This is a genomic window from Prochlorococcus marinus str. MIT 9312 (assembly GCF_000012645.1).
Taxonomy (GTDB): Bacteria; Cyanobacteriota; Cyanobacteriia; order PCC-6307; family Cyanobiaceae; genus Prochlorococcus_A; species Prochlorococcus_A marinus_L.
Map to the genome: position 1 here is coordinate 227,918 of NC_007577.1, position 224,613 is coordinate 452,530.

The 224,613-nt window shown below is 32.1% G+C and carries 257 protein-coding genes, 11 tRNA genes and 3 rRNA genes (2 of these 271 only partly in view); 136 read left to right on the forward strand and 135 right to left on the reverse strand.

The window, feature by feature from the left end; genetic code table 11:
* Both PMT9312_RS01185 and PMT9312_RS09405 read right to left on the reverse strand, forming a co-directional pair.
* Positions 1-52, reverse strand: partial view of an aspartate carbamoyltransferase catalytic subunit gene (locus PMT9312_RS01185; RefSeq protein ID WP_011375801.1) — the start only. It extends 968 nt beyond the left edge of the window; only the first 52 of its 1,020 coding nucleotides appear in the window; the start codon lies at positions 50-52; its stop codon lies beyond the left edge, outside the window.
* A gap of 21 nt (positions 53-73) precedes the next feature.
* Positions 74-658: a DNA-3-methyladenine glycosylase gene (locus PMT9312_RS09405; RefSeq protein ID WP_071813328.1), complete on the reverse strand. Its 585-nt coding sequence runs from the start codon at positions 656-658 to the stop codon at positions 74-76.
* Between the two features lie 171 nt (positions 659-829).
* Here PMT9312_RS09405 and gatC point away from each other — a divergent pair, with 171 nt between their 5' ends.
* On the forward strand, positions 830-1,123 hold the full coding sequence (gene gatC, locus PMT9312_RS01190; RefSeq protein ID WP_011375802.1) for an Asp-tRNA(Asn)/Glu-tRNA(Gln) amidotransferase subunit GatC: 294 nt from the start codon (positions 830-832) through the stop codon (positions 1,121-1,123).
* Between the two features lies 1 nt (position 1,124).
* Here gatC and PMT9312_RS01195 read toward each other — a convergent pair whose 3' ends face one another.
* Positions 1,125-1,925, reverse strand: coding sequence for a fatty acid desaturase (locus tag PMT9312_RS01195; protein ID WP_011375803.1), 801 nt, complete (start codon positions 1,923-1,925; stop codon positions 1,125-1,127).
* Between the two features lie 398 nt (positions 1,926-2,323).
* On the opposite strand from PMT9312_RS01195, the gene PMT9312_RS01200 reads away from it, so the two are divergent.
* From PMT9312_RS01200 to ileS, 3 genes are all read left to right on the forward strand, one after another.
* A tRNA-Leu gene (locus tag PMT9312_RS01200) sits at positions 2,324-2,405 on the forward strand.
* A 72-nt stretch (positions 2,406-2,477) separates the two neighbouring features.
* Positions 2,478-2,927: a Ycf66 family protein gene (locus PMT9312_RS01205; protein ID WP_011375804.1), complete on the forward strand. Its 450-nt coding sequence runs from the start codon at positions 2,478-2,480 to the stop codon at positions 2,925-2,927.
* Between the two features lie 121 nt (positions 2,928-3,048).
* Positions 3,049-5,955 carry an isoleucine--tRNA ligase gene (gene ileS / locus PMT9312_RS01210; protein ID WP_011375805.1) on the forward strand — a complete coding sequence of 969 codons (2,907 nt, stop codon included), beginning with the start codon at positions 3,049-3,051 and terminating at the stop codon, positions 5,953-5,955.
* A 1-nt stretch (position 5,956) separates the two neighbouring features.
* Here the strand turns inward: ileS and PMT9312_RS01215 are convergent, their stop codons facing one another.
* The gene (locus PMT9312_RS01215) at positions 5,957-6,580 is read right to left on the reverse strand and encodes a DUF3177 family protein (protein ID WP_011375806.1); all 624 of its coding nucleotides are present in this window, start codon (positions 6,578-6,580) and stop codon (positions 5,957-5,959) included.
* 122 nt (positions 6,581-6,702) lie between these two features.
* Here PMT9312_RS01215 and trmB point away from each other — a divergent pair, with 122 nt between their 5' ends.
* Positions 6,703-7,332, forward strand: coding sequence for a tRNA (guanosine(46)-N7)-methyltransferase TrmB (trmB, locus tag PMT9312_RS01220; protein WP_011375807.1), 630 nt, complete (start codon positions 6,703-6,705; stop codon positions 7,330-7,332).
* 7 nt (positions 7,333-7,339) lie between these two features.
* Here trmB and PMT9312_RS01225 read toward each other — a convergent pair whose 3' ends face one another.
* Positions 7,340-8,692 carry a phosphoglucosamine mutase gene (locus PMT9312_RS01225; protein ID WP_011375808.1) on the reverse strand — a complete coding sequence of 451 codons (1,353 nt, stop codon included), beginning with the start codon at positions 8,690-8,692 and terminating at the stop codon, positions 7,340-7,342.
* A 136-nt stretch (positions 8,693-8,828) separates the two neighbouring features.
* On the opposite strand from PMT9312_RS01225, the gene PMT9312_RS01230 reads away from it, so the two are divergent.
* Positions 8,829-9,374: a thioredoxin domain-containing protein gene (locus PMT9312_RS01230; RefSeq protein WP_011375809.1), complete on the forward strand. Its 546-nt coding sequence runs from the start codon at positions 8,829-8,831 to the stop codon at positions 9,372-9,374.
* A gap of 7 nt (positions 9,375-9,381) precedes the next feature.
* Here the strand turns inward: PMT9312_RS01230 and thyX are convergent, their stop codons facing one another.
* From thyX to PMT9312_RS01245, 3 genes are read right to left on the reverse strand one after another with little or no spacing between them, the layout of a single operon-like run.
* A complete protein-coding gene (gene thyX, locus PMT9312_RS01235) occupies positions 9,382-10,014 on the reverse strand; it encodes an FAD-dependent thymidylate synthase (protein WP_011375810.1) in 633 nt (210 codons plus the stop codon).
* 1 nt (position 10,015) lies between these two features.
* Complete coding sequence (gene dcd / locus PMT9312_RS01240) at positions 10,016-10,609, reverse strand: dCTP deaminase (RefSeq protein ID WP_011375811.1); 594 nt, start codon at positions 10,607-10,609, stop codon at positions 10,016-10,018.
* A 4-nt stretch (positions 10,610-10,613) separates the two neighbouring features.
* Positions 10,614-11,195, reverse strand: a complete 582-nt coding sequence (locus PMT9312_RS01245) for a cob(I)yrinic acid a,c-diamide adenosyltransferase (RefSeq protein ID WP_011375812.1) — start codon at positions 11,193-11,195, stop codon at positions 10,614-10,616.
* 202 nt (positions 11,196-11,397) lie between these two features.
* Between PMT9312_RS01245 and ntcA the strand changes: the two genes are divergently transcribed.
* The 3 genes from ntcA to PMT9312_RS01260 are packed head-to-tail and all read left to right on the forward strand — an operon-like array spanning position 11,398 to position 13,575.
* On the forward strand, positions 11,398-12,132 hold the full coding sequence (ntcA, locus tag PMT9312_RS01250) for a global nitrogen regulator NtcA (RefSeq protein ID WP_011375813.1): 735 nt from the start codon (positions 11,398-11,400) through the stop codon (positions 12,130-12,132).
* 39 nt (positions 12,133-12,171) lie between these two features.
* On the forward strand, positions 12,172-13,131 hold the full coding sequence (locus PMT9312_RS01255) for a DUF3084 domain-containing protein (protein WP_011375814.1): 960 nt from the start codon (positions 12,172-12,174) through the stop codon (positions 13,129-13,131).
* Positions 13,132-13,137: 6 nt separating this feature from the next.
* Positions 13,138-13,575 carry a hypothetical protein gene (locus PMT9312_RS01260; protein ID WP_011375815.1) on the forward strand — a complete coding sequence of 146 codons (438 nt, stop codon included), beginning with the start codon at positions 13,138-13,140 and terminating at the stop codon, positions 13,573-13,575.
* On the opposite strand, the gene PMT9312_RS01265 is transcribed toward PMT9312_RS01260, so the two are convergent.
* The 3 genes from PMT9312_RS01265 to psbH all read right to left on the reverse strand — a co-directional run bounded on the left by PMT9312_RS01265 (position 13,556) and on the right by psbH (position 14,762).
* On the reverse strand, positions 13,556-13,813 hold the full coding sequence (locus tag PMT9312_RS01265; protein WP_011375816.1) for a DUF3146 family protein: 258 nt from the start codon (positions 13,811-13,813) through the stop codon (positions 13,556-13,558). The genes PMT9312_RS01260 and PMT9312_RS01265 overlap by 20 nt on opposite strands.
* Before the next feature lie 3 nt (positions 13,814-13,816).
* Positions 13,817-14,419: an aminoacyl-tRNA hydrolase gene (gene pth / locus PMT9312_RS01270; RefSeq protein ID WP_011375817.1), complete on the reverse strand. Its 603-nt coding sequence runs from the start codon at positions 14,417-14,419 to the stop codon at positions 13,817-13,819.
* 142 nt (positions 14,420-14,561) lie between these two features.
* Positions 14,562-14,762, reverse strand: coding sequence for a photosystem II reaction center phosphoprotein PsbH (gene psbH, locus PMT9312_RS01275; protein ID WP_002805661.1), 201 nt, complete (start codon positions 14,760-14,762; stop codon positions 14,562-14,564).
* A gap of 80 nt (positions 14,763-14,842) precedes the next feature.
* Between psbH and psbN the strand changes: the two genes are divergently transcribed.
* From psbN to PMT9312_RS01290, 3 genes are all read left to right on the forward strand, one after another.
* A complete protein-coding gene (gene psbN, locus PMT9312_RS01280) occupies positions 14,843-14,995 on the forward strand; it encodes a photosystem II reaction center protein PsbN (RefSeq protein ID WP_011375818.1) in 153 nt (50 codons plus the stop codon).
* Positions 14,996-15,102: 107 nt separating this feature from the next.
* The gene (locus tag PMT9312_RS01285) at positions 15,103-15,231 is read left to right on the forward strand and encodes a photosystem II reaction center protein I (RefSeq protein ID WP_002805124.1); all 129 of its coding nucleotides are present in this window, start codon (positions 15,103-15,105) and stop codon (positions 15,229-15,231) included.
* Positions 15,232-15,248: 17 nt separating this feature from the next.
* Entirely contained in the window at positions 15,249-17,180 is a 1,932-nt protein-coding gene (locus PMT9312_RS01290; protein ID WP_011375819.1) for a DUF3769 domain-containing protein, read from the forward strand.
* Here the strand turns inward: PMT9312_RS01290 and leuD are convergent, their stop codons facing one another.
* The 5 genes from leuD to PMT9312_RS01315 all read right to left on the reverse strand — a co-directional run bounded on the left by leuD (position 17,181) and on the right by PMT9312_RS01315 (position 21,915).
* Positions 17,181-17,804 (reverse strand): 3-isopropylmalate dehydratase small subunit, encoded by a 624-nt coding sequence (gene leuD, locus PMT9312_RS01295; RefSeq protein ID WP_011375820.1) that lies wholly within the window; start codon positions 17,802-17,804, stop codon positions 17,181-17,183.
* The gene (gene leuC / locus PMT9312_RS01300) at positions 17,801-19,210 is read right to left on the reverse strand and encodes a 3-isopropylmalate dehydratase large subunit (RefSeq protein ID WP_011375821.1); all 1,410 of its coding nucleotides are present in this window, start codon (positions 19,208-19,210) and stop codon (positions 17,801-17,803) included. Before leuC ends, leuD begins: the two co-directional genes overlap by 4 nt.
* A gap of 12 nt (positions 19,211-19,222) precedes the next feature.
* Positions 19,223-20,497: a competence/damage-inducible protein A gene (locus tag PMT9312_RS01305; RefSeq protein WP_011375822.1), complete on the reverse strand. Its 1,275-nt coding sequence runs from the start codon at positions 20,495-20,497 to the stop codon at positions 19,223-19,225.
* A complete protein-coding gene (gene glyA, locus PMT9312_RS01310; protein ID WP_011375823.1) occupies positions 20,494-21,765 on the reverse strand; it encodes a serine hydroxymethyltransferase in 1,272 nt (423 codons plus the stop codon). The genes PMT9312_RS01305 and glyA overlap by 4 nt, the downstream gene beginning before the upstream one ends.
* 76 nt (positions 21,766-21,841) lie before the next feature.
* Positions 21,842-21,915: transfer RNA gene (locus PMT9312_RS01315), tRNA-Arg, on the reverse strand.
* Between the two features lie 88 nt (positions 21,916-22,003).
* Here PMT9312_RS01315 and PMT9312_RS01320 point away from each other — a divergent pair.
* Together PMT9312_RS01320 and PMT9312_RS01325 are read left to right on the forward strand one after the other, a co-directional pair.
* A complete protein-coding gene (locus PMT9312_RS01320; protein ID WP_011375824.1) occupies positions 22,004-22,255 on the forward strand; it encodes a hypothetical protein in 252 nt (83 codons plus the stop codon).
* 13 nt (positions 22,256-22,268) lie between these two features.
* On the forward strand, positions 22,269-22,559 hold the full coding sequence (locus PMT9312_RS01325; protein WP_011375825.1) for a DUF3181 family protein: 291 nt from the start codon (positions 22,269-22,271) through the stop codon (positions 22,557-22,559).
* On the opposite strand, the gene murJ is transcribed toward PMT9312_RS01325, so the two are convergent.
* Complete coding sequence (gene murJ, locus PMT9312_RS01330) at positions 22,556-24,139, reverse strand: murein biosynthesis integral membrane protein MurJ (RefSeq protein ID WP_011375826.1); 1,584 nt, start codon at positions 24,137-24,139, stop codon at positions 22,556-22,558. The two genes, PMT9312_RS01325 and murJ, sit on opposite strands and share 4 nt — an antisense overlap.
* 72 nt (positions 24,140-24,211) lie before the next feature.
* On the opposite strand from murJ, the gene sfsA reads away from it, so the two are divergent.
* The 4 genes from sfsA to PMT9312_RS01350 all read left to right on the forward strand — a co-directional run bounded on the left by sfsA (position 24,212) and on the right by PMT9312_RS01350 (position 28,546).
* Positions 24,212-24,952 (forward strand): DNA/RNA nuclease SfsA, encoded by a 741-nt coding sequence (sfsA, locus tag PMT9312_RS01335; protein WP_011375827.1) that lies wholly within the window; start codon positions 24,212-24,214, stop codon positions 24,950-24,952.
* A 179-nt stretch (positions 24,953-25,131) separates the two neighbouring features.
* Positions 25,132-26,595, forward strand: a complete 1,464-nt coding sequence (locus tag PMT9312_RS01340) for an ammonium transporter (protein WP_011375828.1) — start codon at positions 25,132-25,134, stop codon at positions 26,593-26,595.
* 89 nt (positions 26,596-26,684) lie between these two features.
* Positions 26,685-27,881, forward strand: coding sequence for a 4-hydroxy-3-methylbut-2-enyl diphosphate reductase (locus tag PMT9312_RS01345; RefSeq protein WP_011375829.1), 1,197 nt, complete (start codon positions 26,685-26,687; stop codon positions 27,879-27,881).
* 104 nt (positions 27,882-27,985) lie between these two features.
* Positions 27,986-28,546: a DoxX family protein gene (locus PMT9312_RS01350; RefSeq protein ID WP_011375830.1), complete on the forward strand. Its 561-nt coding sequence runs from the start codon at positions 27,986-27,988 to the stop codon at positions 28,544-28,546.
* Positions 28,547-28,551: 5 nt separating this feature from the next.
* Here the strand turns inward: PMT9312_RS01350 and purH are convergent, their stop codons facing one another.
* A complete protein-coding gene (gene purH, locus PMT9312_RS01355) occupies positions 28,552-30,105 on the reverse strand; it encodes a bifunctional phosphoribosylaminoimidazolecarboxamide formyltransferase/IMP cyclohydrolase (protein ID WP_011375831.1) in 1,554 nt (517 codons plus the stop codon).
* A 33-nt stretch (positions 30,106-30,138) separates the two neighbouring features.
* On the opposite strand from purH, the gene PMT9312_RS01360 reads away from it, so the two are divergent.
* Positions 30,139-30,756, forward strand: a complete 618-nt coding sequence (locus PMT9312_RS01360; protein ID WP_011375832.1) for an alpha/beta hydrolase — start codon at positions 30,139-30,141, stop codon at positions 30,754-30,756.
* Here PMT9312_RS01360 and PMT9312_RS01365 read toward each other — a convergent pair.
* A complete protein-coding gene (locus PMT9312_RS01365; RefSeq protein WP_011375833.1) occupies positions 30,753-31,121 on the reverse strand; it encodes a DUF3155 domain-containing protein in 369 nt (122 codons plus the stop codon). The genes PMT9312_RS01360 and PMT9312_RS01365 overlap by 4 nt on opposite strands.
* Before the next feature lie 249 nt (positions 31,122-31,370).
* Between PMT9312_RS01365 and PMT9312_RS01370 the strand changes: the two genes are divergently transcribed.
* Positions 31,371-32,507, forward strand: coding sequence for a sensor histidine kinase (locus PMT9312_RS01370; protein ID WP_011375834.1), 1,137 nt, complete (start codon positions 31,371-31,373; stop codon positions 32,505-32,507).
* On the opposite strand, the gene PMT9312_RS01375 is transcribed toward PMT9312_RS01370, so the two are convergent.
* Complete coding sequence (locus PMT9312_RS01375; RefSeq protein ID WP_011375835.1) at positions 32,485-33,225, reverse strand: adenosylcobinamide-GDP ribazoletransferase; 741 nt, start codon at positions 33,223-33,225, stop codon at positions 32,485-32,487. The genes PMT9312_RS01370 and PMT9312_RS01375 overlap by 23 nt on opposite strands.
* Positions 33,226-33,323: 98 nt before the next feature.
* On the opposite strand from PMT9312_RS01375, the gene tgt reads away from it, so the two are divergent.
* A complete protein-coding gene (tgt, locus tag PMT9312_RS01380; protein ID WP_011375836.1) occupies positions 33,324-34,442 on the forward strand; it encodes a tRNA guanosine(34) transglycosylase Tgt in 1,119 nt (372 codons plus the stop codon).
* A gap of 34 nt (positions 34,443-34,476) precedes the next feature.
* A complete protein-coding gene (locus tag PMT9312_RS01385) occupies positions 34,477-34,617 on the forward strand; it encodes a photosystem II reaction center protein K (protein WP_011375837.1) in 141 nt (46 codons plus the stop codon).
* Between the two features lie 25 nt (positions 34,618-34,642).
* Here PMT9312_RS01385 and PMT9312_RS01390 read toward each other — a convergent pair whose 3' ends face one another.
* From PMT9312_RS01390 to PMT9312_RS01400, 3 genes are all read right to left on the reverse strand, one after another.
* On the reverse strand, positions 34,643-35,647 hold the full coding sequence (locus PMT9312_RS01390; RefSeq protein WP_011375838.1) for a Gfo/Idh/MocA family protein: 1,005 nt from the start codon (positions 35,645-35,647) through the stop codon (positions 34,643-34,645).
* A 50-nt stretch (positions 35,648-35,697) separates the two neighbouring features.
* Positions 35,698-36,966 carry a hemolysin family protein gene (locus PMT9312_RS01395; protein ID WP_011375839.1) on the reverse strand — a complete coding sequence of 423 codons (1,269 nt, stop codon included), beginning with the start codon at positions 36,964-36,966 and terminating at the stop codon, positions 35,698-35,700.
* An 18-nt stretch (positions 36,967-36,984) separates the two neighbouring features.
* Positions 36,985-37,057: transfer RNA gene (locus PMT9312_RS01400), tRNA-Ile, on the reverse strand.
* A 141-nt stretch (positions 37,058-37,198) separates the two neighbouring features.
* Between PMT9312_RS01400 and pyrE the strand changes: the two genes are divergently transcribed.
* Together pyrE and PMT9312_RS01410 are read left to right on the forward strand one after the other, a co-directional pair.
* A complete protein-coding gene (gene pyrE / locus PMT9312_RS01405; RefSeq protein WP_011375840.1) occupies positions 37,199-37,759 on the forward strand; it encodes an orotate phosphoribosyltransferase in 561 nt (186 codons plus the stop codon).
* 11 nt (positions 37,760-37,770) lie between these two features.
* On the forward strand, positions 37,771-38,607 hold the full coding sequence (locus tag PMT9312_RS01410) for a folate-binding protein YgfZ (RefSeq protein WP_011375841.1): 837 nt from the start codon (positions 37,771-37,773) through the stop codon (positions 38,605-38,607).
* On the opposite strand, the gene PMT9312_RS01415 is transcribed toward PMT9312_RS01410, so the two are convergent.
* Positions 38,604-40,022 (reverse strand): TM0106 family RecB-like putative nuclease, encoded by a 1,419-nt coding sequence (locus PMT9312_RS01415; RefSeq protein WP_011375842.1) that lies wholly within the window; start codon positions 40,020-40,022, stop codon positions 38,604-38,606. The two genes, PMT9312_RS01410 and PMT9312_RS01415, sit on opposite strands and share 4 nt — an antisense overlap.
* Before the next feature lie 79 nt (positions 40,023-40,101).
* Here PMT9312_RS01415 and PMT9312_RS01420 point away from each other — a divergent pair, with 79 nt between their 5' ends.
* On the forward strand, positions 40,102-41,556 hold the full coding sequence (locus PMT9312_RS01420) for a phosphoglucomutase/phosphomannomutase family protein (RefSeq protein WP_011375843.1): 1,455 nt from the start codon (positions 40,102-40,104) through the stop codon (positions 41,554-41,556).
* Between the two features lie 2 nt (positions 41,557-41,558).
* A complete protein-coding gene (rdgB, locus tag PMT9312_RS01425) occupies positions 41,559-42,134 on the forward strand; it encodes an RdgB/HAM1 family non-canonical purine NTP pyrophosphatase (protein WP_011375844.1) in 576 nt (191 codons plus the stop codon).
* A 2-nt stretch (positions 42,135-42,136) separates the two neighbouring features.
* Here the strand turns inward: rdgB and PMT9312_RS01430 are convergent, their stop codons facing one another.
* From PMT9312_RS01430 to fabI, 3 genes are all read right to left on the reverse strand, one after another.
* On the reverse strand, positions 42,137-43,621 hold the full coding sequence (locus tag PMT9312_RS01430) for a carotenoid oxygenase family protein (protein WP_011375845.1): 1,485 nt from the start codon (positions 43,619-43,621) through the stop codon (positions 42,137-42,139).
* Between the two features lie 72 nt (positions 43,622-43,693).
* On the reverse strand, positions 43,694-44,299 hold the full coding sequence (hisB, locus tag PMT9312_RS01435; protein ID WP_011375846.1) for an imidazoleglycerol-phosphate dehydratase HisB: 606 nt from the start codon (positions 44,297-44,299) through the stop codon (positions 43,694-43,696).
* Positions 44,300-44,319: 20 nt separating this feature from the next.
* On the reverse strand, positions 44,320-45,102 hold the full coding sequence (gene fabI, locus PMT9312_RS01440) for an enoyl-ACP reductase FabI (protein ID WP_011375847.1): 783 nt from the start codon (positions 45,100-45,102) through the stop codon (positions 44,320-44,322).
* 104 nt (positions 45,103-45,206) lie between these two features.
* Between fabI and PMT9312_RS01445 the strand changes: the two genes are divergently transcribed.
* Positions 45,207-45,800, forward strand: coding sequence for a thioredoxin family protein (locus PMT9312_RS01445; RefSeq protein WP_011375848.1), 594 nt, complete (start codon positions 45,207-45,209; stop codon positions 45,798-45,800).
* A 53-nt stretch (positions 45,801-45,853) separates the two neighbouring features.
* Complete coding sequence (locus PMT9312_RS01450; protein WP_011375849.1) at positions 45,854-47,059, forward strand: DegT/DnrJ/EryC1/StrS family aminotransferase; 1,206 nt, start codon at positions 45,854-45,856, stop codon at positions 47,057-47,059.
* Here PMT9312_RS01450 and PMT9312_RS01455 read toward each other — a convergent pair.
* The 3 genes from PMT9312_RS01455 to folK are packed head-to-tail and all read right to left on the reverse strand — an operon-like array spanning position 47,044 to position 49,654.
* Positions 47,044-48,480 (reverse strand): cryptochrome/photolyase family protein, encoded by a 1,437-nt coding sequence (locus tag PMT9312_RS01455; RefSeq protein WP_011375850.1) that lies wholly within the window; start codon positions 48,478-48,480, stop codon positions 47,044-47,046. The genes PMT9312_RS01450 and PMT9312_RS01455 overlap by 16 nt on opposite strands.
* On the reverse strand, positions 48,477-49,040 hold the full coding sequence (locus PMT9312_RS01460; protein WP_011375851.1) for an NUDIX hydrolase: 564 nt from the start codon (positions 49,038-49,040) through the stop codon (positions 48,477-48,479). Before PMT9312_RS01460 ends, PMT9312_RS01455 begins: the two co-directional genes overlap by 4 nt.
* A gap of 47 nt (positions 49,041-49,087) precedes the next feature.
* A complete protein-coding gene (gene folK / locus PMT9312_RS01465; RefSeq protein ID WP_011375852.1) occupies positions 49,088-49,654 on the reverse strand; it encodes a 2-amino-4-hydroxy-6-hydroxymethyldihydropteridine diphosphokinase in 567 nt (188 codons plus the stop codon).
* 96 nt (positions 49,655-49,750) lie between these two features.
* On the opposite strand from folK, the gene bchD reads away from it, so the two are divergent.
* Positions 49,751-51,880 (forward strand): magnesium chelatase ATPase subunit D, encoded by a 2,130-nt coding sequence (gene bchD, locus PMT9312_RS01470; RefSeq protein WP_049751241.1) that lies wholly within the window; start codon positions 49,751-49,753, stop codon positions 51,878-51,880.
* Between the two features lie 7 nt (positions 51,881-51,887).
* Here the strand turns inward: bchD and PMT9312_RS01475 are convergent, their stop codons facing one another.
* A complete protein-coding gene (locus tag PMT9312_RS01475; protein WP_011375854.1) occupies positions 51,888-52,733 on the reverse strand; it encodes an MlaD family protein in 846 nt (281 codons plus the stop codon).
* Positions 52,734-52,738: 5 nt separating this feature from the next.
* Positions 52,739-53,524 (reverse strand): ABC transporter ATP-binding protein, encoded by a 786-nt coding sequence (locus PMT9312_RS01480; RefSeq protein ID WP_071813298.1) that lies wholly within the window; start codon positions 53,522-53,524, stop codon positions 52,739-52,741.
* A gap of 136 nt (positions 53,525-53,660) precedes the next feature.
* Here PMT9312_RS01480 and PMT9312_RS01485 point away from each other — a divergent pair, with 136 nt between their 5' ends.
* Positions 53,661-55,046 carry a gluconeogenesis factor YvcK family protein gene (locus PMT9312_RS01485; RefSeq protein WP_011375856.1) on the forward strand — a complete coding sequence of 462 codons (1,386 nt, stop codon included), beginning with the start codon at positions 53,661-53,663 and terminating at the stop codon, positions 55,044-55,046.
* Here PMT9312_RS01485 and PMT9312_RS01490 read toward each other — a convergent pair.
* Genes PMT9312_RS01490 through PMT9312_RS01500 form a run of 3 tightly spaced genes read right to left on the reverse strand, consistent with a single transcriptional unit; the run spans position 55,043 to position 56,674 of the window.
* The gene (locus PMT9312_RS01490; RefSeq protein WP_011375857.1) at positions 55,043-55,573 is read right to left on the reverse strand and encodes an NAD(P)H-quinone oxidoreductase subunit J; all 531 of its coding nucleotides are present in this window, start codon (positions 55,571-55,573) and stop codon (positions 55,043-55,045) included. The genes PMT9312_RS01485 and PMT9312_RS01490 overlap by 4 nt on opposite strands.
* Entirely contained in the window at positions 55,573-56,307 is a 735-nt protein-coding gene (locus PMT9312_RS01495) for an NADH dehydrogenase subunit K (RefSeq protein WP_011375858.1), read from the reverse strand. The genes PMT9312_RS01490 and PMT9312_RS01495 overlap by 1 nt, the downstream gene beginning before the upstream one ends.
* Positions 56,308-56,311: 4 nt before the next feature.
* Positions 56,312-56,674 (reverse strand): NAD(P)H-quinone oxidoreductase subunit 3, encoded by a 363-nt coding sequence (locus PMT9312_RS01500; RefSeq protein ID WP_011375859.1) that lies wholly within the window; start codon positions 56,672-56,674, stop codon positions 56,312-56,314.
* Positions 56,675-56,750: 76 nt separating this feature from the next.
* Here PMT9312_RS01500 and PMT9312_RS01505 point away from each other — a divergent pair, with 76 nt between their 5' ends.
* The 6 genes from PMT9312_RS01505 to PMT9312_RS01525 all read left to right on the forward strand — a co-directional run bounded on the left by PMT9312_RS01505 (position 56,751) and on the right by PMT9312_RS01525 (position 59,076).
* Complete coding sequence (locus PMT9312_RS01505) at positions 56,751-57,179, forward strand: rubredoxin (protein ID WP_011375860.1); 429 nt, start codon at positions 56,751-56,753, stop codon at positions 57,177-57,179.
* 9 nt (positions 57,180-57,188) lie between these two features.
* Positions 57,189-58,205, forward strand: coding sequence for a photosynthesis system II assembly factor Ycf48 (locus PMT9312_RS01510; protein WP_011375861.1), 1,017 nt, complete (start codon positions 57,189-57,191; stop codon positions 58,203-58,205).
* Between the two features lie 135 nt (positions 58,206-58,340).
* Entirely contained in the window at positions 58,341-58,589 is a 249-nt protein-coding gene (gene psbE / locus PMT9312_RS01515) for a cytochrome b559 subunit alpha (protein WP_002806020.1), read from the forward strand.
* Between the two features lie 2 nt (positions 58,590-58,591).
* On the forward strand, positions 58,592-58,738 hold the full coding sequence (psbF, locus tag PMT9312_RS01520; RefSeq protein WP_011375863.1) for a cytochrome b559 subunit beta: 147 nt from the start codon (positions 58,592-58,594) through the stop codon (positions 58,736-58,738).
* A gap of 11 nt (positions 58,739-58,749) precedes the next feature.
* A complete protein-coding gene (locus tag PMT9312_RS09410; protein WP_002806119.1) occupies positions 58,750-58,869 on the forward strand; it encodes a photosystem II reaction center protein L in 120 nt (39 codons plus the stop codon).
* 9 nt (positions 58,870-58,878) lie between these two features.
* Positions 58,879-59,076, forward strand: a complete 198-nt coding sequence (locus PMT9312_RS01525; RefSeq protein ID WP_011375864.1) for a photosystem II reaction center protein J — start codon at positions 58,879-58,881, stop codon at positions 59,074-59,076.
* Between the two features lie 43 nt (positions 59,077-59,119).
* Here PMT9312_RS01525 and mtnP read toward each other — a convergent pair whose 3' ends face one another.
* Positions 59,120-60,013, reverse strand: coding sequence for an S-methyl-5'-thioadenosine phosphorylase (mtnP, locus tag PMT9312_RS01530; RefSeq protein ID WP_011375865.1), 894 nt, complete (start codon positions 60,011-60,013; stop codon positions 59,120-59,122).
* Between the two features lie 10 nt (positions 60,014-60,023).
* Here mtnP and selD point away from each other — a divergent pair, with 10 nt between their 5' ends.
* Positions 60,024-62,195: a selenide, water dikinase SelD gene (gene selD / locus PMT9312_RS01535; protein WP_011375866.1), complete on the forward strand. Its 2,172-nt coding sequence runs from the start codon at positions 60,024-60,026 to the stop codon at positions 62,193-62,195.
* Here the strand turns inward: selD and PMT9312_RS01540 are convergent, their stop codons facing one another.
* From PMT9312_RS01540 to PMT9312_RS01550, 3 genes are read right to left on the reverse strand one after another with little or no spacing between them, the layout of a single operon-like run.
* A complete protein-coding gene (locus tag PMT9312_RS01540; protein WP_011375867.1) occupies positions 62,196-63,443 on the reverse strand; it encodes a CCA tRNA nucleotidyltransferase in 1,248 nt (415 codons plus the stop codon).
* Positions 63,444-63,448: 5 nt separating this feature from the next.
* The gene (locus PMT9312_RS01545) at positions 63,449-65,857 is read right to left on the reverse strand and encodes a UvrD-helicase domain-containing protein (RefSeq protein ID WP_011375868.1); all 2,409 of its coding nucleotides are present in this window, start codon (positions 65,855-65,857) and stop codon (positions 63,449-63,451) included.
* Positions 65,858-65,879: 22 nt separating this feature from the next.
* Positions 65,880-66,086, reverse strand: coding sequence for a hypothetical protein (locus PMT9312_RS01550; RefSeq protein ID WP_036924189.1), 207 nt, complete (start codon positions 66,084-66,086; stop codon positions 65,880-65,882).
* 178 nt (positions 66,087-66,264) lie between these two features.
* On the opposite strand from PMT9312_RS01550, the gene PMT9312_RS01555 reads away from it, so the two are divergent.
* Positions 66,265-66,777, forward strand: coding sequence for a phycobilisome protein (locus PMT9312_RS01555; protein WP_011375869.1), 513 nt, complete (start codon positions 66,265-66,267; stop codon positions 66,775-66,777).
* Here the strand turns inward: PMT9312_RS01555 and PMT9312_RS01560 are convergent.
* The 3 genes from PMT9312_RS01560 to PMT9312_RS01570 form a co-directional block, all read right to left on the reverse strand.
* Positions 66,761-67,312 (reverse strand): phycobiliprotein lyase, encoded by a 552-nt coding sequence (locus PMT9312_RS01560; protein WP_011375870.1) that lies wholly within the window; start codon positions 67,310-67,312, stop codon positions 66,761-66,763. The two genes, PMT9312_RS01555 and PMT9312_RS01560, sit on opposite strands and share 17 nt — an antisense overlap.
* Positions 67,287-67,466, reverse strand: a complete 180-nt coding sequence (locus PMT9312_RS01565; RefSeq protein ID WP_011375871.1) for a hypothetical protein — start codon at positions 67,464-67,466, stop codon at positions 67,287-67,289. The genes PMT9312_RS01560 and PMT9312_RS01565 overlap by 26 nt, the downstream gene beginning before the upstream one ends.
* Positions 67,467-67,584: 118 nt before the next feature.
* Entirely contained in the window at positions 67,585-68,220 is a 636-nt protein-coding gene (locus PMT9312_RS01570; protein ID WP_011375872.1) for a TVP38/TMEM64 family protein, read from the reverse strand.
* Between the two features lie 147 nt (positions 68,221-68,367).
* Between PMT9312_RS01570 and PMT9312_RS01575 the strand changes: the two genes are divergently transcribed.
* Positions 68,368-68,787: a hypothetical protein gene (locus tag PMT9312_RS01575; RefSeq protein ID WP_011375873.1), complete on the forward strand. Its 420-nt coding sequence runs from the start codon at positions 68,368-68,370 to the stop codon at positions 68,785-68,787.
* A 261-nt stretch (positions 68,788-69,048) separates the two neighbouring features.
* Here PMT9312_RS01575 and PMT9312_RS01580 read toward each other — a convergent pair whose 3' ends face one another.
* The 11 genes from PMT9312_RS01580 to psbB form a co-directional block, all read right to left on the reverse strand.
* Positions 69,049-70,041, reverse strand: a complete 993-nt coding sequence (locus PMT9312_RS01580) for an SGNH/GDSL hydrolase family protein (protein ID WP_155105301.1) — start codon at positions 70,039-70,041, stop codon at positions 69,049-69,051.
* 164 nt (positions 70,042-70,205) lie between these two features.
* Positions 70,206-70,367: a DUF5989 family protein gene (locus tag PMT9312_RS09965; protein WP_011375875.1), complete on the reverse strand. Its 162-nt coding sequence runs from the start codon at positions 70,365-70,367 to the stop codon at positions 70,206-70,208.
* A gap of 2 nt (positions 70,368-70,369) precedes the next feature.
* Complete coding sequence (locus PMT9312_RS01585) at positions 70,370-70,765, reverse strand: SxtJ family membrane protein (protein WP_011375876.1); 396 nt, start codon at positions 70,763-70,765, stop codon at positions 70,370-70,372.
* Positions 70,765-72,624, reverse strand: coding sequence for a carbamoyltransferase family protein (locus tag PMT9312_RS01590; RefSeq protein WP_011375877.1), 1,860 nt, complete (start codon positions 72,622-72,624; stop codon positions 70,765-70,767). Before PMT9312_RS01590 ends, PMT9312_RS01585 begins: the two co-directional genes overlap by 1 nt.
* Positions 72,625-72,974: 350 nt before the next feature.
* Positions 72,975-73,047, reverse strand: a tRNA-Phe gene (locus PMT9312_RS01595).
* An 89-nt stretch (positions 73,048-73,136) separates the two neighbouring features.
* A complete protein-coding gene (locus tag PMT9312_RS01600) occupies positions 73,137-74,366 on the reverse strand; it encodes an FGGY-family carbohydrate kinase (RefSeq protein ID WP_011375878.1) in 1,230 nt (409 codons plus the stop codon).
* Between the two features lie 12 nt (positions 74,367-74,378).
* The gene (gene metK / locus PMT9312_RS01605; RefSeq protein WP_011375879.1) at positions 74,379-75,620 is read right to left on the reverse strand and encodes a methionine adenosyltransferase; all 1,242 of its coding nucleotides are present in this window, start codon (positions 75,618-75,620) and stop codon (positions 74,379-74,381) included.
* 130 nt (positions 75,621-75,750) lie between these two features.
* The gene (locus tag PMT9312_RS01610) at positions 75,751-76,842 is read right to left on the reverse strand and encodes a 30S ribosomal protein S1 (protein ID WP_036924226.1); all 1,092 of its coding nucleotides are present in this window, start codon (positions 76,840-76,842) and stop codon (positions 75,751-75,753) included.
* A 108-nt stretch (positions 76,843-76,950) separates the two neighbouring features.
* Positions 76,951-77,430, reverse strand: coding sequence for a transcriptional regulator NrdR (nrdR, locus tag PMT9312_RS01615; protein WP_011375881.1), 480 nt, complete (start codon positions 77,428-77,430; stop codon positions 76,951-76,953).
* Between the two features lie 100 nt (positions 77,431-77,530).
* A complete protein-coding gene (locus tag PMT9312_RS01620; protein ID WP_011131951.1) occupies positions 77,531-77,629 on the reverse strand; it encodes a photosystem II reaction center protein T in 99 nt (32 codons plus the stop codon).
* 23 nt (positions 77,630-77,652) lie between these two features.
* The gene (gene psbB, locus PMT9312_RS01625; protein ID WP_011375882.1) at positions 77,653-79,176 is read right to left on the reverse strand and encodes a photosystem II chlorophyll-binding protein CP47; all 1,524 of its coding nucleotides are present in this window, start codon (positions 79,174-79,176) and stop codon (positions 77,653-77,655) included.
* 224 nt (positions 79,177-79,400) lie between these two features.
* Between psbB and PMT9312_RS01630 the strand changes: the two genes are divergently transcribed.
* The 4 genes from PMT9312_RS01630 (at position 79,401) to PMT9312_RS01645 (ending at position 81,504) form a co-directional block, all read left to right on the forward strand.
* Positions 79,401-79,763 carry a 2Fe-2S iron-sulfur cluster-binding protein gene (locus tag PMT9312_RS01630; protein ID WP_011375883.1) on the forward strand — a complete coding sequence of 121 codons (363 nt, stop codon included), beginning with the start codon at positions 79,401-79,403 and terminating at the stop codon, positions 79,761-79,763.
* 102 nt (positions 79,764-79,865) lie between these two features.
* Positions 79,866-80,018 carry a photosystem II reaction center protein PsbM gene (gene psbM / locus PMT9312_RS01635; RefSeq protein ID WP_011375884.1) on the forward strand — a complete coding sequence of 51 codons (153 nt, stop codon included), beginning with the start codon at positions 79,866-79,868 and terminating at the stop codon, positions 80,016-80,018.
* A gap of 11 nt (positions 80,019-80,029) precedes the next feature.
* Positions 80,030-80,899 (forward strand): peptide chain release factor N(5)-glutamine methyltransferase, encoded by an 870-nt coding sequence (gene prmC, locus PMT9312_RS01640; protein WP_011375885.1) that lies wholly within the window; start codon positions 80,030-80,032, stop codon positions 80,897-80,899.
* 23 nt (positions 80,900-80,922) lie between these two features.
* The gene (locus PMT9312_RS01645; protein WP_011375886.1) at positions 80,923-81,504 is read left to right on the forward strand and encodes an L-threonylcarbamoyladenylate synthase; all 582 of its coding nucleotides are present in this window, start codon (positions 80,923-80,925) and stop codon (positions 81,502-81,504) included.
* 178 nt (positions 81,505-81,682) lie between these two features.
* Here the strand turns inward: PMT9312_RS01645 and PMT9312_RS01650 are convergent.
* The 6 genes from PMT9312_RS01650 to ctpZ form a co-directional block, all read right to left on the reverse strand.
* A tRNA-Thr gene (locus tag PMT9312_RS01650) sits at positions 81,683-81,754 on the reverse strand.
* Positions 81,755-81,819: 65 nt separating this feature from the next.
* Positions 81,820-82,155 (reverse strand): cell division topological specificity factor MinE, encoded by a 336-nt coding sequence (gene minE, locus PMT9312_RS01655; protein WP_011375887.1) that lies wholly within the window; start codon positions 82,153-82,155, stop codon positions 81,820-81,822.
* Positions 82,156-82,157: 2 nt separating this feature from the next.
* Positions 82,158-82,973, reverse strand: a complete 816-nt coding sequence (gene minD, locus PMT9312_RS01660) for a septum site-determining protein MinD (protein WP_011375888.1) — start codon at positions 82,971-82,973, stop codon at positions 82,158-82,160.
* Positions 82,974-83,090: 117 nt separating this feature from the next.
* Positions 83,091-83,750 (reverse strand): septum site-determining protein MinC, encoded by a 660-nt coding sequence (gene minC, locus PMT9312_RS01665; RefSeq protein ID WP_011375889.1) that lies wholly within the window; start codon positions 83,748-83,750, stop codon positions 83,091-83,093.
* Between the two features lie 10 nt (positions 83,751-83,760).
* Positions 83,761-85,017, reverse strand: coding sequence for an HD domain-containing protein (locus tag PMT9312_RS01670; RefSeq protein ID WP_011375890.1), 1,257 nt, complete (start codon positions 85,015-85,017; stop codon positions 83,761-83,763).
* A 44-nt stretch (positions 85,018-85,061) separates the two neighbouring features.
* Positions 85,062-86,345 carry a carboxyl-terminal processing protease CtpZ gene (ctpZ, locus tag PMT9312_RS01675; protein ID WP_011375891.1) on the reverse strand — a complete coding sequence of 428 codons (1,284 nt, stop codon included), beginning with the start codon at positions 86,343-86,345 and terminating at the stop codon, positions 85,062-85,064.
* A 71-nt stretch (positions 86,346-86,416) separates the two neighbouring features.
* Between ctpZ and petB the strand changes: the two genes are divergently transcribed.
* Positions 86,417-87,073: a cytochrome b6 gene (gene petB, locus PMT9312_RS01680; protein ID WP_011375892.1), complete on the forward strand. Its 657-nt coding sequence runs from the start codon at positions 86,417-86,419 to the stop codon at positions 87,071-87,073.
* Positions 87,074-87,106: 33 nt separating this feature from the next.
* Complete coding sequence (gene petD / locus PMT9312_RS01685) at positions 87,107-87,589, forward strand: cytochrome b6-f complex subunit IV (RefSeq protein WP_011375893.1); 483 nt, start codon at positions 87,107-87,109, stop codon at positions 87,587-87,589.
* Positions 87,590-87,591: 2 nt separating this feature from the next.
* On the opposite strand, the gene PMT9312_RS01690 is transcribed toward petD, so the two are convergent.
* Positions 87,592-89,031 (reverse strand): glycoside hydrolase 100 family protein, encoded by a 1,440-nt coding sequence (locus PMT9312_RS01690; RefSeq protein ID WP_011375894.1) that lies wholly within the window; start codon positions 89,029-89,031, stop codon positions 87,592-87,594.
* A gap of 611 nt (positions 89,032-89,642) precedes the next feature.
* On the opposite strand from PMT9312_RS01690, the gene PMT9312_RS01695 reads away from it, so the two are divergent.
* The 5 genes from PMT9312_RS01695 (at position 89,643) to rrf (ending at position 94,724) form a co-directional block, all read left to right on the forward strand.
* Positions 89,643-91,127: ribosomal RNA gene (locus PMT9312_RS01695) — 16S ribosomal RNA — on the forward strand.
* Between the two features lie 125 nt (positions 91,128-91,252).
* Positions 91,253-91,326: transfer RNA gene (locus tag PMT9312_RS01700), tRNA-Ile, on the forward strand.
* A 12-nt stretch (positions 91,327-91,338) separates the two neighbouring features.
* A tRNA-Ala gene (locus PMT9312_RS01705) sits at positions 91,339-91,411 on the forward strand.
* Between the two features lie 256 nt (positions 91,412-91,667).
* Positions 91,668-94,543, forward strand: a 23S ribosomal RNA gene (locus PMT9312_RS01710).
* Positions 94,544-94,607: 64 nt separating this feature from the next.
* A 5S ribosomal RNA gene (rrf, locus tag PMT9312_RS01715) occupies positions 94,608-94,724 on the forward strand.
* The 16S, 23S and 5S rRNA genes sit together here with 2 tRNA genes alongside, the layout of an rRNA operon.
* 42 nt (positions 94,725-94,766) lie before the next feature.
* On the opposite strand, the gene PMT9312_RS01720 is transcribed toward rrf, so the two are convergent.
* From PMT9312_RS01720 to PMT9312_RS01735, 4 genes are all read right to left on the reverse strand, one after another.
* The gene (locus tag PMT9312_RS01720; protein WP_011375895.1) at positions 94,767-95,648 is read right to left on the reverse strand and encodes a DNA-formamidopyrimidine glycosylase; all 882 of its coding nucleotides are present in this window, start codon (positions 95,646-95,648) and stop codon (positions 94,767-94,769) included.
* Positions 95,649-95,652: 4 nt separating this feature from the next.
* On the reverse strand, positions 95,653-95,862 hold the full coding sequence (locus tag PMT9312_RS01725; RefSeq protein WP_011375896.1) for a photosystem I reaction center subunit IV: 210 nt from the start codon (positions 95,860-95,862) through the stop codon (positions 95,653-95,655).
* An 80-nt stretch (positions 95,863-95,942) separates the two neighbouring features.
* Positions 95,943-96,701 carry a LysM peptidoglycan-binding domain-containing protein gene (locus tag PMT9312_RS01730; RefSeq protein WP_036924183.1) on the reverse strand — a complete coding sequence of 253 codons (759 nt, stop codon included), beginning with the start codon at positions 96,699-96,701 and terminating at the stop codon, positions 95,943-95,945.
* 73 nt (positions 96,702-96,774) lie between these two features.
* Positions 96,775-98,166: an aldehyde dehydrogenase family protein gene (locus PMT9312_RS01735; RefSeq protein WP_011375898.1), complete on the reverse strand. Its 1,392-nt coding sequence runs from the start codon at positions 98,164-98,166 to the stop codon at positions 96,775-96,777.
* A 159-nt stretch (positions 98,167-98,325) separates the two neighbouring features.
* On the opposite strand from PMT9312_RS01735, the gene PMT9312_RS01740 reads away from it, so the two are divergent.
* A complete protein-coding gene (locus PMT9312_RS01740) occupies positions 98,326-99,216 on the forward strand; it encodes a GNAT family N-acetyltransferase (protein WP_011375899.1) in 891 nt (296 codons plus the stop codon).
* Positions 99,217-99,288: 72 nt separating this feature from the next.
* On the opposite strand, the gene PMT9312_RS01745 is transcribed toward PMT9312_RS01740, so the two are convergent.
* Both PMT9312_RS01745 and PMT9312_RS09665 read right to left on the reverse strand, forming a co-directional pair.
* Positions 99,289-99,540 (reverse strand): DUF3104 domain-containing protein, encoded by a 252-nt coding sequence (locus PMT9312_RS01745; protein ID WP_036924180.1) that lies wholly within the window; start codon positions 99,538-99,540, stop codon positions 99,289-99,291.
* Positions 99,541-100,002: 462 nt separating this feature from the next.
* Positions 100,003-100,140 (reverse strand): hypothetical protein, encoded by a 138-nt coding sequence (locus PMT9312_RS09665; RefSeq protein WP_012007127.1) that lies wholly within the window; start codon positions 100,138-100,140, stop codon positions 100,003-100,005.
* 368 nt (positions 100,141-100,508) lie between these two features.
* On the opposite strand from PMT9312_RS09665, the gene PMT9312_RS01755 reads away from it, so the two are divergent.
* On the forward strand, positions 100,509-100,943 hold the full coding sequence (locus PMT9312_RS01755; protein WP_011375901.1) for a hypothetical protein: 435 nt from the start codon (positions 100,509-100,511) through the stop codon (positions 100,941-100,943).
* Here PMT9312_RS01755 and PMT9312_RS01760 read toward each other — a convergent pair.
* On the reverse strand, positions 100,940-101,449 hold the full coding sequence (locus PMT9312_RS01760) for an alternative oxidase (protein WP_011375902.1): 510 nt from the start codon (positions 101,447-101,449) through the stop codon (positions 100,940-100,942). The genes PMT9312_RS01755 and PMT9312_RS01760 overlap by 4 nt on opposite strands.
* A 154-nt stretch (positions 101,450-101,603) precedes the next feature.
* Here PMT9312_RS01760 and PMT9312_RS09670 point away from each other — a divergent pair, with 154 nt between their 5' ends.
* A complete protein-coding gene (locus tag PMT9312_RS09670; RefSeq protein WP_193741828.1) occupies positions 101,604-101,744 on the forward strand; it encodes a hypothetical protein in 141 nt (46 codons plus the stop codon).
* Between the two features lie 281 nt (positions 101,745-102,025).
* On the opposite strand, the gene PMT9312_RS01765 is transcribed toward PMT9312_RS09670, so the two are convergent.
* Positions 102,026-102,334, reverse strand: a complete 309-nt coding sequence (locus tag PMT9312_RS01765) for a hypothetical protein (protein ID WP_011375904.1) — start codon at positions 102,332-102,334, stop codon at positions 102,026-102,028.
* Positions 102,335-102,631: 297 nt separating this feature from the next.
* On the opposite strand from PMT9312_RS01765, the gene PMT9312_RS01770 reads away from it, so the two are divergent.
* Together PMT9312_RS01770 and PMT9312_RS01775 are read left to right on the forward strand one after the other, a co-directional pair.
* The gene (locus tag PMT9312_RS01770; RefSeq protein WP_036924175.1) at positions 102,632-102,838 is read left to right on the forward strand and encodes a hypothetical protein; all 207 of its coding nucleotides are present in this window, start codon (positions 102,632-102,634) and stop codon (positions 102,836-102,838) included.
* A gap of 89 nt (positions 102,839-102,927) precedes the next feature.
* On the forward strand, positions 102,928-103,215 hold the full coding sequence (locus tag PMT9312_RS01775) for a TIGR03894 family protein (protein ID WP_011375905.1): 288 nt from the start codon (positions 102,928-102,930) through the stop codon (positions 103,213-103,215).
* Between the two features lie 10 nt (positions 103,216-103,225).
* Here PMT9312_RS01775 and PMT9312_RS01780 read toward each other — a convergent pair whose 3' ends face one another.
* Both PMT9312_RS01780 and PMT9312_RS01785 read right to left on the reverse strand, forming a co-directional pair.
* Positions 103,226-103,429, reverse strand: coding sequence for a hypothetical protein (locus PMT9312_RS01780; protein WP_036924173.1), 204 nt, complete (start codon positions 103,427-103,429; stop codon positions 103,226-103,228).
* Between the two features lie 121 nt (positions 103,430-103,550).
* Complete coding sequence (locus PMT9312_RS01785; RefSeq protein ID WP_011375906.1) at positions 103,551-105,080, reverse strand: phytoene desaturase family protein; 1,530 nt, start codon at positions 105,078-105,080, stop codon at positions 103,551-103,553.
* A 327-nt stretch (positions 105,081-105,407) separates the two neighbouring features.
* On the opposite strand from PMT9312_RS01785, the gene PMT9312_RS01790 reads away from it, so the two are divergent.
* Entirely contained in the window at positions 105,408-105,893 is a 486-nt protein-coding gene (locus PMT9312_RS01790; RefSeq protein ID WP_011375907.1) for a hypothetical protein, read from the forward strand.
* A 1-nt stretch (position 105,894) separates the two neighbouring features.
* On the opposite strand, the gene PMT9312_RS01795 is transcribed toward PMT9312_RS01790, so the two are convergent.
* Positions 105,895-106,110, reverse strand: coding sequence for a Nif11-like leader peptide family natural product precursor (locus PMT9312_RS01795; RefSeq protein WP_011375908.1), 216 nt, complete (start codon positions 106,108-106,110; stop codon positions 105,895-105,897).
* A 91-nt stretch (positions 106,111-106,201) separates the two neighbouring features.
* Between PMT9312_RS01795 and PMT9312_RS01800 the strand changes: the two genes are divergently transcribed.
* Positions 106,202-106,519 (forward strand): hypothetical protein, encoded by a 318-nt coding sequence (locus PMT9312_RS01800; protein WP_011375909.1) that lies wholly within the window; start codon positions 106,202-106,204, stop codon positions 106,517-106,519.
* 11 nt (positions 106,520-106,530) lie between these two features.
* Here the strand turns inward: PMT9312_RS01800 and PMT9312_RS01805 are convergent, their stop codons facing one another.
* Positions 106,531-106,923: a hypothetical protein gene (locus tag PMT9312_RS01805; RefSeq protein WP_036924170.1), complete on the reverse strand. Its 393-nt coding sequence runs from the start codon at positions 106,921-106,923 to the stop codon at positions 106,531-106,533.
* A gap of 4 nt (positions 106,924-106,927) precedes the next feature.
* Positions 106,928-107,218, reverse strand: coding sequence for a TatA/E family twin arginine-targeting protein translocase (locus PMT9312_RS01810; RefSeq protein ID WP_011375911.1), 291 nt, complete (start codon positions 107,216-107,218; stop codon positions 106,928-106,930).
* Positions 107,219-107,627: 409 nt separating this feature from the next.
* Between PMT9312_RS01810 and PMT9312_RS09970 the strand changes: the two genes are divergently transcribed.
* The 3 genes from PMT9312_RS09970 to PMT9312_RS01825 all read left to right on the forward strand — a co-directional run bounded on the left by PMT9312_RS09970 (position 107,628) and on the right by PMT9312_RS01825 (position 108,949).
* Positions 107,628-107,771, forward strand: a complete 144-nt coding sequence (locus PMT9312_RS09970; RefSeq protein ID WP_011375913.1) for a hypothetical protein — start codon at positions 107,628-107,630, stop codon at positions 107,769-107,771.
* A gap of 388 nt (positions 107,772-108,159) precedes the next feature.
* Positions 108,160-108,609: a peroxiredoxin gene (locus PMT9312_RS01820; RefSeq protein ID WP_011375914.1), complete on the forward strand. Its 450-nt coding sequence runs from the start codon at positions 108,160-108,162 to the stop codon at positions 108,607-108,609.
* Between the two features lie 67 nt (positions 108,610-108,676).
* A complete protein-coding gene (locus PMT9312_RS01825; protein ID WP_011375915.1) occupies positions 108,677-108,949 on the forward strand; it encodes a small RNA NsiR4-regulated ssr1528 family protein in 273 nt (90 codons plus the stop codon).
* A gap of 128 nt (positions 108,950-109,077) precedes the next feature.
* Here PMT9312_RS01825 and PMT9312_RS01830 read toward each other — a convergent pair whose 3' ends face one another.
* Both PMT9312_RS01830 and PMT9312_RS01835 read right to left on the reverse strand, forming a co-directional pair.
* Entirely contained in the window at positions 109,078-109,377 is a 300-nt protein-coding gene (locus PMT9312_RS01830) for a hypothetical protein (protein ID WP_011375916.1), read from the reverse strand.
* Positions 109,378-109,604: 227 nt separating this feature from the next.
* On the reverse strand, positions 109,605-109,841 hold the full coding sequence (locus PMT9312_RS01835) for a hypothetical protein (RefSeq protein ID WP_011375917.1): 237 nt from the start codon (positions 109,839-109,841) through the stop codon (positions 109,605-109,607).
* A 204-nt stretch (positions 109,842-110,045) separates the two neighbouring features.
* On the opposite strand from PMT9312_RS01835, the gene arfB reads away from it, so the two are divergent.
* Both arfB and PMT9312_RS01845 read left to right on the forward strand, forming a co-directional pair.
* The gene (gene arfB, locus PMT9312_RS01840; RefSeq protein WP_011375918.1) at positions 110,046-110,474 is read left to right on the forward strand and encodes an alternative ribosome rescue aminoacyl-tRNA hydrolase ArfB; all 429 of its coding nucleotides are present in this window, start codon (positions 110,046-110,048) and stop codon (positions 110,472-110,474) included.
* A 72-nt stretch (positions 110,475-110,546) separates the two neighbouring features.
* Positions 110,547-110,795, forward strand: coding sequence for a DUF1651 domain-containing protein (locus PMT9312_RS01845; protein WP_011375919.1), 249 nt, complete (start codon positions 110,547-110,549; stop codon positions 110,793-110,795).
* A gap of 259 nt (positions 110,796-111,054) precedes the next feature.
* Here the strand turns inward: PMT9312_RS01845 and PMT9312_RS01850 are convergent, their stop codons facing one another.
* A complete protein-coding gene (locus tag PMT9312_RS01850; RefSeq protein ID WP_011375920.1) occupies positions 111,055-111,915 on the reverse strand; it encodes a CPBP family intramembrane glutamic endopeptidase in 861 nt (286 codons plus the stop codon).
* Between the two features lie 590 nt (positions 111,916-112,505).
* On the opposite strand from PMT9312_RS01850, the gene PMT9312_RS09675 reads away from it, so the two are divergent.
* Positions 112,506-112,646, forward strand: coding sequence for a hypothetical protein (locus PMT9312_RS09675; RefSeq protein WP_193741827.1), 141 nt, complete (start codon positions 112,506-112,508; stop codon positions 112,644-112,646).
* A gap of 695 nt (positions 112,647-113,341) precedes the next feature.
* The gene (gene pip, locus PMT9312_RS01860) at positions 113,342-114,292 is read left to right on the forward strand and encodes a prolyl aminopeptidase (RefSeq protein WP_011375921.1); all 951 of its coding nucleotides are present in this window, start codon (positions 113,342-113,344) and stop codon (positions 114,290-114,292) included.
* A gap of 23 nt (positions 114,293-114,315) precedes the next feature.
* Here pip and PMT9312_RS09680 read toward each other — a convergent pair whose 3' ends face one another.
* Entirely contained in the window at positions 114,316-114,489 is a 174-nt protein-coding gene (locus tag PMT9312_RS09680) for a hypothetical protein (RefSeq protein ID WP_193741826.1), read from the reverse strand.
* A gap of 410 nt (positions 114,490-114,899) precedes the next feature.
* On the opposite strand from PMT9312_RS09680, the gene PMT9312_RS01865 reads away from it, so the two are divergent.
* Together PMT9312_RS01865 and thiD are read left to right on the forward strand one after the other, a co-directional pair.
* Positions 114,900-115,523 (forward strand): TenA family protein, encoded by a 624-nt coding sequence (locus PMT9312_RS01865; RefSeq protein ID WP_011375922.1) that lies wholly within the window; start codon positions 114,900-114,902, stop codon positions 115,521-115,523.
* 50 nt (positions 115,524-115,573) lie between these two features.
* Positions 115,574-116,353: a bifunctional hydroxymethylpyrimidine kinase/phosphomethylpyrimidine kinase gene (thiD, locus tag PMT9312_RS01870; RefSeq protein ID WP_011375923.1), complete on the forward strand. Its 780-nt coding sequence runs from the start codon at positions 115,574-115,576 to the stop codon at positions 116,351-116,353.
* A 26-nt stretch (positions 116,354-116,379) separates the two neighbouring features.
* Here thiD and PMT9312_RS01875 read toward each other — a convergent pair whose 3' ends face one another.
* The gene (locus PMT9312_RS01875) at positions 116,380-116,565 is read right to left on the reverse strand and encodes a hypothetical protein (RefSeq protein ID WP_032515599.1); all 186 of its coding nucleotides are present in this window, start codon (positions 116,563-116,565) and stop codon (positions 116,380-116,382) included.
* 182 nt (positions 116,566-116,747) lie between these two features.
* Here PMT9312_RS01875 and PMT9312_RS09685 point away from each other — a divergent pair, with 182 nt between their 5' ends.
* The 3 genes from PMT9312_RS09685 (at position 116,748) to PMT9312_RS01885 (ending at position 117,891) form a co-directional block, all read left to right on the forward strand.
* Complete coding sequence (locus PMT9312_RS09685; RefSeq protein ID WP_193741825.1) at positions 116,748-116,891, forward strand: hypothetical protein; 144 nt, start codon at positions 116,748-116,750, stop codon at positions 116,889-116,891.
* 83 nt (positions 116,892-116,974) lie between these two features.
* A complete protein-coding gene (locus PMT9312_RS01880) occupies positions 116,975-117,442 on the forward strand; it encodes a cupin domain-containing protein (protein WP_011375925.1) in 468 nt (155 codons plus the stop codon).
* 71 nt (positions 117,443-117,513) lie between these two features.
* Positions 117,514-117,891, forward strand: coding sequence for a hypothetical protein (locus tag PMT9312_RS01885; protein ID WP_011375926.1), 378 nt, complete (start codon positions 117,514-117,516; stop codon positions 117,889-117,891).
* Positions 117,892-117,926: 35 nt separating this feature from the next.
* On the opposite strand, the gene PMT9312_RS01890 is transcribed toward PMT9312_RS01885, so the two are convergent.
* Entirely contained in the window at positions 117,927-118,109 is a 183-nt protein-coding gene (locus PMT9312_RS01890; protein ID WP_036924154.1) for a hypothetical protein, read from the reverse strand.
* A gap of 151 nt (positions 118,110-118,260) precedes the next feature.
* On the opposite strand from PMT9312_RS01890, the gene PMT9312_RS01895 reads away from it, so the two are divergent.
* Entirely contained in the window at positions 118,261-119,115 is an 855-nt protein-coding gene (locus PMT9312_RS01895; RefSeq protein WP_011375927.1) for a PD-(D/E)XK nuclease family protein, read from the forward strand.
* A 223-nt stretch (positions 119,116-119,338) separates the two neighbouring features.
* A complete protein-coding gene (locus PMT9312_RS09345) occupies positions 119,339-120,250 on the forward strand; it encodes a DUF4268 domain-containing protein (protein ID WP_011375929.1) in 912 nt (303 codons plus the stop codon).
* 13 nt (positions 120,251-120,263) lie between these two features.
* Here the strand turns inward: PMT9312_RS09345 and PMT9312_RS01905 are convergent, their stop codons facing one another.
* Both PMT9312_RS01905 and PMT9312_RS01910 read right to left on the reverse strand, forming a co-directional pair.
* Positions 120,264-120,764, reverse strand: coding sequence for a hypothetical protein (locus PMT9312_RS01905; protein ID WP_011375930.1), 501 nt, complete (start codon positions 120,762-120,764; stop codon positions 120,264-120,266).
* A complete protein-coding gene (locus PMT9312_RS01910) occupies positions 120,764-120,943 on the reverse strand; it encodes a hypothetical protein (protein ID WP_036924151.1) in 180 nt (59 codons plus the stop codon). The genes PMT9312_RS01905 and PMT9312_RS01910 overlap by 1 nt, the downstream gene beginning before the upstream one ends.
* Before the next feature lie 254 nt (positions 120,944-121,197).
* Here PMT9312_RS01910 and PMT9312_RS01915 point away from each other — a divergent pair, with 254 nt between their 5' ends.
* A complete protein-coding gene (locus PMT9312_RS01915; protein WP_011375931.1) occupies positions 121,198-121,980 on the forward strand; it encodes an SIMPL domain-containing protein in 783 nt (260 codons plus the stop codon).
* Positions 121,981-122,076: 96 nt separating this feature from the next.
* On the opposite strand, the gene PMT9312_RS01920 is transcribed toward PMT9312_RS01915, so the two are convergent.
* Entirely contained in the window at positions 122,077-122,268 is a 192-nt protein-coding gene (locus PMT9312_RS01920) for a hypothetical protein (protein ID WP_036924148.1), read from the reverse strand.
* Between the two features lie 317 nt (positions 122,269-122,585).
* Between PMT9312_RS01920 and PMT9312_RS01925 the strand changes: the two genes are divergently transcribed.
* From PMT9312_RS01925 to PMT9312_RS01950, 6 genes are read left to right on the forward strand one after another with little or no spacing between them, the layout of a single operon-like run.
* Entirely contained in the window at positions 122,586-123,002 is a 417-nt protein-coding gene (locus PMT9312_RS01925; RefSeq protein ID WP_011375933.1) for a very short patch repair endonuclease, read from the forward strand.
* A 54-nt stretch (positions 123,003-123,056) separates the two neighbouring features.
* Entirely contained in the window at positions 123,057-125,783 is a 2,727-nt protein-coding gene (locus tag PMT9312_RS01930; protein WP_011375934.1) for a Z1 domain-containing protein, read from the forward strand.
* Positions 125,784-125,837: 54 nt separating this feature from the next.
* A complete protein-coding gene (locus tag PMT9312_RS01935; protein ID WP_011375935.1) occupies positions 125,838-126,830 on the forward strand; it encodes a PD-(D/E)XK motif protein in 993 nt (330 codons plus the stop codon).
* A 7-nt stretch (positions 126,831-126,837) separates the two neighbouring features.
* Positions 126,838-128,760, forward strand: coding sequence for a hypothetical protein (locus PMT9312_RS01940; protein WP_011375936.1), 1,923 nt, complete (start codon positions 126,838-126,840; stop codon positions 128,758-128,760).
* A gap of 6 nt (positions 128,761-128,766) precedes the next feature.
* Positions 128,767-129,660 (forward strand): hypothetical protein, encoded by an 894-nt coding sequence (locus PMT9312_RS01945; protein ID WP_011375937.1) that lies wholly within the window; start codon positions 128,767-128,769, stop codon positions 129,658-129,660.
* A 2-nt stretch (positions 129,661-129,662) separates the two neighbouring features.
* Positions 129,663-130,532 carry a DUF6339 family protein gene (locus PMT9312_RS01950; RefSeq protein WP_011375938.1) on the forward strand — a complete coding sequence of 290 codons (870 nt, stop codon included), beginning with the start codon at positions 129,663-129,665 and terminating at the stop codon, positions 130,530-130,532.
* Positions 130,533-130,550: 18 nt separating this feature from the next.
* Here the strand turns inward: PMT9312_RS01950 and PMT9312_RS01955 are convergent, their stop codons facing one another.
* The 7 genes from PMT9312_RS01955 to PMT9312_RS01985 all read right to left on the reverse strand — a co-directional run bounded on the left by PMT9312_RS01955 (position 130,551) and on the right by PMT9312_RS01985 (position 137,750).
* Positions 130,551-132,611: a DNA cytosine methyltransferase gene (locus PMT9312_RS01955; protein ID WP_011375939.1), complete on the reverse strand. Its 2,061-nt coding sequence runs from the start codon at positions 132,609-132,611 to the stop codon at positions 130,551-130,553.
* On the reverse strand, positions 132,608-133,321 hold the full coding sequence (locus PMT9312_RS01960) for a DUF6339 family protein (RefSeq protein ID WP_011375940.1): 714 nt from the start codon (positions 133,319-133,321) through the stop codon (positions 132,608-132,610). The genes PMT9312_RS01955 and PMT9312_RS01960 overlap by 4 nt, the downstream gene beginning before the upstream one ends.
* Complete coding sequence (locus PMT9312_RS01965; RefSeq protein WP_011375941.1) at positions 133,318-134,349, reverse strand: hypothetical protein; 1,032 nt, start codon at positions 134,347-134,349, stop codon at positions 133,318-133,320. Before PMT9312_RS01965 ends, PMT9312_RS01960 begins: the two co-directional genes overlap by 4 nt.
* Positions 134,350-134,351: 2 nt before the next feature.
* Positions 134,352-136,301 (reverse strand): hypothetical protein, encoded by a 1,950-nt coding sequence (locus PMT9312_RS01970; protein WP_225866670.1) that lies wholly within the window; start codon positions 136,299-136,301, stop codon positions 134,352-134,354.
* A 179-nt stretch (positions 136,302-136,480) separates the two neighbouring features.
* Positions 136,481-137,446, reverse strand: coding sequence for a tyrosine-type recombinase/integrase (locus PMT9312_RS01975; protein ID WP_036924218.1), 966 nt, complete (start codon positions 137,444-137,446; stop codon positions 136,481-136,483).
* A 140-nt stretch (positions 137,447-137,586) separates the two neighbouring features.
* Positions 137,587-137,658: transfer RNA gene (locus tag PMT9312_RS01980), tRNA-Thr, on the reverse strand.
* A gap of 10 nt (positions 137,659-137,668) precedes the next feature.
* A tRNA-Tyr gene (locus PMT9312_RS01985) sits at positions 137,669-137,750 on the reverse strand.
* A 102-nt stretch (positions 137,751-137,852) separates the two neighbouring features.
* Here PMT9312_RS01985 and aroQ point away from each other — a divergent pair.
* From aroQ to proC, 10 genes are all read left to right on the forward strand, one after another.
* Positions 137,853-138,293: a type II 3-dehydroquinate dehydratase gene (aroQ, locus tag PMT9312_RS01990; RefSeq protein ID WP_036924216.1), complete on the forward strand. Its 441-nt coding sequence runs from the start codon at positions 137,853-137,855 to the stop codon at positions 138,291-138,293.
* Positions 138,294-138,902, forward strand: a complete 609-nt coding sequence (locus PMT9312_RS01995; RefSeq protein ID WP_011375945.1) for a tRNA-(ms[2]io[6]A)-hydroxylase — start codon at positions 138,294-138,296, stop codon at positions 138,900-138,902. It abuts the gene before it with no gap.
* 21 nt (positions 138,903-138,923) lie between these two features.
* On the forward strand, positions 138,924-139,679 hold the full coding sequence (locus tag PMT9312_RS02000; RefSeq protein WP_011375946.1) for a precorrin-2 C(20)-methyltransferase: 756 nt from the start codon (positions 138,924-138,926) through the stop codon (positions 139,677-139,679).
* Positions 139,679-140,164 (forward strand): DUF1823 family protein, encoded by a 486-nt coding sequence (locus tag PMT9312_RS02005; RefSeq protein ID WP_011375947.1) that lies wholly within the window; start codon positions 139,679-139,681, stop codon positions 140,162-140,164. Before PMT9312_RS02000 ends, PMT9312_RS02005 begins: the two co-directional genes overlap by 1 nt.
* 74 nt (positions 140,165-140,238) lie before the next feature.
* Positions 140,239-141,612 (forward strand): ribosome biogenesis GTPase Der, encoded by a 1,374-nt coding sequence (gene der / locus PMT9312_RS02010; RefSeq protein ID WP_011375948.1) that lies wholly within the window; start codon positions 140,239-140,241, stop codon positions 141,610-141,612.
* Positions 141,612-142,526: an energy-coupling factor transporter transmembrane component T family protein gene (locus PMT9312_RS02015; RefSeq protein WP_011375949.1), complete on the forward strand. Its 915-nt coding sequence runs from the start codon at positions 141,612-141,614 to the stop codon at positions 142,524-142,526. Before der ends, PMT9312_RS02015 begins: the two co-directional genes overlap by 1 nt.
* Positions 142,527-142,544: 18 nt before the next feature.
* Positions 142,545-142,811, forward strand: a complete 267-nt coding sequence (locus PMT9312_RS02020; RefSeq protein WP_011375950.1) for a PII-interacting protein PipX family protein — start codon at positions 142,545-142,547, stop codon at positions 142,809-142,811.
* Positions 142,812-142,814: 3 nt separating this feature from the next.
* A complete protein-coding gene (locus PMT9312_RS02025; RefSeq protein WP_011375951.1) occupies positions 142,815-143,450 on the forward strand; it encodes a YggS family pyridoxal phosphate-dependent enzyme in 636 nt (211 codons plus the stop codon).
* A 150-nt stretch (positions 143,451-143,600) separates the two neighbouring features.
* Positions 143,601-144,176 carry a cell division protein SepF gene (locus PMT9312_RS02030; RefSeq protein WP_011375952.1) on the forward strand — a complete coding sequence of 192 codons (576 nt, stop codon included), beginning with the start codon at positions 143,601-143,603 and terminating at the stop codon, positions 144,174-144,176.
* 7 nt (positions 144,177-144,183) lie between these two features.
* Positions 144,184-144,996, forward strand: coding sequence for a pyrroline-5-carboxylate reductase (gene proC, locus PMT9312_RS02035; RefSeq protein ID WP_011375953.1), 813 nt, complete (start codon positions 144,184-144,186; stop codon positions 144,994-144,996).
* On the opposite strand, the gene PMT9312_RS02040 is transcribed toward proC, so the two are convergent.
* From PMT9312_RS02040 to hpf, 4 genes are all read right to left on the reverse strand, one after another.
* The gene (locus PMT9312_RS02040) at positions 144,993-146,159 is read right to left on the reverse strand and encodes a glycosyltransferase family 4 protein (protein WP_011375954.1); all 1,167 of its coding nucleotides are present in this window, start codon (positions 146,157-146,159) and stop codon (positions 144,993-144,995) included. The genes proC and PMT9312_RS02040 overlap by 4 nt on opposite strands.
* Positions 146,160-146,243: 84 nt before the next feature.
* Entirely contained in the window at positions 146,244-147,029 is a 786-nt protein-coding gene (gene recO, locus PMT9312_RS02045) for a DNA repair protein RecO (protein WP_011375955.1), read from the reverse strand.
* Entirely contained in the window at positions 147,030-147,689 is a 660-nt protein-coding gene (locus PMT9312_RS02050; RefSeq protein ID WP_011375956.1) for a deoxyribose-phosphate aldolase, read from the reverse strand. It lies immediately after the preceding gene.
* Positions 147,690-147,701: 12 nt separating this feature from the next.
* A complete protein-coding gene (gene hpf / locus PMT9312_RS02055) occupies positions 147,702-148,286 on the reverse strand; it encodes a ribosome hibernation-promoting factor, HPF/YfiA family (RefSeq protein ID WP_011375957.1) in 585 nt (194 codons plus the stop codon).
* A 44-nt stretch (positions 148,287-148,330) separates the two neighbouring features.
* Here hpf and lipB point away from each other — a divergent pair, with 44 nt between their 5' ends.
* From lipB to queA, 5 genes are all read left to right on the forward strand, one after another.
* Complete coding sequence (lipB, locus tag PMT9312_RS02060; RefSeq protein WP_011375958.1) at positions 148,331-148,981, forward strand: lipoyl(octanoyl) transferase LipB; 651 nt, start codon at positions 148,331-148,333, stop codon at positions 148,979-148,981.
* A gap of 27 nt (positions 148,982-149,008) precedes the next feature.
* On the forward strand, positions 149,009-150,952 hold the full coding sequence (locus PMT9312_RS02065; protein WP_011375959.1) for an AMP-binding protein: 1,944 nt from the start codon (positions 149,009-149,011) through the stop codon (positions 150,950-150,952).
* 38 nt (positions 150,953-150,990) lie between these two features.
* Positions 150,991-151,434: a YlqD family protein gene (locus tag PMT9312_RS02070; RefSeq protein ID WP_011375960.1), complete on the forward strand. Its 444-nt coding sequence runs from the start codon at positions 150,991-150,993 to the stop codon at positions 151,432-151,434.
* Positions 151,435-151,648: 214 nt separating this feature from the next.
* Positions 151,649-153,016, forward strand: coding sequence for a dihydrolipoamide acetyltransferase family protein (locus PMT9312_RS02075; RefSeq protein ID WP_011375961.1), 1,368 nt, complete (start codon positions 151,649-151,651; stop codon positions 153,014-153,016).
* Positions 153,017-153,022: 6 nt separating this feature from the next.
* A complete protein-coding gene (gene queA, locus PMT9312_RS02080) occupies positions 153,023-154,159 on the forward strand; it encodes a tRNA preQ1(34) S-adenosylmethionine ribosyltransferase-isomerase QueA (protein WP_011375962.1) in 1,137 nt (378 codons plus the stop codon).
* Here the strand turns inward: queA and cysK are convergent.
* The 4 genes from cysK to rpsD form a co-directional block, all read right to left on the reverse strand.
* Positions 154,149-155,135, reverse strand: coding sequence for a cysteine synthase A (gene cysK, locus PMT9312_RS02085; RefSeq protein ID WP_011375963.1), 987 nt, complete (start codon positions 155,133-155,135; stop codon positions 154,149-154,151). The genes queA and cysK overlap by 11 nt on opposite strands.
* An 84-nt stretch (positions 155,136-155,219) precedes the next feature.
* Positions 155,220-156,689 (reverse strand): PLP-dependent transferase, encoded by a 1,470-nt coding sequence (locus PMT9312_RS02090; RefSeq protein ID WP_011375964.1) that lies wholly within the window; start codon positions 156,687-156,689, stop codon positions 155,220-155,222.
* A gap of 3 nt (positions 156,690-156,692) precedes the next feature.
* Entirely contained in the window at positions 156,693-157,856 is a 1,164-nt protein-coding gene (locus PMT9312_RS02095; protein ID WP_011375965.1) for a trans-sulfuration enzyme family protein, read from the reverse strand.
* 76 nt (positions 157,857-157,932) lie between these two features.
* Positions 157,933-158,541 carry a 30S ribosomal protein S4 gene (rpsD, locus tag PMT9312_RS02100; protein WP_011375966.1) on the reverse strand — a complete coding sequence of 203 codons (609 nt, stop codon included), beginning with the start codon at positions 158,539-158,541 and terminating at the stop codon, positions 157,933-157,935.
* Positions 158,542-158,636: 95 nt separating this feature from the next.
* Here rpsD and yidD point away from each other — a divergent pair, with 95 nt between their 5' ends.
* The 4 genes from yidD to PMT9312_RS02120 all read left to right on the forward strand — a co-directional run bounded on the left by yidD (position 158,637) and on the right by PMT9312_RS02120 (position 161,511).
* Positions 158,637-158,873, forward strand: a complete 237-nt coding sequence (gene yidD / locus PMT9312_RS02105) for a membrane protein insertion efficiency factor YidD (protein ID WP_025928090.1) — start codon at positions 158,637-158,639, stop codon at positions 158,871-158,873.
* 4 nt (positions 158,874-158,877) lie between these two features.
* Complete coding sequence (locus PMT9312_RS02110) at positions 158,878-159,180, forward strand: glutaredoxin family protein (RefSeq protein ID WP_011375968.1); 303 nt, start codon at positions 158,878-158,880, stop codon at positions 159,178-159,180.
* Positions 159,181-159,189: 9 nt separating this feature from the next.
* On the forward strand, positions 159,190-160,725 hold the full coding sequence (locus PMT9312_RS02115; RefSeq protein ID WP_011375969.1) for a UDP-N-acetylmuramoyl-L-alanyl-D-glutamate--2,6-diaminopimelate ligase: 1,536 nt from the start codon (positions 159,190-159,192) through the stop codon (positions 160,723-160,725).
* 81 nt (positions 160,726-160,806) lie between these two features.
* On the forward strand, positions 160,807-161,511 hold the full coding sequence (locus PMT9312_RS02120) for an SDR family NAD(P)-dependent oxidoreductase (protein WP_011375970.1): 705 nt from the start codon (positions 160,807-160,809) through the stop codon (positions 161,509-161,511).
* Positions 161,512-161,541: 30 nt separating this feature from the next.
* Here PMT9312_RS02120 and PMT9312_RS02125 read toward each other — a convergent pair whose 3' ends face one another.
* From PMT9312_RS02125 to PMT9312_RS09415, 3 genes are all read right to left on the reverse strand, one after another.
* On the reverse strand, positions 161,542-162,717 hold the full coding sequence (locus tag PMT9312_RS02125) for an aminotransferase class V-fold PLP-dependent enzyme (protein WP_011375971.1): 1,176 nt from the start codon (positions 162,715-162,717) through the stop codon (positions 161,542-161,544).
* 36 nt (positions 162,718-162,753) lie between these two features.
* Positions 162,754-163,548 carry a methyltransferase domain-containing protein gene (locus tag PMT9312_RS02130; RefSeq protein WP_011375972.1) on the reverse strand — a complete coding sequence of 265 codons (795 nt, stop codon included), beginning with the start codon at positions 163,546-163,548 and terminating at the stop codon, positions 162,754-162,756.
* 76 nt (positions 163,549-163,624) lie between these two features.
* Positions 163,625-163,798, reverse strand: a complete 174-nt coding sequence (locus tag PMT9312_RS09415) for a DUF4278 domain-containing protein (protein ID WP_071813219.1) — start codon at positions 163,796-163,798, stop codon at positions 163,625-163,627.
* A 255-nt stretch (positions 163,799-164,053) separates the two neighbouring features.
* Here PMT9312_RS09415 and PMT9312_RS02135 point away from each other — a divergent pair, with 255 nt between their 5' ends.
* The gene (locus PMT9312_RS02135) at positions 164,054-164,311 is read left to right on the forward strand and encodes a hypothetical protein (RefSeq protein WP_011375974.1); all 258 of its coding nucleotides are present in this window, start codon (positions 164,054-164,056) and stop codon (positions 164,309-164,311) included.
* 21 nt (positions 164,312-164,332) lie between these two features.
* Here the strand turns inward: PMT9312_RS02135 and PMT9312_RS02140 are convergent, their stop codons facing one another.
* Positions 164,333-164,578, reverse strand: a complete 246-nt coding sequence (locus PMT9312_RS02140; protein ID WP_002805305.1) for a NifU family protein — start codon at positions 164,576-164,578, stop codon at positions 164,333-164,335.
* Between the two features lie 70 nt (positions 164,579-164,648).
* Here PMT9312_RS02140 and PMT9312_RS02145 point away from each other — a divergent pair, with 70 nt between their 5' ends.
* The 3 genes from PMT9312_RS02145 to PMT9312_RS02155 all read left to right on the forward strand — a co-directional run bounded on the left by PMT9312_RS02145 (position 164,649) and on the right by PMT9312_RS02155 (position 168,934).
* Positions 164,649-166,145, forward strand: a complete 1,497-nt coding sequence (locus PMT9312_RS02145) for a malate:quinone oxidoreductase (RefSeq protein WP_011375975.1) — start codon at positions 164,649-164,651, stop codon at positions 166,143-166,145.
* A 55-nt stretch (positions 166,146-166,200) separates the two neighbouring features.
* Positions 166,201-168,009: a translation elongation factor 4 gene (gene lepA / locus PMT9312_RS02150; RefSeq protein WP_011375976.1), complete on the forward strand. Its 1,809-nt coding sequence runs from the start codon at positions 166,201-166,203 to the stop codon at positions 168,007-168,009.
* A 169-nt stretch (positions 168,010-168,178) separates the two neighbouring features.
* Positions 168,179-168,934, forward strand: coding sequence for an ABC transporter permease (locus PMT9312_RS02155; protein ID WP_036924212.1), 756 nt, complete (start codon positions 168,179-168,181; stop codon positions 168,932-168,934).
* 2 nt (positions 168,935-168,936) lie between these two features.
* Here the strand turns inward: PMT9312_RS02155 and trmH are convergent, their stop codons facing one another.
* Positions 168,937-169,608 carry a tRNA (guanosine(18)-2'-O)-methyltransferase TrmH gene (gene trmH, locus PMT9312_RS02160; RefSeq protein ID WP_011375978.1) on the reverse strand — a complete coding sequence of 224 codons (672 nt, stop codon included), beginning with the start codon at positions 169,606-169,608 and terminating at the stop codon, positions 168,937-168,939.
* Between the two features lie 97 nt (positions 169,609-169,705).
* Between trmH and PMT9312_RS02165 the strand changes: the two genes are divergently transcribed.
* The 7 genes from PMT9312_RS02165 (at position 169,706) to PMT9312_RS02190 (ending at position 174,173) form a co-directional block, all read left to right on the forward strand.
* Positions 169,706-169,909 (forward strand): hypothetical protein, encoded by a 204-nt coding sequence (locus PMT9312_RS02165; RefSeq protein ID WP_011375979.1) that lies wholly within the window; start codon positions 169,706-169,708, stop codon positions 169,907-169,909.
* Positions 169,910-170,105: 196 nt separating this feature from the next.
* Entirely contained in the window at positions 170,106-170,498 is a 393-nt protein-coding gene (locus PMT9312_RS02170) for a thiol-disulfide oxidoreductase DCC family protein (RefSeq protein WP_011375980.1), read from the forward strand.
* 2 nt (positions 170,499-170,500) lie between these two features.
* Positions 170,501-170,737 carry a TIGR03643 family protein gene (locus PMT9312_RS02175; protein ID WP_011375981.1) on the forward strand — a complete coding sequence of 79 codons (237 nt, stop codon included), beginning with the start codon at positions 170,501-170,503 and terminating at the stop codon, positions 170,735-170,737.
* A 3-nt stretch (positions 170,738-170,740) separates the two neighbouring features.
* Entirely contained in the window at positions 170,741-170,866 is a 126-nt protein-coding gene (locus PMT9312_RS09420; protein WP_011375982.1) for a DUF2256 domain-containing protein, read from the forward strand.
* Between the two features lie 2 nt (positions 170,867-170,868).
* Complete coding sequence (locus PMT9312_RS02180) at positions 170,869-172,359, forward strand: cryptochrome/photolyase family protein (protein WP_011375983.1); 1,491 nt, start codon at positions 170,869-170,871, stop codon at positions 172,357-172,359.
* Between the two features lie 104 nt (positions 172,360-172,463).
* Positions 172,464-172,643: a hypothetical protein gene (locus tag PMT9312_RS02185; RefSeq protein WP_011375984.1), complete on the forward strand. Its 180-nt coding sequence runs from the start codon at positions 172,464-172,466 to the stop codon at positions 172,641-172,643.
* Between the two features lie 213 nt (positions 172,644-172,856).
* Entirely contained in the window at positions 172,857-174,173 is a 1,317-nt protein-coding gene (locus tag PMT9312_RS02190; RefSeq protein ID WP_011375985.1) for a 16S rRNA (cytosine(967)-C(5))-methyltransferase, read from the forward strand.
* A gap of 9 nt (positions 174,174-174,182) precedes the next feature.
* Here the strand turns inward: PMT9312_RS02190 and PMT9312_RS02195 are convergent, their stop codons facing one another.
* The 3 genes from PMT9312_RS02195 to PMT9312_RS02205 are packed head-to-tail and all read right to left on the reverse strand — an operon-like array spanning position 174,183 to position 177,134.
* Positions 174,183-175,952, reverse strand: coding sequence for a transglycosylase domain-containing protein (locus PMT9312_RS02195; protein WP_011375986.1), 1,770 nt, complete (start codon positions 175,950-175,952; stop codon positions 174,183-174,185).
* Between the two features lies 1 nt (position 175,953).
* Positions 175,954-176,901 (reverse strand): chlorophyll synthase ChlG, encoded by a 948-nt coding sequence (chlG, locus tag PMT9312_RS02200; protein ID WP_011375987.1) that lies wholly within the window; start codon positions 176,899-176,901, stop codon positions 175,954-175,956.
* Between the two features lie 8 nt (positions 176,902-176,909).
* Positions 176,910-177,134 (reverse strand): cytochrome b6f subunit PetP, encoded by a 225-nt coding sequence (locus PMT9312_RS02205; RefSeq protein ID WP_011375988.1) that lies wholly within the window; start codon positions 177,132-177,134, stop codon positions 176,910-176,912.
* A 59-nt stretch (positions 177,135-177,193) separates the two neighbouring features.
* Here PMT9312_RS02205 and hisF point away from each other — a divergent pair, with 59 nt between their 5' ends.
* Positions 177,194-177,964 carry an imidazole glycerol phosphate synthase subunit HisF gene (hisF, locus tag PMT9312_RS02210; RefSeq protein WP_011375989.1) on the forward strand — a complete coding sequence of 257 codons (771 nt, stop codon included), beginning with the start codon at positions 177,194-177,196 and terminating at the stop codon, positions 177,962-177,964.
* Between the two features lie 40 nt (positions 177,965-178,004).
* Positions 178,005-178,706 (forward strand): bifunctional demethylmenaquinone methyltransferase/2-methoxy-6-polyprenyl-1,4-benzoquinol methylase UbiE, encoded by a 702-nt coding sequence (gene ubiE, locus PMT9312_RS02215; RefSeq protein WP_011375990.1) that lies wholly within the window; start codon positions 178,005-178,007, stop codon positions 178,704-178,706.
* A gap of 12 nt (positions 178,707-178,718) precedes the next feature.
* Here the strand turns inward: ubiE and PMT9312_RS02220 are convergent, their stop codons facing one another.
* On the reverse strand, positions 178,719-179,177 hold the full coding sequence (locus tag PMT9312_RS02220) for a DUF721 domain-containing protein (RefSeq protein ID WP_011375991.1): 459 nt from the start codon (positions 179,175-179,177) through the stop codon (positions 178,719-178,721).
* A gap of 99 nt (positions 179,178-179,276) precedes the next feature.
* Here PMT9312_RS02220 and PMT9312_RS02225 point away from each other — a divergent pair, with 99 nt between their 5' ends.
* Positions 179,277-180,026, forward strand: a complete 750-nt coding sequence (locus PMT9312_RS02225; RefSeq protein WP_011375992.1) for a biotin--[acetyl-CoA-carboxylase] ligase — start codon at positions 179,277-179,279, stop codon at positions 180,024-180,026.
* Positions 180,027-180,028: 2 nt separating this feature from the next.
* On the opposite strand, the gene PMT9312_RS02230 is transcribed toward PMT9312_RS02225, so the two are convergent.
* Positions 180,029-180,715: an ABC transporter ATP-binding protein gene (locus tag PMT9312_RS02230; protein ID WP_011375993.1), complete on the reverse strand. Its 687-nt coding sequence runs from the start codon at positions 180,713-180,715 to the stop codon at positions 180,029-180,031.
* 19 nt (positions 180,716-180,734) lie between these two features.
* Positions 180,735-182,255 carry an NAD(P)H-quinone oxidoreductase subunit N gene (locus tag PMT9312_RS02235; protein ID WP_011375994.1) on the reverse strand — a complete coding sequence of 507 codons (1,521 nt, stop codon included), beginning with the start codon at positions 182,253-182,255 and terminating at the stop codon, positions 180,735-180,737.
* Between the two features lie 175 nt (positions 182,256-182,430).
* On the opposite strand from PMT9312_RS02235, the gene topA reads away from it, so the two are divergent.
* From topA to PMT9312_RS02260, 5 genes are read left to right on the forward strand one after another with little or no spacing between them, the layout of a single operon-like run.
* Positions 182,431-185,037, forward strand: coding sequence for a type I DNA topoisomerase (gene topA, locus PMT9312_RS02240; RefSeq protein ID WP_011375995.1), 2,607 nt, complete (start codon positions 182,431-182,433; stop codon positions 185,035-185,037).
* A gap of 4 nt (positions 185,038-185,041) precedes the next feature.
* Entirely contained in the window at positions 185,042-185,662 is a 621-nt protein-coding gene (locus PMT9312_RS02245) for a hypothetical protein (RefSeq protein WP_011375996.1), read from the forward strand.
* Positions 185,663-185,684: 22 nt separating this feature from the next.
* On the forward strand, positions 185,685-186,323 hold the full coding sequence (locus tag PMT9312_RS02250; protein WP_011375997.1) for a DUF2232 domain-containing protein: 639 nt from the start codon (positions 185,685-185,687) through the stop codon (positions 186,321-186,323).
* Between the two features lie 13 nt (positions 186,324-186,336).
* Positions 186,337-187,494 carry a nicotinate-nucleotide--dimethylbenzimidazole phosphoribosyltransferase gene (locus PMT9312_RS02255; protein WP_011375998.1) on the forward strand — a complete coding sequence of 386 codons (1,158 nt, stop codon included), beginning with the start codon at positions 186,337-186,339 and terminating at the stop codon, positions 187,492-187,494.
* Positions 187,495-188,493, forward strand: a complete 999-nt coding sequence (locus tag PMT9312_RS02260; protein WP_011375999.1) for a hypothetical protein — start codon at positions 187,495-187,497, stop codon at positions 188,491-188,493.
* Here PMT9312_RS02260 and PMT9312_RS02265 read toward each other — a convergent pair.
* On the reverse strand, positions 188,482-189,624 hold the full coding sequence (locus PMT9312_RS02265; RefSeq protein ID WP_011376000.1) for an aldo/keto reductase: 1,143 nt from the start codon (positions 189,622-189,624) through the stop codon (positions 188,482-188,484). The two genes, PMT9312_RS02260 and PMT9312_RS02265, sit on opposite strands and share 12 nt — an antisense overlap.
* A 112-nt stretch (positions 189,625-189,736) precedes the next feature.
* Between PMT9312_RS02265 and PMT9312_RS02270 the strand changes: the two genes are divergently transcribed.
* Positions 189,737-190,390 carry a riboflavin synthase gene (locus PMT9312_RS02270; RefSeq protein ID WP_011376001.1) on the forward strand — a complete coding sequence of 218 codons (654 nt, stop codon included), beginning with the start codon at positions 189,737-189,739 and terminating at the stop codon, positions 190,388-190,390.
* A gap of 10 nt (positions 190,391-190,400) precedes the next feature.
* Here PMT9312_RS02270 and PMT9312_RS02275 read toward each other — a convergent pair whose 3' ends face one another.
* From PMT9312_RS02275 to coxB, 4 genes are all read right to left on the reverse strand, one after another.
* Positions 190,401-190,754, reverse strand: coding sequence for an AbrB family transcriptional regulator (locus tag PMT9312_RS02275; protein ID WP_011376002.1), 354 nt, complete (start codon positions 190,752-190,754; stop codon positions 190,401-190,403).
* Positions 190,755-190,854: 100 nt separating this feature from the next.
* On the reverse strand, positions 190,855-191,457 hold the full coding sequence (locus tag PMT9312_RS02280; RefSeq protein WP_011376003.1) for a cytochrome c oxidase subunit 3: 603 nt from the start codon (positions 191,455-191,457) through the stop codon (positions 190,855-190,857).
* A gap of 6 nt (positions 191,458-191,463) precedes the next feature.
* Positions 191,464-193,089, reverse strand: coding sequence for a cytochrome c oxidase subunit I (gene ctaD / locus PMT9312_RS02285; RefSeq protein WP_011376004.1), 1,626 nt, complete (start codon positions 193,087-193,089; stop codon positions 191,464-191,466).
* Entirely contained in the window at positions 193,086-193,889 is an 804-nt protein-coding gene (gene coxB / locus PMT9312_RS02290; RefSeq protein ID WP_011376005.1) for a cytochrome c oxidase subunit II, read from the reverse strand. Before coxB ends, ctaD begins: the two co-directional genes overlap by 4 nt.
* 262 nt (positions 193,890-194,151) lie before the next feature.
* On the opposite strand from coxB, the gene PMT9312_RS02295 reads away from it, so the two are divergent.
* Genes PMT9312_RS02295 through PMT9312_RS02315 form a run of 5 tightly spaced genes read left to right on the forward strand, consistent with a single transcriptional unit; the run spans position 194,152 to position 198,400 of the window.
* On the forward strand, positions 194,152-195,078 hold the full coding sequence (locus PMT9312_RS02295; protein ID WP_011376006.1) for a COX15/CtaA family protein: 927 nt from the start codon (positions 194,152-194,154) through the stop codon (positions 195,076-195,078).
* Entirely contained in the window at positions 195,075-196,076 is a 1,002-nt protein-coding gene (locus PMT9312_RS02300) for a heme o synthase (protein ID WP_011376007.1), read from the forward strand. Before PMT9312_RS02295 ends, PMT9312_RS02300 begins: the two co-directional genes overlap by 4 nt.
* Before the next feature lie 37 nt (positions 196,077-196,113).
* Positions 196,114-197,130, forward strand: a complete 1,017-nt coding sequence (locus PMT9312_RS02305; RefSeq protein WP_011376008.1) for an ABC transporter ATP-binding protein — start codon at positions 196,114-196,116, stop codon at positions 197,128-197,130.
* Between the two features lie 48 nt (positions 197,131-197,178).
* A complete protein-coding gene (locus PMT9312_RS02310; RefSeq protein ID WP_011376009.1) occupies positions 197,179-198,003 on the forward strand; it encodes an ABC transporter permease in 825 nt (274 codons plus the stop codon).
* Positions 198,004-198,010: 7 nt separating this feature from the next.
* Positions 198,011-198,400, forward strand: coding sequence for a hypothetical protein (locus PMT9312_RS02315; protein WP_011376010.1), 390 nt, complete (start codon positions 198,011-198,013; stop codon positions 198,398-198,400).
* 4 nt (positions 198,401-198,404) lie between these two features.
* On the opposite strand, the gene groL is transcribed toward PMT9312_RS02315, so the two are convergent.
* Positions 198,405-200,159: a chaperonin GroEL gene (gene groL, locus PMT9312_RS02320; RefSeq protein ID WP_011376011.1), complete on the reverse strand. Its 1,755-nt coding sequence runs from the start codon at positions 200,157-200,159 to the stop codon at positions 198,405-198,407.
* Between the two features lie 131 nt (positions 200,160-200,290).
* Here groL and PMT9312_RS09975 point away from each other — a divergent pair, with 131 nt between their 5' ends.
* Positions 200,291-200,470 (forward strand): hypothetical protein, encoded by a 180-nt coding sequence (locus PMT9312_RS09975; RefSeq protein ID WP_011376012.1) that lies wholly within the window; start codon positions 200,291-200,293, stop codon positions 200,468-200,470.
* Here the strand turns inward: PMT9312_RS09975 and fabG are convergent, their stop codons facing one another.
* A complete protein-coding gene (gene fabG, locus PMT9312_RS02330; RefSeq protein WP_011376013.1) occupies positions 200,471-201,220 on the reverse strand; it encodes a 3-oxoacyl-[acyl-carrier-protein] reductase in 750 nt (249 codons plus the stop codon).
* Between the two features lie 92 nt (positions 201,221-201,312).
* Here fabG and ispD point away from each other — a divergent pair, with 92 nt between their 5' ends.
* The gene (gene ispD / locus PMT9312_RS02335; protein ID WP_011376014.1) at positions 201,313-201,993 is read left to right on the forward strand and encodes a 2-C-methyl-D-erythritol 4-phosphate cytidylyltransferase; all 681 of its coding nucleotides are present in this window, start codon (positions 201,313-201,315) and stop codon (positions 201,991-201,993) included.
* Here ispD and PMT9312_RS02340 read toward each other — a convergent pair.
* A complete protein-coding gene (locus tag PMT9312_RS02340) occupies positions 201,990-202,859 on the reverse strand; it encodes an LD-carboxypeptidase (protein WP_011376015.1) in 870 nt (289 codons plus the stop codon). The two genes, ispD and PMT9312_RS02340, sit on opposite strands and share 4 nt — an antisense overlap.
* A gap of 9 nt (positions 202,860-202,868) precedes the next feature.
* Positions 202,869-203,777 (reverse strand): 4-hydroxybenzoate polyprenyltransferase, encoded by a 909-nt coding sequence (locus PMT9312_RS02345; protein WP_011376016.1) that lies wholly within the window; start codon positions 203,775-203,777, stop codon positions 202,869-202,871.
* A 104-nt stretch (positions 203,778-203,881) separates the two neighbouring features.
* Here PMT9312_RS02345 and PMT9312_RS02350 point away from each other — a divergent pair, with 104 nt between their 5' ends.
* Positions 203,882-205,477: a Ppx/GppA phosphatase family protein gene (locus PMT9312_RS02350; protein ID WP_011376017.1), complete on the forward strand. Its 1,596-nt coding sequence runs from the start codon at positions 203,882-203,884 to the stop codon at positions 205,475-205,477.
* Here the strand turns inward: PMT9312_RS02350 and PMT9312_RS02355 are convergent.
* From PMT9312_RS02355 to petC, 5 genes are read right to left on the reverse strand one after another with little or no spacing between them, the layout of a single operon-like run.
* Positions 205,474-205,965: a helix-turn-helix domain-containing protein gene (locus PMT9312_RS02355; RefSeq protein ID WP_036924124.1), complete on the reverse strand. Its 492-nt coding sequence runs from the start codon at positions 205,963-205,965 to the stop codon at positions 205,474-205,476. The genes PMT9312_RS02350 and PMT9312_RS02355 overlap by 4 nt on opposite strands.
* A 55-nt stretch (positions 205,966-206,020) precedes the next feature.
* Entirely contained in the window at positions 206,021-206,776 is a 756-nt protein-coding gene (gene cobM, locus PMT9312_RS02360; RefSeq protein WP_011376019.1) for a precorrin-4 C(11)-methyltransferase, read from the reverse strand.
* The gene (lgt, locus tag PMT9312_RS02365) at positions 206,769-207,662 is read right to left on the reverse strand and encodes a prolipoprotein diacylglyceryl transferase (RefSeq protein WP_011376020.1); all 894 of its coding nucleotides are present in this window, start codon (positions 207,660-207,662) and stop codon (positions 206,769-206,771) included. The genes cobM and lgt overlap by 8 nt, the downstream gene beginning before the upstream one ends.
* 12 nt (positions 207,663-207,674) lie before the next feature.
* A complete protein-coding gene (gene petA / locus PMT9312_RS02370; protein WP_225866680.1) occupies positions 207,675-208,604 on the reverse strand; it encodes a cytochrome f in 930 nt (309 codons plus the stop codon).
* 27 nt (positions 208,605-208,631) lie between these two features.
* A complete protein-coding gene (gene petC / locus PMT9312_RS02375) occupies positions 208,632-209,168 on the reverse strand; it encodes a cytochrome b6-f complex iron-sulfur subunit (protein ID WP_011376022.1) in 537 nt (178 codons plus the stop codon).
* Between the two features lie 123 nt (positions 209,169-209,291).
* On the opposite strand from petC, the gene PMT9312_RS02380 reads away from it, so the two are divergent.
* Entirely contained in the window at positions 209,292-209,609 is a 318-nt protein-coding gene (locus PMT9312_RS02380) for a DUF3067 family protein (RefSeq protein WP_011376023.1), read from the forward strand.
* Here PMT9312_RS02380 and tatC read toward each other — a convergent pair.
* The 3 genes from tatC to PMT9312_RS02395 all read right to left on the reverse strand — a co-directional run bounded on the left by tatC (position 209,578) and on the right by PMT9312_RS02395 (position 212,408).
* Positions 209,578-210,336: a twin-arginine translocase subunit TatC gene (tatC, locus tag PMT9312_RS02385; RefSeq protein ID WP_036924112.1), complete on the reverse strand. Its 759-nt coding sequence runs from the start codon at positions 210,334-210,336 to the stop codon at positions 209,578-209,580. The two genes, PMT9312_RS02380 and tatC, sit on opposite strands and share 32 nt — an antisense overlap.
* 81 nt (positions 210,337-210,417) lie before the next feature.
* The gene (locus PMT9312_RS02390) at positions 210,418-210,678 is read right to left on the reverse strand and encodes a hypothetical protein (protein ID WP_011376025.1); all 261 of its coding nucleotides are present in this window, start codon (positions 210,676-210,678) and stop codon (positions 210,418-210,420) included.
* 29 nt (positions 210,679-210,707) lie between these two features.
* Positions 210,708-212,408: an NFACT RNA binding domain-containing protein gene (locus PMT9312_RS02395; protein ID WP_011376026.1), complete on the reverse strand. Its 1,701-nt coding sequence runs from the start codon at positions 212,406-212,408 to the stop codon at positions 210,708-210,710.
* Between the two features lie 74 nt (positions 212,409-212,482).
* Between PMT9312_RS02395 and gmk the strand changes: the two genes are divergently transcribed.
* Positions 212,483-213,037 carry a guanylate kinase gene (gmk, locus tag PMT9312_RS02400; protein ID WP_011376027.1) on the forward strand — a complete coding sequence of 185 codons (555 nt, stop codon included), beginning with the start codon at positions 212,483-212,485 and terminating at the stop codon, positions 213,035-213,037.
* A gap of 15 nt (positions 213,038-213,052) precedes the next feature.
* Here gmk and psaJ read toward each other — a convergent pair whose 3' ends face one another.
* Both psaJ and PMT9312_RS02410 read right to left on the reverse strand, forming a co-directional pair.
* The gene (gene psaJ / locus PMT9312_RS02405) at positions 213,053-213,187 is read right to left on the reverse strand and encodes a photosystem I reaction center subunit IX (protein ID WP_011376028.1); all 135 of its coding nucleotides are present in this window, start codon (positions 213,185-213,187) and stop codon (positions 213,053-213,055) included.
* Positions 213,188-213,216: 29 nt separating this feature from the next.
* Positions 213,217-213,771 (reverse strand): photosystem I PsaF protein (subunit III), encoded by a 555-nt coding sequence (locus PMT9312_RS02410; protein ID WP_011376029.1) that lies wholly within the window; start codon positions 213,769-213,771, stop codon positions 213,217-213,219.
* 74 nt (positions 213,772-213,845) lie between these two features.
* On the opposite strand from PMT9312_RS02410, the gene tsaD reads away from it, so the two are divergent.
* The 3 genes from tsaD (at position 213,846) to PMT9312_RS02425 (ending at position 216,456) form a co-directional block, all read left to right on the forward strand.
* Complete coding sequence (gene tsaD, locus PMT9312_RS02415) at positions 213,846-214,916, forward strand: tRNA (adenosine(37)-N6)-threonylcarbamoyltransferase complex transferase subunit TsaD (protein WP_011376030.1); 1,071 nt, start codon at positions 213,846-213,848, stop codon at positions 214,914-214,916.
* 5 nt (positions 214,917-214,921) lie between these two features.
* Positions 214,922-215,098: a high light inducible protein gene (locus PMT9312_RS02420; RefSeq protein WP_011376031.1), complete on the forward strand. Its 177-nt coding sequence runs from the start codon at positions 214,922-214,924 to the stop codon at positions 215,096-215,098.
* A gap of 158 nt (positions 215,099-215,256) precedes the next feature.
* The gene (locus PMT9312_RS02425; protein ID WP_011376032.1) at positions 215,257-216,456 is read left to right on the forward strand and encodes a cation:proton antiporter; all 1,200 of its coding nucleotides are present in this window, start codon (positions 215,257-215,259) and stop codon (positions 216,454-216,456) included.
* Here PMT9312_RS02425 and gltX read toward each other — a convergent pair.
* From gltX to PMT9312_RS02455, 6 genes are all read right to left on the reverse strand, one after another.
* Positions 216,453-217,892 carry a glutamate--tRNA ligase gene (gltX, locus tag PMT9312_RS02430; protein WP_011376033.1) on the reverse strand — a complete coding sequence of 480 codons (1,440 nt, stop codon included), beginning with the start codon at positions 217,890-217,892 and terminating at the stop codon, positions 216,453-216,455. The two genes, PMT9312_RS02425 and gltX, sit on opposite strands and share 4 nt — an antisense overlap.
* Before the next feature lie 17 nt (positions 217,893-217,909).
* Positions 217,910-217,983, reverse strand: a tRNA-Asp gene (locus PMT9312_RS02435).
* A gap of 148 nt (positions 217,984-218,131) precedes the next feature.
* Entirely contained in the window at positions 218,132-218,326 is a 195-nt protein-coding gene (locus tag PMT9312_RS02440; protein WP_002807701.1) for a hypothetical protein, read from the reverse strand.
* Between the two features lie 35 nt (positions 218,327-218,361).
* Positions 218,362-218,434: transfer RNA gene (locus tag PMT9312_RS02445), tRNA-Trp, on the reverse strand.
* A gap of 53 nt (positions 218,435-218,487) precedes the next feature.
* Positions 218,488-218,958 carry a 50S ribosomal protein L19 gene (rplS, locus tag PMT9312_RS02450; protein ID WP_011376034.1) on the reverse strand — a complete coding sequence of 157 codons (471 nt, stop codon included), beginning with the start codon at positions 218,956-218,958 and terminating at the stop codon, positions 218,488-218,490.
* A 32-nt stretch (positions 218,959-218,990) separates the two neighbouring features.
* Positions 218,991-219,299: a PepSY domain-containing protein gene (locus PMT9312_RS02455; RefSeq protein ID WP_011376035.1), complete on the reverse strand. Its 309-nt coding sequence runs from the start codon at positions 219,297-219,299 to the stop codon at positions 218,991-218,993.
* A 91-nt stretch (positions 219,300-219,390) separates the two neighbouring features.
* On the opposite strand from PMT9312_RS02455, the gene map reads away from it, so the two are divergent.
* Entirely contained in the window at positions 219,391-220,230 is an 840-nt protein-coding gene (map, locus tag PMT9312_RS02460) for a type I methionyl aminopeptidase (RefSeq protein WP_011376036.1), read from the forward strand.
* A gap of 3 nt (positions 220,231-220,233) precedes the next feature.
* On the opposite strand, the gene PMT9312_RS02465 is transcribed toward map, so the two are convergent.
* Complete coding sequence (locus PMT9312_RS02465) at positions 220,234-220,953, reverse strand: SDR family oxidoreductase (RefSeq protein ID WP_011376037.1); 720 nt, start codon at positions 220,951-220,953, stop codon at positions 220,234-220,236.
* 144 nt (positions 220,954-221,097) lie between these two features.
* Between PMT9312_RS02465 and PMT9312_RS02470 the strand changes: the two genes are divergently transcribed.
* The 5 genes from PMT9312_RS02470 to PMT9312_RS02490 all read left to right on the forward strand — a co-directional run bounded on the left by PMT9312_RS02470 (position 221,098) and on the right by PMT9312_RS02490 (position 224,459).
* Positions 221,098-222,207, forward strand: coding sequence for a phosphotransacetylase family protein (locus PMT9312_RS02470; RefSeq protein ID WP_011376038.1), 1,110 nt, complete (start codon positions 221,098-221,100; stop codon positions 222,205-222,207).
* A 25-nt stretch (positions 222,208-222,232) separates the two neighbouring features.
* Positions 222,233-222,745 (forward strand): hypothetical protein, encoded by a 513-nt coding sequence (locus tag PMT9312_RS02475; protein ID WP_011376039.1) that lies wholly within the window; start codon positions 222,233-222,235, stop codon positions 222,743-222,745.
* A gap of 67 nt (positions 222,746-222,812) precedes the next feature.
* A complete protein-coding gene (locus PMT9312_RS02480) occupies positions 222,813-223,310 on the forward strand; it encodes a YajQ family cyclic di-GMP-binding protein (protein ID WP_011376040.1) in 498 nt (165 codons plus the stop codon).
* A 25-nt stretch (positions 223,311-223,335) separates the two neighbouring features.
* Complete coding sequence (locus tag PMT9312_RS02485) at positions 223,336-223,545, forward strand: hypothetical protein (protein WP_011376041.1); 210 nt, start codon at positions 223,336-223,338, stop codon at positions 223,543-223,545.
* A gap of 110 nt (positions 223,546-223,655) precedes the next feature.
* On the forward strand, positions 223,656-224,459 hold the full coding sequence (locus tag PMT9312_RS02490; RefSeq protein ID WP_011376042.1) for a prohibitin family protein: 804 nt from the start codon (positions 223,656-223,658) through the stop codon (positions 224,457-224,459).
* 63 nt (positions 224,460-224,522) lie between these two features.
* On the opposite strand, the gene hemL is transcribed toward PMT9312_RS02490, so the two are convergent.
* On the reverse strand, positions 224,523-224,613 hold the final stretch of the coding sequence (hemL, locus tag PMT9312_RS02495) for a glutamate-1-semialdehyde 2,1-aminomutase (RefSeq protein ID WP_011376043.1). It continues 1,214 nt past the right edge of the window; only the last 91 of its 1,305 coding nucleotides appear in the window; its start codon lies beyond the right edge, outside the window — the gene reads right to left on this strand; it ends in the stop codon at positions 224,523-224,525.

Consider the following 224,613-nt stretch of genomic DNA (forward strand, 5'->3'; position numbering starts at 1 on the left):
TTGAAAAATTAGCGAGTGTGTGGATATGTTTATGAGGCCAAATTGTTTGCATTACGCTTAAAAAGAAAAATGATTATTTGAATTTTGGTGTTCTGTCACCTTTTATTCTTTTACTTACACTTCTACTATTTTTGAGATACCAACGCCATTTTATATTTTTTGCCTTGGATATGCCAATTCTCGAAGTTTGAATAAGATCTTTTTCGCCTAGAATTGAGTCTCTTTGAGAAATCCATAAAGAATTGTTATTAAGAACTTCAAGCGAGTTAAATGATATGTCGATACCGAATGTCTTAGTAACTAGACCAGGTCCCGAAGCTAATCTTTCATTCTGTTTAGGGATAAATACCGCCCTGATTAATACACCACTCGCAAAAGATTCTTTATCAGTAACTATGTTTAAGCAATGATGAATGCCATAAGATTTGTAAATATAAAATGTCCCAGGTTTGCCAAATAATGATTTATTTGATTCAGTTATTTTGCGATAGCCATGACATGCTTCTTCTTCCTGTGAATAAGCTTCAGTTTCAACGATAATCCCCTTGATTTTATCTTTCTCATTAGTTTGTTTTATGAGGTGACAACCTATTAAATCAGGGGCTACAAGTTTAGAGTGCCTATAAAAAAAATTTTTTGGAAATAAGTGTTCTTTTATTTTTCAATAATTATCTAATATTATTTTTAGCTTAGAAAGATAATTGAGGCTATTAATTAAATTGATTTTCAAAAAGACATGATTATTTCATTTAATTATTTGAAATTTAAAAGATATATTAATAAAATATTTTAAATAAACTATTATTGAATAAATAACAATATGAATAGAATGATAAAAGTAACTAAAGAAGAGGTAAAAAAAGTTGCCCATTTAGCAAGATTGGAACTGAACAAGGATGAAATTAATAATCACGCAGAACAATTAGAAAAAATATTGGAATATATTAAACATCTTGAAAAAATTGATACTGATGATGTGCCCTGTACAACAAGAGCTATAGAAGTTATTAATGTATTTAGAAAAGACGATAAGAAAAATTCTGATTGCACTGAAGAGATTTTAGAGTTAGGCCCATCTAGAGAAGATAAATACTTTAAAGTACCAAAAATTATGAATGAATGAATTATTTGCTGCCTATAAAAGTTTTATTAACTATCTTTAATAAAACTTTTTTTATTTTATAGCCTGGATACAAATTTATAATTTTCCTTATTTTACCTCTCTTTTTGCTATGACTCCTTATACCTATAAATAAATCATAAATAAAGTTAAAAATGTCTTCTTTACTTTCAAAAATTCCAACTCTTTGAGGTGAGCCTTTCGTATCCAATAATGGCTTAGTTTTTTCATATGCTACTTTGTATTCAAACCAAGGAATGGAAGGCCAAAGATGGTGAATAAGATGGTAATTTTGGCCCATTATTAATAAATTCATAAATTTGCTTGGATAAACTCGAGAATTTATCCACTTGTTTCTTGATCGAAAAGGTCTATGGGGGAGATAATCAAAAAATATTCCTAAAGTAACTCCCACCATTAATGCAGGTCCGAACCATAGATTATAGATTAGATTCATGAAGTCAAACTTTATACCTGCCAAGATTATGGATATGAAGATTGACCTTTCAATTCCCCATTGGAGTAATTCATATTTTCGCCAAAGTTTCCTTTGAAAGAAAAAAACTTCATGATAAAAAAATCTCGGAGCAATTAGCCAAATTGGACCAAAAGTACTGACAATATGATCTGGGTCATTTTTGGGATGATTTACGTGAATATGATGTTGTAAATGTACTCTTGTAAAAACTGGAAAACTAAATCCTAAAAGAATTGCTGAGCCATGACCCATTGCTTGATTTATCCAAGGTACCGGATGGGCCGCTTTATGACATGCATCATGAATTACAGTACCTTCAATATGCAAAGCTAAAAATGCAGTTGCTACAAGTAAGGGTAGAGGCCAAACACCTCTATACCATTGCCATATGCTAAGAAAAGCAAGAAAATAACCTCCAAAGAAAAGAGCTAATGTAGGATTCCAAAAACTTGGCGGATCTACGTAATTTTTTATCTCTTTTTGCCAATTAAATGTTTTGGAAGAATTAGTAATTTTTGTTGTATTTTTATTGTTTAAGTTTGAAATCGTTTCTTTTATTCTTTAAATAATATAACTAATATTTCCATTATTTCCATGTGATTCCATACTCAGATCTAAAAAAAATTTTTAAAGAGATATTTAATTTAATTTTTATGTGTCAAATTAATCATCTTAAGTTAAAAACATTTTTCAAATAAACCTCTTTCAATTATTATTTTATGTGAGCGGTCGTGGCGGAATTGGTAGACGCGCGAGTTTTAGGTACTCGTATCTTCGGGTGTGGGAGTTCAAGTCTCCCCGACCGCATTTAAGGAAATTCTAATAGTAAGTTTGTTTATAAATATCATATTCTTATAATTAAATTAATTAATTAATTTAATGAATAGTTTGATAGTTTATTTAGGATCTTTTTATATTGTTGTTGGCACTATATTTTTATTCGTACCGTTAATTTATCTTGAACTAGGAAGAGAAAAAGACTTAATAAAATCTTTTTTGAATTTATTAATAGGTTTAATAATGATAATTAAAAATAAGACCCTAGATGAATCATTTTTTTTAATTTGTCTTTTATTTACTGTATTAGTTGTTTTATATCTAGTAGAACTTTACAGATATAGATGGAACCAATTGACAGATAAAGAAAAAGATAAGCTAACTACCTTTTTGGAATTCAAAAATAATCTTTCAAAAATATTAGAGGCTATTAATCTTGGAGTTAAGAATTTTACAAAACTTTTAAATTTTTCTAATTTTGATAAAAATGATCAAAACTTGAGTCCAAAAAAGTGGGTAAGAAATGATAAAAATGATAATATAAAAGTCTGAAACCAAATTAATTGGTTATTTGAAACATGCCAAAAAAACTACAGGTCAATTAAGAAAGAATATAATAAATTAGATTTATTTAAACAATTCTATTGATCACTAATATTTCTTATATTGTCGTATGAAATCTCAAAATAACAAAGAATACAAATCAGAGTTTTCTTATAAAGAGACTTTAAATTTACTTAAAACTGATTTCTCAATGCGTGCTAATTCAGTTTTAAGAGAACCTGAGATTCAGAATTTTTGGGCTAAAAATAATATTGATTTCGAATTAGGTTCAAACAACTCAGGCAAAATATTTACATTACATGATGGCCCACCTTATGCAAATGGAGCGCTTCATATGGGTCATGCTCTGAATAAAGTCTTAAAAGACATAATTAATAAGTACAAAACCTTGAGAGGATTTAGGGTTCATTATGTGCCTGGTTGGGACTGCCATGGATTACCAATTGAATTAAAAGTACTTCAGAATTTAAAATCTAGTGAAAGAAAGAATCTTGATACTTTAAATCTAAGGAAAAAAGCAACAGATTATGCATATGTACAAATAAACAATCAAATGGAGGGTTTTAAAAGGTGGGGCATATGGGGAAATTGGGATAACCCTTACTTAACCCTTAAGAAAAGTTATGAATCTGCTCAGATTGGAGTATTTGGGAAAATGTTTTTAAATGGCTACATATATCGAGGTCTTAAACCTGTGCATTGGAGTCCAAGCTCCAGAACTGCACTTGCAGAAGCAGAATTAGAATATCCTGATGAACATTATTCAAAAAGTATTTATGTTTCTTTAAAAATCACTAAATTATCTGATGAAATCCTACTGAAATTCTATCAAGAAAATCCCAATTTTAAAAAGGATTTTTTTCTAAGTAATTCTTTCATAACTATTTGGACCACCACACCTTGGACCATACCAGCAAATGAAGCAGTTGCAGTAAATCCAAAAATAAACTATGTTTTTGCTATTGATGAAGAGAAAAGAATATACCTTTTGGCGAAAGAATTATCTTCTGAAATTAGTAACAAATTTAATAAAGATCTAACTACTCTTTTAGAGGTTAAAGGAGTTACCTTGGAAGATATTGAATATCAACATCCTACTAAGAATAAAAATTGCAGAATTGTGATTGGAGGAGATTACATTACTATCGAATCTGGTACTGGAATTGTTCATACTGCACCCGGTCATGGGATAGATGATTTTAATGTGGGGCGAAAATATGATCTACCTACAACATGCGTTGTTGATGAAAAAGGGAACTTAAATGAATATTCAGGTCAATTCCAAGGATCAAATGTACTGAAAGACGCAAATGATTTAATTATTGATTATTTAGAGGAAAAAGATTTGCTTCTATTACAAGAAAATTATAAGCATAGATATCCTTATGATTGGAGAACCAAAAAACCAACTATTTTTAGAGCCACGGAACAATGGTTTGCATCTGTAAATGGTTTTAGATCCTCTGCATTAAAGGCAATCGAAGATGTTGAATGGATCCCAGCAACTGGAAAGAAAAGGATTTATTCTATGGTAGTTGGTAGAGGGGACTGGTGTATTTCTAGGCAAAGATCGTGGGGACTCCCAATTCCAGTTTTTTATAAAAAGAATGGTAATGAGATTCTCCTAAACAGCGAGATAATTAATCATATTCAAAAACTTTTTAGTGAACACGGAGCAGATATTTGGTGGGATTGGGATGTTAAGCATCTATTGCCAGACAATTATGTAAAAGAATCTGATTTATGGAAAAAAGGAACAGATACAATGGATGTTTGGTTTGATTCTGGATCTAGCTGGGCCGCAGTGTGTGAACAAAGAAGTGAATTAAAGTATCCAGCTGATCTTTATTTAGAGGGCTCAGATCAACATCGAGGTTGGTTCCAGTCTTCTTTGCTGACATCTGTTGCAGTTAATAATAAACCTCCATATAAGAAAGTATTAACTCATGGTTTTGCACTTGATGAAAATGGAAGAAAAATGAGTAAATCTCTAGGTAACGTTGTTGATCCAAATATAATTATTAATGGAGGTAATAATAAAAAAATTGAACCTGCTTATGGCGCTGATGTTCTAAGGCTATGGGTAAGCTCTGTAGATTATTCAGTAGATGTTCCAATTGGCTCAAATATACTCAAGCAACTATCAGACGTTTATAGGAAAGTTCGTAATACTGCAAGATATCTTCTAGGGAATATTCACGATTATGATCCTAACATTGATAGTTTTGAAATTGATCAATTACCCCTCTTAGATCAATGGATGTTAGGCAGATTAGTTGAGGTTACAGATCAAATATCAAATGCTTATGAAAATTATGAATTTTCAAAATTTTTTCAAATCTTACAAAGTTTTTGCGTTGTAGATCTGTCAAATTTCTATTTGGATATTGCAAAAGATAGGTTATATGTAAGTTCTAAATCACAATTCAGGAGAAGATCATGTCAGTTTGTCATGTCTAAAGTTGTTGAAAATTTAGCTGTTCTTATTTCTCCAGTACTTTGTCATATGGCTGAAGATATTTGGCAAAATGTTCCATACTCAACTAAGGAAAAATCAGTATTTCAAAGGGGATGGCCAAATTTTTCCCAGTCATGGAAAAATGAAATTCTTAATGAGCACATTGCAAATTTAAGAAATCTCAGAGTCGAAATCAATAAAGCTATAGAAGGATGTAGAAACAAACAAATAATTGGAGCAGCGTTAGAAACAGAAGTGAATTATTTACCTAAAGATAAAGTTGTAAAAGATTCTCTGACTTGGCTAAAAAAATTTGGTAATGAAGAGGTTGATTTATTTAGGGATTGGCTTATAGTTTCAAACTTTCAAGTGGTATCGGAGTTAGCCAAGAATTCTCTAATTATCGATAACAATGAAATTGGAAAAATTCAAATCCTAAAAGCTCATGGTCAAAAATGTGATAGATGTTGGCATTATCAAGAAGAAATTTTTAGTGGAATCCAAAATACAAAATTATGCAAAAGATGTTCACATATTATTAATCTTGAATTTACTTAAATCAATTTCTGCCATATTCCGAAAAGCAAGAGTTTCTTCCATTTTTAGGTAATTTAATTATTGACCATTGAATCAAACCTAAAGTATAGATTAATAATGAAAATAAACCTAAAAATTTTGCTATCGGCTGAGTAAAGTTCGCTCCAAAGAAAAAATTAAATAAATTTTTTATAATAATATATAAATTTGAAGAAGGCTGAAGCCATATTGCACATTCAGCCGAATTAATAAAAGAAAAGCAGCTAAAGTTTTGTAAACTTAGAATTAAGAAATTAAGAGATATAAAAGTAAGTGACCATCTCCATATTTTTGTCATCGTGATAAGGTAGTAAGAAAAATCATATTCTTTAAATTCATCATTAATATCGTTCCAAAACCAAACTGAAATTGTCATTAATATTGTTGAAATATTTGTTATCACGAGTCCATAACTATAGTTACCTATTAAGAGCAAAAGGCTTATAAAAAATAAAAGGGATATTTTCCAATAAATTGATAGAAGTTTATTAACAGCTTTATTTCTTTTTTTAATTGACCAAAAAAATAATATAACAGGAATACCAATAAGGAAAATTATTGAAAGTTGAAAAGATAGCCAAATAGAAAGTTGATTAAAAACGTTCAAAACTTTTTCTTTTTATATACATAATCATTAAACATCAAACTGTTACTTTTTATCTTACTATTGTCATAGTTGTGAATATTTTGCATCTTTATATTATTGCCGAGAAATAAATTAATAATTGTATGAGACAGCATGTAAATCCACTTAGTAGAAATTTCAATGAAATTGAAAGAATACCTGCTTTGATTGAAATGTTTGGTGATTCTAAATCTAATCTTCATTTGGATATAGGTTGTGCCGCTGGTGAGTTTCTATTCGATTTAGCCTTAATTAATACCAATTGGAATTATATAGGAATTGAAATCCGTGAGAGATTAGTTAAAACTGCCAAATTAAAAGTGCGAGAAAGAGATATTAAAAATTTATATTTTATATTTGGTAATGCTAATAACATTTTGCATGATGTCCAAAGTAAATTTATTTTCAAAAACGTAAAAAGTATTTCTTTTAATTTTCCTGATCCATGGTTTAAAAAAAGACATTATAAAAGACGTGTAATTCAGCCAGAGTTTCTTAATCTTCTCTCAAATTCATTGCAAAAAGGATCGCTAATTTTTATAAAAACTGATGTAAAGGATTTATTCGATTATATGGATTGCATCATATCAAATAATTTTAATTTTAAAAAAATAGATAAAAATGATTTTAATTTTTCTGAAAGTTTTAATCCAAGTCAAGTTAAAACTAATAGGGAAAAGTATGTAATTGTTAACCAACTTGATATTTTTGAGAGGATTTATATAAAAATATGATTCATAATTAATTCATTATTTTATTAATTTCTAAAATGAGTTTGTTGGCTATTTCGCTTGATAAAGAATCAACTTTCTTATGGCTTTTGGCCTCAACAAGCACTCGCATTAGAGGTTCAGTGCCGCTAGGCCTTATATAAATTCTACAATTATCCGAATAAATTTTCTGAAAATTTTCTGTGGTTTGGTTAATTAAGATTCTAGTCTTTTGATTTACTTTATTAATATTAAAATTTAAATTAATGTTGGTTAGTTTTTGAGGGAAAGGTTCGAAACTAGTTTTAAGCCAATTATTTAAAGTAATATTTTTCTTTTTACAGTATTTAGAAATTTGAAGTGCAGTTAATATTCCATCTCCAGAAAAGTTGTTAATTTTTGAAAGTATATGACCTGACTGCTCACCTCCTAAAACTGCCCTTTTTTCCTTGATTGCGTCATGAACGTATTTATCTCCTACATCAGTTCTATATAAAAGTCCGCCAATTTTGTTCCATGCTTCTTCAAAACCTAAATTTGCCATTTGAGTTGATATTAGTAAATTATTTGTGAGAATCTTTTGTTCCATAAGTTCTCTACCCCAAAGAAAAAGAATATGATCTCCATCCAATACATTCCCTTTAGAATCTAATCCAATCACTCTATCGGAATCTCCATCAAAGCTAAATCCCATATCTGCAGGACTCTGTCTTAATGCTTTTTTTAATGGTTCGAGGTTAGTAGAACCACAATTCACATTAATTTTTAATCCATTTTTAGAGTTATTTAGAACTCTTACATCAGCACCAAGACTCTGAAAAATCTTTTTTGCGCAGGTTGTCGCTGATCCATAGCATGTGTCTAATATTATTTTCATTCCGCTTAAATTTTCTCCGCCCATTGATTGGATTAGGCTTTTCATGTAAATATCCATAAGCTCTTTATTTGCTTTTAAAGAGATCTCTTTTGTGGTAACTGATATATTTTGATTTGACTCTTCAATGAATTTTTGAATTTTATTTTCAAAATTTTTAGTAATTTTTTGACCATTATGATCAAAGATTTTTATGCCATTATATTCGGGAGGGTTATGACTTGCAGAAATCATTATCCCACTACTCAGCTGCTCTTGTTTGATTAAAAAAGGTATAGCTGGGGTAGGGCAGATTCCAAGATTTATAAATTTTTTGCCACTTGCATTTATACCTTTTGTTATCGCATGAAGCAGAATATCTCCACTAATTCTTGTATCTCTTCCAATTAATATTGGATTATTATTTTCTAAATTCGAACCTAGAGCATAACCAACTTTATAGGCTAGAGAATAAGTTATCTCTTCATTGAATCTTCCTCTTATTCCATCAGTTCCAAAGATTGATTGCATAATTAGATTTCAGGAATCAAAGATATTTTAATTATTATTCTGTTCTTATCTTATCAGTTGATTAAAAGGTGACAGATTTAAATTCTCTTTATTTGTTTAACTTATTTAAAATGTTTTTAGTTAGTAAGTATTTATAATGCAATCTGATAGTAGAGAGCCACAGTTAAACGCAAATTTAAATTTAATAGTTGTTCTGCTTATTGTTTTTGTTATTGTTTCTTTGGTTTTGTTTAGAAATCTCTTTTTTCAATCAACTTACCTTCTCAAGAGTTTTGGAGAATTATCTGTTGAGCCGGAAATAGCTTTTAAAAACAAGAAACCTACTTTTCTTGAATTTTATGCAGAGTGGTGCGAAGTTTGTAAAGAAATGGCTCCAAAAGTATCTGCTTTAAAAGATGAATACGAAAAAGATATCAACTTTGTTTTTCTAAATGTTGATAATCAAAAATGGGAAAATTACATCCGAAAATTTGAAGTCAATGGAATTCCTCAAGTTAATCTTTTTGATAGAGAAGGTAATTTAAAATCTACTTTTATAGGTAAACAAGAAGAAATAACAATAAGAGAATCTTTAGCTTCTTTAAAGGGAGAGACAAAATCTCATGAAGAAATTCATAGTGCTGAATTTTCAGTAATCAAACAAAAGAAAAATTATCAGGGTAATCCTCGTAGTCATGGATAGATAATTCTTACCAATCTAAAGATTTTGATACAATCGGAAAACTGTCTTTAAAAATAGACTTACAATTTTGGGCAATAGACTTGTGCTCTTCTTGAGTGCCATGAGCTGATCTTAAGTTAATGTAATGTATCCATGATCTGCATGATCCAGACATATAGATTCTTGTTGGAGTTGATAATGGTAAAACAAATCTCGCACATTCTTTGGCTATTCCTTCAGAGAGTAAATCTTCATATAATTCTGAAGCAGCCTTAAAATGTGAAGCAATTTTTGCATTGAATCTTTTTTTTAATTCATCAGAAAGGTCAGGAATAGAATTTTGCCTATTTTTAAAATCTTGTCTTCTCAACTCTGGTAAAGGAATATTCCCTAATTGAGAACTATCTGCGTATCTCTGTGAAAATTCCTGGAAAGTAAATGATCTATGTCTTAAAATTTGAGCTGCAATTCCTCTGTTGGTTTCTATTTGTAAGGTCATAAATGACTGCTCAAAGACACTCCAATGTTCATTTTTAATACAATAACTCAATAATTTTGAATAATCTTCGTTTTTCTGATTTTTTGGATTACTAACTCTTGCAATGTAAGCCATTGTTTTTTCTGCATCAGGAGTTAATGAAATTAGTTCAACTTTACTCATTTTAAATCCTTGCTAGAGTCACTTTCTCTGGTTGATTTTGATATTTACCTCTTCTATCTTCATAAGTTGTAGAACAAGGATCACCTTCAAAAAAAAGTAGTTGGCAGATACCCTCGTTAGCATAAATTCTGCAATCTGCGCCTGAACTATTACTAAACTCTAAAGTTAGGTGGCCTTCCCATCCTGCTTCTGCAGGTGTTGTGTTAACTATAATTCCTAGCCGGGCGTAAGTACTTTTTCCTATGCAAATCACAGTTATATTTTCTGGTACTTTCATTTTTTCTAAAGCCACCCCTAAACCATACGAGTGTGCAGGAAGAATAAAAAAGTCTCCATCCTCATCATGGTGAAGAACAGTTTTTTCTAAATTATGAGGATTAAACTTTTTGGGATTCATCACAGTACCGGGGATATGTCTAAATATTAGGAATTCTTTTGATGAGAGTCTTAAATCATAGCCATAAGAGGAACATCCGTAACTCAAAACTGGTTTTTGTTGATTGTCAGGTTCAAGATGTCTTACCAAATTTGATTGGAAGGGGTTTATCATTCCCTCAGACGCTTTTTGATTTATCCAGAGATCATTTTTAAGCATTGTTTTATGAGCGAAGTTCAGTAATTTGATTGGCCATTAATAATAAATCTTTTGGGATATCTGTACCAGTAAGGATTACATCTCCTGATATAAATCGGTTTTCAAGTGTTGAAATCAAGTCATCCTTATGGATAATTTTCATCTCAATTGCAAGAAAAATTTCGTCAAGTATGATTTGATCATTTTCACCAGAAAGTAATTCTTTTTTGCAAAAGTTCCATAATTCATAAGTAGATTCATGAATAGATTTTTTTAAATTTTGATTATTTTCAATTTCTTCAGAATGATATTGATCAAAGGAATGTGCTGATCTTACCCAAGTTAAATTGCCACAAAGTTTTACTTTATTAGCAATTCCTTGTTTAACCCCTCCTTTCATAAATTGAACTAAAAGTACTTTCCTGCCTAGAGCTGCATTTCTTAGAGAGTCTCTAATTATAGAAGAATAACTTCCTCTATAGGAAGACTGATAGATTTGGATTTGCCCGTTTTGTGTAAATGTTTTAAAGTTTATTTTGTTATCAGAACTTATATTCACTACATCAGGATTACTTTTGGAATAACTATTAGATGAACTAATTACCATTATTTTAGATTCTTTTCTACATGCAGTATAATTTGAATATATTTACACTGCATATAGTGTAATTTTACTTAAAAAAAGTTTTAAGAAAGTTTAAATTAGCAAAGATAATTCCATAGAAAAATGAATAAGAATTGAAAATTGTTACAGTTGATACAAGATATTTCATGGTGTCTTCTTAAGTTTTTTAATAGTTAAGATATTTATGATACCTTCTTCTCGAGGATTCAGTCGCTTTAATTCGCAACAATCCGGACAAAGTAAGATTAACTCTGTTGGAGAACGTTTTCCAATTAATAGAACTTTAATGGAAGTAATTAGAGGTCTAGAGGGTGCAAGCACAGAAATGGTTGAGAGATCTAAAACAATATTTTTCCCTGGGGATCCTGCCGAGAGGGTTTATTTGATAAGGAGAGGAGCAGTAAGATTGTCAAGAGTTTATGAATCAGGTGAAGAGATAACTGTTGCTCTATTAAGAGAAAATAGTCTCTTTGGTGTTTTATCTCTTCTAACAGGCCATAGATCTGATCGTTTTTATCATTCCATAGCATTCACAAGAGTTGAAATGATAACAGCACCTGCGAATTCTGTTTTAAGAGCAATAGAGGAAGATGCATCAGTTGGACTATTATTGTTGCAGGGTCTTTCAAGTAGGATCTTACAAACAGAAACAATGATAGAAACTCTTACTCACAGAGATATGTCTTCACGTTTAGTAAGTTTTTTAATGGTTCTTTGTAGAGACTTTGGAGTCGCAAGTGAAAAAGGTATTACAATAGATTTAAGACTTTCACATCAAGCTATTGCTGAAGCTATTGGTTCAACAAGAGTAACGATTACAAGATTATTAGGCGATTTAAAGGATTCTGGGCTCCTTAATATTGAAAGAAAAAAGATTACAGTATTTGATCCAATCGCTCTTTCAAAAAGATTTAATTGATTTATCATTCATTATGATGTAATGAATGTATGAAATAGTGTGGCCTGGATCTTAATTGTTTTTTTAATATTACTCGGAGGATTAATTGCACCATTTGGGGACCTCCTTGGTACAAAGATTGGTAAAGCTAGATTTAGTATCTTAAAATTAAGACCAAAGAAAACAGCGACAATTGTAACGATAATAACTGGAGGTTTTATTAGTGCAATATCTATTGGGTTATTGATTTTAGTTAGTGAAGAATTTAGGCAAAGACTTTTTGTTGATATTCCTTTTTTACAAAAAACTTTGGATGAGAGTAAAAAGGCGCTTCTTCCTCTCCAGGAAGAAAGGAAGAAGCTTGAAGATAAAATTAATAATAAAGAAAAAGAATTAAATAAATTAAAAAGTGATGTTCAAGAATTTAGAAGAGGAAATGTAGTTATTAAAAGAGGACAAACTTTATATATAGGACAAGTTGTTTCTAATCCAAATATAAAATTAGCTTTAGGAAAGATTTACAAAAGAGCAGATAGATATGTTCAGAAAATTGTAATTCCTAGTAAAAAAGAAGTAAAAAATATTCTTTTGTGGAGATCTAGTGATATAAATGAAATTGAAGAAGTAACTGCAAAAGAAGGGAATTGGATCATATTGATCAAAGCAGCAACTAATGTTTTGAAAGGAGATAATTTTGTTTTTGTATACCCAGAATTACTCGAAAATAAAACTATTGTGAGAAGAGGGGAAGTTATAACTAGCGAAATTCTTGAAAAAAAAGATCTCAGCCTTCAAAATATTAATTCAACAATTAACATTTTGTTGAAAAAAACTAGAGACAAAATCAAGTTAAGGGGATCCATCGTCAACGAAATTAATACAAAAGGGGACTTTATTAAAAAAATTAGAGACTCTATAAAGATAGGTCAAAAGAAAAAATATCTATTAGAGGTTGTATCTTTAAAAGATAGTAAAACTGCAGAGATCATAATAGTTGAATTGAAAGTTACTAAAATATAATCTTTTATGTTTAAATTAATATCTATTGATCCTGGTAAATGTAAATGCGGGTTGGTAGTGGTTGATTTACATCAAAAAAAGGTTGATCAAGCAGTTGTCCTCAATACTGAATTTCTTCCAAAACATGTAAAAACTTTAATTAGTTATGAAAATATATCAAAAGTCATAATAGGCAATGGGACAACTAGTAGACAAAACATAGAAAAACTTGAATTTATAAAGAATGATCTAATTATTGTTGAAGAGAAAAATACAACTTTCAGAGCTAAAAAGAGATATTTTGAACTTTTCCCAACTAGAGGTTTAAAAACTTTCCTGCCAAAAGAAATTTTTATTATGAACAAAAACTTGGATGCCGTGTCAGCATTAATAATTTTGGAAGATTATTGTAATCATAAATTCACTTTGTCTGAACATATCGACATTAAAACTTGGCTGAAATAGTGAATTTATATTCATTACCTGCTTCTAGTTCATAATCTTTTTTCAATAAAAATCTTAATAAGGCATCCTCAATTAATGCTCTTCCCAAAGGAGGATTCACGAATAACAAACCCTTATTAAAAGACCATGTAAAAGTCCATTTAAATTGACTAGCTTCTACAACTCCCTTAATTTGTTTTTTTGAGAAGCAATATTCTTTAACACTTACATTTGCTATTGTTTCTGGTTTTGAACGCATTTGTTATATTTGTTCTATATCAAAAGAATTTAATTTATTTATTATATATTCTTCTTTTTTAGTATTTAACTGTTCAAGGGATTCTATTACCCTGACATATACTTTATCCAATATTGATTTTTCCTCTCTAGAAATGTTTCCTAATACATGAGAAATAGTATTGAAATTATTGGTTTCTTTAGTTGATGGAGGAGAACCAATACCAATTCTTATTCTATTAAAGTCATGAGTTTGCAATTTTTCAATAATACTTTTAAGACCATTATGTCCTCCTGAACTCCCTTTTTTTCTGAATCTTATTTTTCCAAGGGGAAGATCTTTATCATCTACTATTACAAAAATCTGATTTAAATTAATTTTGTACCAATCTAATATCGCTAGGACAGCCTCACCACTGTTATTCATAAACGTATTGGGCAAAAACAACCTGTAAGTGGAATCATTCGCTTTGAATTCTGAGTAGAAACTTTTAAGTTTATCCTTTAATAAAAAACTTGAATTATATTTTTTCGATAAATTTTCAAGCAGCAAAAATCCTATATTATGTCTACTGTTTGAGTATTTTTTGCCAGGATTACCCAACCCAATTAAATATATTTCATTCATGAGGTAACTCTAAATCTCTTTTCATTGAGAATTATTAATATATAAACAAACTATACTTAGAAATTAAAACAAAAATTCCAATAAAAATTTATCCAGTAATTTTCGGATTAATTAGAAAACTTTTTGAAATACTTTCTGAAAGTTAGTTTCCGTTCCAATCTACTGAGAAACCTTGTAAAAGTAGAGATTGATTATAAATTTGTAGAAGAATAACTAAAAAAACCAGAAGTAGTAATCCTATGACTGTCATAACAGGAACTGCTCCCCAACCAGGTACAACTTTTCCTTGACCTGAATTGCCAATAGCTTTTAAAAGACTTCCTAATGCTGTTTTTTGACCCATGTTGAATTCACAAAATCGAATATTATTTCGCTATTGTATAAGAACTTATACATAAATTGTTTACAAACTTAGCAAAATTGATGCAAACTTTATCATCTGCGCCAGATCCTGCAGTTTCCGTAGCAGTAACAATTCTGGCAATACTTCTAGCTTTAACCGGTTTTGGTCTTTGGACAGCATTTGGACCCAAAGCTGCAAAGCTTACAGATCCTTGGGATGAACATGACGATTAATCTCTAAAAAGTATTTCAAAATTTTCCAAAAATACAAAAAGTAAACCTTTTACCATAATTTAAATATAAATTTAATAGGATATAAATCTGTCAGCACACGTAATTCCATGCTTGCCTTAAAAATTTCTGTATACACCATCGTTTTTTTCTTTGTTGGAATCTTTCTCTTCGGATTCTTAGCTAGTGATCCAACAAGAACACCAAATAGAAAAGACTTGGAGAGTCCTCAAGATTAATCTTTTAATTTAATTCATTGACTTTTATTGCAGGAATATCAAAAAAGGTAATATCTATTTCTCTTTTGTTTATTAATCTCCTACAGCCATTAAAATCTGCTGACTTAGAGAAAATTAATAGAAGCGAAAATAATACAGAAACAAAATTAAGTAATTTAAAAAGATCAAATAAATCAGAGCTTCTATTGGTTTCTAATAGCAAACAGCTAAATGAGATAGTAATCCAATCCGATAAACAGTCTGAAATAAATGATGTTATTTATGCAGAAGGCAATGTATCTTTGTCATATAGAGGGAAATTGCTACAAGCTGATAATTTAACCTACGACAAGTTAAATAAAAAAATTAGTGCTAAAGGAAATATTGTATTGATATTGGGGGATCAAATCTTTAAAGTTTCAAAATTAGAGTACAGCTTTATTAGTGAAAAAGGTTATTTATTAGATGTTCAGGGATCTATTAATACCAATACCTTGATGGATGACTTGTCCTCGAATTTCAGCTTTTCGGATGCAAATAAGATAGAAAGTTTACTTAAATTAGAAAAAGAAGAAGCCTTAAATACTCCAGGTCAGATTAATAATTGGATTTTTTCTACAGAAAGAATAAGTATTGATGGAAAAAAATGGAAGAGTAATAAAGCAATATTTTCCAATGATATCCTTCAATCTAAACAGGTAAAAATAGAAATTAATTCATTGGAAGCTTACTCTTCTAATGAAGAATTAAGATTTAGATCATCTTTGAATTATTTAGTTTTAGATGAAAATGTTTCAATCCCATTTTGGTTTGGTAATAGAACTCTTCCTAAATCCGGACAAAATTTAGATTCAAAAAGTAGTTGGACGATAGGTTATGACAACCTAGATAAAGATGGTTTATTTATTGGTAAAAAATTTAATTCCTTAAATTTATCTGATGATTTTATTATTAATTTAGAACCGCAATTTTTAATTCAACGTTCATTTAATGGGATAACAAATAGTTTTGTAAAGAAAGGAGATTTAATAACTGGAGAAAAAGTAGAAAGAGATGCTAAATTTGCTGATTATTTTGGGTTTAAATCAGAAATAAAAGGGAAAGTTAATAATTGGGATTTGGAAATAGTTAATGAAATAAACTCCTTAGACACTAATAAATTTTCTGATGCGCTTAGATCTAAATCTATTTTGAACAAACAAATTAATTTCTTGAATGCTAAATGGGATAAAAGTTTTTACGGAGTTTATAGAGATAGAGTATGGAATGGTTCATTGGGGGAATCTGAAATTTATGCAGGTTATGGTTCAAAATTAGAAAAAAAACATACTTGGGAAGTAAATGGTACAAATAAAACTGAAGTTTTTTCTTTAGGTCTGGCACATTTAAAAGGAGAGGCGCTAGGTAGTAAAAGCTTAGTTAATAGTGTTAAAGGTAATTTGTTTTACTCCTTAGATCAAAATATTCCATTAAGTGTTGATAAACCTAAAAATAAAATTATTAATAGTTCCTATGAGTATATTTATGAGCCAATTAAAAAAGGACTAAGTCTAAATACGAGACTAGCTGGAATGTATTCTCTATATCATGATGGAAATCATCAAGAATATATTGGTTTCGGTTTCGGACCAGAGTTGATTTTAGGTAATTTCAAAACAAAAACTTTTGATTATACCCGAATTAGTATTCTCCCTTTTTATAAATTTAATAACGGAGACAGTATATTTAAGTTTGACCAAATTTCTGACAAATTTACTTTAGATATTGGTTTTGACCAACAACTGTTTGGCCCAATTTTGCTTAAAAGTAATGGAACATTAAACCTAGATAGTGATTCTAATGATTATGGGCAATTCATAAATTCAAAAATCTCTATAAATTGGAAAAAAAGATCTTATGAATTTGGTATTTTTTATCAACCTCATATTCAAGCTGGAGGAATTTCTTTTAATTTATTTGGATTTAAATAGCTACAAGAAATAAGGATTAAATTTCAAATAGGGTAAATCATTAAATTTATTTTCAATTAGATTTTCATTCTCAAGTAGTGTTGAAGTTGCATCCCATTCTCCTGATAAAAACATTTTTCTTGAACTTTCCTTAATCTCAAGATCAAAAATTAAATCTTTTGATTTCGCTAATGAATTTTTTAAATCAATTTCTAAAAATAAACTTTTATTATCGTTATATTTTTGAATATCTTGTATTGATTTTTTAGGAAGTGTGAAACATGGAATTCCAATTGCAATACAATTGCTATAAAAAATTTCGGCAAAACTCTCACCTATTATTGCTTTTATACCCCATCTCATAAGTGCTTGGGGGGCATGTTCCCTGCTGGAACCACATCCAAAATTGCTATTAACAATTAATATTGAAGCATTTTTGTGCTTCTCTAAATCGAAAGGATGCTTTCCCTTTAAAGTTTCTCTATCGTCTTCAAATACAGATTTTCCTAATGAATCAAAATTAACACACTTTAGAAAACGCGCAGGAATTATTCGATCCGTATCAATATCGTTACCAATCAATGAGATGCATTCCCCAATTATTTGTGTAATTTTTCCTAATGGTGGGGTAAATTCTGATTTCATTTGTTTATAAATTCTCTAACGTCACTTACTTTGCCATTAATTGCGGCGGCAGCAACCATAGCTGGACTCATAAGAAGTGTTCTTCCGCTTGGAGATCCTTGCCTACCTTTGAAATTTCTATTGCTAGAACTAGCACTAACTTGATTACCTATTAGCTTATCTGAATTCATTGCTAAACACATTGAGCAACCTGGCTCTCTCCATTGAAATCCAGAATCCTTAAAGATCTTATCAAGACCTTCTTCTTTGGCTTCAGTGGCAACTTTCTCTGAACCTGGAACTACAAATGCTTTTACTTTTTTAGATACTTTTTTGTCTTTCAATATTTTAGCTGCAACTCTTAAGTCACTGATTCTCCCATTTGTGCAACTCCCTATGAAACAAACATCTACTGGAGTATCTTTTATTGATTGCCCTGGCATGAAACCCATATATTCAAAAGCCTCTTCAGCAATAAATTGGTCATTTGGGGGCAAGTCATCTAACAGAGGAATCAGTTGATTGATGCCTAAACTTTGACCGGGAGTAATTCCCCAAGTTACGGTTGGTTCTACTTTTGAAGCATCTAATTTAATTACATCATCATAAATTGAATTTTCATCACTTTTTAATGATTTCCACCATAAGAGAGCTTTATCCCATTGTGTATGTTTTGGAGCATATAATCTATTTTTAATGTAACTAAAGGTCTTTTCATCAGGGTTTATGTAGCCACATCTCGCGCCCCCTTCAATAGACATATTGCATATTGTCATCCTTTCTTCCATTGATAATTCATCGATTGCAGGCCCCGCGAATTCATATGCAAAACCTACTCCAGCCTTTACACCAAGTTCATTAATAATGTGAAGCACTAAATCCTTAGCGTAAACGCCATTAGATAAATTATTTTCACACCAAATCTGTCTCACCTTCAATTTGTTCATGGCTATGGTTTGGGTAGCAAGAACATCCCTTACTTGGCTAGTGCCTATCCCAAAGGCAATTGACCCAAAAGCTCCATGAGTTGAAGTGTGTGAATCACCACAAGCGATTGTCATTCCTGGCTGAGTTAGCCCTAATTCTGGAGCTACTACATGTACTATTCCTTGATTGCCACTGCCAATATTAAAAAATTTTATTTTATGTTGTAAGCAGTTATTTTCAAGTGTTTCAATCATTTGTTCTGCAAGATTATCTTTGAAAGGTCTGCTTTGATTATCTGTTGGCACAATATGATCAACAGTGGCCACGGTTCTACTAGGAAATTTTACTTTTAAGTTTTTGTCTTTTAAAGCACCAAATGCCTGAGGACTTGTTACTTCATGTATGAGATGAAGACCAATAAAAATTTGATCTGAGCCACCAGGTAGACTAGAAACTTTGTGTAAATCCCAAACTTTATCAAATAAGGTATTTTGACTCAATTTGTAAAAAAGTTACTTTCTCTTCGATAATAGGATTAATCTGAGGCTGTTCAAACACACATTTACACTTAGTGTTTGAATTTCTATTCTATTTCGGGTTGAGTTAAATGTTTTTTTGATATTAGTAATATGATTATTCGGTCCTGAAATTGAGATATGAACTAGTCCAACAGGTTTTTCTTTACATCCTCCGTTAGGTCCAGCTATTCCACTGATCGCTATTGCCCAATCTGCTTCTAATTTTTCTTTGACATTAGTAGCCATAGCTTGACAAACTTTTTCGGAAACAGCTCCATATTTTTTAAGTTTTTCTTCGGAAATATTTAATAATGAATTTTTTAAATCATTACTATAAGTAACAATACTACCAAGAAAAACTTGTGAAGAGCCTGATATTGATGTGATTGATGAAGATAGTAGACCTCCTGTACAGGATTCAGCAAAAACAATAGTTTCGTTTCTTTTGGCTAATTCTTTTATTAAAACGCCTGGGAGAGTATCGTGATTTTCTCCAAAAATAAAGTTCGAAAATTCTTTTTTTAATTTTTCTTTTACAGGGTTAATTAAATTATTTGCTTCCACTTCACTCTTAGCTCTGGCAGTGATTCTGAGTTTAACCTCTCCCAAGTTTGCATAAGGAGCAACAGTCGGGTTCTTAAGATTTAAAAGATCGTTAATTTTTTCTGCGACGGTTGATTCTCCAATGCCTGAGAATTTAAGAGTATTTGAAAAGAAAGAATAACTATCTGAGAATTTGTTTTTAATGAAATCTAATGCAGTTTCTTCCCACATAGTTTTCATTTCACTGGGTACACCAGGGAAAGTAAGAATAGTAAATCCTTTAATTGGTTCCCATATCATTCCTGGGGCAGTACCCCTAGGGTTATTAATTATTTGCGCATTTTTAGGGAAGAAACATTGTTTCCTTAAGCTAGAATAATTGTCCTGGAGCTTTGAATTTGAAAGTTTTTGCTTTATTTCATCCCATAAGTACTCTTTTTCAAAAAGAGATACATTAAAAGACTTTGCTATTGCCTCAGTAGTTAAGTCATCTGGGGTAGGTCCCAAGCCACCGGTTGTAATTAGAAGATTACTTCTTTGAGAAATTTCTTGAATTACTTTTATAATTCGATCACAATTATCACCTACAGTTGATTGTCTAAAGTGATTTAAGCCTAATTGAGACAACTGCTCAGAAATCCATTTAGCATTTGTATTTACAATATTTCCTAAAAGTAGCTCTGTTCCAATAGAAAGAATTTCAACTCCTTTGGAATTAGAAGTCATTTAATTGATGCTTCAAGTTTGCCTTCATAAAGAGGAAAACGATTACATAAAGCTAATACTTTGTCCTTACATTGACTTTCAATCACTGAATCATTTGGATTAAGTAATCTATCAGCAATAATTTCTCCAACTTCAGCAAAAGCAGTTTCATTAAAGCCTCTGGTAGTTAAAGCAGCAGTACCCAGCCTTAGCCCACTGGTAACAAAAGGCGATTCAGGATCAAATGGAACAGTATTTTTATTAGCTGTGATATTCACTGCGCTTACTAGCAAATCAGCAATTTTTCCAGTCATATTTATACTTCTTAAATCTAGTAAAACAATATGATTATCAGTCCCTCCACTAACAATATCAATACCTCTACTTATTAAAGTGGAAGCCAACACTTTCGCATTTTTTATAACTTGTTGGGAATAATTAACGAAATCTGGTTGTAAGGCTTCTCCAAATGCAACTGCTTTAGCGGCAATAATATGTTCTAGGGGGCCACCCTGAGTTCCAGGGAAAACAGATTTATCAAATTTCTTTCCAAATTCTCCATCTTTACATAAGATAAGTCCTCCTCTAGGCCCTCTCAATGTCTTATGAGTAGTTGTAGTAACTACATCACAATAAGGTAGAGGATTTGGATGAAGTTTACTTGCTACGAGCCCCGCGATGTGTGCAATATCAGCCATTAAGAATGCACCAACTTCATCTGCAATATTTCTAAATGATTCAAAATCAATTGTTCTTGGATAAGCAGAATATCCGCATATGATTAATTTTGGTTTTGTTTCTAGTGCGATCTCTCTTATTTCATCAAAATTTAACTCACTAGTTTCTTTATTTACACCATAGTGAACTGCATTAAACCACTTGCCACTCATATTGACTGGAGATCCATGAGTAAGGTGTCCACCATGAGATAAATCCATTCCCATGATTGTATCGCCAGGTTGAAGAAGGCTTAAGAAAACAGCAGCATTTGCCTGTGCTCCACTATGAGGTTGAACATTAGCCCAATTTGCATTAAATAATTTTTTTGCTCTCTGAATAGCTAATTCTTCGATTTCATCAACAAATTCGCATCCACCGTAATATCTCTTTTGAGGTAATCCTTCCGCGTATTTATTAGTAAGGACCGATCCTTGAGCCTGCATGACAGCAATCGATGCAAAATTCTCACTTGCTATTAACTCAAGGTGAGTTTCCTGTCTATTTTTTTCGGAGTTAATGAAATTGGATATTACTGGATCACTTTTTTTAAGATTTTGAAGAATATTCATTGAACTTGATAAGTAATACTCATAATATAAACGAAATTTTTGGAAAAATATAAAAAGGATATTTCATATTTTTAAACGCGCCTGGAGAGATTCGAACTCCCGACACCCTGATCCGTAGTCAGGTGCTCTAATCCACTGAGCTACAGGCGCATAATTTGTAATATCTCTGTTTCAGGGTATCTTAGTCAACTAGATTTCAGGTAAAATATCTATTATTAACAATCTCATTATTATAAATATGCCCATAAAGTGGTACGGAAACGGCGATTTAGAAGATCCCATCTACAAGCATTTTTCTCGAATAGTAAATTTTGTGATTCACTGCATGATATTTACTGCGGTTGTAAGTGGTACTTGGCTTTTAAAAGAAATTAAATATGAAATGGCTTTTTTTAATAATTTTGCTATTTTCTGGTCAATTCTTTTAGCTTCCCACTTAATTTTTGTAATTATAAAAAAACCCAGAGATTTAGAAAAACAATCAACTTAAATCAATTTTATTTATGGACTCTCAGATAAGCATAAGTGATCTAGAAAATATTATTTCAGAAAAGGTTTATATAAAAATAGAAAAGTGGAATTTATATCTTGGAGATGCTGGCCTAGCTAGAAATCTTGCTATTGAATGTATAAGCAATAAAGATCAAGGCACATTAGAGGCTGCAAAAATAAGTTTGAAAGCAATTAATGTAAAAGTAGGAGATGGACTTAAAAGTATTCCACTTATTAATTTAATAACTTCCGCACAAATTCTTGAATTAGAGGAAATTTTGGAAAGTTTTTTTAATAACTAAATCTTTTTTTGATAAATTTTAAATTTATTTACGTTCAAACATTTTGTAAGTAAAAAATAAATTACAAAAAAAGTTAGAGATCCAAATATTAATAATAAAAATCCTCCAAAATTTGAATTAAAGTTATTCTTAGTTTTGAAAATAGTCAAACAAAGTGTACTATCTAAAAATGATGCTAATGACATCAGAGTAATTTTTTTCAATAAATCCAAGTTAGGCAAATGGATATCTTCATTTCGCAGATTTAAAGAAAGCAAAATACAAACTATAAAGTTGACTATTACTGAAGATAAGATTATTCCTACAACTCCAAAATTATATGGTGAAAGATTTCCAAAATTCTTAATTGGTGCACCAATTAAAAACCAATCAAAAAAGATATTAAATATGATCCCTGCGAATGACAACTTAAAAGGAAATTTTGTTTTTTCTATTGAATAGTAAGTTCTTACTAATAAATCTCTATAAAGATAAAAAGGTATTCCAAATCCATAAGCAATTAATATATTCTTCACTTTTAAGGTGGCTGAATAATCAAAGACTCCTCTTTGAAAAACTAATTGAACAATTTGGTTATTGAAGGTTATGAAAAATCCAGTTAAAAAAATAGTTGTCAAGAAACAGTACTCTATTCCAGAGATTAATTTTTTTTGGAATCCTCTGGAGTCTTTATAACTTCTCAATTTAGAAAATTTTGGAAGTAATGGCAAAATTAAAGAGTTGGATAATATGCCTAATGGGGCTTGTATAAGAAAATTTCCGTAAGCTAGTCCAGATGCTGCTCCTTGAAAACTGGAAGCAAAAAACATATCAATAAAAACGTTAATTTGACTTAGACCTGATGAGATAGATGCTGGAAAAATTAGGTTGAAAATTCTTCTCTCTTCATCTTTAAACAATTGGAAAGTTGACTCTAATCTCAAGAGACCGCTTTTATTTATTTCCCAAATTTGAACAACAAACTGAATAAAAGTTCCTGTCAAAGTTGCAAAAGCTAGTAACCCCGAATAAGTGAGGAAATTTGAAGATGAATTTTCTGTGTTGAATATCCAACTAAATAGAATAAAAAAAATTGTAGTTATGCTTGTTATGGCTGGGCTTATACTTGATAAAAAGAATTTTCTTTGAGAATTTAAGGCTCCAAAGCTTAAACCTATAAAGCCAGATAATGGTATACAAGGTGTAAGTATTCTTAATTGGTAAGTGGCAATAGATTTAGCTTCGTAACTTAAATTGGGGGCTAATAAATCAATTAATAAATTGGAATTAAAGTAAATCAATATAGCTAAACTGCATAATAATATTGAAAGTTTTATGCTTACTTGAGTAAGAACAATCCCTCCATTTTTTTTGTTAAGAGGAGTTAAAACTGCTACTACTGCATTATGTAAAGGGCCATTAATTCCTCCAATGATTATTAGCAAAAAACCAGGAATTATATAGGCATAATTAAATGCGTCGTAAGTTACCCCAACCCCAAAAGCAGCAGCTATAAATATTTGTCTTATACATCCCGCTAATTTACTAAGACTAGTACCAAATGAAATTGAAAAAACATTATTTTTAAAAAATGAATGCATTTGGCTATATCAAAAATTTTTCAATAAGATTAAGTTTCAATTATATTTGATTTTTAAATAACGACATATTTTATGAATGATCGGATAATTGAATTTGATCCATTAATTGAAGGGGTTTTAATTAATAGATATAAAAGGTTTCTTGCTGATATTGAATTAGAGACTGGAGAGGTAGTAACTGCTCATTGTGCTAATACAGGACCAATGAAAGGACTTTTGACCGAGGGAGCAAAAGTAAGAATGAGTGTTTCCCCTTCTCCTAAAAGAAAATTACCTTTTACTTGGGAACAGATATGTGTTTTAGATGCAAAAAATGAGGAGGTTTGGGTTGGAATTAATACCCTATTTGCAAATAAGTTGATCAAAAAGGTTATTGAGAAAAATTTGTTAAACGAAATAATTGGAGAAATAGAGACAATTAAAGCTGAAGTGCCTTATGGAAAAGATAAAAAAAGCAGAATTGACTTTTTTTTAACTCCAAAATCTTCAAATCCTGATAAACGTAACATATATATAGAGGTTAAAAATACGACCTGGATGAAAGGAAATGTAGCTCTATTCCCAGATACAGTAACGAAAAGAGGTCAAAAACACCTTATAGAATTAAAGGAATTAATTCCTGCAAGTAAAAGTATTTTAATACTTTGTATTACGAGAAAAGACGCTTGTTTCTTTTCCCCTGGAGATGATGCAGATCCCTTATATGGCAATCTTTTTAGAGAATCTTTTAGTGCAGGTATGATACCAATCCCATGCTCGTTTGAATTTCACAAAGACCACATAACATGGAATGGAATTAAACCTTTGAAATAAATTAAAAACTTGATATTTTGAAATTAATAAAAAAAATTTTTTAATTTAACAAATATAAATTTAGGATGCAACTATAAAATTGGTAGCAACGACTACTAGACACTAATAAGTTTTTTGAGCAAAATTGAATATGAAAGGAAACAGAACAAACTGTTTTTTTGCAGATCTAATTTTTTTTTATGACCACTGCTTTGCAAACGCCTCAAAGGCGCTCTAGGACCAGATTACAAGACGCAAGTCTTGTAAATGGACCTATGCTCCTTTTGAGGAGTATTCGAGGATTTAGTTCAAACCGCTCCATGTTGTGGCTTGCAACTGTTCCTTTAGCACTTTTTGGATTAGGACTTTTTAATGTTGCTGCTCATGCAACAGAACTTCCTGATCTTAATGCAGCATTTTTAGCAAATAACCTTTGGTTATTTGTTGCAACAATTTTAGTTATCTTCATGAATGCTGGTTTCGCTATGGTAGAAGCCGGTATGTGTAGATCTAAAAATGCTGTCAACATTCTCGCCAAAAACCTTTTTGTATTTGCTTTAGCAGTTACTTCATATTGGTTTATTGGATTTGGAATTATGTATTACGGAAAGGAAATAATTCCTGGAATACTTTATTTTAATTCCTTATTCTTTGATCCAACAGTTACTGCTGAAATGATTGAAGGAGCAGAATTAGTACCAACAGTTGACTTCCTCTTCCAAGCAGCTTTTGCTGGAACTGCAGCAACTATTGTTTCTGGTCTCGTCGCAGAAAGAGTTAAGTTTGGAGAATTTGTTGTATTTGCCATCGTTTTAACTGCTTTCATTTACCCAATAGCTGGTAGTTGGAAGTGGAATGGTGGTTGGCTTGATCAGCTTGGATTTATTGATTTTGCAGGCTCTTCAATTGTTCACTCAGTTGGAGCTTGGGCAGGTCTTGTTGGAGCTATGCTTCTTGGACCAAGAATTGGTAAATACTCAGATGGAAAGCCTCAGGCTATGCCTGGACATAATATGGCAATTGCTACTTTAGGAGCTCTTGTTCTATGGATAGGTTGGTATGGATTTAATCCAGGTTCTCAACTTGCTATGGATCAATGGGTACCTTACGTTGCTGTAACTACCACTTTGGCAGCAGCAGCCGGAGCTATTGGAGCAACTATTGTTTCTACTTTAACATCAGGAAAACCTGATCTTACAATGATCATTAATGGCATCCTTGCCGGTTTAGTAAGTATCACTGCCGGTTGTGGTGATATGACTCTTGTAGGAGCATGGTTCGCTGGACTAGTTGGTGGAATTATTGTCGTATTTTCTGTTGCCGCTCTTGATGCAGCTGAAATTGATGATCCAGTAGGTGCATTTTCTGTTCACGGAGTTTGTGGCGTATGGGGAACCATAGTCATTGGTCTTTGGGGAACTGAAATGCAAGGAAGTGGACTAGGTATTGGACTACTTAATGGTGGAGGTATTAAATTACTTCTTGTTCAAGCACTTGGTGCAGCAGCTTATGCTATCTGGACTCTTGTTACCTGTTGGATTGCTTGGTCTGTAATTGGAGGATTATTCGGTGGAATCCGAGTATCTGAAGAGGAAGAGACTCAAGGTCTTGATATAGGAGAGCACGGAATGGAAGCATATCCAGACTTTGCATCTGCTAAATAATCTAACTTAAAATTAATTTTAGAAACCTGACTTATGTCAGGTTTCTTTTTTTTTACAAAAAATTATTTAAAATGTTGTAATATTTAAAGATGGATACTCAAGCTTTTAGAAGATCTCTGCATCATTCTGACAGATATAATAGAAGGGGTTTCGATTCTCCAACAAAAAGAGCTCAAGCTTTAGAAGAAGCTTATCAAAGTGATTTGATAAGTTCTATAAGAGATAATGGTTTTACCTACAACAAAGGCCGACTAAATATTAAATTGGCCAAAGCCTTTGGTTTCTGTTGGGGAGTTGAAAGAGCTGTAGCAATGGCATATGAAACTCGGAGACATTACCCTAATGAGAATATTTGGATAACAAACGAAATAATTCATAACCCTTCTGTTAATGATCATTTGAGAAAAATGAATGTAAAGTTCATTTCAGCTAAAAATGGAATTAAGGATTTTTCGTTAGTTTCTAATGGGGATGTAGTTATATTGCCTGCTTTTGGAGCTACTGTTCAAGAAATGAAACTCCTTCATGAGAAAGGATGTCATATTATAGATACAACTTGTCCTTGGGTTTCTAAGGTTTGGCATACTGTCGAGAAACATAAAAAGCATGTTTTTACATCTATTATTCATGGAAAATTTAAGCATGAAGAGACTCTTGCTACCAGCTCATTTGCAGGTAAATATTTAGTTGTACTTGATCTAGAAGAAGCAAATTATATATCTGAGTATATTCTGGGCAGAGGAAACAGAAATGAGTTTATGAACAAATTTGCTAAAGCTTGTTCTGATGGATTTGATCCCGATAAAGATTTAGATAGAGTGGGAGTTGCTAACCAGACAACTATGCTTAAGAGTGAGACTGAGGAAATTGGAAAGGTTTTTGAAAAAACGATGTTAAAAAAATTTGGACCAGAAAATCTAAATAGTCACTTTTTAGCATTTAATACAATTTGTGATGCAACTGAAGAAAGGCAAGATGCAATGTTTTCTTTGGTTGATGAAGACCTTGATATTCTAGTAGTTATAGGCGGCTTTAATTCTTCAAACACTACTCATTTACAAGAAATAGCAATTACTAAAAATATTACTTCTTTTCACATAGATACCCCAGAGAGGATATCAGTTGAAGAAAACTCGATATTACATAAACCACTAGGATTAGATTTAGAACTTAAAAATAATTTTTTACCTAGTGGAAATATTAATGTCGGAATTACATCAGGTGCATCTACTCCTGATAAAGTTGTTGCGGATGTTATAGAAAAGTTGACTGTTATAGCTTCTTGAAGTTGCAACGTTATTTATAAATATGCTTAGTTTTTTTAATTTATTACTCATATCTTTCCAAAAGATCTACTTTATTAACTAGAATAATTAAAAATTCATGAAGTATGGAAGACAAAACACAAACTAATCAGGTTCAAACAGCCAGTATGAACAGAACTAAAGCTCCGCAAAAAGTTGAAGTTGTAGTTGCTAATTCATCTTCCGGCTCTGAAGTAAATATCCTTGGAGAACTATCAATTTTTATTTTACGGATTGGGTTTTGTGCCTTAATGATTCATCATGGTATAGAGAAACTTCAGGATCCAGAGGGTTTTGCTGAATTTGTAGTTGGTAAGTACTTCCCATTTTTGCCAGGTGATCCTGTCGTTTGGACTTTTGGAGCAGCGATCACTCAATTAGTATGCCCAGTAGGATTGGCTATAGGTATTTTTGCGAGGCTTTCTTCTCTTGGGTTATTATCCACAATGGCATTTGCCGTTTATTTTCATCTCCTAGATACTGGACTAGAAGGTTTTCCTCTTGCAGTGGTTGAAGGTCATAATTATGCCTTCGAATTGTCTTTTATATATGGTGCTATTTCTCTCTATTTTCTATGCGCAGGTCCAGGCAGGCTCTCTTTATTCAGAAAGACTAACAAGATTACATATTATCCAAAATCAACATAACTAACCTAATGCAAAAAATGCCTTTTTTGCGTAATTACCATTGAGATTCCTTTAGAATTACACATATCAATACTTTCTTGGTCTCTTAGACTCCCTCCAGGTTGGATAATTGCTTTTATACCATACTCATTTGCAAGTTCTACAGTATCTGCAAATGGAAAAAACCCATCACTGGCCAAGACAGCATCAGAACATAACTTTCCAGCTGCTTGTAATGCGATTTTTGCTGCTCCAACTCTATTCATTTGTCCAGCTCCTATACCAATAGTTTTTTGGTCTTTTGCAATAACAATCGCATTCGATTTCACATGTTTACAAATTTTCCATGCAAAATTTAGATCTAAGTTCATTTGATTACTCGGATTATTCTTAGTTACTGACATCCAACTTTCAGTTTTATCTTCACTATCATTAGTGTCTTGAACAAGTAATCCTCCCATTATTGATTTAGTAGAAGTTTGCTTCTTTTTTGGGAGTTGATCTTTTGATAACTTTAAAATTCTTAAATTCTTTTTGATTTTTAAAATTTCTAAAGCTTCCGCATCAAAAGATGGAGCTACGACACACTCTAGGAAAATATCTTTGAGGTTAATTGCGGTTTCACTATCAACATTTGAATTAAAAGCAACTATTCCTCCAAATGCACTAACTGAGTCGCATTCCAAAGCATTCAAAAATGCTTGAGAGGCTGAATTACTTATAGAGGCACCACAAGGATTATTGTGTTTTAGAATAACAGATGCAAACGTATCTGTAGTAAGTTCATCTTTTTCTGCATAGCCAAATTCTAAAACTGTTGAAAGTGCTGACTCAAGATCTAATAAATTGTTATAACTTAAATCTTTACCTTGTAATTGTTCTGCTGAGTTCCATCCAATATTACTCAAACCATACCACAAAGCTTTTTGATGAGGATTCTCCCCATATCTTAAGGTGTTGATTAGTGGATAAGATTCAATATATTTAGAGGATTGTAAACCTCTTTCTTTACTTATCCAATTAGATATTGCAGTGTCATAGTCTGCTGTATGTTGAAAAGCTTCAAGGGCTAATTGTGCTTTATATGAATCCTTTAACTCACCTTTTTTACTTTCTTCAAGAAAATTCTGATATTGACTAGGATCGACTAAAACAGAAACGTCTTTATGATTTTTAGCTGCAGAACGAATCATTGATGGCCCTCCTATATCGATATTTTCAATAGAATCTTCCCATTTAGATCCCTGTTCTACAGTTTTCTTAAAAGGATATAAATTGACAACTACTAAGTCAATTAACTCAAGATCGTTAGCTTCTATATCTCTTTTATGTTCTTCATCAGTTCTTTTAGCTAATATTCCTCCGTGTATTTTTGGATGTAAAGTTTTCACTCTTCCTCCAAGGATTTCTGGAGAATTAGTAAAATCTGCAACTTTAATAACTGGAATATTTGCCTCTATTAGATGTTTGGCAGTTCCTCCACTTGATAGAATTCTATAATTAAATTGTTCTACCAATTCCATACAAAATGGGACTATATGTTTTTTATCTGAGACACTTACTAAAGCTAATGGTGACATTATGAGAAAGTTTATTTACTTAAGAATATAAACATGAAATACGATATCCATCATGAATTTGTCTCGATTAGCTCTCAAACTGCAACTCATAGAATTATTTTGATACATGGTTGGGGAGCCGATTCAGATGACCTTTTAATATTTGGAAAGGAGATGACAGATAAAATAAATCTTGATTTTGAGGTAATTTCTTTGAGGGCTCCTGGAGTTCATCCAAGTGGTCAGGGAAGACAGTGGTATGGATTGTACCCACATGATTGGAATGGAGCTGAAGTTGAAGTAAATCAACTTTTATGTACATTAAAAAAATTTGATACTGATCAGATTTCACTAAGAGAAACAATTTTGTTGGGCTTCTCTCAGGGGGCGGCAATGGCAATTGATGCAGGATTCAAATTAAATTTTGGATTGATTGTTGCTTGTAGTGGTTATCCTCATCCAAACTGGGTTCCTGGAGAAAAATGCCCACCATTGATTATTAGTCATGGTTTATTTGATGATGTCGTGCCTATAGATGCTTCTCGGATTATTTATGAAAAGGTAAAAAGTAAGTCTTCTAAATTTTGCGAATTATTAGAATTCGATGGATTCCATCAAATTGATTCAAATTTAATTAATTTTATAAGTTCAAATATAAATAATATTTTTTAAACAAAAGCATATTCGTATTCTTCAATTTCTTCCCAATCATCTGCAGTAAGTTCTAGACCCTCAAATATTTTTTCTTCACCAATTCCTTCAACTACGAATTTTAGTGATGGAAATAAAAAATGATTTTCTTCAGCATATTGGGCGCTAAATAATCCTTTTTCACCCCAAAAAAACCTATCAGTGGTATGTTCATTTCTTCGGACATTGAAAACTGAAGGCGCAGAGAGACCATTTTCAGCTATGAATCTTCTTGCTGCTGTAACTGGTTTATGTTTGCCAGTTTCGATATGATAAATAGGTACATGTGCCATTACCCTTTGGCCAGCCAATCTTCTTCTGCTGATTCTTTTTCTTTTTTTTGACATTGATTGGTACTCCTGAAATTATTAATGAGATTAGTCTTATTTATTTTTACTAATCTTATATCTGTGATTTTGAATTCACTTCAAATTACATAGAGGACCCATCAACCCCTGATGTAGCTTAAAATATGATTAAATGTTCATATTTAAGGCTGGCTAAAGTCAGACCTCTTTATATATCTTAATACTTTTTTCATATTTTACAAGCCCTTTTCAAATTTTTTCTAAAAATTTCTCAAAATTTTATTAGTTATGAATCTCTCAAAAAAATTTGAAGAACTAGTCATAAAACAGCTAGAGAGTTTTGGTTGCTCAATGGGAGTTACTCATTTAGTTATGTATCTTGCTTCAGCTAACCAAGGAACTAAAGCATCTTTTGAAATGATTGGTCAATGGCCACAAATTGATAGGCTTCTAATATCAATAGAAGATGATCCTTCACTCAAAGTTTCTTCTCCTAATAGAAGATGGTACCCGCTTCAAGAAAACGATATTCTACTTGGTGTCCTTAGGGTAGAAACTGATTTGAAAGGGGGGAATTGGCCAGTATCTCTTGATTCTAGATTAAAAGCACTATCAATATCTTTAGCTAAATGCGTTTCTATCGAATTAGAACGTCAAAATAAAAATGAAGAAATCAATTATTTAAAAAATCAGGTCAATGTCATAATCCATCAATTGAGGAATCCATTGGCTGCTCTCAGGACATATGCAAAATTACTAATAAAAAAACTTGGTTCAGATGATGATTCTATTGAGATAGTCGAACGCATGATAATAGAGCAAAAACAAATTAATCAATATATGGACTCTTTTGCGAAATTAAATACATCTATTCAACTTCCTTTAGAAATTGGAGAAGAAAGATTATTATTACCACCAAATTTAGATAATAATAAGGTAATAACTGTTCAGAGTTTATTGAGGCCAATTTTAGAAAGGGGTAAAGCTAATGCGAACTTAGAGAATAGAGATTGGACTGAACCTTCTCTTTGGCCACGTTGGACTTTATCGCCATTAAAGGCAAAATATGCTGTAATTGCTGAAATTGTGGCTAATTTATTAGAAAATGCGTTTAAATATGCCCAACAAGATGCTGAGATTGGACTCACCATTACGAGTAAAGGTATGTGCATATTTGATGATGGAAAAAAAATAACCAAAAATGAAAATGAGAAGATTTTTCAAAAAGGCTTTAGAGGATCTGCCGCTAAGAAGAAGGATGGTACTGGTGTGGGACTTTTTTTAGCGAGAAAATTAGCAAAACAAATTGGAGGAGAGTTGAGATTGCTGGAAAATTACTCAATTGATAATACTGAGGAATTAAAAAATCTTAAGAAGAAAAATATTTTCTACTTAGAGCTTCCTATAAAAGAATTGAATGCATAAATAACATTGCAGTTTCAACAAGTACAACACTCGCACCACAGGCATCTCCATTGAAGCCTCCAATTTTATTACCCAGCATGTTTGGAATAGAATAACTTAAGAAAGTACCAATCAAAATAAGAAATAAAAATTTAATTAATATTGCTTGGGTTGTAATTGACACTAATTGGTATGCAATAAAAATTAAAAGAAAAATAATGGAAATCAAAGATTCTTTTTTAAATCCATTCCAAAACTTTTTATGACTAATAGATTTTTTCTTGAAACTCATATATTTAAATTTTTCTATAAAAAATAAATTTGAAAATCTCCCCCAAAATAAGCATATTGGTAAAACAATAATTATTTGGTTTTGAATTTTGAGTATGCAAGCAATCTGAATTAAAGTTATAAAAACTAACGACTGAACGCCAAAGGACCCAACTTTACTGTCTTTCATAGCTTTTAAACGTTTCTTTTTGCCCGCAAAAATACCATCGAAAGTATCCATTAAACCATCCAGGTGTAGACCGCCAGTAATTAAATATCCTGAAGCCAAACAAATTAATGTAGATGCATAGATAGACCAAGAGTTTGCTGTTAAAAAAATAAAAATATAACTCTGTATTGTTCCAATAAAAAATCCCAAAGGCGGCGCAAATTGTGCAATATTTTTAAATTCGGGATTAATAAAAGGTATCTTTGGAAAGGTTGTATAGAAAATCCAAGATCCTGCCAAATTTTTTATTAAATATTTTTTGATGATATGAAAATAGATTCAATATTAAATAATAGGGTAGATTAATAAAAAAGGATTAAAAATTTTTATAAATTATCGTGTTTCAATTTGAAATTACATCGAATTGCAGTAATACAGATGCAAGAACTGGTATATTTCATACCCCAAATGGTCAGGTAAACACTCCAAGATTTATGCCTGTGGGTACTTTGGGAACGGTTAAAGGAATTTCATCTAAGCAGTTAACCTCTACAGGATCAGAAATGATTCTCTCAAATACCTTCCATCTTCATTTGCAACCTGGAGAAAAACTAGTTAAAGAATCTGGTGGAATACATAAGTTCATGAATTGGCCTAAGCCTATTCTTACTGATTCAGGTGGATATCAAGTTTTTAGTTTGGCTAAATTAAATAATATTTCTGATAAAGGTGTGGAATTTAAAAATCCAAGAGATGGTAGTCATGTATTTTTATCACCCGAAAAAGTAATGCAGATTCAAATGGATCTTGGCTCGGATGTTGCGATGGCTTTTGATCATTGCCCTCCGCATACAGCTAATGAAAATGATATAGAGGACTCCTTACTAAGAACTCATTCTTGGTTGCAAAAATGTGTTGAGACTCATCAGAAATCAAATCAAGCATTATTCGGAATAATTCAAGGTGGTAAGTATCCTAGATTAAGAGAATATAGCGCAAAATTTACAAGTTCTTTTGATCTGCCTGGAATAGCGGTAGGGGGTGTCAGTGTTGGAGAGGCAGTCGAAGAAATACATAGTGTAATTAATTACATCCCGAAATTCTTACCAATAAATAAACCAAGATATTTAATGGGAATTGGCTCTTTAAGAGAAATTTCTTTAGCTGTTGCTAAAGGATTCGATATATTTGACTGTGTTTTGCCTACAAGACTAGGAAGACATGGGACTGCATTTTTTAATGATCAAAGATTGAATTTGCGAAATGCTCGATTTAAAAATGATTTTTCTCCGATTGATAAAACTTGTAAATGCGAAACCTGTAAGTCCTATTCTCGTGCATATTTGCATCATTTAATTAGAAATGATGAAATATTAGGTCTCACCTTAATAAGTTTGCATAATATTGCTCATTTAATAAGATTTACCAATGCCATTTCTAATGCAATTAAAGATAATTGTTTTACAATTGATTTCGCTCCTTGGAAAACAGCCTCTATTGCTCACCATACGTGGTAACGTCTTATCATAATTAATTAAATTATTAAAAAAGGTGCTCATTCTATTTAATACATTCGCTGAATTGCCTGAGGCTTACAAGGCTTTTGCTCCAACTGTTGATGTTCTTCCATTAATACCTTTATTTTTCTTTTTATTGGTATTTGTTTGGCAAGCTGCAGTTGGATTTAAATAAAATCTTTTCGTTTAGATAGTTAGTCTTAGAATGGATTTTCAAGTAAAATCGCATCTCCAGAATTTTCTACAGCACTCTCTATAAAATCTGCTATTTTTAAAGCTCTTGAGGCCTGCTCACCATCTACCTCAGGTGTTTCTTTGCCTTGAACGCATTTAAGAAAATGTTCCAATTCTGCATAAAGAGGCTCAATGGAAGTTGTGCTAACTTCTTCGACATACCCGTCATTCCTATAAACTAATTCGCCATGCTCTGCAGTATATGATTCATGTGACTTTCGATGGATTTGTAGAGAGTGATTTAAGAAATCAGTTTCTACAAGCCCATTTTGACAGTGAGCGCTTAAACTTCTAATTTTTTTATGGCTCATTTTGCTTGCAGTTAAGCTTGCAATAACATTATTTTTAAAAACCAAAGTGGCATTTACATAATCTATTAATCCTTCACTATTTCTGCCTCCAACAGCTGCTAATTTTTGTATTTTTGAGTTTACAAGCTCTAAAACAAGATCAATATCATGAATCATTAAATCCATTACTACCGATACATCATTTGCTCTATCTGCGTGAGGACTATGTCTTCTTGCTTCCAAAACAACAATTTCTTCATTATGCACTATTTTATTTAGCTCCCTAAAAGCGGGATTAAATCTTTCAATATGGCCAACTTGTAATAGACAATTACTTGCATTAGAGGCATCTATTAAAGATTGTGCTTCTGACTCGTTAGCTGCAATTGGTTTTTCAATAAGAACGTTGGAACCTCCCTTTAGACAATCCAATCCAACTTTGTGATGTAGTAGTGTTGGGACAGCGATACATATAGCATCAACTTTAGGAATTAAGTCTTTATAATCTTTGAACCATTCACATTGAAATTGCTCAATAGCTAATTTGCCTCTCTCTTCATTTGGATCTGCAACTCCAACGAGATTTGCATCTTTAAGTAAACTAAGTACTCGAGCATGATGCCAGCCCATATTTCCTATACCTATGACTCCAACCTTTACGGGGGATGAGGTTGGGTGCATAACTTAAATCCATATATTTAAGTATTATTATCCTCTATTGGAAGCACCATTTAGCTTTTGGGAAGAATTATTTTAACACGATCAATTTTTGGACCTGACATAGAAATAACTTCAAATTTAATGTTATTAAAATCTAAAACATCTCCAATTTTTGGAACCATTTGGAATTTTTCTAGCAGAAATCCAGCAAGGGTATGGTAGTCTGTACCCTCTGGAATAGAACATCCTAACTTTTTGTTGATATCTATAATTTCTGATTTTCCAGCTATTGACCATTTTTTAGACAAATTATCTAAGATTTTCATATCTGAATAAGTTCTATTATTAAGCATTTCCTCTCCAACTATTTCGCCATTTAGATCAGCTGCAGTTATGAGCCCCTCTGTTCCACCGTGTTCATCAACCACTAGTAAAAAAGGATTATAGTCTCTGACTATTGGCAATATTTCAGCTAATGAGCATGTTTCTATTATTTTTGTCACTGGTAAAAGGAAGGGCTCCAATAATGTATCGGCTTCCATTTCACTCTTTGATATTGGCTTAGCTAAATAACGCAAATCTAATACACCTAATACATCATCTAGAGACTCGCCAATTACAAAAAAACGTGCATGTCGAGTCTTGTCTACTTGTTTCATCAGTTCTGAAAAAGTTATATTTTTTGGCAAGGTTACCATTTCAGATCTTGGAATCATTACTTCTCTGACCTGTGTGTCTTTTAAAGCAAAAACTCCTTCCAGAATATTCTTCTCATCTGGCTTTAAACCGGTAACATTATCTGTTTCTATAAGAGTTTCTAATTCACCTGCAGATAAACCCGAATTTAAAGAATCCCATTTGTTATTTAAATTGAATAAACCTAAACAGGCGCTGGCAAAGAATTCTATTATCGCAACAACAGGTTGCATACCTTTTCTAACTGAGTCGAATATGGTGGTTAACCTTAATGCAGCAGACTCTGGATTATTAATTACTAGGGCTTTAGGAATTAGTCCAGAGACAAGTGTAACAACTAAAACCACAAACAAAAATAATAGAAGATCATAAAACCTATTTGGCAAAATATTTCTTCTCCAATAATCATTTGCAATGCTATTACTTAGCCAACCAATTGCAATTAATGAAATTGTTACTCCAAATTGAGAAGCAATTAAGGAAGATCTAAATCGTTTTTGAATTTTTAAAATTGAAAATGCTCCTTTCTTTTTTTCTTCTATTAGCCTTAAAACTTTACTTGGCCTTATTAACAAAAAAGAGAGTTCACTTGCTGCGAAAAAAGCTGGGAAAAATAAAAGAAATAAAAGTAGAGTTATTTTCATTCAATGACAAATAAATAATGGGGGTGGCGAGGATCGAACTCGCCTTAGCCAAATTATGAGTTTGGTGCATTCACCAGATTGCTACACCCCCAAGGGAGTTTATGTAATTTTAATTACATTGAATTTCAATATACAATATAAAAATAATATTTCAAAAAACACCTTATTAGGAAGTTTTTGTGAGATTTCTTTTTTTTCTTCTAATCTTTAAATATAAATTTAACTTTTACTAATGGGCAATTTTTCTGATAAGTATGATTTAAATAAAGCAAAATTGTTAAAACAGTTAATTGAAAAATCTTATAAGAAAGGAAACTTCACTTTAGCTTCAGGTAAAAAAAGCAGTCATTACTTGAACTGTAAACCGGTATCTTTAAATGGCGAAGGTCTAAACTTAATAAGTGATTTATTTTTAGAGTTAATTGACTCAAGGTCAAAAGCAGTGGCAGGAATGACATTAGGTGCAGATCCTCTTGTAAGTGGATTAATCGTCTCAGCTGCTTCGCAAGGCCTATTCATTAATGGTTTAATAATTAGGAAAGAAATCAAAAATTATGGCACAAAAGCTGGAATAGAGGGCCCTTCGTTAGAAAAAGGAACTTTGGTAACTGTGTTAGAGGATGTAGTCACTACTGCTGGTTCAGTAATAAAGGCAATAAAAAAGTTACGTGAAAATAATTATGTTGTTAAGGAGGTTTTGTCTATTGTTGATAGACAAGAAGGAGGATATGAAGCTCTTGATGATGAAAATGTTAAATTAAAGAGTCTTTTTACAATAAACGACTTTTTATAATTTTTTTTAAGATGCAAGATTTAGAAAAAAATTTTTGGCTTGAAACATTTGATTGTTTTTCTGTTTCTGGAAAAGATGCTAAAAAATTTTTAAATGGAATTACTACAGGCAATATTTTAAATTCAGAAAATAAAGTTACTAAGACTTGTTGGTTAACTCCAACTGGAATTTTAAGGTCACTAATTGAGATTATTTTTTTAGAAAAAAGCTTAGAAGTAATTATCTTAGCCGGCAACATAAATGAAATAATTGATTATTTTAATCAAATAATTTTCCCAGCTGATGATGTACTTATAAGTGAACCTTTCTCGATAAATAGAATTCAGGAAATTGATGAAATTAGTTCATGGAGGACTTACCAACCTATTTTCTTTAAGAAAAATGATAAAGAATTTGAAATATATAAAAATAAACTAAATTTGTTGAATTCTAATGATTTAAAACTTTGGAAGGTTAATCAGGCTATACCCTCCTTAGATATGGAAATTAATGGGAAAAATAATCCTCTTGAGTTGGGATTGCAAGATCTTATAGACTTTAATAAAGGCTGCTTCTTAGGACAAGAAACAATGTCAAAAATAAAAAACGTTTCTTCTTTAAAACAGGAAATAAGAGTTTGGCAATCATTTGATTCTAATTTGAATTTCGAATATGAAGATAAAAATTTATATACAAATCCTGCCAAAGAAAATTCTGTCGGCGTAATAACTAGTATTCACAAATCTGATCATCATATAAAAGGCTTAGCTATGATAAAAAAGAAATATTTAGAAGAGGTAAGTTATTTTTATTCAGAAATTTTTGGAAAAGTTATTATAAATAAATCTGTAGGATCAATTTTCCTTTAATTTTTTTTTAACTGATTTTTGAATAAAAATTTTGCAATATGTAGTGTAGCTAAACAATCATCTTTATTATATTTGATAATTTTTTTTAAAAATACTTCGTTTTCGGTAAGTTGGTATTGAATCCACCAGTAAAGGGCTTTAGATCCGTTTACATCTTTCTGTTCCCATTCAAAACCTAGCCAATTAGAGACTGTTTTTAAGCTATAATTTTTTATTGGTAATATCCAGGATTTTCTTATTAAGGTATGTAAGTCGATAAACCTTGATTTAAGAAACTCAATTTCCTCAATTCTTAAATTTAATTTTTTAGCAATATTAATTATTGCTATTTTTTCAGTCTCTCCGTAATGTAAAACTGGCCATTCCTTATTAGAAAAAAGCATTTTAATAATTTGATTGTGAGATTCCTCTTTATTATTTTTGAGATTTAAAATTGGTTCATAAATTCGAACTTCTTTTTTTGTAGATAAATTATTTATTTTTAAAAATCCATATAAAAAGTCATGCCTAACGTCTGGATTAGACTCTATATCAAAGATATAAAATCCTGAACTTGTTTTTTCTATCAGATCATAAGAATTATTATTATTAGAAATGCAAAATGGTTTTCCAGAAATATATGCTTGTGCTTGCTTTATAAATTTGGAGGCTTTTTCATACTTTTGATCTTTAAATTTAGATAACTTATCTCCAAGTTCTTTTTCGTTATATGAAGATAATTCTTGAATATTAGATATCCCATTTGCCTTAAGTAATAAGGCAGTTTTAGATCCTATTCCATCTATATCTGAAAGATATCCATTTTCTTTTGCTTCTTTGTTACAAAAATTTTGCCATGAACAAATAGTACATTTTTTTCTATCTTGGGTTATCTCTGGAATAAATCCCTCCAAGGATGCATTCAGATTTAGTAAAACATTAAAAACCTTTTTTCTTAATTTCTTATTTAAATAAATTTCTTCAATACTAACTTTATTACCAAAACTTGAAATTACCAATCCTTTTTCAATTTTAGATTCTTGAAAAGTTTCTAATATAATCGAACTAAAAGCTAAGTCGAATAAATGTTCTTTAGTAGTTTTGTGGCCTAATTTATAAACAGCAGGTAGATATTTATATGTTCCCCATTTACTCCTACCATTAGTTTTTACAAGTAATTGGGGTTGTATCTCTACATTAAGATTTTGGAATAAATTTTTTTTGATTTTAAGTCCAATTACCCCTTGAGAGCCCTTTTTGCAGGCTTTTAATCCTGTATATATATCACCATTACAAAACTCGGAGAAAATGTGATACTGATTAATTTTATCTATGGCTTTATGCGGAGACCAAATTTCACAAGATTTATTACCTTTAAAATCTAGCCAAGCCTTTCTTTTGCATCTTATAAAACTTTTTAAATAAAGAGTATTCAAATTATTTTGAAGCTTAGTTTTAAAAATTACTTATATAAATTAATATAGATAATTAAAACAAATAAAGGAACTTTTAAATTTGGCAGGTGAAACATTAGATAACATAAAATTTGGAACTGATGGGTGGAGAGGAATTATTGGATTTGATTTTAATATTTCCAATCTTTCAAGGGTTGTAGTGGCGGCATGCCAGGAGTTGCATTATCAATTTCATAAAGAAGTTAATTCAAAGAAAATTTTAATTGGATATGATCGTAGATTTATGGCAATTGAATTTGCCAAGCAAATAGTTCCTTTCGTAAAAGGATGTGGTTTTGAACCTATCTTGTCTAATAGTTTTGTTACAACGCCTTCTTGTAGTTTTTATGCTAAAGAAATGAATTGTTTGGGAGCTTTAGTTATTACAGCAAGTCATAATCCATACAATTGGTTGGGTCTAAAAATAAAAAGTTTTAATGGATGTTCTGTTGATGAATCTTTTACAACTGAAATTGAAAAAAGATTAATGCTTGGTAATGCAATTGATAAACTAGAGGATTCATATGAAATTGCGGATGTTAAGAAGTTACATTTAGATAGAATTAAATCTCTTTTTGATATTGAATTTATTGCTAATCAATTGAAAAAAATGAATATGAGGATTTTTGTCGATTCTATGCATGGTTCAGCTGCAAAATGCATAGCTGAGATTTTTGGTGGTAATGATTCAGAAGTAGTTTCAGAAATTAGAGAAGATGCTGATCCTTTTTTTGGAGGAAATCCTCCCGAGCCTCTTTTAAATTATTTAGATGACTTAAATGAAACACTTATAAAAAATTCAAAAAATGAAGTAAAAACTTTAGGAATTATATTTGATGGAGATGGTGACAGAATTGCGGCAATTGATGAAAAAGGTAGATACTGTAGTACACAAGATTTATTACCATACTTTATTAGCTATTTGGGAGAAATTAACCATAATTCTTATCCAGTTTTAAAGACTGTTAGTGGTTCAGATATTATTAAAAATATATCAGAGAGCCAAAATAGAGATGTTTTTGAACTTCCAGTTGGCTTTAAATATATTGCTGAAAAAATGATTAAAGAGAAAATATTTATTGGAGGAGAGGAATCTGGGGGAGTTGGTTTTGGTAACTTTATGCCTGAAAGAGATGCTCTATATGCAGCGATAGTTTTATTAAATGGAATTGCTGAAAAATCTCAATATTTATATGAAACTTTAGATGAAATTCAAAAAGATTTTGGACCAAGTGTTTATAAAAGAATTGATATTAAATTTCCAAATCAGTCAGAAAAAAATAACGTAAAAGAATTTATCATAGATAATATTCCTGAGAATATTAATAATCACAAGTTAAAAAGTATCTCAAAGATTGATGGAATAAAGTTGAGAATTGATAAAAATTTTTGGCTTCTTTTTAGGTTTTCAGGAACGGAACCTCTTTTAAGGTTATATTGTGAAGCACCAAAAGAATCTTATTTAGATGAGTTATTAGAGTGGGGTCAAGTATTTATAAATTTGGCAGGAAAATAAGGATGAAAAATTTATATTTAGCGAGTAAGAATAAAGGTAAAATTGAAGAATATAAGAAATTGCTTGCTGGAGTTAATTGTAAATTATTACTCCAGCCAGAATCATTAGAAGTTGAAGAGGATGGAATGACATTTCGAGATAATGCAATTAAAAAAGCGAGTGAAGTTTCTAGAAAAACAAATAATTTCTCAATAGCTGATGATTCAGGAATTTGTATTGAAGCACTAGATGGTAAGCCTGGCATTTACTCATCTAGATATGCAGAAAATGATCAGAAGAGAATTGAACGAGTTTTAAAAGAACTTGATGGAGTTCAAAGTAGAAGTGCTTTCTTTATTGCCAATATTTGTGTTTGTTCCCCAAATGGTGAAGTGATTATTGAATCTGAGGCCAAATGTCATGGCAATATTATTTTAAACCCGAGAGGGAAAGGTGGTTTTGGGTATGACCCAATTTTTGAGGAGAGTTCTACCAGATTAACTTTTGCAGAAATGAATAATGATATTAAAGACTCTTGTAGTCATAGAGGTAAAGCATTAAAAAAAATTATTCCAGATTTAATTGAAATTTTTTCTTAAATTCAATTAACCCAAGATCCATGAAGGCCATGAGGAATTGAAATGGGTAATTCATAAACAGCTAATTCTTTTAAGTCTTTTGCATCTAATATCACTAAATCGCTTCCTCTTCTTTCTCCGTTCCATAAAAGTATAAACAAAAATCCCTCATCTTCCTTAGAGGAGTTTTCTGATGGAACCATGATTGGTTCACTTACGAATCCACTTGGACCAGCTGACCAAGAAATCTCTTCCTTAGATGTTAAATTTATTTTTTTTATTGCTTGCAGTGGAGCGTTCCCCATCTTTTGAGATGTGCTTGCCATCCAACTAAAAGTTGCTGTTAATCCTAAGTTTTTAGGATTAACAACAGCAAATTCACAACATTGTTCACTTAAAGTTTCAAGTTCACTAGTTTTTTTCTTTAGATCGATAATTGATCTTTTCAGTTTTCCTTCTGGATATTTATCAAAGTCAATATCCCTAAAATTCTCGTCTGGACCAACTGATGGAAAATCATCATAAAAAATACTATCTAATATGATTTTGGAATCTTTTTCAAATGCATTTACATGATGAAAAACGAATCCTTCTGGAGCATCTATTGTTAGCGGTGGCTGACCTCTAAATAATCCACTTTCTCTGGGGATGATAAAAAACTTTGCCTTTTTATTTGGGTTTGACTTTAGACATTGAGCTGCTCCTCTTTGGCCCATTACAAATGGAAGAGGATTGAAATCAATAGCATTCTGTAAAAATATTGCCCAATTAGTTGTAATTGCGAAATCATGAAGGAATGCAAAGCCATTAAGGGTATCTTTTCTGTCGAAAATGAGCTCTCCAGAATTTGTACCAGCATTATTAAATTCCATTAATCTAATGGTACTTTTTGGCCCGGTTTGTACTCCAAAAGTGACTAAAAGTTCTGAAGATGCATTTGAATTTAGGTCTGTTTTGGGATGGGCACTAAATGCTTCGTTAGGCTTGAGTACCCCTTTTAATGTTGTTAAACCAATAGTGTTAAGACTATCAGGATCCATTGCATGTGGACCGGCTGCTTCCCATAATGCGAGAATTTCATCTCCTAATTTAACAACATGAGTATTAGCGATATTCTTGAATTTTAGATCTAATGCATTATTTAGAATTCCTCCATTTTTTTGTGTCCCAAATACACCTCTATAAATAAATTTATTTATTTTTTCTTCTTCCAAATAGCCTTTAGTTTTAACAAATCTATTTGTTAAAAATGGCTGACCATTTTCGAATTTTATGGAAGTTATCATTCCATCACCATCAAATGGATGATGAACCCATTGTCCACCTCTCTCTAATATTCCTGGTCCATTTCTTAATAATGTTCCATTTAAATTTTTTATATTATTACCTTTGCTAATTTTTAGAGGCTCCTTGGTTAGCTCCTTTTCTACATTTTGATACGCACTTGACCAATCTTCTTTATTAAAACTTTTAAATTTATCAATTTTTTTATCTTGTAAATTAGTCACAACAAAATAATTACTCCTTTTATTTTCGCCAAAAATCAACTGAATTGTGGCTGATTCGAAAAAATTGCTATTTTATTGATTTTCTAGCATTCCTTTACTGCTTGGAATTGAATCAGATCTTCTTAGATCTATTTCGGTAGCCATTCTCATTGCTCTTGAAAAAGCTTTAAAGCAAGCCTCAACTATATGATGTGAATTGCTACCTCTTATTTGATTAATATGCAGAGTAATACCACTGTTATTTACAAAGGCAATAAAAAACTCTTTTACTAGTTCAGTATCATAATTGCCAATTCTAGGAGCTTTTAACTGAAGATCATAAGATAGATGTGGTCTGCCGGAACAGTCTAAAGTCACTTGAACTAATGCCTCATCTAATGGAGCAAAGAAATGTCCAAATCTACTTATTCCTTTTCGTTCTCCCAAGGCTTTTGAAAATGCTTTGCCTAACGCGATTCCTACATCTTCATTTGTATGATGATCATCAATATGGGTATCTCCAATCGCTTTTATTTTTAAATCGAATAAACCATGACTGGATATTTGATGAAGCATATGATCTAAGAATGGTATCCCGGTTTCAATCTCGGAAATCCCATTCCCATCTAAGTTTATCAATACAGAAATATCTGTTTCATTCGTTTTTCTTTTTATTTCAGATTGCCTTAGAGATGACATTTTTATGCAAAAAATTTAGTTTACATTCCATTAATGCAGTAACCCGCATCAACATAAATTGTTTGGCCTGAAATGCCGCTAGAGAGATCACTTAATAAAAAAGCAGCAGTATTACCGACTTCCGTTTGAGTGACTGTTCTGCGTAAAGGAGCTTTTTCTTCAACATTGTGAATCATATCTAAAATGCCACCTATAGCAGAACTTGCAAGTGTTCTTATTGGTCCTGCACTTATTGCATTGACTCTAACTTGTTTTTCGGGTCCAAGTTCAGCAGAAAGATATCTTACTGAGGCTTCCAAGGCTGCTTTGGCAACTCCCATTACGTTGTAATTAGGAATCGCCCTCTCTGATCCTAAATAAGTTAAGGAGACAACTCCAGCACCATCACTAAAAAGTGGTTTTGCTGCTTTACATAAAGGTGCTAATGAATATGCACTTATATTAAGGGCTCTATCAAAACCCTCTGATGAGGTAGCACTATAATCTCCAATCAATTCGTCGCGACCTGCAAATGCCAAGCAGTGAACTAGACCGTCAATTCCCCCCCAATTGTTTTTAATATTTTCAAAGATTTCTTCTATTTGAGCTGGATTTTGAACATCAAGAGGCAAAAATAAAGATGGGTTTAATGGTTCAGTTAGTTCTCTGACTTTAGATTCGAATCTTCCTTTATCGTCAGGCAAATATGTTATTCCAAGTTCTGCGCCAGCTTTTGAAAGTTGTTGAGCTATACCCCATGCTATTGAACGATTGTTGGCAATTCCTGTAACGAGAATTTTTTTGCCAGTTAGATTTAGAAGCATTTTGTTTATTATTTATATTATTCTCCTATACAAAAGTACCTATCTTTACGGATTACTGCAAAATATACAATAATTTTCAAATATAAGAAATATTTAATTTAAATATGGTCAGAACAAATTCTATGGTTTTGGAATTAGGTTTTCAATTACCTAATTTCGAAATGTTAAATGCTAATTCTTCAAATAATGAATATTTTAATTCTCATAATCTAGATAGTCGGCATTTACTTTTGATGTTTATTTGTGCCCATTGCCCATTTGTTAAGTATATTGAGAAACAAATTTTCACCTTAAACAAAGAAATTGAGCATACAGTTCAAACAGTAGCAATTTCTAGTAATGATATTGTCACTCATCCTTCAGATTCTCCTAAAAATTTGAAATTACAAGCACAATCACTGGGATGGAGTTTCCCTTATCTATATGATGAAAATCAAAATTTTGCTAAGGAGTTAAAAGCAGCATGCACCCCAGATTTTTATCTTTTTTCAAATAAAGGAAATGGTAATTTTTTATTGTATTATCATGGTCAATTAGATGATAGTAGACCAGGAAATAATATCCCTCTTTCAGGTGAAGATTTGCGATCTGCTGTAAGAGATTTGAATCAAGATAATTCTTATCCTTTAAATCAGATTCCGTCTTTAGGTTGCAATATTAAATGGACTCCTGGTAAAGAACCCAGTTGGTTTAAATGAATTAAAATGTTTTTTTACCCATAGAAATATGGTTTAGAGTTAATATATTCACTATGCAGATACCTCCATTTACTTTAAATAGGCAGTACCAAGAAATTGGTTCTGAAATTGAGAGAGAAGTTTTAAAAGTTTTAAATGGTTGTCAATATATCAAAGGAGAAGAAGTTACCATTTTTGAAGAAAAATTTTCTAATCTGATTGGTGTTGAAAATACTATTGGATGTAACAGTGGAACTGATGCTTTAGTGTTAGCTTTGCGCGCATTAGATATTGGTGTGGGAGACGAAGTTATTACCTCATCCTTTAGCTTTTTTGCAACTGCAGAGGCTATTAGTGCAGTTGGCGCTCACCCTGTTTTGGTAGATATAGATCCTGAGACTTATCTTATTAATACTGAACTAATAGAACAGAAAATAAATTCAAATACCAAGGCAATTATGCCAGTTCATTTATTTGGTAATGCAGTGAATATGACCTTAATAAAATCATTGGCTAACAAATATGACTTAAAAGTAATCGAAGATTGTGCTCAGGCAACATGCACAATGTGGGAAAATTCCAAAGTTGGTAGTATCGGTGACATAGGTTGTTTTAGCTTTTTCCCTACCAAGAATTTAGGGGCTGCTGGAGATGGTGGAGCAGTGACAACATCTGATCAGAAGATTGCAAGAAAAATTAGAGAACTAGCTGTTCATGGTAGCCCAATAAGATATCACCATACTCAAATTGGATATAACAGCAGACTAGATACCATTCAAGCTGCCATATTAAATATCAAAATTAAATATATTTGTAAGTGGATTAATAATCGCCAAAAAATCGCTAATAATTACCTTGATTTATTAGAAAAAAATCCATTTATTAGTTTTCCTAAAATTAGCTCTGATTCAATTTCCCATTCTTGGAATCAATTTGTCATCAAATTAAGAAACGATAAATATTTTTTAAATGAAGATTTTTCGAATTTATTTGATACTGATTGCAAAAAATACTATTCCTTAAGGAATTTGGTAAAACAAAAGCTTTCTGAAAAAGGTATTAACTCAATTATCTATTACCCAATTCCAATACATGCACAAATAGCATACAAAAATAAAAATTTTTCTAGAACAAAACTTATTAATACAGAGAGGATTTGTACGGAAGTTCTCAGTCTTCCAATGTTTCCTGAAATTTCTTATGAAGAGCAAGTTTATGTCGCAGAAAATTTAAATAAAGTTTTAAAGAATTGCATAGAGGAAATTCAAATTTCAGCATAAAGTGATTTAAATAATCTTTGCTGTATGTTGTGATCGACAATAGGGGTTGAATAATTATTTTTTTCTAAATTAGATATCTCGCCATTTAATAGGTCTGAATTTGACACTTTAGACAATTCAGGAATCCAAGATTTTATATATTCGCAGATAGGATCAAATTTTTTTGCTTGAGTATATGGATTAAAAATTCTTAGTGGTTTTGGATCCATACCGCTACTAGCGCTCCACTGCCACCCCCCATTATTTGCGGCTAAGTCTCCATCAACCAACGTCTCCATAAATTTTTTCTCGCCCATTTGCCAACTGCATATAAGATCTTTTACTAGAAATGAAGCGACTATCATTCGACATCTGTTATGCATCCAGCCAGTACTGTTTAGTTGACGCATTGCAGCATCAACTATAGGTACACCAGTCTCGCCGTTGCTCCAATGCTGAAACCATTCATTATTGTTTTGCCATGGAAATTGACCCCATTTTTTTCTATATGGACCTTTCTCTAGCTCTGGGAAATGGAATAAGCAATGTTGATAAAATTCACGCCAAACAAGTTCTTTTTGCCAAGTTTCAATTGATAGGGAATTTTCATGACTTTCAAAATCCGAATTTAAATCTAATGTGGCATTCCAAACTTTTCTAATGCTGATGGTTCCGAATCTAAGCGATGCACTTAAAAAAGATGTCCCATTATGGGAAGGCAAATCTCTTGCGGAATTGTAAGAATATATATTTTTTTCGTTAATGAATTTTTCTAATAATATTTCTGCACCGTTCTCACCTGGTCTACATGGACAAATATTAGATCCAGAAAATTTGATATTTTTGAGAAATTTCTTTAGGGTGGAATCAGATGAATTTATTAACTTATTTTCTTTTAGCTTATTATCTATATCTTTAAACTGGAAAATAACTTTATCTTGATCATATAACCCTAATAAATTCATTTTTGATTTAAGGTTTTTATAAAAAGGTCCATAAACCGAATAAGGTTTATTATTCCCTGAAAATATTTTTAAAGGTTCTACTAATAAGTGATCCCAAGATTCAATAACTTGAATATTTTTTTCTTTTAAATTTTTTTTTATTTGTAAATCTCGATTAATCTCATAAGGTTCAATTGTTTTATTCCAAATAACAAATTTAGCATCTATTGTCTTTGCTAATTGAGGGATTATTAATACAGGATCTCCTTCTTCTATAACTAGTCTACTACCCATTTTTTCCCAATTATTTCCTAATTCTTGAAGCGAATCTCCTAGAAACCAAGCTCTTGAATTTGCACTAAAATCGTGTGTGTAATTTCTATCTAATATATAAGTTGAAGTAATAGCATTTGATAATGAAAATGCTTTGATTAAAGCTTGATTATCGAATATTCTTAAATCCTTTCTATGCCAAAATAGTATTCTAGGATTATTCATAATTTATCTAAAAATTGTTTAGCTCTAAACCAAGCTGTCACAGTTTTTGCGTCAAGAATTTCATCCCCACTAGAAATAAGATTATCAAGTTCGTCGGGATCTAAAATTAATACTTCTATATCTTCATCTAAATCTCCTTTAACCTCTGAATTTAGTTTGCTCAATTGACGCGCTAAAAATAAATAAATTTCTTCATCTGCATAACCAGGAGCGGGGACAAGAGTTCCTAGTTCATCCCATTTGTTTGCACTAAATCCAGTCTCTTCTTGTATTTCTCTTTTAATTGAATTAATAGGTGTTTCGCCTATTTCTAATGTACCTGCTGGAAATTCTAATAAATACCTCGAAACAGCAAATCTATATTGCCGGAGAATGATAACTTTATTGTCTTTTGTAATAGGCACTGCTAGGGCAGCGCCAGGATGCTTAATGTATCCATATTCAGCTTCATGTCCATTTGGAAGCTCAATTCTATTTATTTCGAAACTAAATTTTTTAGATTTTAACTCAGATATTTTTTCTTTAAAAATGGATTTTTTTATAAAGTTTTTATTGCCCATAATTTTAAAATAAAAATAGCCTAACAGTTATTTTTTGGTTTTGTAAATCATTTGATAGACCATTTTGGGTCATCAAACTTTTTGATTTTTTGGCTTCTACTTAAGATCTCAGATAGTGGTGTAATAACGAAATTTCGGTTCATGAATCTAGGGTGAGGTAATGTTAATTCCTCGTCAACCGTATGAAAATCTTCCCACCAGAGAATATCTAAATCGAGACATCTTGATAGCCATTTCTTACCCTTTGGCGTCTTTTCTCTTCCGAAAGATCTCTCTAACTTTTTTAGTTCTTTTAAAAGTAATTTCGCCTTTTTATTTGATGGTTTTGGAAAAGAATTACTTTTTATGAGCAAAAGAGTATTTAAATAATTGGGCTGTTCATTCTCAACTCCATGAGGTAATGTCTCATAAATTGAAGACCAAAAAAAGTTTGCATGAAATTTTCTTTTCTCTTCTTTTTTTTTGTTGGAATGATCGCCCCACTCATTTATTATTTCTTCTATTTTTGGTTTGCAAATTAATAGTGACTCAAGAGGGCTTCCGAATTTACTATCAATATTTGCTCCTAGGGATATACATAGTCCATTTTTGATATTAAGATTTGATAATTCCACTACAAAAAACAAAGTTATTGGATAAATTCTATATCAGGCATTTTTAAAGTGATTTTGAACCCCGAGTTAACAGAAAAAGGAGAGATAAAGGATTTAATGAAGTCAAAGGATTCTTTTAGAGCTTTCCCTTTAGCTGCAATTACAGGTCATAGCTTATTAAAATTATCTTTGCTTCTAGCAGCAGTTGATCCCAGTTTAGGGGGAGTGGTTATCGCTGGCGGAAGAGGTACTGGAAAGTCAGTATTAGCAAGGGGTTTGCATACTTTACTCCCTCCTATAGAGGTATTAGATAATGAATTAATACTGGAAAAGCTAACTAAGAGAAATAGTAATACTTCATTAAGACCTATTGGTAGGAACCTAGATCCAGATAAACCTGAAGAATGGGATATTAGTACTAATAAATTGTTAGAGGAGGCAATTGGAAGTGATTATTTGAATCAAATTGAAGAAATTCCAAAAAAAGTAAGAGAGGCACCATTTATTCAAGTTCCTATTGGCATAACTGAAGACAGACTTGTTGGATCAATTGACGTTGCTGCTTCATTAAGTACGGGGGAACAAGTTTTTCAGCCTGGAATTTTGGCAGAAGCTCATAGAGGTGTTCTTTATGTAGACGATATAAATTTATTGGATGATGGTATTGTAAATTTAATTCTTGAAGCTACGGGAAGAGAGAAAAATAATATTGAAAGAGATGGTTTGAGCCTTTCTCATCCTTGTAAGTCACTTTTAATAGCAACTTATAATCCTGAAGAAGGTGCTTTAAGAGATCATGTTTTAGATCGTTTTGCGATTGTGCTTTCCGCAGATCAATCTATTGATAATACTCAAAGAGTTGAGATTACAAAATCTGTTTTATCACACGCAGAAAATAATATTAAATTTTCAGAAAAGTGGTCCGAAGAATCTGATAATTTATCTACTCAATTAATTTTAGCAAGGCAGTGGTTAAAGGATGTCAAGATAACAAAAGAGCAAATAACCTATTTAGTGAATGAGGCTCTTAGAGGAGGCGTAGAAGGTCATAGGTCAGAATTGTTTGCAGTAAAAGTAGCAAAGGCAAATGCAGCTCTTAGGGGTGATGAGAATGTAAATTCTGAAGACCTAAAAGTCGCAGTAAGGTTAGTTATCCTTCCGAGAGCAATGCAAATACCACCTGAAGATGAAGATATACAACCTCCTCCTCCAGAGGATCAGAGTCCTCCTCCCCCACCTCAATCAAATAATGATGACTCGGAACCTGAGGCTAATGAAAACGATAATAATCAAGATCAAGAGCAAGAAGAAGATAATTCTGATGGAGAAGAAGAATCTACCCCTGAAATACCCGAAGAATTTATATTAGATCCTGAGGCATGTATGGTTGACCCTGATTTACTGCTTTTTTCATCTGCCAAAGCAAAAGCAGGAAATAGTGGAAGTAGATCAGTGATATTTAGTGACAGTAGAGGAAGATATGTAAAGCCAGTTATTCCAAGAGGCAAAGTAAAAAGAATTGCAGTAGATGCAACTCTTCGAGCTGCTGCACCTTATCAAAAATCAAGAAGATTAAGAAACCCTAATAAATCAATAGTTATTGAAGAAAATGATTTTAGAGCAAAGCTTTTACAAAAAAAAGCAGGTGCATTAGTTATTTTTCTGGTTGATGCGAGCGGCTCTATGGCATTAAATAGAATGCAAAGTGCCAAAGGTGCAGTAATAAGACTTTTGACAGAGGCATATGAAAATAGAGATGAAGTAGCTCTAATTCCCTTTAGAGGTAATCAGGCCGAAGTTCTTTTACCTCCAACAAGATCTATAACTGCAGCAAAAAGAAGGCTTGAAACAATGCCTTGCGGAGGAGGATCACCTTTGGCTCATGGGCTAACACAATCAGCGAAAGTAGCAAAAAATGCTCTTTCTACAGGAGATATCGGTCAAGTTATTGTTGTGGCTATTACTGATGGAAGAGGCAATGTACCCTTAGGATTGTCCTTAGGAAAAAATGAGGTTGAAGAAAAAGATAATGAAAATGTCAATTTAAAACAAGAGGTTCTTGATATTGCTGCAAAATATCCGATACTTGGAATAAAACTCTTAATAATTGATACAGAGAGAAAATTTATTGCAAGTGGCTTTGGTAAAGAATTAGCAGAGGCAGCTAGAGGTAAATATGTTCAATTGCCAAAAGCTACAGATAAAGCAATCGCAGCTATGGCTTTAAATGCTATAAATGAATTCTGATTCTAAATTATGGATAAATTTCGTTAAGAAATTTTGACAGTCCAATAGTTAAGTCCCTTATAGATTTGGTTAATTCTTTATCTTTTGTTAATTTTACAAAATCATCACTCACATCATCCATTTTGCTGGAGATCGAGCTTGCAGCATTAATTGTCAATTTAATGTCGTTGAGTGTTTCTTCATTGTCAATAGTAGATAAAATCTTATTTAAATGATTAGCAGCAATTGTGATTTCATTTATTAAAGGCTCAATTCTTAGTATTTCTTGCTTTGATAAATAAATTAGTTCATCAAGGTTTTCTTGGGTTCTATCAAATTGGTCAATTGATTTAACAATATTTTCAATTATGTTTTCTTGATTTGATTCTTTTAGAAGCTGGCTAAGTCTATTTGTTATATTTGACAGACTTGATAGTTGTTTCCCTGTGATTGTATCTCCCTGACAAATAATTAATTTGCTATCGCATTTTTCGGATGTAGGTTTTGCGATGTTTTTAGAAATTGTTTTTTCACTAGTTTCTAAAGCGACTTGGACATCTCCTCCAAGGAAAGAATTAGTAACTACTCTTGCAAATGCTGGCTTGGGAAGAATAATTTCAGGATTATTTAAAACTATTTTTGCTTGAATTGATTCATTAGTAAACAAAATATCATCTATTGAACCTACTAAAATTCCTCTATAAGTAACTGGAGATTTTTTTGATAAACCGCTTGCGTTATTGAATTCGGCAAAAAGGTGCCAATTTTTTGAGGATAATCTTACTCCTTTGAGCCAAAAAGAAAAAAATGTGAATGTTAAGATTCCTCCCAGTAAGGAAAATCCAACTATTGAATCTCGTAAGCTTCTACGCATAATTTCTAAATGTCTTTGGGTTGCATTGGACCATCAAGTTTCCCATGTCGAAATTGAAATACATAAGGATCATTACTCTCTTTGAATTCATCAATAGAACCTGCCCATCTAAATTTACCTCCATAAAGCATTAAAACTCTTTCTGAAGTCCTTTCTATAGTACTAAGAACATGGCTAACCACAATAGATGATCCTTTGGCTTTATCATTTGTTTTGTTTATTAAATCTTCAATTCTTGAGGAGGCAATTGGATCAAGACCAGCAGTCGGTTCATCAAAAAGTAACAAAGGTTTAGTATTTGCGTTAAGAGTTTGATCTGTAATTAAAGCTCTAGCAAAACTTACTCTTTTTTGCATGCCTCCGCTTAATTCATTGGGAAGTTTATTCTCAACATTAAATAATCCCACCTCAGCCAAACATTCACATACGATTTTATGAATTAACTTTTTAGATAGGTTTTTGTTTCTTTTAAGGAGAAAACCTACATTTTCTTCAATAGTTAAAGATCCTAATAATGCTGGGTTTTGAAAAACTAGTCTTACATCAGGAGGATTATTTTGGTCTAGTCTCAAATATGTTTGTTTTTCACCAAATATTCTTAATTCCCCTTTGGTGGGTAAAATAAGGCCTGCTAATATTTTTAAGATAGTTGATTTTCCGGAACCGGAGGGGCCAACTATTGCTAATTTCTCTCCATCATTCAGTTTAAAATTTAGTTGATTAAGCACATTAACCTCTCCCCAGCTTATTGAGAGGTTTTTTGTTTCAACTGAATGCTTTGATTTTTGCAAAATCTATATTAAAGAAAAAGTCATCTTTATATTACATATTGCCTATTTTTAGAAATAAAAAAAGGATGTGTGAATTTGATTTATAATGCATATATCTTTTTTTTAAATTTGTGAAAAATAATTTAAGAGGTTTTTAATGAATAATCAAAAAAAAAGAATTAGAAGATATTATAAGTATTTTGAAAAGTCCAAATTTGTCTTGCTAAATGAAATTTTAAGAATTTTGAGTTGGCTTTTACCAGGCTTGGTAATAAAAAGATGGATGATTACATCTGCAATTGGATTTTTGACATCATTATTAGGACTAGTAATTTGGACAAATTTAAGGCCACTCTATTGGCTTATTGAAGTATTTTTTGGGATAATGACAGGCTTAACTAGTATCTTACCTGTTTCATTATTGGGGCCATTAATTTTTGTTCTTGGACTTTTATTAATTGGGATTGGACAAAATAGAAGTATTAATTCTATTAAAAAAGCCCTTGCTCCAGAAAAAAGCACATTTTTAGTTGATGCATTAAGAGTTAAGAGTAAATTAAACAGGGGCCCTAATATTGTCGCAATTGGTGGAGGAACAGGCTTATCTACTTTATTGAAAGGCTTAAAAAATTACAGCAGTAATATTACAGCAATCGTAACTGTATCCGATGATGGCGGAAGTAGTGGAATTCTTAGAAAACAATTAGGTGTCCAACCTCCAGGAGATATTAGAAATTGTTTGGCTGCCTTATCAAACGAAGAACCAATTTTAACTAGATTATTTCAATATAGATTTTCAGGAGGTAGTGGCCTAGAGGGTCATAGTTTTGGGAATCTATTTTTGTCAGCTTTAACAACAATTACAGGTAGTTTAGAAAAAGCAGTACAAGCCTCTAGTAAGGTTTTAGCTGTACAAGGTCAAGTTTTACCTGCTACAAATATTGATGTAATGTTATGGGCTGAATTAGAGGATGGTCAAAAAATTTTTGGTGAAAGCAATATCAGTAAATCTAAAAAATTAATTTCAAAGATTGGATACTTGCCAGAAAATCCTTCTGCTCTCCCAAGTGCTCTGGAATCTATAAAAGAAGCTGACTTAATTGTTCTTGGCCCTGGTAGTCTATACACTTCCTTATTGCCAAACTTATTGGTACCCGAGATAGTAGATGCTTTATTGCAAAATAATGCTCCCAAAATTTATATAAGTAATTTGATGACTCAGCCTGGCGAAACAGATGGACTTAATGTTTATCAACATATCAAATCAATAGAAAAACAATTATCAAATTTTGGAGTTAATACTAGAATTTTTAATGCGATTCTATCTCAGGCTCTATTTGAAAAGTCTCCTCTAGTAGACTATTACGCAAGTAGGGGAGCAGAACCTGTCCAATGTAATAAAGAAAAATTATTATCTGAGGGTTATTATGTTTTGCAGGCACCATTGTATTCAAGAAGAATCACTCCCACTCTTAGACATGATCCTAGGAGACTAGCAAGAGCGGTTATTTTCATGTACCGCAAATTAAAGAAATTAAACTAATAAGCATCTTGAAGTTCATAGAAGTCTGGTTGAATATAGTCTTTTCTCAATGGCCATCCTCTCCAGTCTTCAGGCATTAGGAGTCTTTTGGGATTTGGATGATCTATAAAATTTATTCCAAACATGTCATATGTTTCTCTTTCTTGCCAATCACTTCCTTTAAAAATTTTATACAAACTGGGAATTGATAAATCCGAATCTCTTTTTAAGAAGACTTTTAATCTAACTTCTTGAATCTTTTCGATTTTATGTAGATCATCAACAGTAATGAAATGATAGAAACTAACAAGATTTTTACCAGGCCCCTCATCATAGCCACCTTGACATTGGAGATAGTTAAAACCGTAGTTTGTTAAAGCAGATACAGCTTCATATAATTTGCTAGGTTCAACAGAAATGTTTTCTATTCCCGCATGATCATAATCTAACGGTTGGTTTGGAATGCCAACTTTAGATAAATTTTGACTCATGAATCCTTCTTTTTCTATTGAAGTATCTGTGGATTTAGCTAAACCGTCTTTTTCCATTACTCTTCTTCACTATTAATAATTTCGGTTTGTTCCCTGTTTTCAGGTAATTCAGTTATTTTTTCTTTTTTGGAGGAAGGAAAAACATTCGTTGAAGTTTTGTTTAAATATTCACCAGTATTTTGAGAGAAAACAAGATTCATTTCGTGTTTATATGTTATGTACCTGTGGGTTTGCTCTGTTTTTTCCCGCTCTAAAATTGATTCATTACCTACTTTTTTTCTTAATTTTATTACAGCATCAAAAATTGCTTCTGGTCTTGGTGGACATCCTGGAAGATATAAATCGACTGGTATTAATTTATCAACGCCTCTGACAGCAGTAGTAGAATCTGCGCTAAACATTCCACCTGTGATTGTACAAGCACCCATTGCAATAACATATTTTGGCTCAGGCATCTGCTCATAAAGTCTTACTAGGGCTGGAGCCATTTTCATCGTTACTGTCCCTGCGACTATTAATAGATCTGCTTGTCTTGGAGAGCTTCTCGGTACTAATCCAAACCTGTCAAAATCAAATCTAGAACCAATTAGTGCAGCAAATTCAATAAAACAACAAGCTGTTCCGTATAGAAGAGGCCAAAGACTACTTAATCTAGCCCAATTATGAAGATCATCTAAGCTTGTTAGGATTATATTTTCACTTAAATCTGTAGTTACTTGTGGTGCACCAAGGGGATTGCAAGTTCCTTCTCTGATTTCCCTTATAGCTTTTGGGGATAATTGTGGGTTCAATTTTTTAACTCCATTCTAAAGCACCTTTTCTCCATGCGTAAGCCAAAGCGATAACGAGTATTGCAATGAAAATCAGTGCCTCAATAAATGCTAATAAGCCTAATCTATTAAAGGCAACAGCCCAAGGATAGAGGAATACTGTCTCTACATCAAATATAACGAAAACTAAGGCGAACATGTAATAACGAATATTAAATTGAATCCATGCTCCTCCTATAGGCTCCATTCCGGATTCATATGTTAGTTTTCTTTCCCCAGTTCTTCCTTTAGGGGCAACAATGAGATTAGTAACTAAAGCTAATATTGGGACAGCAGCTGCTATTAATAGGAAACCTAAAAAATATTCATAGCCAGTTAATAAAAACATCTTAAAAATTAATTTTGAATAAAAGTCGCTTAATTAAGCAAAATCTTTTAAAGTTCTTAAAGAACAATAATAAACCGTGAGTGAAAACATTCAACCAGCCTCTGAGGAAAACAAAATAGTTGAAAATTTTGAGAAAGAAAAACTTTCTGCAAACTCCTCAGGAGTAAATATTGAACAACCTTACATTAATTTAGAACAAAATAGATTCGAATGTAGAAGTTGTGGATACATTTATGATCCCTCTGAAGGTAATAAAAAATTAAATATACCCAAAAATACGCCCTTTTTAGAGTTAGATGGTAATACATTCGTTTGCCCCGTTTGCAGAGCTGGTAAGAATTTTTATAAAGATATAGGACCTAAATCTAAGGCTAGTGGTTTTGAAGAAAATTTAACTTACGGATTTGGTTTCAATAGCTTGCCTTCTGGCCAAAAAAATATATTAATTTTTGGAGGTTTGGCTTTTGCCGCAGCATGTTTCCTTTCTTTGTACTCTTTGCATTAATATAGATAAATGAAAAAAATTATTACCAGTTTTCCCAATCTTCTCTTATCTATACTTCTTTGCTTCGTTTTAAGTAGTTGTTCATCTACAGGAGTGAAGATGAGTGATAGTAGCCCTTGGAAAACAATTCAGTTTCAGGATCAGGCAAATGCCCTAGATGTTGATTTTATAGATAATAATAATGGATTTTTAGTAGGTTCTAATAGACTTATTATGGAATCAAATGATGGGGGAGAAACGTGGGAGAAAAGGAATTTAGATTTACCAAGTGAAGAGAACTTTCGTCTTATAGATATTGATTTTAAAGGTCAAGAGGGATGGTTGATAGGCCAGCCCTCATTGGTTATGCATACACTTGATGCGGGGAAAAATTGGACTCGTTTATCTCTAGGTAACAAATTGCCAGGCCAGCCATATCTAATAACGACTGTTGATGATGGGGTTGCGGAATTGGCTACCACTGCAGGTGCTATCTATCAAACATCAGATAGTGGTGAATCATGGAATGCAAAGGTTCTTGACGCATCTGGTTCAGGTGGTGTAAGAGATTTGAGAAGAACTGATAAAGGAGATTATGTCAGCGTAAGTAGTCTGGGTAATTTCTTTTCTACTTTGGAAAATGATAGTAATTCATGGATCGCTCATCAAAGAGCTAGTAGCAAAAGAGTTCAAAGTATTGGTTTTAATCCAGAAGGAAGTTTATGGATGCTTTCTAGAGGGGCAGAAATTAGATTTAATGAAGATACTAATGACCTAGAAAATTGGTCTAAGCCTATTATACCAATTCTTAATGGATACAATTATCTAGATATGGGATGGGATCCAAATGGTGATATATGGGCTGGCGGGGGTAATGGAACTTTAATAGTAAGTAAAGATCAAGGTAAAACTTGGAATAAATATCCTATTGCTGCTGAATTGCCAACAAACTACATTAAAATAGTTTTTCTTGATAAGGAGGCTTTAGACAATCAAAAAGGATTTGTACTTGGCGAGCGTGGTTATATCCTTAAATGGAATAGCTAACTTTAAATAACTTGAGTTAATAGTAAAAAAAAATTAATTTTTGAAAGATTTAGCAACTGTCTGTAACCAACCTGTTAATTTCTTCGCGAACTTATGATTTTACACTGTAAGATCATAGGGTAAACATTTGTGATTATGGCCGCAGGTTCAACGGGTGAACGCCCATTCTTTGAAATAATCACCAGTATTAGATACTGGATTATTCATGCAGTAACATTACCAGCTATCTTTATAGCAGGCTTCTTATTTGTATATACAGGCTTAGCCTACGATGCTTTCGGAACTCCTCGTCCAGATAGTTATTTCCAATCATCTGAATCTAAAGCACCTGTCGTAACACAAAGATATGAAGCTAAATCTCAACTAGATTTAAGAACAAAATAACAATGACTAATTCTCAAGCTCCAATGCAGGCTGCGGAAGTCCGCGTCTATCCTATATTTACTGTCCGTTGGCTAGCAGTTCACGCTCTAGCTATCCCATCAGTATTCTTTTTAGGTTCTATTGCTGCTATGCAATTCGTAGCCCGATAAATTTAACTATCATGCAAGTAAACGAAAATCCTAACAAAGTTCCAGTTGAACTTAATCGTACAAGCCTTTATTTAGGCTTATTATCAGTCTTTGTATTGGGAATTTTATTTTCCAGTTACTTTTTCAATTAAATTAAAATCATGAGTAAATTAAAAGGACCTGATGGAAGAATTCCAGATAGACTTCCCGACGGTAGACCAGCAGTTGCATGGGAAAGAAGATGGACTGAAGGAACTCTTCCTCTATGGCTTGTTGCTACAGCAGGTGGAATTGCAGTTATCTTCGTATTAGGAATATTCTTCTATGGTTCATACCAAGGTGTTGGAGCTGGAGGCTAACAAATCCTTACCTTGGACTGATAATCACTTATATCAAATAAGCCTAATAAGAATCAGTAAATATCCTTAGTTTCTCTTTCGTGGAGCTTGGGATATTTTCTTTTTGGGTTATCAATCCATCTTTTAATGAAAAATGAGACTTGCTTTTTGGTCTTTCTTTTTCAATTAATTTAGCTACTTCAAATATTATTTTATTAGCCACTTCAGTATTTGATCTAAGATTATCCAAAACCATCTCTACAGAAACTTCTTGATGAGTTTGATTCCAGCAATCATAATCAGTAACCATAGATAAGGAGGAGTAAGCTATTTCAGCTTCTTTAGCTAATCTTGCTTCTGTGTGGTTCGTCATTCCAATTATTGAACATCCCCAACTCCTATATAAATTAGATTCTGCTCTAGTTGAGAAAGCGGGACCTTCCATTGCTAGATAGGTACCCCCTCTATGCAATTGTCTACCGCCAGGAATATTTTTTTCTGCGATTTCACTTAATATACGTGATAAATTTGTGCAGAAGGGATCTCCCATAGTTATGTGAGCAACAGCTCCCTCGTTAAAGAAGGTTGCAGGTCTATTTTTTGTCCGATCTATAAATTGATCTGGAACTACTATATCAAGTGGCCTTATCTGTTCTTGTAATGAACCAACTGCTGATGGAGCAATAATCCATCTTACTCCTATTGATCTTAGAGCCCAAATATTAGCTTTGTAAGGGATTTCAGAAGGATTTAAACTATGTGTTCTGCCATGTCGAGGAATGAATGCTATCTCTAGGTTTCCAAGATTATATACTTTTATTGAATCAGAAGGTTTACCATAGGGAGTATTGATTTCTATTTCTCTTAAGTACTCTATTTGATCCATTGAATAAAATCCACTTCCACCAATCACTCCTAATCTTGATTTTTCAATTGGTAATAAATGTTCTTTATTCATAGTGATGTAAATGACTTTTAATCATCTGGTACTAATTGGAGGAGGACACTCAAATGTTTCTTTATTAAAGAAATGGTTAATGTTTCCGAAATTAATGCCAGAAATTCCTGTTTCAATTATATCTAGAGATTCTCATTTGGTTTATTCGGCGATATTCCCATCGGTAATTTCAAAATCAATCACTATAGAAGAGAGTTTAATTGATATAAAATCTTTAGCAAAAAATGCAAAAGTATCTTTTATAGAAGAAGAAGTAAAGGATATTGATTTCAATTTAAAGAAAATTGTTTTAGGTAATAGACCTTCAGTTAATTATTCGAAGTTGGTTCTTAATTATGGAAGTCAAACAATAATTCCAAAAGAATTTGAATCACTAGTTAAAAATCGAAATGCTTTTTCAATTAAACCTTTTTTAAGGGCTTATGACTCAATACTAAAAGAGGACATTTTTGATTCAGTTAATGAACTTCCATTTGTAATTGTTGGGAGTGGCCTTGCTGCAATTGAAGTATCATATGCTTTGAGAAAAAGATGGGGAGATAGACCTTTAAAACTATTATGTGATTCAAGAAAAATTAATAATACAATTCTAAAAAGTTTACGGAATTCCAATATTGATTTAGTTGAAAAACTTAATTTTGATTATGGCAAGATTCTTTTATGTACTGGAAATACATCTCCTTTATGGGCAAACAAAAAATTATTAGATTCGGATTCTCATGGCAGAATAATCACAAATCAGAATTTGCAGATAAAAAGTTTCTCTGGAATCTTTGCAGTCGGTGATTGTGCAGTTGTAGGTTCAGCAAAAAGACCAGCATCGGGAGTTTTTGCAGTAAAAGTTGTAAATACATTAGTCCAAAATCTAAAAAAAGATATAGAAGGGAGATCATTAAAAAAGTGGTTTCCTCAAAAGATCGGATTGCAAATAGTAAATATATTTCCAAGCCATCATCCAAAGGCATTTGCTATTTATCGCAATTTTGTTTTCGGCCCTTCTTTTCTTTTTTGGATTTTAAAGTATAAGATTGATCTCAACTTTATTAAAAAGTTCAGATCAAAAAGGCTAATTATGAAAAGTAGTGAAAAAAATATTTCATTGAATGATTGCAGAGGATGTGCAGCTAAAATTCCTCAGTTTGTTTTGAATAAATCATTAATAAATTCTAATTTAAGTTCTTTTGCCTCATCACCTGAAGATTCAGTTGAGATATATCAAAATGGTCAAGATATTATCTTGCAAAGTGTAGATGGATTTCCTGCTTTGGTAAGTGATCCATGGCTTAATGCAAAAATTACTACTTTGCATGCTTGCTCAGATTTGTGGGCATGCGGAGCAAAACTTGCATCCGCGCAGGCTTTAATTTCATTACCAAAAGTTGAAAGGGAATTTCAGAGTTACCTCTTTTCTCAATCACTTCAAGGTATTAAATCAACAGTTGAGGATCATGGAGGTGAATTACTTGGAGGCCATACTTTCGAGGCAAGAAGTTTAGTAAATAAACCTTATTCATTAGGAATAGATATTTCTTTAACAGTTCAAGGTATTTTAAAAAATGGAGCAAAACCATGGCTTAAATCTGGAATGAATATTGGAGATATTCTCATGATGTCTAGACCCCTGGGCGTTGGGATTTACTTTGCCGGTCAAATGCAAAATATTAATATGCTAGGTAGTTCTTCTGAAATAATTAATAATTTATTAAAGAGTCAGCAATATTTGATTGATGAAATTTATCTTTTTCAAAATCAATTTAAAGAATCATTAGTCAATGCTGCGACTGACATTACTGGATATGGATTTATTGGACATCTTAAAGAAATGGTTGAATCATCTAATTTATATAGGCAAAACAATCATCTTGAGCCACTAAAAGTTTTATTAGATTTATTTGCATTTAAAGCTTATCCTGGAGTATTTGATTTAATAAGAAAAGATGTTAAAAGTACTTTCTTTGAATCTAATAGAGAAATTTTTGACAAAATTTATAAATTAAATAAGCAAAAAAGAATAATTAATTTTTTAAACGAAAATTCATTAGATCATCAGACTTTTAACGAGAGAATATCATTACTATTAGATCCTCAAACATGTGGACCCTTGTTGATAAGTTGCAATCCTAAATATGAAAATGTTCTAAAGGATAAATGGTACAAGGTTGGAGAAGTTTTAAAAATGTAATTAATTTCTATTGAATTTGTCAATTTCTAAATATCTTAATCTTTTGATTTCCTTTCCCATCTCCTTCCCTGGATCCCATCCTTCTTTTTTTAATGTTTCTCCATCTTTTTTTGATTTTATGAATTTGTAAATAAATAACCACTTAAACAATTTACGCCAGTATGGTCCTCCATCACAAATTAATAATTTGACTGTCTCATCATTAAGGTTTCTGTCCTCAATAAATTCTGTCCAACTTGATGGAGAAAAATGATTGAAATTTTTTTGGTTTGTATTTAATATCTTTTTGATATTAAAATAATCTTCTAATATTTTTATCTCACTATTATTTACCAAAAATCTTTTACATGCTTTTTCTAAATCTTCTGAATCTTTTAATAAGTAAAGCATATGATTTCCCTTTAACCTCTTAATCCAATTTAGTCCTCTTAAAAACCTTTTATCGACCTTAATATTTTCATTTAAGATTGAGATAATTTCCCATTTATGAATTATCGAAATCACATTAGTCAAATTATCGTGTTTGCATATTTCAGCTAGTTCCATCCTTATTCGTATTCCTAGTGCAGCAGGGTAAATCATTTTCTGGTGAGTTTCTGAAATTTTCCATGGCCATTTTCTAACTGTTTCTTGAGATTGTTTGAGGGAACTATTTGAAATATTGAAATCTAACCTTGAAGCATATTTTGCACATCTAATTAATCTACTTGGATCATCTGAAATACTATTACTGTGAAGTAAGTTCAACTTTTTACTTTTTATATCAGAAATTCCTCCATAAAGATCATAGATTTTCCTTGTCGAGACCTCGAAGGCTATTGAATTTATAGTGAAATCTCTCCTCTTAAGATCCTCCTCAATAGTACTTTTATTTACCGTGGGATTTAAGCCTGGAGCAGAATAAATTTCTTTTCTTGCAGAAGCAATATCAATTTTATAGTCATTAATATTTATTTCTACAGTGTTGTATAAATTAAATTCCTTGATGAGACATAAATCGACATTTACAATATTTTTTTTTATAAATTTTGCAAGAGAAATAGAGGATCCTTCAATTACAAGATCAATATCTACAGGTTTAGAAAACGATTTTTTGTGGAATTTACTAATTAATAAATCTCTTAAATAACCGCCAACAAAAGCTACTTTAGTATTGTTATTAGATTCTATGTATTTAGCAATTAGGTTATATAGATTAAATGGAGTTTTTATTAATTCTCCTTGGATGTAATCAGAGATATCGTTCATGAGTTTTAACTTACATAACGAATTGGAGCTAATCTGGGATCTAGAATTTTACTTCCTTTATCACCAAATTTTACTGCTAAAGATATTTTTTCCCCACTCCCAAAAATATGTATGATTTCACCTTTCCCAAACTTTGAGTGAATTAGCTTATCTCCAACTATCCAGCTTTTCCCTTTACTGGGACCTGAATATAATTTCCTTACTGCATTTATTGGTTTGTTAACAAATTCATTTGGATTGTTTCGATCAACTCTAGTTAAACGTTCAAGATGCCAATCTCTTCTAATTGAAGCACCACCAGTTTGTGGTAATTCGCCATCCATTAAATCTTCAGGTATTTCTGAAAGAAATATTGAAGGAATTGTTGCTTCACGCATTCCACCCCATAATCTTCTTTCTCTAGCATGACTTAAGAAAACTCTTTCTTTAGCTCTAGTAATACCTACATAGCATAATCTTCTTTCCTCTTCAAGAAGTGAGGGAGTATCTATTGATCTATGGCTAGGGAAGAGACCTTGTTCTAGCCCAGTGATAAAAACATTTTGAAATTCTAAACCTTTACTATTATGCAGAGTCATGAGAGTTACAGAGTTGGGATTATTTTTTTTCGTATCATTATCAGTTGTTAAGGCTGCTGTAGAAAGAAATCCCTCTACATCCCCACTTTCTGTTTCTTCTTCATATTGAGTAGCTGCATTAATTAGTTCTTGTAAGTTATTTCTTCTATCTTCAGATTCTTCAGTCCCATTAGAGAGCAAGTCACTTAAATAACCACTTTTTTCTAATATAAGTTGTAGTAGTTGAGCGGGGCCTGAATTTTCTAGGTAACACAGTAGATCATTCATAACTTCAGTAAATTTATTAATTCCTTTTGATGATCGGCCTATTGTTTCTTCAAGACTTTGCTTATCATTAAGAACCTCCCATAATGGGATATTTAACCTATTAGATAATTCATTAAGTTTTTGAATAGTAGTCTTACCAATCCCTCTTCTAGGAACATTTATGATTCGCAAAAGACTAACGTTATCTGAAGAATTAACCAGAACTTTCAAATATGCTATTGCATCTTTAATTTCTCTTCTATCATAAAAACGCAATCCTCCAAAAATTGTATAAGGAATGCGCCACCTTACAAGAGATTCTTCTAATACTCTTGACTGAGCCCTGGTTCGATATAAAATTGCAAAATTTTTCCAAATTGGGTTTTGATTATAGTTATTGAGTGATTTTATTTTATTGGTAATTGCTTCTGCCTCGGAAATTTCATCATCACAGCTGAGTAACGTTAAAAGTTCCCCTTTTTCTTTAGTAGCCTTTAAAACTTTGTCAATTCTTTCAGAGTTGTTTTCAATTAGTGAGTTTGCAGCATCAAGGATATTAGAAGATGACCTATAATTTTCTTCTAATTTAATTAAAGATGATTTTGTATCGTCGTTGATTGAAGTTTTAAAATCTTCTTGAAAACCAATTAAAATTCTGAAGTCAGCTGCTCTGAAACTATAAATACTTTGATCAGCATCCCCAACTACAAAAATTGACCGATCTTCCCAATTGAAGAATTTTTTTGGTTCAGTATTTCCAGCCGTAATTAATTTTATAAGTTCATATTGTGTTCTATTTGTATCTTGATATTCGTCAACTAAAATATGTTTAAATCTTTTGTGCCAGTAATCTCTGACCATATCATTTTGTCTTAATAAGAAAACAGGCAAAAGTAGAAGATCATCAAAATCTAAAGAATTATTTTTTGAAAGCGAAATTCTATATCTCCTGTAGGCTTCTGCAACTGTTTTATCAAAATTATTATCTGCTTTTTCTAAAAGATCATTAGAAGTTAAGCATTGATTTTTAGCATTACTTATTAATCTTTTAATCTTTTTGGGATCATATCTTTTTGGGTCAAGATTCATATCTTGACTGATAATTTCTTTTACTAATGTTTGAGAATCTGTTTCATCGTAAATTGAAAATTGCCTCGTCCATTTTAGGCCTTCTGGATCAGTATATTTTTCAATATCGTATCTCAGAAGTCTTGAAAATAAAGAATGGAAAGTACCGATCCAAAGGTTCTGAAGCCTCTCTTGGTGAACGTTTGTTCTTAATTGATTTTGATCAATTTCTTTGAGAGTTGTCCAAGGCTGACCAAATTGATTAAAAGCTAATTCTTGGGCTAGAAGAACCTCTAATCTTGCTTTCATTTCTTTAGCAGCTTTGTTAGTGAAAGTGACTGCCAGAATGTTATAGGGATCTATAGAGTTACCCTCTATAAGGTTTGCAATTCTGTGAGTAAGAGCCTTAGTTTTTCCGCTACCTGCACCTGCTACAACTAATAGTGGTCCATAAACATGTTTTACTGCTTGAAGTTGTTGTTTGTTTAGGGACTTAAAAAGGAAATTGTTGGTTTGAGGCACTTTTGGAAGGGTTTTTCAAAAATCAGACTTTAGTATGAGATTCAGATTCCGTTTCTAGATCTTCTAACGCTTTTTTTAAGTTCATAAGTTCATTATTGTTATTAATTATTTCTTCAAATTTATTTTGAGGCATCTTTAATTTTATACTTCTGTCTAGAATTTCTTTTTCCAATCTCTTCTTATATGAGGAAATAATTTTCTTTGATAATTTTAATTCTTGTTTATCCAAAACTTTATTGAAAATGTAATTTTATATTAGCGGAAAAAATTTTTTTATTTGAATTATTTCAACTATCACTTTGGAATGAAGTTATTAATTAAGAAGCGTTGCGTTAAGTTTGAAATTGTATTGTTTTTACTTGCTTTGTATTAATCTTAAGATCGATCTTTAAATTTTTACTTCAGGAATGTCAGTTTCAAAGAAAAATCAACTATTGTCCGCTGATAAGAAATTAAATGATTTAAGCAATATAAAAGAATTTATTAATAGTGCAAACTCAAGATTAGATGCAATAACTTCTATAACAAGTAATTCACATGCAATTGCAGCAGACGCTGTAACAGCAATGATTTGTGAAAATCAAGACTCAGTTAATTCAAAAATATCTTTAAATACAACTAACAAGATGTCCGTTTGTTTAAGAGATGGAGAAATAATTCTAAGGATTGTTGCTTATCTTTTAATTTCTAATGACGAATCAGTTTTAGAAAAAAGTTGTTTAAAGGATCTTAAAAATACTTATCTTGCTCTTGGGGTACCTTTAAGAAATGCAAGAAGGGTTGTTGAATTAATGCGAGATGCAACAATCTCTGATTTAAATTCAACAGTTAATAATATGCAAGGAAACAAAGGCTTTCTTCCTAAATTAGTATCTGAAACAAAGTTTCAATTTGAAAGGATAATTAATCTTTTAAACTAGCTAAATTCCTTATCTCTGAAGTATGTGAAGTCTGTATTACTGAGTTATTTTCCAGATTTCTAATAGTAGAAAATCTGGATCTTATGTGAGTGGATAAAAAGGAAATTCTTTCTTCGGAAACTTTTGATTTGTAAATAGTTTTAATGTTTAAATTATTTTGTTCATCAAAAAAATAATTGGATGATGAAATAAAGGATTCTGTATAACCTTTATTTCGTAAAACAATTCCTGAATTCTCATCCTTTGGTAAAAATATCAAAATAGTTTCATCTCCCTCACTCATATTATCTTCTTCCCAATCACTAAAAGCTTGCCATTTTATAGAAATGGCTATGCTCTCTAGGTTTAAACTTAAGTTGTAATTTTTAAAAATTTCAATAACTTTTTTATTTTTTGAGTTGATATTTTTAATGTATATTTTACTAGTTGAGTTTTCAAATTCCTGAAAAGCTAAAGTGTGAGTACTTCTAATAGATTTCCACTCTCCTATACTTTTATCAATGAATTGATTAATTGTTGTTAGATTCTTCGTCAAGTTTATCTTCTACGGAATGATTTTCTGCTTTTTGTATCATTCTTACCATTGAATCCACCATTAATCTCTTAGCAGAAGTTACTTTTAATCCAGAAGGAGTGGTTGATATTTGTTCTCCAGGGCGATCATATGAAGTTGGTCTAAATGGAGTCATCTAATGTCTTTTAAAAAATTAATCGATTTCTATTCTTGCATGAATTCTTATTTATAAAGTTGTTGTTTGCAAAAATGTCATATCTCTCTTCTTTGATTACTAAATTTTTAACTGTTCTTTATTTAGGTATTTTATTTTTTGCTAATCCTGAAATAGTAGCTAATGCAAACATTCCTAAAAGAGCTACTCCTAGAAATAATCCGGCTCCCTGACTAACCCCAGCTCCTACAGCTACTAGTATAGAATCACTGATAAGAAGACTTATTAATAATGCTGGAGTGAATATTTTCCAACGTGTTCCTCCAATACCAATTGCGTAGCTTAGAAAGTCAAAAAGGCCAGTCATTAGTAGACCTGTCATGAGAAAGAAATTTTCTTCTAGTTGGTTTTGATTAAAACTTTCAATTTTTTTCATTGCTTTTGGGCCTACTAATTTACTCACAGGAACTCGACCATAATTTCTCGCAATAAAGAAAGCTGCTTGGCAAAAAACGATATCAGAAAAGATTATTGTCATGTAACCTTTTTGAAATCCTAGTAATGAACCAGCTAGCAGAGAATAAGCTGAACTTGGAAGTGCAGGTAAAATAATACTTACTCCTCTAAGTATGAATATTCCAAAAGGAGCCCAAATCCCCATGCTTTCTATTTTGTTCCTTAAAGGTTCAATCCCATAATTTTGGATTAAATAAATCAATACAACAAATATTGCTATAAAAAAAACTACTGAGAGAAATTTCTGTATTTTATTCATTATTTTTCAAATAAATTTATTGGTAGTAAATTCTTAATTTAATATTTGATTCTATCTATAATAGAAATACTAATCAATAAAAATTTTTACAAATTTTTAATCTTATATTTCCTACCAATAAAAGATTTTTGTATTCCATCAGAAGTCATGATTGATTCTATGAATAAAGTTAATTCAATATTTTTTAGAAATATTATTTATTTACTCCTTTCTATTATCGTTTCGCTTTGCGTCTCAATAAAAAAATCAGATGCTTTGCCTCATGAATGGGTTGGCGTCCCTAAAAGTGAATATGGAGAACAGCTATGGGATAGGCAAAGTATAAAAAGGAATGAAGACGGTTCTGTGAGAGTATTAAGTAAATTTATTCCCAAAACAAAAAGTGAAATTACAAAGGATATTCTCTATACAATGGATATAAATTGTTTTGAAAAATCATTTAGAGATGTTGATGTCTCCATAGATGAAGTAAATACTAATTTTAATGATTTAGCTGATTGGCAAGATCCAAATGGAGATAAACTGATTTTGAGTGTGATTGGTCAAGTTTGTAGAGTTGAAAACTAAAAATTTTGGATCAAAGAAATGAAAAGAAATTTATATTTTTCCATACCTAGAAAGTAAAAAGACTTTCATCGTGGGGGTTTAAAGTTGCCCGGACTCAGAATTGCATTGCAGACAATTATAGAAATATCACAAAAAGTGAGATATTTTAAATATTAACTAAAGGAAAAGACCCATATTTTAAATAAATATTTTCACTTATATTCAACAAACATTCTTTTTAAGAGAGTGGATTTACAATCCAATTCTTTTTACAAAAAAGAATCATTTCTTATTTGATATATTAAATAGCCTTTCTGCAATAATTGAATTTCCTTCATCATTAAGGTGAGTATCATCAAAAAATACTATAGCTTCGGAACTTATCCAATTGCTTCCATCAAAGAAAACATTACAAAATGATTTATCAATAATACATTTTTTATTTAATTCTTTGACTATTAAAGGATATACAATTTTGAATTGGGGTTCTAAAAAATTAATTCGTTTTTTCCAATAATCAGTAAAGAATTCATAATTAACATTAGAGCTGTAAATAGTAGGATGAAGAATTGCATTAAATTCAATTCCATCGTTTTTTAATATTAAATAACTAGAGTACCAATTATTTACTAGATGTTTTGCTATGCTTTCAGCTTTGTCTGGACTTTTGTGGCAATCATATCCATTCCTCAAGGAATCATAAATTCTTTCTTGAGCGTTGATAGATGTTAATGGTGAAATTAAGAATTCAATAATTCTAGATAAATATATCTTAGTTAAATTCGAAAAACTTTTTTTATTATTTTTCAATGCGTTATTTATTAGGAGTTCTCTTGAATGAGTTGGAATTATCTTATTTTCCTTCCTACATCCTTGCTCAACATCATTATATCCATCATAAAAAAACACTCTTTTAGGTTTATGTCCATCACCTAATAAAGTAATTAGGCTATTAATAGCTTGTCTTGAATTATATCCTCCTACTCCAAAATTAAAAACTTTTTCACCAGAGATCTCATGGTAATTACTTGGGATTGTTTGATCATCAGATACACCTGTTCCCCACATTGTAGATCCGCCAAAAAACCATGTGGAATTATCGAGGTTTTGTCCATTTGAGTATCTGGTTTTATATAAACCCATAATATTTACAGTCTTTGAATTCTTTAATTTATTAGCCCAACCTAAAAAAGCTTTATACTCTTTTGGCAGAGAACTTTGATCTTTATAAATTTGATTTCCTAAAGTTTTATTTGGATATGTGGGAAAAGTCACTCTTGGATCAACAAAAATTTTAGTATTAATTGGTTTAAATATATTGGATACTTTTTTATATAAACTAAAAATTATTGCGGGAAAAGATATTAGAAGTATAAAAATAATGATATTATAAAAAATTATCCCCTTATATTTATTTAAGATCTTTCCCATATTGTTACTCAAAAAATAGAATATATGAATGGAGCTATTACAGAACCTTGAGTAAATATAATAAGGCTGCCCATAACGACGATTGTAATAATTAAAGGAGCTAACCAGTATTTTTTTCTGATTTTAAAAAAATCCCATATATCTTTAACTAAGTCCAAAAATGATTCCATAATTAAAAAATCCTTGTAAAATCAATAATATGATTATCGTTAATTTCTCTATAGGATACATCATTTTTCTTTTTTATTCTTAAAGGATCGTAACCAACAGATTTCATGATTAGAGAAATCGGGAGAAGAACAAAAATAAAAACCATGGTTAGAATGATGCGACTATTAATCCAACCTAGAAAATGACCTAAAAGCATCCATAATTTATATGGATAAAACAATAGTCTTGGTTTAATAATTGTAATTGTTAAAGAAAATAAACCAACCCAAATAGACCAAAATCTAAATGAATGGCCCCAAAATGCTGGTATTAACCAGCCTATGATTAATGGAAAACAAAAACCGATAAGAAATCCAAATTCTTTGAGTTTTTTTGTACTAAGTTGCTTTTTTCTCATTAATCTAATTCGAATTCTTGCTTCCAGTCTTCATCATTCTCGATGACAGCTTGTTTATCTTTAAAAAGTATTTGATTTTGTAATACTAAAACATCCATTTCAGTCCGCATAAAGCATCTATAAGCATCTTGAGGGGTACAGACTATCGGCTCTCCTCTTACATTAAAAGAAGTATTGACGATAGATGGGCATTCAGTAAGTTTTTTGAATTCTCTAATCATTTTGTAATATCTAGGATTTGTATTTTCGTTGACTGTTTGGATTCTTGCAGAATAATCTACATGAGTAATAGCTGGCAAAGAAGATCTAGCTATATTTAATTTGTCTATTCCAAAAAGTTGTTCTTCTTCTTTTGACATCTTATTACATAATTCATTTTTTACTGGGGCGACTAACAACATATATGGACTTTTCTTTGATATTTCAAATATATTTGATATGTCTTCCTCTAAAACTGATGGGGCAAATGGTCTAAAGCTTTCTCTAAATTTGATCTTTAAATTCATAACACTCTGCATCTCCTTATTTCTAGGATCTCCAATAATTGATCTCGCACCTAATGACCTTGGACCAAATTCCATTGGACCATTAAACCACCCTATAACTTTCCCTTCATCCAGAAGTTTTGCTATTTCTTTAAATAATGCATCATCATCTAGTTTTAAGAAATTAGCCTTAATTTTAGTAAGGTAATCTAATATCTCTGAGTTTGAAAACTGACACCCTAAATATGTTCCCTTCATAGAATCATTAGGGTTAACTATTCTTTTTTTATTCATATACTGATGCCAGCAAAGAAGAGAACAACCTAGAGATGAACCAGCATCGCCACTAGCAGGCTGAATCCAAATGTCGTCAAAAATTTTTTGGTCTAACAATTTCCCATTAGCCACGCAATTTAATGCAACTCCACCAGAAAGACATATATTTTTTTGACCAGTTTCTTTCCTTAAAGTATTTGCAAGTTTAGTGACAATATTTTCGGTAACCTTTTGAATTGAGGCAGCCAAATCCATATGAAATTGCAAAATTTCATCTTCACTTTTTCTTGGTTTTGCTCCAAAAAGTTTATGAAATTTAGAACTTGTCATTCTAAATCCCCTATGAAATTTGAAGTAACTCAAATCAAGTTTAAAAGTGCCATCTTCTTTAATATCTATTAATTTACTTTCAATTTTTTCTACATATTTTGGTGAACCATATGGTGCTAAACCCATTAATTTATATTCTCCAGAATTAACTTTGAATCCGCAATAGTATGTAAATGCAGAATACAGCAAACCAAGTGAATGCGGAAAACTAATTTCCCATAATGGTTTTATTTTATTTCCTTTGCCAATCCAGCAAGAAGTACTAGCCCATTCTCCTACTCCATCCATGCAAAGAATTACTGCTTCTTCGAAAGGACTTGGATAAAAAGCAGCAGCAGCATGCGAAAAATGATGTTCAGAAAAGAGAAGTTTAGGTAAAACATCATTATTCCTTGAATTTGTAAGATGGGAATTTATTTTCCTAACTTCCTTTTTTATTTGAGTCTTTAGAAATAATTTTTCTTTAAGCCAAACTTGCATCGCAGCAATAAAAGATCTTAATCCTCTTGGAGCAGTAGCAAGATAAGTTTCTAATAATCTTTCAAAAGTTAATAATGGCTTTTCATAATAAATAACATATTCGAGATCATTAATACTTATATTCTGCGATTTTAAACAGTATTTAATTGCATTTTCAGGAAAACTCGAATCATGTTTTTTCCTTGTGAATCTCTCTTCTTGAACTGCAGCTAAAATTTCTCCATCACCAATAAGCGATGCTGCACTATCATGGTAATAACAAGATATACCCAATATATATTTTGTCATAAGTTACTTTTTTTTAAGTAATTTATAAATCATATCATGCAATATTAATCGTCTTATGCTTTAAATAATTACTCTATTTTATCGGATTACTATTCTAGAAACTAATTTAAATTCGCAACTTTATTCAGATAGTGAAGGACTTTAACGGAATATTATCTGGGGAGTAAAAAATCAGTAATTTTATTGCTCAACTAACATTCCACTTACATTCCATAAATATGTCCCTCAGAGAGTTCTTTTTTGCTCCCTGAGGGTGTTTCTTTGAATAACCTGAAAAAGGACTGTTATACCTGATTTTAGACATTAAAAAAGCACCTTTTCAGATGCTCATTTAACCCTTGTATTAAAGGTGCCAGGACCCAGATTTGAACTGGGGACACGGCGATTTTCAGTCGCCTGCTCTACCAACTGAGCTATCCCGGCTCTAACCTATACACTCTAAATTAAGATGTGTAGTTTGTGAAACCCTTTTCATTAAAAATTTTATATCTTTATCAAATATTCAAAAATTATTACCTTGAATTAATCGCTAATAATGCAGTACCAAAAGAAGTGGTTTTATTGCATGAAACTATTGGTATATTTATAATTTTTTCTCTTATTTTTCTCCACTGAGGGTTTTTTGAACCTCCACCAATAGTAATAATTTTTTTTGGAAGTGAACCTGTTAGTTTGCCTAGTTCTTCCCATCCTTTCAATTCGATCTTAGCTAGCCCCTCAAATAATGCATGTAAATAAAGTGAGTCGCTTACTGGTCTAGGACCAAGTATCGGTTCTAATTCAGAATTATTAATAGGAAATCTCTCTCCTTTACTATTAAGAGGTAAAAGATCCAAAGAACTGTTTTTTGATGGATTAATTTGTCGACTGAGTTCCTTTATTTCTAAATCAGAAAAGAACTTAGACAAGATACCGCATCCAGCATTTGATGCTCCTCCACATATCCAATCGTCGTTTACTCTATGGATTGTAATGCCCTGTTTCTTTATAGGGTTTTCAATAATTTTCTTAACAACAATTGTTGTTCCTAAAACTGTAAGACCATCTTCTTTCCCTAAACCTGCAGCTAATATACCTGCATTAGAATCAGTGGTGCCAGAGATTAATTTTAATTTTTTATTCAAGTTAAATCTTTTTGCTAAATCAGAATTTACTTGCCCAATAATTTTTCCACTTTTTATTATGTGAGGCAAGCATTTTTTCCATGAAGTATTAAGGAAGCTTTTTGGCCAAGATTCTTTTTGAAGATCCCAACCAAGTTTGAGATTATTACCTTCTTCTCCATGAGTCCAATCTTTTAAAAACCAGCCAGTTATCCAATCCGATTGATGTCTTAAAAGTATATTAGTCCCATATTTTTCAACTAGGTTTAATGCTTTTGCAAGACTACTGTATGCAGTTCGTAAATGATCTTCTCCAGAAGTTAATGATTCAAGAAGGATTTGATGGTCATTACATGCTTGGTCATATGGTATAGCTTCCCCTAATGGCTCCCCTTTGAAATCGAATGCTGTTAAAGTTCCTGAGGTACCAGATATAGCCAATTTACTTAGGTTCTTTTTAATCTCAATAGGTAAACTATCTAAGAGCTTTTCACAAGAATTGATCCAAGAATTTGGATTTTTAAAGCCATACAGATAAGTAACTGAATCCGAATATACTGATTCTTTATAAAGATCAATTATAGATATTCTCGCACCACTAGTTCCAAAATCTAACCCTCCATAATAATTATCAGGCATAGAAGCAATACCTTATAAAAATATTTTGGATGCCTCTTCTAATTTGGCTGCTTTTTCTTCGACATTTTCCCAAGGGAGCTGGAGATCTCGCCTGCCAAAATGTCCATAGGATGCAGTCTTTCTGAAAAAATTTCCCCCCATTTTTTTTGGTAAATTTCTTAAGTTAAATTCTTTTATTATTGCTGCGGGTCTTAAATCAAAGTGCTCTTTAATTAGCTCAGTCAAATTAGCTTGTGAAATAACACCAGTATCAAAAGTTTCCACCAGAATGGAAATTGGTTTTGCTACTCCAATTGCATAACTTAATTGTACTTCTGCTTTTTTTGCCAATTTTGCCTTAACTATGCTTTTAGCTACATAACGTGCTGCATAAGCGGCTGATCTATCTACTTTTGTGGGATCTTTACCAGAAAATGCACCACCTCCGTGCCTTGCATATCCACCATAAGTATCTACAATAATTTTTCTACCAGTGAGCCCAGCATCTCCTTGAGGACCGCCTACTACAAATTTGCCCGTCGGGTTTACTAGAAATCTTGTTTTGCTAATGTTTGGTTTGATTTTTAAATCTTCAGTAGCAGGAATTACAACATGCGTCCATAAATCTTCTTTTATTCTTTGACGAATTTCTTCTTCATTTGTTATTCCATCAATCTCAGGATTATGTTGAGTTGAAATTAAAATCGTATTAATAGAGACTGGTAACCCTTTTTCGTAATCAATGCTTACTTGCGTTTTACCATCTGGGAGTAGATAATTAAGGACTTCTTCATGTCTCACTTTGGCAAGTTGAATGGCTAATCTATGAGCCAAGCTAATTGGTAATGGCATTAATTCAGGCGTCTCATCGCATGCATAGCCGAACATTATGCCTTGGTCACCAGCTCCGGTATTATCTTCTAAATCATCGTTAACATCATCTGCGTAGTTTACTCCTTGTGAAATATCTGGTGATTGCTCGTCAAGTGCTACTAAAACAGCACAACTATTTGCGTCAAAACCACCTGCTCTATAGCCTTCATATCCAATTTCTTTAATTACATTTCTAACAAGTTTTATATAATCGACTTTCGCTTTTGAAGTTATTTCTCCAGTAAGTAGACATAGACCAGTGTTAACGACAGTTTCGCATGCAACTCTGCTTTCTGGATCTTCTGTTAATAAAGCATCTAAAACTGCGTCACTAATTTGATCACATATTTTGTCAGGATGACCTTCAGTAACGGATTCAGAAGTGAAAATGAAATCACTCATTTAAATATAATTTTTTAAGACTAAGGCTTATCCTAAGTTAAACTGTTGTTTGTAATCAATGATTGTAAATAAAAATTTGTCCTGTAAGAACTTGTTTGTAAAGATATTGATTTTTAACAAAAAAATGTATCTAGACAGTTTCCGACGAAGCTGAAGCGGTTTCTTCAGCTTCGTCGGTTTGCTCGAACAACATTTGTTTGTATTTTGCAGCCATCTCTTCAGCCTTACTAAAAACTTTTTGAGGGTCAGTCAGCATATCTCCTGGTTCAGGTTCAAGAGCTTTTGTAGATAATGAAATCCTTCCTCTTTCCGAATCTAGGTCAATTATCATTACCTTCATTTGATCACTAACATTTAAAACATTATGAGGCGTTTCTATATGTTCATGACTAATTTCAGAAATGTGCAATAGACCACTAACTCCTCCAATGTCAATAAAAGCTCCATAGGGTTTAATCCCTTTAACAGAACCTACAACAACTTCACCCACCTCAAGCCTATTCATTTTTTTCTCGACTAAGGCTCTTCTATGACTCAATACTAATCTGTTTCTCTCTTCATCAACTTCAAGAAATTTTAATGGTAGGTACTCACCTTCTAAGTCATCTTTTACCCTTCGGGCACTTATATGAGATCCTGGGATAAAACCTCTTAACCCTTCCACTCTTACAAGAGCTCCACCTCTGTTCGTTGCGAAAACTTCAGAATAAATAGTTGCATCTTCTTTTTGCAATTGTCTAACCCTTTCCCATGCCCTTTGATATTCAATTCTTCTAATAGAAAGTGCTAACTGGCCATCTTCATTTTCTTCACTCATTATGAAAAATTCTCTGCTTTCTGAAGGTTGTAAAACATCATCTAGTCCTTCAACTCTATTTATTGAAACCTCCTGAACAGGCATAAAAGCAGCTGTTTTTGCACCTATGTCTATCATTGCCCCTTTAGGCTCTAAAGCAAAAACGGTTCCTTTTACAAGATCACCAAGTTTAAAGTTATAGTCATATTTACCCAACAGTGATGCAAATTCCTCTTGTGTGAATCCTGCATTATCTAAATCGGTATTAGTTCTGCTAGAGGAAGCATCTGCTGATGGGATATCGCTCTTTTCGAATGATAAATCTTCTTCATTTTTGGGCATTGAATTATTATCTAATTCAGGTGAATTTTTAAATTCTTTATTTTCAGAAAGCTCTTTAGTGGTTTGAGAAGAATTTTCGTTCATTTGTTGCATCGCAGACTACCTTAGGTAGTTAGAAAGGAGTGCTATTAGCCTGCAAACCAATAGCAAAAATATTTGTGTTATGTATTCTACACTTTAAGATGCTAAATTTTATAAAATTGAAGCTAATTGATTTTTTGAAGCTCCTTTGAGGGATTCAAGAGTAGAGATAAAATCTTTTACTCCATTGAATTTTCTATAAACTGAAGCATATCTTATATATGCAACTTCGTTTTCTTTCCTAAGACTTTTAAGTATTAATTCTCCAATTTGTGAAGATTTAATATCCTTATTAGAATCTTGTAAAATTTGTGATTCTATTCCATCTACAAAATTAATAATTGCTTCACTGGTGAAGGTAGTCTTTTCGCAGGCTCTTGATATACCAGTAAATAATTTTTGTTTATCAAATAATTCACTGTTCCCATCTTTTTTAATAACTGAAACTGGCATTGTTTCAACTCTTTCATAAGTGGTAAATCTAAAGCTGCAATTTAGGCACTCTCTTCTTCTTCGAACACTTTTCCCACTATCAGCAGATCTTGATTCCAAAACTCTGCTATCTGTATTTTGACAGGTTGGACACTGCATTTAGTGAAATAAGGTAATCTTTAATTCTCATATTAGAGTAATATCTTAATTATGAAAAGTAAAAAAAAACCTCTTGTTAAAGAGGTTTTTTTTTCTAAGTTCATTTTCTGTCAAATTTAGGCGGGTCTCTAAAGGCGACAGCAAAGAATAGTGTTACAACTGCGAGAGTTAAAATAAGAACGTAAGCAAAAGCTTCCATAAGATTAATTAATAAAGTTTAGTTTAAACCCTTCCTGGGATTCTTCTTGTGGTTTCATCACCAAGTTTCTTGAATAAACCAAATTCAACTTGGTCACCAATCTCAGCGTCAATACCAGCAAAGGAATTTTTGTAAAGAGTTCTTGAAGCATGCCACCAGTGGCCAAACAAGAATAGTAATCCGAAACATAGATGAGCGTATGTAAACCATGCTCTTGGTGAACTTCGGAATACACCGTCAGATTTGTAAGTTTCTCTGTCGAACTTGAATGCTTCTCCAAGCTGCGCTTTTCTAGCTAATCTTTTAACTACTGCAGGGTCAGTAAATGTTTGCCCATTTAGGTCACCCCCATAGATAGTTGCTGTAATGCCAGTTTGTTCAAATGAATACTTTGCTTCAGCTCTTCTAAATGGAATATCAGCTCTTACATTTCCCTCTTTATCTTCAAGAATCACAGGGAAGTTTTCAAAGAAATTAGGTATTCTTCTGACTTCTAAATCGTTACCTTCCTTGTCTTGAAAAGCAATATGACCTTGCCAGCCAGTTGGTAAACCATCGCCATTAACGAGTGCTCCAACTCTGAATAATCCACCTTTTGCTGGACTATTACCAACATAATCGTAGAAGGCTAGTTTCTCTGGAATAGATGCATATGCCTCTTCTTTAGTTGCACCATTATCTATAGAAGCTTGAACCCTTCTATTGATTTCAGTTTTAAAATAGCCAGAGTCCCATTGATACCTAGTAGGACCAAATAACTCGACAGGAGTGGTCGCTGAACCGTACCACATTGTGCCTGCAACTACAAAAGATACAAATAATACAGCAGCTAGAGCACTAGCTAGAACTCCTTCAAGGCTTCCAAGTTTTAATGCTCTATAAAGTCTTTCTCCAGGTCTATTGGTAATGTGAAAAATACCTCCAATGATACCCATAAGTCCAGCCGCAATATGATTTGCAACTATTCCTCCAGGATTAAAAGGATTAAATCCCTCCACTCCCCAGGAAGGGGCAACAGGCTCTACATGACCAGTTAAACCATAAGGATCAGAAACCCAAATCCCTACGTTTGCGCAATGAAAAGCTCCAAAACCAAAACATGTTAGTCCAGCTAGAAGAAGGTGAATTCCAAATATTCTTGGAAGGTCCAAAGCAGGCTCACCTGTTCTTGAATCTTCCCATAAATCTAAATCCCAGTATGTCCAGTGCCAAATAGAGGCCAACATCAATAGTCCGCTAAATACTATGTGTGCTGCTGCAACCCCTTCAAAACTCCAGAATCCAGGATCAACTCCTGTAGCACCTGTAATATCCCATCCGTTCCAACTACTTGTGATACCTAGTCTCGCCATGAAAGGCATAACGTACATTCCCTGTCTCCACATTGGATTGAGAACAGCATCAGAAGGATCAAAAATGGCTAATTCATAAAGAGCCATAGAACCGGCCCAGCCGGCTAATAATGCAGTATGCATAAGATGCACAGCAAGTAGTCGACCTGGGTCATTAATAACTACTGTGTGAACTCGATACCAAGGCAATCCCATCGGTTAATTTCTAGTAACTATGCTGAATAAACAGCTAAACATCACGATAGTAAGGGTTTTTTAGTCTTTGAGGGATTTTTGTAAATAAATTTATTTTCTTGCAAAAATTGGGCAAATCGATTTGCAGAACTAGGTTTACAAGGAATTTTTAGCTAAAAATTGTTAATATTTTGGTCACAATTCTCAAAGTAAAACGCCAAAATAAGAAAAATAACTAAAAAAAAATGGCAACTATCAGATTTATCCGTGAGGATTTAGAGGTTCAATGCAATCCTGGTGAAAATTTAAGAGAATTAGTAATAAAAGAGAACTTACAGCTTTATGGATTGAAAGGTATTTTAGGAAACTGTGGAGGGGCAGGACAATGCAGTACTTGTTTTATTTCAGTTGAAGGAGGCAACAAAAATTCTTTAAGCCCTCTTACTTCCGTTGAAGAAGAAAAACTCAAAAATAGACCAGAAAATTGGCGACTTGCATGCCAAACATTAATAAAATCTTCTGCAGTAATCTTAACAAAACCACAATCGCCCCCTTCAAATTTGGAAGAATTAAAAAATATTAGTAAAAATAAAAAATTACCTCGCTAAATTGTTTAAGACTGTTAATCAGTTGATAAAATTTGTTTATTTTTCCACTTTATTTCAAATTATATGTCTATAGTCTTAATACCTAATAGAACTGCCAACTAAATGGAAACAACTAATTTTGGATTCATAGCTAGTCTTTTATTCGTAGGGGTGCCAACAATATTCCTTATTGGTTTATTTATTTCTACCCAAGATGGCGAAAAATCAAGCTTCTTCTCTGACTCTAGTAAAGGTAAGCTTGGCCCAAAACGCTAAAGCTTTTATAAATGCTTAGCATTTCAGTAAAAGAATTTTTAATTTGGAAAAAACTACAACTTTCTAAAGGAGGAGATCAAGAATCTTTTGCTTTTTTACTTGACTGTATAGGCGGAATTTCGAATTTTGATTTAAATTTGCTGAGCATAAATCCAAAGGGAAACCTATATTTAAAAAAAAAATTAGACTTTTTAGAATCTGTTTGGGACGATCATTTAGTAAAATGTTACCCAATTCAATACCTTTGTGAAACAACTTATTGGAGAGATTTAAAATTAAAAGTTACAAATAAAGTACTTATCCCTAGGCCAGAAACTGAACTTATAGTTGATATTGTTTTTAATATATTTGGAAAGCAATCACGAAAATTATTTTTCGCTGAATTAGGAACTGGATCAGGTGCTATAAGTATTGCTTTGGCATTAGCGTATCCATTGTGTAATGGAATAGCAACTGATATAGATCAAGATGCATTAGAAATAGCCATTAATAATTATATGAATTCTTCTAAACAATCAAATTTGAAATTTTATTGTGGACATTGGTGGACCCCTCTTGAGAGTTTTAAAGGAAAATTAGATCTCGCCATTTCAAACCCGCCATATATCCCTAAAGATACTTATGAAAAATTACCCAAAGAAGTTAAAAATTTCGAACCAAGAATTGCTTTATTAGGCGGCGAAGATGGTTTACAACATATTAGGGAAATAATTCAAAAAGCACCTATTTTTTTAAAAGAGAAGGGATGGTTAATTTTAGAGAATCATTTTGATCAAGGTGAAAAAGTCAAACAACTTTTTATTAAGAATAAATTTACATCAATAGAAATTGTGAATGATCTTTCAGGTATTGGTAGGTTTACCATAGGAAGATATAAATAAAGTATTGCGGGTTCATAATTAAAATGAATTTAGTAGACTCTAAATCAGCTTTGAAGACTCTTACTAGTGGTTTACCTATAATTTTCCCAACAGATACCTTACCTGCAATTGGATGCCTGCCAAAATTTTCAAATATTATTTATGATTATAAAAAAAGAGATAGAAATAAACCCTTGATTCTTATGGGATCTGAATATAAACAATTAATCGATTATGTTCACGAATCAGCTAAAGAAGATTACGAAAATATAGCTTCAAAATATTGGCCTGGAGCTCTGACAATGGTTATCCCATCTTCAGAAAAGCAGACTGGAATCCTCACAAGCAAGGATCTTACTCTTGGTTTAAGAATCCCAAATTTTCATATGGCCCAATCTCTTTTGAAAGAAACAGGCCCTTTGTTAACTTCAAGTGCAAATATTTCAGGCCTCACTGGATCTATTACAGCTGATGGTATTGCTTTAGACTTCCCTTCTGTAGAAATTCTAGAACCTATTCCATGGGAAAAAAGTAGTGGCAAAGCCAGTACCATAATATTTTGGAAGAAAAGTGGCGATTGGAGGCTGATTAGAGAAGGAGAAGTATTAGTTAGGGAATTGCATTAATGTTTTTATTATTGTTTTTTGTTTTATTAATTCAATTTTTTACTTATTGGATCTTTGAACCTCTGGCCTCTTTTTTAGAGTACGTTCTGGAAATAAGATTTTTCCCGATTATTACTCTATTAGGTTTGATTTTGTTATTTTCGGCAAAAACTATTGAAAAGAATTAACTAAATCAAAATGCCGGCTAACAGATTTGAACTGATGACCTTCGCTTTACAAAAGCGCTGCTCTACCGCTGAGCTAAGCCGGCAATCTCTCTATCTTACAATTAGGGAGGGTCAATTATAAGTATTTTTTTAGCTTTTTTTAAATTTATTACTTTTTGATATCTTTATCAGCTTGATCAGTTTTATCATTTTTTTTGAATTTTATTTCTCCTGAAATAGTTCTTTTGATTGGTAAATTGGCAACTAATGCAGTCATTCTATCCTCAGTCTCTAAGCTTACTGCCACCTCTTCAAAATCAATCTCAACATATTTTGCAACAACATCGAGAATTTCTTTTCTCATTTTATCCAAAAGATCAGTCGTTAAGGAACTCATATCGACTCTGTCATGAGCTAGTACAAGTTGTAATCTTTCTCTAGCTGTATTTGCACTGGCAGTTTCTCTACCTAGTAACTTATTTATAAGATCTCTGAGAGTCATCATTTTTAAAAAACCTTTGTTTGCATTAATCTCATGAATTTATCTTTGAGGCTTTTCCCTTCATTTTTGGGGTCAATAATTGGGACATCCTTTCCTGTAAGTCTTTGAGAAACATTCAAATAACATTTTTTTGCAGGGGATTTACTATCTGTAAGTGTTAGTGGCTCTCCTCTATTTGTACTAATTATTACTTGCTCATCCTCTAAAACAATACCTAATAAAGGTAGTGAAAGGATCCCTTGAACATCTTCTATGGATAGCATTTCTTGACTTGCCATCATGTTAGGGCGAACTCTATTGATTACAAGCTGGATAGGCTTAATATCAGAAGTATTAAGAATACCTATTACTCTATCGGCATCACGTACTGCAGATAATTCCGGGTTGGTAACAACAATAGCCTCTTTACAAGCTGCAAGGGCATTTTTAAAACCATCTTCTACTCCAGCAGGACAATCTACTAAAACAAAATCAAACTTTTCACTAAGCAGCTCGCTAATTTTTTTCATATCGTCGGGCTTCATCCAATCCAACATCCTAGGATCTCCTGCAGGTAAAAGAGCCAGATTAGGTTCTTTTTTATGTCTGACTAATGCTTGGTCAAGACGACAATTTTTATCTAAAACATCTTGTGCTGTATATATAATGCGATTTTCCAATCCTAGAAGAAGATCTAAATTTCTTAAGCCAAAATCAGCATCTAATACAGCAGTAGTTGCTCCACTGTTGGCAAGTGCTATGCCAAGGTTTGCAGTTAAAGTGGTTTTACCAACTCCACCTTTCCCTGAACAAATTAATATTGTGCGAGTATTTTCCGCCACGAATTTTATTATTTTACAAATGATAAGTCTACTTTCAGAAAGTTGAATATTATAAAGATTAAGTAATTCTTAAATTTATCAAGTTTGAATTAATTTATTTCAAATTATTGATTATTTTTAAGTTTCTATTAAAAAGGGTTTGATATTAATTGTTTGTTTATCTATTACAGCAATTTCAGGATAATAATTCTTGGGCTTATCCTTTGGTCCAATAGCTACCACATTAGCAATTCTTAACTGTAAAGGTTTTAAATAAAGTGATGCAATAGAGGCATTGTTATTTCCACCTTTTCCTGCGAAGGCGATACCTAGTAGTTTGCCCCAAACGTAAATATTGTTCTTTGCGGAAATTATTGCTCCTGGATTAACATCTCCAATAATGCATAGGTCTCCATTTGCAGATATTCTGTCTCCAGATCTTACTGTTCCTTCGTGAAGGATGCCGTCTTTATTTTTTGAATCGAGTAGAAGTAACTTTTTTTTAACTTCTTGTTCTTTAAGAAAATTTGAATCTATTTTTAAAGACTTTCCTGCTAATATCGTATGTCTATTATTCGAGTAAATGCATAAGGAACGGATGTCTAAATTATCAAAATTATTTTTGATTTTTGATAATTTATGAGAACTTATTGGTTCATTGATTGCGAAAATCTTTGCTTCCAGAGGTTCTTTTATCGAAGAAAATTCTTTGAAAGTTTCATCGATATTGTACAAATTTTCAAAAGATATAGTTTCGATATATTTTTTATTACTACTATTATTTATTACGATTTTCATTGATTAATATTTAGTAATTATTTCTTATTAGTGAAATTTGATTTTTGATTTTATTTTTAATTATATCTGGGTAAATAATAAAAGAGCTTTCCTCAGATTTCATTAAAGTTTTTATTAATGAAGATTTATTTTCTAGTGAGCTTTGATAGTTACCATCCCATATTTTTAGTGCGTTGCTAGATTCAAAACCCTTAAAAGATCTTTCCTTAATTCCACAAAATATTTCTGCATCATAATTATTTGCTTCACATAATTTTCTTGCAAATGCAAGGATTTCTAGTCTATCAATTTTATTTAAAAAACTTATATCTGATGCCTTTAATAAATCTCTATCAATAAACATTTTGCATAAGGTAGAAAGAGGCTCGAAAGATTCATCTTTCCATCTAATCAAATGGTAGTAAAAGGTTACATCATCATTTCTTATGAAATCATCAAAATCAACCTTTTCAGGAGAAAATATCCATTTTTGAAGAGATTTATCTAACCAAAGTTTATTATCAAAATTATCTTTTATTTTGGATATTATTTTTTCTAGAATCCATGTTGATATTTCGTTTATTTTGTGATTATAGATAGTTCTATACATGAAGTTTCTTAGTACTAAGAAATGCTCAATAGCGATAACTCCTTTTGGTTTGATTGCAATATTTCCATCAGGTGAAAAAGTTAGAGCTGAAATAATTCTTTCTAAATCTACTAAGCCATATTTGGTACCTGAGTTGTAACTATCGCGTAAAAGATAATCTAGACGATCGCAATCTATTTCACTGCTAATCAATGTTTTTAAAGGTCTTGAAAATAGTTGCTTTGATTCAAATAATTCCCCAATTTGTATAGGTAATTCGTTGTCATACTTTTTCAGTATTGAATTTATTGGAGAATAATTTTTAACTAAGTTTTGAGACCATTGTTCGTGATTATGATCGAATATTGTTTCACTGGTATGGCTCAAAGGCCCATGACCTAAATCATGTAGCAGAGCTGCTCCATACAGAACAAATTTATTTTCACAAAATGAAGATTTACTTTCAATTAGTCTCTGATAAATTTTTCTTGCGATACAAAAAACGCCAATTGAGTGTGTAAATCTACTTGATTCGGCACCATGAAAAAGTAATGATGCCGCGCCTAATTGTTTTATTCTTCTTAATCTTTGAAAAACTATTGTATCAATTAACTCCATAATCATTAATTCTTCTGGCTTTTCCGAATCAAATACTATTTCTTTGTGAATTGGGTCATGAAAAATTCTTTTAATACTCATAGTTTTTAAAATGTTTTATTTATAAATCTTTTGCTTAATCAGGTTTATACTTCTTCATTGCTTAATTCACTAGTTTGACTAGAAACTTCTTCTTTTTCTAGTAGTGAATCCAGAAATAATTCTGCATTTTTCACCCATTTGTCATCAGCACTTCCGTATTCAGTTGCATCTGGAAGATCCAATAACTTGTCAGGTTTCATACCTTGACCCTGGATATTATTACCTTTAGGAGTTAAATAACTAGCAACTGTTATTGCTATTCCACTGTCTTCTCCCAAACTTTTTAAGGATTGAATTAAACCTTTCCCGTAGGTTTGTTCTCCCATGAGAATCGATCTGCTATTGTCTTGCAATGAGCCGGCAAGTATTTCACTAGCACTCGCAGTTCCTTTATTTACCAAAGTTACCATTGGGCCATCAAAAAAAGTCTCTTTTTGAGAAATTATTGCATCTTTGATTCCATTTCTATTTTTTGTCTCTACTACTGGTCTTTCACTCAATAATGAGTCTGCAACCGCTATTCCTGAGCTTACTAGTCCACCTGAATTATTCCTAAGGTCCAAAATCAATCCTTCAACCTCTTTCTCTTTTAACTCTTGAAGAGCTTCTTCAACTTTTTTTGGGACGCTTTCGCTAAATTGAGTAATCCTTAAATATCCTATTGTGTGAGAATCGTCTCTTAATCTTTTTGTCCTAACTGGTCTAAGATCTACTGATCGCCTTTCTAAATCTACTTCTCGAATTTCTCCTGCTTCCGATGAAATTTGAACTAAAACTTTGGTTCCTGATTCGCCTCTTAACTTAGAGGCAGTATTTGCAAGTCCTAATACTTCTGATGAAATTCCATCCACTTTCTCTATGAATTCCCCGCTAACTATTCCCGCTTCTTCTGCTGGAGAACCGCCAAGAGTAGAGATAACTTTAACCTTTTTACTATCATCATCTTCACCCAATTGCAGCCCAACTCCATTAATCTCGCTACCAAAATTACTTGATTTCAGGAGTTCATAATCTTTGGGTCGTAAAATTCTTGTATAAGGATCTTCTAGAGGTCTTAACATGTCTTCAATTGCAGAATAAGCCTCTTCACTTGTTTCAATTTGTTTCTGTAATGTTTTTTGCCTAATTCTCTTCCATTGTATTTCATCAAACTTGTCTGGGTCATAAAAACCCTCATTTACCAAAGTCCAAGCATCAAGGACTAATTGCTTGCTATCACTAAGAGCATCAACTCTTTCTATCAATAAAAAATTGGTATAAATAACAATGATCATTAATGCAGTGATCAATGTTTTGAATGTTAAAAGTTTGTTAAAAGATGAATTCATTGGGTTAAGTGTTAACACCAAGTATAAGAATTTTAAGTAAGCTCTTTATATCAAAGCTAATTTTTTTTTGGATGGCTAATTCTTCATCTGTTTATGATTGGTTTCAAGAAAGGCTTGAAATTCAAGACATAACTGACGACGTAACTTCCAAGTACGTACCCCCTCACGTAAATATTTTTTATTGTTTAGGAGGCATAACTTTAGTATGCTTCTTAATTCAATTTGCAACAGGTTTTGCAATGACTTTTTACTATAAGCCAACAGTTACACAAGCTTATAATTCAGTAAGTTATTTGATGACCGATGTAAGTTTTGGATGGTTGATAAGATCTGTTCATAGATGGAGCGCATCTATGATGGTTTTGATGTTAATTCTTCATGTTTTTAGAGTTTATCTTACAGGTGGTTTCAAAAGGCCAAGAGAACTAACTTGGGTTACAGGTGTTGTAATGGCAGTCATAACAGTTGCTTTTGGTGTGACAGGTTATTCTTTGCCTTGGGATCAGGTTGGATATTGGGCAGTCAAGATTGTTTCAGGTGTGCCAGCAGCAATACCTGTAATTGGTGATTTTATGGTTGAACTACTTAGGGGTGGAGAAAGTGTTGGACAATCTACTCTTACAAGGTTTTACAGTCTTCATACTTTTGTTTTGCCATGGTCATTAGCAGTTTTTATGTTGATGCATTTTTTAATGATTCGTAAACAAGGTATTTCAGGTCCCTTATAAACATTTAAAATTAAATTACAACCAGAGCTCCAAATGTCTACGTTAAAAAAACCAGATCTATCTGATCCAAAATTAAGAGCAAAATTAGCTAAAGGTATGGGCCACAATTATTATGGTGAACCAGCTTGGCCAAACGACTTATTATATATATTTCCAGTAGTTATTTTAGGTACTATTGCTTGTGTAGTTGGATTAGCAGTTCTTGATCCTGCAATGTTAGGAGATAAAGCAAATCCATTCGCGACTCCCTTAGAAATATTACCTGAATGGTATCTATACCCAGTCTTTCAAATACTTAGGGTAGTTCCTAATAAACTTTTGGGTATTGCACTTCAAACATTAATTCCACTTGGATTAATGATTTTACCCTTCATAGAAAACGTTAATAAATTCTCCAATCCTTTTCGAAGACCAATTGCAATGTCTCTTTTCTTATTCGGAACTTTTCTTACAATATACCTTGGAATTGGAGCATGCTTACCTATTGATAAATCACTAACTTTAGGCTTATTTTAGGATTAAATCTTAAACATATCTAAATCGTTATTTTCTTCTCTTAAAAAGTGATTCATTAATAAAAAACCAACAATTGTCCAGGTTTGGTATGTTCTTGATTGTTGACCAACCCAAGTACCTGTAGGTCCATCAAAATATTCTGCCCATTCTTGCTTAGGTAATTGATTGAGTTGACACCAATATGACTCCTCTATTAAAGATTTCATCTCTTCCATAAGAATCACATCATCAGAATCATAATTTTTTTGATGTAACAGAACAGCTGCACCAAAAAACCAAAGCAAACTCGGCCAATGACCACCATTGTGGTAACTCCAAGGCCAATTTTTTGGATCAGATCCAGTTTTGTTTTGCCATTCTTCGACATCCATGTGAGGATGACAAATTCTCATAGGCATTTGAGCCATTAAATGTTGTCTGTTATGTAGAACTAATCTAAATAAAGCTCGTTGTTCTGCAGGAGGTAGTATTCCGAACATACAGGCCAAAGAATTCCCTAAACTGTAAAATCGAAAGTCAGGTCTTCCTGTTCTAATATTTCCTATTAAATAACCACCCCTATTTTCTAACCAATCTTGAAGCCAAGATGGAACTACTTGAGGTTGAACGTTAAATTCATTGAAGTGTTGATCATCTCCATACTGCTCAGTAGGTCTTCTTCTTAAAATTTGCATTGTTTGGCTGGTAACCCAATAATGTTTTAGGAGAAAACTTCCTAAATCCTTAACCCATTGATTTGTAAGAATAAGCCTTTGATCTAAAAGTCTACTTACATGATCTGCTCGACTTAATTCCATTAAGTTGATACAACTTTTTAAACATCCATGAAGTAAAACTTCAACTTCTAAAGGTGCACCCCATACATCCATAGGTCTATCAATCATAAATGCGCAATCCGGAACAAAAAGTACTGGTGTACCTTCAAATGTTGGATGCAGAACTAAATCTAGTAAAAGTTGAATACCTCTTTGAACTCCTTGACTTTTCCCAAAGGCATAATCACCACTTTTGTTGACATAATACCAACATAAAATGGGCCACCATAAACTTGCATCAGCTGAAGTTATCCTCCCTATTGATCTCTGACCATAGTCTCCAATGAGCTTTCCATTTTCTTCAACGAAACTAGTAGGAAATACGCCACGTGTTTGGTAATTAGTGCTTTGTAACTGAAGGCATACACTTAGGAACCTTTTGACAATTTCGTACCGTTTTTGGGTAATGAGGTAAATCATTACTGGAACATTGTCTCTTAAAAATATTTCTCCATAATTTAATTTCTTATTTTTTGTTGGGTGTTCAAGTGCAGCAACACTGCCGACGAGCTCACCTGCTATTTCAACTAAAGTCTTTTCAAAGTGTTTTTTTGCATTTGTTACAATTTTCTCTTCCTCGGAACTTGGTCTTACTCTTAAATTTTTTTGACTAAATCTTTCTGCCATTTCATTTATATCCCTTTATTTAAGCCTAGTTGCTCAAAGAGACTTTGAACAAATAAAAAAATTAATAAAAAATTTTTGTATAAAAGGTTGCATAATTACAGTCGGATGGTTTAGTATTTTCTTCTGGGCAAAAATAATTTTTTTTGCAATATTCAAGCGATTATCTTAAATCTAATTTTTGGTAAATGAATGAATTTTTTGAAGATTTGATTTCTATCAGTATTTTCAGCCAGAAGAAGGGTTTTCCCTTCGAAATGAGTTATTCACTTTTTGTTTAACTCTGCACCTAGAAAATTTAAAAACTTAGGAACTGATGCTTTTATTGCGTCAAAACTTTATCAAATTAGATTTGGTAATTTCGAGATGTATTGCAATAAAGGTGTGAGGTCCCGTCAAGAATATATAAAATTGTTTTCAATTGCTAACTTTTAGTTTTTTGAAAACCAACGGATCTGAGATCTTGGAAAGTCACTTTGAAATATTTTTAATGTGCACTCAAAGTAATCCTTAATTATTTAAGGAGGCTGAACCTAAATAACTTAAGTCAATCTTATTTTTATTTGGAGAATGCAATTCATATTGAGTAGATTTATCTACAAAAGGATTTGAACACAACGGAGAGTTTGATCCTGGCTCAGGATGAACGCTGGCGGCGTGCTTAACACATGCAAGTCGAACGAACCTTCGGGTTAGTGGCGGACGGGTGAGTAACGCGTGAGAATCTGCCCTCAGGAGGGGGATAACGGTTGGAAACGACCGCTAATACCCCATATGCCTATTGGTGAAATGAATTTCGCCTGAGGATGAGCTCGCGTCTGATTAGCTAGTTGGTGAGGTAATGGCTCACCAAGGCTTCGATCAGTAGCTGGTCTGAGAGGATGATCAGCCACACTGGGACTGAGACACGGCCCAGACTCCTACGGGAGGCAGCAGTGGGGAATTTTCCGCAATGGGCGAAAGCCTGACGGAGCAACGCCGCGTGAGGGACGAAGGCCTCTGGGCTGTAAACCTCTTTTCTCAAGGAAGAAGATATGACGGTACTTGAGGAATAAGCCACGGCTAATTCCGTGCCAGCAGCCGCGGTAATACGGGAGTGGCAAGCGTTATCCGGAATTATTGGGCGTAAAGCGTCCGCAGGCGGCTTTTCAAGTCTGCTGTTAAAACGTGGAGCTTAACTCCATCATGGCAGTGGAAACTGAAAGGCTTGAGTATGGTAGGGGCAGAGGGAATTCCCGGTGTAGCGGTGAAATGCGTAGATATCGGGAAGAACACCAGTGGCGAAGGCGCTCTGCTGGGCCATTACTGACGCTCATGGACGAAAGCCAGGGGAGCGAAAGGGATTAGATACCCCTGTAGTCCTGGCCGTAAACGATGAACACTAGGTGTCGGGGGAATCGACCCCCTCGGTGTCGTAGCTAACGCGTTAAGTGTTCCGCCTGGGGAGTACGCACGCAAGTGTGAAACTCAAAGGAATTGACGGGGGCCCGCACAAGCGGTGGAGTATGTGGTTTAATTCGATGCAACGCGAAGAACCTTACCAGGGTTTGACATCCTGCGAACCTCTTAGAAATTTGAGGGTGCCTTCGGGAATGCAGTGACAGGTGGTGCATGGCTGTCGTCAGCTCGTGTCGTGAGATGTTGGGTTAAGTCCCGCAACGAGCGCAACCCACGTTTTTAGTTGCCAGCATTTAGTTGGGCACTCTAGAAAGACCGCCGGTGATAAACCGGAGGAAGGTGTGGATGACGTCAAGTCATCATGCCCCTTACACCCTGGGCTACACACGTACTACAATGCTACGGACAAAGGGCAGCAAACTCGCAAGAGCTAGCAAATCCCATAAACCGTGGCTCAGTTCAGATCGTAGGCTGCAACTCGCCTACGTGAAGTAGGAATCGCTAGTAATCGCAGGTCAGCATACTGCGGTGAATACGTTCCCGGGCCTTGTACACACCGCCCGTCACACCATGGAAGTTGGCCATGCCCGAAGTCGTTACTCCAACCCTTGTGGAGGAGGACGCCGAAGGTGGGGCTAATGACTGGGGTGAAGTCGTAACAAGGTAGCCGTACCGGAAGGTGCGGCTGGATCACCTCCTAACAGGGAGACAACAAAATGTTTAATATTATTATTTTGTCACCTTAGGTCGATCGGTATCTCACATTCTCGATTTATTGAGGATTTCATTTCCTAAGTTTTTCTAGGTCACACCCATTATTTTCCCTGGGCCATTAGCTCAGGTGGTTAGAGCGCACCCCTGATAAGGGTGAGGTCCCTGGTTCAAGTCCAGGATGGCCCATATCTCTATGTTGGGGGTATAGCTCAGTTGGTAGAGCGCCTGCTTTGCAAGCAGGATGTCAGCGGTTCGAGTCCGCTTACCTCCACTGATCACCACCTCTTCCATAATTTATAGAAGGGAATGTTTTGGAGTTGTGATCAAATCTGAACGAATCTAGCTTCCTAATGAAATCATTAAGATGCTGGACTCATTGAATTAATTTCATTGTTTTCAGAGAACCTTGACAACTGCATAGATTATTTTTAAAGACAATAAGCATCTTTAATGATGCAGATTTATTATTTGTGCGAATGCATTAATAACAATTCTATTAAGCTGATGCTTCAATTTTTGAAGTTATTGGTCAAGCTACAAAGGGCTCACGGAGGATACCTAGGCACACAGAGGCGATGAAGGACGTGGTTACCTGCGATAAGTCTCGGGGAGTTGGAAGCACACTTTGATCCGGGAATTTCCGAATGGGGCAACCCCATGTACGGCCAACTGAATATATAGGTTGGTGCGAGCTAACCCAGCGAACTGAAACATCTTAGTAGCTGGAGGAAGAGAAAGTAAATAACGACTCCCTCAGTAGCGGCGAGCGAACGGGGAATAGCCCAAACCGATAGTCTTGACTATCGGGGTTGTGGGACAGCAATATGGATCAACAAGTCTAGAAGAAACGTTTGAATGGCGTGCCACAGAGGGTGAAAGCCCCGTAATCGAAAGATAAGTTGACCTAGCTGTATCCCGAGTAGCACGGAGCACGTGGAATTCCGTGTGAATCTGCGAGGACCACCTCGTAAGGCTAAGTACTACTGTGTGACCGATAGTGAAACAGTACCGCGAGGGAAAGGTGAAAAGAACCCCGGGAGGGGAGTGAAATAGAACATGAAACCGTGAGCTTACAAGCAATGGGAGCCCGACTAATCGGGTGACCGTGTGCCTGTTGAAGAATGAGCCGGCGACTTATAGGCACTGGCGGGTTAAACCGGAAATGGTGGAGCCACAGCGAAAGCGAGTCTTAATAGGGCGTTTGTCAGTGTTTATAGACCCGAACCCTGGTGATCTAACCATGGCCAGGATGAAGCTTGGGTGATACCAAGTGGAGGTCCGAACCGACTGAAGTTGAAAATTCAGCGGATGAGCTGTGGTTAGGGGTGAAATGCCAATCGAACCAGGAGCTAGCTGGTTCTCCCCGAAATACGTTGAGGCGTAGCGTCTAGTGCTCCAGCAGGGGGGTAAAGCAACCATTTCGGTGCGGGCTGCGAAAGCGGTACCAAATCGATATGAACTCTGAATACCCTGTGTGTAACTAGGCAGTCAGACTGTGGGGGATAAGCTCCATAGTCAAGAGGGAAACAGCCCAGACCGCCAGCTAAGGTCCCAAAATTAACGCTAAGTGATAAAGGAGGTGGGATTGCCCAGACAACCAGGAGGTTTGCCTAGAAGCAGCCATCCTCAAAGGAGTGCGTAATAGCTCACTGGTCGAGCGATCCTGCGCCGAAAATGAACGGGGCTAAGCGTTATACCGAAGCTGCGGATAAATTTATTTATGGTAGGGGAGCGTTCTATGTAGGGTGAAGCGTTAGCGTAAGCGGACGTGGACAGCATAGAAGTGAGAATGTCGGCTTGAGTAGCGAAAACATGGGTGAGAATCCCATGCCCCGAAACCCTAAGGGTTCCTCCGGCAGGCTCGTCCGCGGAGGGTTAGTCTGGACCTAAGGCGAGGCCGAAAGGCGTAGTCGATGGATAACAGGTCAATATTCCTGTACCAGATGTGTTTTGAGAAGGGGGACGGAGAAGGCTAACCAGGCCAGATGTTGGTTACTGGTTCAAGCGTTCGAGGCTTTGAGAGATGGAGAAAACATCTTGAGCTAAGGCGTGAGTACGAGCTGCTACGGCAGCGAAGTTGGTGATGTCATGCTTCCAAGAAAAGCCCTATACTCGTTAAGACACAAATGCCAGTACCCGAAACCGACACAGGTGGGGTGGTAGAGAATACCGAGGGGCGCGAGATAACTCTCTCTAAGGAACTCGGCAAAATGGCCCCGTAACTTCGGGAGAAGGGGTGCCAGCGAGAGCTGGTCGCAGTGAAGAGGCGCAAGCGACTGTTTACCAAAAACACAGGTCTCCGCTAAGTCGCAAGACGATGTATGGGGGCTGACACCTGCCCAGTGCCGGAAGGTTAAGGAAGCTGGTTAGCTTTTAGTGAAGCTGGCGACTGAAGCCCCGGTGAACGGCGGCCGTAACTATAACGGTCCTAAGGTAGCGAAATTCCTTGTCGGGTAAGTTCCGACCCGCACGAAAGGTGTAACGATTTGCGCGCTGTCTCGGAGAGAGGCTCGGCGAAATAGAATTGTCTGTGAAGATGCGGACTACATACACCCGGACAGAAAGACCCTATGAAGCTTTACTGTAGTTTGATATTGTGCTCGGGCTCTGAATGCGCAGAATAGGTGGGAGACGTTGAAATAGTGCTTGTGGGTACTATTGAGTCATCGGTGAGATACCACTCTTTTAGAGCTAGGGTTCTAACGCTTACCCGTTATCCGGGAAGCGGACATTATCTGATGGGCAGTTTGACTGGGGCGGTCGCCTCCTAAAAGGTAACGGAGGCGCACAAAGGTTCCCTCAGGCTGGTTGGAAATCAGTCGTTGAGTGCAAAAGCAGAAGGGAGCTTGACTGTGAGACCTACAAGTCGAACAGGGACGAAAGTCGGTTTTAGTGATCCGACGGTTCTGCGTGGAAGGGCCGTCGCTCAACGGATAAAAGTTACTCTAGGGATAACAGGCTGATCTCCCCCAAGAGTTCACATCGACGGGGAGGTTTGGCACCTCGATGTCGGCTCATCGCAACCTGGGGCTGAAGTCGGTCCCAAGGGTTGGGCTGTTCGCCCATTAAAGCGGTACGCGAGCTGGGTTCAGAACGTCGTGAGACAGTTCGGTCCATATCCGGTGTATGCGCAGGAATATTGAGAGGATTTCTCCCTAGTACGAGAGGACCGGGAGGAACGCACCTCTGGTGTGCCAGTTATCGTGCCAACGGTAAACGCTGGGTAGCCATGTGCGGAGTGGATAACCGCTGAAAGCATCTAAGTGGGAAGCCCACCTCAAGATGAGTATTGCCATGGCTTAAGCCAGTAAGGTCACGGGAAGAACACCCGTTGATAGGCTCTACGTGGAAGCTTGGTAACAAGTGCAGCGGAGGAGTACTAATAGACCGAGGGCTTGACCAAATAAACTTAATTTGTTGTTTTTAATTTATATAATTTTCTATGCAGTTCTCAAGGTTCAAAATATCCTGGTGTTCATGGCGATGTGGAACCACTCCGATCCATCTCGAACTCGGTTGTGAAACGCATCAGCGGCGAAAATATTTAGGGGGTAGCCCCTTGAGAAAATAGCTCAATGCCAGGTAAAATATTTAAAAGGGTTTACTCTTATTGAGTAAGCCCTTTTTTACTTTTGGCAATTTGGACACCAATGAGTACTTCGTCCAGCAATTTTTTGCTTTTCAATTAAATTCCCACATTTGCGACATTCTTTACCAGTTCTTCTATAGACATTTGTTTGTAAACCAAAATTTCCATTCTCCCCTTCCAAGTCTCTAAAATCACTAAAGGTTGTCCCCCCCGAACCTATACTTTTTTTTAATACATTAACAATTGATTCTTTGAGATTAATTAATTCATTTTTCTTTATTGTTTTAGCCGCCCTAAAAGGTGAGATGCCAGCCGAATACAAACTTTCATCGGCATAAATATTACCTATACCTGCCACTATTGTTTGATCTAATAAGATGGCTTTTATAGATTTTTTTCTTTTGGAAATAACTTTCTTAAGGTATTTTTCATCAAAGTTCTTGGAGAATGGTTCTGGTCCTAATGAACCTAATCCTTTGATTATTTTATTAGGCGATAACCCTTCCTTAATCCACCACATTTGACCAAAACTTCTTACGTCAATGTACCTGAGCTCATTATTTTTTTTATCGAAAACTCTTATTCTTGTATGTTTACAAGGCTGAGTAGAGTTATCAATAAATTTGAAATATCCCGTCATTCTTAAATGAACTACAAGAAATCCATTATTTTGCCTCAATTTTTTAAGAGGAAATTTAATATTTTCATTTTCAATTTTTTTTAGTTCAGCTATTAAATATTTTCCTCTTCTATCCCATTTGTATAAAAGTGAGTTTTGTAGTCCCTTAATAAATTCTTCTTTTTCAGTAGGGAAAGCCACAGTTGAATTCCTACAGACTTCAACTTTTTTAATAATAAAGTTATTAAGTTTTTGCTCTAAACCTCTGCGAACAGTCTCTACTTCAGGTAATTCAGGCAATTATTTAAGCTTTCTCTAATTCACTTTCAGCAAAATTATTTGTATTCGCTCCACCTTCAGTTCCGCTTATCCCAGCGTAATTTACTTTATCAAATCTAACTACACAGTTATATTTAATACCTGATGTATCAACTGAAGCAACTTTACCTATTTCATTGTACCAATAGGATTCGGGTCTTTTTACTCTTACGAGATCTCCTCTTGAAATTGCCATTAATCTTAATTTAGCTTTTTAAAGAATAACCCATCATTAATATTCTTTGACAAATTATTCACACATATTAATTAAAAGTTCTAACAAAAATCATTTATTAAATTTTTTTCGAATTCTTCTTTAGCAGGCTCCCCTCCCCTCCATTTTCTGCCTGGGATTCTTACATCTAATTCATTTGTATCGCAATTTATTGAAAGAATCAGTTTTTTATTATCTTGATTTAGTACATTGAAAACTTTTCTACCTTTAAATTCTTCATAAGATTTACTTTGAATAATTATTGGACCATAAATTTGTTTATCTAACTCAAGTAATTCATTTTGTTTATTTTTAATTATTTGATCATTTTCTAAACTAATTGGCTTGTTTTTTCTCAAGAAGAGCTTTTGCCCAACTTTTATAGAGTCTGGATTCTTGAGATTATTAATTTCTATCAAATATCCTAAATTTAATTTATATTTGTTGGATATCTCAGTAAGATTTTCTCCTATTTGAACAATATGATAATTATTTATTAAATCTGATTGTTGTGTAGAATTTTTAGTAGATTCAGAGATAATAAGATTTTGGCCAATAAAGATATAATTATCATCTTTTAAATTATTCAATTTAATGATTAAATCTTTATTGATTGAATAGTTTTTTGAAATACTTGTAATTGTATCTCCAATTTTGACGATATGAATTTTTCTTATTTCAGTTTTATCTTCAGGAATTAAATTTTTTTTAGCAACATTCTCAATTTTATTAGTTGCTGAATCAATCTTTTCTTCAGATTTTATGAATGAATGACTAAAAAGATTTATTAGGATTGCAATTATTAAAAATACTGATTTCATTAGCTTGATCATTTATTTAAAGATAATCTCTTTATTTGAAATCGCTAGGTTTCTGAAAAATAATTTTAGTAATTTAAATCTTAAAAATAAACTTTAAAAATTTCTTGATTCTTTTGTAGGGAGGATACCTCAGATTTAAATCAAATAAAAAACCTTTGAAAGTAATAGATTTTTGATTTGAAAAATTTCGGAACCCTTCCTCTCCATGAAATTTACCAATACCACTCTGCCCAACACCTCCAAAAGGTAAATTTGGAATAAGGACTGGCAACATAACGTCATTGATACAAACTGTTCCTGAGCTTGTTACTCTTGAAATTTGACTATGGATTTTGTTATTGCCACCAAATAAGTAGATTGCCAATGGTTTTGATGTTTGATTAATCTGTTTTAAAGCAGATTCTTTATCATTGATTCCAATTACTGGAAGTATTGAACTGAATAATTCTTTTTGCAAAATATCTTTTTCATCTAATTTAGTTCTCAAAATTGTAGGAGTTATTTTTAACTTTTTCTTACTGAAAGTTCCCCCATATAAAATTCTTTTTTCTTTTTTATATCTTTTGATAATTTCTACAGTCGATGAAAAATGCTTTTTTTCTAACTTAGATAAGTTTTCAGAAATTATTGGATCTTTTCCGTAAAAACTTACTATGCATTGCTTTAATTTTTCTATAAAATCATTTTCAATTCGTTTATCTATAAAGATATGATTTGGAGCCATGCAGGATTGTCCAGAATTAAAAAATTTGCCCCAAACAATTCTTTTTGCAGCAACTTCTAAATTTGCATTCTTGAAAATAATTACAGGATTTGTTCCGCTTAATTCAAGAGTTAATGGTGTTAAGTTTTTTGAAGCCAATTTCATAATAGATTTACCTGTTTCGGTACTTCCTGTGAAAAATATATGGTCAAAATTTTGTTCAACTAATTTAATGGATTGTTTATAGTCACCTTCAACTGTAAGTAGAACGTCTTTTTTGAAATATTTGGAAGTAAGTTTTTTAATAAGTTTTGAGGTCGAATGACATTTCTCTGACGGTTTAATAACTGCAGTATTTCCTGCTGAGAAAATATTTACCAAAGGCTTTAAAACGTACAGCAATGGATAATTGTATGGACTAAGAATTAAGACACACCCAAGAGGTTCATGAATAACTTTCGAGGATGATGGAAATAAATAAAAAGGTGTGTCAACCTTCTTTGGACGCATCCAAGAATTCAGTCTCTTTTTTATCAGTGAAATTTCTTCTTTGACTAAAAGGATTTCTGACATCCCTTCAATTTCAGATTTTCCTAGATCAATAAAAAGGGATTTTATTATCTCTTTTTTATTTTCATCCAAAAGTTTAGAAACTATATTGATCTGTTTGATCCTCCATTTTATATCTTCCGTTTTACCAGATAGAACTGTATTCTTTAATTTATTGATATCTTCTAAATGAAATTTATTAGAAATTTTCATTTTTGTTTCTATAAATAGTATTAAATATATCAGAGGATAAATCTTAAATAATTAAATTTTTTTTAGCCACTTAAGCTAAAGTGAATGATTTTAAAGAAATAATCAAATTAATTAATGTTGCTTGTAAAAATTCAAAATTTTCCTGGTTAATATATTTCTATGAAGGAAAAATTTTCAATTAGATTGATATCTACAAATGAAATACCAGAAGTTACAAATTGGGCAAGGTTAGAAGGATTTTCTCCTGGAATGGATGATGTATCAATTTATAGAAATACAGATAAACAAGGAGTATGGGTTGGCTGCCTTGACAATTATCCTGTGGGTTCTATCGCGTGTATTAAATATAATTCCTCATATGGTTTTATAGGTTTATTTATCGTTAAAAAAGAATTCCGAAATAATGGATATGGATTGAGATTATGGAAACATGCACTCGATTATTTAAAAAATGTTGATTGTATTGGCCTAGAGGCTGCTCCAGATAGATTGAATGATTACCAAAAGTGGGGTTTTACAAAGTCTTCAATTACAAATCGATGGAAATTAAATGGTTGTCAAGATTTGCCATTGAGCAATTTCTATAAAGATAAATTTCATTCTTTTCAAGTTGTTCCTGGTAATAAAATTTCCTCTGAAGCAGTCTTAAGATACGATGATCAGAGAGAACTTAGCCCCAGACCACATTTTCTAAATGACTGGTTGAAAAATTCTCATGGCAATGTTAGTGCAATTGTCGATAATAATGCGATGTGCCATGGATTTGGCAGGATAAGACCTTGTGTCTTGGAGGATAATAGGCAAGGCTGGAGAATTGGACCTCTTTTAGCCGATACGCCCCCACTCGCTGAACTATTAATCAGGGAGTTAATTGGTGATTTGGATTCCCAAATCTTATTGGATTGCTCTAATCTTAATCCTTATGCAAATTATCTTTTATCAAGTTTGGGATTTGAAGAAATATCAAAAACTTATAGAATGTATAAAGGTATTCAACCTACCTGCCCAATGAATCAAGTATACGGACTTGCCTGCTTGGAACTGGGATAATTCTATTTGCAATGTTCCTTTTATAATTTACTTTTGTAATACTTAAAGAAGTTTATTTCGTTATCCATAAGCTTAACTTTCTGAAGTTTTTAAAATTTTTTCTACAATATCAGCGTTAATTATAGTGATTTCCCCATTATCAATATTGGCTACTTGAAACAAGGTCCATGAATTTGGATTTCTAGCTCCTCCAATGCAGTCAATAACTTGACCGACCCAATAATTTTCATTCTTTTCTTTAGTATCCTTGCAATTTTCTTTATTTTTAATTGCTACATAATCACCAGGTCTAACGAAAAGAAACTCAGGAGTTGCCGACCCCAAAATGAATAAATAGTAGTATATTTGCACTATAGCTAATTATCGGTTTTGTTGCCGAAAGGGTAATTAATTTGCAAGCCAGAGGAGATTCAAAAATAAAATGGAATCAACTGCTATTTCTAGATTTTCTACATTATTGGGTTTAATTTTAGCTTTAACTGACGCTTATATAGAAAGAAATATTCCTGGATAAGATTTGGAATTCAATTTTTAAATTAAGTAGGATTTGAGTTGGTCTAATATGTCGGCACTGTTAGAAACTAATTTCGTAAAAACTAGATATATCAAGCCTCCCATTGCAATTCTTCCATTGATCTTTTCTAAATGTTTTAGCTTTCTATACAAATTTCTTTTGCAGTTAAACAAAATTTAGAGGGTATCACAAATAAAAAAGTATTAATTACTTCAAAATTAAAAAAAGATTTTCAAATTATTATAAATAGTATTTAAAAAAACGAATTAAATTTAAAGCCAAGCCTCTTTCATCTCAAGATAAAGCCTCTCGCTTTCTGCGGAATTGATTTTGCTGTCTGAATAAGATTGCTGCTGCTGCTGTTGTTGCTGCTGAGTTGAATTAGTATTAGAATTTTGAACTTCGCTCATTTGTAGGCTAAAAATATTTGTGTTTATTCTCTCATATTCAGAGCTTTTTTTGTCAATGTCAATTCTTAAATTTTATTTAAATTTTGTTGATCGTGGATTTACTTGTTTTTAGTGCAGACTATTTGGCTACTGTAGTTTTGGCGTATAGAAACTTAACTTCCCAATATACAATTCCTAGGAAGATAGCACTTGCAAGAATAATTTCTGAAATAGCGAGCATTTTAATTATTAATAATATTCAAATTTTGGTATCAATTTACACAGAAAGCAATAGGTACTAATTACATTTAAAATTTTAAAAAAATCTTACTTAACAAAATAACGCGTCAAAATAATATAAAATTTTATGTTAGATACTAATTTTATTCGTGGGGAATTTTATAAATACATCAATTCTTATACCTTTAATACCACTTGTTACGGCTTTGTTTATTTTTATTCTATTGGCAAGTTTTAACAGAACAGTTAACAGATTAACAAAACCAGTTACTGCTCTTATTTCATTGTCCTTATTAAGTTCTGCTTTTATTAGTTCCCTTTATTATTTCAAGAAAATAGAAGAGGAATTAGTTTTATCCAAATTTATTAAATATTTTGAAGAAACAAATTTAGTGATGCATCTCAATTTAGTTAATGAAAAAATTATAATTTTTTTCTCATTAATAATGACTTTGGTAATTGGATTTTCTTTTTATAAATTGCCGAGAAAAAAAGGTTACGTCTCATTGATGATCGGCCTTGGATTAATCTCTTCTTCAGTAATGCTCTCAATATTGCTAATAGATTTTTCAGCAATAATCTAAACCGAAGTTAAGATAGAAAGGGCTTGTTTAAGTTCTTTAACATGATTTAATTCATCTTGAGCGATTTCTTTAATTTTCTGGTCTTTTGGATTATCTTTTAAATATTTGGAATAAGTTTTAAATGCGTGTTCTTCTATTTTTATGTTGACATCATAAGCATTGGCTGGAGAGAAAAAATAATAAAAAACCATGATCCAGTAATAGACAAGTACAAGGTGTCTCGCAAAAAATCTATCAATCCAAAACTTATCTCCTCCTCTTTTCTCCATTTCTTTAAGATGCTCAGTTTCGTTAATAGCTTGATAAAAATGTTCTTTCATCAAAAACATTGTTTTGTCATTTTTAATTCCAAGGGATTCTTTAAAATGCAGAACTGAAAGAAATGCAAAATAAGGTGATCTAGCTATAACTTCTAAAACCCAGAATCTTTGTAAATTCCTGCCAGAGTATATAAAGTCTAATAAGTTAACAGTATTATTTAAAATCAAAGAATTTAATTTCTTCATAAAAGTCGCCTTTTTCTAAGTATAATTACTTATTTATAAAAAATCTACATAGTATTTAAGCGATTAACTAACAATTAATATTTCTACTCTTAATCGAGAGCTTCCATTGAAATATATTTTTTTCATGTATTAATTGGATAGATAAAAATTACATATGAAAACAACAGAAAAGATTGCAAATGCGAAAAAGAGAATAGATGAATTAGAGAGACTTATAGAATATTGGAAGGATTCAGAGCAGGGAAGCGCAATAAGAGTAAATTTCCCAATTAAAATTGAAAATAAAGTTGCTTAGATATCGATTATTTAAGTTGATTAGCTTTTTATGTTCTTTGAGTGATTTGATATATTTGAGTATTAATAAATTATTTTCTATATAAATATAAATAGAGCAATTAAACCTATTCTCAAAAACAGTAAGGAAGAAATAATCTAAAAGAAAAATCTTTATGAAAACCTTTTCAAAAGAATATTTAGTTCCGATTAAATTTTTACCATGGCTTTTTTGGGTGCTTATATCTTTAGCGAGTATATATTTGTGTGAAATAGCCTGGGTAAGTTGAATATATAATGAACTTAACTTCTTCTTAGCCAATCAGGGGCACCGCCAAACCAATCAGATATATCATCTTCATTTGGGTTGAAATGATTTTCTTTGTCGAGTCCATCTATACCAAATGATTGTAAGAGGATATCAATTCCACTATCATTTTTTACGCCATTTCTCCTAAAGCTGTTAGCTTTCTTTAGCCAAAGAGAAATTGTTGAATTATGCTGTGCAAATTTCTCAACATATATTCTCTCTTCTAAGGAAATTGATTTATCTTGTGCAATTTTTTTGATAATTCCGTAAATCTTTAGTCTTTTTTGATTACTAAGAAGCATTTTAAATCAAATCATTAGTACTTTTATAGGAACGATTATTAAAAATATCTTGTCAATGTTAATTTCAACAAATTCTGTATTTTAAAAGGTTTTTAGTAAGAAAAGTCTTAGGACTCTGAAAAAAGTTATTAATAAGTAATGCATTATACGTTGATTTATTTATGAAACTTATGAATTCTACAAATTAGATAAAAAATACTATCAAATCCCAAAGACGCTTGAAAGAAAAAGATAAGGAAGGAAGCTATTGCTTTATAGTAAATATGTACTATTATAGTACAGATGTATTATTAAATTATGAAAGCTATCTCATCTTCTCCTTACGCCACTTTTAATCCAAAAGATTGGAATTCCCTAGTGAGTAAAAATGAAAAGTTTGAAAATACTCCAATAAAGATTCAAAAGAAATTTTATAGAACTTTTACCTTTAAAAAGATTGAAAAAAATGAACTTTTGCAAAATAACAATGAATTACATCAACAAATGCAACTTGTGTTCGCGTAGAAAAATTTCAACTAACAATCTTTTATTGAATATTATTTTACGAGATCCAATTTTTTGTTAGATTAGTAGAAAGACAAGAAGGTTTTAATTTGGCTGTAGATCGAGAACTTTTAAAAGAAGTTACCCAAGAACTTTGGAATACTGTAAAAAAATTAAGACCTGAAGTTGATCGGCAAACCAGGCTTCAATTGGTTTTAAAAGCCTTATTGACTATTGGAGATTTGCCAGATCAAATGCAGGCTGCAATGGTAGTGGGTGTTTGTGCAGAAATGGACAAGGGTGATACTGAAAATGTTGAAACTAATTCTCAAAAAGATTCAAGTGGAGTTGACACTTCCACAGGAAGAAAAGTAGTTAGGAGAAGTTCAGCTAAATAAACTTTAAAGATTAACCTTTAATATTTCTTGATTCGTTTTTATTAAGACGAGTAAATAGATAATATGAAATTACAAGTAAAAGAGGAACAAATATTGAATGCAAAGTCATCATTAATTCTGTTTGGCCCATTCCTATAAGATTTGACTCACTTGGTAGTTGCTCTGACCAAGTGCCAACTAAATGCCAGGCTTGAGGAATTGATAAGAAAGACATATACAAGCTATAAGTTAAGTTTATGTTTCAGACAAAGATTATCATTATTGAGTGTTTTTGTGCTCTTTATTCTTATTTCTTAACTAAGTAATTACAGAGTTATGTAAGAGGGAACTTGGTTTTATAAATTTATTTTTTTAAGTAAAGTTTTAAATGCTTTTTTACCAATAATTTGTTCAGCTGCATAAGCTCCGCTTGCTGAAACAGCAGGAATTCCAATACCTGGAAATGTACTTGCACCGCAAGTAAATAAATTTTTTACTGGAGTTTTACATCCTGGGAAAAGCCCTTTTGCTGCTGATAATGCTGGACCGTAACTACCGCAATGGGTATTAGTGAATTTTTGATGAGTAATTGGGGTCCCTAACATCTTTAAATTTATCCTTTCATCTATGTCAGGGATGAATTTTCGCACTGCATTAAGGAATATTGAACATCTATCTTCTTTCAAATTTCTATATGCTGCTTCTTTTGGATTTAGGTTTTCCCAAATGCTCCATGGTTCATTTGCGGGAGTATATCCATGAAGAACATGTTTCCCTTTAGGGGCCATATTTTCATCTAAAACAGATGGGATTGAAAATACGGCTATATTTCTTTCTGCGGTTATACCTTTCTCCCAATCATCAACATGTATTGCATGTATTGGCAAATTTTCAAGACCATCAGCATCAAAACCTAAATGTATATGAAGGAAAGAATCACATTTATTAGGATCTAAGGCCTTTGTCTTCCATTTTTTTGAGATTTCATGTGGAATTAATTTTTTCAAATTCCAAACATCAGTATTCATTACAACAGATTCACAACTATAACTTGAGCCATTCTCAAGGGTTATACCTGCCGCTAAATTTTTATTGAAGTTTATTGTCTTAACTCTTGAAGAGAGTATTAATTCTCCTCCATTTTTTTTTAATCCATTAATTAAGGCTTTTACAATAGATTCACTGCCTCCTTTGGGGTATTCAAGGAAGGAATTTGGTTCAAACCATTCGTTAAATAAAGTAGCCATAGCAGCTGTATTTGTATCATGCATTGACATACCACTTATCAAAAAGCTTAATAAATCAACCCAATTTCTGAGGAAAGGATCTTCTAAGTGATTATTTACTAAATTCCCAAAACCCTTATTAATTTTTGGTATTTGCTTGATATTAGGTAAGAATTTTGAGGTTAAATTGATTAGATCTAAGAAATTTATTGATTCAGGAGAAAACGTGAGTAAAGGAATCTCATTTATTATTTTGCTAAGAGGTTTTATTCCAGAAATAAATGATTCCCATTCTTTGACAGATTTGTCTCCTCTTAAATTTTTTATTGTTTGTTTAAAGGGTTCTTCCCCTACATCAAGATTAAAATTGCCTTCTGGGACTATAACTTGCCAACCTTTATATTGAAATAGTTCAATTTCTTCATCAAGTAATTTAAGAATTTGCCCTAAGGGATTAGTTGTTGGCCATTTACCTATCCCACTCCATAGTGAAGGACCAGACTCAAAGGTGTAGCCATTCCTTTTGAAACTGTGAGCAACACCTCCAGGTTGAGAATGTGCTTCACAGATAAGAACTTTTTTACCTGATAAAGATAGAATTGAACCACAACATAAACCACCTATGCCACTACCGATTATTACGACATCATATTTTTGCATTTAATATTATTAACTCTGTTTTTATGAATAAAAACAGATACTTTTAAACGAAGGTATTTGTTGAAGTTGTAATACTTAGTACAATCGCGAGGAAGAAAATGTAAGGGACTGCTTTGAGAGGTACGTATCCTTGTTTTTTAGAAATGAAATCCATCAATTTAGTAACTTTATGTAAACATTTTAACGAGATATTGTTCCTTATGTGTGCCAAGATTCTTTTTTTTTAGAAATATTTTGAAACAAAGAAATTTTTTTATAGGATTTATTTAAGCAAGAACATTTTTTATGAGGTTTTCTTAGTATTTAGTTCTTAGATTGAAATTTATTATGAAGGACTTCCCTAGCATCAAAGAGTTAAAACTATTAGAAATAAATTCTCAAAAGAAAGGTAGCGGAATAATTTATGAGGAATTGTTAGGAATATGGAAGTTTCAGTATGTCTGGGGAAAAGAGTCAGATGAAATAAAAAATATACCTAGTTCGATTCTCCAAGTATTATCTGCAAAACTAGAATTAAAAAAGAAAAATAAAGAAGATAAACTGAATTTTGAAATAAAAAATTCAATTAATTTCGGATTATTAAACATTATCTTCAGAGGCAGCGCAGAGTTAAAAGGGCTTAGACCTTTGTTAACTTTTTATTTTGAAGAATTGAAGATTAGTATTAGTAATTTTGCAATATTTAACAAGAAATTAAAAAAACCTGAGGATAAAAAAATGCCTTTTTTCTCACTTATAGCACTTAGCACTAAAGAAAAATGGATGTGTGCAAGAGGCAGGGGCGGAGGGCTTGCAATATGGGTTAAGTCTTAAATTAGTGATATTCCCCTGGATGATCTACTTTTCTTACGGTTACTTTATCAACTTTCTGTCCATTAAATCTTAACAGATCATCTCCTGAAAAATCATATCCTAAGCGTTGACCTATTAGTGCCACATCATCAGCTGTAGAGGATGATGTAACAAGCTGCTTTAAGTCTTCATCGGACTGCATCTTAATTAAAAATTTTCTTATTTCAGAAAAACTCATCACTAGAATTTAATTGATTGATTTTAAATAACTTATAAAAATCTTGTTCTTATTTAGAACAAGATAAATAGATAATTATTATACTATTTTTATGACTTACCTATTTCTTTATGTAGTTGGAATAATTCTTATATGGTGGACTTATCGTGTTGGTTGGCTTGAGGCTCTCAAAACAGTAGTTACAGTTATAGTTCCCTCTGTTCTTATTATTTTATTTAACATTAAGGCTGGAAGATTACTTTTTAAAAGTCCTGTTATCGGTTTATTAAGCGCTTTACCTACTTCTATTTTTATTTTTAGAGGTTCACTGCCTCTAGTTAGCTATATTAATAATTGGATTGAAAATAAAATAAATAAGTATGATGATTCGGAAGTTATAGATACTGATTCTATCCCCTTGGATGATTAGATTAATTTAATTCAATCAAAGCCAAGAAATAATTCTTTGTGTACAACAAGAACATCAAATAAAGTTGTTCCATGAATTGGACTTAATGGGATTTTGTCTATATTCAATGCTTCTGCGCAAATTAAATGAGCATCCCATTTTGTATCGTGATCACTAATTTCAATTGACCACTCGATTACTTTGTTGAAATGATCTGGCATCTCTGAACCAATTTTTCTGCAAATTTGACATAGAACTGACAAAAGAGGAGGCTTTGATGGCCTTTTTAAATCTTTAATAAGACTTGGTTGTGTAAAAACGCTTGTATAGCGAATGTAGTCTATTAATTCAGATTCTTCTTTAGTAAGAGCTGCTTTAGATAATGCTCTTTCAAATTCTTCTATGGGTGTTATGGGCCTATCCAAGATATTAGTTGTTGCTTTTTTCTTTCTTTGAAAGATTCTTGTTTTCTGAATCAAGCTTTTCTTGATCAATTTCATTAGTTTGCATGCTTTCTATAGATTTAGGCGATTCCTCTTTGTCTTCTTCGTTAATAACTTGATCGATTTCATTTTGAAATTCATTCGACGCTTTTTTAAGACTTTTCAAAGTTTTACCAAGCTGTTTTCCTAATTCTGGAAGCTTTTTTGGACCAAAAATTAAAAGAGCTAAGATTAGTATTACAGTAACTTCAGGCAAACCTACACCAAAAATATTCATAGCTGATAACTAATTACTAATTAGGAAATCTATTATTAAATATAGTCAAATCATTTAAAAATTTCATTCTTGGAATAGCTTTATTAATATTAAAAGATTTTGAAAAATATCATTGTTACTAATACCCCTTTAAAGAAAACTACCCAAAGTAATTGATAATCACTCAACTTGAATTTTTTCTTATACCAATTTATAAAAGTTTTGTGTTTTTCGATTAATTTTCTTATTTTCACGGAGATAATTTCTTAATATCACTTATTTTATCTTAATTTCTTTTATTCTTATTTTAGAAGAATCCTAGATTTTACTCATATTAAATATTCTAAGAAATATTAATCTTATTTTTCTAGAGTAATATTTTCGCTCTGTTCTTGAAACTAATTGCTCAATATCTAAATTCTTAAAAAAAATGAAGTCCTTATTTATTATGTTTTACTTAAGCTTTTTAATTTGTCCAGCTGAAGCGGTTACAACAAAAATGTTTAAAGTATTAGATACATGTGCAAGATATCGCCTTGGTGAGATTGATGCCGATGAGCCTATAAAAAATTAAAATTAACGAATTCTTCTATTAATCAGCCGAAGGATCTATTAAGAAAATATTGCTCAGTATTTACTCCAAATGAAAAAATTGAATTTTAACCTTAGTAAGACAAATTAAATATTTGTTTTTGAATAATCTTTGGACTTGTTTTGTATTTCTTTAACTTTTTTAAAATTAGTTATTTTTAAATTAAAAATAACTCCTAAAAAAAGAATTAGAAATAAAAAAATATAAATTATTAATTCCATAATATTGAATTAATAAATTCACCTTAGAGTATTTCAATAATTTTTTAGTATCTTTTAAAACAAAAAAATGACTTTTACATTAGTTATTTACTTTGAGGGCCACAAAAAAATCAAATATCTACTTAATATAGAGTTTTATAAGTAATATTTTGCAGATCGGAGATAAAATTCCAGAATTTTCTTTACTGGATCAAAATGGAATTAAAAGATCAAATAAGGGATTAAAAAATCCTCTCGTTTTATTTTTTTATCCAAAAGATGATACCCCAGGATGCACCATAGAAGTTTGCGGATTTAGAGATAAGTATGACTTATTTAAAGTCTTAGGTGCCCAAGTTTGGGGAGTAAGCAATGGAAGTTCCTCAAGTCACTTGGCATTTGCCAATAAAAACAAGTTACAGTACCCTCTACTTTGCGATACCAATAACTCTTTAAGGAAAACTTTTAAAGTTCCTAATGTATTAGGTTTTATGGATGGCAGAGTGACTTATGTTATAGATCGAAATGGAATAGTTAGGCATATTTTTAGAGATTTATTGAATGGTCCGGAGCACATCAAAGAGGCCATTAGAGTACTAAAAGAAATTCAAAATAAATAAATATAATTCAAAGAATTCTAGATTTTCATTTTTTGTTTTAAGATGATTTTTAAAATTTATTTAATCTATGAAAAAAATTGGAATGCAGGCTGTTGATTTAGCTATTCAAAATGGAGTTGATCTTGATGGCACCCCAATCCCTCCAAAAATGCTAGATCTATATAACAGAATAATGGATGAGGAGAATAAAAGAGAAAGAAGTGGCGTTAAAAAATCAATGAGAAATAGATGCGTCAAAACTGGTTCTAAGCATTTTGATAAAGAAACATTGAATCAATTATTGATTGACTCAGGATGGGAAGGTCTCAAAGAAAAGGAAATTTTATTTTTTTATAACTAATAAAACAAAAGAAACTTTAAAGTCTATGTTAGAAATTATTTAGGCTAATTTTTTACTTAAATTAAAGAAATGGGAACGAACTAAATTTTTTCTCAGATTTAATTTTTGAATTATTTAAACCACCTTTTTTAGAGGGCTTTATTTTTGTTTGCTTTTTTTAAAGCCAAGTTGGCTTCTATAACCGTAACTATTGATATAAAAAAAAGACCAGAAATTCCAATAATTTGTTCTCCTTTAGAAGGTTCTGAATCTCCTTGTAAAAAAAATCCTAGAGCGAACCATGAAGTAGAAGCAGCTATGGTTAAGAAATAGGGTTTCCATCTTCTTTGGTATAAGTAACCGGATCCTAAACCAGGAAGAAAATTCAAAAATGATGCTACCCAGCCTTTTGAAGATGCAAGTATTTCTTCTTTTGAGAGATTAGACATTTAAATTAGGTATTTATTAAATTTATATTTATATAAGCAAATGATATGGCTGCGCAGATGACCCAACTAAAGGGTAAGAACATTCTTATTTTTTCATTATTATCTTCCATAAAGCAATTATGGAAAATATTTTTAAGATCTGTGGATTAATGGATATATTAAAACTATAAAAATTAAAAAAGACGGTTAATAGCCGTCTTTTCAAAAATTAATTTTAGAGAAATTAATTATTTATTTTTTGATGCAGAGAGAAATTTGAGTTCTTTTTTTACCTCTTTTTCTCTCTCTTCAAGATGTTTGAGTTGAGCTTTAAAAGCATCTTCAAGTCTTACTTTTTGTGTTTTAATTTCATCAAGTTCTTCTTGATGTTGGTTTTTCTTTAACTCCTTCATTTCACTATCAGAAATAACATATACTGGTCGATATGAAGGTGTTTCAAAAAGAAGATCAAACATTGAATACATAAGTGACCTTTGAATTAGTACAAATCCAATATCTGATAATTATTTGAAATATGAAAGGATAAATACCGAAGATATTGATACGGCAAATACACCGAATTTCGGTTTACCTAACATAACCGCCCAGTATTTACCGATCAAATTTTAAGGTATGTTTTAAAGTAATAAACAGATAATTCTAAAAATCTAAATTAAGAAGAACTAAAAATGGATTTAAAAATTACTAAAACATTAGTAATCCCATCCAAAGAAATTAAGTGGCGATTTTCTAGATCCTCTGGTCCTGGAGGGCAAAATGTAAATAAAATTGAAAGTAGAGTAGAGATTATTTTTAATTTAGAAGATTCAAAAGTCTTGAATGATTATCAGAAAGCAATTCTTAAGATTAATTTGAAAACTAAATTATTTAATAATTGTCTATGTTTAGCGGTTCAAGAACACAGAAACCAATTATTAAATAGAGAGCTAGCCTTGATGAAATTTAGTTCAATCATAAAAGATGCCTTGAATAAACCATTTAAATTAAGAAAATCTACAAAACCTACTAAAGCATCACAAAAGAAAAGAGTTGCTTTTAAGAAAAAACGTGGCGAATTGAAAAAAAGTAGACAAAAAGAAAAACTATATCAAATATGAGAAAACTTAAGAAATATTTCCCTCGCAAATGGCAATGAAAGCATATGATTGATTTAATTTCACTTTGGGTTATTGAATTCAAATAATGATTTCTGGTTAATTGACTCCAATTTTGTAGGGGTGATGCGTTTCTACAAAGATAATGAGTATTCTGATAAATCTATTGCTTATATGTTTGTTGAAGAAGGAATCATTATGGGAATTCATGGAGAAAATCCTCCATTAATGAAAACTAGAAAAAAAATTGTTATTGAAGAAGCAAGATTGTTATGGCAAAAATTGTTAAATGAAGGTTGGCAAAAAACTAATAAAAAATGGTGAGAAAAAAACTCTACAAAAAAAATTTTTTAATTTTTGAAAATAAATGAACCTTTAGGATATAACTTGGAAATTCTTTTATATTGTAAAACTTTCCTTTTTTTGATGTCTTTTTCATATCTTTTTAACATCATTAGATAGTTTGTAACTCCAAAAAGTACTAAAAAGAAAATAAATCTTATTCCTGCCTCAAAGTTCATATGAGTATTAAGCTTTATTTTAATCTGACAATTATTAATCAAAAATCAATCGGTATTTATATCTAATTAAAAGTTTTAGAAGAAAACTTTTTTGATTTTATTGCATAAAAAATACATAACAAAAGTAATACTAATATTGCACTAAAGCTTCCTATTGGGTTTGGAATATTTTGTATAAAAGGCCCTGCTAAAAAAGAAGGTGTATTTTCTTTGAATTCTATTAATCCGTTGTTTATAAAGAACCAAATACCAACAAGTCCACCATGAATTCCTATGCAATTCCATAAAGAACCTTTATCTCTAATTCTTACTAATGATAGAAATATCCCAAGTAAAATAAATCCTAAACGTAATCCAATTATGTTCCAAAAGATCTCATTTGATAAATTATGAACGAAACTAAAAACTATAGCTTGTAAAGCTATTGATATTTTTGTACCATATTCAAATTTAAATTCTTCTAGTAACCAGCCTCTAAAAATTATTTCCTCTGCGAATCCAACACCTAATCCAAGTAAAATAGAATTTAATAATATGATTGGCGAGAATTCACCTATCCAAGAAATATAATTTTTTTGCAATAGTGGTACCAGAATTAGAATTATTAAAACTAAGGCAAATAAAATACCTTGAGAAAAATTGATAAAGTTTTTGAAAAAATTTTGTTTGGTTATCCCAAGGAGAACCCATGCACTTGATATGTTCCTTTTGATATGAAACCAATATGGGAGTAAAAAGATAAAAATTAGAAAAGTAAAAATAGTACCAACTAAGGATATATTTTCTTTCTCAAAATTCAAAAATAATAATGGCTGAGATAAAGCCCAGCCAATACCATAAAGAATTGGAACAAAAAATATAGTTGATAAAAATCTTGGTTTTAAAAGAAAAAAACTTTTGGTTAATATTATTAAATTTTTCATTTTAGTTTGAATATAAATTACACCAACACTTTGGCTATTATTCTAACTACTTTTTCAAAAAGATTTGACTTTTTCTTTTTACTATAATTTATGTTTTTTGAAAGATGAGATAAATATTTATAAAATTGCCGAGTTATTTTGTCTTCTTTATCACTAGGCCATAGTAAGTATGAGACCTTTTCATATACTTCTTTATATCTTTCTTTATTCAAATCGTTTTTATATCGTAATAATTTAAATTTTACTTATTGCAAATGCTTAAAAGTGATGTTTATTAAATTTGTGTATTTATTTAAAATTTATGCTTATTAATCTTTCAACTTTAATTTTTACATTATTATCTCCATTGCTTATCTTTGCAGTAATAGTTTCTGTTTACTTATTTCATTAGTAAGTATTTATCAAATAATTTTAACTGATTTAAGGGTGTAATATGCCTGCTTTTTCTAATGCAAATGATAAAACTGCAATTAAGGCCATAAGTGTTAAAATCTTGTTCTTTTTGATGAAATCCATGATACATATTAATAATTTATTTATTAAATTCCTGTATAAAATAATAAATAATTAAAAATATTATAACAATTACGTTGGAACCTATATATGTAGGAGATTTATTCCTCTCCATGGCATCTTATAAAAAGGTTATCGAACAATATGATAAAGGTATAAAAGAAGGCGAATTTTATGAAGAACCTCTTGGCGGAGATTTTAATTATCCTGATTGGTAAATATGCTTACTTCAAAAATAACTTTTGCCTTGGCAGATTGAATTGGAGAGTGGTGAAAGTGCAGGGGAAAGAATCCATCTATTTATGTGTCTATAAAGTTTTTTCAGCAGAAATTGGAAGATTACAAACTTTCTGATAGTGATAAAAGAATAATAGAATCTAATTTGCTTTATTAATCTGAATAAGGAAGAATTATAGACTTTAATTTTTATATTTATCTATAAAAAACAAAGGATCATTAAAATCCTCTTACAGATTAAGAGAAAAGTAAATCAGCATATTTACGGATTTACTGAAAATATAAAAAGGAGTAATTTATAAATATTGAGTTCGGAGGCAATCTAAATGATTGATAGTCCGCCTGAAATTTAGCAAATTCCAAAATATAGGAAGCGTATTCCTGAGAATGGGATTATTCGAAAATTAAAGTTCAATCAATTAGTCTGATAAGACTTCGCTTTATAATTACTAGCGACAATAGGAACTGAAATTATCGAGAGCAATCCCCGAATTCACGTATTGTAGGTTTATGAGTAAATAGACTTTAACATATGTAATTTTATATCCTGTAAGAAGGAAATGAGATATTAAAAAAGGACTGCTCAAACAGTCCTTTTTTATGTTTAAGAAATTGATTTTAAACTGAAGTCTTTGTGGATACTATAGATTTATAAAGGGATTAAAAATATTTCAAAATGAAAGATCAAGTCTTGTTTCCGAAAATTGAATTACGTGAAAAGGGTTTTTTACAAGTTAGTGATATTCATACTATTTATTGGGAAAGATCTGGCAATCCAAATGGAAAGAAAATACTGGTAATTCATGGAGGTCCAGGAGGAGGAAGTCAACCAAGATATAGAAGATACTTTGATCCAGATAAATTCGATATTATTCAATTTGACCAAAGAGGGTGCGGTTCCTCAACTCCTTTCTCCGAATTAAAAGAAAATACGACTAATCATTTAGTTGATGATATTGAGAAATTAAGAATTTTATTTAAAATAGATAGTTGGAATTTGTTTGGTGGATCTTGGGGCTCAACACTTTCACTTATATATGCAATTAAAAATCCCAAAAGAGTTATGAGCTTAACTTTGCGAGGAATATTTTTATGTAGAAAGTTTGAATTATTATGGTTCTATCAATATGGTGCAAGTGAGATATTCCCCGATGAATTTGAAGAATATATTTCTTTAATACCAAAAAAAGAAAGAAATGATTTGATAAGTTCTTTTTATAAATATCTAACATCTTCAGATGTGAAGCTTAGATCAAGAGCAGCAGCAGCTTGGACAAAATGGGAACTTTCAACTAGTCATTTAATAAATAAAAAATTTGATTTTGGTAAGTCCCAAGTTAATTCTTTTTCAGATGCCTTTGCGAGGATCGAATGTCATTATTTTATTAATAATATTTTCTTAGAAGATGATTTTATTTTGAAAAATATAAAATCAATAGAATCGATACCAACAAAAATAATTCAAGGTAGATATGACGTCGTATGTCCTGTTAGGAGTGCTTGGGATTTAAATAAAAAATTAAAGAATTCTGAATTAATTATTGTTAATGATGCTGGTCATTCAATGAGTGAAAAAGGTATTAGTATCGAATTAATAAAAGCTGTAAAAGGAATTGAAAATCTCTAATAAAAAGAATATTTTTTTAAAAATTAAAGGCCATTATCTTCAATATTTTGTGCAATACTCATAAGAAGTTCGACGATATCAGAATCTTCGCATTGAGTATCTTCCTTAAGCAAAATGCACTCGTCTCTAATACTTACATTAGTACTCCACCATATACCCGAACTATTGGTATCGTCCCATTCAAACCTTTCAGACATAATTAATAGAATCTAATCAATACATTAAAGCTTTGCATTACTTCATCGTGGATTTATATAGTTAATTTCAAAATTAAAAAAAACTTTACTATTCAATAAAAGGAATCTTGAAATGATTGACAATCAAATTGATATATCTAATTTTAGCTCGTATTGTATTTGCTTTTTCTTAGGAAAATTTTTTTATTATTTATATTTTTCTCACCCTTTTTCTATAGCTCAATTATGTAAATAGGCAAAATATCATTATATTTTATAGCCTTATAAAGAGCTTCGTTATCATACATTCTTAAGTCTATCTTAAAACATAAGATATTTATTTCTTTAAATCCTGGCAACTTAAGTTTAAGTATGTATGTACAAAATATAAAAGATTTTAGAATAACTAAAAATCAAAAAAAAAAAAAAAAATGAAAATAACAGAAAAACTTTGGGAGGATAATTATGAAATCGCTCTACTAAGTTTAAATACAAAATTTGTTCAAGGTTTAAAAACTGGAAGACTGCCTAAAAATATTTTTCAAGAATATTTGGCTCAAGATTATTTCTTTTTAGAGACTTTTGCTAGGGCATATGGTCTTGCCGTTTCTAAATCAAAAGATAAATATTCAATAAGGAAGTTAAGTGAACTTCTAATGGGTGTTTCAGAAGAGTTAATACTTCATGAAACTTATGCAAAAGAATGGGATATTGATTTGTCTAATAACTATATAAAAAAAGCTACTAAAAATTATACAGATTTCCTTGATGATGTTTCCAAGAGACTTAGCTCCGTTGAAATAATGTTTGCAATGACTCCATGTATGCGACTTTATGCTTGGATAGGAAAAAGGTTGTATGAAGAGGATTTTGATAATAAATACAAAGAATGGATAATTACTTACTCTGATGAGAACTTTGAAAATTTAGCAAATTTACTCGAAAATCTTATTGAGACCAACAAAGAATCATATGATATTAATCAGGCAAAATATTTATACAAAAGAGCAATTGAATTAGAATTAGATTTTTTTAATGCATATTCAGATTTCTAATTTAAATTAAAATCTATTTATAGTACTTTTAAAGACGAGTTAATCAAATTATGTATTCTAAAGTTGTACTTTCAATAGGAGGTAGTGACTCCGGAGGTGGAGCAGGTATACAAGCTGACCTAAGAACTTTTATGGCCCTTAAAGTACATGGATGTTCTGTTATTACATGTATTACTGCACAAAATAGTATTGCAGTTAATTGCGTTGAAGCAGTAGAAAAGAATACTTTATTAAGTCAGTTAGATACTTTATTTTCTGATTTTGGCTTTGATGCTTTAAAAACTGGAATGTTACTAAATGAAGGGATAATCATTGATACTGCATCAAAATTAAATAAATATAAAATAACCAAAATTATTGACCCAGTAATGGTTACAAGAACTGGTTCTAAATTACTGGAGGATTCTGCGATTAATGCTTATAAAAAATTCTTATTACCAATTGCGGATTTAGTAACTCCAAATATTTATGAAGCAAATCTACTTTCTGGTTTAGAAATAAGGAATAAAGAAGATATCGAAAATTCCGCAAGAAATATTATTAGTCTGGGAGCCAAGGCAGTACTTATAAAAGGTGGCGGTTTAAAAGAGATGAAAGGGAAAGATTTTTTTCTTGATTTAAATGGTAGAAAAAAATGGTTAATTAATAATTTTATAAATACAAAAAATACCCATGGTAGTGGTTGTACTTTAAGTGCAGCTATTTGCGGTTACAAAGCTTTAGGTTTTGATCTACTTGACTCTATCCAAAAAGCAAAATTTTTTGTTGAAAAATCTTTAGAAAATTCTTACAAAATAGGATCTGGCCCTGGCCCCTTAGGTCATCATTAATTAATTATTTATTTATGGAAGTGGATTTAGAACCACCATTTTCTGTAGGGCTTTTTTAAAAATAAGATTTCTTCTGTCTCCCATCCACCCTCCAACCACTCAAGATGCTCAAGCAATAAAGACTCACTTTCCCTTTTGCTTAATTGCCCAATTCTATTTGCGATACCATCGAACCTTACTTTCATCAATTCCTCAATCTTGATGTTATTCATAGGTTAAATAGTAAATTTTTTCTACTCAAACTTGTATAGATTTTCTTGTCAAGGATTTAATTTTATTTGTTTACGAGCAGTTCTTAAATATGTATTAAATACAACTTTTTGAAATAGATAGTAATTAAGACTTATTCACATAGATTTAATTAAAGACTATTTTATATAAAAATACTTTTACTATGAATAAAGAAGTAACAGAAAAACAAAAAACTATTTTAAACGTAGGCTATTGTGAGACTACCTCTGAATGGCTCAATAGAATTATTACTGAACTGGCAGATGAAAATAAGAATTTTGTAGACTTATCAGTTATTTGCGCTTAAGTTTTAGAAAACTTAATTTATTTTTGAGTTACTTTCGGGTTTCTATTTCTCATTAAGAGTTAAATTAAAGATGTTTTTGTTAAGTGAATCCTAATCAAAAAAATATAGAAATAATTAAACATTTTAATTTATCTCCGCATCCTGAAGGTGGATGGTTTAGGGAGATAGTAAGGAGTAAGAGTTCTCTAATAAGGGAAGATGGTCAAAGTAGAAACTTCATTACGGGAATTTACTATCTTTTGGATAGAGACGCAAAAAGTGCTTGGCATAGAGTAAAAAATGCAGATGAGATTTGGATTTATCTTAGGGGTGATCCACTGCAATTATGGTGTCTAGATAATGATAATAAGTTAATAAGAAATTTAATTTTAGATTCCAATAATCCAGTAGAAATGATTCCATCTGGATATTGGCAAGCTGCAAAAAGTAGAGGAGAATTTACTTTGGTGAGTTGTTGTGTTGGGCCTGGGTTTGATTTTAAGGATTTTGAATTGCTCAGAAATACAAATCATACTTCTAGGTTAGATAAAGCAATTAATGACCTTATTTAAGACATTTGTTCGTTTATGGGTTATCAAATTTTGCTTTAGATTTATAGGGTTACTTTATTGATTTATAAGTAATGAGTCAAAATTCTGTCAAAACAATTGGTATCAGTGATGAATCAAGAAAAGATTCATCCTTAGTTTATTTAAATCAGGTAGATGGATTAAAAGGCATACTAAATAGGGATTTTGAAGAGTGGTCGAATTTTGATGGTTGGGAAAGTATTTCAGTTCAGCAATGGATTTTTTCTAGGTCTTTGGAGGTTTACAGAGGTATGAAAATTGATATTAAATGCGATTGTTGTGAACATATTGATTGTATTTCAAATGATTTTGTGAACATTAAACAAGAAAAATGCTTTGGTAAAAAAAGTGCTTACATGATTGAAAAAGTTGTAGATGAAATTGTATCAGCTAAGGCAAGAAGAGAAAGTGATGGAACATATTCTGCATAAGATTCATAAATATCTGTGAAATGAAGAATATTTCCTTACCATTGGAAATTATCAGAAGAACCAATTGTTAAATTTCTAGTAGAAAGTTTATGGAACTTATCGTGTACCGAATTACTGAACTCCTTTTCATCTGAGTAATCAAAAAGGTCTAGGGGGTCGATATTTTCATCGAACCATGCATCATATTCAATATGGTTAGGTTCAGCAAAATAACTCATATCTAATTAATAGCTACCAAAAAACATATAAAAGGTACATCTGATACCAAATAATAATTATTTTTTAAATTGGTTATTTATAAATTAATTTTGATAATAGTTGTTCTATAGATAATCTATACATATAAGATTCTTCCTGAATTTAAAGGTCATGATAGATCTGAAAAGAAATAGTAAAAAGGAAACTGTAAAAGCTACTGGATTAAGAACACGAGCATCTTCTTCTTACTCTCCCAATCAGAAAAAAGATTTTAAAATTAGTAGAGGAAGGTTTTCTAATTTTTTAACCTGCAAAAGATGTTTTTACTTGGACAGAGTGAAAGGTTTAGATCCACCAGGAACACCAGGATGGACTTTAAATGAGACTACTGATTTACTTTTAAAAAAAGAGTTTGATTATTGTCGAGACAGACAAATTCCTCATAGATTATTTATTGAAAATGATTTAAGTCATCTAGTTCCTTTCGATCATCCGGAAATAGATGACTGGCGTAATTCTCTCCACAAAGGATTAATGCTTCGTCATAAAAATACAAACATCATTTTGACTGGAGGAGTTGATGATATCTGGCAGCACAAGATTACAAAACAATTAATAGTTGTTGATTACAAATCTCAGGCAAAACTTGGAAGAGTAGATAAACAGGATTATCTTGATGATCCATATCATGAGGGTTATAAAATTCAAATGGATTTCTATGCCTATCTTCTAAAGGGGATGGGATTTGATGTTCATAAAACATCTTATTTTTTAGTTTGTAATGCAAAAAGAGATGAAGAGGAATTCAATAAAAGAATGAATTTTGACGAATATTTAGTTCCCTATGATTGGAATATTGATTGGATTGAAAAAGAAATAGATTCAATGGTCTCTTTGATGAATAATAATCAGATCCCGGAACCAAATTCATCCTGTAAAAACTGCGCTTATTCTGAGCAATATGCCAAGTTAGTTTGTAATCCTGTGAAAGATGATAGTGAAGAGATTCAAGGGAATCTTTTCTAGTCTAATTTTGTCTATAAGGTATCTGCAATCAGATAATTTAATTGATTGACAGTCGATCTACAATTAAGGAGTAATTAGCTCTTTATGAATTTTTAAAATGAAAGAATTCTTGGAAAAGTTCTTTGATCTATGTAGGGAATATCAGGAAGAAATACCACCTAAAAAGATGGCAGAGATATTAAGAGATTATGCTGATAGGCTTGATGGATAATAGGTTGTAGAAATGAGTATTAAATTAGGAAAACTTAAAAATGTAAATCTTAGAGAAGCTTGGAGTCATGAAGCTCAAGATTTCACTCCTTGGCTTGCAGATAATCTTGAATATCTATCTAACGAAATAGGAATTCAATTAGAACTTGAAGGGCAAGAAGTAAAAGTAGAATCTTTTTCAGCAGATATCATTGCTATAGATCCACAGAATGATAGGAGAATATTAATTGAAAATCAATTAGAAAAGACAGATCATACTCACTTAGGACAAATTCTTACTTATCTTGCAGGTTTAGAAGCAGAAGTAATTATATGGGTAGCAAGTAGTTTCAGAGAACCTCACCTATCAGCAATTAAATGGCTTAATGAGAACACAGTAGAACCTTTTTCCTTTTTTGCTGTGCAAGTAAAGGCTGTTCAAATTGATAATTCTTCGATTGCTCCAATGTTTGAAACAGTAGCCAAGCCAAATAGTTGGGATAGAAAAATCAAGAATAAAGTAAGAGCAGTTGGAGAACAAAGTGAATTATCCAAATGGAGATTTGCATTTTGGCAGAGATTGATTGAAATTTATCCTGAACAAGAAAATTATGAATCTTTGAAGTCAACTAGCTCTCGTTGGAGAAATGTCCCTAACTCAAATTTTGTAGTATCAATTTATTTAGCAAAAAAATGTGTTGGAATTTTTATAAGGGGGATAAGGAATGCCGATTCAGAAGATGTATATAGACAGCTCGAACCCCATCAGGATGCCTTGGAAAAATATTTGGGATCTTCAATAGGTGAAGGAGATAAGTCTAGAGGAGTATTCTTCCATCAAAAATCAGATGGAGATTTGATCAATAACAGTAACTGGGAAGATAAGCTGAATTGGTTAGCTAAAATGCAAGAATTATACGTTTCTACCTTGGAAGAAATAATTTAATTTACTTAAATTTTCATTCATCCCTATTTTTACCTTCTAATAATTTTCTTTGTAGTTGGTGAAGTTGCCGGATAGTTTTAGTTTTAAATGCTTTTTGCATTGCTTCTTCGCCATTGCCACCATGCTCCCATACTTTATTTCTTAATCTTGCTGCCTGTTGGCTTTGAATTACAAAATCCCCTTGCATCCATTTTCTGCCATTGAAATATGATGAGTCATCTATTGGCGGCATTATCTCTGCATCTTTTCTCATATAAACTTCTAAACTGCACCTCTTTTTACTACACACATATTTAGGCTCTGGGCAATGATAAATATTGCCATCTTTATGGTCAATAACTTCTACAAAAGGAGGTAGACAACATCCTCTACAGTCATACCTCCCAGTATCATCCCAGACCTTTTGAGTTGGCATGCCATAAACAACAATTAAAAAATTTCTATTACCGCACTCAGGGCAAACAGAAGGTTTACCGCTCCTAATGATTCTTTTTGGCTTGCCTCTTTTCACCATCACATGAAATCGTTCAACATACGATTCCAGTCAACTACTCCACCATCTTTTTTTGTCTCTTGATCTAGCTTGCGTAATTCTTTTCTTACTTCTTGCATCTCTTTGGAGTATTTATGATCATTTTTTGCGTAAGGATCATTCGTGTAATTACCAATAGTTTCTCTTGTAAATAGTTCCATAGTTTTGCTGATCAAGATTGTCTATTTTGAATGCTTTTTTAGTTCTAAATAACTTTTCTCATAATACAAATATACTTCTTGCGAACAATTATTTCATTTGGCAATATAAGTAACCGACTCCAAAATTGGCACATCAACATAAGATGTTTCCATTAATGGCCAGATAGAACTGAAGGAATAAAAGTCAGGGATTTTTATAATATTTTTCTTTCGGTTCAGCTGTTAAAAAGCTCCTACACACATACTGATAAACAATGAAAATTATTAATAGACTCAGGTCGCTGCCAGGCGATTCTCTGGGCGTTATACGCCGCACTCCGCCACTTGTTTTCGCAATGGCTGTCTTATCTCTTGGAGGATTTATAGGCGCCTCCACGGTCCTTGTGAGAGGGTTCAGAACGGTTGAGAATACTATCACTGTTACCGGTGCAAGTACTGAAAGTTTTGAGAGTGATATTGCAAAATGGTCAGTACAGGTAAAGACCTCAGGTAAAACCCAGATTGACTCATTTACCAAGCATAAACAGTCCATTAATAAGACAATGGAATTCCTTAAAGCCAATGGAATTGATGATGGTGTAAAGCAGGATGTTTATCTTGGACCTGCGAGTATCAGTGAATATAAAACAAGGAATCCCAAGACTAATGAAATCATTAGAACTGAATGGATTACTTATCAGAATATTGAGATTGAAAGTAGGGATGTTTATAACATCCAGAAGACTCACAGTCAGATAACAGAATTGCTTGGTAAAGGTTTAAGGGTTAAACCGAGCCGCCCTGAATTCACCTATTCAAAACTGGCTGATAAACGCGTTGACATGCTTGCTAAGGCAGCAAAGGATGCAAGAGTTAGGGCTGAAGCTATTGCTCTTCAGGCAGGCTCTGAAGTAGGTGGTTTAAAGAGAGTGAACACCGGTGTTTTTCAGATAACAGTTCCGAATTCCACGAAGGTAAGCAGCTGGGGTTCTTATGACACTTCAACTATCAAGAAAGACATCACTGCAGTTATGGGAGTGACTTTCGCTGTTAAGTGATGACTTAGGGAGTCTTCTTTTTGCCTTTAAGAATCATCAGCAAAGGCAGACCAATAAGCATCAGACTCCCATCAATTAATAAAAAAGTATTCAGATTCATTTATCCATTCCTTCGGGGGTATCCCAATTAAGGGGTATCCCTTTTTTAAATGGTTCTTTTTTCATATCATCCATCTCTTTTCTGATTTTGTTGTAGTAGGCCAACTCTTCAGGATCATCAGAACCTAGACCATAATTCATGGTCGCTGCAAGATAAATCCTATGCATCCGGTATGACGATAGTGGCATTACTGAAGACAATCTCTGTTAAATATATATGAATTTAAGGCAAAATGCTGACCTCTGAGATCTTAGTCATACCAGTCAATTACGCAACCCCACCATAATACACGGGGGGAAGGGGTAAAAGACAAGAAATTTAGAGGGGACTACTTACTGGATGTGTATACATCATCATTGTAAGTAGGGGTAAATAACCACAATCAACAACAACTAAAACACCTATATAAATTACGTGGGTATGTGTGTAAACACATAATGCACGTACTGTATATAGGTACCTATAGGGTGATGGTGAGTATATTGTTTAGAAACTATTTAGGCTGATGAGTAGTGAAGTAATGCATAAGGTTAGTGAGCAGAGATCAAGAAATATGTCTGCAATTAAATCGAAGAATACAAAGCCTGAAATCGCGGTGAGAAAACTTCTCCATTCAATGGGATTTAGATTCAGATTGCATAGAAAAGATTTACCAGGTTCTCCTGATATTGTTTTGCCAAAATATAAAACAGTAATTTTTGTACATGGATGTTTCTGGCATAGGCATGAAAATTGTAAGTATGCTTCTAATCCAAAAACAAGAAAAGAATTCTGGAAAAGTAAATTTAAAGCAAACGTAAAAAGAGACTTGGAAATTCAGGAAAAAATAAAAAATATTGGCTGGCAATCTGTTGTTATTTGGGAATGTGAATTAACAAAAATACAGTATTTAAAAGATACTTTTTTGAATATTAAAAATTAATTAAAAAAGTTTTTTCAAATTAGCATATAATAATTTAAAAATTTCTTCGCAAAATTGATTGATCAAGAACTCATTGATTTTTTTAAAAACCAAATAGAAAGTAAAAGCTTTCGTTCTGGGGTTTCAGTAGAAGATTCTTATGAAGAAATTAAAAGTGATCATATAAAGTTTTATGGTAATCAAGAAGATAAATTAAAAGCTATTGATCTAGCCTTTATTGAACTTAAAAGGCAAAGATCAGGGATAAGATCTCTTAAATTTGCAAGTACTATTTCTAAAAAGAATCAACAAGAATGGTACTTATCGCCTGATGAAAATATAGATTTAAATTGGTTTGCTTTTAAAAAATATTTATCAGTTTCAAAATCTTGGAGCGATGAAGAGATTAATTCAGTAGATGAATCATCTACAAAAGTTGTAAATCAAATACTGTCTCCAGCATCAGAAAAAGAAAAAAGATTCCAAGGTTTAGTTCTGGGATATGTGCAAAGTGGAAAGACATCAAACATGGCCGCTACAATAGCTAAAGCAGCAGATAGAGGCTATAAGTTAATAATAATTCTTGCAGGATTAACTGATTCTTTAAGGAAGCAAACTCAAATTAGGATGCAAAAAGATTTGGGTCAGCATCTTCAAGATAGATGGTATTTTTGTACAGATGAAGAAAATGATTTCACTTCATACACTGAATTACCTACTTGGGATAACGAAAGAAAAACAACAATTCTTATAATTAAAAAAAATGTATTTATTTTAAAGAGGCTCCTAAAGAAAATTAAGAATCAGTCCGAAGTAAAAAGGAAAGGAATGACAACTTTGATAGTTGATGATGAGTGCGATCAAGCCAGTCTAAATACAAAAGCATATAGAGAACAAGTATCTCAAACTAATAAATATATAAGACAAATTTTAGAGAATTTAAGAAAAGTAACTTATCTAGGTTATACGGCTACTCCTTATGCGAATATTTTAACCCCTCAAAAATCTGTTGATGGTAAATTAGATCTTTATCCAAATGATTTTATAGTTTCACTAGATGAACCCAAAAACTATTTTGGCGCCAGAAAATTATTTGGAGATGAATTTGATGTAGATAATGATAATGAACTTCCTTTTATAAGAAGAGTCAAGGCTGATGAAATAGAAAATCTCCAACCACCTTCACAAAAAGCGAGATTTGATTTCACTCCATCATTAACTCAAAGTTTGGTTGATTCTTGTGATTATTATTTGCTTTGCTTGTGTGCGAAAACTCTAAGAGGTCAAGGGAAAGATCATTGCTGTATGCTGATTCACACCACAATATATTCTGAAACACATAAAGATCTTAAGAATCTTTTGTTGAAGGAATGGTTAAATCCCTTAATTAAGAATATTGAAAATGGAGATGAATTTACTTTAAATAGACTTAAATTTTTGTGGGAAAAAGAATCAAAAGTATTGGATACAAATTTTAGAAATAAATTGAGTTGTCCTGAATGCATAGAATCTTTTAATGAAATTAAAGATTTAATTTTAAAAGAAGCAAAAAGTATTGAACTTGTAATTGAAAATTCAACCGTTAATTCAAAAGATAGATTAGATTTTGATACTGATAAGAATATTCATGCGATTGTTATAGGTGGAAATGTTCTCGCTAGAGGTTTAACAATAGAAGGTTTAATTTGTAGTTTTTTTATTAGGTCTTCAACTCAATACGATACTTTAATGCAAATGGGTAGATGGTTTGGATATAGAAAAGGATATGAAGATCTTCCTAGAATCTGGATGACTTTTGATCTGGAATATAACTTTAGAGACCTAGTTAATGTTGAGAATTTAATAAGGTCTGATATTTCTGATATGGGAAAAGAGGGACTTACTCCACAAGAAATGTCAATCAGAGTTCCTCTTCTTGCCAATTTAAATATAACCGCAAGAAATAAATTGAATATGAATAAATTATCTGTTTGTGTTGGAAGCTTATATGGAACTTACAAACAAACAATTGCATTTCCGACGGATAAAAACTTTCACAAATCAAATTTCTCTTGTATTGAGAATTTAATAAATAACTCAACAAAATATACTAAAGATAATTTTCAAAAAACAGATAATTCATATGTTTTAAAAGATGTAGAATATCCGCCTATTTTAAAGTTCTTTAGATCATTCAAATTTAATGAGGAAACATTACAAAAAATTGATCAGTTTATTGAAAATGAAGTAGATGAAGATAGTTCATCTTTAGGAAAATGGAATATAGGAATAATTGGGTCGAAAACATCGAATAGAGAAATAAAAATTGGAAAATTAGATGACGTTGGTACAGTAAATAGATCCAAACAATTTATTGATACAGCATCTTTAAAAAATAAGATTTCTATAAAAGCATTGATGTTTGCTAGTGATTTATTGGTTGATGTAGATAGGCAAGAATATAATAAATGGAAACAGGAAAAAGATGATTCAATAAGAGAGTGGGATCTTGTAAGACAATTTAGGGAGGAAGTTTTAGGGAAAAGACCCTTACTTTTGATATTCCCAATTAATAGAGACTCGCTTCCACGCAATTGGAAGAATATCGATTTGGAAAAAATAGATGATGCACAAAAGAGAGTTCCACTTTTTTATGGATTAGAAAAAGATGATATGGAGAAACATGAAATATTTGGGGTGGGAGTTGTTTTCCCATCTGTTGATAAATTTAATGCTGAAAAATTCTTAAAACTTGATTTGATAAATATCGATGAGTTTGGAGAAATAATTGATGATAAAGAATTAGTTTCTCAAGATATCTAAATGCATAAGAAAGAATTATGCGTAAAATTATACTCAAGAAATATTTGATAAATAATGATTGAAAGATTAGAAAAAATTTGGCAAGAAGTTAACTCTATAAGAAAAATATCAGATCAACCTTTTGAATATATCCCTTTTAATTTAGAAGGTATTGTGAAAGATATGGTTTTAATTGGGATTGATAAAGAGGGAAGAAAGATGGTTTTATTAAAAGATAAAAGAGTTGATAATCCTTTGCCTAAACCTGGTTGTACGCGTTTGGAGATTTCAAGAGATTTGGTACCTTCAGAAAATGGTGCGCAGCCATATATAAAAATAATTTGTTTAGATGATTCTCTTGAAAATGTTTTTTCGTTTTTAATAAGTCGTTTAATAAGACTTTTATCAGATGGTTCTACGCCCAATAAAGCAACAATTGATGCTGTATCAGAATTCAGAAGACTTCTTTCCAGAGCTGGAGGACCTTTACCTAGCGATGAAGAAATATTAGGTTTAACAGGAGAACTGATTTTTATTTCTCAAATTATTAAAAAAGATCAATCCTTATGGAAGGGTTGGAATGGCCCAAGTGGCTCTTCAAGGGATTTTACATGGGATAAAACTGATGTTGAAATTAAAGCTTCTTTTCAGGCAGGAGAACCAAAAATAACGATTAATAATCTAAATCAACTTGAGCCTATATCTGGCAGATCACTTTTTTTATTTCATTCTATTTTCGTTGAAAATCCAAAGGGAAATATAACTGTTCCTGATCTTGTTGAAGAAATATATTCTAAAATTGAAGATAAAGAAGAATTTGAAGAAACTGTTTTTAAAGCAGGATATTCAAAAGAACATAAGGAACTTTGGCTGGAGTATAAGTTTTCATTAAGCGAATGTTCTTCTTATTCTATTGAGGATGAATTCCCAAGAATTAATGAAGCATCATTTAAAAATGGATTAATACCAGAAAGTATTTCAAAAATAAGATATGAAATTGATTTAAATAAAGTATCAAATTTTAAGATTGAAAATGAAGAAGTTTTTAAAATGATTTCTAAGAGTTGAGGGGAATATGATTTCAATAAATATTCATAGCGAACCATTCAGAAGAGACGGCAATATATCAGCTGAAGGTGCATCAAAATTATTAGGTAGGCCTTCTCTTAGTCCTTTAGAATTGCTTTTGAGAGAGACTCTTCAGAATAGTTGGGATGCTTCAATAGGTGAAAAGAATGCCGTACCATCATTTAAAATCAGAGTTAGAAATTTGAATGAAACAGAAAAATTAAAGTTTCAGAGTTTCTTTTCAGAATTGCCGCCTGATGAGGCAAATGAGAGTGTTAATAAAGGTTTGAAAAGGTTTTTTAATAAACCAAATCAAATAGTTTTAGAGATATGTGATTTTGGTACAAGAGGCCTTGGAGGTCCCTTCTCCGCTTCTGAGTCTTTGAGCGATCTTGAAAGTAATGACTTTGTAAATTTTGTAAAAAATATTGGTAGTCCCCGAGATATTCAATTGGGTGGAGGGACTTATGGATTTGGTAAATCTTCCCTTTTCAAGATGAGTAAATGTAATACTGTTTTAATTGAAACTTTAACAAGAAACAAAAATAAAATTCAAAATAGAATGATTGGATATGCTTTAGGTTCCGAATTTAATTATAAAGGTAAAAGATTCACAGGAAGGCATTGGTGGGGGACTAAAAGTGAGTCTCTAGAAGAACCAAATTCAGTTGATCCTTTAATTGAAGATGAAGCCAAAATCTATGCCAAAGAAATGGGATTAATGACAAGACTTAATAGTAGTAGGACCGGTACATCACTTATTATTCTTGATCCTAATTTAGAAGATTTAGAAGATAATAATGAAGAAAATCAACTTGCCTTAGAGAGGCCTGAAGATAATGATCTTCTCTGCAAAAAATTAATGATAAGAATACAAGAAATTCTTTTATGGCATGCATGGCCAAAATTCACACCCAATGAAGATGAAAATGTTCCAATGAAATGCACAATATCAATTTTTGGAAATACCAAAAATCTTCCCGATCCAAGATATATATCTCCATTTAATTTGTTAACTGCTTCTCTAAATAAAGCTAGGAAAAAAGAGGATGAGATATTTTCACAGAGGCCCAAAAAATTACTTGGTTATGTAGGTGTTCAAAAATTTTCATATGAATCAGAAGCTGATCAAAGATTTAGAAAGTTACTGGGAGAAGAGTCTTTGATTCCAGATAAACTTTCTCACTTTGCTTTATTAAGACCAGCTGAACTAGTAGTCAAATATATTAGTAGAACTTTAGAGGAAGGCCAGCCGCAATGGGGTGGGGTCTTTATTTGTAATAATGATTCTGAAATTGAACAGTCTTTTGCTAGGTCTGAGCCTCCCTCTCACGATGACTGGAATCCACAATCACTTGAAAATAATTATCAAAGAACTTACGTTAATCAAGCACTTACAAAAATAAAAGAAAAAATAAAAATATTATCTGGAATTAACTCTATTGAAAACCAAGAGGAAAATGATTCCTTATTTGAAGGAGATTCATTAGCAAAATTAGCAGGAGATATTGGCAGGTCCCTAATCGGAAAAGGTTTTGGTGGTTCAGATGGATCAAAAGAAAGAACACAATCTTCTGGCTCTTCTAAACCAAAAATTTCTCGCTTAACAAAGCCTATTGCTTTAGGTACAAAATTAGTAGATGAAAAATTAATAGCAGATTTCTCTATGCAACTTTCAACCAAAAAAGATAACGTGGTTGATATTAATTTAAAGTCATTTGTAAAGACCGATGATGGTAAGGAATTTTTTGCACCTAATGGGAAATCTCCAAAAATCACAAAAGTTTTAGTTAATAATAAAGAAGAATTTTTGGAAGAAGATAAATTAACTTTCAAACAGGATTCTGATAATTCAGATATAAGAGTTTCTGTAGAAATACCTGATTACGTTGCGGTTTATTTGAATGCTGAATTATTAAATAATGAGTAAAATATAATGAAAAATATAGCTTTCCCATATCCAACTTTATTTCCATTTATTGCTAAAGAATCAAAATGGCAATCTTTAATAAATTTGGAATCTCCTAGAGACTTTAAATATGGATCAGGTAATTGGGATTATGATTCTTCACTAGAAATATCTTGTCAATTAAGTTGGGATATAAATAATGTATATTCTGAAGCAAATTTATTGTCAATAATTGATCATTCAAAAATAGCTTTTGTTTTATCTTCAGGTCAATCTGAGCAGACAGGTAAGCGCGCAAAATTGGCAGAATATAAAGTCTCTGAGATAAGACACAATGATGAACCATTTAAAATGACAATACCTTCAAAATTACAATCATCAAAACTAAAAATTAGATTAGTAATATATACAGATGAAGTAGAAATAAATAATTTCAAGATCAAGAATGGAAGTGTTTTATATATGGAAGAAGCTTCTTTGCAATTAGAAGGTGATCTTGCAAACTTCTCTATAAGAAGAACAGATTTTGGTAAAAGTGGATTTGGGAATGCATTATGGTATGTCGAATTTCAGGCAGATAGTTTGAATGAAACTTTTACAACAACAACAACTCTTTATTTAAATAATCAAAATCAAGATTTTGAAAAGCAGCTTCAAAATGATATTTTTCTACAACATTTAATTAAAACAGATGTTATTACAACTGTCTTAAGTTCAATTTTACTTAGTGAAGATGATTATCAATTTGATCTTTCTGCAGAATATCCTGATGATTCATTAGGAAAAATTATCTCTGATTGGTTGAGTAGTCTTAATGTTAGAAAAGATTCAGATTTAAAAAATATAACTAACCAAATTATTAATGAACAGGGTATTTTTAGAAGACGCTGTCAGAATCTTGCAAGTAGCAAAGAGGAATAATAATGAATCTTTTACCTCAATTACCATCTATAAAAGCAAAAGTTATTTTGGAAGATATTGCTTCAAAATCAAACTGTGAGACTTTGGACCCCAAAGGTAATTTTAAGGTTGAAGGGATTTTTTATGTTCCTACAGGTGGCCAAATTATTAATGATGAAAATCTTGAGAAACTAAGAAATAATATTTTAGAAAAAGCAAAAGAATATGGATTCCCTTCAACAAATCAAAAAAGCTTTTTAGAGTTTGAATATGAAGTGGCAAAAATTTTATCTAATTGGTCCTATTTATGGATTGATGGAGAACCAAGTGGAGAATCATTTAGAAATGATTTTTGGTCATATTTATCAATTGTTATTATGCCAGATATTGTTTCTTGGAGATGGGGTTTTCCACCTGAGGGAGAACCAACAAAATCATGGTCTGTAAGATTTATTGGAGGCGGAAGAAATGCTTTTCAGAGAATATTCAGAAGAATTTTAAGCCTTGATCGTGGTCCTTCTCATGAAGATAGATTTGGTCTAATTAGAGAACTTAAAGAAGACGATTTTAGTAATATTCTCGAAAGAACAAGTTTAGGAAGTAACTCTAGAATAGCTATCCCTTTAGCTGAAGAATATCTTGCAATGCGACAAAGAAGAAAAGATATGAAAGCTTCAAACCAATTAAAAATTTATAGAGAGGCTACGAAAGATTTAAGATCATATGGAGTTGTTCAGTCTTTAGATTTAATTGATGCAAATAATTTAAAAGAGTTAATTTCAGAAGTTTTTTTGAAGCGTGAAGAAGAGGTTATCAATGAAATAAAACAGTCAAATAGAGGACTTGTTTCATCTACTAAGTCATTACTTAAAAAAGTTATCAAAATAGATTAATAATCTAAAGGGATTTATTTAAGCAGCTTTATGAACTTCTTTAAACTGAATGTTCTTAAAAAAAGAATTAATTATGGTCTCTTTTTTTTCATTTTTAGATAATGCTAGAAGTGAACAATAGCCTGTCCCCTCGATATCCATTTCAAGTAAATGACCTATATGTATATCTCTATTCATATTGCTGAATTTCAAAATTTCATAATCAATATTCATGATCTGAGAAATAATTCTGCTAATTACTATGGATTGTTTTATCTCGGTGGTTAATCCAACAGTAGCAAGTGCTCCTCTCACCGAATTCCTTGAGAACAAATCATATTCTTTTCTTGTGATTTCACTCCAGTCGATTTCATCTTTTTTAAGTTCTTCTGCAATCAGTTCTAGTGAAGGGATATATTTTTCAAGACTAAAACTTTTTATTTTCATTTTTCTAGCTTTATCTTGAAGAAAAATCTCAGGAGTAGGCCAAAAGTTTTTTAATCTTTGGTAGGTATCTTTCTTCCTTTTTTCGAGATCTTTATCTCCTAAGATCGCAGGTTTATTTTTTTCTTTATTGTTTTTTTTAAAAGTCTCTGGCAGTAAATTTCCAAGAAATGCGTTCCATGCCCTTATATTGCTTGGAATTATTTTTCTACCTTCCCTTTTCTTTGTCCATATAAGTTCAACTTCTTTTTTATTTGATTCATACCAGTTAATAAGATTTTCTCTAAGTTTGGGCACTACATCAGGTTGGGTAAATTCTTTGTCATTTTTAATTGATTTCATTAAAGATTTGCCGAGTTCAAAAGCAACAATCGGTGCAACAGCCTCTCCAATTTGGTGGAATCTATTTGAAGGCCCTCCATAAAAATTGAAACCATCAGGAAATGACTGAACTCTTGCCGCTTCTCTGACTGATAGGGTTCTATTCTGGTGAGGGTGAATATACCAATAACCATCTTTTGACATATGGGCAGTTATTGTCAGACATGGTTCATTAGGTTTGAGGATATTGTATTTATCACCAAAACTCATTTTCTGATTTTGCTTTACTTTCTTACCTTCTCTGAAAGCTTTGCTCGTAACTGAATATCTTCTTTGCTCTTCTGATAATTGGGAATATTTGACCCCGGTTGATCGCATTAATTTAAATGTCTCAAGATCATCTTCTCTAACTTTTCTTATAAGGTGATCATGAATCATCTCGTCATCAATATCCAACCAATCCCTCATTAATTTCTGATAATCGTTTTTTGGTCCTTCATAGCTATATTTTTCATCCCACTTTTCATTCCATCCTCCTTTAAGTGGAGGGAGATCTGAAATCGCCTCGTCTAATGTGACTGCCTCTTCGACAGAATCATATTTAGGCTTTGGCCATTTCATAGGAGCACATTCATTTATTTTTGTTCCGGAAATAAATAATCTAGGCCTTAGTTGAGGCACTCCATATTGCCATGCATAAATTAATTTAGGATTTATGCGATAGCCAGCTTTCTCAGCTCTATTAATGATTGATCTATATATTTCCTGCTCACCTGTCTGCGCAATATCAGTAACATTCTCCATTAGAAAAGCTTTTGGTTTAACCTGCTCCACTATCGAAATAAATGATTCCCATAATTCTCTTCTATCTTCATTAAGTTCCTGATGTTGAGCAGAAACTTCTTCGTTATGTTTTCTCCATTTGATATTTCGGGAGAAAGGCTGACATGGGGGTCCACCTGCAATAAGTGATATTTCTCCACACTTATTAAGTTGTTCTGAAATTTCATTAATAACTTTTCTTTTGCTTAAATCGCATTCATATGAGCATCCACCAAAGTGATGTCTGTGAGTCATTATTGAATCGTTTCTGATATCGCAGGCCAGTATTACATCAAAATTTGCACGATGCAGTCCAAGGCTTAAACCGCCGGCACCTGAAAAAAGGTCAACAGCAAAATAAGGTTCTTTTTTTATAGATCGAACCTTTGCTGCATATTCAGGAAGTTCATCAAAACTGCATGAATCTACATGTGCCTCAAGTTCTGATGAAGGCCCTCTTACAGGACTTAATCTGTGAGGATCAGTTTTCCCTACTGCATTTTTATGAATCATGCGACCTCTTCACTCTGAGTATCAATTAACTGCTGGAGTTGTTCTTCACTTAAAAGATCAAGACATATTGAACCTCCAATGGAATTTAATTTTCTTATTGCAATTCTTACTTTGCTGTCTGGTAATTCAACTAGCTTTTCAGTAAGTATTCTATTTATCTTGGGGATCAGGCCAAATTCTCGATCACTCAACCCAAGATGAAGTTCCTGACTGGTAAATAATTTTTTGACCAGAGAATAGTCAGAATTATCATTCTCCATCATCCTGTCGGCGGCGAAAAAAAGTCTCGAGAAAGTATTTCTGCCATGTCCATTTATTGATGATGTCCCAAGAAATCTAAGTGATGGAACATGTTTCTTTCCTGTTCCAACGGTAAATCCATCTTCCGGATCAACCGGAATATTACCTCTCCATCTAAGCCACGGAATATTTGGATATCTTATTACGCATAGCCAGTGCCACATCCTCATATCAGTAAGAATATGAGAAGGCAGAGATTTGAATGTTGTATGAACACACTCAACTAATCTTGCATCCAGGTTTGCACCAATTACTTTTTCGAGAATAAGTTGATCTATAAGTGTTGAGAGATTCGTAAGATCAACCGTGCAGTTGACTGCTTCTACACTTACAGAATCTGGATTTCTTAAAGCAGAGATAAGTCCATTACTTATTAGAGGTGATTTCAATCTGAAGAGTTTTTCGCTCATGCAACCTCCTCTTTTTCAAGGTCAACGGGAATCTCTGATTCAAAACTGCACCCTCTTGCCATTATTTCGGCCAATTCCAAAATCTTTGTTTCCTGCTGGATTATTGAACTCATTTTTAGAATAAACTTCTGAAAAGATTCGGGGGATCTAAGTTCATTCGCAAGAGCAACAACCGCCTCATGTGGAGAAATATTTGTTTCAAGAAGATTCTTGGAGAATAGAGATAGAGTCTGAAGTTGTGATGGGGGCAATTGCTCAATAATTTCTTCACTGCTCAGGTCACTGTTTGTATTCAACAAATTCTGGATGGAGTTCATCGAAATAGAAATAAGCATGGTCCAAACAGTGGAACAAATTGCGGTGAAGATGATATCTCTCTGAAGGGAATTGATATCTTTCCTCAGGGACTTACTCATCAGAAGTTTTTTCAATGATGTAGTTACATCTGCATTCATTTCAATTACTGGAGGTTCACTTGGTATTAATCTCCACAACTGATCTTTACTTTCAGTGGGAAAGGATTGCCACTTTATGTTGAAGATGGAGTCATTATTAGCTTCGGCGGTAGCAAAACGAATGGTATGAATCAGACTTCTTCCAATTATCTGACCCATTTCTGTGGCATAGCCGCTCCTTGCTTTTTCTCCGGCAAATTGTTCTGTTCTCACAAGAAGGGCTTCTGCCCTGACTTCTTCTCCATTTAAAAAAGGTATATAAGAAGTCTCGGAAAAGAAGAATCCACCACCACCATCTTCTAACTCAATTATTTCTCTTCTACCTGTTGATCTGCTTATAAGACGGCATATGAATTTAACAGGAGGATTTCCCCTCTCTGTGGGATGAAGCGTTTCTTCCCATTCAAATGGTGCAGTTAGCAGTATTTCAAGTTTTGTCTTTTCAAGTTTGCCATTGAACTTGAAAGTAATTCCATTACTTACTTCCTGAATTACCTCTTCAGAAATACTGTCTGGAGCTGTTATTCGAAATGCTCCATCAAGATCTATTGTTTTCCAGGGGACAAAATGCATAATTAACCCACCTTCCTGAAGCCTGCAATTTCAGGGTTTACTCCTGATGGAGGTTTGACTATGCACTCAAAAGGAACTGATGAAAATTGGTTTTCAGCAGAGAATACAAATCTCCTTGAATCAGAATCGTCATATGAAATATATTTTTCACTCCCCATAAGTCGCATATCACTTATTCCCCACATTTCTCCCTGGCCACTGTCTGCAATGCTCTGGAAAGATAAATGTACTTTTGCAGTTCTATTTGATTCACCTGATCGTACTAATTCGCCAGCTATTCTCCATCCATTGGCTTTTTTAATAAAGGAGCATTGATCTCTATCTATAACAACTTCAAGTGCGGAACTTTGTGTCTTGGATAGACTTTTCTTTTCTTTAATTCCTCTGCCAAGATTAATCATTCTTTTAAGCATTTCTGGCCCTTCATCAGGAGGAGCAATAAATGAAGTCAGTAAGTTCTGAATGAGGATCTGCCTAAGTTCATATCTGATTCCTCTAAGTCTGCTGGCATGACCTCTCCATATATAACTTTCTCTCAGTCTTCTTGTTGTAGGCAGCCAGTCATCATGAGTCACTGGTTCACCTGCACGGAAATATTCTTCAGCGAATGCGTTATTTTCCTTGCTCAACTCTGTCTTGTCAGATTCGGCAATCTCGTTCAATGATGTACCTACAAATGCAGCTGCACAATAGGAACCTCCATCACTTAACTTTGTACCTTCGGCATAATCTATAACCATTCCAGAACCCCTTATGAGAGCAATTGTTGAACGGCATGGCAGACATTCCTCTTTGGAAGAGACTCTTGTAACTCCAATTCTGACAGTACTTTTGAGCTCATCATGAAGAAGTTCAGGATTGTCTGAGGGTTCCACTCTTCTAGGTATGGGAAACTCAACATCAATTGAGGAACTGTCGCCTGGGAATAATGATTTTGCACCTTCAAAAGGTTCGACTCTCCCGCATTCAACGAATGGAGACCATATTTCATCAGCACGCGCTTCAGATATATATTCAGCTGATTTACCCTCTTCTCGAAATACTCTTGCTTTGAAATCAAGTCTTTTCCAGCTGATTGCAGGCCAGAACCATTTTGATGCAGCTTTTGTGAAATCTCTGCAGAGCTCCTCGGGATCTCTTATCCCTGATGAACCAGTATCATCTCGATCAGGTTCATGAAAAGTTGGGATGAGGATAGTTGTTCCGCACTCAGATTCATTATCACGATTGAGAAGAATTTTTTCTGCATCTCTTTCTTTCATCCAGGTGGATTCTGCAATAGGAATTCCATCTTTTTCACTTTCAGATCCCATGTAGGCACCATCAAGCCATGATTTCCCGTCCATTTCATGAGCAGGAATTTCGCTTCTTCCAAAAATTCTTAATTTCTTTCTGCCTTCAATTCTTGATGAGAAAAGAACAGTGAATATTCTTGAATGCATCCAGCTGACTGCCTTCCCCAGCCCAAAGCTTCCTCCTAATCCAGACTCTTTCCCGGTTGAAAAATTCTGCACACAGAGCTTACGGAAATTTCCTTTCTCGTCCCAGTCATCACCTGTCAGACCATCAGTTCCGTAATCACTGATTTTCAGACACACCAGATCAGATGATTTCATGGATTCAACTCCGGCCTTCAGGGTGAGGGCAGTTCCACTTGAACCTTTCACTGATGAAAGGTGAGGGATAAGAGTTTCACTGTTGATTGATTTAAGAAATTTCTCTTTTTTCTCTCCCTTGAGCACAATCAGATCAAAAAATATTTTCACCTTTTTATCCTTTCTCTGATCGAGACTGTTCTGACAGATTTCTCTGACAAGTGTTTCCAGCAGTGATCTTTTTCTCTGTGACCCACCTGCTTCAAAAATTTCACTTGCGGCATTACCACCACTGGATCTACCCTGTCCAAGCGATGGTGTCCCAATCCATTTCAGTTGTGTCTTTGCCGTTTTCAATTCCCCTTCAGACACTATATAAAGCGTTAATAAATGATAGATGCCATGATCTGATTGTCATCTCAAGGCCAGAGAATTGCAACATTTAGAAGCCAAATTCGAAAAATTAATCATAAATTTCTTTACAAGTTTTATACGCTCCATCACTTGCAATACCCCCCTTATGAGGGACTGCTGATCTATATGGAAAGTTGAAAATGGCTGTAGCGCATCAGCATTTTTATATCTCTGTGGCCGCTGCATGCACTTATCTCCAGGGCATTCATTCCACTACTCCACATTCTGCTTATGGCAATATGCCTTAAGTCATGAAATCTGAGAGTTTGAAGCCCGGCCCTTTTTCTTGCTTTATCAAATCCATTTCTCGCAACGCCTTTTGATAGTTCTATGACCTTCCCATTTCTCTCATTTGACTCCTCAAGAATCTTCTGCGCCTTTTCAGGGAAAGGAACAAGCCTCATTCCGGATGAATTATCTATTGCGGCACAATTCTTTCTACATATATAGAGTAATTTTTTCTTCAGATCTATATTTCTCCAGGTCAGGCTCAAAAGTTCGGAGCGGCGAAAGCCAGTTGCCAGTGCAAGCTTTGTGAGTCTCAGATGATTTGGGTTGGACATCTGAGACAGTTCAAACAGGAGTCTTTTTTCATCTTCATTCGTTAAAAAAGGAGCTCTTGCATCTCCTGTCCCTCTCACTCTCAGTTGCCTTGCGGGGTTGTCTTTTATTTCCGCTCCTCTTTCATCTCTTGCCCAGTCGATCAGTACTCTCAATATCCTCAGTTCCCGCATCACTGTATTTGGTTTCACCTTCAGTAATCTTTCGTCTCTCCAGACTGCAAAATGTCTTATCTGCAGAGCACATAGTGGAAGATCTCCCAGCCAGCTTTCCGCTGTCACCCTGAGAGGATATTTTTCATTTTCCGCACTGCGGTGCAGAAGCAGCGGACCATTTATATAGTCATTGATTGCCTCTCCCAGGGTGACGGGGATGTCATTGAAAACCTTTTTTGTCCTCCCTTCGACTGCATCTGCCCAGGATTGGGCCAGATCTCTGGAAAGAAAAGTTCTGGACCTCGGGCCTACATAATTCTTCCTTCTGATAAGGACCTGCCAGCCGCTTCCGCTTCGTCTGATTGTTGCCATTTCGGTGTCATCAATTGTGTGATGCACCTCCAGATATCTGCCTTTAAAAGAGAAAAGTGGACCCGAAAACGGACGTCCACTTCTGAATAATTTCTTTGTGCGATAGTGGTGATCTCACTGATACCAAGCTATCCCGCGAGTGCCCTCGTCGGGACTTGAACCCGAGACCTCTCCCTTACCAAGGGAGTGCTCTACCGCTGAGCTACAAGGGCAATTTAAAAGTGGGCCGGGTTGGATTTGAACCAACGTAGGCAGAGCCAGCGGATTTACAGTCCGCCCCCTTTAACCACTCGGGCACCGACCCCCACTATTTGAACTTATCAGTTAATGGACACTTTTTGTGAAAATGTTTTGGTTTTTTTGTTTCTTTCTAGATAGCATTTATAAAGAAAAGACTTTATTGCTGATGAATATCTTATTAATAAATGGACCAAATTTAAATCTTTTGGGTACTAGAGAACCCGAAATATATGGTAATAAAACCTTAAGTGATATCGAACATGACTTAATGCAAGTTGCAAAAAGTAAGGGAACCAAACTTGAATGTTTTCAAAGTAATCATGAAGGGGAAATTGTTGATAAAATTCATGATTCTGTTAATAGGATTCAAGGTATTCTTATCAATGCTGGCGCTTTTACTCATACCTCGATTTCCATTCGAGATGCTTTAATTGGATCAAGAATTCCATTTGTAGAGTTGCATATTTCAAATATTTTTAGTAGAGAAGACTTTCGTAAAGAATCTTTTCTTACAGATAAAGCTGTTGGAATAATTAGTGGATTTGGTATATCTAGTTATTCTCTAGCTCTAGATGGAATCATTGGATTTTTAAGTATAAAAGATTAAATGTTAGTTGATTTTCAAAGACCTTCTTCCCATATTAAATATTTATCCTCATTAACCTCAAATGAGTGGATCGAACTAGCATTATCTAACCCAATAGATATTCTTATTGATCATGCTCATTGTGAGAGAAAAGCAGCAGGATTTGCTATTCAGTTGATGTTTAGATATCCATCAGAATCAAATCTGGCAGAAGTTTTAAGTCCAATTGCGAGAGAGGAATTAGAGCATTTTGAAAAAATACTTTATTTTTTGAAGGATCTTGGACATAATCTTAAGGCTTTAAAACCGCCTCCTTATGGAGCTGAACTGGCTAAGAATATAAGAAAGGATGAACCCAATAGGATGCTCGATAGTTTCTTAATAGCAGGACTGATTGAAGCAAGAAGTCATGAAAGATTAAGCTTACTTGCCCTGAATTCTGGAGAAGAATCTTTTAAAATCCTTTATGAATCTTTGCTTGAGAGTGAGGCAAGACACTTTGGAGTTTATTGGAAACTAGCGCAAACTAAATTCTCTAAAAATGAAACTTTCAAAAGGTTAGAGGAATTGTCTAAATTTGAGTCAGAAATACTCGCTGATACTTGTCTTATGCCAAGGGTTCATAGCTAGAAAAATTGAATTAAATTAAGAATGTTACTAAAAAAAATTTTAAGAGTATTTACAGAATATAAAAGTGAGGCGACATCATTAACTATTGTTGGAGTTGGGCCTGGAGATTCATCACTTTTAACAATTGCGGCTGTAGATGCAATCAAAAAAGCGAAAGTTATAGTTTTCCCAGTATCAGATGATAATAAAAAGAGTTTTGCTGCAGAAATAGTCAAGAAATATACCAAATTTAAAAAAAATATACCTATCATTTTTCCAATGGCTAGAAAGGATTTTGATCCTGATGAGATATGGACTAATGCTGTAGAAAAAATTGTGAAATTTATAAATAATGGCGAACCAGTTGTTTTACTTTGTCTTGGAGATACTTCGCTATTTGCAAGCTCTTCTTATATCTTGAGGATAATAAAAAATAATTATCCCAAAATAATTATCAGAACCATACCTGGTATTTCTTCTATTTCAGCAGCAGCAGCTTTGAATAATTTTGATTTAGTTAAAAAAGGTGAGACCTTGATAATTAAAGAATGTCCTTCTTCAAATTTAGAATTAACCTCCCTGATAATGGAAAGCAGAGGAAATAAAATTGTTTTGGCACTTATGAAAGTTGGGAAAAGATGGAAATTAGTTAGAGAAACTCTAAAAAAAGAGGAAATCATCAATCAATCATTAGTTGCTTTAAATGTTGGTATGCCCTATCAAATTATTCAATATGCATCACAATATAAAGAGGATGTTATGCCTTATTTTTCTTTGATTTTGATAAGGTCCGATTAATGAATAAAAAGGAAGAATTCCCAGAAAATCAATTTAAATGGCCAATATGTAAGGAACTATTATTGCTCGTTCTTGAAGATAAGGTTAGTGATGTTTTTGTTTGCGAATTGGTTTGGGAAAGACTTTTTTACACTACAGAACCACCTAAAAATGATTGGGCTCCTAGTGCATTAACTCCTACTTATTGGTCAGATAAATTTGTAAAAGCTCCTCAAATCATTTCAGAGCGAATAGCATCAGTACATTTGACTCGATCAATTCCAAAGGAACATAAGCAGGGATTGAAAAAATTTCTTAATTTTAAAGGTTATAAGATTAACGAACTTTATCCAAGAAGAACTAGAAGAGCGACCGCAGTAAATTGGTTGATTTATTGGGCAATTGAAAATAATTGTTTTTCAAGTGATAATGATGTTATTCCAAGTCCGAGTACTCCGCCTGTTAATCCAGCAAAAGGACATTTTGGCGATCCAGAAATCAAATAAATCTTTTTTAATAAGGTAAACGATTCTATTAAAGGTATAGTTGTAATGGATACTAATTTCTTTGGAGAGAAGAATTGATTCTCCCTACAATAGCAATTATCGGAAGACCTAATGTTGGTAAATCTACCTTGGTGAATCGTCTTTGCCAAAGTAATGATGCAATAGTATTTGATAAACCAGGTGTTACAAGAGATAGAACTTATCAAAATGCGTCATGGGGAGGTAAGGAATTTCAAATAGTTGATACTGGAGGTTTAGTTTTTGATGATGATAGTGAATTTCTTCCAGAGATAAGAGCACAAGTTTTCTTGGCTCTAGAAGAGGCTTCACTCGCTTTACTTGTGGTAGATGGAAACCAAGGTGTTACTGATGGTGATTTATCAATTGCAAAATGGTTAAGAAACTCAAGTTGTAAAACAATTATTGCTGTTAATAAATGTGAATCCACTACTCTTGGAATTTCTTTAGCTTCAGAATTCTGGAAATTAGGATTGGGCGAACCTTACCCTGTTTCCGCTATTCATGGCTCAGGAACTGGCGATCTTTTAGATCTCGTTATTGGCGAACTTCCTGAAAATAATATTCAGGAAGAAGAAGAAAAGATAATGATGTCAATTATTGGCAGGCCAAATGTTGGTAAATCTAGTTTGTTAAATTCAATTTCTGGAGAAAAAAGAGCAATAGTTAGTGATATTAGTGGAACTACAACTGATTCAATAGATACGCTTATTAAAAAAGGTGATACTCAATGGAAAATTGTTGATACTGCAGGAATTAGAAGAAAGAAAAATGTTAAATACGGTACTGAATTCTTTGGTATTAATAGGGCTTTTAAATCTATTGATAGAAGTGATGTTTGTGTGTTAGTCATAGATGCTATAGATGGAGTAACTGATCAAGACCAGAAGTTGGCAGGACGAATAGAAGAACAAGGCAGAGCTTGCATAATTGTTATAAATAAATGGGACCTTGTTGAAAAAAATAGTTCAACAATTTATCAAGTAGAAAAAGAACTTAGATCTAAACTTTATTTTTTACACTGGTCAAAAATGATTTTTATATCTGCCCTAACTGGTCAAAGAGTCGATAATATTTTTGAGCATGCTCTTAAGGCTGTAAATCAACATAGAAGAAGAGTTGCAACATCTGTAGTTAATGAAGTGCTCAAAGAATCTATTAGTTGGAAAAGTCCTCCAACGAAAAGAAGCGGCAAGCAAGGAAGGCTCTATTACGGTACTCAAGTGAAGAATAAGCCTCCCACTTTTACTCTTTTTGTAAACGATCCTAAATTATTTGGAATAACTTACAGAAGATATATTGAAAAACAAATTAGATTAAATTTAGGCTTTGAAGGCACACCTCTCATCTTACTTTGGCGAGGAAAACAACAAAGAGCATTAAATAAAGAAGTCGAGAGGGGAAATATTGAGTTAGTTCAAAAAGATTAATGAATTTACTAACCAAATTTTCTGTTGGTCAATATGTTTATGGCAATAGAAGTTGGCTAAGAATTATAGATAGTAGATTAAAAATAATTATAGTAATGATATTTTTAATCACTCCAATTTGGGCAGGTCCAATATGGAGATTGAGTTTAGTTGGTTGTTTACTATTAATTACTTTTTTAAGTTTATTGCCATCTAGGGTATGGTGGCGATCATTATTTTTTCTCTCATGTTTATCGTTATTAATTGGATGTATATCAATACTTGCTTCTTCAGATATTCAATCTCTTGATAGCTTCTTAAGAGATCCCAACGAGTTACAAGTAGTAATGGAAAGCTATAAAAAATGGAATATTTTGCAAATTCCTACGCAGAAGATAGGGTTTATAAATTTTGGTCCTTATAACTTATCAAGAAAAGCCTTTGAACTAGGTATAAAAACCTCCACTTTGATATTTACTGTTATTCATAGTGTTAATTTGATGCTTTTAACCACATTACAAGAAGACATTGTATGGGGATTAAGTTGGTTTCTGTATCCATTAAGAAAAATTGGATTACCAATTAGTAAGTGGCTTTTCCAATTATTAATTGCATTACGTTTTATTCCTTTAGTACAAGAAGAATTGCAAAATATAATTAAATCAGTCTCAGTTAGAGCAATAAATTTTAGAAATTTAGGATTAAAGAAATCCTTTAATGTTTTATTGATTTTGGTGGAAAGGTTATTTCAGAATATATTTCTGAGAATTGATCAAGGAGCAGAATCATTACTTTCTAAGAAAAAAATAAATATAAAAACAAATAGATTTAAAACTTTGTATCCTTCGAAATCTTTTAATGTAATTGTTAATACATTATCGATTTGTTTTATTTGCATAGCAATTTTTCTTAGAAAACTGTATGGTGCAATATAAATCACACAATATTAAAGTTTGAGTTCCGAGCGTTATTTAAATCACCCAACATTTGGAATGTTGTACCAAGTATTCCTGGGAAACGATGGGAGAGATATCTATGCGACTTTATATGCCCAAAAAATGTTTTTTTTGGTGGAAATAAGACAGAGAGAAGTTTTTTTTGAAGTAATACCTTATTTAGATGCTCGTAATCAGGCAGAATTAAACCTTCAAAGAGCTAGAAGGACAAGATCTGAAGATCTACCAAAATGGGAGAATTTATTTACACAAACTTTTTTATAAAAGGTGAACCCTTCAAATTATTTAAAAATAAAAAATAAAATCCCATCAAATGTAAATATCCTTGCAGTAAGTAAAGGATTTAAAAGTCAAGAAATCAAGACTATTCAAAATATAGGTCAGAATGATTTTGGTGAGAGTAAGTTTCAGGAGGCTTTTGAGAAGCAATTAATTCTAAAAGACCTTAAAAAAATAAAATGGCACTTTATTGGACGAATACAAAGTAATAAAATAAGAAAGATAGTGCAAAATTTTAAATACATTCATTCTGTAGATTCATTTGAGAAGTTGCAAAAGATTTCTAATATTTCAGATGCAGAGAAGAAAAATCCATTGATTATGTTGCAGGTTAAGTTGAGTGATGACCCTACAAAAGGAGGCTTTAATCCTGACCTTTTAGTATTGAAATGGAGAGAAATTCAAGAATTGAAAAATATCACATTAACCGGTTTGATGACTATTAATCCTAAAGGACTTAGCTCCAAAGAAAATACAAAGTTGTTTAAAAAATGTCGTTCCTTAGCGGATTCACTTCAACTTCCAGATTGTTCAATGGGAATGTCAGGAGATTGGGAAGAAGCTATTGACGCTGGATCAACTTGGGTAAGGTTAGGATCATTAATTTTTGGAGATAGATCTTAATTAGTAATTTTTATATAAAAATATTATTTATAAACTTGCAGTAAAGTACAACTAACGTTATTTAAGTATAGGTAGTTTATTCATTTCAAAAATGAATCTATTACTTAAGGTTCTTAAACCTTAGTAATCAATTTCAAGAGGATTTAAAAGGTGTCACTTATTTCTAGATTAAAGGCAGTTGTTGCAGGGGATGAGTATCTCGATGATGATTTTGATGAGTTGGATTATGCCACAGAGGATGAATTAAATGATATTAATGATTTTAAACAAACTCAGAGAAATTCAAATGCCCTAGCAAATTCAAATCCATTCGATTTCATGAATAACAACAGATCATCAAAAGTAGTTGGCATGCCTGGGATTTCGAATTCATCTTCAGAAGTAAGCTTAATGGAACCAAGAAGTTTCGATGAGATGCCTCAAGCTATACAAGCATTAAGGGAGAGGAAAACTGTAATTCTTAATTTAACCATGATGGATCCTGATCAGGCTCAAAGAGCCGTCGATTTTATAGCTGGGGGGACATATGCAATTGATGGACATCAAGAGAGAGTGGGTGAAAGTATTTTTCTTTTTGCTCCAAGTTGTGTAAATGTAACTAGCTCTTCCCCAGAAGAAGCTTCTCCTTCAAGTGTTTCTCCAAAGAATACACCGCAATATAGTGTAGAAAATAATACTGCTCCGGAACCAGCTTGGGGAAATTCTAAATTAAGTGCTTTTTCATGATTAATCTGTGACTGATAAAATTGCGATTATTGGGTTTGGCAATATTGCAAATGCTATTATTACTCCTTTATTCGATAAGAATTTAATACAGCCAGAGAGAGTTTATTGTGTTGTAAATTCAGAAAAGAGTTTAGAAAATATAAAAAAAAATTATAAATACAATATAAATGTTTATAAATCAGGTTCTAAAGAGTCAGAAATAATTTGGGATTGTCAATTTAAACTTCTTTCAATAAAACCCCAACATCTTAAAGATATAACTGAGGGAGATATTATAAAAAACAAGAACAATTTATTAGTATCAATTCTTGCAGGAGTTTCAATAAATAAACTTCATCAAAAATTTCCTAACCATAAATGCGTAAGGGTTGTTACAAATATCCCAATAACTGTTGGAAAGGGTTTAACAGGCATTGCTTGGGGTGAAAATCTTACAGAAGATCAGAAAGAATTTACAAAAAAATTGTTTGAAAATACTAGTAAGATTTATGAATTTACTGAAGAATATCTTGATATTTTTTTAGCTTTAACCTCATCAGGGCCTGCAATTATTGCTTTAATTATAGAATCATTAAGTGATGGAGGGTTGAGTGGTGGATTACCAAAAATACTTTCAGAAGAACTTGTAATGGAAATGATAATAGGGACTATAAGTTTAATTAAAGAAAAAAAACTTACTACTTCAGAGCTTAAAAATTTAGTAACCTCTCCCGGTGGAACAACTATTTCTGCTTTACGGGTTCTAGAAAAAAAAGGAGTAAGGTCAGCATTAATTGAATCGATTGTTTCAGCTAGTAATCGAAGTAAAGAGTTTAGTTAGGTTTTGAAATTATCTTTTAATTTTATATAAACTTTCTCAAGAGAATTTATATTTTTAGTAATTGTATATCTTTCAATTATTCGTTCTCTAGCTTTTTTCCCAAGATTTTTTGTAAATGAAGGATGTTCAACCAGAATAGGGATAATAGTTTTTAGTTGAGCAGCAACATTATCTGTTGAAATCACTATTCCTGCTCCATTATCTAAAACTTCACCATCAGCCCCAGCATCTGTGGCTATACATGCAGTGCCAGAAGACATTGCCTCTAAAAGTGATAATGACAAACCTTCTACTAGGCTTGGTAAGAAAAATACTTCTGCTATTTGCATTATCGCTACTCTTGTTTCTAAATCTATTTCGGCACCCCACCAAATTAATTTCTTTTTACTTAGGTTAGAAAAACTATTTTCAAGTGTTGGCTTCATTGGTCCATCTCCAACAATAACTAATTTACAATTTTTCTTTTTTGTTTGGCGCCAAGAACGTAAAAGTGCTTGGATATTTTTCTCATTGGCAATCCTTCCCATATATAAAAAGATTCTTTCATTTCCTAGTTTATTTTTTACCTGATCAAATTTTTTGCTTTTTTCGCAAAAAGGTTTCCAAATATTTTCATCAACTCCGTTTGGAATAATTATTTGTTTTTCTTTAGGTACTCCTAATTTCTCAAGAACATTTCTTTGAGTTTCAGAAAAAATGATTATTTTATCGAACTTTGCTAAAGAGGGAGCATAAAGTTGATAAGTTAATTGTTGAGTACTTGCAGTTAAATTTCTATTTTTTGCATCAAATGGTGGATGAAATGTACCTATAAGTGGAACATTAATTTCATTACAAAGTTCTGGAAGTCTAAAGTCTAAAGGAGATAAAGTTAGGCTTGCATGTACTATGTCAGGTTTTAATCTTTCCAATGATAGCCTTAGCTCTTTTTCTGCTCTTGGCGAAGGTATTGTATAAATTTGAGACTTAATTAAATATGGAAGGCTTACATCAGGATCATTTGCAAGAAATAATGGTTTTGATGAATTTGAATTAGAAGGATTGTCGAAATGGATGAAACTAATTTTATGTCCTCTGGCCTTCAATTCCTTAGTAGTTGAATTACCATAAGTTACATTTCCGCAAAAAGGCGATTTTTTACCCAGCCAGGCAATATGAACCACATTAATTGAATTAGCTATTTATAAAGTTAACAGTCAGACCCGCCATGATCATAATTTTTAAATTTATTAATGTTCATAAAAATGCTAACTATATATTTCCCTCAACATTTTTAGTGAAGATAGATCCTTCTCTAATTGAGTAGAGATCCAAGTCTCAATAATAAATAATATTTTAAGCCAGACTTTTTTAGGTCCCAATAACTCTCCATTAGATTTTATTGGTAATTCGGGGAAAAGAAGTCTTTGTAATAAAGCAACCTCAGATGCATTTATTTTTAGATTACTTTGAGGATCTTCTATTGATGAAAAACCTTCATTTGGCAAATAATAACAATTCCATTCCCAATTTCCTAAAGGAGGAATTATTGGTTCTCCAGTTTTACAGCAATGATGAATTGGTAAATTAATTCCTCCGATGGCTAATAGATGGATTAAAGATTGAATACTAATACAGAGCATTTTAATATCCTCTTCTTTAGAAACTTCATATAAATAAATCCTATCTAAATGAGCAAGAACACAAGATAAATAGTTTTGTTGCTCGTCATCATTACCAACTAATAAAAATGTTAATTCTGTTATTGCTTGCGCGGCTGCAAGACATTCAATATTTTTCCCTAGACCGGCATAGCTTTTTAATATTTTAATTTGCCGTACAGATTTAAGATTTCTTTTTCCAAAAATCTGCAAACTTAAATAATTTAAGGGAGTGGCTGCTGCAAGACTACTTTTTGGACGTCTAGCACCAGGTACTGCTAATCGCACAATCCCCCGCTCATCTGTGAGGATAGTAATTAATCTATCATTCTCGCCTAGCGGAGAAGCTTTAATACAGAGACCCTTTAATCTGCACTCACCAGAACCGGACATTTAAATAACTTTTACTTCTTCGAATATCTCACGAAAATTAGAAGTCCCTATGAAATTAATTCCAGCATCCAACAAATCAATAACTTGATTTAGTTTTCTAAAACCACCTACAATTTTAATTTGATTTTGGTTGCCAGTTATTTTTAAAATTTCTGCTACATCATTAAATGTAGTTGGAGGACCAAATCCGTCTCCGAATTGAAAATTTTTTATTCCTAATTCTAGAAATATGTCTATAGCATTATACAAAATTTTTTCTTCTAGTTTTGATTTATTTATGATTAATGTAACTGGTAATCCGGATAATTTAACTTGCTCAATTTCAGCAGCAAAAGTTTCTGAATTTTTCTTGGATAAATTGATAAAGTTTGGGATATACTCAATTCCGTTTGCCCCTTTATCTTTTGCAAAACAAACTAATTCTTCAATAAATGAAACTGGCATATCTGCTAAAGGATAAGAAATGAGCGCGTTTATATTTGCGCTGTAATTACTTAAACAGTTTTTTAAATCAGATAAATAATTAAGAGAAGTAGAAATATTCTTGATATTATATTTTTTTATTAAATCGCAATTTGCACAGAAATCATCCCATGTGAGGTATGGGTTAATAATAATCGCATGAATTTTCTCGTTTAATTCATATTCAATATTGGGCATTTAAATTTAAAGTTATTTAGATTGAATGAGTCCATAACCTCCATGATTTCTTTTATATATAACTTGAAGTTCATTGTTTTTCTTATTTCGAAAAACATAAAAATCATGATCAATTAGATCTAATTGTTTTCTTGCTTCTTCTGATGAAATTGGGTTCATTTCAAAGTATTTATTTTTAATAGATGGCTCAGGCAGACTAGCTTCCCTTCCTTGTTTAAATAAAGTTTTATCTAAAACGTTTGAATCCGCACTTTCAATTGGGAAAGACTCATTATTTTTAAATTGATTAATATAGTTTGTTTTATAGTTTCTTTCTTTGTATTTACGCAATTTTCTACAAAGTTTATTCGAAACTAAATCAATGCTTGAGTAAAGATTTTCAGTTTTTTCTTCAGCTCTAATTACAGTACCATTTGCAAAAATAGTAACTTCTGCAGTTTGCAATGAGACACTTGGGTTCTTTTCTATTGAAAGGTGTATGTCTGCTTCTTTCACGATATCCTTATAGTGATGTGTTGCTTTTTCTATCTTTGCCTGAGTATATTCTTTTAATGCTCCAGTGAGCTCAAGATTCTTTCCATGGATTAAAATTTTCATAACAAATCTAAAAATATTTACTTACTTTCTAAATCTACTTAAATATGGTTAATAGAACAGCAATAATTAAACAACCTGATAATATTTCTTGTTTCAATGATGTTTATAAATTGCAAAAAGAATATCAGGAGGCATTAATTTTAGATAACTCAAACCCTGATTTTATTTGGATAGGTGAGCACCAACTCTGTTATACCTTGGGTAGGGGATCTAATTACGATAATTTACTATTTTCGTTGAATGATGAAAAATATGATGTTTTTAAAATTGATAGAGGCGGTGAGGTTACTTGTCATATGCCTGGCCAATTAGTAACTTACTTAATTTTAGATTTGAAAAATTTTAATAAAGATTTAAATTGGTATTTAAGAAAAATTGAAAAAATCATTATAAAAATTCTTGGAAATTTTAATATAGATTGTCACTTAAAAAAGGGTTTTACCGGTGTTTGGATAGAAAATAAGAAAATTGCTTCAATTGGAATTGGGTGTAGAAGATGGATTACGATAAATGGATTTTCAATTAATTTTAACTGCGAATTAGAAAATTTTAATAAAATTGTTCCTTGCGGAATTGAGAATTGTTTAATGGCAAATATGATAGATTACAATAAAAATTTAAATATTAAAGAAGTCAAGAAAATTGTTAAAAAAATCATTCAGGAAGAATTTAATTTTGATTTTGTATCAAAATAGAAATCAAAATTCCTAAATAAATTTAATATGGGTAATTTTGCGTATTGGCCTTCAGCTAAATCTTTTTATGAAAAAGATAAATTTGCTAAAAATAGAGATTATATTGAGAATATTAATCATATAGATCAAATTTGGGAAAATTTAAAATTCAAATGTGGCGATACTCTAGCTGTTTATGATTTAAGAGGAAAATACAAAGAAAAATTCTCTTATTCTGAGCTAGCTGATTTAATAACAAAAGCCTCTTTTTCTTTTAAAAATTATGGGTTAGTAAAAGGTGATGTAGTTACTTTAATATCTGAAAATTCTCCAAGATGGCTCATAGCAGATCAGGGCTTAATGCGTTTAGGAGCTATTAATGCAGTAAGAGGTATTAATTCTCCTTCAATAGAACTTGACTATATTTTGGAGCACTCTAATTCAGTAGGACTAATAGTTCAATCTAAGGAGACTTGGCTAAAGTTAAATAAAAAAGAAGAACTAAAAAAAAGACTGAAATTCATCATAAATTTAGAAGATGAACAATTTGAAAGTTTAATAAGTTGGAGTCAATTTATAAGTGAAGGAGAAAAAGAATATTCTCAAAATAAAATTACTGAAAAATGTAATTTAAGCATTGATGACGTTGCTACTATTCTTTATACCTCTGGGACAACAGGAAAACCCAAAGGTGTGCCCTTAACACATGCAAATTTTTTACATCAAATAATTAATTTAGCCCATATCGCTGATCCAGGGCCTGGCACTTCTGTATTAAGCGTTTTACCTATTTGGCATTCTTATGAAAGAAGCGCTGAATACTTCTTCTTTTCATGTGGTTGTACTCAATACTATACAATCCCAAAATTTCTTAAGGATGATATTACACAAATCAAACCTGTTGTAATGGCCACTGTACCAAGACTATGGGAGGCGATTCATGATGGTTTTTTTCAGGCTCTAAAAAAAATGCCGTCTAAGAAGCAAAAACTTATTAAGTTCTTGATAAGTAATAGTTCTGTTTTTAAAATAAGTCTTAGAAAGATAAGAAATTTGGATATCTTTCAAACAACTTTCATAGCAAAAATCCCCTTACTGTTTTCTGTGCTTGGTAGATATCCTCTTCATAAGTTGTCTAGTGTGTTTTTATGGCCAAATATTCTAAGACAACTATGTGGGGAAAAACTGAAATTTCCTATTAATGGAGGAGGCGCTTTGCCAGAACATGTGGATCTCTTTTTTGAATCTTTAGGTATAGATGTTTTAGTTGGATACGGACTGACAGAAACCAGTCCAGTATTAACTTGTAGGAGAAGAGAATTAAATGTTAGAGGATCATCTGGTCAGCCTTTAGCATTTACAGAAATAAAAATAGTGAATGAGGATAAAAAAAAGATTTTGAAGTTTAGAGAAGTTGGAAAGATCCTTGTAAAGGGACCACAAGTAATGAAAGGTTATCTTAATAATGATTTAGCTACAAAAGATGTTTTATCAAAAGATGGTTGGTTTGATACTGGTGATTTAGGTTTTCTTATACCAAATGGTTCTCTTTTTATAACAGGAAGAGCTAAGGATACAATCGTGCTTTCCAGTGGTGAAAATATAGAACCTAATCCTCTAGAGACCGAAATCCTTAGTTCTGAATTTATTAATCAGGTTCAACTAGTGGGGCAAGATAAGAAATGTTTAACAGCCCTAGTAGTTCCTAATGTTGAATTGGTTAAAAATAAGTTTTTGGAAGAAGACCTATCAAAATTAAACTTGAATAAGAATATTGGTATATTTTTTAAATCGCAAATTAATAATTTGCTTAAAGGTCGATTAGGAGCAAGAACAGAAGAACAAATATTAGATTGTTATTTTGTAGATCCTTTTACTTTGGAAAATGGTTTGTTAACGCAAACTCTTAAACAAAAGAGAAAAGAAATAGAAAAACAGTATTCATCACAAATAGAAAATATGTATGAAAACAAATTTAGTAAGAAAATTTGATCTGTTCTATCTATATTTAGAAAGTAAGTTTATTTTTTATGGAAACAAAAAACTCAATATCGATAAAACGCTCCATAGCTATTAAAGCTATTGTTACGCCAACTTGGAAGGAGGATGCTGAAAAAGAATTAAGCAAAGCAATTTCAAACATTGACCAGCAATTGTCACAACTTGAGCAGGAGGGGCAGCAAATAGTAAACAATATTAGATCCCAGTCGGTTAATCCTTTAGATCCAAGGGTTCAAGAACAGGTTGGTCAGGTGCAACAACAAGTAGCAGCAAAACGAAATGAAATTGAAGAACAGAAAAGAAATCTTCTTCAACAACAGAGTCAAGTTCGCGAATTAAAGATGGATGAAATTGTTGATCAAGGACAAGTTGATAGTTTCTGTGATGTCACTGTGGGCGACAATCTTATTGAAAAAATGCAAGTCTCAATTACTGTTAAAGACGGAGTTATTCAATCTATAGATAATAATTAGGGAAAAGAATTAGTATCTCTAATAAAAATAAATCCTCATTAAGATAATTGTAAATTTATATACGATCTAAATTATTACTTTCTTAAGTTTTAAGAGTTCCCACTGTGATCATGATTTCGTATAATTAAATCAAGAGTTTAAAGGGTTTTAAATCATAAAAACTTTAGAAAGTTTGATAGAAATCTTTTAAAACTTATGCAATAACAATTTTCTTATGTCTCACGAAATATTCATGCCTGCCTTGAGTTCTACCATGACAGAGGGCAAGATTGTGGAATGGTTGAAAAATCCTGGAGATAAGGTTGAAAGGGGTGAATCTGTCCTAGTTGTTGAATCTGATAAGGCAGATATGGATGTTGAATCTTTTCAAGATGGATATCTTGCAGCAGTTTTAATGCCTGCTGGTAGCACTGCACCAGTAGGGGAAACTATAGGTCTTATTGTAGAAAATGAGGATGAGATAGCTTCTGTTAAAGAACAAAATAAAGGAAATCAACCCGAAGTTTCTAGTTCGGATAAACTTGAATTGGTAAGCAATAAAACCGAAGAAAAACCGGAAGTACATAATGAAAATGTTAAAAAAGAAGAAAAAGAAGTCGTCTTAAAGAGTGAAAAGTCAGCCCCATCTTTTAATAGTGATCAAATTAATGCTGCTACAAGTAATGTTTCTTCAAGGGTAATTGCATCTCCAAGAGCTAAAAAACTTGCCTCTCAAATGGGTGTTGACTTAGCAAAAGTTCACGGATCTGGACCTCACGGAAGAATTCAAGCAGATGATATTTTAAAAGCTAATGGTCAACCTGTATCTATTCCATGGATAGGAGAGGGTAGTTCTCCTGCAAGTATTCCTGGTGCAAATTTACAAGTTGAAAGTAAACCAGAAACATCAGGAAATAGTTTTGGTAATCCTGGAGAAACAGTGCAATTTAATACTCTTCAAAAAGCGGTAAATAAAAATATGGAGTCTAGTTTGGATATTCCATGTTTTAGGGTGGGATACTCTATAAACACAGATAAATTAGATAATTTCTACAAAAAGGTAAAACAAAATGGAGTCACTATGACTGCTTTACTAGTAAAGGCAGTTGCAAAGACAATTAAGAAACATCCTCAAGTTAACTCAAGTTTTTCAGAAAATGGAATTTCTTATCCAGAAAATATTAATATTGCTGTTGCCGTCGCAATGGAAGATGGCGGATTAATAACTCCAGTTTTAAAAGAACCTTGCAATACTGATTTATTTGAATTATCTAGGGAATGGAAAGATTTGGTAAAAAGATCAAGATCAAAACAATTAGAACCTGATGAGTACTCAACAGGAACCTTTACTTTATCTAACCTTGGTATGTTTGGAGTTGATAGATTTGACGCAATTCTACCCCCAGGTACTGGTGCTATTTTAGCGATAGCATCATCGAAACCAACTGTTGTTGCTAATAGTGATGGCTCAATATCTGTTAAAAAAATTATGCAAGTAAATCTAACCGCTGATCACAGAGTGATCTATGGAGCTGATGGTGCTTCATTCTTAAAAGATTTGGCTTCCCTGATAGAAAATGAGCCAGAGACACTTGTATCTTAAATTTAATTGATTTCTCAAATTAATAATGAAGAAAGAGATTATAAGCTTGAAGCTTATGATTACTTTCTTGATCCTTCATTAATTGCTAGTAAACCTTCTGCAATAAGGCATGAATCAAGATTGATGATAGTTAGAAATAGTGTTTTAGAAGAGGACTGCTTAACTAATAAATTTACCAAGAATCTTTTAGATGAATTTAGAGAAGGCGATCTTGTGGTTGTAAATAATACTAAAGTAATGAAGGCAAGGTTAAAGGTTGAATTAGAAAATAGGACGTTAGTCGAATTATTAGTTTTAGAAAGATCCGATGAATGTGTTTGGTTATGTTTAGCAAAGCCTGCAAAAAAGTTAAAAATAAATAGAAAATTAAAATTAAAATCCCCTTCTGAACAAGATATTAATTTGATGGTTGATGGGGTTGATGAAGAAACTGGAGGGAGATTTATTAAATTTCCGGAAAACATAACTGATCTCAATTCAATGAATAACCTTCTTGATAAATACGGGGAAATTCCTCTCCCTCCTTATATAAAAAATTCCGAGGAAGAATCTTTTCACGAGAACAGTTATCAAACTGAGTATGCAATTAATCCAGGGGCAGTTGCTGCCCCAACAGCTGGTTTACACTTAAGCAAAAGTCTTATTTCCAATCTAAAAAAAAAAGGTGTAATAATCTTGCCGATTACTTTGCACGTGGGTTATGGAACATTTAAACCAATTGATCAAGAAGATTTAACTAACTTAAAACTTCATAAAGAATGGGTAAGTGTTAATAAGGAAGTAGTGGAGGAAATAAAAAGAATAAAGAAAACAGATAGAAGAATAATTGCTATTGGGACAACTAGCGTAAGAGCTCTTGAAAGTTGTTATTCTCACGAAATTAATGACTTTATTCCCATAGCAAAGTATGTAGATTTAGTAATTAAGCCAGGTTATAAATTTAGGGTAGTTGATGGATTATTAACTAATTTTCATCTTCCTAAAAGTTCGTTATTACTATTAGTAAGTGCAATGATTGGTAGAGAAAGATTATTAGATTTGTATAAAAAAGCCATAAAAGAAAAATTTAGATTCTTCTCTTATGGCGATGCTATGTATATTTCACCAGATTCATTACTGGAGAAAAATAGATTTAAGCTTTGACTGGTTCTTGAATGATTCCGCTTGGAACTTCATTAAACATAATTGATGATAAATATCTCTCTGCTAAATCAGGTAGAACAACTACAATAATTTTTCCTGCATATTTATCTTGTTCAGCTAATCTAACAGCAGCAGCAGCAGCAGCTCCACAAGATATTCCAACTAATAGACCTTCTTCTTTTGCTAATCTAAGAGCCATCTCAATTGACTCGTCATTTGTTACCTGTTCAACCTTATCAACAATTGATAAGTCTAGGTTCTTAGGAATAAATCCTGCTCCTATTCCTTGGATTTTATGTGGTCCAGATTTAACCTCTTCCCCATTCATTGTCTGTGTAATAACAGGACTATGCGATGGTTCTACAGCTACAGAAGTAATATTTTTACCCTTCTCTTGCTTAATATATCTTGAAACCCCTGTAATTGTTCCGCCAGTTCCAACCCCTGCAACTAAAACATCAATTTCACCATCGCAATCATCCCAGATTTCTGGTCCAGTTGTTTTGAAATGAATTTCAGGGTTTGCTGGATTATCAAATTGACCAGGCATGAAATATTGAGAAGGATTACTTTCTGCAATTTCTTTGGCTTTAGCTATTGCTCCAGGCATACCTTTAGAAGCCTCTGTTAAAACAATTTCAGCCCCCAACACTGCCATAACCCTTCTTCTTTCAATTGACATAGATTCTGGCATTGTAAGGATGAGTTTATAACCTCTTGCTGAAGCAGTAAAAGCTAGAGCAATTCCTGTATTTCCAGAAGTTGGCTCAACAATCGTTTTATCTTTTGTAAGCTTCCCACTTTTCTCTGCATCCCAGATCATGTTTGCGCCAATCCTACATTTGACACTATAAGCAGGGTTTCTACCTTCAATTTTTGCAAGTACTGTAGCTTTTGCGTTTTTAGTAACTGATTTTAATTTTACTAATGGAGTGTTTCCAATAGCAAAACTGTTGTCCTCATAAATTCTTGCCATTTATATATTGAGAAAATATATTTTAATACTAACTATTATTCAGAAAAAGAGTATATAAGTTTCTATACGGTAAATACTAGGAATTTAGAAATTATTTAGTGCTTCAGAAAAGGTTTCCCATAATTGATCTTGGTCCTCTAATCCAACTGATACTCTAATAAGGTGCGGGGGTATACCAAAACTTTCAGCCCAATCCAACTCATCATAATGAGCAAGTAAAACATAAGGACAAACAAGAGTAAATTTTGTTCCTAAACTAGGCCCTTTGGAGATTTGTAGAGAATCATAAAAATTTTTAGCTTTGTTCAATCCTCCATTTAATTCAAATGATAATAAGCAGCCGTATCCTCCATCCGAAGTAAGTAAAGAATTAAAATTTGGACAATTTTCAGGATGGAAAATATTTTTAATCTCACTGTGGTTCTCTAATCTTTTTTTTAATTCTAAACATGCTTTATTTTGTTCAAAAACTCTTTGATTTACATCTCTACTAACTTTCTCAAGATAAACTATATCTCCATCTGAAAGTATTGGAAGATTAATTTCCTTTAATGCATTTCTAAACTGATAAATCCATTTGCTTTTTGGATTTAGTATTAATGATCCAGCAAGAATATCACCACTACCTGAAAAAATTTTTGTAAGTGAAGTAAAAACTATATCTGCATGTTCTAGGGAATTTATATTTATATTTGAACCAATTGTATCGTCAACGATTAAAGGAATATTTAATCTTTTTGCTATTTTTGAAATTTTTTTAATGTTTACACATTTGAGCATTGGATTACTTGGTAGTTCAATAATTAATGCTGATGGATTTATTCTTTTGATTTCTAATTCAATATCGGTGCAATTTTCTTCTGTAATTAACTTGGCTCCATAAAAGATATTCATTGGTAATTTAAGTACATCTACATATGGAAAACCAATTTGGAGTGTTGGTTTAGCTGGAAATAATTTATATATGATTTCTAATGATGTATGCAATGCAGACATTCCAGATGAAGTTAAGTGAATATCATTAGAGTTTATTTTTGTAGATTTAGAGATTCTATTTTTTATTCTTTGATAACATTCATTTACGTAAGATTTTGGAGGTCTATATTCAAGGCCTAGTTCTACCGCAGCATATCTTGAAGATATACCAAGACCAGTATGTTGCCAAAAATATTTTGCATAAATACTTCCTTCCTTTTCAGTTATTAAAAAAGCTAAATTATGTCTTTTTTCTATAAATGAGTATTGTTCAGAAGTATTCCTATCAATGTATTTTTTAGCTTTAAAAGCTATGCTTTCATTCGGATATGGCCAGATACTTTTATTATTGTAGTAATTTTCTTTTTTTACTTTTTCGCATAATCTTTTCACTATGGGGTTTAGCCCGAAACGTGGGTAGATGGACTTCAATAATTTTATGCATTCTTGATTTTTTTCCTCATAATTTATTACATCATTCCAAGTTGGTAATGCTACAGAAACGGCATGAATACTATCAGGAATAGAATATCCTAACTCTAAATTTTTCCATATAGGGTTTTTAAGTAAATCTCTCAATTTTCAAAATTTATTTAAAGCAAATAAAATATCCGAGATTAAATCGTTTGCATCTTCACATCCAATTGATAATCTGACAAGGGCATCATCTATCCCTAGTAGATTTTTCGTTTTATCATCCACAGAAGCATGAGTCATTGTTGCCGGGTGACAAATTAAACTTTCAACTCCTCCAAGGCTTTCAGCTAGCGAGAAATATTTGAGAGACTTGCATAATTTAAAAGTATCCTCTTTATTTAAATTTAATTTTAGGGTGATCATCGAACCTCCAGATATCATTTGAGATTTTGCTAAATTAAATTGCGGGTGTTTTTGATTAAAAGGATAAATTACTTTACTAATTATTTTATGATTCTCTAATTCTTCAGAAATTAATTCTGCACTTCGAGTTTGTTGTTCGATTCTTAAAGGAAGGGTTTTTACTCCTCTAGTAATGAGCCAACTATCAAAAGGAGATGGTTGAAGCCCCAGGGCTTTTTGAGAGAAAAGCATCTTACTATTCCATATCTCATTATTTGTAAGTACTGCTCCACCAAGTGCATCACTATGTCCATTAATGAATTTTGTTGTGCTTACAAGCGATAGTGTTGCGCCAAGTTCCAAAGGTTTTTGAATAAGGGCTGTAGAAAAGGTGTTGTCCACAACTACGGGTATTTGCAATTTATTCGCTTCATCACAAATCGCCTTAATATCAAGCACCTTTAAAAGTGGATTAGTTGGACTTTCTAGCCATATCAAAGTTGGCGCGAAGTTTGAAATCTTTTTAATATTATTTTTATTTGTAAAATCTGTGTATAAAACTTCTACCCCAAATTTCTTGAAAATTTTTTCGAACATCCTCACTGTACAACCATAAAGATTTGATTCGCAGAGTATCTTATCGCCTGATTTTAGTGTTGATGTAATTGCAGTTACCGCGCTAATTCCAGATCCAAAAACTGTACAGTATTTAGAATCTTCTATTGATTTAAGTATGTTTTCTAGAATTTTAAAGTTGGGATTTCCTGATCTGGTGTAGTCGAAACTTTCTTTATTGCCATGCTTGAAAGTAGATGTAGAAAAAATAGGAGGCATAATGCATCCCGTGTCTTCTGCAAATGTTTCCCCATGGTGAATAGATAAGGTCTTAACACCTGGCTTTTTGATATTATTTGTCTTATTTCCCATTATTTTTAAAAATAAGAATTAAGTTAAATCTCTCATTTTTTAAACGAGAGATTTAATAATCCAAAGAAAAGTTGTATTAAACTTTTCTTGAATAATATTCAACAACTAATAGTTCGTTTATTTCAAGAGCAACCCACTCTCTATCGCATTTTCCAGTTATTTTTCCTGTTAATTTAGGTTTGTCTAAATCAAGATGTGGAGGAACATTTGCTAAACCAGGGAATTCTATATTACCTTCTACAAGTTTTTTGCTTGCTTTGTTTTCTTTAATTCCGATTACATCGCCTGATTTGCATTGATAACCAGCAATATCAAGAACTTTACCATTAACAGTTACATGGCCATGATTTACTAATTGTCTTGAGCCTGGAATAGTACCTCCAAAACCTAATCTAAAACAAACATTATCTAGTCTGTTTTCTAAAAGTCTTAGTAGGTTTGTTCCTGTAGATCCTTCTTGCGCTCTGGCTTTTTTTACATAACGTACTAGTTGTTTTTCAGAAACTCCATAATTAAACCTGAGTTTCTGCTTTTCTTCTAAACGAATTGCATATTCTGATCGCTTGCGACGGGCTTGGCCGTGCTGACCTGGAGGATTAGACTTCTTTGAAGCTTTCCTAGTGAGACCTGGTAGTTCTCCCAAGCGACGCGTAACCCTTAACCTGGGGCCGCGGTATCTTGACATAATTTTAAATTAAATAGAAATTTGCAATAAATTGGATAATTGATTAAATTCAATTAAACTAATTACTACTGGAAATAGTATTTTACATCATTAAAGTGTTCAAAACCATTAATAAATCAATTACTTCTATACTTCTTTTTATGATTTCTTTTTATCAAAAGTGGTTTTCACCTTTTTTCGGACCAAGATGCAGATTTATTCCAAGTTGCAGCTCTTATGGATATGAGGCAATTACTAGACATGGTCCTTGGAAGGGAGGGTGGTTAACTTTAAGAAGATTAAGCAGATGTCATCCTTTAACTCCCTGTGGATGTGACCCTGTTCCTGACTAAATGAATGAAAATATTTATTTTTGTTAGGCAGGGATGTTGCCTTTGTGATTCATTAAAAAACAAACTGGCAAAAATAAATCTTAATGAGTTATTCCCCAATCTAGAGGAGCTTAAAGAAATTGATATTGATAGGGTCGATTTATATAAAGATAAATATAAAAAATATGATTATGAAGTACCTGTTATTGCTGTTGAAAGAATTAGGTCCGAGGAGATTATAGAATTGCCTCGCATTTCTCCAAGATTAAAAGATGATCAATTAAAGAATTGGTTTCAAAAAAATATTAGTACCATCCTGGAGAAATAATTTTTTTATATGAGATCTATAAAATTACATAAACTTTTAGATTTGGTAGGAATTATTCCTTCATTAGATTTAATCGATCATGAAATAAATAATATTTCTTTTAACTCTAAAGAAGTACAAAAAGGAACTTTATTTTTAGGTATGCCTGGTTTAAATGTTGATGGAGGAAAATATTGTATTGAGGCAATTGAAAATGGTGCAGAGGCTGCCATTATTGGGTCTGCTGCAAAAGAGAAAATTGGATCTATTGATCGAGAAAGGATTTTGGTTATAGAGGATAATTTAGATTATATTTTTGGTCAAATAGTCGCTGAGTTTTGGAATAGGCCTTCAAGAAAACTTAAACTTATTGGTGTTACGGGTACAAATGGAAAAACGACAATTACTTTTTTATTGGAATATCTTTTAAAAAAATTAGGGAAAAAGACTGCATTATTTGGGACCTTGCTCAATAGATGGCCTGGCTTTTCAGAAGTGGCTCTTCATACAACTGATTTCGCCGATAAACTCCAAAAGAAATTAAATGCTGCTGTTGAGGCAGAATCTGAATTCGCGATATTAGAGGTAAGTTCTCATTCTATTGCTCAAAACAGGATATCAGGATGCGAATTTGAGGCGGCTATTTTTACTAATTTAACTCAAGATCATCTTGATTATCACTCAGATATGGAATCATATTTTCAAACAAAAAGAAAATTATTTTTCCCACCTTACTTAAATGAAAAAGATGGCATTTGTGTATTAAATCATGATGACCATTGGATATCTAAATTATCATCTGATCTTGAAAAAAGATCTTTATTAGTCTCTACAAAGATTACTGAAAGTGAATTTGAAAGTGATGATTTTTTTTTCGTAACAGATAAGAAATTTACTGAAATTGGTTCCACCTGTATTTTTCATACACCTAGGGAAAAAATTCAACTTTTTGTTCCACTTGTCGGTGAATTTAATTTAATGAATGCGATTCAAGCAATAACAATTTTGTATAAACTTAATTTTTCTTTAAAAGATCTATCAAAATTAATACAATCTTTCCCTGGTGCTCCTGGGAGAATGGAGAAAATACAAATTGATAATAATGACGTTTCAAGATCTCTTCCAACAGTAATTGTTGATTATGCCCACACTCCTGATGGATTAAAAAAAGTTTTGCAATCAATTAAAAAACTTTGTGAAGGGAAACTCATAACTGTTTTTGGCTGTGGCGGAGATCGTGATCGTAGTAAAAGGCCTTTAATGGGATCAATAGCTGAAGAGTTTTCTGATCAACTTTTTATAACTTCAGATAATCCAAGATCAGAAGAACCCCAAAAGATAGTAAATGATATTTTGATGGGCATAAAAAAAAGAGAAAAAATAACAATTGAAATTGATAGATTTAAAGCAATAAATGAATCTATTAAATTTGCTAAAAAAAAAGATATTGTTTTAATTGCAGGAAAAGGACATGAAGACTACCAAATTCTCAATGATAAAGTTATTAATTTTGATGATAGAAAAATAGCTTATAAATTATTAAAAGAAAAAAATAAATCTCAATAAAATTTCCTTATCAAATAAGAAAGATCTTTACGCAAATCACAAGAAAATTTTCTTAGAATCACTGGAGTTATTTTTAATAAAATGAAAGGCTTAGCCTTAGTTGTAGGCGCAGGTGGAATTGGAACACAACTAGCTAAAGATTTGAATGAAAGTGAAAAAGATTTAGATGTTGTTTTGTGTGGAAGAAAAAGTGAATTTAATCCTTTTTGGGCATTAGATATAGAGGATTCTCAATCCCTTTTGCAGTTGAAAAATAAAATATCAAATCATCCTTCAAAATTAAGGTTAGTTGTTAATGCTACAGGTAGACTTCATAGTAATTCTCTTCAACCAGAAAAAAGATTACAACATCTTGATATAAAAAATATGATGGAAAGTTTTTCAATAAATGCCTTTTCTCCTATTTTATTAGCTAAAGCGATTGAAGAATTTATACCAAAAGATTTTGATTTTAATTTTGCAAGTATAAGTGCAAGAGTGGGAAGCATTGGAGATAATCAAACCGGAGGTTGGTATTCATATAGAGCTGCAAAATCTGCCCAAAATCAGTTTTTTAAATCTTTAAGTATTGAGTGGGAAAGACGTTTCCCAAAGGCTACTATTACATTACTTCATCCAGGAACAGTAGATACAAATTTATCTAGACCTTTTCATAAATTTGTTCCAGAGCATAAATTATTTAGTAAAGAAAAATCTTCCCAATTTTTGATCAATATTATTAAAAATCAAACTCCAGCATCTTCTGGAAAATTTATTGCATGGGACAGCTCGGATATACCTTGGTAAACTAAATTTTTTCTTTATATCAATAGATATTTAAGTCAATATTTTTTTTACTTCTTTAGCAAGCAAATCAATCTCAGCTTCTGTAGTCATTTGATGTACACATGCTCTAAACCATTTTGGATCTTCTAAAACTCTAATCCAAATTTTTTTTTCTCCAAGTTTCTTTACAAATTCATATTTATTTTCAAGATTTTCGATATTAAAACTAACTATCCCATTTAAGTATTTTTTGTCTAAAATTAATTCAATTTCTTTTAATTGATTTAATTCATCCCAAAGTTTTTCACTTAACCTTTTAATATGTTCGCTTTTTTCTTTTTCAGGGTATTCTTCATCCAAAAGATTTAAAGAAGTGCGCAGCCCTGCAAGTAAAGGAATACAAGAGGTGGCCACTTCAAACTTTCGTGCATCATCATGAAAAAGATTATCTGAAGGCTCATAAATTCCTTGTTCTTTTTTTAATGACTTCCAACCAATTATTGTTGGATCTGTTTCATGAATAAATCTATCTGAGACATAAATGGCTCCAAGTCCTTCTGGACCACATGCCCATTTGTGAGAAGTTATTGAATATAAATCAGAATAAAAAACTTCTTCTTCGATTTTTATGTGCCCAAAGGTTTGAGCACCATCAACAAGTAGATAAGAGTTTTCTCGATTATTTTTTAATTCGATAGAAATTTGTTTTAAAGGAATTTTATATCCAAAGTTCCATAAAATATGTGAAATAATTAGGATCTTAGTCTGACTATTTAGATTTTTTAAAATCTCTAGAATTATATTTTCGTCATTTAGATTTTTAATTTTTTGGATTGGTAAAATTTTGAATATTAATTTATTTCTTCTGCAAAATTCTCGACTTGCAGCTACTACTCCAGGATGTTCACAGTCACTTATTAACAACTCCTCTCCCTCTTCTACTTTTATTCCCCAAAAGGGCAAAATCATACCGGAAGAGATATTCTCGGTTAAAGCTACATTCTTTGAATTGACACCTAATTTTTGTGCAATGATTCTTTTTGTGGTCAATATTTCTTTGTAAATAAAAGGCCACATATCATTGGTAAATGGTCCTAAATCTTGGATAATTTCCCAAGTTTTAACCATTGCTTCTAGAGAAGATTTTGGTAATGGTCCTTGACCACCATAGTTGAAATAATACTTATTTTTTAATGCTGGTATTTGATCTCTTAGATTATTTTTCATAGGAATTTAAATTATATTTTTAAACTCTTGAATTTTTTAAATATTGCCTACTAAAGTTACTGTTCTAAATTCAATATCCTCAATTACTTTCCAAGGTTCAGTGCTCCTTTCTACAAATTCTAAATTTTTAAAACCAAGTTCTTTAAAATTACTTATAAACTCTGGCTCATACCATGCTCCACTAATACATCCTGTCCATAGATCATGATCATTTTGCAATCTTAAAGGAACTTTTTTGTTAGAAACAATATCGCTAATTGCAATTCTCCCATTTTCGTTTAAAACTCTTTTTATATTTCTTAGAAGGTTATTTCTAGATTTTGGACTTACCAAGTTTAAAACGCAATTACTTAAGATAATATCAACTGATTTGTCGGCGATTAATGGATTTAAATCTTTATCTAATTTATCAAGTTTTTCAATTGATCCTTCAAGAAATTCTGTATTGTTGAAACCTATATTTTTTGTAACTTCTTTAGAGGCTGATCTAGATAAAGAAAGCATGTCATGATTCTGATCAACTCCAATAACTTTCCCTTCTTCCCCAACAATTTGGGCACAAATGAAAGCATTTTTGCCGCTACCACTTCCAAGATCCAAGACAATATCATTTTTTTGAACATATTTTGTTGGATCACCACATCCATAGTCTCTTTCAATAACTTCTTGAGGAATTGCTTCAAGTAAAATGGGATTAAACCCAACTGGTGTACAAAGGCAACTCTCTTTTTTTAGTGCAGCTGAACCATATCTTTCTTGAATCGCATCTTTATGATCGAATTGATTAGGTGCTTTATTTGATGTGTTTGGATTACAGCAACTTTCAGACATATTTTTTAAAGGACTCTCGATAAATATAGCCAAAAAAAAAGCCCCTGAAAAAGGGGCATATTATTTATAAATTAAATTATTTAGTGTAATTTACACCTCTGTAATTTAATTCTGCTTTTTCATTACTTGAAGAAGCGTCATCCATTCTGTTGGTGTATACGTTTCTTCTGTAGGTAAGTTCAACAAGTTGCTTTTTAGCAGCTTCTTTGTTTTGAACGTAGTTTTTACCTCTGTAAGTTAAAGTAGTCATGTTTCGATGTGACAACACGGCCATCCCCCGTTCCATGGTATGACTCGAACTGCGCCCTCAAGAGAGGGTGAACGAAAAAGTAGCTATTGCTACAAAATTATTATAAGCGTATTTTTAACTGCATGTCTAGCTTTTACAAATAGAAACGAAGATTTAATGTTTTTTTAATTATTATCTTAGGTAAATTTTTTTATAAAAAGTCTCTAAAAAGGATTATGTTTATATTTGGTTTAATCTTCATGTAACTATTTTTTTATGACAGGTTTTTTATATTTCTTGGGAAATACTTTAAGGTGGCCGGTCCTAAAGCCAAAAGAATTTTTTTCCCTACATGCGTATTTTTCAATTATTTATTTGATAACTTTTACTTTGAGTAAATATGATGTAAGCCAATCAAATTTAGTTTTTACTCTAGGAATTCTTGCACCTCTTTTAATCGCTATTGGGCAAGGACTTCCAATTGATTGCCTTGATATGGAATCTTCTTTGTTGAAGGAATTAAAAACTAAATAATATTTTTTCAGTTAAAAATTTTTATAAAACCTGGACAACTTCGCTTATTTCAGGAATCATTTCTTTTAACTTTCTTTCAATACCCATTTTTAGAGTCATAGTACTACTTGGGCAACTACCACATGCACCTTGGAGTCTGACTTTGACAATTGGACCATCTATTTCTGCAATTTCTACATTACCTCCATCAGATATTAAAAAAGGTCTGAGCTCGTCAAGGACTTTTTCTACATTTTCATTTGTCAACGAGAGTGTTTCAGTACTCATAATTTTGGATTAACTTTATAATAAGCCTAGAAAGAAATCTGATTAATTGCAAAAAAGATAATTTTCTGTTGTGACTTCATCTAAAAATCCCACTAATGACAATAGCTACTTTGATGCAGTCTTAGTAGGAGCAGGGATAATGAGTAGTACTTTAGCCCTCCTAATTTCAGAAGTTTTACCAGATATAAAATTTCTTATTATAGAAAAATTAAAAGCTCCAGGAAGTGAAAGTACTGGCGCTTTTAATAATGCAGGTACAGGACATGCGGCTAATTGCGAATTAAACTATACCCCTTTAGATGAAAAAGGAAATCTAAAAATAGATAAAGCGCTCTCAATAAATCGTTCTTTTGAAAGATCCATGTCTTTATGGGCCTCATTGTATGAATCAGGGAAAATTGATATTAAGAAGTTTCTAAAATTTATTCCTCATATTAGCTTTGTGTCTGGTCAGGATAATATTTCTTTTTTAAAAAAAAGATTTCAGAAAATGACCGATAATCCTGAATTTATCGATATGGAATTTTCTACATCTTTTGATGAAATTTCATCATGGGCTCCTCTAATAACAAAAGATAGAAATCCATCTACTCAAATTGCTGCTACCAGAATAGGTAGAGGAACTGATATTAATTTTGAGGCTTTAACTAAAGAGTATTTGTCATTAGTTTCCTTAAACAAAAATGTTGAAATTAGATACAAAACAGAATTAGTAGATTTAAAGAAAATTGATAAAAAACAATGGGAACTAGAAATCAGTTCTGAAGGTAGAAAAACTTCAATTAGAACTGGCTACGTTTTTCTTGGTGCTGGTGGAAAAACAATTAATTATTTACAAAAATCAAAAATTCCAGAAGCAAAAAGTTATGGTGGATTTCCTGTTAGTGGGAAATGGCTTATTTGCGAGAAAAAAGATCTAACAGAAAAACATAACTCAAAAGTTTATGGTAAAGCTGATATTGGATCGCCACCAATGTCTGTGCCTCATTTAGATACAAGATGGATTGATAATAAAAAACTTCTTTTATATGGCCCTTTTGCTGGATTTACAACAAAATTTCTTAAGCAAAGTTCATACTTTGACTTATTTAGTTCAATAAAAAAGAATAATATTTTTTCTATGTTAGACGTTGGTTTCAAGAACAATGATTTAATTAATTACCTAATATCACAATCTTTAAAGAACCATAACTCAAGAGTTGATAATTTAAAGAATATGATGCCATCAGCTAATCCCTCTGATTGGTATTTAAAAAATGCTGGGCAAAGAGTTCAAATAATTAAAAAAACTGAAGGTGGTGGTTCTTTGAAATTTGGAACGGAGATTGTGAATTCATCTGATGGATCACTATCTGCTTTGTTAGGAGCATCACCCGGAGCAAGTACTGCGGTTTCAATTATGGTTGAGGTTCTAGAAAAATCTGTTTTATTACTAAACGACAAGCATAATCTTCAGAAAAAAATAAATGACTTAATTTATCCCGAACTATCGGACTCTGAAAATAAAAGTATCTACATAAAAGACATCAAAAAAAGAAATAATTCCATTTTTGGTTTCCATCCATAATTCTTATTAGCTAGTATTAATCAAGAGGCAATAAGAGGAGAATTTTTATTTCTATATGACTGATATATTGGTTTCAAAAATTAGAAATTTCTGCATAATCGCTCATATTGACCATGGTAAATCTACCCTTGCAGATAGGTTGCTCCAAGATACTGGTACTGTGCAGCAAAGGGATATGCAAGAACAATTTTTGGACAGTATGGATCTTGAAAGAGAGAGAGGAATTACTATCAAGTTACAGGCCGCTAGGATGAAATATAAAGCTGACGATTCTCAAGAATATGTTTTGAACTTAATAGATACTCCAGGGCATGTTGATTTCTCTTATGAGGTCAGTAGATCTCTGCAAGCTTGTGAAGGCGCTTTACTAGTTGTTGATGCAAGTCAAGGAGTAGAAGCTCAAACATTAGCTAATGTTTATCTTGCCTTAGAAAATAATCTTGAAATAATTCCTGTTTTAAATAAAGTTGATTTACCAGGTGCTGATGCTGAAAAAATAAAACAAGAAATAGAGGAAATTATTGGACTTGATACATCTAATGCAATAAATTGTTCAGCAAAAACTGGAGTTGGTATTAAAGATATTTTGGAAGCAATCGTAAGAAGAGTACCTGCTCCTCAGGATGAAATAAAACTACCTACAAAGGCACTTATTTTTGATTCTTATTATGATCCCTACCGAGGAGTTATTGTTTATTTCAGGGTGATATCTGGGTCTCTTAATAAGAGAGAAAAGATATTATTAATGGCGAGTAAAAAAAATTATGAACTGGATGAGATAGGAATAATGGCACCTGATCAGCAGCAAGTTGATGAATTACATGCAGGCGAAGTTGGTTATTTAGCTGCTTCTATAAAATCAGTTGCTGATGCGAGAGTGGGAGATACTATTACTCTTTTAAATTCACCTGCAAATGATCCTTTGCCTGGTTATAAGACAGCAAATCCCATGGTTTTTTGTGGCTTATTCCCGACTGATGCTGATCAATTCCCAGATTTAAGAGTATCTCTTGAAAAATTACAATTATCTGATGCAGCTTTAAAATATGAGCCCGAAACTAGTAGCGCAATGGGCTTCGGATTTAGGTGCGGATTCCTAGGACTTCTTCATATGGAGATTGTTCAAGAAAGATTAGAAAGAGAATATGACTTGGATCTAATCGTAACGGCACCATCAGTTATTTATAAGGTTAATTTAAATCAGCAGGAACATATCTTTATTGATAATCCTTCTACAATTCCGGATCCACAACTGAGAGAATCAATAGAAGAGCCTTATGTGAAAATGGAAATTTATGCTCCCAATGAATTTAATGGAACATTAATGGGTTTATGTCAGGAAAGAAGGGGAGTATTTATAGATATGAAATACATAACAACAGATCGAGTTACCTTGATTTATGAAATTCCATTAGCAGAAGTAGTTACAGATTTCTTTGATCAAATGAAAAGTAGAACCCAAGGTTATGCATCAATGGAATATCATTTGATTGGCTATAGAAAGAATGACCTTGTTAGATTAGATGTCCTAATAAATTCAGAAAGAGCAGATCCATTAACTTCTATTGTTCATAAAGATAAGGCTTATGGAATTGGCAGAAGTTTAGTTGAGAAATTAAAAGAACTTATTCCAAAACAACAATTTAAAATACCCATTCAAGCATCAATCGGTAGCAGGATTATTGCAAGTGAAAGTATTAGTGCTTTGCGAAAAGATGTTTTATCTAAATGTTATGGAGGAGATATTTCTAGGAAAAAGAAACTTTTAAAGAAACAAGCCAAAGGTAAAAAAAGGATGAAGGCAATGGGTAAAGTTGAAGTCCCTCAAGAAGCTTTTATGGCAGTATTGAAATTAAACCAGTAGTTTTTTTTAATTTTAAATTAACTGCTATTTTTTTTTAAAAGAATTGGGTATATTTCAGTCATATCTGTAAAAAAAGATTTTGGATATTAACTCATTTAATCGTGTGGGCACAAATATCAGAAAAGCTGGATTTCTAATTGTACTTTTTTATCTGCTTGTTGTTTTAATAATGAAATTTTTAGAGGCCAATAATTTTTTTGGTTATTCATTTTCAATGTTAAGCAATGATATCTTTGCCCCTCCTTCGCTTAATCATTTTTGTGGGACAGATAGATTAGGAAGAGATGTTTGCTTAAGAACTTTGCAAGGATCATCCTTAGCGATAGAAGTTGTATTCTTAGCTATTCTTTTTTCATTAAGTTTGGGTTTGCCATTGGGATTATTAAGTGGATATTTTGGTGGTTTTTTTGATAAATGCTTATCACTAATAATGGATACTATTTTTTCAATACCTGTAATTTTGCTTTCAGTTGTTGTGGCTTTTGTATTGGGTAAGGGTATCCTTAACGCAGCTTTGGCATTGTGTATTGTTTACTCTCCTCAATATTTTAGATTAATCAGAAATCAGACAATATTGGTTAAATCCGAAACTTATGTGGAGGCAGCTCAAGTTTCAGGAGCTGATGTTAAAACAATTATTTTTAAATATATTCTTCCAAATGTAATAACACCTTTGCCTATCCTGCTTACCCTAAATGCTGCGGATGCTGTTTTGGTATTGGGAAGTTTAGGATTTTTAGGCCTTGGTGTTCCTGCAGATGTTCCTGAATGGGGCAGTGATTTAAATCTTGCTCTTGCAGCTTTACCTACAGGTATATGGTGGACGGCTTTGTTCCCAGGTTTGGCAATGTTTTTTTTAGTTTTAGGCCTTTCTTTTATAGGGGAGGATCTTGAAGAGATTTTTGATAGTCAAAATTCCGAATAAATTTAGTTTTCTTTAATAGGATCAAAATTTCCTTGATCATTCAACGTTGGATATTCTTTAGCTGATTTTTTATAAATAGTAGCTAATTCTGGGTAACACCACTCAAACAAGGTCTTTCGATATTCATCCATATTTAAACCTTCGCCATTTGTTGGCAATTTCCCTTTATTTTTTCTCTGACGAATAGCTTCAAATAATAATATGGAGGCAGCAACTGATACATTCAAGGATTGAACCATACCTCTCATAGGTATGAAAATTGATTGATCAACCATAGATATAATTTCTTTACTTAATCCCCATTTTTCTGCTCCTAAAACAAAACATGTATTTTGAGAATAATCAAAATTTCTATAATCGACGGATTCACTATTGAGAGTTGTTCCATATAATTTAAAACCCTTATTCTTTAAATCAGATATTGCAGTAATAGTGTTTTCATGATTATTTAATTTGACCCATTTCTGACTGCCTTGCGCAGTACTATTAAAAGTCTTAACGGCATTCGTTTTGCTAATAAAATTTGCTTCGAAAACTCCAGCTGCATCACAGGTTCTTAATATAGCTGATAGATTATGCGGCTTATTGACATCCTCAACTAAAACAGTCAAGTTTTGCATTCTGCAATCTAAAACACTTTTGATTCGCTCAAATCTTCTTGGCAAAATTGACATTTATAATTTTTTCGCACTTTTTAAATTATATTCAAAAAATATTGATTACCTATAAAATCTCTTGGTTTATAATATTTGAGTAGTTTGAATTAACTAAATGGCATACATAGAATGGGACTATACAGTTATCACTAGCATGGTAGAAAAACAAGGATGGAATTTACCTGAACGAGAATCTGAAGAATGGAATAAATTTAACGATGAATTAGGAGAAAAAATGAGAGGAGTTGGAATCGTTTTTGAAAAATATTGTAAATTTATTCCTGATGTAGGAGAAGGAGTTCATCTTTTAGATGAATAATCAAAGAAAGTTTTAAACCATTGATGTATCCCTTAATCAATGGCTTATTAATAAATAAGATAATACAATTTCATTAAATTAGAACTGGTAATTATTAAGGCTTTATAAAGCTTGTACTTTTAAAAGTTTCTTCGCAGTAGATAATTTTTTTTAATCCCACAGAAAAGTTATTTAAACTCTATATTTGTATAAAAATATGAAAAATAAATTAACCTTTTTATTCGATGGTGGATGTCCACTTTGTTTGAGAGAAACGAATTTTTTAAAAAAAAGAGATATCTTAAATCAAATTTCATTTATAGATATTAATAGTAAAGATTATGACCAAAGCCTATTTAATGACATCTCATATTCAGAAGCCATGTCAAACCTGCATGGGATTATGGAAAATGGTGCAATTATTAGGGGACTAGACGTACTTGCATATTCTTATGAATTAGTTGGTTTAGGCTGGGTTTATTATCCTTTGAAGATTAAATTCTTATCTCCCATGTTAAGGCTGGTTTACAGATATTGGGCAAAATATAGACTTCAAATTACGGGTCGATCCGATATTGAAAAAATTTGTACCTCTCAATGTGAACAATAAATATGGACAATATCGACATAGACAGAATAATAGAAATGTGTTGGGAAGATAGAACACCCTTTGAAGCTATTGAGTATCAATTTGGTTTAAAAGAGGAAGATGCGATAAAAATTATGCGACAAAATCTTAAACCTAAATCCTTTAAAGTTTGGAGAAAGAGAGTTTCGGGAAGAAATACAAAACATATGTTGCTTAAAGATTCAACTAGATTTAAATCTACTCATAAAAGAAAATTATAAATTTTGAAAAATCTTTCTACTAAAACTTGTCCTGTTTGCAATAGGCCGTTCGAGTGGCGTAAAAAATGGAAAAACTGTTGGGATGATGTTATTTACTGTTCAAAAAGATGTAGTAAGAGGAAGTCATAAAGATGAAACAAGTATCAATTATTTTCCCGAATCAACTTTTTAGAGAAAGCCCAATCTTAAAAATAAGTTGTGATATTTTAATTTTGGAAGACTCATTATTTTTTGGAAATGATAAATTTCATAAATTAATTAACCATAAAAACAAGTTAGTTTTTCATAGAGCATCTATGCTCGCTTATAAAAAATATTTAGAAATATCTGGCTTTAAAGTTTTATATATCGAAAACAAGAATAATATTTCTACAGTTGACTATTTATCAGAATTTATTAAAGATAAATATCAGAAAATAAATCTCATAGAACCGCATGATTTTTTAATAATGAAGAGGATAAATCATTTTGTTGAAAGTAATAATTTAGCTTTAAATGTTTTGCCTTCTCCTATGTTTATGAGCAGTGAAGATTTAAAAGAGTTATTTGCATTAAATACAAAAAAACCTCTTATGAGGAGATTTTATGAGAATCAAAGGAAAAGCCAAAAGATATTAGTTAATCCGGATGATACACCTGAAGGTGGCAAATGGAGTTTCGATGAAATGAATAGAAAAAAATTACCAAAAAAAATAACCATACCTGATATACCCAAGTTACTAAAAAATAACTTTGTAGTTTATGCCGAAGAGTCATTAGCTAATTTTGATATTGAGTTTATTGGAGAAAGCAATAACTTTTTATATCCGACTAATTTTGATGAGGCAGATGAATGGTTAAATGATTTTTTTAAACATAGATTTTTTTTATTTGGAGATTACGAAGATGCTATTTCTAAAGAAAATTCTTTTTTATGGCATAGTTTACTTTCTCCTCTTTTAAATAGTGGTTTATTGACTCCAGATGAAGTTGTAAATAAAGCATTACTTTTTGCCAAAATTAATAATGTTTCCATTAACTCTTTAGAGGGTTTTATTCGTCAAATTATTGGATGGAGAGAATTTATTTGCCTTGTTTATAAGAAGTATGGAACAAAGATGAGAAATAGTAATTTTTGGAATTTTGAAAATAAACCAATTCCAGAATCTTTTTATAAGGGAAATACAGGAATTGAACCAGTAGACGTTGTTATAAAAAATATTATTAAATTTGGTTATTGTCATCATATTGAGAGGCTAATGATTATTGGTAACTTTATGCTTCTATGTAGAATTCACCCTAATCAAGTTTATAAATGGTTTATGGGAATGTTTATTGATTCTTATGATTGGGTGATGGTTCCTAATGTTTATGGAATGAGTCAGTTTAGTGACGGAGGTATTTTCTCAACTAAACCATATATATCAAGCTCTAATTATGTAAAAAAAATGTCAAATTTTAAAAGTGGACCTTGGTGTTCAATATGGGATAGCTTATTTTGGAAATTTATTAAAGATAATGAAAGTTTTTTTAGAAAGCAATATCGACTGTCTATGTTAACGAGAAATCTTGACAAAATGTCAGATGAAAAATTAAATAATCACTTAAGAACAGCTGATAAATTCTTAAGAGATATTCAATAAATTAAGAGTAATATCCTAAAGTTACTTTTGAAAAATTAAAAAAATATTATATTATTACGAAATATTACAGGCCGATGTTAAATTAAAAAAAAATTAGGCTAAACATGAATATTGGGATTCTTTTTTTGAAAAGTAATTTGACTGGAATTATCACTTTTTCTGAATTAGATTGGATAACTAACCATCAATCTAATTTCACAAGGTTGGAGGAATCTATAGCAATTAAATTAGGAAGAATGCTTGATGCAGGATCTATCAATATAGGTTGCCGTTTGAATTCCTAATTAAGTTTTTATTTTATTAATGAAGTATCAAGAAGAGAAAAAATTATTTTTTCGGGAAAGAATTCATTCTTTAAATATCTTTCTTTTTTTAGGATTTAATCTGACACTGATTTCTATCTTAGGTTTTATTTGGTTCAATTCATCAATTGAGAAAGTAGTCTAAATTTTTAAATCTTTTGTATATTAAAGTTATATTTAAAAATAAATTATATTTTGAGCATAGGATATTTACAAAGGAAAGCAGCATGGGAAATTTTATTAAAAGTTAGTCATGGTGATTTTTCTGATCATGCCCTTGAGAAGGTTTTAAGAAATTATCAATTTAATCCTTTAGATATAGCCTTCATCACAGAATTATCTTTTGGATGCATAAGGTATAGAAAATTTCTTGATCTTTGGACGGATCATACATCAAAAATTACTCATAAAAAGCAGCCTCCAAAGTTAAGATGGCTTCTACATATAGGTTTATATCAACTATTGAAAATGGATAAAATTCCATTTCCTGCGGCTATTTCTACCACTGTAGAAGTAGCTAAAAAAACAGATTTAAATGGGTTAGCGGGAACTGTAAATGCGATATTGAGAAATGCATCAAGAAAATTAGAACAAAAAATTTTACCGGAATTATCTTCTGATAGAAAAGAAAGAATTTCATATCTTGAATCATTTCCATTATGGCTTTTGAAGGATCTTTATAAATGGGTCGGCAATAGCGAGGGTGAAAATATCATTAAGGCATTTAATAAAAAACCATCAATTGATTTGAGAATTAACCAACTAAAAACTAATTTAGATAACTTTTTGAAAGTACTTCATGAAAATAATATTGATGCTGAAATTATTAAAGATTTACATAATGGAATTACTTTAAAATCTAATCCAAGATCTATAAAAAATTTACCAGGATATAGTGATGGACTTTGGACAATTCAAGATAGATCTTCTCAGTGGATAGCACCGCTCTTAAATCCAAAAGAAGGTGAAAAGATTTTAGATGCTTGTGCAGCTCCAGGAAGTAAGTCTACCCACCTAGCAGAATTAACAAATGATAGTGCAGAAATCATTGCCGTAGATAGATCAGCAAAAAGATTGAAAATACTGCAATCAAATTTAGAAAGGTTAAATTTGAAATCTGTTAATACTCTTAAGGCTGATGCTACGAGTTTGATTGAATTAAATCCTAAGTTTATATCTTATTTTGATAAGATTTTATTAGATGCTCCATGCTCAGGCATTGGAACTCTTTCCAGGAATCCAGATTCTAGATGGTCTTTAAGTAAAGAAAAAATAAAATCTTTAACTTTATTACAGGAAAAACTTTTGGAGAGTATTTTTCCTCTTTTGAAAAAAGAGGGCACTTTAGTTTATTCAACTTGTACTATTTGTCCCGATGAAAATAATCTATTAATTGAACGATTTATTGAAAAAAACAAAACTTTAAAATTGGTTGGCCAAAAGCAAATTTTACCTAGCTTGGATTATCCTGGTGATGGATTTTATTCTGCAATAATTTCTTATAAATCTTAAAAATATAATTTATTTTTTAATTGGAATTTTATAAATTTCAGATATGAACTTCTTCCATAAATAAGCCGCATTCCCACTAGATAATTCAGATTCCTTGTTATCGTCGTAACCTATCCAGATCCCTGTTGTAAGGTTATTAATGGAACCAATAAACCAGAGATCTTTATTTCCATCAGATGTTCCTGTTTTGCCATAAATTTTCTTTCCTTTTATAGAGGCTGCTTTTGAAGTCCCTTCTTTTACAGATTTTTCAAGAAGTTTATTTATTTTCTTGTTTATTTTTAAATCTAATATTTTCGTGGAAATAGATTTGTTTTCCCAAATAGGTTGTTTTTTAAATGATTCTATTTTTTCTATGATTTCAGGGCTTTGAATCTTCCCATTATTGTTAATTGCAGAATATGCATTTGTGATGTTTAAAAGATTATCTCCGTAGGAGCCAATAGCTAACGATGGGAATTCCTCAAACTCTTGCTCGTAACCTAGTCCAAATGAATTTGCTAAATTAATAATATTTTTTAAGCCGATTTTTTTTGTTATTGATATTGGAACGATATTTGATGAACTTTTAAATGATTCAATCAAAGATATTGAACCTCTATAGTCTTCTGAAAAATTTTTTGGGCAATAACTTTCCCAGCATATTGGTAAGTCTTCAAATTTATCGCTTAATTTTATTCCTTCTATTAATGCAGCAGCATAAGGGATTATTTTAAATGTAGAACCTAAAGGTCTTACAGATGAAATCACTCTATTGTATTCATTAATTGATGGATTTTTGCTGGTTATCATTGTCCTGATTAGTCCTGTGTTTGATTCGATAGATAACAGAGCAAATTCAAGTTCTTTAGGCCCTGCATATCTTGATATTTTTTGACCTTTTTCTTGCCAATCTTTGTTGATAGAAGATTTAATTCTTAAAAACTCATAATCATTTTTACTTCCAATTTTTTTATCTGTTTCCTCAAGAATAAAATTTATTAATAATTTATCATCTAAAAAATTATCAGCTGTTTGATAATTTAATTTGATTTTTTCTTTAATAGCCTTATTCTTATTTGCAAGAGAAATATATCCATCAACATACATTGATTCAAGAACTTTATTTCTATTTTTAATAGCTAGTTCTAAATTTTGATAAGGTGAATAAATTGATGGAGCTGGAGCTAATCCTGTAATTAATGCGATCTCTGATAATGTCAATTCTTCTATGAATTTTCCAAAATAAACTTTGGCAGCCTCGTCTACCCCGTATGCTCCTGATCCTAGATAAATATTATTTAAATATAATTTTAAAATTTGATTTTTGTTATATCTAAATTCAAGTATGAGTGATATAAATATTTCTTTGAGTTTTCTTTGAAAACTTAAATCATTATTTAGAAAAAGTAATCTAGCAACTTGTTGTGTAATCGTACTTCCTCCCTCTTTAACATAACCACTTCTAATATTTTGAATAAGGGCACGTGAAATACTTTTTAAATCTATTCCATTATGGATATAAAATCTTTTATCCTCAGAAGATATAAAAGAATGTTTGAGGAAAATTGGAATTTTATGATAACTATTATCTATTTCAAATTTGCGGCTTAATTTGCTTAGTATCTTATTATCAGAAGATGATATTACATAAGAATATTTGGTTACGTTAGATCTTTGATTTTTAGAGTTGTCAAATTTTAACGTACTAGATATTAGACTAAAAAAATAAAAAGATATTCCAGAAAAAATTAATATTGGAATTATTAAAACAAAAGATTTGAATTTAATCTTTTGCACCTTAAGCAACTAAAAAACTATGTCCTATCGCTAAAGCTGTAACTAACATTCCAGTTATAAGGAACGGTTGGGCACTTGCTTGATATTTGACATCAAACTTTAGAGGATCTCTTAGTAACCACATATCTTGGAATGTAATTTGTGGAATTACCAATAAAACCAAAATTACAGAGGCTAAATGTTGACCAATAATGACTAATACAACCACCATTGCTAATTGAAAAATGTCAATTAGTCCTGCACTTATCCTACTTGCATTTTTAATTCCAAATACTACTGGTAGAGAATTTAAGCCTAGCTTTGAGTCTCCTTCAACACTTTTGAAATCATTAATCACAGCAATTCCAAGTCCTGAGAGACTATATGCAAGTGTTAGTAACGCCGTTACGATAGTTAATTTACCAAACAAGGCTTGTCCTGCCCACCAAGGTAAAGCTATATAAGATGCTCCTAATGCATAATTTCCAAGCCAACCATTCTGTTTTAATTTGAGTGGTGGAGCAGAATATATATAACTAACAAAGGAACCTCCTAATGCCAAAAGTAAGACGGAGGGGAAGCTGTGCTTAGCATATAAATCTAATAGAAAAGCAACTATTAAACCCGCTATAAGTAATACCCAGATTTGTATTTTTACATCTTTAATTGAAATTTTCCCAGAAGGAATTGGTCTATTTGGTTCATTAATTGCATCAATTTCTTTATCAAAAAAATCATTTATGGTTTGGGTATAACCAGCCAGAAGTGGTCCACTCATCAACATACATGCTAATGAAGCTAGAACATTACTAAATGTCCATTCAAAATTCCCACTTGCAGCTGCTCCACAAATAACTCCCCATATCAAAGGGATCCATGTGATTGGCTTCATTAACTGTATACGGAGTTTCCATATACTTGATGTTTCAGAGGCACCCTTAATTCCTAATAGTTGTTTTGGATCATTCACTATACTCTTTAACCTTTCTCAATTTCTTCTGGGAAAAACCAATTTTGCTCACCATTCTGAAATTTTGCGGTGATTCCAATACTTCTGCCGTCTGTCATTTTATAGCCTGTTATTACGGCTTTAGGATTCGAGGATATTTGATCGATTAATTTAGCTGGTAGTCTATCTTTTACTTTGTTAATGTTAATTTTGATTTTACTACCGATTTTGGGTAATAATTTTGTTTCAGCCATAAGAGGTAAAATGGAAGCTATTATGCAAGATTAACAGCATTTGGACAATTTTTACTAAAATGGTAGCTCTTCGTTTAATTCCTTGTTTAGATGTCGCTCATGGCAGAGTGGTTAAAGGTGTAAATTTTGTTAACTTGAGAGACTCAGGCGATCCTGTTGAATTGGCTTGTAGGTATTCTGATGAGGGCGCAGATGAATTAGTATTCTTAGATATTAGAGCTAGTGTAGAAAATAGAAATACATTAGTTGACCTTGTCTCTAGGACCGCAAAATCAGTAAAAATCCCATTTACAGTAGGTGGAGGAATAGATTCTGTTTCTTCAATTAATGATCTTTTAAGAGCTGGAGCGGACAAAGTGAGTTTGAATTCTTCTGCTGTTAGAAATCCAGATTTAATTTCTAAAAGTTCTAGAGAATTTGGTAATCAATGTATCGTGATAGCAATTGATGCTAAAAGAAAAGTGAATAAAACTGATGAATGGGAGGTATATGTAAAAGGGGGTAGAGAAAATACTGGAATAGATGTATTAAGTTGGGCAAAGAAAGTTGAGGAGTTAGGCGCAGGGGAAATTTTGCTTACTTCAATGGATGGTGATGGCACGCAGAATGGATATGATTTACATCTGACTGAATCTGTTGCCAATATTGTTAATATTCCAGTGATTGCTTCTGGAGGAGCAGGTTGTTTAGAAGATATCTATGATGTTTTCAATGAAGGCAGGGCATCTGCCGCACTTTTAGCATCATTACTTCATGATAAGAAACTTTCTTTAAGAGAAATAAAGACTTTCCTCCTCGAAAGAAAACTTCCAATTAGACCATATGAATAAAAAATTTAATACCAAAAAGAAATAAGTTAAAAATTTAAAAATGAAATTCACAAAAACTATCGAAGTCAAAAATATATTTAATAAAATTTCTTATAAATATGACTTTTTAAATAATCTATTAAGTTTTGGGCTGCACAGATTATGGAAAAGGAAATTAGTTGATTTATTGGAACCTTTAAATGGTGAAGATTGGGCAGATTTATGCTGTGGAACTGGAGATTTAGCATTCTTAATTTCTGAGAGAGTTAGTCCAAGGGGTTCAATTACTGGGATTGACAGTGCAGAGGATATCTTAAATATTGCAAAAAAAAAATCAGAGCTAAAAAAAAATAAATTTATTAAGTGGGAAATTAAAGATGTATTAGAAATTAATGATTATTCAAAAAATTTTGATGGAATTTGCATGTCATATGGACTTAGAAACTTGAATAATGTTGAAGGAGGAATAAAAAAAGTTTTTGATCTTTTGAAGGATAAGGGAAGGGCAGGATTTTTGGATTTTAATCACTCAACAAGAAATTCTTTATCCAATATTTTTCAGAAAATTTATTTGAGATTAATTGTAGTAACCATTTCGCGGCTTTTTAATTTAGGTCCTGAGTACGCATATATTGAAAAAAGTATTAGTAATTTTCCAAAGAAAAATGTGCTTATAAATATTGCTAAGGAAGTTGGATTTAAAAAAGCTGAATATAGGACTATTTTGGGGGGGCAAATGGGGATACTAATTTTAACTAAATAAAGAATTTAGTTTTTAATTATTTTTTCTCCAACAAAAAGAACACTTTCCCCATCTTTTGATTTCGCCCTCAGGAGTAGGGGAATTACAAAGAGTACAAATGCACATATTATTTTGATTGATTCTGCTTGGATGCTTTGCCCAAACTATCTTTGCATTAGTAGCTTTGATATTTTTATTTTTAATTTCATAATTTTGTATTATTTTTATTTCATTCAAAGTTATTCCAATTTTCTCAATTCTCTCTTTTAATTTATGCTTGTTATAGATTAAAGCTTGGCGCCACTGTGGATGATTTACTGCAATAGTAAGTATTTTTTTTTCAATATTTAATGGTTTACATTCTTGAAATAGTTCTAAGCCGATTAAGTTCTTCCAGTTTGCGTTGATTTTAGTGAGTTTATCTAAGTCTCCGCAGGATTTTTTGAAATTATCAAGACAATTTTTTAATGGATGTGGATTCCTTCTATTCACTATTGGCAAATACTTTTTGTCCAATTTGTAATATTTACTTATTAAGACTAAAGTTAATCTAATCTTTAAAAAGATGCTCGTTGTTTTAATAAAGAATTTGTGAAATTTATTGGACCTGCAGCTAAGACAGTTTTTTATTTAAAAAAAATTCAGGGTCAATATCCAACTTGGACACTTCATTACAAAATAAAATGTAAAAGTACCGAAAATGAGCTAACAAACTTGCTTGAATATTCTCAAATAAAGAGAAACCAGCCAATAGCGATAATAGCAAGAGAACAGTCCTCAGGTTTTGGCCAAAACTCAAAAACTTGGGTTTCTCCAAAAGGCGGGATTTGGTTAAGTGCAGCTTATCCAATATTTTCAAAAGAATTTACAAGCCAAATATTTAATTTGTCTTTAGGAATTAAGATATGTGAAATGCTTAGAGAAGAAAATATAAATGTTTTTTTGAAATGGCCAAATGATATTTTTGTTGGTTCAAAAAAGTTAATTGGATTTTTACCAAGGGTGATAACAAGAGGTAAGGAAATTATTTATGTAAGAATAGGTATTGGAATGAATGTTTTAAATCAAACTCCATTAGAAGGTATTTCATTATCAAAAGTACTTAAAACTAAGAATATTAATCAACATTATTGGACAGCTAAAGTTCTTAAAGCTTTTCATGATTCAATTGAATGTAATAACAAAAAAGAATATGTGATCAAATCGGCAAATAAGTACCTTACTAAAAGGTTTTTACCTAGTGGTTTTTGTCCTCATACATGGAAAATTAAAGATATTGATTCGAATGGGAATTTAAGAATTCAAAATGAAACTCAACTTAAGGTAATTAGAAGGTTCTGAATTTATTTAACTTTTAATTCAACTATTCTTCCATCTTTAAATTTGGCTATTTTTTTTGCACGATTGGCTACTTCATCTTCGTGCGTAACTAAAACTATTGTTATTCCAGATTCATGAAGTTTGTCAAAAAGATCTAGTACATCTTCAGTTGTTTTTGAATCTAGTGCTCCAGTAGGTTCGTCTGCTAGTAATATTGCAGGGTTATTGATAATAGCCCTAGCAATAGCTACTCGTTGTTGTTGACCTCCTGATAATTGATTAGGGCGATTATTCATTCTTTCAGAAAGGCCAACTTTTTTTAAGGCATTCTTGCCTCGCTCTAATCTTTGCTCGGGTTCAATTCCAGCATAAATCATCGGTAAAATTACGTTCTCAAGTGCGGTTGCGTCTGAGAGTAGATGAAATTGTTGAAAAACGAAGCCTAATTTTTGGTTACGTATCTCCGCTAGCTCATCATCAGATAAATTCTCAACAGGAATACCATTTAATTTATAAACACCTTCAGATGGTCTATCTAGACATCCAATGATATTCATAGCTGTACTTTTACCTGAGCCACTTGCTCCCATTACAGCTAAATAGTCACCTTTATAAATTTCTAAGTTTATGCTGTCTAAGGCTTTAACAGTTAGATCATCTTTCCCATATTTTTTAGATATTCTCTCTAAACTTGCGACTTTCTTAGACATTTTTTATTGAGGAATTCTTCTAGGAAATATTGTTTGCCATAGCAATAATTTCTTGTAAAAAAGGAGTTTCTGAAACTGCTGTGTTAGCTAATTTAAAAAGAGGGTTAGATAGAATTCCTCCAAGAGCTGTTACCGCCACGCAGGTATAAAGTGCAACTCTCAAAGGGGGCATTCCTACAATCCCCCAATTAATCTCAGGATATGATTTAACTATTTCAGAAGCTTCTTGTGGTTCTTTAACTACCATCATTTTTATAACCGAAATGTAGTAATAAATAGATATGACTGAAGTTACTAATCCAATGATTACTAATAAATATTGATGATTAGCCCAACCTGCAAAGAACAAATATATCTTTCCAAAAAATCCTAACATTGGAGGTAAACCTCCAAGAGAAAGAAGACAAAGGCTTAAGCCTAATGTAATGAGAGGATCCTTTTGGTAAAGTCCTGAGTAATCGAGAATTCTGTCAGATCCAGTTCTTAATGAGAAAAGTATTACACATGAAAATGCACCCAAATTCATAAATAAATATGCAGCTAAGTATAAAACAGTAGCTGATAAACCATCTTGTGTTCCAGATACTATTCCAATCATTACAAATCCCGCTTGACCAATAGAACTGTAAGCCAACATCCTTTTCATTGAGGTTTGAGCAAGGGCTACAACATTTCCTAGAGCCATACTCAAGATGGCCAAAATAGTAAATAAAAGTTTCCATTCTTCATCGAAAGAAGAGAAAGTAGTGCTTAATATTCTTATCGCAAATGCAAATCCTGCTGTTTTTGAGCCAACAGATAAAAAAGCTACTACAGGTGTAGGTGAACCCTCATATACATCAGGAGTCCATTGATGAAAGGGTACTGCAGCAATTTTAAATGCAACAGTTGATAAAACAAATACAAGAGCTAGAGAAGTAATGAATGATGGCTTGTTGATTATCTCTAAACCAATTGTTGCTAAGTTTGTTGAACCACTTAATCCATAAAGAAAAGAGGAGCCATACAAATAGACAGCAGCAGCAGCTGAACCAACAAGTAGATATTTTAAAGCGGCCTCTGAACTTCTTGGATCTCTCTTGAGGTAACCAGAAAGTAAATAGCTTGCTACCGACAAAGTCTCAAGAGATATAAATATACTAATAAGGTCAGTAGATCCACACAAAAGCATTGCTCCAAGAGTTGCCGAAAGAACTATAGCTGCGAACTCCCCAATTGGGCTTCCACTTTGTTCTGTATAACGCCAGCTTATAAGTAAAGAAACTAAAGTTGATAAAGCTATTATTGCTCTAAATGCGATTGCCAAATTATCTGAATTAAAGGAACCAAGAAATGCACTATTTACTGGATTACTCCATTGCAAGGCTAAACTAAAAAGTGAACTACCAATTGATAAATAGCAAATTATTGGTGCCCATTTTGATGCAGTTTTTTCTCCTGCTAAATCTACAAGAAGAGTCCCAACAATACCTAGTAAGATAAAAGCCTCTGGAATAATGGCTTGAGCATTTAAGTTAATTGTAAAGATTTCGTTGGGCACTTTATTAAATTGGATTAAATTAGATGTTTGATTGTAAGGGTCAAAGAGTTAATCTTAACTTGATTATAATTTGTGGGTATGATTTTTGAAATTTTCAGGAGAAATTACTTGAAAAAGTTTCAAATAATCATAATATGCCCTAACTGAACAAAAACACCAATTTTTGAAATAAACCTTGGATCACACACTAGTTATTGTTGAAAGTCCCACTAAAGCAAAAACTATAAGAAAGTTTTTGCCTTCTAATTATGAAGTTCTTGCTTCAATGGGCCACGTAAGAGATCTTCCAAAAGGGGCGGCTGAAATCCCTGCTGCAGTTAAAAAGGAAAAATGGTCAAGGATAGGAGTAAATACAACAGAAGATTTTGAACCACTTTATATAGTTCCAAAAGACAAGAAAAAGGTTGTTAAAGAGTTGAAAAATGCATTAAAAGGTGCGACCCAACTACTATTGGCAACTGATGAAGACAGAGAGGGAGAGAGTATTAGCTGGCATCTTTTGCAAATACTTAAGCCTAAAATACCTACTAAGAGAATGGTTTTTCACGAAATTACAAAAAAGGCAATTAATAAAGCGTTAGATCAAACTAGAGAAATTGACATGGAACTTGTTCAAGCTCAAGAAACTAGAAGAATCTTGGATAGGCTTTTTGGATATGAATTATCTCCACTACTTTGGAAGAAAGTAGCTCCCAGATTATCTGCTGGTCGCGTTCAATCAGTATCTGTAAGACTTCTTGTTAGAAGAGAGAGAGAAAGAAGATCCTTTAAAAAAGCTAGTTACTGGGGGATTAAAGCTTCTTTAGAGAAAGATAATATTACTTTCGAAACTAGATTATTTAGTTTGAAAGGGCAAAGAATTTCCAATGGTTCAGATTTTGATGAACAGACTGGCAAATTAAAACGAGGAAATAAATCATTGATAATTAGAGAAGAAAAGGTAAATGAATTGTTAAAGGATTTTTCTTCTGAGGATTGGTTAGTGTCAAAAATTGAAAAAAAACCATCCATTCGTAAGCCAGTACCTCCATTTACAACTAGTACATTGCAACAAGAAGCAAACAGGAAACTTCGCTTGTCTGCAAGAGAAACCATGAGATGTGCACAAGGTCTATATGAGAGAGGTTTCATAACATATATGAGAACTGATTCAGTGCATCTTTCCGAACAAGCTACAAGAGCTGCTAGAGAATGTGTAAGTTCCATGTATGGGAAAGAATACTTATCTAATTCACCAAGACAATTTAATTCAACTGCAAGAAACGCTCAAGAAGCACACGAAGCTATTAGGCCGGCAGGTGAGGTATTTAAAACACCAAAGGAAACTAATTTAACTGGTAGAGACTTATCTCTTTACGATTTAGTTTGGAAAAGAACTGTAGCTAGTCAAATGGCTGAAGCTAGGCTAACAATGATTAATGCTGAAATCAGTGTAGGGGATGGCTTATTTAAATCGAGCGGGAAAAGTATTGATTTTGCAGGATTCTTCAGAGCTTATGTGGAGGGAAGTGATGACCCGAGTTCATCCCTTGAACAACAAGAAATAATTCTTCCAAACTTAACAACTGGAACATGTCTTGAAGTTACTGATAAGGAACCTACTTTTCATGAAACTAAACCACCTGCAAGATATACAGAGGCTGCATTAGTTAAAGTCCTTGAAAAAGAGGGGATTGGAAGACCTTCTACCTATGCAAGCATTATTGGGACAATTGTGGATAGAGGTTATGCAAATATATCTTCCAATACTTTGGCTCCAACGTTTACAGCTTTTGCCGTTACCGCTCTCTTAGAAGAACATTTCCCTGATCTAGTTGATACTACTTTTACTGCAAAAATGGAATCTTCATTGGATGAAATATCCTCAGGTAATCTTGAGTGGCTACCATACTTAGAGACTTTTTATAAAGGTAAAAATGGTCTGGAGGTGAAAGTTCAGAAAACAGAGGGTGACATTGATGGTAAAGCTTATAGACAAGTTGATTTCGAAGACCTCCCTTGCGTAGTTAGAATAGGTTCTAACGGACCTTGGCTTGAGGGTATAAAAATTGATGAATCTGGTAATGAAATCCAGGCGAAAGGGAATCTTCCAATGGATATTACTCCTGGAGATTTAGATAAAAAGCAAGTTGATCAAATTTTAAGTGGCCCATCAGATCTTGGAACTGATCCAAAAACTGGGGAAAAAGTATTTTTAAGATTTGGACCTTATGGACCTTACGTCCAATTGGGAAATAATGATCAGGATAAAGCTAAACCAAGAAGAGCTTCATTACCCAAAGAGTTGAAAACTGATGATTTAACTCTAGATGAGGCTCTAGTACTTTTAAGTTTGCCTAGATTACTAGGAGTTCATCCTGAAGGAGGTATTGTTGAGGCAGATAGGGGAAGATTTGGACCTTATATTAAATGGATTAAAAATGAAAATGAGTCTGAAAATAGATCATTAAAAAAAGAGGATGATGTTTTTACAGTTGATTTAAAACGAGCATTAGAAATCCTTGCGATGCCAAAAATGGGAAGAGGTGGTCAAGAGGTACTTAAAGACTTTGGAAAACCAAAAGAATTTAAAGATAAAATCCAAATATTAAATGGAAGATATGGAGTCTATTTAAAATGTGGCAAAACTAATGTTTCGCTTGCAAAAGATACTGATTTAGAGAAAATCTCAATAGATGATGCTGTATTGCTTCTGGATGAAAAACTAAAAGATAAAAAAGGATCTATTTCAAAAAAAATAAAAATAAGTAATAAAAAAATTGCAAGAAAAAAGAAAAGTTAAAAATATGATTTTAAAAAAAAAAGAATTTTTTTTATTAATTTTTTTAATTTTAATGCAATCATGCTCAGGAGGGAGAATTGGGAATTTTCTTGAAAGTAGTTTTAATGATTTAGAAAAAATAAGCCAAGATGAAGATTTTCAAAAGAATTTAGAAAAACCAAAATCTGTTCTTGAAAATAAAAAGATTAATGAAAAAAATAATGAAAAAAGAAAAAAAATAGAAAAATCAAAATCTGTTCTTGAAAATAAAAAGATTAATGAAAAAAATAATGAAAAAAGAAAAAAAATAGAAAAACCAAAATCTGTTCTTGAAAATAAAAAGATTAATGAAAAAAATAATGAAAAAAGAAAAAAAATAGAAAAATCAAAATCTGTTCTTGAAAATAAAAAAGAAATAAATTCTGAAAAAATACAAAAACAAAAAAATAACAAAATTAAGAATTCTTCAAAAAAAAGAAAAATTGAGCTTCAATCTTACAAAATAATTTTCATACTGAAAGATGTAGATCCTAAAGATCCTACTGAAGAGTTAAGTACCATATTGAGTGATTCTGAGGTAAATTTTGAAATAGAAAAGATTGAACGTATTTTAGATTCAAAAAATAAAATTATGAATAAAAATTAACTCAAAATATTCAATAAAAAAAATGAGAATAAAAACAAAAAATGAAGCATTAAATATTGTCGAGACATCATATCTGGCATCACTTTCGTCATTATTATGGGTTGCTTTATATTATTTGCCAATTGGGGGAGCTTTATTGAGGTTAATTTTACCTCTTCCAATGATCTTATTGCATTTGAGAAGAGGAACTAAAACTGCATTGGAAGGACTCCTAATACAATTTTTACTTCTATTTATAATTATGGGCCCTGTTAGAGGAACCTTATTTTTATTCCCCTATGGGATTTTGGCTTTTTGGTTAGGTTGGTGTTGGTTTAAAGAAAAAAGTTGGAGACTAAGTTTAACCATTGGAGTTATTATTGGAACTCTAGGGTTCTTCTTACGCGTAATAGCATTATCTACGTTAGTTGGAGATAATCTTTGGCTGTTAATTACTAGAGCAAGTTTTGGACTAATAGAAAAGTTTATTGGATTATTTAATTTACCTTTTTCGCCATCAATTTTAAGTATCCAATTAGTTGCAATTTTATTAATAATTTTTCAAGAAATAGTTTATGTTTTAACAGTTTATATAGTTGCCTATTCTCTTTTCCCAAGATTAAAATTAACTATCCCAGATCCTCCAAGATTATTAAATACTCTAGTTGATTTAAATCATTGATAAAGAAATAAGAATGTATAGTACAGAATTAGGGATAAATCTTTTTGGAAGTGAATCCAATAAAAAAATACAACTCAACAGAATAAAGATACTCCAAAAGAAAATAAATAATTTCAAAATATTTCTTGTAATTGCAGGCACTAATACATCTCAAATTAAAGGAATTTCTGCTGCAGGTATTAATGCAAAATCTAGGAGAATAACTGCGCTGGCAGATGCCGAATTTTTGCTTAAGGGTGCTTCAAAAGATCATAAATATAAATTACCTCGTCTTAATGCAGGAGTAACTCCGGCCCTAATAAGTCATGTTTGTTCAAAGCTTATAAATGTTTATCCAGTTATTGTTCCTTTGGGAATAGGAGTAAGGCCTTACTTTAATCATTTGGTTGTAGAAGATAGGGATTTGGGACCATCAAATTGTCTTACTACTGGTAAATCTATGACTAAAGAGAGAGTTTTAAATCTCTATGAGAAAGGTCTTGCGATAGGAAAATCTTCAAAACAACCCATTTTAATTTCTGAATCTGTCCCAGGGGGTACCACAACTGCTCAGGCAGTAATGGAAGCTTTTGGTTTGCGGGTATCTAATTTAGTAGGAAGTAGTTTATTTAAAGCCCCAAGAGAACTGAGAAGAAAAGTAGTTCAAAAAGGACTTTTAAATGCAAATCTCAAGACTGATTTTGACTCTTTTGATGTTGTCGCATCAGTGGGAGATCCTTTTCAAGCTTTCTCAATGGGTTTATTAATTGGTGCCAGGTTGGCGAACCAACCTGTCATATTATCTGGTGGAAGTCAAATGCTAGCTGTCATTTTGCTTGTATTAGAATTCTTAGGTGAAAAAAATAAAGATGACTTTATTGAGGATGTTTTTATTGCAACAACTGGGTGGCTTGTAAAAGATAATTCTCTAAATGATTTATTAAATTTAATAAATGAGAAATATGATGCCAACTTATTAGGTTTAGCAAGCCCTTTAAATTTCCAATCGTCAATATACAAAGAATTGATGGATTATGAATTGGGTCATGTAAAAGAAGGTGTTGGCGCTGGTGGAATATCAATTCTTGCTTTCCTAAATGGATTTAAAAATAAAGAAATAGTTTCATTGTGTCAACAAAATCTGGAAATAATGAAGGGTCTAGGTCAAATTTCTTTAGAGAAGGATTGCTGAATGTTATCAAAATTTGCAACCAGAAGAGAATTTTTAAATTGTGGTAAGCTTTCGCTTTTATTTCTCTTAAACTCTTGCAGTAATCTTCCTAATAAAGTAAAGATTGCACTACAAAATTCTTTTTATCCACAATCTTTTAAAGATACGATTCCAAAAGAATGGAAAAAGGAAAAAATTAATTTTGAAACTATCCAGCTACATAAAAATAGAAACACAATTTTCAACTCTGACTTTACCTTAATAAACGATGGATGGATTAATAGTATAGATTTTGCGCTATTTGAAAAAATAAATGAATATCCATTGAGCGAAAATTTGGATAAGAGATCAATAGATTTTTTAGGAAGTTTTAATGAAAATCAAAGAAGTAAATTATTTCCTATTGGCGTAGTACCTTACACAATTATTATTAAAAATAATAAAGAACTAATAAATTCAGCAAGAACTTCTTGGGATTTTCTTCTGTCTAAAAAATTAACGGGGAAAATTATTTTTCCACAAAGTCCCAGAATAATATTATCAATTGCAAAAAAAATTAATTCGTCTAACTCTTTAAAAAAACTCAAAAGCCAAGCAATGTTATTTGATGATAAAAATATGCTCAACTGGTTAATTAATTCCGATGCTTGCGTCGCCATAGTTCCTTATAGTCTATGCTCAAAATATTTAAAAATAGATCCCAGACTTTCTTTGGTTTTCCCAAGCCAAGGAGTACCTTTGATGTGGCATTTTCTCCTTAGTCGATCAAATCTAAATAATGCAGTATTAATTAAATGGATTAAATCTTTAGAAAATAAATCAGTAGTAGATAAATTAGTAAGTAAAGGTTGGTATCTACCATTTAATAGTGATTATTTACAAAGTAAATACAAATCTGAGATGTTACCTATCACAGGCCCTTCTCAGAAATGTTGGGATAATAGTTGGTCTTTCCCTGTCTTAACAAATGAACAAAAAATTAATCTTAAAAATTCCTGGAATGAATCTTTAACCCCATAATCTTTTTCTTGGAGTTTCAATTAATAAGTTATGAGTTTGTTTTAATAAATTTGGTATATCTAATTTACTAGGACATTTAGGAACACATTCATTGCATTCTTGACAAAATGAGGAATTTTTCTCTTCCCACCAGTGGCCTGCTTTTCCTATTAAATTGTATCTTTCTTTTGAAAATTCTAATTGGCCATAACCAATAGATATATTCCTTAAACGAAGTATCTCTGGAATAGGTATTTCATTTGGGCATGGTAGACAGCATCTGCATTGCTCACATTTTGTTGAGTTTAATCTTTCATTAGCTACTTCCTCAATTTTATTTAGGGCGCTTTTTTCAAGTATTGTAAGCCTCTCGCAAGAGTTTCTAAGTTTATTCGCAAACTCAAAATCCTTTTTATTTGTTGCTCCCAAGGACAAAGTTGTAATCCCTTTTGCCAACAAAAATCTATATGCTAATTCTAATGGATGAAAAGGCTTAGAGGCTTCTAACAAAATATCACTTGGAGAATATAATCTTCCGCCTTTATCAGCAGGCGATATTGCTATTACTCCCATACCTTTTTTTATAGCTTGCTCCGCCAAAGTAATTTTAGATTGATCTAAATAATGTAAATGAAGACTACAAAAACTAAAAACTTCACTGTTAATTGCTTCATTAATAAGTGAATAACTTCCGTGAGAACTAAAACCAACTTGTTCAACTAGTTCCTTCTCAAGTATCCATGATATGAATTTCTTACCCTCTCCAGCCAGAACCCAATCTAGATGTTGTTTTAAGTTTATTCCATGAACTGCAAGATTATTAATTTTCTTAAGATTTAACTTCTTAAGAGAATTTTGAAAATTATTTTTTAGAAATTCAAAATCACCCTTTGGTAAAACTTTGGTAGTAATCACCCAATTTTTTTCAGATATGTTCTCTTCTATTGCTAGTTTTTTTATTGAATTTCCAACAAGTAATTCTGAATCACCATAAGAAGGAGCTGTTTCGATGTGGTTAATTCCGACATAGTATGCATTTTTTATTATGCTATACATTTTTTCGACACTTTCAGTTGCGCGCATTGTCCCTAAAGTGAATAAGCTCACTTTTGCCCCTTTACCAAATGATCTTTTCTGTGAATTAATAATCATCTAAATATGATCAATTTTTTTGTATTTACTCTTTAATTTATTTATAGTTGCAAATGCTTTAAAGTAAATTAAAGTAAATACAAAATTTTGTAAAAATATTTTTCTTAAATCGATGTTCACAGGAATAATTCAAACAATTGGAAAACTAAAACAGGAAAAAAATATTTTAGAAATTGAAATTATAGACAACTTTTTTGATATGGCAATTGGTGACAGCATAGCTGTTGATGGAATTTGTTTGACAGTTAAAGAAATTATTCAAAATAAATTTACTGTTGACGTTAGTGAGGAAACATTAAAAAGAACAACTTTAGGAATAAAGTCCAAACTTAATCAGATTGTTAATTTGGAGCCTGCTCTTAGGATATCTGACCGTCTAGGAGGGCATATAGTCAGTGGACATATTGATGGCCTTGGAATAGTTGAGAATATTCAAAAATTAGAGAAATCTTGGCTCTTAACAATAAAGTGGAAAAATAAGAATTTTTCAAAATATGTAGTTAATAAAGGCAGTATTTGTGTAAATGGTATTAGTCTTACAATTGCAAAATATGAGAAGGAAGGAGAAATATTTACTATTGCGATAATTCCTCACACTTGGCATAATACAAATCTGAATAAATTAAATGTCGGGGAAAGCGTCAATCTTGAGGCAGATGCACTAATTAAATATGTAGAGAAATTACTTTTGTTTAATAAGAATAATAAAGAAGATTTTTCTACTAATAATATTTCTTCGAAGTGGCTTAAAGAAAACGGTTGGTAAAATATATTTTTTAATTTAATGGAATCAGATAAATTGTTTTTGAATCTTTTTTTAGATCAATTTTAAATTCCTGACCTGGTTCTAGACCTAATTTTTTGGTGTAGGCATGACCTATTAATAGGTTCCCATTGCCATGAACCTTAGTTTTAAATTCTGCCTGTCTGCCTCTTGACGCTCTATTACCATTTTTGCCTTGACGACCATTTCCTATTTTATAACCCTTGGCTTCGATAAGCGCCCTGTAAAAACTTTTTTTTAAGACTCTTCCGCTAGGACCTACGTACCCACAACCTTTCGCTATCTCATCTTCAGATTGTTTACTTAATAATTTTGCTTTTTCAAGAAGTTCTTTTCCTTCTAGCATTATCTGACAAATTTCTAATTATATATTCTTACTAAAAACTAGAGATGTGGCAATATAAATTAATAAAAAATATATTTAATTTTTTATTAATTTATTTTTCTCATAAAAGATACAAAATAATAAATAATATAACCCATATTCCATCTACAAAATGCCAGTACAATTCAACAGCTTCTAATGGAAACATATTTTGACTAGTTACTCTTCCGCCATTTATTCTCGATTGCCAAGCAATAATTAAAATCATTAAAGTACCTAAAGTTACATGTAATCCATGAAAACCAGTAAGAGCATAAAAAGTACTTGCAAATAAATTGTCGGTTAATCCAAAAGGTAAATGAAAATATTCAAATAACTGACATATTAAAAAAATTATTCCAAGAAAAGCAGTACAAAATAACCATTTTTGAGCATCAGGGTTTTTATCTTTCAAAAGTGCTTTACCTGCTTTATGAAAAGTTGCACTACTAACAAGTAATAAAATTGTATTGAGTGTAGGTATTGGAAGCTCTAATTCATAGATAGCACCATCAGGTAATGGATTTACTGCTTTATAAGTTAGATAAGCAGCGAAGAATCCAGCAAAAGTCATCCCGTCCGCAATTAAGAAAGTTATAAGACCAAACATTCTAAAGTCATCATGTTTTTCATTAACTTCAGAATTATTTTTTTGAATTTCTTTTGAACTATTTATAGTAGTCATATATTTTTATTTTTGTTCAGAAAATTGTTTGCCATAACCATAAGGTTCTTCCACTAATGGAGCCTCTCCTTCCCAATTTTCAACTGGAGGAGGAGAAGATGTTAACCATTCAGGTGTTAGAGCTTTCCAAGGGTTATCTCCAGAAACTTGACCGTTTCTCATACTAAGAAATATGTTAATTAAAAAAGGGATTGTACTTATAGCCATCAATAATGCACCTAAACTACTAATCTGATTAACGAATTGGAATTGAGGATCATATTCTGCCACTCTTCTTGGCATTCCATTTAAACCGAGCCAATGTTGAGGAGCAAAGCACAAGTTAAATCCAATAAAGGTAATGATAAAATGTAAAATTCCCAACTTTTCATTGAGCATTTTGCCAGTTACTTTGGGGAACCAATGATATATGGATGAGAAAATAATAAAAACAGTACCTCCATAAACTATGTAATGAAAATGGGCTACAACGAAATAGGTATCATGCACGTGAATATCGAAAGGGACCTGTGCTAAAGCAACTCCAGTAATACCTCCAAAAACAAAATTTATAATAAATCCACAAGAGAATAACATCGCACTATTTATGGATATCTTGCCGCCCCATAATGTCGCAACCCAATTGAAAAATTTTATGCCTGTTGGAACAGCAATAAATGCTGTAGCGATAGTAAAGAACAATCTCATCCAAGGGGGAGTTCCACTAGTAAACATGTGATGCGCCCAAACAACTAAACCTAAAACCACTATCCCCATTATTGAAAAAACCATTGTTGTATATCCAAAAAGTGGTTTTCTAGCATGTACGGGGAGTATTTCACTAACTAATCCAAAGGCAGGAAGGACCATAATATAAACAGCTGGATGAGAATAAAACCAAAATAAATGCTGATAAACTACGACATTGCCTCCTAAAACAGGATTAAAAAAACCTGTATTAGCGATGATATCAAAGCTAAGTAGAATTAAAGTGCCTGCCAAAACTGGAGTTGACAAAACAACTAATATACTTGTCCCAAGCATTGCCCAACAATACATTGGCAATTGCATAAGTTTTAATCCAGGCCTTCTTAATTTGATAATAGTCGCAATAAAGTTTATTCCACCAAAGATAGAACTGCCTCCAAGTAATAGAACGCTCATAATCCAAATTATTTGTCCCGATTGAGGAGTAGTTATGCTCAAGGGTGGATAAGCGGTCCATCCAGCCTGAGCAGCACCTTCAACAAAATAGCTTGCTACCAGCATCAAACCAGAAGGAGGAATTAGCCAAAAAGCTACAGCATTTAATCTTGGGAATGCCATATCTCTTGCTCCCACATAAAATGGAATTAAATAATTTCCAAAAGCACCGTTAACTACAGGCACTATCCAAAGGAATATCATTATTGTTCCATGTAAGGTTAAAACTTGGTTATATACATCTCTTGGCATAAAGTCAGACATTGGACTAGCTAGTTCAATTCTTATAGCGCTCGCTAAAGTTCCTCCAATTAAATAGAAAAGAAAACCGCAAACCAAGTATTGTATTCCAATTACTTTATGATCAAGACTAAAGCTAAAGTATCTAAGCCAGCCTTTAGGTTGAAGACTTTCATTATTAGTTTTTTGTGGATCAATTGATATTGTCATAAATTTACCTCTGTTTTTTTATTTTTGTTAAACCAATCGTTGTAATCAGATTCTTCTTCAACAATTATTGAGGCTCTCATTCCTCCATGATATGGGCCACATAATTCTGCGCAAATTATCGGATATTTCCCTACTTTTGTAGGAGTGAAATTTAGAATAGTTGGTTGACCAGGAATAATATCCTGTTTAATTCTGAACTCAGGCACCCAGAAAGCATGAATGACATCTTTAGATTCCATTTTCATCGATACTTTTTGATCAACAGGAACGTGTAGTTCTCCTGATATAAAATTACCTTTGGGATAATTGAATAGAAACGCAAATTGCATAGCCGAAACTTCAATTGATAAATTATTGTTTGATATTTCATTATCAGAAGTTTGACTAATTCCAGCCCATATCTTTTCAGGATTTGAACGCATCATTTCGTGATTGTGGTTTAGTTCCTTCATTCCTCCCATTCGGTCGTAGATGTTGTAGCTATATAATCCTATTAATAAAACAATTATTGAAGGGATAATTGTCCATAAAATTTCTAAGCTTAAGTTTCCCTCTAAAGCTATACCATCGCCTATCTGATCATTTCTTTTCCTAAATTTAAATAAGCTATAAATAACTGCTATTGTCATTCCTATAAAAATAATTAAGCCAATGATGAAAAGAATTTTAAAAAGTTCATCGTAAATTGGTGCATTAATACTTGCTTCAATTGGGAGCAAATTGACATTAAATCCAATCCAAAAAGATATAGCAAAAACGAGTGAAATAATTAGTATTAAATAAATGTTTTTATTTAACAATTGATGTCTAAATTTTGTATTTATATTTTAAAGATATTCAATTTTTTAAATTCTGCATCCTTTGTTAAAAGAAAATCATTTAAATTTACAACTTCTTAAGATTTATGAAATAAAAGGAGTATTATTAATAACTTTTTAGAGTTAAATGTCAGGGAAAAAAGATTAAATTAATAAATTTTTTTTAAATTAAACATATTAATTTTTAATTAATGTTTAGTTTTTGAATCTAAATTATTATGCAAAATATATAGGTTTTATCCATGTGATTAATAACCAATCTTATCAATCAAAATATCTGCCAATTTTTAAAAGGTTAGGAAGTCATAGTGTATTTGCGCTTATAGCACTAATCGTAATTGGAGGTGCTACGAGAGTCATGGAGGCTGGCCTTGCCTGCCCAGATTGGCCATTATGTTATGGATCTTTTTTGCCCTTTAGTCATATGAACTTAAGAGTTTTTCTAGAGTGGTTCCATCGTCTAGATGCTTTTCTGGTTGGATTGTTAATTCTTTTTAAATTTGTACTCTCAATTATCTGGAAAAAAGAAATTCCAAATTGGTTACCTAAAACTTATTCATTATTACTCTTTCTTGTGATTGTCCAAGGATCTTTTGGAGCTTTAACGGTAATAAACCTGCTCGATTCATATACTGTTACGGGCCATCTTTTAATAGCATTTCTACTTCTCATTACAACGATTTCAATAAATCAAAATTTAGTAAATGAAGAAATTAAAGAGCCATTAATTTGGTGGAGATTATTATTGCTTTTTCCTCTTCTACTTACTTTGATTCAATCTTTTATTGGAGTAAGGATTTCATCAACCTGGTCAGCACATATTTGCTTATCTTTTAATAAACAATGCCTAATTCTAGATACTCATAAATTATTTGCTTTTCCAATTACTTTTTCAATTTTATTCATTATTGCTACTTCAATTTATAAGAGAAGTTTGTTTATGAAAAATTGGAAATATCTCTCAGCACTTTTTTTTCTCTTGATTTCCCAAATTGTTCTGGGAGTTTTAAGTCTTAAAACAAATTTGAATGAACCTATTTTTATTATCGGTCATCAACTTAACGCCTCTTTATTTATTGCGATATTAACAACATTAATTTTTAGAAATCCTTTTGCCAAAAAAAACCTAAACCACTCACTAAATTCTCAAATGGTTGGTATTAATTCATGAATAGTAGTAACTTGGAAAACTTTAACTATAAATCTTCAATTAGGGATGAAGTTGTTCCTTCAAGAAAAAGATTAACTTTGCCACCTTGGCTTGAAGTAGCAAAACCAAGATTGATTCCACTTTTACTTGCAACAACTTTGGGCGGAATGGCTTTAACAGAGGAATGGCCTTTGTCATCACCAAAACTTATCTGTACTTTAGGTGGAGGAGCTTTGGCAGCAGCGGCAGCAGGAGCACTTAATTGCTTGTGGGAAATGGAATTAGACAAAAGGATGATAAGAACTAGCAAAAGAGCTTTGCCATCAGGTAAGTTATCATCTGAGACTGTATTTTTAGCTGCAGTATCATGTACTTTGGCAGCTTCGATGCTTTTAATAAGTGGTGTAAATTATTTAGCTGCGGGACTTACACTTCTTGGTTTATGTAGCTACGTAATTTTATATACCGTGATTTTGAAGCCACGTACAACTAAAAATATTGTTTTTGGAGGAGTGGCTGGTGCGATACCCCCTTTGGTCGGAGCATCTGCTGCTACAGGACATGTAGGACTTAGTGGTTGGTGGTTGTTTGGTTTAGTAATGTTGTGGACTCCAGCTCATTTTTGGGCACTTGCAATTTTGTTAAAGGATGATTATGCATCTGTTGGTATTCCTATGCTCCCTTCTGTTAAAGGATCTCTTTTTACTGCTAAAGCGATTTCTCGTTATGGATTGGCAACTGTTCTAATGAGTATTATGGGAGTTTTTGCTTTGCCTGAAGGCGGTCTTCTATACGGAATTATGTTATTGCCATTTAATGGAAGACTTTTGCAATTAATAAATAAATTAAAGAAATCACCTGATGATCTTTTAAGAGCAAAGTCCCTTTTTAGGTGGTCAATTCTATATATGTTTGGTATTTGTCTCTTATTATTAATTTCTAGAACCCAACTATCAGTGGAATTTGAGCAGCAATCTATGCAAATATTTTTCTCTATAGGATCTCTCCTTAGTAATTAAATTAGATGTAAAATGTTTTTAGAAAATAGTATGTTTGATGAATTATATAAAAGTTAAAGAGCTCTCAAAATCATATTCAGATATTGAGGCATTAAAAAATTTATCGATGGAAATTGAAGCTGGCACATTATTTGGAATTCTAGGTCCAAATGGTGCAGGTAAATCAACATTAATAAAAATACTAGCTACTTTAATTGAACCTGATAGTGGAGAAGTTTTTATAAATGATATTAATTTGATAAAAAATTCAAGGAAAATTAGAGAATTAATTGGTTATGTCGCTCAGGACATTGCACTTGATAAAATATTAACTGGACGTGAGCTTTTGGATTTTCAATCAGATTTATATCACATCAATAAAAACAAAAAAAATGAAAGGATACAAAAATTAGTAGATCAATTAGAAATGAATGATTGGATTGATCGTAAGTGCGGAACTTATTCAGGGGGAATGAAAAGAAGAATTGATCTGGCAGCTGGACTTTTACATTTGCCCCAAGTATTAATTTTGGATGAACCTACTGTTGGTTTAGATATTGAAAGTAGAAATATTATATGGCAACTTTTGAAAGATTTGAGAAATAATGGAATGACTATTATTTTAAGCAGTCACTTTCTCGATGAAATAGATAAATTAGCAGACAGATTAGTGATAATTGATAATGGAAGAGTTATAGCACAAGGTAATCCTGCAGAACTTAAAAATAAATTAGGAGGAGATAGAATAACTTTGAAAGTTCAAGAATTTAGTAATCAAGAAGAAGCAGAAAATATATGTCAGATTTTATCTTCAATAGATGGAATTAGTCAGATTATCATTAATGAAGCACAGGGTTTTTCAATAAATTTTGTGGCAGATAAGGAAAAAGATTTACTTACGAAGCTCAAAGTGGAATTAGCCTTTTCAAAGTTTGAGATTTTTTCTCTTACCCAAAGTCAGCCAAGCTTGGATGATGTATATCTTCAGGCAACTGGGAAAACATTATTAGATGCCGAAATTTCAATGGCAGGTAAAAGAGACCTTAAAAAAGAATCCAAGCAATCAATGCGGTAAAAAAACTTTTGGATAACTAACTATAATGAATACTAACTAGTGCTAATTATGGAATTAAACAAGTATAATTTATTTTTTTTATATCAAGAAACATTTGCCTTAACTAAGAGATTATTTATCCAACTAAAAAGAAGGCCATCAACTCTTTTGGCTGGAATATTACAACCCATAATTTGGCTATTTTTATTTGGAGCCTTATTCTCTAATGCTCCTGAAGGTTTTTTACCAGGAGTTGATTCTTATGGAAATTTTTTAGGAGCCGGACTTATTGTTTTTACTGCTTTTAGCGGAGCCCTAAACTCTGGTCTACCTTTAATGTTTGATAGGGAGTTTGGATTTCTTAATAGATTACTTGTAGCTCCTTTAACCAGTAGATTATCTATAGTTTTATCCTCTTTCTTTTACATAACAATCCTGAGTTTTGTTCAGAGCATTGTAATAATGATTGTTTCATACATTTTGGGTTATGGATGGCCAAATTTATATGGTTTAGGAATTGTGTTTACCACACTAATTCTATTAGTACTTTTCGTGACATCAATAAGTTTAAGTTTGGCATTTGTTTTGCCTGGCCATATTGAATTAATCGCTCTAATATTTGTAATAAACTTACCTCTTCTTTTTGCTAGCACTGCTTTAGCTCCAATCTCTTTTATGCCAAATTGGCTGGGGTGGCTAGCTTCATTAAATCCATTGACTTTTGCCATTGAACCTATTAGGACTGCCTATACACAAACTATGGATTTAGAATTAGTGGCTTTACATGCCCCATATGGTGATTTAACTTGTAAGAGTTGTATCTCAATTTTATTTTCTTTAACAGTTTGCTCCTTGATTATTATAAGACCTCTGTTAAATAGAAAGTTAAATTAAAAAATTTATGCTTTTAAAAAATCATTTAATAGAAGTTTTTAAACAAGCCTCTTTAGAAAATAATTTTTTGCTTAAAGAAAATGTGGTTCTTAAGTGGGTCCATAGATTTGGGATTGATTCTTTAAATGATTTATTAATCAATAGTCCAGTACAACAGGAAAATCAGCATGAAGAAGAGAATCAAGAACAAATTAGGCTTGAATCGTTAAAAATCTTAGAAAATCTAGAAGAAACACAGTTTGAATCAAAAGACTTAGAAATTTCTATCAATAATGAAATATTTAGCACTAATAAATATTCTAATAAAACAAATCAATATACTAAAACCCCAAAATTACCCCTACCTTATATTAATAATTTAAGAAAGTGGATTAATAAAGATAAAAAAGCTAGTTAGCTTTTTACATCATACCTGGCATGCCCATTCCTCCCATACCTGGCATGCCCATGCCTCCCATACCTGGCATGCCCATGCCTCCCATACCTGGCATGCCCATGCCTCCCATACCTGGCATGCCCATGCCTCCCATACCTCCCATACCTCCCATAGGATCTCCACCTGGTCCTCCAGGGGCGGCAGCTTCAGGTTCTGGAATGTCAGCAATCGCAACTTCTGTTGTCAGGAGCATAGCTGCAATAGATACTGAATCTTGAAGAGCTAATCTTATTACTTTAGTTGGGTCTAATATCCCTGATTCCTTTAAATTCTCATATTTTCCTGAATTAGCATTAAAGCCTTTGTTAAGCCTCTTAATTTCAGCGACAACTACATCGCCATTAAAACCAGCATTTTTTGCTATTTGTTTAGTAGGTTCTAAAAGTGCTTCTTTTACTATATTTATCCCTGTTCTCAAATCATCGGATGATTTTTGACTTAAATTTAAAAGTTCATCTGATATTTCAATTAAAGTTTGACCACCTCCAGAAACAACACCTTCTTCGATAGCAGCTTTTGTAGCATTAAGGGAATCTTCTATTCTCAATTTTTTGTACTTCATCTCTGTTTCTGTTGCAGCTCCTACTTTTATAAGAGCCACACCTCCAGCAAGTTTAGCGATCCTTTCATTAATTTTATCCTGATCATATTCTGATTCTGTCATCTCGACTTCTCTCTTTAATTTCTCTACTCGCGCTTTAACTAAATCTTTAGTGTCTTCGAACGCAACGATAGTAGTCTTATCCTTTGTGATAGTTATTTTTTTTGCTTTACCTAAATCATTAATTGATACTTGATCTAGTGTCATTGATTTATCTTCGCTAATTAACTTAGCCCCTGTAAGAATTGCAATATCTTCAAGGGCAGCTTTTCTTCTCTCACCAAATAATGGAGCTCTCACGGAAGCTACATTCAAAACTCCACTATTCTTATTCAAGACAAGAGTTGTTAATGCTTCTCCTTCTATATCTTCAGCGAGAATTAGAAAAGGTGATCCTGATTTCTGAATTTCTTCTAATATTGGAACTAAATTAGCTAACGTAGAAATCTTCTGGTCAGTTATTAAAATTTTTGGGTTTTCAAGTTCACAAACTTGCCTTTCTTGGTCTGTTACAAAATACGGAGAACTATATCCTCTATCAAAAGACATTCCTTCGGTTATATCTAATTCTGTATCTAATGATTGAGATTCTTCAACAGTTATTACACCATCCGAAGTAACAATATCCATGGCCTTTGAAATTATAGATCCAATTTCTTGATCACCTCCCGCACTAACTGTTGCAACTTTTTGGATATCAGAACCACTTAATGAAATACTTTTAGAACTTAATTTTTCTAAAACAAAAGCTAAGCCTACCTCCATACCTTTTTTTAACTCCATGGGACTAGCACCTGAAGCAATATTTTTTAATCCTTCCTGAACCATCTTCTGAGTCAAAATGGTTGCAGTTGTTGTTCCATCACCAGCACTCTCTTTTGTCTTGGATGCAACTTGCTCTATTAACTTCGCTCCTAAATTAGAAATAGGGTTTTCAATCTCAATCTCTTTAGCAACTGTAGATCCATCTCTTACTACATCTGGAGAACCAAATTTTCTTTCTATTACTACGTTTTTCGCCTTCGGACCAATAGTAACCTTTACTGCATTAGCTACAAAATTTACACCTTTTTCTAATGCATCTCTTGATTCATTAGAAAAACTTAACTGTTTAGCCATGTTTACTCGTTCTTTATTCTTATTCTAATCTCCCATAGAATCATTTTTAAGGGATATTTAATTAAGTGGGGAAAGCCGAATTTCTTTTAATGAGACATACAAATTAATTCAAATAAGAGTATCTTTAAGGTATGGATGAAACAAATAATCTTATTTTTACACTTACTGCGATCCTCGCGATTGCTATGACACTAATATACTTTCCTCTAAGATTTTTCTTGACATTAACTGCTAGAAGTCGAAGACTAAAATTATTACAAAAAATTAGAAGGTTAAGAGATGAATTGGGCCAGCCTTACGAAAGTACATAATTAAATACTCATACCTCCGTCAATACTAATTGTTTGTCCTGTAATGTAACTTCCTGCATTACTTGAAACTAAGAATGAAACTAAGTTTGCAATTTGAGTACAACTTCCTAATTTCCCTAAAGGAATAACTTTAAGAATCTCTTCAGTATTAAGTTTTTCAGTCATCTCTGTTTCTATGAAACCTGGAGCTATTGCATTTACGTTTATACCTCTTGAAGCAAATTCTTTGGCGCAAGTTTTTGTGAATCCAATAACTCCAGCTTTGGCTGCAGAATAATTTGCTTGACCGGGATTACCAATTATTCCAACAACAGATGAAATATTTACGATACTACCACTTCTTTTTTTCATCATAAATTTTGAAGCATATTTTGTACAAAGAAAAACTCCTTTTAAGTTTGTATTTAATACGTCATCCCATTGTTCCGACTTCATTCTCATCAATAGTCCATCTCTAGTAATACCAGCATTGTTAATGAGGATATCAATGGAGCCATTAATTTTTATGATTTCTTCAAAAGCTGAACTGACAGAATCCTCTTTTGAAACATCAAATTTTAATTTATGAGCTTTACCTCCCGAATTTTTTATTGAATTTATGACTTCTTCAGCTTTTTCATCGGATGAAGAGTAATTAATAAAAACTTCTGCTCCCAAGCGGCTTAATTCTAAAGCAATTTCTTTACCAATTCCTCTGCTAGCTCCAGTGATTAAAGCAACTTTGCCAGATAATAAAGCTGTATTGGACATTGTGAAATTTTATAATTTTCAATCGTAGTACAATTTGTGTAAAGATATTGTTTTTATTTATAATTGTCTAGAAAATATTAAGACCTTTTATCGTGCACTTTTTAATACCAGCTGCAGGCAGTGGTAGCAGAATGAAAGCTGGGAAAAATAAATTACTTATTGATTTAGAGGGAGAGTCTTTGATTTATTGGACACTTAAATCTGTATTTTCTGCAAGCTCAACAAACTGGGTTGGAATAATAGGGCAACCAAAAGATAAAGAATTATTATTAAATTCAGCAAAGAACTTTGCCCATAAAGTTCATTGGATTAATGGTGGAGATACCCGACAAGAGTCAGTTTTTAATGGTTTAAAGGCACTGCCCAAAGATGCTGAAAAAGTTTTAATTCATGATGGTGCTCGATGTCTAATTAATCCTGAATTGATAGACCAATGCGCAAACCAATTAGATCAAAATGAAGCTGTTATTTTGGCTACTAAGGTAACTGACACAATAAAGATTGTTGATAATGAAGGTTTTATTAAAGAAACACCAGATAGAAATTACTTATGGGCAGCGCAAACTCCTCAGGGATTTTTAGTAGATAGATTAAAAAAAGCTCATACTATGGCAATTGATAAAAACTGGAAAGTCACAGATGATGCCTCACTATTCGAAATGCTTAATTGGAAAGTAAAAATCATTGAAGGAACTTATTCAAATATAAAAATTACGTCCCCTATAGATTTGAAAATAGCAAAACTTTTTGTGAAGAACTCAACTCCTAGTTAAAAAGGTTTATTGATACTAAGAATGCCGTTATCGCCATTTAAGGTTGCTTCATACCCTAAAGGGATGCATGCATTCCCTGATATGTGGCCTATGGGGAGGTCAAAAAGAATAGGAAAATCAAACTCTTGGAGTCTTTCCATAATGCAGTTTTTTAGTAAATCTTTCCATTCAAGGTCGAAGGAATTATTAGAAAAACTCCCGAATCCAATACCCGCAATTTCAGTAAGTGTTTTAGTCATCTTGAGGTAAGTCAACATGCGATCAATTTTATAAATATCTTCATTAATATCTTCAAAAATTATTATTTTCCCTCTGAAATCTGGGAAGTGATTAGTACCAATTAAAAAAGTAGCAATAGTTAAGTTAGAAACTATAATATCTCCTTTCGCTTTTCCACCTCTTAAAGGAATTCCTCTAATGTCCTCAACATATCCCTCAAAAAGTAAATTTCTTAATCTCTCAAGACTCCACTCTGGCTCCCTGAAAAGGCTTGTAACCATGGGCCCATGAATAGAACCAAGAAATCCTTGAGAATATTTAGATAGTAATAAAGAACATGTATCTGAGAATCCAAGCATTAAACCATGCTGCCAAGAAGGTTCTTTTTCTAATAGTCTTGCTGAACCCCATCCTCCTTTTGCAAAAATGATTAGATTACTATTTTGTGCTTTTTCCAGTTCTTCAAATCTAGTTAGATCATCACCTGCAAAATAACCAAATTTTTTTGATAGAGAATTATTCTCATTAATTTCTAAGCCCCAGTTTTTTATGATTTCTATGCCTTTTTGAAAATTTTCTTCTTCATCAATAAAGGAGCCTGGAGCTACAATATCGATTAGATCACCTTTTTTTAATCTAAAAACCATATTTAGAATTTATGAGGCAATAATGATTCCTAATAAAAGGACTCCTCCATAAATTGATTGATTTTTGAAGTGATTCCCAATATTTTTTATTGATTGCTTTTCCTCAGGAAATACCTTTAGTATATCTCTCTGCATTAAGATTGACGTTGTAAGCCAAATTGGCCAAAAAATAAAATCCATTTGATTAATAAATCCGCATAATGCGAGAAAACTAGAAGTTAAAAAATAACAAATTTGAATAGTTATTCTTGTATTGTTCTGGAGGTTAACAGCGGAACTATTTATTCCAATTTTGATATCATATTTTTTATCTGCTAAAGCATAAATCGTGTCAAAGCCAAAAGTCCAAAAAATAGTAGCTAGCCAGCAAAACAATAAAACAATACTATTCAAATTGCCTTCATTTGCTGCCCAGGGAATTAAGACAGCAAAACCCCAGCATATGGATAAAATTAATTGAGGATATTTAAACCATCTTTTGGCAGAAGGATAAATTAAAATAATAGGTAAAGCTAAAAAAGCAAGTGAAATGGAAAGGAGCCTTCCAGGTTGAGGTAGTGACAAAGTTAAAAAGAAACTACATAAAATTAAAAAGAAAAGAATTAAATAAGCCGCTTTAAGACCGATTTTATTTGCAGCTAGAGGTCTATTTTTTGTCCTAAAAACTCTTTGATCAATTTTTTTATCCCAAATATCATTAACCACGCAGCCTAATCCACTTACTAGTAGTCCTCCTAGGATTATTCTTAACAACATTAATAATGTTGGATTAGCATCTGGTGTTAAATATAAACTCCATCCAGCAGGAATAAGTAAGATCATTCTCCCAGTCGGCTTATTCCATCTTAATAATTCAAAAAAAGTACTTAATTTAATTTCTCGATTTTTATTTTGCATATAACCTATTGTATATTTCATAACTTTAAATAATCTTACTAGGATTAAGTGATTCCTATTATTTAATAATCAATCTTGAGTATATTTATTAATGGATTCAAGATATCTGCATCTTATAAACAGAAATGATACAGAAACAAGATTTAAGATATTTTCAAGAAAAGCAAATTTTAGTAGCTTCTATCGATATTGGAACTAACTCTACACATCTCTTGGTAGCAGAAATTAATCTAGAATTAAAATCATTTTCAATAAAATTCACTGATAAATCAACCACTCGTCTTGGAGAAAGAAATGAAGAGGGTAATCTTACTGAAGAATCAATCCAAAGAGCATTAGTTACTCTTAAGCGATTTAAGGAATATTGTAAAAGTAATGGAGTAAAACAAATAGTAACAGCAGCAACAAGTGCAGTTAGGGAAGCTCCAAACGGTCAAGATTTTATTAGAAGAGTTCTTGATGAGACTGAGATTCAAATAGAATTGATAAGTGGTTCTGAGGAAGCCAGATTAATTTACCTTGGTGTTCTTTCTGGTATGGCTTTTGAAGACCAATCTTATGTAATCATAGATATTGGTGGAGGATCTACAGAATTAATACTTGCAGATAAAAAAGATGCAATAGCTCTTACCAGCTCGAGAGTTGGTGCGGTAAGACTTAAGAATGATTTTTTAAATAAAGAGCCTATAAATGTAGAAAGATCAAAGTTTCTAACAACTTTTATTCAAGGTTCTTTAGAACCATCCGTTCGAAAAATAAAGAGTAGATCTAAGGGAGATAAGCCTTTATCTATGATTGCAACAAGTGGCACTGCCACTTCATTAGGAAATTTGATTTCAGATGATTTAGGAGAATCTAAACAAAAGTTGCATGGTTATAAATTTAAAAGGGAAAATTTACAGAATGTATTGGAAAAATTAATTAAAATGCCAGTTTCGGAAATTAAGAAAATACCTTCATTAAGTGAGAGAAGAGCAGAAATAATTATTCCAGGCGCATTGATATTAAATACCGCAATGGGTATGTTGAACTTTAATGAATTAGCTATAAGTGAGAGGGCGCTTAGAGAGGGTTTAGTTGTTGATTGGATGCTTCGTAAAGGGATAATAAAAAACGAGTTCAATATACAAAGCAATATTAGAAAAACAACTATAGTTCATCAGGCCAGAAAGTTTGGAGTAGATAATACAAGGGCTGAGAAAGTTATCGATATTGCTTTTCAAATCTATGATCAGACTAAAAATATCTTTCATAACAATAATGACTCTAAAGCTAAAGAACTTCTTTGGGCAGCTTCTAATCTTTATAATTGCGGGAAATACGTAAATGTTGGTTCATATCACAAACACTCTTGGTACTTAATAAAAAATTGTGAGTTGTTGGGATATTCTGAAGCAGAAACAAATATTATTGCTTCGATAGCTAGATACCATAGAAAGACTCTACCCAAGAAAAGACATGAGTCTTGGCAAAATTTAATATCCAAAGAAGATAAAACATTAGTTCTTGAAATGTCATTAATATTAAGACTAGCAGCATCTCTTGATCAAAGACCTGATAATGTAATTTCTTCAGTTCAAATAAAATTGCAGGAAAATATTCTTACATTTGAACTTTTACCTTTAAATAGAAACCATGATCTTCTACTTGAAAAATGGAACTTAGGATTATGCCGTAATGTAATAAAAGAACTAAAGAATTTGGATTTAAAAGTTATTTAGTTTTTTTTAATAACTTCTTGTTTTGGAGTTTGATTCTGAAAAGACTCTGAAAATAAATTGAAAATTAAGGATGAGGCGACTAGTCCGAGAAAGCCTGAAATTAAAATAGATATCAAGAACCCTACAGGACTTAGACCCTTAGATTGTCTGGTTTTATTAGTTTTTTTAGCCACTTCTTCTACTATTTCTTGTATTTTTATCTCTTGCCTCTCGGTCTTGAATTCATTCATTATAAATTCTGTATCAAGGTTCAGTTTCTGTGAAATTCTACGAACCATTGCTTTGACAAATACTTTTTCAGGTAGCTTTTCTTCATTACCTTCTTCAATGGCTTTAAGTTGATGAGATCCAATTTTTAAATCAGAAGCCAGTTCTTCAACAGATTGATCTCTACTTAACCTTGCCTCTTTAATAAAATTTCCAATTCTTTTTAAAGAGAATTGTTCTTTTTTGGTATTGTCTTCTGAATTAGATTTTATTTCTTTCAAAGCAAACAAATTTTTACTAATTATAGTGATTAATATTTTTCTATCAACTTTACGATTATTTATTTCTAAAGAGATGTCTATATGATGGATTGTATAGATTAGACCTCTTTTGAGAATTATTAATTGCTGGGCTAATTATATAAATAGTTGTTCTAATTAATTTTTTTTCAATAGAAAAATCTTCCATATCTTTTAATTCTATTAATGATGTCCAACCATCATCCCAAGATACTCTGTATCCAACAATAACTTTAGTCTCTGAGGGATAAAACTCTAGTAAAGTTTCTTGAGACCTTTTTACATGCCTAGCACTTAGATAAAGGCATAAAGAGGAATTGTGTTTCGCAAGATCTTTCAGAGATTCTTTCTCGGGCATCCCAGTTCTTCCTCCTGCTCTTGTTAAAATTATTGTTTGCGTTACGTCAGGGATAGTTAACTCAGCCTCATGATATGCTGCTGCGACTTGAAAAGCACTTACACCTGGAATAACTTCGATTTCAATTTTTTCTTTTTTTAAAATTTCTATTTGTTCTCTAATCGCGCCAAAAAGACAAGGGTCTCCATCATGCAATCTTATAACAGTTTTCCCTTCCTGAAATTTTTTTATCATAATTGAGGTGATTTGCTCTAAGTTGAGCGAACTCGTTTTTATATTTTCAGAACCTTCTTTAGAAAAATCTAAAATCTTTTCAGGAATTAGAGAATCAGTCCAAATAATGACATCTGCAATTTTTATCTTTTTTAAAGCTTTTAGTGTTAATAAATCGGGATCGCCAGGACCAACTCCAATAAAGGATATTTTTTTATCCATTCTTTCTGTTTTTACAACTATATGTTCTTAATCTTAAAAAAAATATTCCAATTAATCCAGAAGAAAATAGAAAAATACTTATAAATTGAGCCATTCTTATACCTCCACTACAGAAAGGCGGAAGCCCACCAATACATAGTGGGTCAGTTCTTAAACCCTCAATCCAGAATCTCCCAAAGCTATAACTTATTAAATAAAGACAGCTAATAAAGCCAGGCCTAAAAAAATCTGTTTTATTCTGTTTATTAAAGACAAAAATAAGAAGGATGAATATTAAAAAATTCCACAGTGACTCATAGAGAAAAGTAGGATGAAAGAATTCGTAATTAATAAATTCTAAAGGCCTATTTTGGATAGGTATAAATAATTTCCAAGGCAAATTTGTAGGCACCCCAAAGGCTTCATTATTGAAAAAATTCCCCCACCTTCCTATAGATTGTCCAAGAATAATCGAGGGTATTAATATATCTATGAAAGTTTTTAAATGAATGTTTTTCGACTTACAAAAATAGATAATAGATAATAATCCTCCAATTAGACCTCCATGGATTGCTATGCCTCCTTCCCAAACTGCCAGAAAAGAAGGTATTTGAATGGTGTTATTGAATAGTTCTAAAGAAGTAAATAAGTTCTCTCCGCTATATTGCCTCCACTCAAAAATTACGTAATAAGCTCTAGCTCCAATTATTGAAAAGATTATTAATGATGGAAGTATTTCACTAATGTACAGTGGGTTAATATTCCTTGCCTTTGCAAGTTTTTTAGAGACAAATAGGCCTATTATAACTGAAACTGAAATCAGAAATCCATACCATCGAATTGTAAGAAATCCTAAATTTAAAAATGTTTCACCTGGAGATTGTATAAAAGCTTGAAATATAAGCATTGAGAAAGAAAGTTAAATACCCTCTGCTGCCTGCACTTTTTCTACTTGTTTTTTCTTTAATACTAAAAGTATTTGTGTTAAACCTACACCAATAAAGAATGCAATTAATCCAATTACTCTGTAAGGGCTTTGTAGTACAACTTCAGCATCTAATTGCCCAAAGCCGCCAACATTGGGATCATTAGTAAGTGGATCACCTGCATTGATTTTGTCTTGTGCTTTTACGATAAGTTGAGGACCAACAGGGACTGCTTCAGTAGTTATTTCACCATTCTCGTTTTCTATATTGACCTTATAGCTACCATCTTCAATTGTATCTATTGAATTAATAGTTCCTGAGGTGGAAGAGGTGAAAACTACATTATTGCTTTTGTCTCCAGTTGGGTATACTTGACCTCTACCTCTATTGCCTCCGATATGTAACGAGTATTTCCCATAGTGATATTCTTTATTAGTGGATGGATCAGGGGAAAGTACAGGAAAAACTATTTCTTTATTGGTATCGCCAGGCAAAGGACCAACGATGATGATATTATCTTTCTCTTCACTGTAATTAGTAAAATAAACCCCTTCCGTTTCCTCTTTGATTTCTTCGGTCCACCTTTCTTGTGGAGCAAGTTTAAAGCCATCAGGCAGCATTACAACAGCTCCAACTTGTAATGGAACTTCAGAACCATCAGCTCCGATCTCTTTCAAGTCATTTTTGTAAGGTATTTTGACAACAGCTTTAAAAACACTATCAGCACCAACAGATTGCGGAACCTCTGCAATAGTAGGCATTTGGGCTAAATGACAATTTGCACAGACTATCTTTCCTGTAGCTTCTCTTGGGGATTCGTAGTTTTGCTGAGCCCAAAATGGATAAGCAAAAGTGGTCTTAGGATAAAATAGAATGCTCGAAATGAATAGCAGACTGAAGATGAATAAAGTTGTTTTTCTCATGATTTGATTTTTAAGATCTTTCATTTTTTATGCCCACCAAGGATTTTCATTAGTTCTAAAGTCAGTTTCTGACCATTGTTTGACAAGTACGGCATCATCTTCAATATCTACATGAGCCAGTGCTAAAGATAAAGGAGCAGGACCTCTGACTACCTTCCCATTTGTATCGTACTGACTACCATGACAAGGACATATGAATTTATTGGCGCCACTATCCCATGGGACAACGCAACCTAAATGAGTACAAATTGCATTTAAACCAAATTCTCCTATTTCCCCGCCCTCATTAACTATTAAATAAGTGGGATCTCCTTTGAGACCCTGAACTAGGCTTCTGTCTCCTGCTTGATGGGTAGCCAACCAACCTGTTTTAGTTACTGGATTCCCTAATTCGTCTTTAGCAGAAGTTCCACCACCGCCTCCTCCTGCTCTTAAAGGCATGAAATAATTTGCTACTGGGTACAAGGCTCCTAAAGCTACACCAGTTGCAGTACCAAATGTAAGAAGATTCATAAATTGCCTTCGACCCATTGAAGGAACATCATTGGAACTTAATTGAGTCATTCGCTACTTGGTTCTGTTATTTATTAGTTATTATGAATCAAATTGCTCAATTTCTGTTGCAAATAGATAGGACTTTTAATAATTTAAAGTAAAAGTTTAGGAAGTCTTAATTAATTGATTTAAATGAACCCATTACTCGTAGATGAAGTTATTCATTATTTGGTTCATCGCTGGGGAAAAAAATATGACTTTAGACTCTTTAGAAGAGGAAAATTTGTCTATTTTCAAATGATGTGGGGATTCCTTGGACAGGAATCATTTCCTTTAAGTGAAGTTGAATATAAAAAATCGATAGCTGATAAAATCGAGATTTTAAATAGAGGTGGATACTCAGAGGAAGTAAGGGAATGGCTAAAGAAAGTCAATGCTAGGCCAAGGTTAGGTAGAGCTGTCAGCTTGCAATTAAATGTTAATGAGAAGATGAAAGAGTTTTTGACTTGAGATTTTCTGATAAGTAAGTTAATCCAGTACCGACAAAAAATAAAAACACAATTGATATAGATAGCAATGACATTGTCAATGGGTCTGTTGAAGGTGTGATAATTGCAGATAAGATTGCAGAGGAGATTACAACTATTTTCCAATTTGAAATCATTTTCTCTGTAGTAATTATTCCAAGAGAACCAAGAATAAATTGTAATACTGGTAATTGAAAAGCTAATGCAGTGCTAGACATTAATAAAAGAACGAAATCAAAATATCTCTCTATTGACCATGTTGGTTCAACAATGTCAGCACCGAAAGTAATAAAGAAATTTATGGCTGCAGGAACTAATATCCACCATGAAAAAATTAATCCTAAAAAAAACAGAAGACCTGAACCAAAAACTGCGGGCAAGATAAGGCTTTTTTCTTGTTTTGTTAATCCAGGGGAAATGAACAATATTATTTGATAAAAAATATAAGGCATAGAAACTATTAATCCGCTGTAACCTGCAACTTTAATAGCGACAAATAAAAACTCTCCTGGAGCAAGTTGTAATAAATGAATATCACCAGCTGGAATTTCTAAAAAAGATATTAATGGCTTTATTATTAGAAAACTTAAGAATATTGAAATAAGTATTGAGTAAATTGAGTTTAGTATTCTTTGACGAAGTTCCTCTAAGTGATCACTAAAAGTCATCGTATCTAAAAATTTATTTTCACTCTGACCTGTACCTTTCATTATTGTTTGATAAAGATTTTTTAAGAAAAAGGTTTAAAATTAATCTTGCCAAAGTCCAATTTTATTTTTTGAAAAATTTAATTATTTGCTTAATTTAGGATTGGTTGGATCTGGCAATAAGAAAGGAGGGGCATCATTTAAAGATGATTCGCCATAAGTTTCATATTCTCTATAGCCACCCATTTTCCCATTTGTTTTCATTAGAGCACTTACGAAGGCAAGTAATAAGAAAACAGTAGGGGCTCCAATTATTAATGCAGCGCCAAATAGATATCCAACAATAAATTCTGGAAAACTATGATTTCCTAAAAATTCATGAGTACCCAAAAGAAAATCAAACATTTAGATTTTAAAATTTTTTTTATTATAAACTAATTTACTGTTTTAAGATTCTTTTTAATGTAATCTTCTCCTCTTGTAGGATTTCCCCAAATAATTTCTACATTTTTAAAGGAAACGCATCCAGGTCCTCCTTTTTTTATTTTTTGCAAATCTTTAATCTTTACTAAATTAATTGGAACTTTAATGTTTCGTTTTGCCTTACTAAATAACGCTGCTAAATCTGCAGCAATTTGAAGATCTTGTTCAGATGCTGCTTGAGATGAAGACTTTAACACCACATGACTTCCTGGTGATTCCTGTGCATGAAACCATAGATCGCCCTTTTTTGAAAACTTAAAGCTTATTAAATCATTTTGCCTCATATTTCTCCCTACCTGAAGCTTCAATCCGGAAGGAGTATCAACTTGAATTGGTGAAGATTGTATCTCAGATGAACTTTTCTTATCTTCTCTTTGTCTCTTTAGATGAATATTAAACTCGTTACAAATTTCCTCCATAATTTCTTCTAATAGTTTAATTTTTACAATCAGGTCTTCATGATTTAAAGAATTTATATTTTCTAGAAGTGTATTGAATTCATCTAATCTATCCAGATTGGTTTTGTAAATATTTAGTCTTTCTTTTATCAATTCTCTAGATCTTTTCAGTTTTTTTGATTTTTTATATAGTTTTTGTCCTCTAATAATATCTTGTTTTTTGAGCGGATTTGTTGAGAATATCTTATCAGCTTTTTCTTTATAGACTTTGTAGTTTTCTGACTTTGATAGAAGATCATATTGAACATTTAAATTCTTTTTCTCATTATTAGTTTGTTTGAAAATCATCCCTTCAATTTTTTTTTCTAAGAATTCAAGTTTTTTTTGTTTTAAATGATAATCATAATAATTTTCTAAACCGGTGCATAAATCTATTTTATTTACGCATTTAATTTCTTTATCTGAAAACCAAACGCAATAAAAAAATTTGTTAAATATGGAAAAATTAAAGTTATTATTTTTAAACCTATTTATCCATATCTTCCAACTTATAAATATCTCCTTTAAGTTCGCATCGCTAATGAAATCAATGTTTTTTTCCATTATTTCCGAATAGCTAGTTTTACTAACTACCTCTAATTGTTTTGTGAGGCTAGGACTTACTCCTTGGTAGGTATTTATTAAACAGTATTTCAAAGACTCAGGCACTGTTGAAATTGATTCTTTCCATGATTGAAAAGACTCATCTTCTCTAGGTTGTTTTTTGAGATTGACTGGAGGGTCAGAATAAATTGATCCTGTTAAAATTGTTCTAAAACTAGATTTACTTGAATTAATTTGCTTACCAACTGCGATTATTTTATGTTTATTATCCAAATAAAAAATATTACTATGTTTTCCCATTAACTCAAAAATTAAATATCTGCTGATTTCATCTCCAGGTTTTTTTGCAAAACCAAATTTTATAACTCTTTCGAAATTATCTTGATTAATCGAAATTAAAGCCATATATTTTAATCCATATCTTATTTGTTTAGAAAGTGTGCTTTCTCTTCCAATCTTTTCTGGCTTATTTATCTTTAGTATTCTGGGAGAGTCACCATTCCATGAAACTTCTAACCAAGTTTGAGAATCAACTCCTCTGAAACATAATTGAATAGTATTAGGCTCTGGTTGTTGGGCAGTTTCAAACTTTGTAGGTAAAATGTTCTTTGTTAAATAATGCAAGACAGATCTAATCGATGTAATATCCATTATCTGCGGCACACCTTTTTGCATTATTTCTTTTTAATTCACAAGAAGTCCATTTTACTGTAAAACTTTTTTATATGAAAAATCAAAAAAAACTCATTATCCTTACCGGACCTAGCGGGGTAGGCAAAGGAACTGTTATTAAAGAAATATTAGGTAAAGATAAAAATATTTGGCTTTCAATATCTGCAACTACAAGGGAACCCAGAGAGGGAGAGCAGGAGGGAGAAAATTATTACTTTTTGAAGCAAGAAAAGTTCAAAGAAATGATTGAAAAAAACCTTTTTCTTGAATGGGCTCAATTTGCTGGGAACTATTATGGAACTCCTTTATCTTCTGTCAATGAGAAAATCACAAAGGGATTTACCGTTTTACTTGAAATTGAGGTGGAAGGTGCAAAGCAAATAAAGGAAAAGTTTCCTGAGTCCCTTTCAATATTTTTACTCCCTCCGGATAAAGCAGAGTTAGAGAGAAGAATAAGAAATAGGGGTACAGAAAAAGAAGAGGCAATTAAAAAAAGACTCTTAAGGGCTAGTTATGAGATTTCTGCATCAAATCAATTTGATTTTGAATTAACAAATCACAATGTTGATGAAACAGCTAAGAGAATAATCAAGTTAATACAAACTTGACTATTCTCTCTTTAATCAGCTCATTGGATGGAATAATAAGTCTGGGAAAAATCTATTAAATTCAATGATGATTCCTGCAGTCATAGTAATCCAAGCCGCTGCTACAACAGGAGCTGATCTCATGTATTTTGTACTAAATAGTTTGAACATTTTTTTAAGATAAATATGTAAGTTAAGGTTTAGCGTGGACCATTTAGAGTGATGTTTTTATCTGATTCTCTAAGTTCTCCACTTCTTCCTTGCTTATTTGCAAGTAATGGCCACTGGGCTCCTTTGATAAGACATTTCTGGGCTAGCGCGAAGTCTATAAAGATTTCCATGTCAGCAGGATTTTTAGTCTTTTTAGATTCAATTAGATACTCTCTACCTGACCAACCAATTATGCCAGCAATATAAATAAATATTGTGCCTGGAATAAGAAGGTCTCCTTCATGCCCTCTGTTTAAAAGTGCTCCCCATGGTTCTAATGGGGCTCCCAAAATTAAATGAGGTAAGCCATCATCGCCGCAAGATGCTTTGCCATACCTTTCAAATCTTGCTATGTCTTTTTGAGTAGTAGCAGAACTTGCTCTCTCAATGAACTTAGGGTTTTCAGAGCATTTATTGAGTGCTGATGCAGTATATTCTGTGCTTGCTCTGTCAGCGTTTAAGGCTGGGCCATTAGCCGCAAGAGCAATTGGAGTAATTCCTAGAAACAGAAAAACTGAGGTTATGATTGAAAAAAAGAATTTCATAAGTTGCAATCTTTAATTCCTTATAGTGTGTTAATTAAGAAATTAATATTAAAATAGAACAAGTTGAATCAAATATGCGTAAAGTTTTAGCTATTGAAACAAGTTGTGATGAGACATCTGTCTCAATAGTTTCTAATATTGGCAATACTTTTAAAATTCATTCAAATATCATTGCATCTCAAATTGAAGATCATTCAAAATGGGGAGGAGTTGTTCCTGAACTTGCAGCTAGAAAGCATCTAGAGTTATTACCTTTTGTTTTAGAAAAGGCTTTAACAGAATCAAAAATCAAAATTGAGGAAGTAGATTATATTGCATCAACTGTAGCTCCTGGATTAGTTGGGTGTTTACGAGTTGGCTCTATAACTGCAAGGTCACTTTGCATGTTACATTCAAAGCCATTTTTGGGAATTCATCATTTGGAGGGGCATTTATCTTCAATTTTATTCTCAGAAAACTATCCAAAGAAATCTTTTCTTACATTACTCGTTAGCGGTGGACATACTGAATTGATAAAGGTTGATGATAGAAGGGGAATGCAAAGACTTGGCAAAAGTTTTGATGATGCCGCTGGAGAAGCCTTTGATAAAGTTGGAAGATTATTAGGTCTTAGTTATCCCGGAGGACCGGCAATTGAAAAGATTGCTAAAAATGGAGATCCTATGAAATTCAATTTACCAAAATGTAGAATTTCCGATAAAAAGGGTGGATTTCTTAAATATGATTTCTCTTTTAGTGGTCTAAAAACTGCTGTATTAAGATTAGTTGAGAAAATAAATTTAGATGGGAAGACTGTACCAGTTCCTGATATCGCTGCAAGTTTTGAAAGAGTAGTTGCAGAGGTCTTGGTTGAGAGAACTATAAGATGTGCTGAAGATCATAGCTTGGATAATGTTGTTGTAGTTGGGGGAGTGGCTGCTAATAATACATTAAGAAAAATGATGATTAGTGAAGCTAATAAAAAATCTATTAAAGTTCACTTAGCTCCTCTTAATCTTTGTACAGATAATGCGGCGATGATCGGTGCAGCGGCGTTGTTCAGGATCAAATTTAAGGATCATTTAAGTTCCCTTAAATTAGGTGTCTCAGGAAGACTATCAATTGAACAAGCAAATACCCTTTATGAAGAAAATCCTCCTTTCTAACTCCAATGAACAAACAATCTAAAATCGAGATTAAAGAGAAAAAAAACTTCGTTGATAAAAATGAACTTAATTTGTGGAAAAGAGGTTTTACTCCTCAAGCTGAAATATGGAATGGAAGAATGGCAACTGTTGGTATAGGAATAATTTTTATTATTATTGCTTTAATAAGCCAACTTTCTTAATAGAAATCATATATTTAAAAGAAATCTTAAGAGATTTAATGAAATTTAGTTTTGTTTAGCTGATTACTTAAATTAAAAAGTATTGTATTTAATGGACTTGCGATAAGATTATTGATTTAATCAAAATAATTAATATTTTTATTATTTATTAAGTTTATATGACGCCTGAAAGGCTTGGATTACTTTGGGGAATAACTGTATTCGCAGGTGCTTGTGCTCGATTATTTTCTTCTTTTACAGGATTCCCAAGTGTTGTTATTTTGTTGCTTTCTGGATTATTCATCGGAAGATCAGGTTTAGGACTGGTTGAGCCTTTAGATCTCGGACAAGGGCTAGAAACTATTGTAGGGCTTTTAGTCTGTTTGGTTTTATTTGAAGGGGGATTAAATTTAAAATTGCCTGAGGGGAATATAAGAAATACTGTTTTAAAAATCTCATTGGTAAGACTTTTTATTTCATTATCAGCTGGAATTTTTATTGCTCATTGGCTAGCAGGCCTTTCATGGCAAGTCGCAGGAATATATAGTGCAATAGTTCTAGCTACTGGCCCCACAGTGGTTTCTCCATTAGTTGAACAAATAAAATTAGCTTCCCCTCTTTCAGAAGTTTTAAAAGCTGAGGGGTTGTTACTTGAACCAATTGGTGCAGTATTAGCACTATTACTTTTAGAACTAACTTTAGGGGACCTACGTGGGATTAACGATGTATTTATTGCATTAATGCAAAGATTAGGGGGAGGAGTTCTAATCGGATTAACTGCGGGATGGTTACTATCAGAAATTTTAAAAAAAATAAAAAATGAAGCCTCATTTGGCATAGAGCTTCAAGTTACCCTTGGATTTATTTTCCTTGTGTATGGAATTTGTGAATATTTTTTGCCAGAATCAGGCTTGCCTGCTTCTGTCGCAGCAGGTTTTATTGTGGGCAAAAGAGAAGTAATAGATAAGGATAGATTGGATAATTTAATAGGTGAATTAGCTCAATTAGCAATTACAGTTCTTTTCCCTCTTTTGGCAGCTGATGTTTCTTGGAGTGAATTAAGTCCGCTAGGTTGGGGAGGGGTTATTTGCGTTTTTATGTTGATGGTCATTGTTCGTCCTATCTCTATCTGGATAGCAACAATGGGAAGAGAATTAGACTTAAAAGAAAAAGTATTTTTAGCCTGGTTAGCCCCAAGAGGTATTGTTACTGCAGCTGTAGCCTCTCTTTTTTCTATCAGATTAGAACAGGCTGGCATCCTTGGAGCTGGACGTCTTCAAGGTTTAGTGTTTCTTACTATATTAATGACGGTAGGAATCCAAGGCCTTACAGCTAAACCTTTGGTAAATCGGCTTGAATTAGGCCAAAAAAAAAATTAGATTGATTTAAGACATCTTTCAATTCTTGATATATCACTTTTACTCTCAGAGAAAAGTTCCCAACTTTGAATTAAATCTGGCCCACTGAGAGAACCAAAAAAGGCTACTCTTAATGATTTCATTAAAATACCTTTTTTAACATTATGCATTTTTGAGATTTCGTTTATTATTTCTTTGGCTTTATCTTTATCTACTTTTCCAGTATTTTGCTCAATTAAATAATTTAAAATTAGTTTTAGAGATGTTTTGCCATCATTGCTTTCAAGAAAATCTTTACCTTCTTTTTGAATTGGGGGTAATAAGAAAAATGGTTTTGATTGATCAATGGCGTCTTTTAAAAGAGTCATCGAGTCTTTAATCAAAATTGCTAATTTAATAGCCCATTCTTGAGATGGTGGATCCCAACCCATATTATCCCAGTATTTTCCTATGGTCTCACTCAATTTTACTGTTTCCATATTTTTTATGTATTGAGAATTAATCCAATTGAGTTTTTCCCAACTGAATTTAGCTCCAGCTTTATTTATATCTGATAATTCAAAAATTTTAGATATCTCATCAAGTGAAAGTATTTCACTCGTGGCAGATTTTGGCGACCAACCTAGAAAGGCCATATAGTTCGATAAGGCCTCCGGTAAATATCCCATATCTCTAAATTCGTCGATTGAAGTAACGCAATCTCTCTTGGATAATTTCTTCCCTTCGTTATTTAGTATTAGCGGTGTGTGTGAAAAAGTTGGTAGTTTGAAATCTAAAGCTTCATAAATCAAGATTTGTTTTGCCGTATTAGAGATATGGTCTTCACCCCTTACGACATGAGTGATATTCATGAAATTATCATCAACTACAACTGCAAGATTATACAAAGGATCTCCAATCTCATACCCCATAGCCCTTCTTGATAAAACCAAATCACCACCTAAGTCCTTACCTTGCCATTTAATTTCGCCTCTTATCTGATCTATCCATTTAATTTGTATTTCCTCATCAATCTTAAACCTTATTACGGAAGTCCTTCCTTGGGATATGAATGTTTCTATTTCTTCTTTAGAAAGATTTCTATGCCTATTATCATGCTTTGGAGGTAATCCTTTCTTTTTTTGTTCCTCTCTTAATTCAGAAATCTCATCTTCTGTAGTGAAGCATCTATATGCAGCTCCACATTCTAATAGCTTTTTGATGTATTTTTTGTGAATCGAAATTCTGTCACTTTGCTTTACAGGTTCTTCATTCCATTGAAGTCCAAGCCATTTCAAGCCATCTAATATATTTTTTGTGTATTCAGATTTAGATCGAAGAAAATCTGTATCTTCAATTCTTATGAGGAATTTTCCACCTATTTTTTGTGCATACAACCAGTTGAATAACGCTGTTCGAGCTGTTCCAATATGAAATAAACCTGTTGGACTCGGCGCTAATCTTAAACGTATTTCCAAATTTTTTTTAGAAAAAACGGGACCGACGGGATTCGAACCCGCAACTTCCGCCGTGACAGGGCGGTGCTCTAACCAGTTGAACTACGGTCCCAGAGTTTTAGTCCTAAAATTTATTAGAACGCTATTCTTAAAACTATCAGATTATAGTATTTAAATAATGTTGTTGTAATAAAAAATTTATTTATTTGGGGATTTAAAGAAAAAGTAAGTTTTAGAACAACCAAAATATATATACCTATTTATTTTTGAGGTCTAAAACCAGCAGGTTCTATTAACCTAACTTGATTTCCTCTGGCTGTAAATTCTCTACCTTGGTCACTTTGTACGACAACTCTCCCACCAGATTTAACTCTGATGACTCTTGCACGAACCCATCCCAAGGCTGCTGATTCTAGGACTTTAACTACGTCCCCAGGTTGAAGATCTAACTCCATTTCTTGAAAAAATGATTTACATAATGTTGATCAAACGCGCCGTGGAGGACTTGAACCCCCGACATCAGGTTTTGGAGACCTGCGTTCTACCAACTGAACTAACGGCGCATTTAAATAATTATAAGCGCCTTTGTGACCAATAAGGTTGTAAATTTACAACTTTAACGATCAAAGCGTTGTTTTACGCGAGTAGCTTTTCCTACTCTATCTCTTAGATAGAATAACTTAGCTCTTCTTACTTTACCTCTACGTTCAACTTTTAGAGAGGCAACTTGTGGACTATGTAGCATAAATACTCTTTCAACACCTATACCTTGGAAAATTCTTCTAACTGTAATTGTCTGATGAATACCTCCATGTCTTTTAGCTATTACAACACCTTCATAAGGTTGAACTCTTTCTTTATTACCCTCTGTAATTCTAACTCCAACTTTAACAGTGTCTCCAACATAAATTTCAGGTAATTCTTTTTTTAATTGTTCATTCTCAAATTCCTCGATAAGGTTGGAAACGCTTATAGTTTTTGTAGTTTCAGAAACCAAGTTTTTTTCTTTTTGTTCAACTGCGACATCAACTGATCCGTCAGTTTTAATAATGGTTTCTAATTCATTTTCCTGTTTCTCTTTGGCCATTTTGGTCTTTTTTATCCTACAAGTTCTATATCTTAACCTTTTGACTCGCCTTTAGTAACCTTTTTGGTAAATGAAACTGTTTTTGAAAACATTTGGAATCCTGTGATTAGCATCCATAACAATCCAAGGGAATTCAATAATACATATATTAATTCTCCATTATCTCCAAGCCATTCACCTTCATGTAGCGACATTAACCAATGAACTTGTTCTCTAGAGTAACCTAATAAATCTTTTGAAACCCTATAAATAACCCCGGTACTGGAAGATATAAATAGTGGAAGAAAAACCCAAGGCGCCAAAGCTTTATGAAATTGCCTAGAATTAGATGAAAATTTCATTCCTGTTTCCCATTGTTATTGATAGATTTAAGATAGCCAAGACCGTAATGGCTATTTTGATGATATTTACCTATTACTATTATTTATTCCAATGAAACATTTTGCAGATCTTTTATTAAATAAAAATAATTCCAAAACCAATAATCAAGTTCCTTTTATACAGAGGAGAAGAGGAATTGAAATAAAGTCTGCACGTGAAATAAATTTGATGAAAAAATCTAGCAGGATAGTCGCAACAGTTTTGAGGGAAATTAATGACTTAATTAAACCTGGAATGAGCACTAAAGATTTAGATGATTTTGCAGAGAAGAGGATAAAAAGTTTTGGTGCTGTGCCAAGTTTTAAGGGCTATCATGGTTTCCCTTCTAGTATTTGTTCTAGTATCAATAATGAGGTTGTCCATGGGATACCAAATAAAAATAAAATAATTAAAAATGGTGACTTAGTTAAAATTGATACAGGAGCATATTTAGATGGCTTCCATGGGGATAGTTGCATATCAATTTGTGTAGGAGAAGTAAGTTCAAAGGTCCAAAATCTTAGTGATGTAGCTTATAAAGCATTGTATGCTGGCCTTTCAAAAATTAAGGCAGGGAATACACTTCTCGATGTGGCTGGGGAAATCGAAGATGTTGTTGTAAAAAATGGCTTTAGTGTTGTTGAAGATTACACAGGCCATGGAGTTGGCAGAAATCTTCATGAAGAACCATCGGTATTTAATTTTCGGACTAAAGAATTGCCCAACGTCATACTTCGTGAAGGAATGACATTAGCTGTGGAACCTATTGTTAATGAAGGGACTAAATTTTGTAAAACATTAAATGATAAATGGACAGTCATAACAAAAGATGGAAAATTATCTGCGCAATGGGAGCATACAATAGTTGTTTTAAAAGATGGAATTGAAATATTGACAGATAGAGATTTCTAGGCACTATGATTTGTATTTATAGATAATTTGGCAATACAAAAAATTAAAAAATTCTTTTAGTGGGAACAGTATGTAGGTTAAAGGGTTTGGACTAATTATTATTAAATAAATTTTTGAATTAGCTAAGTCATAAATTTTTTTAGACACAAATTTGGCACTCATAATCCCGATAGGATTTAGTTCTGACTTAAAAGGCCCTAAGATGATTTTCTTAATAATTAATTTTTTCTTAGTATCTTTGTCCAGAAGATTTTTTTTGAATGAAACTAATTGACCAATAAGGGATTTACTTATCTCATATGAAGGATTAAGCGCTGGCAATATTTCTGCTTCAGATGTGTTTATCCAAATCTCTTTTTTTATTAATGACTCATTTTTTCGGGCAATATCTTCAAACAAATTTAAAAATTTGAAATTGCTTAATGCATTTATTTCTATTGAATTTTCATAATTGCTGTTTTCTCGACTTAAATTATAAATGCCGTGGTTCAAAATTAAAATATCTATCTTCTTTAAATGCTTTTTTAGTGCCGATTCTTTCCCGCATTCCCATTTAATCCATTTATTAGGGGATTCAAGATTTACTTCAGAATCAGTTTTACTATGAGTAAATCCAATTACTTTATATCCTTTCTGACGAAACAACTTCGTTAGTTCTTTCCCTAGTGCGCCGGAGGCTCCAGTAATCCCAACAGTTTTTTCGTTTTTCATTGAATTTATCATTTTGTCTGATTTTGATAAAATATCAAAGCACTAAAATAAATTTACCTAAAAAATATTTATTTGCTTAAAACTCATAAATAAATATTTGTTTAGTTCTAAAAAAAATATTATCTTGAACTTATGGATAAATAACTTTACTAAATTATGAGCGATATATTGTTAATTGGTTCATGTGAGCCATTTAGTGGTAAGTCTGCATTGGTGCTTGGGATAGCAAAAAGAGTTTTACAGGAGAAAAAACAAGTACGTATTGGTAAACCACTAGCAACTTGTATCGAACTTACTAATCTACCTTCAATGTCTTATGAAGGATTAATAGATGATGATGTTAAATTTATTGGATCTACTTTAAATATCAAAGAAGAGAATTTAATTTCTTCAGTAGGATTATTAGATAATATATCAGCTGAAAAAAGAATATTTAATAAAGACTTGCTTCCAGGAAAAGGTTTCGATCAAATTAAAGGATTGGTTAATGATTCTTTTGAAGGATTGAATATTCTTGAAGCGGCTGGTAGTCTTCATGAAGGTATGATTTATGGTTTAAGTCTCCCACAACTAGCTGAAAGCTTAGATGCGAAAGCCTTAATTGTAAATTTATGGGAAGATTGTAAAAGCGTAGATGCATTACTAGATGCAAAAAAACAATTAGGGGAGCATTTGGCTGGAGTTGTATTGAATGCAGTTCCGCCTCAAGAAGTCGAAAAAGTTAAAAATGAAATAATACCTTCTCTTAAAGATTTGAATATTGAAGTATTTGGAGTGATGCCCAAGTCACCACTTCTCAGAAGTGTCACCGTCGGTGAGCTTGTAAGAAGACTAGATGCCAAAGTAATTTGTTGCCCTGAAAAAGATCAATTACTTGTTGAGACATTGAGTATTGGTGCAATGGGGGTAAATTCTGCAATGGAATTTTTCAGAAGAAGACGAAATATGGCTGTGGTTACTGGAGCTGATAGAACTGATATCCAACTTGCTGCTTTGGAAGCTTCTACTCAATGTTTAATTTTAACTGGTATGGGAGAACCCCTATCACAATTGATTCATAGAGCAGAAGAATTGGAGGTCCCAATTTTAAAGGTGGAATTAGATACTCTCGCCTCTGTAGAAATTATTGAACAAGCTTTTGGTCATGTAAGAATACATGAATCAATTAAAGCTTCTTATGCTGTTCAATTAGTTCAGGAGCATGTAAATCTAAAAAGAATTCTCGAAAAGATAGATTTTCCCTGCAATTTTCCAGAAAAATGCTAATTTCAAATATAGGAACAATTTTATTTTGAGTCGCTCATTAGATCTACCAGCAACAGAAGGCGTTGATGCCTTAGCTCAAGAACTTGCAAAACTCCAAGATAATGGAAAAAGGAGAATTGCTTTTTTGGGCAGTAGGCATGTACCTGTTGTTGATATCCACTTGATTGAATTGATAGCAAGGTCTTTAGCAGAGGAAGGGCATAATATTCTTACATCTGGATCTCAAGGGGTCAATGCAGCGGTTATTCGAGCTGTGTTGGATATTAATCCATCATTGTTGACTGTTTTATTGCCACAAAGCCTTGATAGACAAATACCCGAAATAAAGGATCAACTTGAAAGGGTTATGCATTTGGTTGAAAAAAGTGAAAATGATGAATTACCTTTGCCACTTGCAAGCAGCCTTTGTAATCAAGAAATTATCACTAGGTGTGATCAATTAATTTGTTTTGCCTTCCATGATAGTGAAACCTTACTTAACAGTTGTAGGTCCGCAGAAGAAATGGGGAAAGTTGTTAGTTTGTTATTTTTTGATTAAATAAATCCATTTACCCTTATTTAAATCAAATTTATGCTAAAAGTAGTCTTGCATTTAACAATTTAAGATGGCAGAAAGTTTTTCATTTGATGTTGTTTCTGATTTTGAGAGACAGGAATTAGTTAATACTTTGGATCAAGTAAAAAGGGAAATTTCTCAACGTTACGATCTTAAAGGAACAGATACTGTTGTTGATTTAGATAAAGAAAATATTTTTATAACTACTAATAGTGAGCTAACTTTAAATTCTGTAAATGACATAATTAGACAAAAGGCAATAAAAAGAAACTTATCTTTAAAGATTTTCGACTATGGTGAAATTGAAACAGTTAGTGGTAATAAACTGAAGCAGACAATTTTGTTAAAACAAGGCATTAAACAAGAAATAGCAAAAAAAATCAGTAAAAGTATTAGAGATCAATTTAAAAAGATTAATGTCAGCATTAATGGTGAAACACTCAGAGTCTCTAGTAAGAGCAAAAATGATCTTCAATTAGCAATTAAACTTATTAGCCAATTGGAAGAGTCTTTGAACATCCCTCTAAAGGCGAATAATTTTAGATAAAATTTCTGATAAGTATTTTTAAAATATGGCAGATTATCCAGAATCCCTTATTCAAGCATTATTAATAAAGGTGAAAGAATATCCCCGTTTTTCAACTGGAGAAATAGAGAAATTTTGTTGGATGGCAGTGCATGAGCATAAGCATGGTGTTTTGCCATCTGAATATGATATTAGGGAGATAGATGAGGATCTATATTTACAAATTTTGCAAGAATTCAAATCAAATAATTCATAAAAATAATATTTATGTTTCTTTGCACAATTATTAAAAAAATATTTTAATTAAATGCCTTATTAATGCACTAATTAATTAGACTAAATATGATTAACTAAAAGAAAAAATTAATGTCAACATCCTTTAAAAATGTCACACCGACTGGACCTGGTGGGACTGCAACCCTTTTGATTGTATTATCTTTTACTGGCTTTCTTTTACTTACCCAATCTCTCTTTGTGGTTCCTTCTGGACAGGTTGCAGTAGTAACAACATTAGGTAAAGTAAGTGGTCCTTCTAGGAGGGCTGGTTTAAATTTAAAACTCCCATTTATTCAGTCTGTTTATCCATTTGATATCAAAACTCAAGTTCAACCTGAAAAATTTGAAACTTTAACTAAGGATCTACAGGTTATTAGGGCTACAGCTACTGTCAAGTATTCAGTAAAACCTCAAGAAGCAGGAAGAATTTTTGCCACAATTGCTAGCAGAAATAGCGATGTTTATCAAAAAATAGTTCAGCCATCTTTACTCAAGGCCCTTAAATCAGTCTTTTCTCAATATGAGTTAGAGACAATCGCTACCGAATTTGCAGTCATCTCGGAAAAAGTAGGAGATACCGTTGCACAAGAACTTAATTCATTCGATTATGTAGATGTTAAAAGTTTAGACTTAACAGGATTGGAGATTGCTGAAGAATATAGAGCTGCGATTGAACAAAAGCAAATAGCGGGTCAACAATTATTAAGAGCAAAGACAGAAGTGGAAATTGCTGAGCAAGAAGCACTCAGATATGAAACATTAAATAAAAGTCTTGATGATCAAGTACTTTTTAAACTATTTCTTGATAAGTGGGATGGTAGTACACAAGTTGTACCTGGCTTGCCAGGTTCTGAAGGAGGCACCCCACCAGTAATTGTTGGTGGTAGAAGGTAATTAATTTAAATTATCTCCTACCTAAAATCTAACTAGTTTGATTTTCTTTAAAAAACAAACTAGTTATTGGTTTTTTATAGTATTAAAGCATTGATCAAATACCTCGATTGTTTTATCAATTTCTTCTTCGTTATGAGCGAGTGATGTGAAGCCA

What these genes read in the sequence shown, in the direction of transcription:
- PMT9312_RS01390 (WP_011375838.1), bottom strand. Translation starts at nt 35,647, where the DNA reads ATGCACCCAACCTCATCCCCCGTAAAGGTTGGAGTCATAGGTATAGGA.
- PMT9312_RS02300 (WP_011376007.1), top strand. Translation starts at nt 195,075, where the DNA reads ATGAATAGTAGTAACTTGGAAAACTTTAACTATAAATCTTCAATTAGG.
- PMT9312_RS01875 (WP_032515599.1), bottom strand. Translation starts at nt 116,565, where the DNA reads ATGAATAACATCAAGATTGAGGAATTGATGAAAGTAAGGTTCGATGGT.
- PMT9312_RS09970 (WP_011375913.1), top strand. Translation starts at nt 107,628, where the DNA reads ATGAAGTCCTTATTTATTATGTTTTACTTAAGCTTTTTAATTTGTCCA.
- PMT9312_RS01395 (WP_011375839.1), bottom strand. Translation starts at nt 36,966, where the DNA reads ATGAAAATAACTCTACTTTTATTTCTTTTATTTTTCCCAGCTTTTTTC.
- PMT9312_RS01450 (WP_011375849.1), top strand. Translation starts at nt 45,854, where the DNA reads ATGCAGATACCTCCATTTACTTTAAATAGGCAGTACCAAGAAATTGGT.
- PMT9312_RS01910 (WP_036924151.1), bottom strand. Translation starts at nt 120,943, where the DNA reads ATGGAACTATTTACAAGAGAAACTATTGGTAATTACACGAATGATCCT.
- PMT9312_RS02000 (WP_011375946.1), top strand. Translation starts at nt 138,924, where the DNA reads ATGTTACTAAAAAAAATTTTAAGAGTATTTACAGAATATAAAAGTGAG.
- PMT9312_RS02265 (WP_011376000.1), bottom strand. Translation starts at nt 189,624, where the DNA reads ATGATTATTAATTCACAGAAAAGATCATTTGGTAAAGGGGCAAAAGTG.
- PMT9312_RS01920 (WP_036924148.1), bottom strand. Translation starts at nt 122,268, where the DNA reads ATGCCACTATCGTCATACCGGATGCATAGGATTTATCTTGCAGCGACC.
- PMT9312_RS01350 (WP_011375830.1), top strand. Translation starts at nt 27,986, where the DNA reads ATGGAAGACAAAACACAAACTAATCAGGTTCAAACAGCCAGTATGAAC.
- PMT9312_RS02125 (WP_011375971.1), bottom strand. Translation starts at nt 162,717, where the DNA reads ATGAAAAATAATCTAAGAGATCAAATACCAGCATTAAAAAATAAGTAT.
- PMT9312_RS01950 (WP_011375938.1), top strand. Translation starts at nt 129,663, where the DNA reads ATGAATCTTTTACCTCAATTACCATCTATAAAAGCAAAAGTTATTTTG.
- PMT9312_RS01260 (WP_011375815.1), top strand. Translation starts at nt 13,138, where the DNA reads ATGTTTAAATTAATATCTATTGATCCTGGTAAATGTAAATGCGGGTTG.
- PMT9312_RS01825 (WP_011375915.1), top strand. Translation starts at nt 108,677, where the DNA reads ATGAAAAAAATTGGAATGCAGGCTGTTGATTTAGCTATTCAAAATGGA.
- PMT9312_RS01785 (WP_011375906.1), bottom strand. Translation starts at nt 105,080, where the DNA reads ATGCAAAAATATGATGTCGTAATAATCGGTAGTGGCATAGGTGGTTTA.
- hpf (WP_011375957.1), bottom strand. Translation starts at nt 148,286, where the DNA reads ATGAAAATTTTAATCCATGGAAAGAATCTTGAGCTCACTGGAGCATTA.
- map (WP_011376036.1), top strand. Translation starts at nt 219,391, where the DNA reads ATGAAACATTTTGCAGATCTTTTATTAAATAAAAATAATTCCAAAACC.
- PMT9312_RS01965 (WP_011375941.1), bottom strand. Translation starts at nt 134,349, where the DNA reads ATGCATTTTGTCCCCTGGAAAACAATAGATCTTGATGGAGCATTTCGA.
- PMT9312_RS01345 (WP_011375829.1), top strand. Translation starts at nt 26,685, where the DNA reads ATGGATACTCAAGCTTTTAGAAGATCTCTGCATCATTCTGACAGATAT.
- PMT9312_RS01925 (WP_011375933.1), top strand. Translation starts at nt 122,586, where the DNA reads ATGAGTAGTGAAGTAATGCATAAGGTTAGTGAGCAGAGATCAAGAAAT.
- PMT9312_RS02070 (WP_011375960.1), top strand. Translation starts at nt 150,991, where the DNA reads ATGGAAACAAAAAACTCAATATCGATAAAACGCTCCATAGCTATTAAA.
- PMT9312_RS02465 (WP_011376037.1), bottom strand. Translation starts at nt 220,953, where the DNA reads ATGATAAATTCAATGAAAAACGAAAAAACTGTTGGGATTACTGGAGCC.
- PMT9312_RS09975 (WP_011376012.1), top strand. Translation starts at nt 200,291, where the DNA reads ATGGATGAAACAAATAATCTTATTTTTACACTTACTGCGATCCTCGCG.
- trmB (WP_011375807.1), top strand. Translation starts at nt 6,703, where the DNA reads ATGAGACAGCATGTAAATCCACTTAGTAGAAATTTCAATGAAATTGAA.
- PMT9312_RS01245 (WP_011375812.1), bottom strand. Translation starts at nt 11,195, where the DNA reads ATGGTAATTAGTTCATCTAATAGTTATTCCAAAAGTAATCCTGATGTA.
- PMT9312_RS01800 (WP_011375909.1), top strand. Translation starts at nt 106,202, where the DNA reads ATGACTTACCTATTTCTTTATGTAGTTGGAATAATTCTTATATGGTGG.
- PMT9312_RS01670 (WP_011375890.1), bottom strand. Translation starts at nt 85,017, where the DNA reads ATGAGTATTAAAAGAATTTTTCATGACCCAATTCACAAAGAAATAGTA.
- prmC (WP_011375885.1), top strand. Translation starts at nt 80,030, where the DNA reads ATGCTTAGCATTTCAGTAAAAGAATTTTTAATTTGGAAAAAACTACAA.
- PMT9312_RS02170 (WP_011375980.1), top strand. Translation starts at nt 170,106, where the DNA reads ATGAAAAATAAATTAACCTTTTTATTCGATGGTGGATGTCCACTTTGT.
- dcd (WP_011375811.1), bottom strand. Translation starts at nt 10,609, where the DNA reads ATGCTTAAAAATGATCTCTGGATAAATCAAAAAGCGTCTGAGGGAATG.
- lgt (WP_011376020.1), bottom strand. Translation starts at nt 207,662, where the DNA reads ATGCTTATATTTCAAGCTTTTATACAATCTCCAGGTGAAACATTTTTA.
- PMT9312_RS09410 (WP_002806119.1), top strand. Translation starts at nt 58,750, where the DNA reads ATGCAAGTAAACGAAAATCCTAACAAAGTTCCAGTTGAACTTAATCGT.
- PMT9312_RS02075 (WP_011375961.1), top strand. Translation starts at nt 151,649, where the DNA reads ATGTCTCACGAAATATTCATGCCTGCCTTGAGTTCTACCATGACAGAG.
- PMT9312_RS02425 (WP_011376032.1), top strand. Translation starts at nt 215,257, where the DNA reads ATGACGCCTGAAAGGCTTGGATTACTTTGGGGAATAACTGTATTCGCA.
- PMT9312_RS02155 (WP_036924212.1), top strand. Translation starts at nt 168,179, where the DNA reads ATGAAATTTTTAGAGGCCAATAATTTTTTTGGTTATTCATTTTCAATG.
- PMT9312_RS01305 (WP_011375822.1), bottom strand. Translation starts at nt 20,497, where the DNA reads ATGACTTCTAATTCCAAAGGAGTTGAAATTCTTTCTATTGGAACAGAG.
- PMT9312_RS02065 (WP_011375959.1), top strand. Translation starts at nt 149,009, where the DNA reads ATGGGTAATTTTGCGTATTGGCCTTCAGCTAAATCTTTTTATGAAAAA.
- ctaD (WP_011376004.1), bottom strand. Translation starts at nt 193,089, where the DNA reads ATGACAATATCAATTGATCCACAAAAAACTAATAATGAAAGTCTTCAA.
- PMT9312_RS01865 (WP_011375922.1), top strand. Translation starts at nt 114,900, where the DNA reads ATGAAAATAACAGAAAAACTTTGGGAGGATAATTATGAAATCGCTCTA.
- selD (WP_011375866.1), top strand. Translation starts at nt 60,024, where the DNA reads ATGACTTTTAATCATCTGGTACTAATTGGAGGAGGACACTCAAATGTT.
- PMT9312_RS01995 (WP_011375945.1), top strand. Translation starts at nt 138,294, where the DNA reads ATGTTAGTTGATTTTCAAAGACCTTCTTCCCATATTAAATATTTATCC.
- PMT9312_RS02130 (WP_011375972.1), bottom strand. Translation starts at nt 163,548, where the DNA reads ATGTCTGAAAGTTGCTGTAATCCAAACACATCAAATAAAGCACCTAAT.
- PMT9312_RS02245 (WP_011375996.1), top strand. Translation starts at nt 185,042, where the DNA reads ATGATTTTAAAAAAAAAAGAATTTTTTTTATTAATTTTTTTAATTTTA.
- PMT9312_RS01365 (WP_011375833.1), bottom strand. Translation starts at nt 31,121, where the DNA reads ATGTCAAAAAAAAGAAAAAGAATCAGCAGAAGAAGATTGGCTGGCCAA.
- PMT9312_RS01575 (WP_011375873.1), top strand. Translation starts at nt 68,368, where the DNA reads ATGATTGATTCTATGAATAAAGTTAATTCAATATTTTTTAGAAATATT.
- PMT9312_RS02205 (WP_011375988.1), bottom strand. Translation starts at nt 177,134, where the DNA reads ATGGCTGAAACAAAATTATTACCCAAAATCGGTAGTAAAATCAAAATT.
- psaJ (WP_011376028.1), bottom strand. Translation starts at nt 213,187, where the DNA reads ATGTTCAAACTATTTAGTACAAAATACATGAGATCAGCTCCTGTTGTA.
- PMT9312_RS09965 (WP_011375875.1), bottom strand. Translation starts at nt 70,367, where the DNA reads ATGGAATCATTTTTGGACTTAGTTAAAGATATATGGGATTTTTTTAAA.
- PMT9312_RS01570 (WP_011375872.1), bottom strand. Translation starts at nt 68,220, where the DNA reads ATGAATAAAATACAGAAATTTCTCTCAGTAGTTTTTTTTATAGCAATA.
- rdgB (WP_011375844.1), top strand. Translation starts at nt 41,559, where the DNA reads ATGAAAAATTTATATTTAGCGAGTAAGAATAAAGGTAAAATTGAAGAA.
- PMT9312_RS02110 (WP_011375968.1), top strand. Translation starts at nt 158,878, where the DNA reads ATGAAAATATTTATTTTTGTTAGGCAGGGATGTTGCCTTTGTGATTCA.
- PMT9312_RS09415 (WP_071813219.1), bottom strand. Translation starts at nt 163,798, where the DNA reads ATGACTACTTTAACTTACAGAGGTAAAAACTACGTTCAAAACAAAGAA.
- PMT9312_RS01265 (WP_011375816.1), bottom strand. Translation starts at nt 13,813, where the DNA reads ATGCGTTCAAAACCAGAAACAATAGCAAATGTAAGTGTTAAAGAATAT.
- tatC (WP_036924112.1), bottom strand. Translation starts at nt 210,336, where the DNA reads ATGAAAGGTACAGGTCAGAGTGAAAATAAATTTTTAGATACGATGACT.
- PMT9312_RS01905 (WP_011375930.1), bottom strand. Translation starts at nt 120,764, where the DNA reads ATGGTGAAAAGAGGCAAGCCAAAAAGAATCATTAGGAGCGGTAAACCT.
- PMT9312_RS01590 (WP_011375877.1), bottom strand. Translation starts at nt 72,624, where the DNA reads ATGACAAAATATATATTGGGTATATCTTGTTATTACCATGATAGTGCA.
- PMT9312_RS01915 (WP_011375931.1), top strand. Translation starts at nt 121,198, where the DNA reads ATGAAAATTATTAATAGACTCAGGTCGCTGCCAGGCGATTCTCTGGGC.
- PMT9312_RS01735 (WP_011375898.1), bottom strand. Translation starts at nt 98,166, where the DNA reads ATGAAAATTTCTAATAAATTTCATTTAGAAGATATCAATAAATTAAAG.
- PMT9312_RS02120 (WP_011375970.1), top strand. Translation starts at nt 160,807, where the DNA reads ATGAAAGGCTTAGCCTTAGTTGTAGGCGCAGGTGGAATTGGAACACAA.
- PMT9312_RS01510 (WP_011375861.1), top strand. Translation starts at nt 57,189, where the DNA reads ATGAAAAAAATTATTACCAGTTTTCCCAATCTTCTCTTATCTATACTT.
- PMT9312_RS02315 (WP_011376010.1), top strand. Translation starts at nt 198,011, where the DNA reads ATGCTTTTAAAAAATCATTTAATAGAAGTTTTTAAACAAGCCTCTTTA.
- PMT9312_RS01455 (WP_011375850.1), bottom strand. Translation starts at nt 48,480, where the DNA reads ATGAATAATCCTAGAATACTATTTTGGCATAGAAAGGATTTAAGAATA.
- petC (WP_011376022.1), bottom strand. Translation starts at nt 209,168, where the DNA reads ATGACTCAATTAAGTTCCAATGATGTTCCTTCAATGGGTCGAAGGCAA.
- PMT9312_RS09670 (WP_193741828.1), top strand. Translation starts at nt 101,604, where the DNA reads ATGAAAACAACAGAAAAGATTGCAAATGCGAAAAAGAGAATAGATGAA.
- petA (WP_225866680.1), bottom strand. Translation starts at nt 208,604, where the DNA reads ATGAGAAAAACAACTTTATTCATCTTCAGTCTGCTATTCATTTCGAGC.
- lepA (WP_011375976.1), top strand. Translation starts at nt 166,201, where the DNA reads ATGACTGATATATTGGTTTCAAAAATTAGAAATTTCTGCATAATCGCT.
- PMT9312_RS02340 (WP_011376015.1), bottom strand. Translation starts at nt 202,859, where the DNA reads ATGGTTTTTAGATTAAAAAAAGGTGATCTAATCGATATTGTAGCTCCA.
- PMT9312_RS01975 (WP_036924218.1), bottom strand. Translation starts at nt 137,446, where the DNA reads ATGGCAACAATCAGACGAAGCGGAAGCGGCTGGCAGGTCCTTATCAGA.
- PMT9312_RS01850 (WP_011375920.1), bottom strand. Translation starts at nt 111,915, where the DNA reads ATGAAAAATTTAATAATATTAACCAAAAGTTTTTTTCTTTTAAAACCA.
- PMT9312_RS01340 (WP_011375828.1), top strand. Translation starts at nt 25,132, where the DNA reads ATGACCACTGCTTTGCAAACGCCTCAAAGGCGCTCTAGGACCAGATTA.
- psbE (WP_002806020.1), top strand. Translation starts at nt 58,341, where the DNA reads ATGGCCGCAGGTTCAACGGGTGAACGCCCATTCTTTGAAATAATCACC.
- PMT9312_RS02115 (WP_011375969.1), top strand. Translation starts at nt 159,190, where the DNA reads ATGAGATCTATAAAATTACATAAACTTTTAGATTTGGTAGGAATTATT.
- pyrE (WP_011375840.1), top strand. Translation starts at nt 37,199, where the DNA reads ATGGGCAATTTTTCTGATAAGTATGATTTAAATAAAGCAAAATTGTTA.
- PMT9312_RS02005 (WP_011375947.1), top strand. Translation starts at nt 139,679, where the DNA reads ATGAATAAAAAGGAAGAATTCCCAGAAAATCAATTTAAATGGCCAATA.
- PMT9312_RS02485 (WP_011376041.1), top strand. Translation starts at nt 223,336, where the DNA reads ATGGCAGATTATCCAGAATCCCTTATTCAAGCATTATTAATAAAGGTG.
- pth (WP_011375817.1), bottom strand. Translation starts at nt 14,419, where the DNA reads ATGAATGAAATATATTTAATTGGGTTGGGTAATCCTGGCAAAAAATAC.
- PMT9312_RS02275 (WP_011376002.1), bottom strand. Translation starts at nt 190,754, where the DNA reads ATGCTAGAAGGAAAAGAACTTCTTGAAAAAGCAAAATTATTAAGTAAA.
- PMT9312_RS01460 (WP_011375851.1), bottom strand. Translation starts at nt 49,040, where the DNA reads ATGGGCAATAAAAACTTTATAAAAAAATCCATTTTTAAAGAAAAAATA.
- PMT9312_RS02480 (WP_011376040.1), top strand. Translation starts at nt 222,813, where the DNA reads ATGGCAGAAAGTTTTTCATTTGATGTTGTTTCTGATTTTGAGAGACAG.
- PMT9312_RS01935 (WP_011375935.1), top strand. Translation starts at nt 125,838, where the DNA reads ATGATTGAAAGATTAGAAAAAATTTGGCAAGAAGTTAACTCTATAAGA.
- PMT9312_RS01230 (WP_011375809.1), top strand. Translation starts at nt 8,829, where the DNA reads ATGCAATCTGATAGTAGAGAGCCACAGTTAAACGCAAATTTAAATTTA.
- PMT9312_RS09345 (WP_011375929.1), top strand. Translation starts at nt 119,339, where the DNA reads ATGAGTATTAAATTAGGAAAACTTAAAAATGTAAATCTTAGAGAAGCT.
- lipB (WP_011375958.1), top strand. Translation starts at nt 148,331, where the DNA reads ATGGTTAATAGAACAGCAATAATTAAACAACCTGATAATATTTCTTGT.
- PMT9312_RS01205 (WP_011375804.1), top strand. Translation starts at nt 2,478, where the DNA reads ATGAATAGTTTGATAGTTTATTTAGGATCTTTTTATATTGTTGTTGGC.
- PMT9312_RS02270 (WP_011376001.1), top strand. Translation starts at nt 189,737, where the DNA reads ATGTTCACAGGAATAATTCAAACAATTGGAAAACTAAAACAGGAAAAA.
- PMT9312_RS01620 (WP_011131951.1), bottom strand. Translation starts at nt 77,629, where the DNA reads ATGGAAGCTTTTGCTTACGTTCTTATTTTAACTCTCGCAGTTGTAACA.
- ctpZ (WP_011375891.1), bottom strand. Translation starts at nt 86,345, where the DNA reads ATGAATTCATCTTTTAACAAACTTTTAACATTCAAAACATTGATCACT.
- PMT9312_RS01725 (WP_011375896.1), bottom strand. Translation starts at nt 95,862, where the DNA reads ATGGCAATTTCAAGAGGAGATCTCGTAAGAGTAAAAAGACCCGAATCC.
- arfB (WP_011375918.1), top strand. Translation starts at nt 110,046, where the DNA reads ATGGATTTAAAAATTACTAAAACATTAGTAATCCCATCCAAAGAAATT.
- PMT9312_RS01795 (WP_011375908.1), bottom strand. Translation starts at nt 106,110, where the DNA reads ATGAGTTTTTCTGAAATAAGAAAATTTTTAATTAAGATGCAGTCCGAT.
- PMT9312_RS01370 (WP_011375834.1), top strand. Translation starts at nt 31,371, where the DNA reads ATGAATCTCTCAAAAAAATTTGAAGAACTAGTCATAAAACAGCTAGAG.
- PMT9312_RS01445 (WP_011375848.1), top strand. Translation starts at nt 45,207, where the DNA reads ATGGTCAGAACAAATTCTATGGTTTTGGAATTAGGTTTTCAATTACCT.
- PMT9312_RS02490 (WP_011376042.1), top strand. Translation starts at nt 223,656, where the DNA reads ATGTCAACATCCTTTAAAAATGTCACACCGACTGGACCTGGTGGGACT.
- PMT9312_RS01610 (WP_036924226.1), bottom strand. Translation starts at nt 76,842, where the DNA reads ATGAACGAAAATTCTTCTCAAACCACTAAAGAGCTTTCTGAAAATAAA.
- rpsD (WP_011375966.1), bottom strand. Translation starts at nt 158,541, where the DNA reads ATGTCAAGATACCGCGGCCCCAGGTTAAGGGTTACGCGTCGCTTGGGA.
- PMT9312_RS01885 (WP_011375926.1), top strand. Translation starts at nt 117,514, where the DNA reads ATGAGTCAAAATTCTGTCAAAACAATTGGTATCAGTGATGAATCAAGA.
- PMT9312_RS01585 (WP_011375876.1), bottom strand. Translation starts at nt 70,765, where the DNA reads ATGAGAAAAAAGCAACTTAGTACAAAAAAACTCAAAGAATTTGGATTT.
- psbN (WP_011375818.1), top strand. Translation starts at nt 14,843, where the DNA reads ATGCAAACTTTATCATCTGCGCCAGATCCTGCAGTTTCCGTAGCAGTA.
- PMT9312_RS01890 (WP_036924154.1), bottom strand. Translation starts at nt 118,109, where the DNA reads ATGAGTTATTTTGCTGAACCTAACCATATTGAATATGATGCATGGTTC.
- PMT9312_RS01600 (WP_011375878.1), bottom strand. Translation starts at nt 74,366, where the DNA reads ATGCCTGATAATTATTATGGAGGGTTAGATTTTGGAACTAGTGGTGCG.
- PMT9312_RS02255 (WP_011375998.1), top strand. Translation starts at nt 186,337, where the DNA reads ATGTATAGTACAGAATTAGGGATAAATCTTTTTGGAAGTGAATCCAAT.
- psbH (WP_002805661.1), bottom strand. Translation starts at nt 14,762, where the DNA reads ATGGGTCAAAAAACAGCATTAGGAAGTCTTTTAAAAGCTATTGGCAAT.
- PMT9312_RS01830 (WP_011375916.1), bottom strand. Translation starts at nt 109,377, where the DNA reads ATGTCTAATCTCTCAAAAGAAGAAATACTTGCATCTTCAAAAGGCTGG.
- psbF (WP_011375863.1), top strand. Translation starts at nt 58,592, where the DNA reads ATGACTAATTCTCAAGCTCCAATGCAGGCTGCGGAAGTCCGCGTCTAT.
- PMT9312_RS09665 (WP_012007127.1), bottom strand. Translation starts at nt 100,140, where the DNA reads ATGAGCGAAGTTCAAAATTCTAATACTAATTCAACTCAGCAGCAACAA.
- PMT9312_RS02180 (WP_011375983.1), top strand. Translation starts at nt 170,869, where the DNA reads ATGAAACAAGTATCAATTATTTTCCCGAATCAACTTTTTAGAGAAAGC.
- PMT9312_RS01740 (WP_011375899.1), top strand. Translation starts at nt 98,326, where the DNA reads ATGAAGGAAAAATTTTCAATTAGATTGATATCTACAAATGAAATACCA.
- PMT9312_RS02260 (WP_011375999.1), top strand. Translation starts at nt 187,495, where the DNA reads ATGTTATCAAAATTTGCAACCAGAAGAGAATTTTTAAATTGTGGTAAG.
- petB (WP_011375892.1), top strand. Translation starts at nt 86,417, where the DNA reads ATGGCTAATTCTTCATCTGTTTATGATTGGTTTCAAGAAAGGCTTGAA.
- pip (WP_011375921.1), top strand. Translation starts at nt 113,342, where the DNA reads ATGAAAGATCAAGTCTTGTTTCCGAAAATTGAATTACGTGAAAAGGGT.
- bchD (WP_049751241.1), top strand. Translation starts at nt 49,751, where the DNA reads ATGAAGTCAAAGGATTCTTTTAGAGCTTTCCCTTTAGCTGCAATTACA.
- PMT9312_RS01225 (WP_011375808.1), bottom strand. Translation starts at nt 8,692, where the DNA reads ATGCAATCAATCTTTGGAACTGATGGAATAAGAGGAAGATTCAATGAA.
- PMT9312_RS02140 (WP_002805305.1), bottom strand. Translation starts at nt 164,578, where the DNA reads ATGAGTACTGAAACACTCTCGTTGACAAATGAAAATGTAGAAAAAGTC.
- PMT9312_RS01760 (WP_011375902.1), bottom strand. Translation starts at nt 101,449, where the DNA reads ATGAAGAAATTAAATTCTTTGATTTTAAATAATACTGTTAACTTATTA.
- thiD (WP_011375923.1), top strand. Translation starts at nt 115,574, where the DNA reads ATGTATTCTAAAGTTGTACTTTCAATAGGAGGTAGTGACTCCGGAGGT.
- PMT9312_RS02310 (WP_011376009.1), top strand. Translation starts at nt 197,179, where the DNA reads ATGGAATTAAACAAGTATAATTTATTTTTTTTATATCAAGAAACATTT.
- aroQ (WP_036924216.1), top strand. Translation starts at nt 137,853, where the DNA reads ATGAATATCTTATTAATAAATGGACCAAATTTAAATCTTTTGGGTACT.
- PMT9312_RS01645 (WP_011375886.1), top strand. Translation starts at nt 80,923, where the DNA reads ATGAATTTAGTAGACTCTAAATCAGCTTTGAAGACTCTTACTAGTGGT.
- PMT9312_RS02390 (WP_011376025.1), bottom strand. Translation starts at nt 210,678, where the DNA reads ATGTTTGATTTTCTTTTGGGTACTCATGAATTTTTAGGAAATCATAGT.
- ubiE (WP_011375990.1), top strand. Translation starts at nt 178,005, where the DNA reads ATGAAATTCACAAAAACTATCGAAGTCAAAAATATATTTAATAAAATT.
- PMT9312_RS02455 (WP_011376035.1), bottom strand. Translation starts at nt 219,299, where the DNA reads ATGAAATTTTCATCTAATTCTAGGCAATTTCATAAAGCTTTGGCGCCT.
- gmk (WP_011376027.1), top strand. Translation starts at nt 212,483, where the DNA reads ATGAAAAATCAAAAAAAACTCATTATCCTTACCGGACCTAGCGGGGTA.
- PMT9312_RS01485 (WP_011375856.1), top strand. Translation starts at nt 53,661, where the DNA reads ATGAATAATCAAAAAAAAAGAATTAGAAGATATTATAAGTATTTTGAA.
- tsaD (WP_011376030.1), top strand. Translation starts at nt 213,846, where the DNA reads ATGCGTAAAGTTTTAGCTATTGAAACAAGTTGTGATGAGACATCTGTC.
- PMT9312_RS01325 (WP_011375825.1), top strand. Translation starts at nt 22,269, where the DNA reads ATGGACTCTCAGATAAGCATAAGTGATCTAGAAAATATTATTTCAGAA.
- PMT9312_RS01475 (WP_011375854.1), bottom strand. Translation starts at nt 52,733, where the DNA reads ATGCGTAGAAGCTTACGAGATTCAATAGTTGGATTTTCCTTACTGGGA.
- PMT9312_RS02095 (WP_011375965.1), bottom strand. Translation starts at nt 157,856, where the DNA reads ATGGGAAATAAGACAAATAATATCAAAAAGCCAGGTGTTAAGACCTTA.
- glyA (WP_011375823.1), bottom strand. Translation starts at nt 21,765, where the DNA reads ATGAATATTCTTCAAAATCTTAAAAAAAGTGATCCAGTAATATCCAAT.
- PMT9312_RS02250 (WP_011375997.1), top strand. Translation starts at nt 185,685, where the DNA reads ATGAGAATAAAAACAAAAAATGAAGCATTAAATATTGTCGAGACATCA.
- PMT9312_RS01790 (WP_011375907.1), top strand. Translation starts at nt 105,408, where the DNA reads ATGAAGGACTTCCCTAGCATCAAAGAGTTAAAACTATTAGAAATAAAT.
- psbM (WP_011375884.1), top strand. Translation starts at nt 79,866, where the DNA reads ATGGAAACAACTAATTTTGGATTCATAGCTAGTCTTTTATTCGTAGGG.
- PMT9312_RS02175 (WP_011375981.1), top strand. Translation starts at nt 170,501, where the DNA reads ATGGACAATATCGACATAGACAGAATAATAGAAATGTGTTGGGAAGAT.
- PMT9312_RS02380 (WP_011376023.1), top strand. Translation starts at nt 209,292, where the DNA reads ATGAACCCATTACTCGTAGATGAAGTTATTCATTATTTGGTTCATCGC.
- PMT9312_RS01285 (WP_002805124.1), top strand. Translation starts at nt 15,103, where the DNA reads ATGCTTGCCTTAAAAATTTCTGTATACACCATCGTTTTTTTCTTTGTT.
- PMT9312_RS02305 (WP_011376008.1), top strand. Translation starts at nt 196,114, where the DNA reads ATGAATTATATAAAAGTTAAAGAGCTCTCAAAATCATATTCAGATATT.
- PMT9312_RS02280 (WP_011376003.1), bottom strand. Translation starts at nt 191,457, where the DNA reads ATGACTACTATAAATAGTTCAAAAGAAATTCAAAAAAATAATTCTGAA.
- PMT9312_RS01940 (WP_011375936.1), top strand. Translation starts at nt 126,838, where the DNA reads ATGATTTCAATAAATATTCATAGCGAACCATTCAGAAGAGACGGCAAT.
- PMT9312_RS02230 (WP_011375993.1), bottom strand. Translation starts at nt 180,715, where the DNA reads ATGTCTAAGAAAGTCGCAAGTTTAGAGAGAATATCTAAAAAATATGGG.
- mtnP (WP_011375865.1), bottom strand. Translation starts at nt 60,013, where the DNA reads ATGAATAAAGAACATTTATTACCAATTGAAAAATCAAGATTAGGAGTG.
- trmH (WP_011375978.1), bottom strand. Translation starts at nt 169,608, where the DNA reads ATGTCAATTTTGCCAAGAAGATTTGAGCGAATCAAAAGTGTTTTAGAT.
- PMT9312_RS01765 (WP_011375904.1), bottom strand. Translation starts at nt 102,334, where the DNA reads ATGCTTCTTAGTAATCAAAAAAGACTAAAGATTTACGGAATTATCAAA.
- PMT9312_RS02410 (WP_011376029.1), bottom strand. Translation starts at nt 213,771, where the DNA reads ATGAAATTCTTTTTTTCAATCATAACCTCAGTTTTTCTGTTTCTAGGA.
- PMT9312_RS01500 (WP_011375859.1), bottom strand. Translation starts at nt 56,674, where the DNA reads ATGTTTTTATTAACTGGCTATGAATATTTTTTAGGTTTCCTATTAATA.
- PMT9312_RS02050 (WP_011375956.1), bottom strand. Translation starts at nt 147,689, where the DNA reads ATGCCCAATATTGAATATGAATTAAACGAGAAAATTCATGCGATTATT.
- PMT9312_RS09680 (WP_193741826.1), bottom strand. Translation starts at nt 114,489, where the DNA reads ATGTCTGAAAGGTTTGAATGGGACGATACCAATAGTTCGGGTATATGG.
- PMT9312_RS01540 (WP_011375867.1), bottom strand. Translation starts at nt 63,443, where the DNA reads ATGAACGATATCTCTGATTACATCCAAGGAGAATTAATAAAAACTCCA.
- groL (WP_011376011.1), bottom strand. Translation starts at nt 200,159, where the DNA reads ATGGCTAAACAGTTAAGTTTTTCTAATGAATCAAGAGATGCATTAGAA.
- PMT9312_RS01895 (WP_011375927.1), top strand. Translation starts at nt 118,261, where the DNA reads ATGATAGATCTGAAAAGAAATAGTAAAAAGGAAACTGTAAAAGCTACT.
- PMT9312_RS02135 (WP_011375974.1), top strand. Translation starts at nt 164,054, where the DNA reads ATGACAGGTTTTTTATATTTCTTGGGAAATACTTTAAGGTGGCCGGTC.
- PMT9312_RS01780 (WP_036924173.1), bottom strand. Translation starts at nt 103,429, where the DNA reads ATGTCTTTCTTATCAATTCCTCAAGCCTGGCATTTAGTTGGCACTTGG.
- thyX (WP_011375810.1), bottom strand. Translation starts at nt 10,014, where the DNA reads ATGAGTAAAGTTGAACTAATTTCATTAACTCCTGATGCAGAAAAAACA.
- ntcA (WP_011375813.1), top strand. Translation starts at nt 11,398, where the DNA reads ATGATACCTTCTTCTCGAGGATTCAGTCGCTTTAATTCGCAACAATCC.
- PMT9312_RS01955 (WP_011375939.1), bottom strand. Translation starts at nt 132,611, where the DNA reads ATGATTCATAAAAATGCAGTAGGGAAAACTGATCCTCACAGATTAAGT.
- PMT9312_RS02440 (WP_002807701.1), bottom strand. Translation starts at nt 218,326, where the DNA reads ATGGAGTTAGATCTTCAACCTGGGGACGTAGTTAAAGTCCTAGAATCA.
- PMT9312_RS01630 (WP_011375883.1), top strand. Translation starts at nt 79,401, where the DNA reads ATGGCAACTATCAGATTTATCCGTGAGGATTTAGAGGTTCAATGCAAT.
- PMT9312_RS01730 (WP_036924183.1), bottom strand. Translation starts at nt 96,701, where the DNA reads ATGAAATCAGTATTTTTAATAATTGCAATCCTAATAAATCTTTTTAGT.
- PMT9312_RS01835 (WP_011375917.1), bottom strand. Translation starts at nt 109,841, where the DNA reads ATGTATTCAATGTTTGATCTTCTTTTTGAAACACCTTCATATCGACCA.
- hisB (WP_011375846.1), bottom strand. Translation starts at nt 44,299, where the DNA reads ATGTCATCTCTAAGGCAATCTGAAATAAAAAGAAAAACGAATGAAACA.
- PMT9312_RS09685 (WP_193741825.1), top strand. Translation starts at nt 116,748, where the DNA reads ATGAATAAAGAAGTAACAGAAAAACAAAAAACTATTTTAAACGTAGGC.
- PMT9312_RS01770 (WP_036924175.1), top strand. Translation starts at nt 102,632, where the DNA reads ATGAAAGCTATCTCATCTTCTCCTTACGCCACTTTTAATCCAAAAGAT.
- rplS (WP_011376034.1), bottom strand. Translation starts at nt 218,958, where the DNA reads ATGGCCAAAGAGAAACAGGAAAATGAATTAGAAACCATTATTAAAACT.
- PMT9312_RS02185 (WP_011375984.1), top strand. Translation starts at nt 172,464, where the DNA reads ATGAATATTGGGATTCTTTTTTTGAAAAGTAATTTGACTGGAATTATC.
- fabI (WP_011375847.1), bottom strand. Translation starts at nt 45,102, where the DNA reads ATGCTTCTAAATCTAACTGGCAAAAAAATTCTCGTTACAGGAATTGCC.
- PMT9312_RS02395 (WP_011376026.1), bottom strand. Translation starts at nt 212,408, where the DNA reads ATGGATATTACATCGATTAGATCTGTCTTGCATTATTTAACAAAGAAC.
- PMT9312_RS02350 (WP_011376017.1), top strand. Translation starts at nt 203,882, where the DNA reads ATGATACAGAAACAAGATTTAAGATATTTTCAAGAAAAGCAAATTTTA.
- gatC (WP_011375802.1), top strand. Translation starts at nt 830, where the DNA reads ATGATAAAAGTAACTAAAGAAGAGGTAAAAAAAGTTGCCCATTTAGCA.
- PMT9312_RS01690 (WP_011375894.1), bottom strand. Translation starts at nt 89,031, where the DNA reads ATGGCAGAAAGATTTAGTCAAAAAAATTTAAGAGTAAGACCAAGTTCC.
- PMT9312_RS01360 (WP_011375832.1), top strand. Translation starts at nt 30,139, where the DNA reads ATGAAATACGATATCCATCATGAATTTGTCTCGATTAGCTCTCAAACT.
- PMT9312_RS01945 (WP_011375937.1), top strand. Translation starts at nt 128,767, where the DNA reads ATGAAAAATATAGCTTTCCCATATCCAACTTTATTTCCATTTATTGCT.
- minC (WP_011375889.1), bottom strand. Translation starts at nt 83,750, where the DNA reads ATGAAAATCGTAATAAATAATAGTAGTAATAAAAAATATATCGAAACT.
- ileS (WP_011375805.1), top strand. Translation starts at nt 3,049, where the DNA reads ATGAAATCTCAAAATAACAAAGAATACAAATCAGAGTTTTCTTATAAA.
- fabG (WP_011376013.1), bottom strand. Translation starts at nt 201,220, where the DNA reads ATGTCCAATACAGCTTTATTATCTGGCAAAGTTGCTTTAATCACTGGA.
- PMT9312_RS02345 (WP_011376016.1), bottom strand. Translation starts at nt 203,777, where the DNA reads ATGAAATATACAATAGGTTATATGCAAAATAAAAATCGAGAAATTAAA.
- PMT9312_RS02165 (WP_011375979.1), top strand. Translation starts at nt 169,706, where the DNA reads ATGGCATACATAGAATGGGACTATACAGTTATCACTAGCATGGTAGAA.
- PMT9312_RS01490 (WP_011375857.1), bottom strand. Translation starts at nt 55,573, where the DNA reads ATGGAAAAAGACGGTTTAGCTAAATCCACAGATACTTCAATAGAAAAA.
- leuD (WP_011375820.1), bottom strand. Translation starts at nt 17,804, where the DNA reads ATGAAATCAGAATTTACCCCACCATTAGGAAAAATTACACAAATAATT.
- PMT9312_RS01525 (WP_011375864.1), top strand. Translation starts at nt 58,879, where the DNA reads ATGAGTAAATTAAAAGGACCTGATGGAAGAATTCCAGATAGACTTCCC.
- recO (WP_011375955.1), bottom strand. Translation starts at nt 147,029, where the DNA reads ATGTCCGGTTCTGGTGAGTGCAGATTAAAGGGTCTCTGTATTAAAGCT.
- PMT9312_RS01410 (WP_011375841.1), top strand. Translation starts at nt 37,771, where the DNA reads ATGCAAGATTTAGAAAAAAATTTTTGGCTTGAAACATTTGATTGTTTT.
- hisF (WP_011375989.1), top strand. Translation starts at nt 177,194, where the DNA reads ATGGTAGCTCTTCGTTTAATTCCTTGTTTAGATGTCGCTCATGGCAGA.
- PMT9312_RS02470 (WP_011376038.1), top strand. Translation starts at nt 221,098, where the DNA reads ATGAGCGATATATTGTTAATTGGTTCATGTGAGCCATTTAGTGGTAAG.
- petD (WP_011375893.1), top strand. Translation starts at nt 87,107, where the DNA reads ATGTCTACGTTAAAAAAACCAGATCTATCTGATCCAAAATTAAGAGCA.
- PMT9312_RS01565 (WP_011375871.1), bottom strand. Translation starts at nt 67,466, where the DNA reads ATGACTCCATTTAGACCAACTTCATATGATCGCCCTGGAGAACAAATA.
- cysK (WP_011375963.1), bottom strand. Translation starts at nt 155,135, where the DNA reads ATGGCAAGAATTTATGAGGACAACAGTTTTGCTATTGGAAACACTCCA.
- PMT9312_RS01320 (WP_011375824.1), top strand. Translation starts at nt 22,004, where the DNA reads ATGCCCATAAAGTGGTACGGAAACGGCGATTTAGAAGATCCCATCTAC.
- psbB (WP_011375882.1), bottom strand. Translation starts at nt 79,176, where the DNA reads ATGGGATTGCCTTGGTATCGAGTTCACACAGTAGTTATTAATGACCCA.
- metK (WP_011375879.1), bottom strand. Translation starts at nt 75,620, where the DNA reads ATGAGTGATTTCATTTTCACTTCTGAATCCGTTACTGAAGGTCATCCT.
- murJ (WP_011375826.1), bottom strand. Translation starts at nt 24,139, where the DNA reads ATGCATTCATTTTTTAAAAATAATGTTTTTTCAATTTCATTTGGTACT.
- PMT9312_RS02015 (WP_011375949.1), top strand. Translation starts at nt 141,612, where the DNA reads ATGAATTTACTAACCAAATTTTCTGTTGGTCAATATGTTTATGGCAAT.
- sfsA (WP_011375827.1), top strand. Translation starts at nt 24,212, where the DNA reads ATGAATGATCGGATAATTGAATTTGATCCATTAATTGAAGGGGTTTTA.
- purH (WP_011375831.1), bottom strand. Translation starts at nt 30,105, where the DNA reads ATGTCACCATTAGCTTTAGTAAGTGTCTCAGATAAAAAACATATAGTC.
- PMT9312_RS02420 (WP_011376031.1), top strand. Translation starts at nt 214,922, where the DNA reads ATGAACAAACAATCTAAAATCGAGATTAAAGAGAAAAAAAACTTCGTT.
- PMT9312_RS01810 (WP_011375911.1), bottom strand. Translation starts at nt 107,218, where the DNA reads ATGAATATTTTTGGTGTAGGTTTGCCTGAAGTTACTGTAATACTAATC.
- PMT9312_RS01555 (WP_011375869.1), top strand. Translation starts at nt 66,265, where the DNA reads ATGTCAGTTTCAAAGAAAAATCAACTATTGTCCGCTGATAAGAAATTA.
- PMT9312_RS01960 (WP_011375940.1), bottom strand. Translation starts at nt 133,321, where the DNA reads ATGAGCGAAAAACTCTTCAGATTGAAATCACCTCTAATAAGTAATGGA.
- nrdR (WP_011375881.1), bottom strand. Translation starts at nt 77,430, where the DNA reads ATGCAGTGTCCAACCTGTCAAAATACAGATAGCAGAGTTTTGGAATCA.
- minE (WP_011375887.1), bottom strand. Translation starts at nt 82,155, where the DNA reads ATGATGACTCTCAGAGATCTTATAAATAAGTTACTAGGTAGAGAAACT.
- cobM (WP_011376019.1), bottom strand. Translation starts at nt 206,776, where the DNA reads ATGGATAAAAAAATATCCTTTATTGGAGTTGGTCCTGGCGATCCCGAT.